The organism is Micromonospora sp. CNB394 (genome assembly GCF_000374985.1).
Lineage (GTDB): Bacteria > Actinomycetota > Actinomycetes > Mycobacteriales > Micromonosporaceae > Micromonospora > Micromonospora marina.
The window spans coordinates 115,344-346,029 of the sequence record NZ_KB895825.1; the positions used below are offsets into that span (position 1 = coordinate 115,344).

The following is a 230,686-nucleotide window of genomic DNA, read 5'->3' on the forward strand; positions in this document are numbered from 1 at the left end:
GGGGCAGAACCTGAGGATCTCCAGTACGACAGTGACGGCCGGCATGCCGGTGAGGGCGTAGTACATGCGGCCGCCGCTGCGGTAACGGCGCACGAGGTGGGCGTTGCGGAGCAGCCGCAACTGATGGGACACGTAGGGCATGGGAACGTCCAGCATGGCGCTCAGCTCCGTGACGCAGGCATCGCCGTCCCTGAGGCACTGCAGGATGCGAAGCCGGGTCGGATGGGCGATCGTGCGCAGGAGGTCGCTGATCTCCTCGACGGTGCCGGTGCCGGTGCCGGGGCCGTGGCCGGGGGTCACGACACCGCCGGAACGGAATGGCGCGGAACTCTGCGCATGCTCGACCGCTCCTTGCGCTCCTGGAAGTGAACGCAACGGTAGTCATGTGCAATAGCGTCGTCTAGCTGTCACATGTTGATATCTGCACTCCTGCAATCTCCCCGGCTACTCGTACGGATCGGCGGGTGCGGGGATCTTCTCCCAGGTCTCCACCTGGAAGTAGGGGAGGTCGGCATCGTTGATGGGATCCTTGGCGGTGTGCGGGATCCACCGCCCGGTGGTGCGTACCCAGGTGTTGGCAGGTCCTTCGGGCATGTCGCCGCGCAGGCCGACCTTGACGGGAATGCCGTCGGCGGCGCAGCAGGACAGCATGATGCGGGCGAGCATCGGCTCATCGTCCGGGCCGGGCGCGAGGAAGCCGGTCAACTGGACGCGGCGGCCCTGCAGCGTACGGCCGTGGTCGTAGACGGCCCGGTAGCCGTACTCGAGAAGGGACAACTCGGCCGGGTCGCCGGGCGGCAGGGGCGGGAAGGCGATGTCCCGGTCGTCGGTCAGGGCGGAACCGGCGCGGGTCACGGTGTCGGCGCCGAGCGCCGGCGGCACGACGAAGACCAGCGCGAGCGCCGGAAGCAGCAGCAGCCAACCGACGGCGGGACCGGAACGGCCGTGTCCGTGGCCGTCGTCGTCCGGCTGATCCTCGGGCCGGTTCAGATGACGCACCTCCTGCACGAGCGCCACCAGCGCGGTGATGACCAGCAGCAGACCGGCGGCGATGAGGAACGGACGCAGTCCCTGCTTGACGTAGCGCAGGTAGAGGTCGGTGAGGCTGGCGCGCAGGATCGCGCCGCCGAGGAAGACCAGCACCACCGCCTGCGTTCCGCGACTCACCAGATCACCGTCCCGAGTCCGGCCGCGACGAGCACGGCGAGGACGAAGGTGGCCGGGGCGAACCGGACGGCGAACCGCCTACCGAAGACCCCGGCCTGCATGGATATCAGCTTGAGGTCGACCATCGGACCGACCACGAGGAAGGCCAGCCGGGCGGTCAGGGAGAACTGGGACAGCGAGGCGGCTACGAACGCGTCGGCCTCGGAGCAGATGGACAGCAACACCGCGAGGGCGGCGAGGGCGAGGACCGACAGCACCGGCCGGGCCGCGAGGTCGTGCAGGAACGGCTGCGGTACGACCACGTTGATCGTCGCCGCCGCCATGGCGCCGACGACCAGGAATCCGCCCGCGTGGACCACATCGTGCCGGCAGGCCGTCCAGAACGCGGCCATCCGGGGTAGCCCGTCGAGGTGGGCGCGGTGCGGCAGGCGGATCAGGTCGGCGCGGCCCAGCCGCAGCCACAGCCAGCCCATCAGCAGGGCGACCAGGAGGCTGGCGCCGCCGCGGGCGGCGACCATCTCCGGGTTGCGGGGAAACGCGACGGCGGTGGCGGTGAGCACGATCGGGTTGATCGCCGGCGCGGCGAGCAGGAACGCCAGCGCGGCGGCGGGGGTGACACCACGACGGATCAGCGACCCCGCGATCGGCACCGACCCGCACTCGCAGCCGGGCAGCACCACTCCGGCCATGCCCGCCACCGGAACCGCGAGCGCGGGATGGCGGGGCAGGGCCCGCGCCCAGAACGAGCGGGGCACGAACACCGCGATGACGGCGGAGAGCGCCACGCCGAAGACGAGGAACGGCACCGCCTGCACCATCACCGACACGAAGACGGTCAGCCAGGTCTGCAGTCGCGGATCGGTGACCAGCGCCGCGATCTGCCGGTGCAGCACGCCGACGAGAATGAGCAGGAAGCACAGAACCTCGGTGGAGCCGACCCACCGCTCGCGGTCGGACGTCGGGGGTTCGGCGGCCGGCGCGGCGGGAGCCGGCGGTTCGGGCCGCACGGGCGCGGCAGGATCGGTGGTGCTCAGACGGATCACCTTCCAGCGTCAACGGCCGAATCTTACCGTGATCGGCTGATCGCATTGCGCCTATGGTGCGGCGATGCCCGCCCCCGGCGGCGACGAGGGCGGGCATCGCACGTTCCGGTCAGTTCACGGTGCCGACGGACACCGCGCCGCGGCCGACGACCGCGCCTTCGTCGGTGACCAGGTTCAGCTCGCCGAACAACTGCCGACCCGCGGCCGGGGCCGCGTCGACGGTCACGGCGCCGGTGATGGTGGTGCTGGCGCCGTTGGGCAGGGACACCGTGGTGCCGGGTGCGGTGACCTGGCCCAGCGCGGGGGAGTAGAACACGTCCCGGTAGTCGAACTGCGTGGTGCCGGCCGGCACGGCGTACCCGTCGACCTGCACCGTGTACGTGCCGGGTTCGGGGTTCGGGACGGACACCGACTCCTCGGAGTCGCCGTCGGCGGACTGGCCGATCTCGACGCCGTCACGCAGGACGGTCAGGTCCAGGTCGGCGGCCAGGTCGCTGGTGTTGCCGATGGTGACGTCGAGCCGGGTGGCGCCCTCGGGCACCTCGACGGTGTAGGTCTTGCGCTCACCGTCGGCGATGCTGTCCCGGGAGGAGGCCGAGCTGCCCAACGGACCGCCCTGACCGGTGATCACCACCGGGCCGAACAGGTTGGTGACAGTCCAGGTGACCGGAGTGGACTCACCCGCGGTCACGCTGGGCAGCGTCACCAGGGCCGGCTCCACCTTGACGCCCTGCACCCGCGCGGTGAGCTGGAACGGGTTGTTCAGCGACGGCGAGGTACGCCGTGCCTCCACCTCGATCTCCCAGATGCCGGGCATCGGGTTGGCGTAGTCCCGCTCCTGCGGCTTGCACACCGCGGCGTCGGAATAGTTGGTGTAGCAGGCGGTGCTGGCGGTGCTCTCCACCGGCACGCCCCAGGGGTTGACGGCGATGAACCGGGTCTGGGAGCCGGTTGCGATACCGGACAGGTTCACCTGCAGCGCGGCCGCACCCTCGGGGACCGAGACGAAGAAGCTGGTGGTCGAGTTGCGGTCCACACTGCCCGAACCGGAGAACGCGTACGCCGGCTTGGTGGGCCGCTCGGCGGCGACGACGGTGTTGAGCACCTCGAAGTCGACCACCCTGGTCTTCGGGTCGTCGATGCGCAGGATGGCGCCGTGGGCGCCGGCCGCCGGGGTCGCCGTCACCGGGATGGAGACGGCCCTGTTCAGCGGCAGGTCCACCGACTTCGGGGCGCGGAACGTCCCGTCGTTGCCCCGCCACTGCAGCTTGTGGCGGATCACGCCGGCCGGGCCGCTGGTGCGGGTGACCTTCACCTGGTAGGTGCGTGCCTGCCCGACCTTCTGTCCGCCCTGCCCGGGGGCGCAGCGGTTGTAGACGCCGGTGCCCCGGCCGGGGGTGGCGAGGAAGTCGGAGATCGGCGTGCACACCGGCGCGCTCGCGGTGTAGCCGCGCGGGGTGACGGGCTTGGCCAGCAGCTTCCAGGCACCCGGCACGTCGAGCAGGCCGTTGCCCTGCGCGTACGCCGGCTCGCCCTTGATCCACGAGGCCGAGCTGACCAGGGCCCGGCGCAACGCCGCCGGGGTGACCCCGACGTCGGTCGCCCTGGCCGCGGACAGCAGCAGCGCCGCACCGCCGGCGGCCTGCGGAGAGGCCATCGAGGTGCCGTTGAACATGGCGTAGCCCGGCGGCAGCGAGTAGCCGGCCTCGGGGGTCGGCGAGCCGGCCTGCCACAGCGGAATGGTGGAGATCGCCGAGCCGGGCGCACTGATGGTCGGCTTGAAGCCGCCGTCCTCACGCGGTCCGCGCGAGGAGAACGGGTGCAGCTGGTACGGCCGGCGGGTGACCGAGCCGTAGTTCGCCAGCCACGTCTCCCGGCTGATGCTGGAGGCGACGCTGACGACGTCGTCGGCGACGGACGGGTCACCCACGGTGTTGACACCCGGGCCGGAGTTGCCGGCGGAGATGAACATCTGCACGCCGTAGTCGTTGATCAGCCGGTCGTACAGCTCGGCGCGGGCGTTGTTGGCGTCGTTGAGCGCCGGCAGGCCACCGATGGACATGTTCACCACATCCACCTTGCGGTTGACCACGAGGTCCACCATGCCGGTGGTCAGCGCCGCCGCGGTGCACCCCCCGCCCCAGGTGCAGGCCCGGGAGGAGACCAGCTTCGCGCCCGGTGCGGCGCCGTCGAAGCGGGTGTTGCCGAGCATGTCGTTGGCCGCGGTGATGCCCGCGACGTGCGAGCCGTGCGCGTCCTCGACGATGCCGATGTTGACGAAGTCCGCGGTCTGACCGGGCAGGCCCGCCGGTCCGAGGTCGACGTCCTCGCGGTACTCGACCACGAACGGCATCTGCTCCCGCACGGGGGTGGCGGGATCGTCGGTGCCGAAGTGCCCGACGTCGAAGCGTTCCCTGTAGGGGCGCATCACCGGGTTGTCGGTGAAGTCACCGTCCTGGTCGGAGTCCACCCGGATGTCGTGGCTGGCCGGATCGTAGAGGATCCCGAAGCTGTCGGAGGTGTCACCGTCGCGGTTGACGTCGCCACCCGGTTCGCTACCCTCGGTGATCTTCTCGTTGAAGACGTTGAACAGCCAGGTGCCCGCCGGCGCGGTCCACTGGCGCCCGGCAGCGGTGAACGACGGGCCGGTGACCTGGGTGCGCATGGCCCGCCAGGTCAGGTCGCCCTCCAGCAGCGGGTCGGTGGCGGTGACCCAGTCGACGATCTTCCGCTCGCCCGTGGAGGTGGTCTGCAGAGCGGGATTGTCCAGGTCCACGCCGGAGTCCATGATGCCGATGGTGATGCCGCGGCCGTCCCACGTCGGGTGGGCCTTCTTGAACGCCACCGCGCCGGTCTCCCCGGTCGGCATGTAGGGGTTGTCGGCCGGCGTCGACTCGCCCGGGCCACCGGGAGCGGCCTGCGCGGCCGCCCGCCGGCCGGGCAGGGACTCCGCGCGGGGGTCCGGCAGCGTGATCGACTCGTTCAGGTCCAGTGCCGCGACACCGGGTAGCCCGGCGGCCTTGACGACCTTGTCCGTCGGGATCTGCGCCAGCACGTAGCCGACCTGGTCGACCCGGTGGGTGACCGTGCCGCCGAGCTTGCGGATCTCGGCGGTGACCTGGCCGGCCCTGCCCTTGTCGGTGGCGACGATGACGGTGACCGCCGGCTTGCGCTGTGCCCGGGCGTCGGCGAGCAGCCCGGCGTCGTGGCTGCCCAGGGCCTCGGCCGGTGCCTCCTTGGGTGCCTCCGGCGCGGGTGCTGCCGGCTCGGCCCCTGCCGGGTGCGCGCCGGTCAGCGCGACCGCGCTGGTGGCGACGGTGGAGGCGAGCAGGGCGGCGAAGCCCCGCCTCCCCCACGAGGATGGATGTCTCACGGGCGGATTCCTCCCAGAGCGAGCGCCCGGTGACGGGCGCGACTGAAGGGGATCTTCCGCTCATCGAAAGCCATTGTCACTAAGTGCGCGAGACGTTGTGATCAGGCCGTGACCAACCCGTACCTCGGCGTCACACCGGCGCTTGAGTCACGGCATGGCGGTGGGCGCGATGCCAGCCCAGGCCGCGTTTCGGGCTCGGCGAGCATCGGTGCAGCACCGAGACGGTCAGCGCGATCCTTGCACATATGCGTAATGCATAATGGGTGCGGATGTCGAAATGCCCGCAGCGAGGCGTGAGCGCGCGCCACCGACCAGCCGCAGCGGGCCGGCCATGGAGCGGAACGGAGACGGCACACGGTGAGCGAGGCGACGACCGGCATGACCCGCAACACCCGCCAACGCGCCGAGGTGCTGGCGCTGTTGCGCGAAGTCGACGGCTTCCACAGCGCGCAGCAGCTGCACCAGATGCTGCTGGATCGCCAGGCGCGGGTAGGCCTGACCACCGTCTACCGGACACTGCAGCTGCTGGTCGACACCGGTGAACTCGACTCCACCAAGTTGCCGGGCGGAGAGCAGCTGTACCGGCGGTGCAGCCAGAGCCGCCACCATCACCATCTGGTGTGCCGCGGGTGCGGCCGGACGGTCGAGGTCGCCGGGCCGGCCGTGGAGCGGTGGGCGGACCAGGTCGCCAGCCAGCACGGCTTCACCGACGTCGGCCACACCATGGAGATCTTCGGTACCTGCGGCACCTGCGCCGCCTGAACTCCGTCCCGCCGGGTGATCTGGCGGCGTATGCCGGACGCGGTGTCGCCGACGGTGACAGGTGATCGGACTCAGGTCACCGGGGCTGGGCGCAGGGGGCCGTGCCGCGGTCGTGCGGCCGATGACAATCGAAGCGGAACTCATTATCGTGACGGTGTCCGCGAGGTAGGGGGTACCTCAGGTGAGGCGGACCCGGCCGGCGCGGCGCCCCTCTGCGGAACGCACGTCGGCCGGCCCTTGCCGGGGCGACGAGGGTTGGGGCGCCCCGGGGATCACTCACGCGATCCACAGTCACAAGCGTTGCCGCATGCCGTACCCCTGCCCCGGGCCAGCAGGAGATACCGCGGCCGGCGCGGAATGGGACGATCGGGCGAGCGAGGCGGCGAACTGTCACACCGGCGGGTGCAAATCGTCACGGTTCTGTCGTGTTCCCGGCCGAACCCTCGGGGTACGGCCTGAAGAACCCGACATCGATGTGTGAGGAGACCCGCCATGACCTACCCGTGGTTCTTTCCGGAAGGGATGCCGCCGCTGTTCCACGAGGGCCCGGCCACCAACGACACCCGGTTGGCGTGCCACGTCGTCGAGCAGATGAGTCGTGACCCGCTGCTGCGCCACCAGCACATCTGTGTCGAGGCGCAGAACCGGGTCGTGATCCTGGAGGGCCGGGTCGGCTCGGCCGAGGCGCTGGCCCGTGCGCGCGCACTCGCGTGGGCCGTGCCCGGGGTGCACGATGTCAACGTCAGGGTGTCTGTCGCGTGACGCCGGCAGGTGAGGACGACAGGAGAAGCAGGTCATGGCAGTCGATCCCATCGGTGCTGGCAGCGCTCTCGGCAGCGGCGCTGCTCGTCACCGGCTGCGCCAGTCAGCCGCGTGACCCCCAGCCGACCCCGGAGCCGACCCCCACGGTCCGGCTGGGCACTGTCGCCCGCGCCGAGGTGGGTGCGCGGCTCACCGTGACCGCCACCGTCGACCGTGTCGTCACCGGCACCGCCTTCGTGGTGCGCGACGTCGACTTCACCGACGGGAAGCTGCTGGTGCTGTCCGCCGGCAAGGCCACCGCGGAACCCCCGCAGTTGGTGACAGTGGTCGGCACCGTCGTCGACTTCTCGTACCGCGACCTGTCCGGCCGCTACGAACTCGGGCCCCCGGATGCGTACCGCGACTTCGAGGGCGGCCGCGCGCTCGTCGCCGAGGACGTGACCGTGTGGAAGTGACGGGTCGCTAGTTGTCGAGTCGGTCGCGTAGGTCGTCGACCTGCTGCTGGAGCCGGTCCACGGCGCTGTCGTCGTTGAGGAACGTGGTGATGCCCGCGCCGAGCGCCAGTCCGAGCAGCAGGGCGAGCACACTGAGCACCAGGCCACCGATGGCCACCCCGCGGCCGGTGACCCCCGGTCTCGCGGCCATCTTGAGCCCCACGATGCCCAGGACGACGCCGACGATGGCGAGAACCACGCCGATCCAGGCGAGGATGGCGGTGAGTACGCTGAACAGCGCTGCCACGCCGAACACGAGGGCGAGTGCGGCGGCGGTGCTGGTCTTGGCCGTCGTACCGGTTCGGCCGGCGCGGGTCGACGCGCCCGTGCCTCGGGCGGGTTCGCTGGACGCGGTCATGGCACTCCCTCCGGTACGCCGTGCGGCGCGGACTCGTAGCCGCCGCCTTCCCCGCTACCGGCGACTCATGCGTCCCGGTTCACGATCCTGCGGGCGATGTCGGGCAGATGCTCCGGCAACGCCACGGCACGCAGGTCGGCCAGCACGTCGTCCAGGAGGCGGGTGATCCGCGGCTGGTCGCGTCCCGCCCGCCGGACGTCGTCGACAGCGACCGCGAGGAAGCCGTCGAAGTCCTGCGTCCGTGCCCGTACGCGTGGAGTGCCGTCGGGATCGTCGACGAACATGCGGTGACCGGGCCGGCCGGCCAGGCGGCGCAGCAGGTCGTGCATCTCCTGGACGCTGCGGACCGCGGTGGTGGTGTCGTTGATTCCGGGTGACAGGGCCCGCTCGGCGATGTCGGTCAGCTGCCGGAACCCGAACCCGACGTCCTGGCCCAGGGTCCGTTCGACGTCGAGGCTCACCGCGACGCATGCCCGTACCTCCGGCACGGTCCCGGGGAAGGCATCACCGGGCAGCGGGTGGACCGCGATCAGCGGTTGCCCGGCCACCACGAAGTCGCCCGGCGCGGGCAGGACCGACAGGGCGCAGTCGTGCTCGCGGGCCAGCGCGGCGAGCCGGTCGAGGTCGACGTGCTCGACCATGCCGGGTTGGGCCGCGGCGATCACCTGCACCGGCGGTGGCAGCGGCGTGACGGGCGCGGCGGCCGGGCCGACCGGATACTGTTCCTCGATCACGCGGCGGGACTGGGCGCCGACCGCAGCGATGATGTGCGAGACCCGCATGACAGTGGTGACGTGGTGCAGGTAGTAGACGAACAGCCCGCTGCTGGCGAGCACGAGCGTCATCGTCACGGCGAGGGACAGTTCGGGCAGCCGGGCATCGGCGTCGGCCGGCAGCGCCGCCAGCACCACCATGGCGAACAGCGCGGTCGCCAGGAAGGTACCCAGTGCGGCCTGCGTGATCCGGTCCTGCAGGAAGGTCCGCAGCACCCGGGGGGAGTACTGGCTGCTGGCCAGCTGCACAGCCACCATGGTGATGGAGAAGACGAGCGCGGTGAACGAGATCATCGCGGTGATGATCGACGACAGCAACGACCGGGCACCGGCCACACTGCTGGGCAGGAAACCGCCGGTCGGCAGGCCCAGTCGCAGCTCGGCCACCGACAGACCGAGGGCCAGCAACACGGCTCCCGCGGCGAACGCCGCCGGCACCAGCCAGAATCCCGACCACGCCGCCGCCAGGCGGGACCGGAGGGTACGCGGAGCGCTGCTCATGCCGCCGTAGTTCCCCGGCGCGTGCCTTTTGCATGCCTGCCGACGGGTCTGTTTACCCGAGGGGCGACCTCGACCTGACGCACGCGGGTCACGCTGCCGGCGATGGACTGGCTGTGGACGCAGGACGTGCTGCCGAGGACCCCGGTCTGGGTGTACTGAGCGCACTCCCCGGTGAACCGTCGCGAGGCGCCCCGATCCCGCGTATCGGCGGGCGGCGGGGGTATGCGCCAGCATCGGACGGGAGGTGGTGAGCCATGAGGCTTCCTGGCAGGATCGTCGACGACCTGCGGTCGGACGTGGTGGCGCCGCCACCGGTCGACGAGGTGGCGGCAGGGCGACTCCTCGTACGCGCGGCGGAGCATCAGGATCTCGCCGGCATGTCCAGGGCACACGTCGACCTCCTCCCGATCGGGCTCTTTCCGTCCCTCGGAGCCCGGTTCGTCCGGCGATGGCACCGTACCTACCTGAACTCGCGGCACGGTCTGGGCCTGGTCGCCGTCGACGCCGGATCGAACGGTGCGGTGGTCGGGTTCGTTCTGGGCACCAGCGACCAGGTGGCGTACGCGAGCGGGTTGGCCGCCGACCGGCGGGCGCTCTGCTCCCTGGCGCTCGCCGGCCTCATGGCGATGGCCGTCCGGCCGCGCGTGGCGGGCCGTCTGCTGCGGTCGCGGGTACGGCCGTGGACCCGCCGGTTCCTGCGCCGGCGGGTGCCCGCGTCGGCGCCGGACGGGCCGGCTGCGGCCGGGCAGGTGGCCGTGTTGAGCGCGCTGGCCGTGCATCCGCAGTGGCGCCGCAGCGGGGTGGGCGTGGCGCTGGTGGCTCACTTCCTCACCTCGGCCCGCAGCGCGGGCGCGATCCGGGCCGAGGCGGAGACCTCGACCGGATCCCACGGCGCGACCAGCTTCTACGAGCGGTTGGGCTGGGCAGCCGGCACGGCGCGGTACGCGCCGGACGGCGACGTGGTGCGCACGTACCACCGTCGTCTCGCGGAGACGCGCGAGGGCTGACCGCATCATCACCGCTCTGCAGGCGCTTGCGTCGGCGGGTTCCCGGTCCGCTACCCGGCCGACGGCGGCGCTCACTCGTCCGGTTGGCGGCGCTCGTCCTCGGCGCGCTCCCGGCTGAGGAAGAACGCGCCGAGCGCGCCGGCCAGCGTGCCGAACACCGCTACCGAGTACGCGGCCAGCACCAGCTCCAGGATCTGCGCGAACGTGTCGTCCCCGGGCAGCGGTTCACCGGTGATGGTGGTGAAGGCCGCGTCGTGCAGGGCCCGGGGGAGGCTGCGGTAGGAGCCGGTGACGACGAGCAACTGCCCGGCCGCGAGGATCACGGCGATGGTCACCACGGCGAGCCATGCCAGCCGGTCGGTGAGCAGCCGGCCGGCGGAGCGGGATCCGCGGATCGCGGCCGCGACGACGCCGCCGCCCCGGGCCGCCCGCAATGCGCTCGCGGCGCGCAGGAACCGCAGGAACGGCACCGCCAGGAAGATCAGTTGCCACCAGTTGTGTTTCCAGAACTCGCCGGCACGGTGACGGGCGAGCCAGGCGCGGAGCGTGAACTCGGCGACGAAGACCGCCCACAGGATCCAGCTCGTGACGGTGAGCACGGTGCTGAGCGGCTCGTCGTGGACGACCGCCTGGGCCAGGACGAGCAGCAGGAAGATCAGCCCCAGGACGCCCATCGGCTTGTCCAGCCGGCGGGCGAGGCCGTTGAGGCGGGCGTCCTCCTCGCGGTGTCGCCGGCCGGGATCGTCGCTCACCCTGCCGCAGCCTACCCGCGCGCCGGTCCGGGAACCTCCGGTCGCGGCGGGACCGCCTCGCAGATACTCCTTCCGCCACGCGCTGACGGCCTCCTCGGCGGCGCGGACCACGTTGCCGAGCGCGACGAAGCCGGTCCAGCACCACCACAGCAGCGTCACCACGACGACACCGGACACCACCTCCGCGACCGCCAGGTCGCGGGCCACGGGCCCGGTGACGTTGAGGGGACCGGGATCCGCCTCCCCGGCTGCCGCGTGGTCACCCATCGGGCCGCGCCGTCGCGTCGGGCACGTCCGCGAGGCTGCTGCCGTCGCCCAGCCGGCCGCGGGTGATGACGCTGAGGCTTCCGTCGGTCTCCAGCACCACCGCCGCGAGGTCACCCAGATCGCCGGTGCCCTGGCTGCGTGCGGCCTGCCGGATCTCGCTCTCCGCCACCCGGACGCCGCGCATGGCCTCGTACCGGAGCTGCCCGTCCCGCAGCAGCAGGGTCGGGCGTGCCTTGAGCAGCAGCTGCGACCACGGCCAACGGACCGCGAGCAGCGCGGCTCCGTACTGCAGGCCGACCAGCAGAACCAGCGCGAGGATCCCCTCGACCAGGGAGACGTCCCGGGACAGCAGGATCGTCGCCAGGGTCGAACCCAGCGCCACGGTGACCACGAAGTCGAAAGCGTTGAGCTTGGACAGCGTCCGCTTTCCGGACACCCGCAGGATCGCCACCAGGGCCGGATAGACGAGCAGTGCGACGACGAGCAGACGCAGCAGGTCCGCGGGGTTCTTCCACACCATTGCGTGGAGCTACCCAGGTGGTCCGGCCCTTATCCGCCACGAGCCGGACCACCTGGCGCGGACGCGGCACTCAGCCCGATGATCGCTGTCGCTTCGGTCTCCACCACGAACTCGGGTCTACAGAGAGCCTGCACGCCGATGATGTTGCGCAGCGCGGCGTGGTCTCCCACTCGGCACCAGCTTCGCGGAGCACGGTGACGGCCACGACGACGCCGTTGACGACAGTGGCCGTCACGGTGCGGGCACTGCCTGCGCCGCAGCCTCGGCACCCCAGTCGTCGCGTTCGAGTTCCCTCGCCCGCGTGATCACCGACGAGGTCCAGGGGATCTCGCGGTGGAACTGCGGGAGGGTTCCGCTCGCCGAGAACGGGGGCGACGCACGAGCCGCTGACGCGTCGCACCAACAGGGCCGGGTCTTGGGGCTCGCCGGCCTCCCGGCCGCCGGGCCGGCGCCGCCGTCGTACGGGGGCCGCCCGGGGTGCCCGGCTCAGGCCGGCGAGTGGCTCGCCTCGAACCGCTCGCGGGTCAGGAACGCCAGCTGTGCCCGCTTGTCCGGCATGTCGATCTCGGACGCGAAGGTGAAGCCCTCGGTCCGTAGCCGTCGCAGCGCTGCCTCGTTGCGCACGTCCGGCTCGACCACGATGCGCCGTGCGGCGGGATCCCGCAGGAGGAACCGGGCCAGTGCCGGAACGATGGCGGTGGTGAGGCCGCGGGCGTAGCGCCGGGGCGGGTTGAGCAACAGGTGCATCCCGATGTCCCCGGGCTGGACCGGGTAGCGTTCGCCGACCGGGTCCGCCTCGGGGCGGTAGGTCTGGAACAGGCCGACCGGTTCACCGTCGAGCAGGACCAGGTACGCGTGATGGGTGTCCAGCCCGTCGAGGAAGGTGTAGATCTCGCGCACGTCGTCGAGGCTGTGTCCGCCCATTCCCCAGAACGCGTTGCGGGGCAGGGTGACCCAGCCGTGCAGCAGTTCGGCGTGCTGGTCGGGGCGCACCGGCACCAGCGTCAGGTCGCCGAGGCCGGGAATCTGTTCCTGGTAGGTCACGGTCTCCTCTTTCGGGGCGGTCGTATCGGCGAGGCTCACCCCGGGATGGCGGTTCCCCAAGCGGCAAACTTAGGCTAACCTAACCCGGCTGTGGCAGACCTTACCTGGAGGGGCTCGTGAAACGGAACTGGGAGGGCCTGGTGCTCAAGGCCATGGGGGGCCGGGACTTCCGGCTCACCGTGTTGGGCACCGAGTCGGTCGATGGGCACTACCAGCGCCTGCTCCTCGACGACGGCGGGCTGCTGGCGGCCTGCGGCACGCACCCGACGATGTGGATCCGGCTCTGGTTCGACAACGACGGACGGGCCCACCAGCGGGCCTACACACTCGTCGACCCGGATCCGGCCACCGGACGGTTCACACTCGAGTTCGCCGTGCACGACGGCTGCGCCGCCCGCTGGGCGGTCGCCGCGCGGGTGGGCGACACCATCGACGCCACCGTACAGGGCAGCGCGTTCGCGCTGCCCGACCCGGCGCCCGAGCACCTCTACCTGGTCGGCGACGCGGCCTCGCTGCCGGCGGTCAACAGCCTCCTCGACGCCGGCGCGGACATCCCCGCGACGGTCTGGCTGGAGTTCGCCCACGAGGGCGAGAAGGCGCTGAGCCTGCGCACCCGCGCCCACCACGACGTGACGTGGGTGCCCCGCCGCGACGACGGCCGGCACCTGGTCGACACCGTCTGCGCGGGGCTGCCCGGCGGCGCGGCCGCGCACTACTGGGTGGCCTGCGAGGCGGCCAGTACCCGCAGCATCACCCGGCACCTGCGACGCACGCTCGGTGTCGGCAAGCACCAGCTCACCGCGCTCGCGTACTGGCGGGCCACCTGATGGGCAGCCTCGGGATCCTCACCTCGCTCTACGTCACGCAGTATCTCGGCATCGGCTTCATCACGGTCGGGCTGACCGCGATCCTCCGCGACGGCGGCACCTCGCTGGACACGCTGGCGCTGCTCCAGGTGGTCGGCCTGATCTGGCCGATCAAGTTCCTCTGGGCGCCGCTGCTCGACCGCTACGGCTCCCGGCACCGTGGCCACTACCGCTCCTGGCTGCTGGTGCTCCAGGCCGCGCTGGTGCTGACCCTGCTGGCGCTGTTGCCCTTCTCCCGGCCGGCCGACCAACTCGGCCCGGTCATCGGCGTCTGCGCCGCGTTCGTGTTCTTCTCCGCCACCCAGGACATCGCCGCCGACGCCGTCGCGGTGCGCCTGCTGGCCGCGTCGGAGCGGGGCACCGGCAACGGCATCCAGGTGGCCGCCAGCTACCTGGGGAACCTGCTCGGGGGCGGCGCGTGCGTACTGGTTTACGACCGTTTCGGCTGGGCCGCGGCAATCGGCCTGCTGGCCGCGCTGACGGCCGTCGGGCTGCTGGTGGTCTGGCAGTTCCGGGAACCGGAGCGCACCGACCGGGTCGTGCGCATCGGCACGGCCTACCGGGCGCTGGTGTCGGTGTTCGGGCAGCCCGGCTGCCGGTGGTGGACCTTCGGCGTGGTGCCGCTGGTCTACGTGGGCGCCGGGATGGCGTACGCGCTGGTGACGCCCGCGCTGGTGGACGCCGGCTGGTCGCTGGGCCGGATCGGTGTGGTGACCGGCGTGGTGACCAGCGTGCCGGCGATCGCGGCCGGCCTGGTCGCCGGTCTCGGGGTGGGCCGCTTCGGCCGCGCCGGCGTCCTGGTGGCCGGCGGGGTCGCCCTCGCGCTGTCCACGGTGGCGCTGCTGCCGCTGATGAACGGCCGCGCGCCGCTCGCCGGCACGGTCGCCGCGCTCTGCTCCTTCCTGGCCGCGTACACGATCGCCAACGTGGTGCTCTACACGGTCAACATGGACTACTCCCGGCCGGGCAGCGGGGGCACCGACTTCACCGTGCTGTCGTCGTTCGGGCTGGTCTGCTCGTTCGTGGCCGCCTCGATCGGGCTCGCCGCCGCCGAGCGGTTCGGCTACCCGGCCGTCGCGCTGGCCTCGCTGGTGCTCGTCGCGGCCGGGGTGGCGGTCGGCGTGACGCACCAGCGCCGGTTCCCGCCGTCCGGGCCGGCGATCCGAGCCGCTCACCCGCGGGCGGACCTGCTCGCCGGGTAAGGCCGCCCGATCTGATCGCCGCGGCAGTCGCCGCGCGTCCCGTCCGCACTACCGCTGGGAAGTCGCATGAGTTCGATCGGGAGCCCGGCCGTCCGGCTCACCCGTCTCGTACCGGCGCCGGTGCCGGCACCGTGACGCTCGACCCCACGGGCGTCGGTCCGGCGCCGGCCGCGAGCGCGGACCGGGCCGCCACGGCACCGGCCGCCGTACCGCACCGCTGGCTGATCCTGGCGGTGCTCTGCCTGGCCCAGCTCGTGGTGGTGCTGGACAACACGGTGCTGACAGTGGCCGTGCCGGTGCTGACCGTCGAACTGGACGCGGGAACGGCCGACGTCCAGTGGATGATCAACGCGTACGCGCTGATGCTGTCCGGGCTGCTGCTGACCGCCGGCAGCGCCGCCGACCGGTACGGGCGGCGGCGGATGCTGCTCGCCGGACTGGTGCTGTTCGGTCTCGGCTCGGCGGCGGCCGGGCTGGCCCGCACAGCCGAGCAGCTGATCGCCGCCCGTGCCGGCATGGGTGTGGGCGGTGCGCTGCTCGCCACCGCCACCCTGGCCGTCGCCATGCAGGTCTTCGACGCGGCCGAGCGCTCCCGGGCGATCGGTATCTGGGCGGCGACCAGCGCGCTGGGCTTCGCCGCCGGACCGCCGATCGGTGGGTTCGTCCTGGCCCACCTGCCCTGGGGTGCGATCTTCCTGCTGAACGTCCCGATCGTGCTGGTCTGCCTGCTCGCCGGCCGGATGCTGGTGCCGGAGTCGAGGGATCCGGCAGCGGGGCGCCTCGACCTGGGCGGGATGACGCTGTCCACCGCCGGCCTGACCGCGATCGTCTGGGCGATCATCTCCGGTCCCGAGCGCGGATGGACCTCGGCGCCGGTGCTCGGCGTTGGCACGGCAGGAGCGCTGCTGCTGGTGCTGTTCGTCGGCTGGGAGCGGCGGTGCGCCCACCCGATGCTGGACATGCACTTCTTCCGGGACCGCCGCTTCGTCGGCGCGGTCTGCGGCGTCGTGCTGATCACGTTCGGCGCCACCGGGGCGCTGTTCCTGCTCACCCAGCAGCTCCAGTTCGTCCGCGGCTACCCGGCCTGGGAGGCGGGGCTGCGGATGGTGCCGTTCGCGTTGTCCATCGTGGCGCTCAACGTCAGCGGCGTGGCCGCGCTGGTGATCCGTCGGCTCGGACTGCCGGCTGCCATCGCGGCCGGCATGACCCTGCTGGCCGGCGGCCTGGCGCTGGTCACGCACGTCCGGTCCGACGGCTACGGCGCGCTGCTGGCCGGGTTGCTGGTCATGGGTACGGGATGCGCGCTGGCGAACCCGGCCATCGTGGAGGCGGTGATGAGTGCGATCCCCACCCACAAGGCCGGTGCCGGAGCTGGTGTGGACGGCACCATGACCGAGGTCGGCAGCAGTCTGGGGGTGGCCGTGCTGGGCGCGGTGCTCAACGCCCGGTTCGGCGCGTTGCTGCCGGCTGCGCTGGCCGGCGCCGGCTCGTTCCCGGCCACGCTGGCCGCCGCCGGCCCCGACCGGGAGGTGGTGACCGCCGCCTTCGCCGAGGCGTTGCGGACCGGCCAGACGGTGGGCGCGGCCGCGGTCCTGGTCGGTGGTCTGGTCGCCGCCGCCCTGCTGTGGCGCGCCGACCGGCTGGTGCGGCGGGGCTGACACCGGTCAATCCTCAACGAAACAGCCATTTAGGGTAGGCTGGCCTAAATGGTCGATCGGTCGAGGAGGCTGGATGCGGCTCTACCTGACCGCGCTGAACCCCACCGACGCCGTCCTGGAGGGCTTCCTCCCGGCGGCGGACGCACTCGGCCTTCCGGCCACCGTGCTGACCGACCGGCCCGGCCAGTGGCCGGCCGGAGTCCCGGTGCGGCAGTGCGCGGTCCGCGACCCGGCCGCCATCATCGCGGCCGCCGCCGCCGAGCCGCCCGCCGCGCTGCTGTCGAACAGCGACCACCTCCAGGAGGCGACCGCTGTCGCTGCCGGCAAGCTCGGCCTGCCGGGCAAGGACCCGGAGGCGGCCCGGCGCTGCAAGGACAAGGCCGCCATGCGCCGCACCCTCGCCGCCGCCGGGTTGGACCCGGTCCGCGCGGTCACCGTCGACCCGGGCGCCACCCCGGTCGTCCCGGCCGACGTCTTCCCCGCCGTGCTCAAGCCCCGCGACGGTGTGGCCAGCGAGGACGCCTACCTGGTGACCGACCGGCGCGAGCTGGCCGCCCGGGTCACCGCGATCCGGCGACGGCGCCCGGAGGTGGCCCTCGTCGTCGAGGAGTACCTGGCCGGCGAGCTGCGCACCTACGACACGCTGGGCGACGGCGAATCGCTGGCGGTGCTGGGCGGCTGGCGCACCGGCCTCGGCCCGCCGCCGACCTTCACCGAGGTGAGCCTGGACTGGGCGCCCCCGCCCGCCGACCACGACGCCCGGATACGCGTCCTGCTCGACGCGCTCGGCGTCGGCTTCGGCGCCTGCCACACCGAGTACGTCGTGCGGCCGGACGGAATCCGGCTGATCGAGGTGAACGACCGGCTCATCGGTGACCGGATGGACCTGATCCTCACCGACCTGCTCGGGGCGCCGCTGTTCGCCGACGTCATCCGGCTGCACCTCGGCGAGCCACTGGCCGCGCTGGCCCGGCCCGGCCCGGCCGCGCCCGGCCGGCACGCCCGGGTCGAGTACGTCTGCGCCGACCGGTCCGGCCGGCTCACGGCGGCACCCGGACCCGTGGACACCGTCCGCGACGGCGTACGGCTCTCCTGCCGTCCGATGCGGGAGGTGGGCCGCGTCGCCGAGCGGACCGGCACCAACCGCGACTACCTGGCGGCGCTGCACGGCATCGGACCCGACCCCGATATCGTGCGGGCCGCGCTCACCGCGTTCCGGGACGGTCTGAGCTGGACGATCACCTGATGACCGACGACAGCGAGCGGCAGGTCTTCACCCGGGTGCTCGACGCGCTGCTGCGCGAGGACCACATCGGCCTGCTCCGGCGCGGCCGGCTCACCGGGACCGGCCGGTGGGAGGTGCCACACGCCGGTGGCCTGCTGCGCATCCCGGTCCGCGCCGACGGTTTCCAGGCGACGCTGCGCTGCGCCACCGCCACGCTCGACGTCCGCGACGCCGACGGCCGCGAACGCCGGGTGGACACCCTCGACGCTCTGCTCGCGGCACTCGCCCCGGTCGGCGACCCTGAGGCCGAGGCCGGCTGGCAGACGTTCACCGCCGAGTGCCACGCCGACCTGCGGGCCCGCCGGCTCGCCGCCCGGAACCGGGCGGCGGTGTTCGCCGCCGTGGCCGCGCAACGGGCGACCACGCCGGACGGAATGGCGGCGGCACTGCTCGACGACGTGCTCGCCGCGCACGCGGGGCATCCGGTGTACCCGACCGACCGGTGCCGGCACGGTCTCGACGACGACGACCTGCTCCGGTACGCCCCGGAGCACGCACCCCGGTTCGCGCTGCGCTGGCACGTCGCGCCCCGGGCAGCGGTGCGACTCACCGGTCCGCTGCCGGCGTGGTGGCCGTCCGCGGACCGGGCCGGCGAGGTGTTGCTGCCGGTGCACCCGCTCACCGCGGCGCGGCACGCGCTACCGGTGACCGACCGGCCGGCGGTGACCGTGCGGCCCACGCTCTCCATGCGTACGGTGGCGCTCGCAGACGACCCGTACACGCACCTGAAGCTACCGCTGCCCACCGCCACGCTGGGCGCACGCAACCGGCGCGGCCTGCGGCCGGGCACGCTGGCGGACGGCGCGGTGATGGCCGGGCTGCTCGACCGGATCGCCGCGGCCGAACCCGCCTTCGCGGGCCGGATCCGGCATGCCGACGAGCGCTTTTTCGGTCACGCCGGCGACGACGACCGGCGGGCCTTCCTGCTCCGCCGGTTCCCCCGGGATCCGGCCGGCACCCGGGTGGTGCCGGTGGCGGCCCTCGCCGCGCCGGACCCGGAATCCGGCACGGTGCTGGAGCGCATCGGCGGCGGACGTCCGCAGGCGGTGCTCGACGCCTACCTGGACCTACTGCTCGACTGGCACGTCTGCCTGTGGCTCCGGTACGGCGTGGCGCTGGAGGCCCACCCGCAGAACATCCACCTGGTCCTCGCGCCGGACGGGACGGTCGGCCTGCTCTACAAGGACGACGACGGCGCCCGCCTCGACCCGCGCCACCGTGGCGCCGTGACACTGCGGGACGCTCGGATGTGGGTGACTGGTCCGGGCGAACTGGCCGACGTGTTCGTCACCATCACCCTTCACCTGGCCGCCGCGGCGCCGCTGCTGGCGCTCGCCGCCCGCGGGGTGCCGGTGCCGGCTCCGGCCGCCGCGCTGACCCCGCGGCTCGTCGCGGCCCGGGACCGGTGGGGCGACGGGCCGGCGGTGCGGGAGTTCACCGAACGGGTGCTGCACGCCGAACGGCTGCCGGTCAAGGCGATGGTCACCGCCGGCACCCTGTTACCGAAGCAGCGGCTCGGATGCGCCGACGTGAACAAGTTCTACCGGCACACCGGTCCGAACTATCTGCGGGAGACGCGATGACGAGCACCGGCCTTCGCCCCCGGGCCGCCGGGCACACCCACCCGGCGGACCTGGCCACCGCCCACGCCGTGTTCGGCTGCCTGATCCGCGAGGTCGCCACCCCCGCCGGTGACGTCACCGTCACCGGCGACGTGGTGCAGGTCCAGCTGCCGTCCACCGGGGTGACGCTGCGCTGCACGGCGGCCCGGCTGTCCCCGGCCGGCACGCATCGCTACACCGGGCCGGTGCGCCACCGGCCCGACGGCGGCCCGTGGCGCGACCTGGACGCCGAAGGGCTGGCCGGGCTGGTCGCCGCGGAGCTGACCGCACGCACCGGGCACGACAATCCCGAGTTCCTCGACCAGGTGCGGGCCAGCCGGGACACGGTGGCCCTCCTGCTGGCCGGGCGGCCGGCCGCCGACCCCACGCCCACCGGCGACCCGGCCGTCGACGCCTACGTGGCGTCCGAGCAGTCGCTCGTCCTCGGCCACCCGCACCACCCCACACCCAAGTGGCGCAGCGGCGGCCCGGACGACTGGCGGGCGTACGCACCGGAACTGCGCACCGCGTTCCGGCTGCACTGGCTGGCCGTGCCGGACGACCTGGTGGCCGAGGCCGGTCCGGTGGATGAGACGCTGGCCGCCCTGGAACCCCCGTGCCCACCGGCCGGGCACCGGGTGCTGCCGGTGCATCCGTGGCAGCTGGCGCTGGTGCCGCCGACGCATCCCCGGGTGCGCCGGCTCGGCCCGGCCGGCGTGCCGGTACGCCCCACCGCGAGCGTCCGGACGCTCTACTCTCCCGACGCCGACCTGTTCGTCAAGACCAGCCTGCACGTGCGGATCACGAACTGCCTGCGGAAGAACGCCCGGTACGAGTTGACCTCCGCGGTCGCGCTGACCGGGCTGCTCGCCGGGATACCGCTGTCCGACGGCGTGTCGTTGCTCGCCGAACCCGCGTACCGGACCGTCGACGCGGCCGGCGCTGACGAGGCGTACGGGACGATCCTGCGCACCGGGCTGCGCGCCCATCTGCGACCCGGCCAGACGCCGGTGCTGGCGGCGGCGCTGGCCGGCGGGCCGCTGCCGGTGCCCGACCCGCTCGACTGGTGGCGGCGCTACGTCGGGCTGCTGGTGCCGGCCGTGCTGGGCGCGTGGCTGCGGCACGGCGTGGTGCACGAGCCGCACCTCCAGAACGTCGTCGTGGTGTGCGACGCCGACGGGCGCCCGGCGCGGATGCTGCTGCGCGATCTGGAGGGGGTGAAGCTGGACACCAGCCGGTGGGCGAGTTGGCCGCGGGGGTTGCCCCGGCAGGCCGGGTACGACGCCCGGCAGGCCCGCCGGCGCGTCCTCTACTGCCTGTTCGTGAACAACCTGGCCGGGATCAGCGGCGCGCTCGCCGACGCCCGGCCGGGCATCGAACCGGCCCTGTGGCGGGAGGTGCGGGACGTGGTCACCGACGTGACAGCCGCCCTGGACGAGCCGCCCGAGCTGCGCGCGCTGCTGGCCGGCGAGCACCTGGTGGCCAAGGCGAACCTGCTGGTGCGGTGGCGGCGTGACGCGGACCGGGCCGCGACGTTCGTGCCGGTGCCGAACCCCTTCGGCGGTCGCGGATGACCCGGCCGGTCTACGTCCACGACCTCGACGCGCTGGCCGGGCACGCCCGGGCGATCCGCGCCGCCCTGCCGCCACAGGCCGAGCTGCTGTACGCGGTGAAGGCGAACCCGGAGCCGGACGTGTTGCGTACCCTCGCTCCGGTCGTGGACGGGTTCGAGACCGCCAGCCGGGGCGAGCTGCGGCGCCTCGCCGAGGTGTTGCCCGGCCGCCCGGCTGCCGCGTACGCCGGTCCCGGCAAGACCGACGCGGACCTGGCCGCCGCGCTCGCCGCCGGGGTGGCGCGGATCCACGTGGAGTCCCCGGCCGAGCTGCGCCGCCTCGGCGCGCTGGCGGTCGCCGCCGGGGTGCCGGCGCGGGTGCTGCTGCGGGTGAACCTCCCGCTGGACGCGCCCGGGGCGAGTCTGGTGATGGGCGGGCGGCCCAGCCCGTTCGGGATGGACCCGGCCGACGCGATGGCCTGCGCCCGCCGCCCACCGGCCGGGGTCGACGTGCGTGGCGTGCACGTCCACCTGGCCAGCGGACTGGACGCGCCGCTCGCCGCCACGGTGGCGCGGGCCGTGGTCAGCTGGTCGGTCGCCGAGGTCGGCGCGCGGGAGGTGGACGTCGGCGGGGGCATGGCGGTCGACTACGCCGACCCGACGGCCCGGTTCGACTGGGCCGGCTACGGGCGGGCGCTGGCCGGCGTGTGCGACGCGTACCCGGGAGTGCGGATTCGCGTCGAGCCCGGCCGGTCGGTCACCGCCTACTGCGGCGCGTACCTGACCGAGGTGATCGACGTGAAGCGCTCCTACGGGGAGTGGTTCGCGGTGGTCGCGGGCGGCACCCACCACCTGCGTACCCCGGCGGCCAAGGGCCATGCGCAGCCGTTCACCGTGCACCGGCGCCACGGTGGTGACGGCCCGTGCACCGACGGGGGACCGGTGACCGTGGTCGGGCAGCTGTGCACCCCGAAGGACGTGCTGTCCCGTTCGACCGAGGCCGGTCCGGTGGGCGTCGGCGACGTGCTGGTCTTCGCCATGGCCGGTGCGTACGCCTGGAACATCAGCCACCGCGACTTCCTGCTGCACGAGCCGCCGGACTTCCGCACCGGCGACCCGTACCGCATCGCCGCCGAGTGGACGGCCGGCAGGGCCGGTCAGACCTCGCGGTAGCGCGCCACCAAACCGGCCGTATCGAGCCGGCACACGAGCCGCCGCGTCCCGGCGGCCATCGCGCCGACCATTCGCGGCCACCGCCGCGGCCACCGCCGCGATCCTCGGAGTCTTCGGGATCGTCTGGTTCGGCTGGGCGCAGGAGGCGCCGCCCAGGGCATGGCGTCCGTGGCTCGGCGTCGGCTCGGTGTTGTCCCTGGCCGCAGCGATCGTCGGCGGCATTGTCACCGCACGCACCTGGGGCGAGGGCAGCTCCGTGGACGAGAGGACGGGGCCGGTCTTCGGTGTGATCGTCCTGATCGCGGTGGTCCTCTGTGCCGCCGGCGCGATCTGGCTCCGGCGGGCCGGCCGCACGCCCCTGGTTCCGGCCTGGATCGCCCTGATCGTCGGCCTGCACTTCTTCCCTCTGGCACCACTTCTGAGGTATCCGGCCCTCGCGATCTGGGCCGCGCTGGTCACCCTGGTCGCGCTCGTCGGCGTCGCCGTCGCCCGGCGGTTCGACCTCGCTCCCAGCGCCGTCGTCGGTGCCGGCGCGGGCATGGCCCTCCTGGCCGGGGCGGCGACCGCGCTGGTGCACGCGCTCACCTAGGTGTACGGCCCAGGCGGGTCGGCTGAGGTCGTGTGACGGTACGACCGGTCGGGTGACCGGCCCGCATCCAATAGCCACCGCCTATTGACAAGCAGTGTTGACAACGGCGACCCCCGTTCGGCCGGACTGATCCTCAGCCGTTCACCGGCGGTGGCGGCGGCAACCCGGCCAGCAGTGCCGCCGAACCTGTCGCTGACCCCGGCCCCGAGTCGCCCCCGCCACCGGCAGGTAGACGAACCCGCCGACTCGTACATCACGCACGGCAGGTGAAGCGCTCACTGGACCGGAACGAAGGTGGCGGCCAACACCCGCCACGTGCCGTCCTCACGCACCCACAGCCGGGTGTAGCGCAACCGCGCGGACACGACGGCACCGCCCTGAACCGCATCGACCGCAGCGACCGTGCGGGTCACTCCGGTCTCACCGTCGTCCTGGACGTCGAGCGACTCCTCCACCAGGGCCGTGATCCGCAGGGCCCCCGAGCGGTAGCTCTCCAGGTCCTCCTCCTTGGTGAAGACCGTGCCGTCCGGTCCGGCACCCACGACCCGGGGGTGCAGAAGTGCGTCGAGAGACTCGACATCGGCGGTACGCTGAGCGGCCTGGAGCCGCCGTTCCGCAGCACGGAGATCCATTCACCGATCCTCTCCAGCGCCCCGCGACACGACAAGCGGGTTAGCTCGCGGCAGAACACCTCCACCGACGGCAACGCTCGCCCGGCTTCGACGGTCCGGTCGATCGGGCGGCGGTACGCACGCCGGCCCGCCGGCATCTACCATCCCTGATCATGATCCTGACCGTGTGGCGGCTGCTCACCCGCCAGATCGACATCAACCCGGCGCAGGACGACGCCGTGCTGCGCGAGGCGCGCACGCAGGCGCGGTACGGCTCCGACATCGGACCGGCCCGGAAGGCTCTGGCCGCCACCCGGGACGACTACGACCGCCGGGCACGGTACGTCCGTGTGCTGGCCGAGTCGACTGCTCGTGGGCTGGGATCCCGGGTCGACCGTACGACCGGTCGGGTCGACACCGACGCCGCCTGGACCGATGGTTGGGCCTCGCGCGCGCCCGCCGATCCGGACGCCCAGCTCGTCCGTGCCCGGTCCCTGATGGCGCGGGCGTGGGGGTGCGCGGCGGCGACTGGGCCGCCACCGTCCGTCCGGAGCAGTGGGCCGAGTTCCACCGCCTGCTGGACCTGGCCCGGCAGGTGAACGATCGGGCGATGCGGCTCGCGCCCGAGGACCCCACGCCGTGGGTGAACCGGCTGGACCTCATGATCGACGAGAGCGCGCCACTGGAGGACGTCGAGGAGACGTGGCGTGAGCTGACCAAGCGGGATCCCTGGCATCAGCAGGGCCACGTGCTCAGGCTCACCTACCACTGCCGGAAGTGGAGCGGCTCGCACGAGGCGATGTTCGGCTTCGCCCGCTCGGTCGCCGCCACGGCACCCGCGGGCTCACCGCTGCTCGTGCTGCCGGTGCGGGCCGCCGCCGAGTGGGCGCTGTGGGAGCAGGAGCGCGCATCCCCGGCCGGCACCGCCGATGAGATCAGCCGGCGGTGGCGAGAGGATCCGGTCATGCAGTCGGATCTCGACAACGCGCTGTCCCGGTGGTTCCACCAGCCGGCGACCAGACACGCCGACTGGCTCGACGACGCCAACTTCCTGGCGTACGGGCTGGTGCGCACCGGCCGCGACGCCGAGGCCGCGCCGGTGTTCGCGTCGATCGGCCGGTACACGACCAGCGTTCCGTGGTCCTGGTGGGGCCTCGGCCGCGGCGACACAGCCTTTCTCCGATCCCGTCGCCGCGCCCGCCGCGCCGCCTGACCGCCGGCGGTCCGGCTCCGCTGCTCGCCGGCCGGCGAGCCGACAATGTCGGAGCCCGTGGCTATCCTTTCGCGGTGTCGTTCGCCGATCTGAGTTCCGCCCAGTGGAACGATCTCTCCGACGGTGCTGCCGGCCGGATCGCCGAGGACATCGCCGCACGGCACGAGCTGACGGTGGTCGGCACGGGCGACAGGGCGTACGCGGAGCTCACCATCGCGACCGCGTTCCGCGACGAGGATTTCGGCCGGTGGTCCGCCTCCGACGAGGGGCACGCCGACGAGATCCTGACCCGGCCCGTCATCGAGTTGGGCTGAGCCCCGGTGTGCGCCGCCGGCTCGTCGCGCGTCGGTGGAGCGGCCCGGTCGGGCCGCGCCCGTAGCCGGCGACACGGAGCGGTCAGCCTGCCCACAGCGCCACCTGTCATGCTCGAGGCGATGACCACCGAGCGTCCCCATGGTTCCCGCCGCCCGCGCCGCCGCGCCCCGCGCGTCCTGCTGATCATCGCCGTGCTCGCCGCCGGTGCGGCGGTCGTGGTACCGCTGCTGTGGCCACCCGGCCCGCGACCGGACTTCCAGCTCCCGGTGGCCTGCGGCGAGACGTGGCGGCTGTCGACCTACCCGGGGCACGACGACTACGACGTCGACTTCTTCCCGACCTCCGGAAACGCGTGGGGACGGCCGGTGCTGGCCTCCGCCGACGGCACCGTCACGGTGGCGGGGATCAACGGTTCGCTGGGTGGCCGTACCCCGCAGGATCCGGACGGGCCGCGGGGCCGCGGCGGCGGTTACTGGGTCAAGATCGACCACGGCGGCAAGTGGGAGACGCAGTACCTGCATCTGCTCGAACCGCCGTCGGTGCAGGCCGGTCAGCGGGTGGCCCGGGGGGACCAGCTCGGACGGGTGGGCAGCACCGGGAACTCCGGCGCGCCGCACCTGCACTACGAGCAGCGCCGGGGCTGGGAGAAGGTGGAGGCGTACTTCGACGGCGTACCGTCCGGGATCACGTCCGACGACCGTGCGTACTCGGTGCGGCTGACGAGCGCGAACTGCCCGTCGGCCCGCCCGTGACCGGGGCCGTCAGCGTCCGTCGGCGGACGCGCCGGCACGCCGCGCCCTACCGATCCGGCCGAGGTGGGTGTGCTCGAACCCCCGAGTGGTCTTGAGGCCGTAACCCAGGGCACGATCGACGGCGATGTGGAGCGCCCACGCGACGGCCAGGACTCCGAGCCAGTCGATCCGGTCGCCGGATGCGGCCGCCGCCACTGCCACCACGCCGAGGCAGCGTGTACGAGTGCGCCACGTTTTGACATCCTCTCCGTCCTTCCGGGCCGGAGAGGATGTCGAGGTCAGCCGCCGAAACGTTGCCGCAACTGGTACTTCAGCACCTTGCCGGTGCCTCCCCGGGGCAGCGCGTCGAGGCGGTGGATGCGGGCGGGCACCTGGTGCGGCTCCAGCCGCTGCGCGAGGAACGCGGCGAGCGTCGCGTCGTCCAGGGCCGGGTCGGCCGCCACGACGGCGGCGACGACCTCGCCGTGCTCCGGGTCGGGCAGCGCGAGGACTGTGGCCTCGCGTACCGAGGGGTGGTCGTAGAGCGCGGCCTCGACCTCCAGTGACGACACGAGCTTCCCGTCGGTGGTGATGACGTCGGTCATCCGGTCGAACAGGAACAGCTCGCCGTCGGCGGTGGCGCGTCCGAGGTCACGGGTACGCGTCCATCCACCGGCGTGCACGCGGGCGTTGAGTGCCTGGTCGAGGTACAGCCGCTTGGGCGCCTCGCAGCGCAGCCACACCTCGCCGAGCTCGCCCGGCGGCAGCGGCTCGCCCTGCGGGTCGACGACACGCATCTCGGTGCCGCGTCCGGGGCGCCCCAGCCACATCGGCCGATCCGGGTCGACGTTGCCCAGGATGATCGCCGGCACCGCCTCGGACTGCGCGTACGCGTTGGCGATGGTGGCGTTCGGCATGGCCGCGAGGAGGTCGCGGGCGATGCGCGGCGGCATGATCGCCGACGCGTTGCCGATGGTCTTGACCGAGCTGAGGTCGTAGCGGTCCTGCGGGCGGATGGCGGCGAGCCGGATCGCGGTCCACGGCGTGAGGATGAGCGTCGCGCAGCCGTGCGTGGCGAGCAGGCGGGCGATCTCCTCCGGGTCGTCGGGGGAGCGCACGATCAGCGGGGACGGCGTCGTGGTGGCCAGCACCGCGACAGTCGTCGCGCTCGACGTGGTGCCCAGCGGCATCGGCGCGAGCAGCGGCGCGGGGTCGACCAGCTGCCCGAGGGCGGCGGACCCGCGCCCGTACGTCAGATTGCCGTGCGGGTTGGTGAACGGCTTGGCCGGGCCGGTGGTGCCGGAGGTGTAGAGAATGTCGGAGATGTCGTCGGGGGTGACGCCGGTGTCGATGTCGCCGGTGTCGCCCTGGTCGAGGTCCGCGACGACCACCGACCAGCGTCCGGCGTCGTCCCGCCACGGCGGCAGCGCCGCGCCGCGGATCACCCCGGCCACCGCGCACTGGTCGAACCGTCGGCGCAGCTCCACCGCCGGCATCGTGTCGTTCACGTGTACGGCGGTGGCCCCGGCCTTGAGTACGCCCAGGTAGGCGACGGCGTAGTCGATCCAGTCGTCGCCGCCGAACAGCAGCGCCACCCGGGCGCCCCGGCCGGTGCCGCCGAGCCGGTCGAGCACCGCGCGGGCGACGGCGTTCGAGCGCCGGTCCCAGTCCCGGTAGGTGATCGCCGTCTTGCCGCGGACGTTTATCGCCTCCTGCTCGGGCATCAGGCCGGTGCGGTGCCGGAGCAGGTCGGGCACGACGACCGCGGACGTGGGCACACTCATGGGTCCTCCCTCGGATGGTGCGCTCAACTCCACCGGTACACGCGGTGGAAGTCTTCGATCCGGTCGAGCAGCAGCAGGCCCCGGCCGGCCACGTGGCTGTCCAGCACGGAACGGTAGGGGGCGGTGTCCAGGACGGCGTCGCGGACACCGAAGGCACGGTCGGCGGTGTGCCGGTTCCAGTCGTCGAACTCGGCGACGGTGAGCCGGCGGCGTTCCTCGACGGCGCGGGCGAGCGGGCGGGCCGCGAGCCGGTCGGCGGCCCGCTCCGTGACGACTCCGCTGAAGAACTCGGACCCGCAGCCGGAGCCGTAGGAGAACAGGCCGATCCGGCGGGCCACTGTGAAGTCGGCGTGGTCGATCAGCGAGCAGAGCGCGAGGTAGAGCGAACCGGAGTAGAGGTTGCCGATCTGGCTCGTGTACGACAGCGACGGGGCCACCCGCGCCGCGAAGTCCCTGTCGATGTCGGCCGGTGGCATGCGCGTGGTCTTGCGCAGCAGCGTACGGTGGGCGCCCTTGACCATCCCGGCGAAGGGGATGTGGAAGACGAGGTGGTCGAACGTGGTGACGATGTCCGCGCCCTCGACCCGGTCCCGGTAGGCGGCGAAGCAACGCTCCAGACAGGTGAGGTAGGCGAGCAGGGACAGGTCGGAGTTCACCACGTCGACGTCCGGGCGGGGCCGTAGCGTGTCCATCACCTCCTGGGTGTGGTAACCGCTGGCGCCCAGGTCGAGCCGCAGCACGTCGGGCGTACGGCTGACCAGCATCGCGACCGCCCCGGCGCCCTCCGACGGCTCGAAGTAGCTGCCGGCCGCCGCGACGCCGGCGATGTCGGTGGCGACCACGAGCGCCCGCGCGTCCGGGGCCGGGCTCGCGGCGATGATCGCCGCCGCGCTCTGCAGGGCGGCGGTGCCGCCGTAGCAGGCGTGCTTGACCTCGAACGACCGGCAGCGCGGCGGCAGGCCGAGGAGGTCGTGGACGTAGGTGCTGATCGGTTTGCCGAAGTCCAGCCCCGACTCGGTGGCGACCACCACCAGTTCGATCGCCTCCCGCTGCTCCGGCGACAGCGCGTCGACCAGCGGGCGGGCGGCGTTGACCGCGTGGGTCACCTGGTCCTCGCACGGCAGGCTCACCGACCGGCTGCGCATCATCAGGTTCGGCAGCCGCGACGGGTCCAGGCCGCGCGCCTCGAACAGGCCGGGCACGTCGACGTACGCCCGCCCGGGGTAGACGTGGAGATCCTCGATGCCGACCGCCGTGGTGATCATCCTCGGTCCTCTCCTCTTCGTGGATCCCTCACCGTCGCGGTCCCTGACGTTGTACGACCGACGGCCGGGCGTGTCTGCTCAGAGTTGAGCGCCCGCGATCGGCCCGGCCGGTTACCATCCCGGGTCATGACGAGATACGTCGCTCTGTTGCGCGCGGTGAACATCGGTGGCGGTAGCTCGATGGTGATGACGGAGCTGAAAGAGGTCTTCGTCTCCTGCGGCTTCGACGGCGTGGCCACGTACATCCAGAGTGGCAACGTCGTGTTCGGCTGCCCGGAGACCGACGAGGTCGCGATCCTGGCCGAGATCGACAGGGGCATCAAGCAGCGGTGGGGCCGTGACGTGCCGGTGCTGCTGCGCAGCCTGGCCGAACTCGACGCGATGATCGCCGCCAACCCGTATCTCGACGTCCAGACGGATCACACGAAGCTGCTCGTCACGATGCTCGCCAGCGATCCCGGCGCGGACAAGCAGGCGGCGCTCGCCGCTCCGCCCGGCGAGACCGGCACGCTGACGTTGCTCGGCCGGGACGTGTTCGTGCACGTCCCCGACGGGTACGGGCGCAGCAAGCTCAGCAATGCCTTCGTGGAGAAGCGGACCGGCGTGGTCGGGACGACGCGCAACTGGCGCTCGGTGCTGAAGCTGCGCGACATGGCGGCGGCCTGACCGCGTACCCGTCATCGGGGGCTCACCACCGACGGGCCGGACACGGCCCCCGAGGCGCTGTCGCCGGCGTCGGCGGCCGGCCAGAACCGGTCCGCCGACGACAGCAGCGGACCGGTCAGAAGCGTGGTGACCAGCGCCATGATGAGCAGGGCGAGGAACAGCGGCGGGCTGAGGATGCCGGCCTGGAACGCGACCTGGAGCACGATGAGCTCGGTGAGCCCGCGCGTGTTCAGCAGGATGCCGATCCGGATGGCCTCCGCGGGCGAGCAGCCGCCGAGCCGGCTACCGAGATAGCCGCCGCCGATCTTTCCGGCCAGGCCGAGGACGAGGACGACGACCACCAGCGACCACGGCGTGCTGGCGACCGCGCCGGTCAGCGCGGTGAGCCCGGCGCTGACGAAGAAGATCGGTAGCAGCGACCGCCCGAGCCGCGACACGGCGGCGGTCGGCGCGTCCCAGGGCTCGCCGGGCGGCACCGCCAGGCCGACCAGGATCGCGCCGAACACCGCGGTCAGTCCGAGCTGGTGGACGCCGAAGCCGACCACGAGAGCCACCACGCCGAGCACGACGGCGCCGGCGGTGGGCCACCGGCCGCACCACAGTGCCGGCCGGCCGCGGCGCAGCACCCATCGGATCCCGCCGGCCAGCAGCAACGCTCCGGCGAGGACGGCCATCGCGCGCCCGAAGGTCGCCGGATCCCCGGCGCCCAGGCCGACGGCCAGGGACAGCAGCAGCCAGCCGACGACGTCGACGACCACGGCGGCGGCCAGCGCGAGGGCCCCGGCCGCCGTCTCCGCCAGGCCCCGCTCGGTGAGCAGCCGCGCCAGCACCGGTACGGCGGTGATGGACAGCGTGACCGCGACGCCCAGCACGAAGGCCGGCATCGGCGCGTCGCCGCGTACGGCCGGGCCGGCGACGAACTGGACCCACAGCGCGACGAGCACGCCGCAGACCAGCGCCGGAACGAGCGCCCCGGCGGTCACCCAGGCCAGCCTGCGGTCGTCGCGCGCCGGCCCGACCCGCAGCTCCCGCGCGAGGCCCACCAGGAAGAGCACGAGCGCGCCCTCGGCGACCAGGCGCAGGAGTGCGCGTACGTCCTCCGGCAGCACCGCCGCCAGCCCGTCGTGACCGGCGGACAGGACGATGGCCGGGCCGACGAGGAGACCGGCGACGATCTCCCCGATCACCGGCGGCTGCCGCAACAGCCGCGCCGTGGCGCGTCCGATCCCGCCGACGAGCAGCAGCGCCACGAGCAGGGCGGCTCCGTGCAGGAGGAGCAGGACGGTGCTCACGCGGACAGCTCGCGGTCGCCGCGCAGCAGGCGTGCGCCGTTCACCGGCCGGATCGGGTCGGCGCCCCACCGGACGGGCTCGTACTGGCCGCACTCCACGTAGCGGGTCAGCGCCGGTTCGTTGATCAGGAGATATCCGCCGGGCAGCTGATCCACCAGCTTCGCCGCGCGGAAGTGCTTGAGGAACAGCCCGACGCGGGACCGGGTGGTGCCGACCATGCTGGCCAGCTCCTCCTGGGTGATCTTCGCGTCGATCTGCATGCCGAGGTTGAGCCGCCGGCCCACCTTCCGGGCGAGTCGCAGCAGGGTCGCGGCCAGCCGGTGCTCGCTGTCCATGGTGACCAGTTGGGTGATGGCCTGCTGCTGGTCGAGCAGCTTGGCCATGAGGAACCGGGTGAAGTGCCAGTTGAGCTGCTCGTCGCTGCTGAGCAGGTCGAACAGCTTCGCCGAGTTGACTCTCCTGATCACACTGTCGCGCATGGCCCGGGCGGTGTCGTGGCGTGGCCCGCCGAGCAGGCCGAGTTCACCGAACATGTCGCCCCGCGTGTGAATCGACAGCAGGCACTGCTTGCCGTCGGCGGAGGACGCGATGGTCTTGAACTGACCGACCTCCACGAGGTACATCCGCAGATCGTGGTCGCCGGAGTTGTACGCGGCCCCGCCTCGCGGGACGTGTGTGCGGACGGCGAAAGTCGGGTCGTCCCGGATCAGCCGATGCAGCTCGTTACGCAAACTTGTGGTGGCGCCGGCGATTCGCAAGGAGGCCTCCTGGCACCCGATGTCGTGGCTCGGGCGTGTTGTCAGGTTCCTGATCGTTCGCTGGTGAAATGCGTGACGCTATCAATCGTTGACGGGGCAGCCGCAACACCGGCAAATAGTCTTTAGCCGGGTGTCGGCATTCTGTCTGAATTGCAATGCGGCCCGTGCCGGCCGTTCGTGCCGTTGGTTGCGCTCGGCAAGCCGTGCACCCTCCGATGTGGCGAGCCGCCCACGTTTCCCCAGGCAGAGACGTTTCTGATGGGCGGCATCATGACGCGGCCTGCGCTGTCCATCCATCCGCAGTGTCTGGTTTCTCCCGGGTTCGGCGCGCGTTCATCCAGTGAAGCAAATGCATGCAAGGGGCCTTTCGGAGGGCGCGGGTGAGGGGTGCGCACACCGCTTGATTGAGCGGTGTTAATGGCCGCCGTCATCGTAACTAATTGGGTGACAGGTGTCTACGCAGAGCAATGACCAGGCATTTTTCCACCTCCGTCCGGTTCGTAGCGGGTGATTGTCAGCGGAATGGGAGTCGGCTGGCCTTTTTAAGGATTTAGGTCAATTTGCCTCGCCGAGCAGCCGTTCGGTGACCAGCTCGGCGTGCCGGGCCCGCCAGCCGGCCAGCGGCTCCGCCGCGACCAGCCGGTTGAACGCCCCGACGTCGGTGGAGGCCGGCACCCGGTAGTTCAGCCGCTGACCCGCCGTGCCGCGCAGGGCCGCAGCGGTGGCCTCCCGGCAGTACGCGGCGCAGACCGACGCGAGCGCGCGCCGGTCGTCCCGCCCCGCGACGCCGAGATCGGCGCGCACCTCGTCCAGCGGACGGCCGAAGTGCGTCCGCTCCAACTCGGCCAGGCGCCGCGGACCGACGTCGGCCAGCCGGTCGTAGCGCAGGAACATCCGGTACAGCTCCTCGGCACGAGCCGCGAACAGCGTGCCCCGGTGCGCCACCGGAGACCGCGCGCCGAGCTCGAACAGGTCCGGATCGGGCGCCTCACGGACGTCGGTGACGTCGAGCGCGGCGAGCAGATCCTTCGCCGCGTCCGAGGTGGCCGCCTCGGCGGTGCACTGGTTCAGCGTCGTCGTGACGACGAAGTCGGCCCCGAGCGCGAAGGCGGCGGCGACGGCCGCCGGGGTGCCCACCCCGGCCACCCCGATCCGCGCCCCCGGCGCCTCCCGGTCGCGCAGAGCCACCAGGGCCGGCACCAGCGCGTGGGCGTCCCGTTCCACGGCCACGTCGGTGGCGACCGGTCCCCGAGCCGCCGCGACCGCCGACACGCCGTCCAGGTGCCCGGCGGCGGCCAGCGCCCGTACCGTCGCCGGGTCGGCGGGGCGCAGGAACCGGACCGCCGTGGCCAGGTCCGGGGCGCGGACCAGGAGCTGCCGGGGACCGTCGCCGTGCCGGAACCGCACGAGCTGCGGCGACACCACGGCGAGCGGACCGGTGACCTCCACATGGCGGACGTCGTGCGCGAGGTACAAATCGCACAGCGCCCGCTCGTCGCCGCCGGACGGCCAGGCCATGCCGTACCGGCGGACGCCGCGCAGTTCGGCCAGCGCGGCCCGGATCTCCGGCGGCGCCAGGCCCTGCGCGCCGAAGAAGCCGAGCAGCCCGGCCTCCGACAGCCGTCGCAGGAACGCCGGCGACGTGACGCCGAACGGCGACGACCCGGCCAGGCAGGCGTACCGGATGCCGTAGTCGGACCGCAGCCCGGACGAGCCCGGCGGGCGCGGACGCGACGCGGCGGCCGGCGGCGGCCCGGTAGTGGGACCGGGTGCCACCGACACGGACGGCGCTGCCACCGGAGGCGCGGCCGGCGCGGGCGGCGCGACGGCCGTGGCCGGTGCGACCGGCGAGAACGGTGCGGGCGGTGTGGCCGGGGTGGACGGCGCGGGCGGCGGAACAGGCGCGGCGAGGGCGAGCGGCCCGCCGGGGGCGGGCGGCGGCAGGCTCCCGGCGGCCCGGCGCCACATCTTGGTCAGCACCTCACCGGGACCGACCTCGACCGGCTCGGTGACCCCCGACCGCGCCAGCAGGCACATCGTGTCCCACCACCGGACCGGCTCGACGAAGTGCCGCAGCAGCGTGCCCCGGATCTCGCCCGGGACATGGGGCGAGGCGGTCACGTTGCTCACCACCGGGATCGACGGCGGTCCCGGCGCGACGTCGCGCAGGGCCACCGCGAACGCCTCCGCGGCACCGGCCATGAACCGCGAGTGCGCCGGGACGCTGACCGCCAGCGGCACGCACCGGCCGGTGCCGAGCCGCCGCACGGCGTCGACGACCGCGCGGACGCCCGCCGTGCCGCCGGCCAGCACGAACTGGTCGGGCAGGTTGTGGTTGGCGAGGTCGACGTCCGGGATCTCGGCCAGCAGCTCCGTCACCCGCGACAGCGGCAGGCCGAGCACCGCCACCATGCCACCGCCGGTCACGCTCTCCATCAGCCGCCCGCGGCGCACGACCAGGCTCAGCGCGCTGTCGAAGTCCAGACAGCCGGCGAGGTGCAGCGCGGCGTACTCGCCGAGGCTGTGCCCGGCCACCACCTCGGGTGGCGGACGGCCGTCCGCCAGCGCGGCTCGGGCGGCCAGCACGCTGACCAGGAACACGGCGGGCTGCACGTACCGGGTGCGGCCGAGGTACTCGCCCTCGGCGTCCCGGCACAGCCGCGCCGGCGGCACGCCGATGATCCGCTCGGCGGTGGCGCACTCGGCGGGGAACCGGTCCAGGAGCCCCTCGCCCATGCCGGGGTGCTGCGAGCCCTGCCCCGGGAAGACCCACGCGCGCACGGCGATCACCGTTCCCAGGGGTAGCGGCCGTGCGCGACGAACTCCGTGATCCGCTGCCGCACCGCGGGCGCCGACATCAGCCGCCCGAACTCGGTCACCGCGTGCTCGCGCAGCCGGTCGTCGACGCCGGAGAACGCCCGGAAGTACCGCTTGGCGTCGCCGACGACCACCGGGTCGAGGCGGTTGAGGCGGAACAGCAGCTGCCGCAGCACCGTCTCGGGACGCTCGGCGACCTCGTCGACGAGGTGGATCCGGTACGCCTCGGCCGCGGCGATCGTCTGCGTGCTCAACGTCGCGGCGTACGCCTTCTGGAACCCGACCCGCCGCACCAGGAACGGCAGCACGCAGCAGGGCAGCAACCCCCACAGCGCCTCCGGCAGCGCGAACGTGCTGCGGGCGGTGGCGTGCACGAAGTCGCTGGCGGCGACCAACCCGACACCACCGCCGGCGACCTGCCCGTCCACCTGCGCCACCACCACCCGCGGCATCGTGGTGAAGCGTTCCAGCAGGGCGAAGAACGCCGCGCCGCCGTCGGAGGCGCCACCGTCACCGGCGGCGCTCCGGAAGTCCATGCCGGTGCTGAACACGCCGTCCCGCCCGGCCAGGACCACCGCCCGGCAGGCGGCGTCGCCCTCGGCCTCGTCGAGCGCCGCGTGCAGTTCGCGCAGCGTCTCGTCGTCGATCCCGTTGCGCCGCTCCGGCCGGGCCAGCGTGACGCGCAACAGCCCGGGCTCACGCCGGAGCTCGATCGTGCGGTACGCCATCGGTGCTCAGGCCGCGCCGCTCGGCACCTGCGGCAGCAGCAGCGTGTCGCGGATGCTGCCCTCGATGAACAGCCGGTCCCAGGCGCCGCCGCCCTTGGACTCGTGCAGCCGGCGCCGGCCGAACACCTCGGTGGCCATCTCCTTGCTCCGCTCCAGCTCGGCCAGCTCGTGGTAGTCGTCGACGCTGCGCAGGTGGATCAGCTGGAACAGGTGGTCCTGCTGGCCCCAGGTCTGTTCGTACAACGTCGCGGTGACCCGGCCGGCGAGCCGCTCGTTGACGAAGTGCTGCCAGTGGGCCGCGTACATCCGGCCTTCCTCGCGGAACTCGTACTTGACGTCCGAGGTCCGCATGACGATCGCGCCGGCCGTCGCCGAGTTGATCTGCTGCTCCGCCGGCTGGTTGAGCTGGGACGAGGCGGGCGGCACGAAGGTCGTCGGCTCCGCGTCGCCGCCGTCGTGGTCCATCCCGTGCTGCGGTACGAGCACGTCCTCGTGCAGGCTGCGGTGGACGAAGATGCGGTCCCAGTTGCCGCCGCCCTTGTGCGGCAGCCGGTCCTCGTCGGAGATCCGGCGGAACTCCAGGTCGTGGTCGACCATGTTGAGCAGGATCCGGTAGTCCTGCGGGGACTTCAGGTGGATGAACCAGTGCATCCGGTCCCGGCCGCCGAACACCTCCTCGAAGGCGAACGACGTCGCGACGCCCTCCTGCGAGGTGTTTATGTACTGCAGCAGGTCCACGCTGAACTGGCGCCCCTCGGCGGCGAACCCGTAGGCCATCTGGCCGACCCGGTGCAGGATGAAGCCGGAGTTGAGCGTGTGCAGCACCCGCTCCAGCGGCAGCGACGATTGGTTCAGCGCGCGGTACGGCTCGACCGTCGTGGTCATCGGTTCGCTCCTCAGGTGAGATCGCCGGTTCCGGCCCGTTTCTACGGGGACGGCCGACGGCGTGTCTGCTCACGGTTGAGCGGGCGCCGCAAGCGAGCGGCCTGCTCAACGTTGAGCAGGCGAAGCGGGTACGACTGCCTAGCGTGAGGACTCGGCCGGGCCCCTCGGCCGTCGACCCTTCCCAGGCGGGCAGGTGCCGTGACGCAACAGACCGATCCAGCCCACGCCGTCGTCCTCTCCGCCGCCGATCCGGAGCGGCTACGCCGGTCCGCGTACCGGCTGCGCGAGCACGTCTCCACCGCGGCACTCGACCTCGCCGACGTGGCGTACACCACGCAGGTCGGCCGGATGCCGCTGCCGCACCGGCTCGCCGTGCGGTGCGCGAGCGTCGCGGACCTGGTCGGCGGACTCGACGCCTACCTGCGCGGCGAGGCCCGCGACGGGGTGCTGCACGGCGTCGCCGGTGCGCCGTCCGCGCCGGCCGCCGCACCGACCGACGCCGACGCCGCCGCGGACTGGGTCGGTGGCGGCCTGGTCGACTGGCGGCGGTACTGGCCGGAACCACGCCCGCGGGTGCCGCTGCCCGGCTACCCCTTCGGTGCGACGCCGCCGGCCCCACCCGTCACCCGGCCGGGCGATGCGGCCGGGTCGCTGCGGGCCTACCTGGTCGAGGTGTACGCCGAGGTGTCCGGCCTGCCCGCCGAGTCCGTCGACCCGCTCCTGCCGCTGACCGAGCTGGGTCTGTCGTCGTTCCTCGTGACGCGGCTGACCGCCCGGCTGGAGAGCGACCTGGGCGAACGGTCGCGAACGCTGTTCTTCGAGCACGCCACGCTCGCCGAGGTCGCCGCGGCGCTGGCGGCGGCCGGTCGTACGGCACCCGCCGGCGTGGCTCCCGCCGGACCCGCCCAGCCCTTCGCACCCGCCGCCCAGCCCTCCGCACCTGTCGCGTCCGCCGCACCGCCAGCTCCGGCCGCACCGCCAGCTCCGGCCGTCGTGCCCGCTCCGGCCGTCACCGTGGAGCCGGCGCCGGGGGAGGAGGGCGAGACGGAGATCGCGGTGATCGGTGTCGCGGGACGCTACCCGCGCTCGCCCGACCTCGACGCGTTCTGGGACAACCTCGCCGGCGGCCGCGACTGCGTCACCCCGCACCCGCCGCACCGGGCGCGACCGGGATGGCCGACCCACCTCATGGACGGCGGATACCTCGACGACGTCGACCGGTTCGACCCGCTGCTGTTCGGCATCACCCCCCGCGACGCCGCCCTGATGGACCCGCAGGAACGGCTGTTCCTCGAAGTGACCTGGGCCGCGCTGGAGAGCGCCGGATACACCCGCGCCCGGCTCCGGGAGCGGCACCACTGTTCGGTCGCCGTGTACGCGGGCGCGATGTGGAACGAGTACCCGCTGTTCGGGGCGGAGCGCACGCTGCGCGGCGTCCCGCAGGACTCCGGCGCGACGCTCGGCGGCATCGCCAACCGGGTGTCGTACTGCTTCGACCTGCACGGCCCGAGCCTGACCGTGGACACGATGTGCTCCTCCGCGCTGGTCGCGCTCGACCTGGCGGTGCGGAGCCTCCGCCGCGGCGAGGCCGAACTGGCGGTCGCGGGCGCGGTGAGCCTGTCACTGCACCCGAACAAGTTCATCCAGCAGCACCGGATGAAGCTCACCGCCAGTGACCGGCGCAGTCGGACCTTCGGCGCCGGCGGCGACGGGTTCGTACCGGCCGAAGGGGCCGGCGCGCTGATCCTCAAGCCGCTGCGGCGGGCGCTCGACGACGGCGACCCGGTGCACGCCGTGATCCGCGGCACCGCCGTCGTCCACGCCGGACGGACGAACGGCTACATCGTGCCCAGCCCGGTCGCGCAGGCCGACGTGGTACGGCGGGCGCTGCGCGACGCCCGCACCGGACCCGCCGAGATCGGCTACGTGGAGGCGCACGGCGCCGGCACGGCGCTCGGCGACCCGGTCGAGATCGACGGGCTGACCCGGGCCTACCGGGACGCGGCCGGGACCGACCTGCCGCCCGGCAGCATCCCGATCGGCTCGGTGAAGTCGACGATCGGGCACACCGAGGCCGCCGCCGGACTCGCCGGTCTCACCAAGGTCATCCTGCAACTGCGGCACGGCGTGCTCGCGCCGTCGCTGCACGCCGACGAACTCAATCCGAACATCCCCTGGGACGCCGTGCCGTTCCGGGTGCAGCGGCAGCGGGCCGAGTGGACCGGCCCCCGGGTCGCGGGCGTCAGCTCGTTCGGTGCCGGCGGGACCATCGCCCACGCGATCGTCGCCGCGCCACCGGCCCGTACCCGCCCGGCCGCCCCGCCCGGCCCGCAGCTCGTCGTCCTGTCCGCCTACGACGAGGACCGCCTCGACGAGATGGTGCGGCGGCTCGTCGCGTACCTGCGCCGGGACCGCGCACCGAGCCCGGCGGACCTCGTCGCGGCGGTCCGGCGGATCGCCGCCGGGGAGCACCCCGGCTCGGCCGCCGACCACGCCGCCACGCTGCTGGCGCACGACGGGCCGGCGCTCGCCGACATCGCCTACACGCTCCAGGTCGGCCGGGAGCCGCTGCGGCAGCGGCTGGCGGTCGTGGTCGAGGACGTCGCGACGTTGTGCGAACGCCTCACCGCCTACCGCACCGACCCCGCCGTGCTGCGCGGCCGCGCCCCCGCCGCGCCGGACCCGAACGCCGTGCCGCCGTCCGGCGCGAACCTGACCGACCTCGCCCGGCACTGGGTGACCGGCGGAGCCGTCGACTGGGCCGCGCTCCACGAGCCGGGCCGGACCGTCGTGGACCTGCCGGCGTACCCGTTCGCCCGCATGCGGTGCTGGGTGCCCGAGGACGTACCGGCCGGCGCCGGGCCGTCCGGCACGCAGGCGCCGATCGTCGGGCCGACGACGCCGCCACCCGCCGACGTCCCGCTCTACGTCAAGGGGTGGGAGCCGGACGACGATCCCGGACCGGCCGCCTCGCCGGTGGCCGGGGTGATGCTGTGCGTGGGCGGCGGTCCGGATCTCGTCGCCCGCCTCGGCGGCCTGGCCGTGCACGACGTCGCGGACCTCACCGCCGTGCTGTCCCGCGTGCCCGAGGTCGGCGGGCTGGTCGGCCTGCCCGGCGGACCCGGCTGGGAGACCCGGGTACGGATCATCCAGCGGCTGCTGGCCGAGCGTCCCGGCACGCCGCTGCGGATCCTGGACACGAACGTCGGCGACGTCCGCACGGCCGGCTTCGTCAAGGTCCTCGGCGCCGAGTACGCCCGCGTCACCGCCACCGTGCTGCACACCGACCGGCCCGGCGACGACACCGATCTCGCCGCCCGGATCCTGGCCGAGTGGACACGGGGCGACGCCTACGGCGAGGTCCGGTACGCCGACGGCCGGCGGCACCGGCCGCGCCTGGACCTCGTACCGGCGCCCCATGCGCCGCTGCGCTGCGACCCGGACGCGGCCTACCTGGTGACCGGCGGCACCCGGGGCGTCGGCGCGCTCGTCGCCCGGCACCTGGCCGGTCACGGCGCCCGGTCGATCGCCCTGGTCGGCGTCCACGCGGACACCGGCGTCGCGGACGACCTGCGCGCCCGCGGCGTGCGTGTGCTCCAGCACGCCGGTGGGTTCCCCGGCGTCGAGGACTTCCTGCGGCAGGTCCGCGCCGAACTCGGCCCGCTGCGGGGCGTGGTGCACTGCGCCGGTGTGGAGAGCCGGGGCAACCCGGCGTTCCTGCACAAGGACCTGACGGATGTCCGCGCGGTGCTGGCGCCCAAACTGGACGGCTTCGAGACCCTGGTGTCGCTGTGCGCCGCCGACCCGCTCGATTTCTTCCTGGTGTTCTCCTCGGTGTGTGCCACGGTGACCGGGCTGGCCGCCGGGGTCTCCGACTACGCCGCCGCGAACATCGCCGTCGACGAGCTGGTCCGCGCGTCGATCGCCGCCGGGCGTACCGAGTTCCGCGCGGTCGACTGGCCGCAGTGGGCACAGACCGGATCCACGAGCGGACGCCCCAACCCGTGCGCGCCGGCCGGTCTCGCCCCGCTGGACGACGCCGCCGGGCTACGTGTCGTCGACCGCGTGCTAGCCCTGCCGTCCGGCGCGGTGGTGCTGCCGTGCCCGCCGCTCGGCGACGCCCCCGACCCGGACGCCCTGCTGCGGCTGCGCCCGCGCCGTCCGGCGCCGGCGTCACCTCCCGTCGTGGGCGGCGCTCCGCCTGCCGGTACGCCCACCCCCGCCCCCGCCCCCGCCCCGGCCCCGGCCCCGGCCCCCGCCCCGGCCCCGATCGCGGTGGCGTCGGGCGGGCCGGTGGCCCCGCCGGAATGGCTCGTGGGGATCTTCTCGGCGGCACTGGGCATTCCCGAGCGCGACCTCGACCCGACCGTCGAGTTCGGCGACCTGGGCGTGGACTCCGTGCTGCTCGGCGAGCTGCTGGTCCGCATCGAGGAGCGGCTCGGCACCCATCTCGACCCGGCGACGCTGCTGCTTCACCCCACGCTGGAGCGCCTCACCGCCCACCTCGGCGTGCAGGCGGCGACTCCCGGGCTCGCGCCGGTGAGTGTGCCCGAGGCGGTGACTGCGCCCGAGGCGGTGACTGTGCCCGTACCCGTGACCTCGCCCGTACCCGTTGACGAGCCCGTGCCGACGGCGGCGGCGGGCGGCGGCGCGCGGCCGGACCATGACCGGCGGGTGGCCGTGATCGGCATGGCCTGCCGGTTCCCGGGGGCGACCGACGTCGCGACGCTGTGGGACAACCTGCTGCACGGGCGCTGCGCGGTCACCGAGGTGCCGGCCGAGCGGTGGGACCACCGCCGCTGGTACTCGCCGGAGCCCGGCCTCGGACGGTCGATCAGCAAGTGGGGCGGCTTCGTCGAGGGCATCGAGTGGTTCGATCCCGGCTACTTCGACATGGGCGACGACGAGGCGCGCTGCCTGGACCCGGCGATCCGGATGTTCCTGGAAGGCACCGCCGAGTGCCTGGCGGAGGCCGGGTACGCCCCGGACGAACTGCGCGGCCGGCGCGTCGCCGTCGTGGCCGGGGCGCGCCTGTCCGACTACGGCCGGCGCGTGCCCATCCGCACCGACGTCCTGCGCTCCGACCAGAACTTCATCGCCGCCCGCGTCGCACACCACTTCGACCTGCGCGGCCCGAACCTGGTCGTGGACAGCGCCTGCTCGTCGTCGCTCGTCGCGGTGCAGGTCGCCTGCCGCAGCCTGCTGGCGGGGGAGTCGGAGCTGGCCGTCGTCGGCGGCGTCGAGGTGTTGCTCGACCCGGAGACGTACCTCGACCTGAGCGCCGCCCGGGCGCTGTCCCCGACCGGCCGGTGCTGGACGTTCGACGAACGCGCCGACGGCTTCGTGCCCGGCGAGGGCTGCGGTGTGGTGCTGCTCAAACCGCTGGCGGCCGCGCTCGCCGACGGCGACCGTGTCCACGCCGTGATCGACGGTGTGGCGGTGAACAACGACGGGCACACCATGGGCGTCACCACCCCCAGCCCGGCCGCCCAGGCCGACGTGGTCCGGCAGGCGCTGGCCGCCGCCGGCCGGCGCCCCACCGACATCACGATGCTGGAGGCGCACGGCACCGGCACGCTCATCGGCGACCCGATCGAGCTGCGTGCCCTCAACGACGTCTTCGGCGACCGGCCCGGCGGCCGGATCGAGATCGGCAGCGTGAAGTCGAACCTGGGCCACCTGCTCAGCGCCGCCGGGATGGCCGGGCTGTTCAAGGCGGCGCTCGCCCTGGAACACGGCACGATCCCGCCGACCCTGTTCTGCGACACCCCGAACCCGCGGTTCGACTTCGACCGCTCGCCGCTGCACCCCACCACGGAACCGGTCGGCTGGCCCGCCGGATCCGAACGCGTCGCCGGCGTCAGCTCGTTCGGCCTCGGCGGCACCAACGCCCACCTCGTGCTCAGCGGTGCGCCGCCGGGTCCGGTCCGCCGGGCGCCGCTGCCCCGGCCGGTGTTCCGGCGCCGGCGGCTGTGGCTCGACGGCGACGCGCCGGCCGAGGCGCCACCCCCGGCCCGGCCGGACCCGGGCGAGCCGCTCACGGCGTCCCTGCTGCGGCTGCAACTCGTCACCACCGACTGACCAGAAGACCGGAGGCAGGTTCCCGATGGCCGACGTCCAGAGCCGGTTCCGGCTCACCCACGACGACTTCGTCATGCGGAACCACCGGCTGCACGAGGTGTCGGTGCTTCCCGGCGTCGTCTTCTTCGACCTCGTCTACCGCACCGCCGTCGCGGCGGGCTGGGACCACCGCCGGCTCTGCCTGCGGGACACCGTGCTCGCCGAGGCGATAGTCACCACCGACGGCTTCGACCGCGAGGTGGTGCTCTCCATCGGGGAACCGCAGGACGCCGGGCGCCCGTTCACCGTCCGCAGCCGCTGGCTTCGCGGTGACGACCCGGTGTCCGGCTGGCACGACAACGCGCACGGGCTGATCTGCGTCACCGACGAGCCGGTCCCGCCGCCGCTCGACCTGGCCGGGCTGCGGGCCGCCGCCGACCGGCACGAGGACGTGGACGTGCTCTACCGGCGGGCGGTACGGGAGCACATCCGCCACGGCCCGGCGATGCGCTGCCACGGCACCCTCCACATCGGCGGCGGCGCACTCCTGGCCGACCTGACCCGCGAGCAGCATCCGGGGGCCACAGCCGCCGGGTTCCACCTGCACCCGGCCTCGCTGGACGCCTCGACGCTGGCCGGGTTCGGGCAGGCCGAGATGCCCACCGACGACCCGTTCGTGCCGATGTTCGTCAAGGAGTTCCGGGCACCCGATCCGCTGCCGCCGGTGTGTCACGTCCACGTCCCGCGCCCGGAACGGCTCGCGCCGTCCGGCGACGTGATCACCACCGACTACACGATCCGTGACGCGGACGGCCGGTTCCTGGCCGGGTTCACGGGTCTCACCTGCAAGCGTATCCGCGAATCCGGCCTGGTGCGCCGGCTGCTCGCCGACGTGTCGCCCGACGCCGCACCGGTCTGGTCCGGGCCGGCGGCGACGGCGCCCGGACAGCCGGCGGTGTCCTCGCCGGGTGCCACGAACGGACTCACCGACACGCTGCGCGCCGCCGTCGCGGACATGCTCGGCCGGCCGGCCGCCGAGGTGCCGACCGGCACCGGGTTCTACGACCTCGGCTTCGACTCGGTCGCGCTGCTCCGGCTCACCGAGCGGGTCGAGCACCTCGTGGGCCGCAAGCTCTATCCGACGCTGCTGTTCGAGCACACCACAATCGACGCGCTCGCCGCGCACCTGTCCACCGGGCCCGCCCCGGCCGTACCGCAGTCGTCGGACGCGCCGGTGGCCGACGCGGCTCCGGCCGCCCCCGATTCCGCGGTGCTGGCCTTCGTCGACGCGTGGGTGCCCGCGGACCCGGCGCCGCCGAGCACCGGTACCCCGGAGGCACTGGTCGTGGGCGGCACGCTGCCCGCCGGGCTCACCGCCACCCACGTGGACTCCGTCGACCGGCTCGGCGACGCCGGTGAGCTGCCGCCCGCCGTCGTCCTGCTGACCGACGACCCGGCCGCCGACCTGTGGCGCGCCGCCACCGCACTCGTCGACGCCGGACCGCGCGACCTGCTCGTCGTGCACACCGGCGAACCCACCGCCGAGCAGGCGGCTACCGCGGCGCTGGCCCGTACCGTGACGGCCGAGATTCCCGGGCTGCGCTGCCGGTACGTCCAGGTCGACGACGCCCGCGACCTCGCCACCGCGGTACGCGCGGAACTGCGGTCGGCCGGCACCGAGCCGGAGGTCCGTCACGTCGGCGGGCGGCGTCTCGTGCGGCGCTGGCGCGAGGTGGACCCGGCGGCCGGGGCCACGGGCGGGGAGCCGTTCCGCGACGGCGGCGTCTACCTGATCACCGGAGGGTCCGGCGGTCTCGCCGCCGTCCTCGCGACGCACCTCGCGCGGCGGCACCGGGCCCGGATCGCCCTGCTGTCGCGCACCGCGCCAGCGGCGGCGCTCGCCGACCGGTGCCGCGCGGCGGGCGCCGAGGTGCACGTCGCCATCGCCGACGTCACCGACGCCGCCGCCGTGGACGCGGCGGTGGCGGGGGTACGGGAACGGTTCGGCCGGATCGACGGGGTCCTGCACTGCGCCGGCGTCACCCGGGACGGGCTGTTCTTCCGCGGCGATCCGGGCGACCCCGCCGCCGTCGCCGCCCCCAAGCTCGACGGCCTGCGCCACGTCGACGCCGCCACCGCCGGTGACGCGCTCGACTTCCTGGTCGCCTTCTCCTCCGCGTCGGCCGACGTGGCGAACCCCGGCCAGGCCGCCTACGCGTACGCCAACGCGGGCCTGCGGCACGTCGAGCGGCGCGGCCGTGGCCGGACCGTCGTCATCGGCTGGCCGTACTGGGCGCAGGGCGGCATGCGCGCGCCCGCCGACGCCCTGCGCCGCTCGACCGAACGCACCGGCCAGGAGCCGATGCCCACCGACACCGCGCTCGGCGTCCTGCGCGACGTGCTGCGTGGCCCGTACGACGCGGTCCTGGTCCTGCACGGGCAGCCGGACCGGCTGCGGGAACTCGTGCCGTCCGCCGGCGCGGCTGCGAGCACCGGAGCCGTCGCCCCGAGCCCGGCCGCCGGTGCTGCCGCCGTCCCGCGCCGGGCCGACGGCGGACCGGCCGCAGGTGAGCAGGCCGTGAGCGGACCGGCCCCGGGTGGGCCGGACGACGACGCGGTAGCGGTGGTCGGCGTGGCCGGGCGTTACCCCGGCGCGGACGACCTGGACGCGTTCTGGCGCAACCTGGCCGGCGGCGTCGACGCGATCACCGAGGTGCCGCCCGGCCGCTGGGACCACGCGGCGCTGTTCGACCCGGAGAAGGGCACCCCAGGACGCACCTACGGCCGGTGGGGCGGGTTCCTCGACGGAGTCGACCGCTTCGCGCCGACCTTCTTCGGCGTGTCCCGGCGCGACGCCGAGCGGATGGACCCCCAGGAACGGCTGTTCCTGACCACCTGCTGGCACGCCCTGGAGAACGCGGGACATCCGTCGGAGACCCTGCGCGGCGAGGTCGTCGGCGTCTACGCGGGCGTCATGTGGAACCACTACCAGCTCGTCGGCGGGGCCACCGACGGCGTCGCGCCGACCGCGATGCACTGCGCGATCCCCAACCGCGTCTCGCACACCTTCGACCTGACCGGGCCGAGCCTGGCCGTCGACACCGCCTGCTCGTCGTCGCTGATCGCCGTGCACCTCGCGGTCGAGAGCATCCGGCGGGGCGAGTGCACGCTCGCCCTGGCCGGCGGCGTGAACGTGACGGTGCACCCGCAGAAGTACCTCCAGCTCGCGCAGGGGCAGTGGTTGTCCACCGACGGCCGGTGCCGGGCGTTCGGCGCCGACGGCACCGGCTACGTACCCGGCGAGGGGGTCGGCGCGGTGCTGCTCAAACCGCTGTCGCGCGCGCTCGCCGACGGCGACCACGTGTACGGCGTCATCCGCGCGACCTCGGTGAACCACACCGGACGTACCGCCGGGGCGACGGTCCCGAGCCCCGGCTCCCAGGCCGCGCTCGTCCGCGCCGCCCTGAAGTCGGCCGGCTGGACCCCCGCCACCGTCGGCTACGTCGAGGCCCACGGCACCGGCACCGCGCTCGGCGACCCGATCGAGGTCGAGGGCCTGCGGCAGGCGTTCGACGGTGTGGACCTGCCGGCCGGGGCGTGCGCGATCGGCTCGGTCAAGTCGAACATCGGGCACCTGGAGGGCGCCGCCGGGATAGCCGGCCTGACGAAGGTGCTGCTGCAACTGCGGCACCGCGCGCTCGTGCCGTCGCTGCACGCCGAGGAACTCAACCCGCACATCGACTTCGCCGCCGTGCCGCTGCGGGTCCAGCGCAGGCTGGAACCGTGGACCCCGCCGCCCGGCGTCCCGCGGCGGGCCGGCGTCAGCGCGTTCGGCGCCGGGGGCACCAACGCCCACGTGCTGGTCGAGGAGTTCGCCCCCGCCGCCGCGCCCGCGCCGGACGGGCCGGCGCTCGTGGTGCTCTCCGCGCCGACCGCCGAGACGCTGCGGGCGTACGCGGGCGCGATGGCGGCCGGCCTGCCGGTGGCGACCGGCCCGACGACGGCGGTGGCCGACCTCCTCGGCGTACCCGAGGAGGCGCTGGAACCCTCGGCGACCCTCGGCGACCTCGGGCTCGACCCGGCGCGGCTGGCGGACCTGGTCGGAGTGGAGGCGATCGGCCGGCTGACCGTGGCCACGCGCCTCGACGAACTCGCCGCGGACCGCGCGGTGCGTGACATCGCCTACACGACGCAGGTGGGACGGGCGGCGCAGCCGGTCCGCATCGCCGTCGTGACGTCGGGCACCGAGGCGCTGCGCAGCGCGCTGGAACGCTTCGCCCGGGACGGGGACACCGGGGACGTGGTGACCACCGGCGCGCCCGTCACCGGCGATCCGGTGGCGGCGTTCCGGGCCGGCGACCTGCACGAGGTGGCCCGGCACTGGGTCGGCGGCGGCGCGGTCGACTGGTCCGCCTGTTACCCGGACGGGCGTCCCCGCCGCATACCGTTGCCGGCCTGCCCGTTGCCGGAGGAGCCGTGCTGGCTCGGCGGCTGGGACGCCGCCCGCGCCGGAATCGGCGCCGCCCGCGCCGGAATCGGCGCCGACCGCGCCGGGAGCAGCGGCGGTGACACCGTCGCGTCGCCTGCGGGCCCGATGGCGGACGCCGACGGCGACGTGGTCGCTCCGGACGGTCCGGAACTGGAGTTCCGCGTCCTGGACCAGGGCGTCGCGCTGGTGTCGATGCGCGCGCCGATGTTCACCGACGGACTCCTCACGGCGCTGGCGGACACGTTCGCGGAGATCGAGCGGCGCGACGACGTACGCGCGGTCGTGATCACCGGCCGCGGCTCGGTCTTCAGCATGGGCGGCACGCCGGAGGCCCTGCGGTCGCTGGCCGAGGGCGAGGGCACGTTCACCGACGCCGCGCTCGTGTACGAGGGCATCCTGCGCTGCACCCGGCCGGTCGTCACCGCCGCGGCCGGGCACGCCTCCGGCGGGGGACTGGCGTTCGCCTGTTACGGCGACGTGGTCGTCCTCGGCGACACGTCGGTCTACAGCGCGAACTTCACCCGCTACGGCTTCACCCCGGGCATGGGTGCCACGTACATCCTGGAGCAACGCCTCGGCCCCGCCCTGGCCGCGGAGATGATGCTGACCGGACGGTCGATGACCGGCGCCGAGCTGAGCCGGCGCGGCGCCGGCGTGACCGTGCTGCCGCCGCACGAGGTCGTACCGGCCGCGTTGGACCTGGCCCGGTCCATGGCGGACAAGCCGCCGGCGGTGATCCGGTCGCTCAAGAACGAACTCGCCGGCCGGATCCTCGACCGGCTGCCCGACGTCATCGCCAGCGAGGTCCGCATGCACGGCAACGTCCTCGGCGCGGAGTCCGCCGCCCTGGTGCGGGAGCACTTCACCAAGGTCGACGGGTTCCGTGGCCGGGCGACGCCCGTGGCGCAGCCCGAGCCCGGCCCCGACGACGGCGCGGTGGCCGACGCCGTGACCGAGATCGTGGGCGGCCTGCTGTACCTGCGCCCGGACGAGGTGCTGCCGTCGCGTACCTTCGCCGACCTGGGACTGGACTCCATCGGCGCCGTCGAGCTGGTGCGGGACCTCAACCGGCGGTTCGGCACCGACCTGGACTCGGCCGCCGTGTACGACCACCCCACCGTGCCGGACCTCGCCCGCGCGGTGCTGCGCGACCTGGCCGATTCCGCCGCACTGCGTGCCCAGGCCACCACGCCCCCGGCACCGTCCGGCGTGGACCGACCGGTTGCGGCCGAGGCGCCTGCGTCCGCCGAGGCCGCCGGGCCGGCCGTCACCTCGCCGGGGGCCGCGGGCCCGCCGCCACTGGTCCTGACCGCGCCCGCCGCCGCGCCCGCGCCCGCCGCCGCGCCCGCGCCCGCCGCCGCGCCCGCGCCCGCCGCCGCGCCCGCGCCCGCCGCCGCGCCCGCCGCGGCGCCGGGCCCGCCGCCGCTGACGTTCGCCGTCCGCCCACCGTCGGCGTCGCCGCCCGACCCGGAGCCGAGACCGGCACCGGCCGCGACCGTGACGCCGGCACCGGCGGCGGAGGTGTCGCCGGCTGCGGACCCGGCCACCGCGATCGCGGTGATCGGAATGGCCGGACGGTTCCCGGGCGCCCCCGACCTCGACACGTTCTGGGACAACCTCGCCGCCGGCCGGTCCGCCATCCGGGAGGTCCCGCCCGAGCGCTGGGATCTGACGGGACTCTACGACCCGGACCCGGCCGCGCCCGGTCGTACCCGCAGCCGGTGGGCCGCGCTGCTGGACGACGTGGACGCGTTCGACGCCGGGCTGTTCCGCATCTCGCCGCTCGAGGCCGAGGCGATGGACCCGCAGCAGCGGGTCTTCCTGGAACAGGCGTGGGCGGCGCTGGAGGACGCCGGGTACGCCGGGCGGCCGATGCGGTGCGGCGTCTTCGTCGGCTGCGGCGCGGGCGACTATCCCCGGCTGCTGGAGCGGCACGGTCGCGGCGACACCAGCGAGGCGTTCCTCGGCGGGGCCAGCTCGATCCTGCCGGCCCGGATCGCGTACCTGCTCGACCTGACCGGCCCCACGATGGCGATCGACACCGCGTGCTCGTCGTCGTTGACGGCGGTGCACCTGGCCTGCGAGAGCCTGCGCTCGGGTGACTGCGACACGGCGCTGGCCGGTGGCGTCGCCGTGATGTGCACACCGCAGATGCAGGTCTGGACCAGCCAGACCGGGATGCTGTCGCCGACCGGCCGGTGCCTGCCGTTCGACGCCGCCGCCGACGGCATCGTGCTCGGCGAGGGCGTCGGCGTGGTCGTCCTCAAGCGGCTGGACCGGGCGCTCGCCGACGGCGACCACGTCCACGGCGTCATCCTGGCCGGCGGCGTGAACGGCGACGGCCGCACCAACGGCATCACCGCGCCGAGCGCGGTCTCCCAGGTCCGTCTGCTGCGTGAGGTGCACGCCCGGGCGGGCGTCGAGGCCGGGTACGTCGAGACGCACGGCACCGGCACCGCGCTCGGCGACCCGATCGAGGTCAAGGCGCTGGCCCAGGTCGTCGGCCCGCACTGCCGGATCGGCTCGGTCAAGGCGAACATCGGTCACACCACGATGGCCGCCGGCGTGGCCGGCCTGATCAAGGTGCTGCTCAGCCTGCGGCACCGGCAGTTGCCACCGACCCCGCACGCCACCGAGCCGATCCCCGGGCTGCCGGTGGTGCGGGAACTCACCGGCTGGCACGCCGACCGGCTGGTGGCCGGCGTCAGTTCGTTCGGCTTCAGCGGCACCAACTGCCATCTCGTGGTCGCCGAGGCACCGGCCCCGACGGCGGGCACCGGCACCGGGCCGGTGGTGGTGCCGGTCTCGGCCCGGACCGCGTCCGCGCTGCGGGACCTGACGGACCGGCTGGCCGAGCGCCTGCGTACCGAACCGGCCGACGTCCACGACGTCGCCGCCACTCTCACGCACGGCCGCGCGCACCTGGCGGTCCGGGCCGCGTTCGTCGCCGCCGACACCGCCGACCTGGTGCGGCAGCTGGCCGGTGGACCGCCCGCGCCCGACGCGCCGGCCGACCTGGTCGCGCTCGCCGAGCGCTGGGTGGCCGGCGCGGACGTGGACTGGACGGCGATGCCGGCCGGGCGTCGCATCCCGCTGCCCACGTACCCCTTCGCCCGCGACCGTTTCTGGACCGGCCGCGACCGGCGGGAGACGGCCCTCACCCCGGCCGACCCTCTGGTGGCCGACCACCCGCTGCACGGCGTCCCGGTGCTGCCCGGCGCGGCGTTCCTGCGCCACGCCACCGCCGGTGGGACCGCCCGCGCCGCCGACGTGACCTGGCTGCGGCCCGTCGTGGTCAGCGAGCCGGTGACGGCTGTCGTCACCCGGGACGACCGGATCACCCTCACCGTCGGCGGCGCGCCGTACGCCGTCGCCACCCGCCGCGCCGCCGACCCGGCGCCGCCGGAGCGGGTGGACCTGGCATCGGTCGAGGCCCGCTGTCCCGTCCGCCGTCCGGTCGACGACCTGTACGCGGGGTTCGCCCGGGCCGGTCTGCGCTACGGGCCGTCCTTCCGGGTGCTGACGGAGCTGCGGCTGGGCGCCGGTGAGGCGCTCGGCACGCTCACCGCCGGACCCGACGGCGACGTCCAGTTGCTCGACGGGGCGTTGCAGGCGGTCGCCGGGCTGGTCGATCCCGCGGACCGGATGCTCGTCCCGTTCGCCGTCGAGTCCGTCTTCGTCGCGGACCGGCTGCCGGCGACCGCCCGCGTCCACGTGGTGCGCCGCGACGGCGGACGGTTCGACGTGGTGCTCACCGACCCGACCGGTGACGTCAGGGCCCGGCTCGGCGGTGTGACGCTGCGCCCCTACGACGCGCCCGGCACCCCGTCCGCCGCCGAGAGCCGGCCGGTCGTGGCCGCGCCGCCGGCCGCCGGGGAGCCGGGCCTGCTGTACGTGCCGACCTGGCGGCCGGTCGACGCACTCCCCGGCGAACCGCCTGCCGGACGGGTCCTCGCCGTGCACACCCCCGCCGACGCCGCGCTGGCCGCCGCCCTCGGCGCCGGCGACCGACTGCCGTTCGGCGAGCTGCCCACCGGCCGCTACGACACGGTGTACGTGCTCGCCCGCACGGCCGATCCGGCCGCCCCGCCGCACGAGGACACCGCGACGCTCGACGCGTTCCGCCTGCTGCGCCGCCTGCTCGACCTGGGCGCGGACCGGGGACCGCTGACGCTCACCTTCGTGGTGTCCGGGGTGGCGGGCCTGCCCGGCGAGCCGGTCCACCCGCACGCCGCCGGGCTGGCCGGGCTGGCCAGCGCGATCGCCGCCGAGTACCCGCAGTGGCGGGTCACCTGCGTCGACGCCGGCCCCGGCGACGCCACCTCGGCGGAGGCGATCCGCCGTGCGGGCGGCACCGACCGGTTCGTCGCGCTGCGCGGTGACCGCCGCCTGGTCCGCCGCCTGGAGCCGGTGACCGGACCGGCGGGCGAGGCGCCGCTGCGCGACGGCGGTGTCTACCTCGTCGTCGGCGGCACCGGTGGCATCGGGTTCGAGGTCAGCCGTCACCTCGCCCGGACCCGGCGTGCCCGGCTGGTGTGGCTCGGCCGCTCGCCGGAGGACGGGCGCGTCCGGTCCCTGGTCGCGCAGATCGAGGCGCTGGGCGGGCAGGCCGTCTACCTGCGCGCCGACGTCACCGACGCCGTCGCGGTCGGTCGCGCGGTGGCCGAGGCGCGACAGCGGTTCGGCCCCGTAGACGGCGCGTTCCACGCCGCGCTCGTGCTCCGTGACCGCGCCCTGTCCGCGATGGACGAGGCGGCGTTCACCGAGGTGCTGCGGCCGAAGGTCGCCGGTGTCGGCGTGCTCGCCGACGCGCTGGCCGGTGAGCCGCTGGACTTCCTCGCGCTGTTCTCCTCGGCGCTGTCGTTCGCCCCGGCCCCGGGGCAGGCCAACTACGCCGCCGCGAGCACGTACGAGGACGCGTACGGGCTGGCACTGCACCGCCGCGGACAACCGGTACGCGTGGTCAACTGGGGCTGGTGGGGCAGCGTCGGCGTGGTCGCCGACCCCGGACACGCGGCCCGGTTCGCGGCGCTGGGCATCGGCTCGATCGAGCCGGCCGAGGGCGTCGCGGCGCTGGAACGGATCCTCGCCGGCCCGCACGCTCAGGTGGCAGTGCTCAAGGGCACGAGGGACGGGCTCGCCGCGCTCGGCGTCCACCCGTCCCCGCCCGCCGACGAGTCCGTCACCACCGCCCCACCCGCGACGGTCGGCGCCGCCGCGGACACCGACCCGTCGCTGGACCGGTCCAGCGCGGCCTTCCGTACCCTCGACGGGCTGGCCCGCGACCTGCTGCGCGACCGGCTCCGGGACCGTCCCGGGCCGGCCTCCGGGCCGCTGGCGGCCGCCGTCGCCGCCGCCGTGGCCGGGCCGCCGGCCGGCCCGTCCACCGCCGACGTGCTCACCCGGCACCCCGACCTCGCCCCGCACGTCGCGTTGCTGGCCCGGTGCGTCGACGCCCTGCCCGGCGTCCTGGACGGCCGGACCGCACCGACCGAGGTGCTCTTCCCCGGCGGCAGCACCGATCTGGTCGCCGCCGTCTACCAGGGGCAGCGGGCCGCGGACTTCTACCACCGCCTGGTGGCGGCGCAGGCCGCCGCCGCGCTCGGCCGGACCGGCGGCCGTCCGGGCCGCGTGCTGGAGATCGGCGCCGGCACCGGCGCCGGCTCGGCGTTCGTCCTCGACGCCTGCCCGGGAGTCCGGTACGACTTCACCGACGTCTCGACCGCGTTCCTCCGCGAGGCCGAGGACCGCTTCGGCGGACGCCATCCGGGCCTGCGGTTCGGCGTCCTCGACATCGAACGGGAACCGGCCGGTCAGGGCTTCGAGGCCGGCTCGTACGACGTCGTGCTCGCCACGAACGTGCTGCACGCCACCGCGGACGTGGTCGGCAGCCTGCGCCACGCCCGGTCCCTGCTGCGCCCCGGCGGTGTGCTGCTGCTCAACGAGGTCACCCGCGCCTCCGACTTCCTCACCGCGACGTTCGGCCTCCTGCCGGGCTGGTGGCGGTTCACCGACGCCCACCGGCGGCTGCCGCACTCCCCGCTGCTGTCACCGGCCGGGTGGCGCGCGGCGTTCGCCGAGGCGGGCCTGACCGGCCGGATCCTCGGCATGCCCGGTGTCCCCGACGACGAGCAGGAGCAGTGCGTGCTCGTGGCGACGGCCGGTGCGCCGCCGGTGGACCGGGTGCCGGCCCGCGCCGCCCGGGACTACGTCCGCGCGGTCTTCGCGGAGGTCCTCAAGTACCGCCCGGACCAGCTCGACGACGACGTCACATTCGACAACTTCGGTGTCGACTCGCTGGTCAGCCAGCACCTCGTACGCCGGTTCTCGGCCGATCTGGGCGACCTGCCGGCCACCCTGCTGTTCGAGCACCTGACGATCGAGCAGCTCGCCGACCACCTGGCCCGGGACCGGCCGGGTCCGCTCGCCGGCACGCTCGGGATCGCCGCGGTGGACGCCGAGCCGGCACCCGTCCACCCGGCCGCCTCGGTCGCCCCGTCCACCTCGGTCGCCCCCGCCGTGCCGGCTGCCTCGGCCTCCGCCGCCCGGGGCGACGCGGACGCGATAGCCGTCGTCGGCCTGTCCGGCCGCTACCCGGGCGCGCCGGACCTGGAGCGGTTCTGGCAGAACCTGGTCACCGGCACCACAGCGATCACCGAGGTGCCGCCGGAACGGTGGGACTGGCGCGAGCACTTCGACCCGCGCCGCGGCCGGGCCGGGCACACGTACAGCCGGTGGGCCGGGTTCCTCACCGACGTCGACCGGTTCGATCCCGGCTTCTTCGGCATCCTGCCGAAGGACGCGGCCGCGATGGACCCGCAGGAGCGGCTGTTCCTGGAGACCGTCTGGCTGATGCTGGAGGACGCGGGCGCCCTCGGGGGAGTGCTGCCGCGCGACACCGGCGTCTTCGTCGGCACCATGTACGGCTCGTACGGCAGGATCGCCGCCGCGCAGGGCTGGCCGGCGGGCCGCTACACCGACGGGCACTCGGCGTACTGGTCGATCGCCAACCGGGTGTCGTACACGCTCGACCTGACCGGGCCGAGCTTCGCCGTCGACTCGGCCTGCTCCTCCTCGTTGACGGCGGTCCACCTGGCCTGCGAGAGCCTGCGCCGCGGGGAGTGCTCGGCGGCCGTCGCCGGTGGCGTCAACCTGGTCCTGCACCCGGCCCACCTGATCGCGCTGTCGTCGATGACCATGTTGTCGGCCGACGGCGCGTGCAAGGTGTTCGACGAGCGTGCCGACGGGTTCGTGCCGGGCGAGGGCGTCGGCGCGGTACTGCTCAAACCCCTGTCCGCGGCCCTGCGCGACGGCGACCGGATCTGGGGCGTCATCGAGGGCGGCTTCGTCAACTCCGGCGGCCGGACCGCCGGCTACACGGTGCCCAACCCAACGGCCCAGGCCGACCTGGTGGTCCGGGCGCTCGCCGCGGCCGGCGTGGCACCCGGCGACGTCGGCTATCTGGAGGCGCACGGCACCGGCACGGCCCTCGGCGACCCGATCGAGATCGCCGGCCTCGGCCGGGCGCTCGGCGGTGCGCTGCCGGAGGGCCGGCGCATCCCGGTCGGCTCGGTCAAGGCCAACATCGGTCACCTCGAAGGCGCCGCCGGCATCGCCGGCCTGACGAAGGTGCTGCTGCAACTCGCGCACGGCACGATCGCGCCCTGCGCGAACCTGTCCACAGTCAACTCCCGCATCGACCTGTCCGGGTCGTTCCTGCTGCCGACGAGCGCGCAGCCGTGGACCGCGCCCCGGCGGGCCGGGATCAGCTCGTTCGGGGCGGGCGGCGCGAACACGCACCTGGTGGTCCGGGCGCATCCCGCGCCGCCGCCCGCACCCGTCCAGCCGGGGCCGCACGTCGTGGTGCTGTCGGCGCGGACCCCCGAGCAGCTGCGGACGCTCACGGCCGCCGTGGCCGACCTGGTCGAGCGGACGCGCCCGCGCCTCGACCAGCTCGCGTACAGCACTCAGGTCGGGCGGGCGGAGTTCGACCACCGCCTGGCCGTCGTCGTGTCCGACGTCGACGAGCTGGTCCGCCGGCTGCGGTCCGGCGAGGTTACCACCGGCACCGGCACCGATCCGCTGTTCGACGGCGACGGCGGCGCCGAGATCGCCGCCGACCTGCTGCGCCGCGGCCGGCTCGACCAGGCGGCGAAGCTGTGGGTACGCGGTGTCCCGGTCGACTGGGCCGGCCGCTGGCCGGTACGGCCGGGACGGGTGCCGCTGCCGCCGTACCCGTTCGACAGGCAGCGGCTGTGGCTGCCCGAGCCCGCCGGCACCGCACGGCCGCCGGTGCCGCCGTCCGTACCGGAGGGCGACCGGACCGCCGACGGCCGAGACGCCGTGCCGCCGAGCCCGGAGGCGGTGGCGCGGGCGAATGCCGTGCCGGAGACCGTCGCGCCGGACGCGGCGGCACCGGAGACCGCCGTGCCCGACGACGATCCGTGCGTGTACCTGCGGCCGCAGTGGCGGGCCGAGCCGCCGCCGGCGGGCGGGCGACCGCCGGCCCGCATCCGGGTGATCGGGGAGGGACCGACGTTCGGCGGCCGCCACGACCAGGCCGACCCGGACGTGGTCGTGGTGCACCTGCCGGCTCGTGCCGGCGGGCTGGCGGACGAGGTGCGCGAGAGCCTGCACACGGTCCTGCGGACCGCCGCCGAGGTGCTCGCCCCCGATCCGGCCGCGCCGCTGCGGATCGTCGTCGGCTGCCCGGACGAGCGGCCCGCGTACACCGCCGTGACGGCGGCGCTGCGCACGCTCGCCCTGGAGCACAGCGGCTTCTCCGGGGCGGTGGTCCGGGGTGGCGTGACCGCCGAGGCGGACCTGTGGCACGTCTCCGGCCCGCCGGAACAGCGGGTGGACGACGTCCGCTGGATCGGCGGCGTCCGTGAGGTCCGCCGGATGGTGCCGTTCCGGCCCGGCCCGGTCCTGCGGCGCACCGGCGGCGTGTACGTCGTGGTCGGCGGCACCGGCGCCGTCGGCCGGCACCTCGCCGTCCACCTCGCCGCGACCCGCGCGCCGTCGGCGGTGGTGCTGGTCGGCCGGACCGCGCCGGCCGACGACGCCTTCGCGTTCGTCCGCGCGGACGTGACCGCCGAGTCCGACGTACGCAGTGCCGTGGCGGAGATCCGCCGCCGCTACGGGCGCATCGACGGGGTGGTCCACGCCGCGGGCGTGCACGACGACGCCCGCGCCCTGACGAAGCCACCCGCCGCCGTCGACGCGGTGCTGGCCCCGAAGGTGTCCGGCCTGCGGCATCTGGTGGACGCGCTCGGCACCGAGCCGCTGGAGTTCCTCGCGCTGTGCTCGTCGATCGCCGGGCGGACCGGCAACCTCGGGCAGGTCGACTACGCCTACGCCAACGCGTTCCTGGACGAGTTCGCCGCCGGCCGGCCCGGCACGGTGTCCGTCTGCTGGCCGCTGTGGGCCGACGGCGGCATGGCCGTCGACGACGCCACCCGCCGGTTGTTCGCGCGGCGCTGGGGGAGTGCGCCGCTGCCGACGGCCGAGGCGGTACGGGCGTTCGACCGTGTCGTGTCCGGCACCGAACCGGTGGTCGCGGTGCAGCTCCCGGCGGAGACCGCGCCGGAGTCCTCGGACGTCCCGGCCGGCGGCCCGGAGCCGGGACCGGATCCGGACACGGAACTGCGCGCGCTCGCCGCCGGGTTCCTGCTCGTCGAACCGGACGAGGTCGACCCGGACATCCAACTGCTCGACCTGGGCTTCGACTCCATCTCGCTGACCGAGCTGGTGAACGAGACGAACGAGCGGTTCGGCGTGGACCTGCTGCCGACGGTCCTCTACGAGCACCCGACGCTCGCCGCCTTCGGCGCGTACCTGCGCACCGTACTCCCGGCCCGGCCGGTCCCTGCCACTGTGGACGCCGGGCCCGCGGCGGACCGGCCCGCGGCGGACGCCGCCGAGCCGCCGGCGGACCTGCCGGCCGACGCGGTCGCCGTGGTGGGAATGGCCGGCGTGCTGCCCGGCTCGCCGGACCTCGACGCGTTCTGGCGGCACCTCGCCGCCGGCGACGACCTCGTCCGGGCGGTCCCGGCCGACCGCACCGACCTGCTCGACGACCCCGCCACCACCGGCGTCCGCGCCGGCTTCCTCGACGACGTACGCTCGTTCGACGCCGACCTGTTCGGCATCGCGCCGCGTGAGGCCGCGCTGATGGACCCGCAGCAGCGGCTGTTCCTCCAGACCGCCTGGCAGGCTGTCGCCGACGCGGGATACCGGCCGGCGGACCTCGCCGGCACCGACACCGGGATCTTCGTCGGCGTGTCCGCCTGCGACTACGACGACCTGCTCCGCGCGCACGACGTGCCGGTCGAGGCCCACACCGCGAGCGGTCTCGCCGACTGCATCCTGGCCAACCGGGTCTCCTACCTGCTGGACCTGCGCGGACCCAGCGAGGCCGTGGACACCGCCTGCTCCAGCTCGCTCGTCGCCGTGCACCGCGCGGTGCGGGCGCTGCTGGCCGGGGAGTGTGCGACGGCGCTCGCGGGTGGGGTGAACGTGCTGCTGAGCCCCGGCCTGTTCGTGGCGTTCCAGTCCTCGGGCATGCTCAGCGCCGACGGCCGGTGCAAGACGTTCGACGCGTCCGCCGACGGGTACGGCCGCGGTGAGGGCTGCGGTGTGGTGCTGCTCAAGCCGCTGCGCGCGGCGGTCGCCGACGGGGACCAGGTGATCGCCGTCATCCGGGGCAGCGCGGTCAACCACGCCGGCCGCGGGCCGTCGCTGACCGCCCCGAACCCGCAGGCACAGGCCCAGGTGGTCAGCCGGGCGTACCGGGCCGGTGGCGTCGACCCGGCGAGCGTCAGCTACATCGAGGCCCACGGCACCGGCACCCGGCTCGGCGACCCGATCGAGATCGAGGGGCTGAAGAAGGCGTTCGAGGGCGTGGACGCAACGATCGCGGTCGGGGCGGTGAAGACGAACATCGGCCACCTGGAGGCCGCGGCGGGCATAGCCGGGCTGCTCAAGGTGCTGCTGAGCCTGCGGCACGAACGGCTGCCGCGCACGCTGCACCAGCACCGCCGCAACCCGTACCTGCGGCTGGACGGCACCCCGTTCACGGTGCTGGACCACGACGTGCCGTGGACCGGCGAGCGGGTCGCCGGGGTCAGCTCGTTCGGATTCGGCGGCACCAACGCCCACGTGGTCGTGCAGTCGCCGCCGCCGCTGCCGGCGTCCCCGGCGGCGGGCCCCTGGCGCCTGGTGCTGTCCGCGTCCGGTCCCGCGGCCCTGGCGGAGTACCGGCGCCGGGTCGCGGACCGCCTCGTGGAGGGCGCCGACATGGCCCGTGTCGCGTACACCCTCCAGGTGGGACGGGAGGCCCTGGCCCACCGGTTCGCCGCGGTGGTCGCCGACGCCGCCGAGGCGGTGGCGGTGCTGCGCGGCGAGGCGCCGCCCCGCCGTGACCCGGAGACCGAGACCTGGCTGGCCGGCGGGGACGTGGACTGGGCGGCGACCTGGGACCACCGGCCGGCCCGGATCTCCGTGCCCGCCCCGCCGCTGGCAGCCAGGCCGTTCTGGTTCGACGAGGGCCCGGCCCGCGCCACCGCACCGGCCCGGCCCACCCCGGCGGAGCCGCCCGCCCCGCGTGTTCCGGCCGAGCCGCCCGCCCCGGTCCGCAGCATCGGTGCCGGCCGGATCGTGCTGCGTGACCCGTCGGCGCTGCGCCGCAACGGCACGGGCCGGCGTACCGCCGCCGACGCGGTGGCGGTGAACGGCGGACGCGCGTCGAACGGCGCGTCGTCGGTGGGCGTGCTCGCCCGGCCGGACGCCCACCCGGCCGGAGCCGGTCCGGCAGCGGCAGCGCCACCGGTCGCTCCCGAGCGACCGGCCGCACCTGAGCACCCCGCCGAATCGCACGGCCCCGCCGAACGGCCGGTCGCCGCCGTCGCCGTCCAGGAGGCCGCGGCCGCGGTTCCGCCGGCGCCCGCGGAGGTGGCCGAGGCGGTACGCGACTGCGTGGCGCGGGTACTCGGCGCCGACCGTACGGAGATCACCGCCGACCGGGCGTTCGCCGACCTCGGCCTCGACTCGATCTTCCGGATGGAGCTGGCCCGGCTGGTGGTGGCCACGTTCGACGTGGAGGTCACCGCCGCCGACCTGTACGAGCACGACACGGTCGAGGCGGTGGCGGCACTCGTGGCCGCCGGCACGCGGGCCCCCCGGCCGGCCACACTCGGCGACGGCGTCGAGGAGCTCGTGACCGGGGTGCTGGAACGTCCCGTCGAGCCCGGCCGGACGTTCGCCGACAGCGGCCTCACCTCGTTCGACATGCTGCGGGTCGTCGGCGCCCTGGAACAGCGTTACGGCGCGCTGCCCAAGACGCTGCTGTTCGACCACCCGACGATGGCCGACCTCACCGCGTTCCTGGCCGGGCGGTCCGCCGGGACCGGCGTGCGGACCGAGCCGGGCACCGGTCCGCAGGTCACCGGCCGGACGATCGAGAGCGGTGCCGAGGTCGACGGTGAGCCCGTCGTCGTCCGTAAGCGGACCCTGCCCGGCCGTCCGGCGCTGCGTGACCTCCTGGCCGACCTGGACCGCCGCCACGCCAAGGAGGGCGGGCTGGCCGGCCGGGACATCGCGCCGTACGCCTTCGTCGACTCGGCGCGGGCCGGCTACGTCAACTTCTCGGTCCGCGGCGACGACGTGTTCGCCTGGAGCTTCGTCGGGCACCACGACCACTTCCACGACCTCGTCGCGGAGTGGATCGCGTGGGCGCGGCGGCACGGCCTGCGGCCGAACTTCCTGTCCCTGGCCCACCTGACCGAGGTCGCCGGGGAACCGGTCACCGCGACCCCGTTCGGGGCGGTGCAACGCCTGACGGACCTGGCCTCGTTCACCGTACGGGGCGGCCGGATGCAGCGGCTGCGCAGCCTCCTGCACCGGTTCGAGCGCGCCGGCGACTGCCGGATCGAGGAGTACCGGGCCGGCGCGTCGCCGGAGACCGACCGGCAGATCGTCGGCCTGATCGACTCCTGGGGCCGCCGCAAGCAGATGGTGAACCCGTACGTCGGCGTGGTCCGCGAGGAGATCGGCGGCGGCACGCTGGACCCCCGGCACCGGGTCTTCCTCACCCGGGTGGACGGCGTCCTCGTCAACGCGGTCATCGTGACCCGGATCCCGTCCGAGCGGGGATACCTGCTCGATCTGGAGTTCTACGCCGACGAGATGCCCGCCGGCGGGCTGGAGTGGGCGATCGTCCGGATCATCGAGCTGACCGCCGCCGAGGGCTGCACGTCGTTCAGCTTCGGGGCGAGCTTCGGCGTCGCCATCACCGAGTCGCGCAACGCCGACCCGGCGGTGGCCGACGCGTTGGCGGAGCTGCACTCGGTGGGCGTGTTCGGGCCCGGCAACTTCCAGTTCAAGAACAAGTTCCGGCCGGAGAACACGCCGATCTACCTGTGCCAGCCGTCGACCGGTGACCGTACCTCGGTCACCGACATCATCCTGATGATCGCCGATCCGGACCTCGTGGACGGCGCCCCCGCCGACCCCGCACCGCTGTCGGGCGCCGCCGCGCCGCCGCCGCGCGTCGACCAGTCGCCGGAGGACGCCGCGCCGCCGGAGAGCGCGGGACCGCCGCCGGACCCGGCGCTGCGGCCGGGACGTACGGCTCTGCTGGCCGCGCACGGGTACAACGCGCTCGCCCTGCCCACCGAGCTGGTCCCCTTCGACCTGCTCACCGACTCCTGGGCGGAACGGGCGGACGGCTTCGTCGCCGCCCGGACGCGGCTGCTCGCCGAGCGGCCCGCCCCACCGGAGCTCACCGCGCACGACTGGCTGCCCGTGCCCGAGGTGGTGCCGACCCGGTCCGGGCGGACGGCCGAGGAACTGCTGTGCCGCTGCCACCCCGGCCCGCGTGGTGTCGTGCTGCACGCCGCGGCCTTCCCGACCTGGCTGTCCACGCTCGCCGACCTCGGCTTCGAACCGGTGGCCGTCGGAATCGGCCGGCTCGACCCGGAGACGATCGCGGCGTTCGCGGCGGAGCTGACCCGCCGGCCCACCGGGTCGGTGTCGTTCGTCGTGGTGGAGGCGGCGAACAACGCCGCCGGTGGCGTACCCGTCGCACCCGGCGTCCTCCGGGAGCTGCGCCGCGTCACGGCCGCGCACGGGGTGCCGCTCGTCCTGGACGCCAGCCGCGTGGTCGACAACGCGGTCCAGCTCGCCGGCCCCGGCGGGGATCCCTGGCCGGTGGTGCGGGACCTGCTCGCCGTCGCCGACACGGCGACGCTCAGCCTGTCCAAGGACTTCGGCGTCACCGCGGGCGGGCTGGTCGCCACCCGCGACCCGGAACTGGCGGCGCGGTTGCGCGAGCACGTGGCGCGGCGCGGCTCCGAGGTGGACCGGGCCACCCGGATGACGCTGCGGGCCGCACTGGCGGACCGCGACGGCGTCACGGAACTGGTCCGGCGGCGCGTCGCCGCCGTCGCGGTGCTCCGCGACGGCCTGCGGGCGGCCGGCCTGCCGGTCGTGGACGTCGACGGCGCCCACTGCGTCCTGCTCGACCTCGCCCGGATGCCCGGCCTGGCCGGTCGGGAGCATCCCACGATGTCCGGGCTGGCCTGGCTCTACGCCGGTGCCGGAGTCCGCGGCGGGCCGCACCTGGCGGTCGGCGGGCCGCTCGCCGGCACCGTCCGGCTGGCGGTGCCGGTCGGCTTCGGGCCCGGCGACGCCGAGGCGGTGGTGGCCGCCGTCGCCGGCCTCACCGCCGCACCGGGGGAGATGCCCGACCTGGTCACCGGTGGGGTCCGCACGGCGGGGGAGGCGGCCCGGGCGGTCTACCAGCCCGCCGACCGGGTGCCCGACGACGTCCGGCAGGCGCTGCGCGACGAGGCGCCGGCCGACGACAACGGCACCGTGCTGCGGGAACACCAGCCGGCCGTACGCCGGCGGGTGGTGCCGGTGGCCGGCGCCCAGGTGGAGGTCTTCACCGCCGGCGACGGGCCGCCGCTGCTGCTCGCGCACCCGTTCAACATCGGCGCGGGCGTCTTCGCGCGGCAGTTCGAGGCGCTGGCCGGGCGGTACCAGGTGATCAGCGTCCATCACCCCGGCGTCGGGGCGAGCACCGCCTCGGCCGACCTCACCCTCGACGGGATCGCCGCCCTCCAGCTGCGGGTGCTGCGGGAGATCGGGGTCGACGGCCCGGTCCACGTCGCGGGCGCGTCGTTCGGCGGCCTGGTCGCGCTCACGTTCGCCCTGAACCATCCGGGGGACACCGCCTCGCTGATCCTGCTGGGCAGCTCCTACAAGATCGGCAACCGGGTCGGTGAGATCAACCGGCTGGCTGTCGTCGCGGCCCAGGACCTCGACCGCACGATCGAGGGGGCCGGCGCGGACCGGCTACGGCGCGAGCGGGCCGCCGTGGAGGCGCTGCTGCTGCGCTGCGAGAGCATGGACCCCCAGACGGGACTGCGTTACCTGGACGTGTTCGCGGCCCGGCCGGACCTCCGCGACCGGCTCGGCGAGCTGGACCTGCCGGCGCTCGTGGTGCAGGGCCGGCACGACACGGTCATCCCGTCGGAGACGGCGCGGTTGCTGCACCAGGGCATCCGGGGCGCCCGCTACGCGGAAATCGCCGACGCCGGCCACTTCCCGTACCTGACCAGCCCGCAGGAGTGCAACCGGATCCTGACCGACTTCCTGCGCGGCGCCGGAGGGGAGGGGTCGTGACCGTCCTGACTCCCGAGCTGGAACTGCTCGGACCCGACGCGACGACCCGGACGACAGTGGTGCGGCCCGGCATGTGCGGGCCGGGATCGCTGTTCGTCGGCCAGGTCGGCGACTGGACCTGGGACACCGTCAGCGCGCTCTGCGACACCAACGTCTACACCGCCCGCGACGCCTACGGGCTGCCGACCTACCTGGCGTTCCACTACATCCACCTGCGCGGCGGTGCGGACCTGCACGTGCGCGGCATGACCTTCGGCGACGTGCTGCGGGTGGACTCGCGCTCCTTCGCCTCCGGCAGCGAGTCGGTGCTGACGCTGCACGAGATCCGGCGCGGCGACCGGCCCGGACGGGTCGTCGACCCGGACGAGTTCTACGCCCACCCCGACCCGGGATGCCTGTACGCGCAGAACTTCAACCGCTGGGTGGTGCGGGGCCCGTCCGGCGGCAACGGCGACCTGCGCAGCGCGTCCCCACCGGGGTTCCGCCACGGGCACCTGCCCGCGCTGCCCGCGCGGCACTCGCCCCGGCGCGCGTACGCCGAACTGCGCGCCCTCGGCGCCGAGCCCGACCCGTCCGACCCGCTCGACCGGCTGGCGCTGGACTATCCGGTCGACCCGAGCCGCGACCTCAACGGGGTGGGGCTGCTCTACTTCGCGTCCTACTTCTCCATCGTGGACTGGGCGGCGCTGCGGCTGTGGCGGCACCGCGGCGGCACCGACGCCGGCTACCTCCGGCGGATCGTGCTGGACCAGCGGATGAGCTACCTCGGAAACGCCGACGTGGGTGCGGTGCTGCGGGTGCGGGTGTCCCGGCGGCCGGGCGGCGGCGTGCCCGGCGCCGACGAGACGGTCCGGGTGGTGCTCGCCGACCGCGACACCGGGCGGCCGCTCGCGGTGGCCCTGGCGCAGACCCGGACGGAGGGAGGGACGTGGGCGTGAGCGACGAAGCGGTCCGGCGGGTGGTCCACGAGGTGATCACCGAGATCCTGCCGGCGGTCCCCGCCGACCGGATCCCCGGCGGCGCGCACCTGCGCGACCTGGGCGCCGACTCGATCGACCGGGTCGAGATCATCATGGCCCTCCGTGAGCGGCTCGGCGTCGACGCGCCGCTCGCCGGCTTCAGTGACCTGCCCGACATCGACCACCTGGTCGCGTACCTCTGCGAGGTGACGGCATGAACGTGGGCATCGAGGCCCTGAACGTGTACTGCGGGGTGACCTCCGTCGCGGTGCCGGTCCTGTTCGAGGGGCGCGGCCTGGACGCGACCCGCCTCGGCAACCTGATGATGACCGCGAAGTCGGTCGCGCTGCCGTTCGAGGATCCGGTCACGCACGCGGTGAACGCCGCGAAGCCGATCCTCGACGCGATGGACGAGGCCGACCGCGACCGGATCGAACTGCTGGTGACCTCCAGCGAGTCGGGCCTGGACCTCAGCAAGTCGATCGCCTCGTACGTGCACCGGCACCTCGGGCTGAGCCGCCGCTGCCGGATGCTGGAGGTGAAACAGGCCTGCTACGCCGCGACGGGCGCGCTCCAACTCGCCTGCGGCTACCTCGCCGCCGGCCTGTCGCCGGGTGCCAAGGCGCTGGTGATCGCGACGGACGTGTCGCTGGTGAACGAGAACGCCTCGTACACCGAGCCGGCGATGGGCACCGGCGCCGCCGCGGTGCTGCTCGGCGACGACCCGCGGGTGCTCGACGTGGACCTCGGGGCGTTCGGGACGCACAGCTACGAGACGTTCGACTCGGCCCGGCCGGGTCCGACGTTCGACGTCGCCGACGCCGACCGCTCGCTGTTCGCCTACCTGGACTGCCTGACGAACGCCTACGCCCACTACGCGGAGAAGGTGGCCGACGTCGACTTCGTCACCACGTTCGCGGGACTGGCCATGCACACGCCGTTCGCCGGCATCGTCCGCGCGGCGCACCGCAAGCTCGCCCGCGAGCACCGGCTGCCCGACGCCGACGTGGACTTCGCCCGCCGGGTCGCGCCCGGTCTGGAATACCCGCGGCTGGTCGGCAACCTCTGCTCCGGCTCGGTCTACCTGGCCCTGGCCAGCCTGATCGACCACCTGCGGCCCGACGAGCCGGTACGGGTGGGCATGTACTCGTACGGCTCGGGCTGCGCCGCCGAGTTCTACAGCGGCCTGGTCGATGCGCGGTCCACCGCCGAGGTGGGCCGGATGCGCATCGGCGAGCACCTCGCCGGCCGGTGCGAGCTGACGTTCGACGAGTACAAGCGGATCCTCGCCGACAACGCCGACTGCCTGGTGCCGGTGGCGGACAAGCGGATCGACCCGGGGCGGTACGCCGAGGTGCTGGACCGGGTGACCGGCCCGCGCACCCTGCTCGCCTGCACCGGAGTCCGCGCCTACCACCGCCGCTACGAGTGGATCGGAGCGGGCGCGTGACGCCGGGGCGGGATCTGGCCGCCGCGCTGCTGGCGGCGGGGCCGCTGTTGCGGGTGCTGCCGCCACCGGTGCGGGTGCGGTGCGCCGACCCGGCCACCGCGGCCGCGCTGGCCCGGCTGTGCGACCGGCTGGACGTGCCGGCGCCGGTGCCGGTGGCCGGCGCCGCCGACCTCGGCCCGTTCGAGCGGGTGCTGAGCGGCCTGCTGGACCTCGACGCGAACCCGGCTCCGCCGCCGGCGGACGAGGCGCGGGTGGTCGCCGAGGCGCGCGAGCGGGACTTCACCCGCCGGTTCCGGCGCACCGACGTGCGTACCGGCGACGGGGCGGTGCTGCCCACGTACGCGGCCGGGGATCCGCAGCGGCCGCCGGTGCTGATGGTGTCCGCGTGCGGGATGCCGGCCCGGCTCGCCGAGGGCTGGGCCGACCGGCTGTCCCGCGACTTCCACGTGCTCGTGCCCGAGACGCGAGGGCTGTTCGCGGACCTGGACGGTTTCTCCGGCGACACCGGTGTGGTGGCCCAGGCCGGCGACCTCCTCGCGGTGCTGGACCGGTTCGGGCTGCGCCGCGCGCACCTGATCGGTCTGTGTGGCGGCGCGGTGCTCGCGGTGGTCGCGGCGGCGCGGGCCCCGGAGCGGGTGTCGTCGCTGAGCCTCTGGCACGGCGACTTCGACCTGGGCGACGAGAGCCCGAAGACCGACCACCAGCAGAACCTGCAAGCCCTGATGGCGATGGCCGCCCGCAGCCCGCAGCAGGCGGCGGCGGTGCACGCGGTGCTCACCAACACCATGCTCGGCGTCGCCCCGCCCCGGCTGGCGCACCTGGTCACGTACCCGTACGCGACGCCGGAGCTGCTGCGCCGGTACTGCCGGCTCAACGGCGCCATCATGGGCACGGACCTGCGCCCGTACCTCGCCGGGCTGACCACGCGCACGCTCGTCGTCACCAGCGAGGACGACCACACGGCTCATCCCGCCGGGTCGCGGGCGGTGGCCGCCCGGATCGGCGGGTCCGTCCTGCACGTCGCCGGGCACGGCGACCACCTGTCCCTGTTCCACGCCGAGGAGAGCCTCGTCGACCTCGCCGCACGGTTCGTCGCCGGCGAGGTCGCCCTCGGCACACGATCTCCCGCCGAAGCCGGCCGGCGGGTGCCCCCGGTTCCGACGAGAGGTGGAGAGGAGGTGTTCCCATGACCAAGGAGACCGCGGCCAAGAAGCCGCTTCCGGTGCGCAAGCTGGAGTCCATCAAGGCCAGCACCGTCGCCCCGTGCGCGCCCGCGCTGAGCTGAGCCCGCTGAGACGGGGGCGGGGGCCGGTTACCGGACCCCCGCCCCTGCGCCCAGTCCCGCACCGTCAGAGGAGAGGTCCCACAGTGACCGATTTCGCCCTCGACGCACCGGTCCTGGTCCGGCCGTACACCGCCCGCAGGGACGGTGACTTCGCCGTGATCGGGGACGACAGTCGTCAGGTCTACCTGTCCATCCCGGCCGAGGGCCTCGACCTGCTGGAGTGGCTGCGCGACGGTGCCACGGTCGGTGCGGCCGTCCGCCGCTTCGAGGCGACGCACGAGGCGTCGCCGGACGCCGACGCGTTCCTCCAGGCGCTGGCCGACGAGGGGTTCCTCGCCCCGGCCGGCGTACCGGATCCGCCGCCGGAGGCCGGCCCGCGCCGGCCGCGACGCGGCGGGCATCTGGAGTGGCTGTCCCCCCGGGCCGCGCGGCGCCTGCTGAGCCGGCCGGTGCTCGCCGTCTGCGCGGTGATCGTCGGAGTCGCGGTCGGGATGGCCGTCGACCGGCCGGGGCTGGTGCCCGGACCGTCCAGCCTCATGTTCCACTCCCACTTCTGGGCCTACCTGCTGGTCGTCCTGGGCATCGCGGTGGTCGGCGTGTGGCTGCACGAGCTGGCCCACGTCGTGGGGGCACGCGCCGCCGGCACGTCGGCCCGGATGACGGTCGGCAACCAGATGTACGCCATCGTCGCGCAGACCGACCTGTCCGGGATGTGGATGGCGTCCAAGCGGGAACGTTTCGTCGCGGTGCTGGTCGGGCCGCTCGTCGACGTGATCGGCGCGGCGCTGCTGTTCATCACGTTGTGGCTGAACGACGCCGGTGTCCTCGGCCTGCCGGAGCCGGTACGGCTGGTGGTGGCCGGCGTGCTGTTCACCTCGTTCATCCGGCTGCTCTGGCAGACGTTCCTGTTCCTGCGCACCGACTTCTACTACCTGATCACGACGGCGCTGGACACCCGCAGCCTGATGGCCGACACCGGCGCCTACCTGCGCAACCTCGTCCGGCGGGTGCTGCGCCGCCGGCTCATCGACCAGTCCGGGGTCGGGCGCGGCGAGATGCGCACCATCCGGATCTACGCGGTGGTCTGGGTGCTGGGCCGCGTGGTGGCCCTGGCCGTCCTGTTCACCGCGACGATCCCGCTGCTGTGGTTCTACCTGGTCCGGGTCGTCGGCTTCTTCCGCGGTGACGAGATGACCGGCCAGTTCACCTGGGCGGACGTGCTCGCGCTGGCGATGCTGTCGTTCCTGCTCGACGGCGGCGGCACCCTGATGTGGCTGCGGTCGCTGCGGCGTTCCAGCCGGCTGCGCCGCCGCGCGCCGGACCGCGTCCTGGTGGAGTAGGCCCTCACCGACGACGACTCCGCCCGCACGCCGAGGGCGCGGGCGGAGTCGTCGTTCTCAGCGCCCGGCGGACCTGCGGAACTGGGCGATCGCCAGGGGGATCGACAGGGCCAGCAGCGCGCCGATCCACAGCCCGGAGGCGGCGACCGGGTGTTGCAGCGGCCAGACGTCCGGCGCGGTGGCCGGGTCGACGTTGCCGAACTGGACCCGGACCGCCTGGACGATCGCCGAGACCGGGTTCCACTCGGCGACCGGTTGCAGGACCCCCGGCATCGAGTCGATCGGCACGTAGGCGTTGGAGAGGAAGCCCAGCGGGATGGCGATGGTGAAGCCGGTGCTGCTGACCGCCTCCGGCGCCCGGGACGCCAGTCCCACGACGGCCATCAGCCACGACAGCGCGTACGCGAACGCCAGCAGGATCAGGAAACCCAGTGCCGCCTCCGGCAGCGACGTGCGGCTGCGCCACCCGACGACCAGGCCGAGCAGCGCGGTGACGGTGATGACCACGCCGCTGTTGACCAGGTCGCTCGTGGTGCGGCCGACGAGCACCGCGGACCGGGAGATGGGCATCGACATGAGCCGGTCGACGATGCCGTTGCGCAGGTCGGCGGCGATCGCGGTGCCGGTGTTGACGGCGCCGAAGAGGACCGCCTGGACGAAGATGCCGCCGAGCAGGTACTCGCGGTACGGCACCCCCTGCACGTCGATCGCGCCGCCGACGATGAAGCCGAACAGCAGCGTCATCATCGCCGGCGCGATGGCCGCGTTGAGCAGCATCTCGGGTACGCGCAGGATCATCCGCAGGTTGCGCTTGGCGACGACGACGCCCTCACCGAAGGCCAGTACGACGGCGTTCACTGCTTCTCCTCCACGGTCTCCTTGACGGGCTCGTCACCGGTGCGCGGGCCGGGGCCGCCGGTGAGGGCGAGGAAGACGTCGTCCAGCGTCGCGGTGCGCAGCGCGGCGTCCCGGACCGGTATGCCGGCCTGGCGCAGCAGCCGCACGCCGGCCAGCAGCGTGTCCACACCGTCACCGGCCGGCACGGAGATCCGGCCGGCGGCCTCGTCCACACTCGCCGGACCGGTGCCGAGCGAGGTGAGCACCGCCTGCGCGGCGGTCAGGTCGGCGTCCGGCCCGACCGTGATCTCCAGGCTGGTGCCGGAGACCCGTCGCTTCAGCTCGTCCGGCGTGCCGTCGGCGACCACCCGGCCGTGGTCGATCACCACGATCTGGTCGGCCAGCCGGTCGGCCTCCTCGAGGTACTGCGTGGTCAGCAGCAGCGTCATGCCGCCGGAGACCAGCTCGCCGATGGTGTCCCAGAGCGCCGTCCGGCTCCGGGTGTCCAGGCCGGTGGTCGGCTCGTCCAGGAACAGCACCCGGGGCGTACGGATCAGCGCGGCGGCCAGGTCGAGGCGCCGGCGCATGCCGCCGGAGTACTCCTTCGCCCGGCGCCCGGCGGCGTCCACGAGGTCGAAGCGTTGCAGCAGCTCGTCGGCCCGCTGCCGGCTCCGCCGGGAGCCCAGGTGCAGCAGCCGGCCCAGCATCTCCAGGTTCTCGAACCCGGAGAGGTTCTCGTCGACGGCGGCGTGCTGCCCGGACAGGCTGATCACCCGGCGTACCTCGGCGGCCTGGGTGACCACGTCGAATCCGGCCACCTCGGCCCGGCCGCCGGTCGGGGTGAGCAGTGTGGTGAGCAGCCGGACGGCGGTGCTCTTGCCCGCGCCGTTCGGCCCGAGGATCCCGGTGATCGTGCCCTCCGGCGCCACCAGGTCCAGGCCGTCCAGCGCGGTCACCTTGTCGAACTGTCTGCGTAGTCCGTCAGCGACGATGGCGTTCGCCACGTCGTCTCCTCCCTCTGCGGTTCGGTCGGGATACGCACCGGCCGGCCGGCCGAACCGCAGTGGGAGCCGGTCGCGCCGGCCCGGTCAGAACTCGACCGTGAGCGCGGTCAGCCCGCGCAGCGTGAGGCCGGGCCGCCAGGGCGTCTCGTCGAGGCTCTGCGCCGGGCGCAGGTCGGGCATCCGGGCGATCAGCGTGGTGATGGCGACCTGCCCCTCGACGCGGGCCAGCGGCGCGCCCAGGCACATGTGGGCGCCCCGGCCGAACGCGAGATGCCGGTTGGCGGTTCGTTCGATGTCGAGCCGGTCCGGCTCCGGGTAGCGGCCCGGATCGCGGTCGGCGGCCGCGAGGACCCCGATGACCATCTCGCCGCGGCTGATCGGCACGCCGCCGATCTCGGTGTCCTCGGCGGCGAACCGCGGGAAGCTGATCTCGATCGGGCCGTGGTAGCGCAGCATCTCCTCGACGGCGCCCGGCGCCAGTTCGGGCTTGTCGCGCAGCAGCCGCAACTGGTCGGGATTGCGGAACAGCGCCAGGACCATGTTGCCGATCAGGTGCTGGGTGGTGCCGAGACCGCCGACCACGAGCAGCGCCACCATCTTCAGCAGCTCGTCGTCGCTCATCCGCTCGCCGTCGGCCTCGGCCAGGGCCATCCCGGAGATGAGGTCGTCGCCGGGCTCGGCGCGCTTGCGCTGGATCAGCGCGTCCAGGTAGCGCACGAACTCCTCGATCTCCGCCATCACCTCGGCCGGGCTCATGCCCTGCGGCGCGGACTGCGCGGAGGTCGGGTCCAGCGACAGCAGCAGCTCCGACCAGAGCCGGAACCGGTCCCGGTCGGCGCGGGGGATGCCCAGCATGTCGGACATGACGGTGAGCGGCAGCGGCACCGCGAAGTCCTCGACCAGGTCGAAGGTCCGTTCCTCGCGGTCGAGCAGCCCGTCGACCAGCTGGTCGGTGATCTGCTGGACGCCGGGGCGCAGCCGTTCGACGTACTGCGGTGTGAACGCCTGCTGCACCAGCCGGCGCTGCCGCGTGTGCTCGGGCGGGTCGACGCTGCCCATGCTGCCGCCGAGCAGCCGTACCACGGCCTCGGGCAGCGCCGGCGCCTCCATGCCCTCGGGCATCACGGTCGGGCTGGTCTTGAACCGGTGGTAGTCGGTGAGGAAGCTGGTGCACTCGTCGTAGCCGGTGACCAGCCAGACGTCCTGGCCGGTGGGCATCCGGACCCGGGAGACCGGGTTGGTGTCGCGGAGGGCGGCGTAGGTGTCGTAGGCCATCTCCCGTGCGGCTGGTGACATCAGGTCCGGTTGTTCGGAGGTCGTCACGGCGGCGTCCCCTCTCCAGCGTTCGGCCGCACCGGTCGGCGCCGGCTCCGGATGAGCATTTCCGGGCCTCGGCGACACCTCTGCTCAGAGTTGAGCACCGGCCACCCTGCGCACTACTGCGCAGACGTCACCGGCCCTGTTCCGGTGGACTGCGTGCTGTTGTCCTGGTTCCCTTCGATGACGGAGCGCCGACGCATGGACCTCGAAACCACGGAGACCGAACGCCTGCGCACGCTGGACCAGCAGCGCGTGTGGCACCCGTACACCCCCACCGACGCCTACCTCAACGCCAAGCCCCTGGTGATCACCCACGGCGAGGGTGTCTACCTGGTGGACAGCGACGGCAACCGCTATCTCGACGCGGGCTCCTCGCTGGGCGTCAACATCCACGGCCACCAGCGTCGGGAACTGAACGAGGCGCTGGCCGCGCAGGCGGCGAAGATCGCGCACACCACGCTCTACGGCATGACCCACCCGGGCGCCGCGGAGCTCGCCGACCGGCTGGTCCGGCTCGCCCCGGAGGGCATCGACAAGGTGCTGTTCCTGGAGTCCGGCTCCAGCGCCGTGGAGACGGCGATGAAGATGGCGTACTCCTACTGGGTCTTCAAGGGATCGCCGCAGCGCAACAAGTTCGTGTCCATGGGCGGGGCCTTCCACGGCGACACCATCGGCGCGCTGTCGGTGGGCCAGATGACGATCCTGAAGAACTTCTACCAGCCGCTGCTGCGCGAGACCAGCTCGTTCGCCCAGCCGTACGCGTACCGCTGCGGGCTGTGCCACAACAACTGCAACCTGGCCTGCGCGGACACGCTGGAGGAGGTGCTGGAGCGCGAAGGCGACGAGGTGGCCGCCGTGCTCGTCGAGCCGCGCGTGCAGAACGTCAGCGGCATGATCGTGGCCCGCGACGGTCACCTGGCCCGGGTCGCCGAGATCGCCCGCCGGTACGGCGTCCTGCTCATCGCCGACGAGCTGGGTGTGGGCTTCGGCCGTACCGGCCCGATGTTCGCCTGCCAGGCCGACGGGGTGTCGCCCGACATCCTGTGCGTCGGCAAGGGCCTGACCGGCGGGTACATGCCGTTGACGGCGACGATGGCGTCGAAGGAGGTGTTCGACGCGTTCCGCGGTGACGGCAAGATGCTGCTGTCCGGGCACACGTTCTCCGGTAACCCGCTCGCCGTCGCCGTGGCGCTGGCGAGCCTGGACCTGTTCGAGAAGGACGACCTGATCCGGCACGGCCAGGCGCAGGCCGTGGTCCTGGCCGAGGAACTGGACAAGTTCCGCAGCGTGGCGCACGTCGGCGACGTCCGGCAGTGCGGCCTGCTGGCCGCCGTCGAGCTGGTGGCCGACGTGGAGACCCGCGAGCCGTTCCCGATGGAGCTGGGCGTCGCGACGCGCATCACCGAGCGGTGCCGGGAACTCGGCATGATCATCCACTCGGCGCCGAGCGACACCATCGTGATCGTGCCGCCGCTGGTGATGACCGAGGAGGAACTGCGCACGATGGCGCGGATCCTGCTCCAGGCGACCCAGGAGGTCGTGGCCTCGCTGCCAGCCTGAGGAACGGAGAAACGGGAACGGGACGGGCGCAGGGCCCGTCCCGTTCCGTCGTCTCCGGACCGGCTCAGGACCGTACGGCGAGATCGGCCAGCAGCGCCTCGGCCAGCTCGGCGGGCGGACCGGCCAGGTAGAAGTGCCCGCCGCTGAACACCCGCAGGCTGAAGCCGGCCGACGTGACATCGGCCCAGGAACGCATCTCCACCACGTCGACCTCCGGGTCGGCGTCGCCGGTGAACGCCGACACGGGACAGCGCAGCGGCGGGCCGGGCAACTGCCGGTACGTCTCGTTGACCGCGAAGTCGGCGCGCAGCCCCGGCAGGAACAACGCCATCAGGTCGTGTCGCCGCAGCACCTCGTCCGGCGTGCCACCGAGCGCCGCTACCGCCGGCAGGAACTCGTCCGCGCCGAGCGTGTGCCGGTCCGGCCGGCGGGCCGGCAGGTGCGGCGCGCGCCGGCCGGAGACGAACAGCCGTGCCGGGCCGCCCGCCCCGGCGGACAGCCGCCGGGCGGTCTCGTAGGCGACCACCGCGCCCATGCTGTGCCCGAACAACGCGTAGGGGCGGTCCGCGTGCGCGCCGATCGCCGCGGCCAGCGGCGGCACGAGACTGTCGATGCTGGTGTGCGGTGCCTCCCGCAGGCGGGACTCCCGGCCGGGCAGCACGACGGGGCAGACACCCAGGTACGGCTCCAGCGCGGCGCGCCACGGCCGGAAGAACGAGCCGCCGCCCCCGGCGTGCGGGACGCAGTACAGCAGCATCGGGGCGTCCGGGTCGGCCGGGCTCTTGATCCACGGGTTGCTCATCGTTCCTCCTCGTCGGACCGCAGCACCACGTGCCCCACCGTGCCGGTCGCGCCGACGGCGGTGACGAGCGCGCGCAGCGGGCCGCCGGTCCACGGCTCGGACCGGTGCACGAACCGCACCGGAAGCGCGTCGAGGTCGACGAGCGGGTGGGGCGCCTCCGCCAGCAGGGTCGGTACGAGCCGGCGGTGCCGCAGTTGGAGGAGCACCTTGGTCAGCTGCGCGAGCCCTGATGCGGCCTCCGCGTGGCCCAGGTTCGGCTTGAGGGTGCCGATCGGCACGCGTACCCCCTCGGGCGCGGCGGCGGCCAGGAACCGGCCCACGGCCTCGATCTCGGCGGCGTCGGACAGGGCGGCCCCGGAGGCCGCGCACTCGACGTACCCGATGTCGGCGGCGGTGAGCCCGGCCCGGCGGACCGTCTCGGCGAGCGAGCCGGCGAGGGTGGCCGCGTCGGGCGTGCCGAACCGGCTCGTCGCGCCGCTGTGCCCCACCCAGGTGCCCTCCACCACGGCGTCGACACGGTCGCGGTCCCGGCGCGCGTCGCCGAGCCGACGCAGCAGCACGGCACCGGCACCCTCGCCCGGCGACCAGCCGCCGGCGGCGGCGTCCAGTGCCGGGTGCGGCGTCTCGGCGACCAGGCCCAGCCCGCGCAGCACCGCCGCGTGGTACGGATGTGCCAGCAGGTTGACCGCGCCGACCAGGGCGGCGTCGCAGTCGCCCCGGTCGAGGCTCTCGGCCGCCTGGCGCAGGGCGGTGAGCGCGGAGGAACAGGAGGTGTCCACGGCGACGCTCGGGCCGCGGAAGTCGAAGGCGTGGGAGATCCGGTTGGCGATCTCGGACCCGGTGCCGGAGATCCGGGCCGGGTCGCCGTCGCGCCACCGGTCGGTGCCGGCGAGGCGGTGGTCGTGCCACATCACGCCGACGAAGACACCGACCCGGCCGAGGGACGCCGGGGTGTGGCCGGCGTCCTCCAGGCACGCCCACACCACTTCGAGCAGCACGCGTACCTGCGGGTCGAGGACGGCGGCCTCGGCCGGCGTGATCCCGAAGACCATGCTGTCGAACGTCTCCAGGCCGGACAGGTAGCCGCCGGCCGGTCCGTCTCCCCGCCCGGGCGGGGGCGGCGTGATCGCGCAGTGGCCGGCGTCGAGGTTGCGCCAGAGCGTCGGGACGTCGTCCGCGCCGGGGTAGCGGCCGGCCACCCCGACCACGGCGATCTCGCGCGGCCCGGCGGCGGGTGTGTCGGCCTCGTCGTCGCGCGTCACCGGGCCGCACAGGAACGCCTGCTGGAACACGTGGTCGTCGTCCAGCCGCAACGCGGCGCGGACCGGCGCCTCGGCGACCGCGCCGACCGGGCACAACCCCAGCCCGTGGTCGGCCTGGGCGCCCATCAGCACCTGACCGAGGTAGCCGGCCTCCAGCGCGAGGTACCGCTCGGCGTCGTCGCCGTACAGCGGGCGGATCGCCCGCGCCTGCCCGACGAGGAGCAGCTGGAACGCCGCCCGGTCGTACACCGGCCGGTTGTAGACGAAGTGCGCGGTGCGGTCCAGGGCGGTTCCGTCGCCGACCCGGCGCAGCGCGTGTTCGTCGGGGTGGTGGTAGTAGACGCCGGCCGGCAGCCCGGTGACCCGGTCGCCGGGCACGTGGACGTAGACCTGCACGCCGTAGGTGTCGCCGGCCGACGGGTACAGCCGCCGCGTGCGGTCGCCGTCGGCCAGCGGGCGCAGCAGGCTCAGCAGGCCCGCCACGGTGGGCAGCGGCACCTGCCGGTCGAGGAAGTCGCGGCGCGAGGCCCGCCGCCGGTACCGCCGCCGCGCCGGGCGTTCCCCGGGCAGCGGTACGGCCTCGCCGTCGTCGCGCAGGTCGAACCGGGCCGCGGCGAAGGCGGACCGCTCGGCGGGGGAGAGCACGTCGACGGTGCGCGGCGGCGGCGCGGTGGCCGGGGGCGCGCCCGCGGGCACCGGTTCGGGCGGGCCGGGCGACAGGTGCGCGGCGATGCCGTCGATCGTCGGGTGCTCCAGCAGCGCCGCCACCGGCACCCGGGTGCCGAGACGCTCGTGCATCCGGGCCGAGACCTGAACCATGGTGAACGACGTGGCGCCCTGGTCCCACAGGTCGGCCGCCGGGTCGACGGTCTCGCCGAGCAGGTCGGCGAACAGGTCCGTGAGGACCTGACGGACGCCCGGCGCGGGCGGGGCGTCCGCCGGTTCCGGCGGCGCGACCGGTGTGTGTGCGGCGTCCGGCGGGACCGGCGGCAGCGGCCACGGCAGCCCGGCGCGGTCCAGCTTGCCGTTGTCGGTGGCGGGGAACTGCTCCAGCACCGCCAGGTGGCTCGGCACCATGTAGTCCGGCAGCGTCTCGGCGACGAAGGCCCGCAGGTCGCGGACGGCCGGAGCGACGCCACCGGAGGACAGCAGGTACGCCACCAGCTTGCGTTCGCCGCCCTCCTCGCGGGTCACCACCACCGCGTCCTTGACGCCCGGATGGCCGCGTAGCCGGTGCTCGATCTCGCCGAGTTCGACCCGGAACCCGCGGATCTTCACCTGGTGGTCGGCCCGGCCCAGGAAGGTCAGGTTGCCGTCCGGCAGGAACGCCGCCCGGTCGCCGGTGCGGTACATCCGGTCTCCGGGTGGCCCGAACGGGCACGGCACGAACCGGTCCTCGGTGAGGTCCGGCCGGTTGTGGTAGCCGGCGCTGAGCACCTCCCCGGCGATGTAGAGGTCGCCCTCGACGCCGGGCCGGCACGGGCGCCGGTCGTCGTCCAGGACGTAGTAGCGGGCGTTGTCGATGGGCCGGCCGTAGGGGATGCTGCGCCACCCGGGGTCGACCGTCCCGACGCGGTACCAGTTCGACCACACGGTGGCCTCGGTCGCCCCGCCGAGGTTGACGATCTCGGCGGCGGTGAAGCAGGCCCGCAGCTCGCCCGGCAGGGACAGCGGCGTGTGGTCACCGCTGAGGAACACCAGCCGCAGGCCGGTCGTGCCGGGCCCGCCGCGGTGCGCGGCGGCCAGCGGTACGACGTGCGCCAGTGTGGTCGGCGCGGAGTTCCAGAACGTGACCGGCTCCCGCAGCAGGACGTCCAGCAGCAGCGCCGGATCCTTCTGCTGCTCGGAGTCGGCGACGTAGATCGAGGCGCCGTACCCGAGCAGCCCGAGGATGTCGAACACGGACAGGTCGAAGCCGAGCGACGTCACGCACAGCCCGGTGTCCTGCGGTCCGAAGCGGAACGTCCGGCGCGCCCAGTGCAGGAGGTTGTGCACGGCCCGGTGGGTGACCGCGACGCCCTTGGGCCGGCCGGTGCTGCCGGAGGTGAAGATGACGTACGCGAGGTCGTCCTCGCCGGTGCACGGTTCCGGGTCCGGTACGGCCGCCGAGCCGACCCGGTCGGCGTGCACCACGGCGATCCCCTCCGGCCGGCCCGGCGCCGGCAGGTCCAGGTCGCTCGTCGTGACGAGCGCGACCGCGCCCCCGTCGGCGAGCATCAGCGCGGCCCGGGCCGGTGGCAGCGACGGCTCCACCGGCAGGTAGGCGCCACCGGCCTTGAGCACGCCGTACACGGCGGCGACCATGAGCGGCCCCCGGGCGAGGCTGATCCCGACCACCGATCCGGCACCGACGCCCGCGGCGCGCAGCCGGACTGCGATCCGGTTCGCCACCGCGTTCAGCTCACCGAAGGACGTGGTCCCGCCGCGCCCGCGTACGGCGACCGCCTCGGGCCGGGCCTGGGCCTGGGCCTCGAACAGCAGGTGCACCGGCCCGGCGTGCGGGAATTCGACGGCGGTGTCGTTCCACCCGTACACGACGTCGCTGCGGTCGGCCAGTTCGGCCAGCGCCGACCGGTACGCGTCGAAGATCCGGTCCAGGTCGTCGTCGCCGATCGCGTCCTCGGTGGCGTCCCAGAACAGCCGCAGCGTGCCGTCGCCCTCGTCGATCGCGATGCAGTCCAGCGCCACGTCGGGCGTGCACGTCAGCCACGGGCCGGCGCGCACGCCGTCGGGCAGCGGCACGTCGCCGAGCTCGAGCAGCCCGGTGCACACGACCGGGTAGCCGGCGCCGCCGTCGCGCATCCGCCGCAGCACCAGCCGCCGCAGCTCGGCCAGGCCCGACGCGCCGTCGGCCGCCGCGTCGGCGGTGATCTGCCGGTCGTAGCGCTCGGCGAGGTCGAGCAGGCCCTCGCCCGGTTCGCCGGCGGCCAGCCAGCTCAGCGCGGTCAGCTCGGCGGGCCGGAACGGCTCGGACCGCGGCGTCCAGCGCACCAGCGGCACCGCGAAGCGGTCGTGGTGGCAGGTGCCGAGCGCGGTGGTGAGCGCGGCCATGAGCAGCGCGTCGAGGGCGAGGCCGCGTTCCCGGGCCAGCCGCCGGATGCGCGTCCAGCCCGGCACCCGGGCGGTACGCCGCCGTCGCGGCCCGGTGCGTGCCTCGATCGGCGGGCCGGGCGGAAGGTCGGCCAGGCGGTCCTGCCAGTACCGGCGGGCGTGCGGGTCCGGTGCCGCCTGCGGCGCGCGGGGCGGCCCGGCCACCGGCGTGCCCGGCTCGGCGTAGCGGCGCATCAGCTCGCGCAGCAGCAGGTGGATGCTGCGGCCGTCGGCCACCAGCAGGTCCAGCGCCACGTGCACGGTCGCCGCGCCGGCCTCGTCCACCTGGACGCGCAGCTCACCCTGGGGGAGCCGGCCGAGCGGGAAGGCGCGCCCCACCATGTCCCGCTGCACCGCGTCGCACGACGGCCCGCCGGGCCCGGTCACCGGGATGTGCCACCGGTCCGGCACGTCCTCGCGGGTGACCAGCCGTCCGTCCGGGGTGACGACGGTCCGCAGCGGCTCGTGCGCGGCGAGCAGGCCCAGCCACGCCGCCTCCAGCCGGGGCAGGTCGAGCCGGTCGACGGCGAAGGCGTGCACCACCTGGCAGCCGCTCCACGGCCCGGTGCCGCCCGTGGTCCGGGCCACGAAGTACGCCTGCTGGAGGTCGTTGAGGGGCCGGCCGGCGTCGTCGGGCACGGGCCGCAGCCAGCGCAGCGTGTTGACGAACCAGGCGAAGGTCGCGGCGACCACGCCCGGACCGAAGGCGTCCGGCGCCACGTCCCACCGCACGCGCAGCTCCCCGTCACGTTCGCCGATCTGCGCGTCGAGCGTGACGCCGGAGGTCTGGCTGACCGCGTACCGGCCGTCGGCGCCGGTCCCGCCCACGTCGAGCAGGCTGGTGAACACCACCGGCAGCTGCGCCGGGACCGGCAGCCGGCGGGACCGCAGCTCGCGGAGCGCGGCCACGCCGGGCACGTCGGCGTGTTCGAGGTCGCGGCGCAGCCGGTCGTGGACCGCCCGGGCGGCCTCGGCGAACGGCCGCCCGGTCGCCGACTCGGCGACGAACACGGTGGTCGAGGTGAACGGCCCGGGCACAGCGGCCGCCTCGGCGGGCAGCCAGAGCCGGCTGTTCGTGGTGAGCACGAGCGAGAACGCCGTGTCGGCGCCGGCCCGCCGCAGCGCCTCGGTGAAGGCGGTGAGCGCCACAGCGGTCGGGGACACGCCGAGGTCGGCCGCGTACGCGGTCACCGCGGCCCACTCGCGCCGCGTCAGCGCCGCCGTGTACGGCACCCGGACCGGGCCGGGCTGCGCGCCGGCGGTGGGCAGGGCGGGGCCGGGCGGCAGGTCGCGCAGCGCGGCGGCCCAGTACTCCAGGCCGGCGCGGTACCCGTGGCCGTCGCGGTGGGCGGCGAGCGCCACGCCGAGGTCGCGCAGCGCGGCGCCGGGGGCGGGCAGCTCGTGCCCCGGGTCGTCGTGGAGCGCCCGGAGCTGCTCGACCATCAGCTCCAGCCCGGCGCCGTCGACGATCGCCGCGTCGACGCTGAGGTGCAGCACGCCGCCGCCGTCCGCGGCACGGGTCACCTCGACCGTCCACAGCGGCTCGTCGGCCGATCCGTAGGCGTGGTGGGAGAGACGTCGGCGTGCGTCCTCGGCGTCGGCGCCGACCGGCATGGTCCAGTCCGGCGGCCGCTCGGCCACCCGCTGGCGCCCGTCGGGGGTCAGCACGAGCCGCAGCGCCTCGTGGTGCCCGACCAGCCGCCCCCACGCCGCGCGCAGGCGGTCCACGTCCAGCTCGGGGATGTCGTACTCGCGGTAGAGGTGGCAGCCGGGCAGGCCGGTCGCCTTGGCCAGCAGGTACCCTTCCTGGAGCGGGGTGAGCGGGAACGGCTCGTGCCGCCGTGCCGGCTCGGGGCGTACCTCGGGACGCAGCCCCGCACCGGCGGGCGCGGCGTGGGCGGCCAGCTCGGCCAGCTCCCGGGCGGTGGCGCAGCGGCGCAGGGCGTCGGTCGGCAGCTCGGTGCCGAACGCGGCGCCGACCTCCAGCAGCAGCCGCGCGGCGGCGAGGGAACCGAGCCCCAGATCGCCCAGGGGCGTGTCGGCGTCGGCGGTGACCCCGGCGGGCAGCACGCCCGACAGGACGTCCAGGACGATCTCGACGCGGTCCGGGATGGCGGTCTGCTCGTTCATACGCTCCCCGCTCCGAAGGCCGGCCTTCGCCGCAACCTAAGCGGCGCCGGACCGGGCGTGCTGCTCAACTCTGGGCAGCACGCCCGGTCCGGCGGGCCGGACAGTCCAAGACGTGTCCTCACGACCGAAGTCCGCCTGGGTGTTCCCGGGGCAGGGCGCGCAGCGCCGGGGCATGGGCGGAGACCTGTTCGACCGCTTCCCGGCCGAGTGCGCCGCCGCCGACCGGATCATCGGCGTACCGGTGGCCCGGCTGTGCCGCGACGACACCCTGCTCGGCGACACCCGGTACGCGCAGCCCGCGCTGTTCGTCGTCGGCGCGCTGGCCTACCTGGCGGCGCGCGACGAGCAGCCGCCGCCGGACTACCTCGCCGGGCACAGCCTCGGCGAGTACGCGGCGCTGTTCGCAGCCGGCTGCCTGGACTTCGAGGAGGCGCTGCGCCTGGTGTGCCGCCGCGGCGAGATCATGGCGCGGGCGGCCGGCGGCGGCATGCTCGCCGTCGTCGGACAACGCATGGACCGGCTGCCCGGGGTGCTCGCCGCCGCCGGTGTCGACGACGTGGACGTGGCCAACGACAACGCCGACGGCCAGGTGACGCTCTCCGGCCCGCGCGAGTCGCTGTCGGCGGCGGCGCGGGCGGTCACCGCCGCCGGTCTGGGCCGCTGCGTCCCGCTGCCGGTGGCCGCCGCGTTCCACTCGCGGTACATGCGCGCCGCGGCGGGCGAGTTCGCCGAGGTGCTGGCGCAGGTCCGGTTCGCACCGCCGCGGGTGCCGGTGATCTCCAACGTGACCGCCCGGCCGCACGACCCGCTGCTGCTGCCCGACCTGCTCGCCGTGCAGCTGCGCCGCCCGGTGCGGTGGCGCGAGACAATGGCGTACCTGGTCGGCCGCGGTGTGCGCACGGTACGTGAGCTGGGGCCGGGCCGGGTGTTGACGGACCTGTTCCGCCCGGTGCTCGCCGCGGGGCCGGCCGTGCCGGCCGGGCCGGACGGGCGCGACCCGGGACCGGCGGCGCTCGGCTGCCAGCGCTTCCGCGCCGACTACGGCGTCACGTGGTCCTACCTCGCCGGCTCGATGTACCGCGGGATCAGCTCGGTGGCGATGGTCGCCCGCCTGGGCAAGGCGGGCCTGCTCGGCTTCTTCGGCGCGGGCGGCTTCCGCCGCGACGAGGTCGAGGCGGTCCTGCGCTCGCTCACGGCTGATCCCGGTCCGGGCCGCTTCGGCATGAACCTGCTGGCGATGCCGGACAACCCGGCGCTGGAGTCGGCGCTGGCGGAGCTGTACGTCCGGCACGACGTCCGCTACGTCGAGGCGGCCGGGTACACCGCTGTCACAGCGGCCCTGGTGCGGTTCCGCTTCGCCGGCGCGCACCTGAGCGCCGACGGCACCCCGGTCGCCGTCCGGCACGTCGTGGCGAAGGTGTCCCGGCCCGAGGTCGCGGCCGCGTTCCTGGCCCCGCCGCCGGCGGCGATGCTCGCCGCCCTGGTGGCCGAGGGTGCGCTGTCCGCCGGGGAGGCCGCCGCGGCGGCGCGGCTGCCGGTGAGCGGTGACCTGTGCGCCGAGGCCGACTCGGCCGGGCACACCGACGCGCGGTCCGCGCTCACCCTCGTGCCGGACCTCGCCCTGCTGCGCGACGCGGAGATGCTCCGGCACCGCTACCCGGAGCGGATCCGGGTCGGCGCCGCGGGCGGGCTGGGCACCCCGGAGGCGGTCGCCGCGGCGTTCGTGCTCGGCGCCGATTTCGTGGTCACCGGTTCGATCAACCAGGCGACTCCCGAGGCCGGGACGTCACCCGAGGTCAAGGACCTGCTGGCGCGCGCCGGGATCCAGGACACCGCGTACGCGCCGGCCGGTGACACGTTCGAGTTCGGTTCCCGCGTGCAGGTGCTGCGCCGCGGCACGATGTTCGCGGCGCGGGCCACCCAGCTGCTCCAGCTCTACCACCGCTACGACACCTGGGACGAGGTGCCCGCCGCGATCCGCGACGCCGTGGAGCGGACCACCTTCCGCCGGTCGTTCGCGCAGGTGTGGCGGGAGACCGAGCGGCACTACCGGGCCACCGGCCGGGCCGCGGAGGTGGAGCGGGCCGGCCCGCGACGGCGGATGGCCCTGGCGTTCAAGTGGTACTTCGCCCGCGCCACGGAGGTGGCGCTGCGCGGCGACATCACCGAACGAGCGAACTTCCAGATCCACACCGGACCGGCGATCGGCGCCTTCAACAGGTACGTGCGCGGCACCGAACTGGCCGACTGGCGGCTGCGGCACGTCGACGTGATCGCCGAACTGCTGATGCGCGGGGCGGCCGACGTCCTGCGCCGGCACTGTCCGCCCGTGGCCATTAGTGAGCAGAGCGGCTGCTCCGATGCTGACTAGCGTGTCCGGGCGCCCACCGAACCAGCCGAAGCGAAGGAGTCTCCGATGACCACCACATCGAGTCCGCCGTTCGTGTTGCCGACCGCCCAGGCCCAGACCTCGGTCGACCCGGCCGCGATCCTGCACTCGGGCAACGCCGGCGTGATCGTCGAGCGGGTCGGTCAGTTGCGTGCCGAGTTCCGCTCCGAGGCCCGGCAGTTCGCCCGGGAGCTGTCGGAGTACCTCAACACCAATTACGCCGGCATCATCACGGTGTTCGTCTACGAGGAGACCTTCGGCACGAAGGACCGCCTCCACTGGCTGATGCACCTGAAGTCGCTGCACGCGTACGAGACGCTGATCGAGATGGGCAGCCGCGACGCCGGCTGGCGCGACATCATCATGCGCCAGCGCATCGACCCCGCCCGCGGTGGCGGCACGTGGGACCGGATGTTCCTCGACGGTGACCTGCACGAGACGGTGCTCATCCCGTCGGCCTTCGGCATGTACGGCACGTCGGACGAGACGCCGGACTCGGTGCGCACCACCGAGGGCGCCGCCACGTTCGCCGTACCCACCGCGCAGCTGCAGACCGACGTGCCGGTCGAGGAGCAGCTCAACTCCGCCACCTGCGGCATCCTCATGCACCGCACCGGCGAGCTGCGCTACGAGTTCCGCGCCGAGGGACGCGCGTTCGCCCGGGCCCTGTGCGAGAGCTGGAACCGGGCGCTGGCCGGCCACGCCACCATCTACCTGTACGAGGAGGCGTTCGGCCGGTCCGACCGCATCCACCACTTCATCCACCTGAAGTCGCTCAGCTCGTACTACACCCTGATGGGCGTCCGCGCGATGAGTGACCCGGCCACCCGCGAGGTGTTCACCCGCCAGTGGATCCCGGCGGAGAAGGGCGGCGGCGGCTGGGATCGGATGTTCGTCCAGTCCAGCCTGTCCGACCTGTCGCTCACGCCCCAGCACTGGGGCATGTACGCCACCAAGACGGAGCGGTGACCGATGCCCGTGACTGACTGCCTGCACACGATCTTCTCCCGGCGGGCGGCGGAACAGCCGCACCGGATCGCGGTGACCTGCGGCGACCACCGGCTGTCCTACAGCGAGCTGGACCGCCTGTCCGGCGAGCTGGCCGAGCGGCTGCGCGGGTACGGGGTCCGCCCCGGCGTCCACGTCGGAGTGTGCGTCGACCGCTCGGTCGACCTGGTCGTGTGCGTCCTGGCGGTGGTGAAGGCGGGCGGCGCCTACGTGCCGGTGGACGCCGAGCATCCGGCCGCGCGGGTCGCCGCGGTGCTGGCCGGCAGCCGGGTTCCGGTGACGGTGGCGGTGACCCGGACCGCGGACTCGCTCGCGGAGTGGTCGGGCCCGGTGCTGTGGGCCGACGACAGCGAGGACGACGACACCGACGAGGACGCCGACGACGAGGACGCCGACGGCGAGCCGGGCGACGGCGGGGCCACGGCCGGCGCCGGCCCGGCGGACCGGGCCGTCGACGCGGACGCGGTACCGGAGCCGGCCGGTGAGGCCGGGCCGGACGACCCCGCGTACGTCATCCACACGTCGGGTTCCACCGGGGCGCCGAAGGGCGTGGAGGTGTCGCACCGCAGCGTCGTGGCGCTGCTGGAGCACGGCACCGAGCGGTTCGGCTTCGGCGGCGACGACACGTGGACGCTGTTCCACTCGATCGGCTTCGACTTCTCGGTCTGGGAGCTGTGGGGGGCGCTGCTGTCCGGCGGGCGGCTCGTCGTCGTACCGGGGCGCGTCGCCCGGACCCCGGCGCTGATGCTGGACCTGGTGCGGCGCGAACAGGTCACTGTGCTCAACCAGACCCCGTCGGCGTTCCGCCGGCTCGCCGCCGCCTACCTGGCCGACGAGGGCCCGGACGAGCTGCGCCTGGTGGTGTTCGGCGGCGAGCGGCTCGACGTCGCGGTGCTGGCGCCGTGGATCGCCCGGCGCGGAGACGACCGCCCTGAGCTGGTCAACATGTACGGCATCACCGAGGTGACGGTGCACGCCACCGCCCGCCGGATCGTCGCGGCGGACCTCGACCGGCCGGCGGTGAGCCCGATCGGCCGGCCCCTGCCCGGCGTACGGATCGAGCTGCGCGACGAGTCCGGCGCGGTGGTGCCGGACGGCACGCCGGGGGAGCTGTACGTGGCGGGCGCCGGGCTGGCGCGGGGCTACCTGCACCAGCCGGAGCTGACCGCCGAGCGTTTCGTCACCTCCGGCGGTGAGCGCTGGTACCGCTCCGGGGACCGGGCCGTGCGCACCGACGGTGACCTGGTCTACCTCGGCCGGGTCGACAGGCAGTTGAAGGTCCGCGGCTACCGGATCGAGCCGGGCGAGGTGGAGGCGGCGGTCCTGGCCCACCCGGGCGTCGGCACCGCTGTGGTGACCGCCCGGGACTTCGGCGAGGGCGACGTACGCCTGGTCGCCTACGTCGCGCCCCCGCCCGGCGCGGACCCGGCCGGACTCACCGAGGCGGACCTCGCCGCGACGGTGGCGGACCTGCCCGGCTACCTGCGGCCGTCCCGCTTCCACGTGGTCGCCGACATCCCGCTCACCGCGCAGGGCAAGGCCGACGTGGCCGTCCTGGACCGCCTGGTCGGCCCGGCCGGCCCGGCCGACCCGGCGGGCCCGGCCGGCGACGACGTCGTGTCCGGGGTGAAGGCGATCGCCGACGAGGTGCTGCGCCGCGACGTGCCGGTGGACGGCGACCTGTTCGACCTGGGCGCCACGTCGCTGGCCCTCACCCGGATCGTGGCCATGGTGAACGACCGGTTCGGCATCGCGCTGACCGGCGCCGAGATGGAGGAGCCCACGGTCGGGTGCCTCGCCGAGGTGGTGGACGCGTCCCGACGCCACCATTCCCTGCAACAGGTAGGAGGATGACATGGAGGACGACTACACACTCACCGACGAGGAGCTGGCCGACTTCCACCGCAACGGGTACTTCGGCCCGTTCCCGGTGTACGAGGTCGAGGAGATGCAGCGGCGGTGGCGGCGGGAACGGCTGCGCCTGCTGGACCGCTCGCACGCGGTCTACCAGGACGAGGCCGCGCTGTCCGGCAACACGAACATCTCCAACTACGACCGGCACCTGGACAACGAGTTCCTGGCCGACCACATCTGCCACCCGCGGATCGTCGACCGCGTCGTCAGCGTGCTCGGACCGGACGTGCAGTGCTGGCGGTCGGAGTTCTTCCCCAAGTACCCCGGCGACGAGGGCACCGACTGGCACCAGGCCGACACGTTCGCCAACGCCTCCGGCAAGCCGCAGATCCTCTGGCCCGGCGACGCGAAGGACTTCGGCGGCACGATCACCGTCTGGACGGCCTTCACCGAGGCCAACGAGGAGACGGGCTGCCTCCAGTTCATCCCCGGCACCCACCGGACGATGTTCTACGACGAGACCAAGAAGATGCACTACGACCCGACCTCCATCAACAGCACCGACAAGGACGGCGTACGCCGCGGTTTCTTCGGCTACGACTACCGTGAGCTGCAGATCGACCCGGACTGGAAGCCCGACGAGTCCAAGGCGGTGTCGATGGTGATGCGGCCCGGCGAGGCCATCATGTTCTGGTCCACGCTGATGCACGCGTCGCTGCCGCACGCGGGACGCACCGAGGAGATGCGGCTCGGCTTCGCCGGCCGGTACGTGCCGGTTTCGGTGGACGTGTACCCGGACACCGACGTCATCGAGGAGTACGGCGGCGCCGTGTCGCTGGACCGCTGGGGCTCGGTGCTCGTCGCGGGACACAACGGCAACCCGCACAACCGGATGGCGACCGGGACCACGCGGGGCCACCGGTTCACCAGGCGGGACCGCCCCGGGACGCGGGTGTCACCGGCATGACCGTCTTCGAGGTCGTGAAGGCGAGCCTCGTCGAGGTCGTCCCGGACGTCGACCCGGCGAGCGTCACCGCCGGGCGCACGTTGAGCGACCTCGGCTGCACGAGCATCGACCGGGCCGAGGTCGTGACGCTGGCCATGGAGCGGCTCGGCATCGTGGTGCCGATCTCCGAGTTCCGCGACGTCAACGACCTCGACCGGATCGTCGAGCTGTTGCGGACGCACATGTGAGCACGGTCGCGGTGACCGGCACCGGAATCGTCTGCGCGATCGGGGCGGACGTCCCGTCGTTCACCACGGCGCTGCGGGCGGGCCGCACCGGTGTCGTCGGCACCGCTGACGGCCTGGCCGCGCCGATCACCGGGTGGTCGTTCGACGACGCGGTGGCCGGCGTGCCCGAGCCGCTGCGCCGCCGGGCGGTCCGGGCCGCGGCCCGCGCGCCGCAGCCGGTGCGGGCTGCGGTCGCGGCGGCGCTGCAGGCGTGGACCGGGGCCGGCCTGCCCGGCGCCGGGATCCCCGGCGACCGGGTCGGGATCGTGGTGGCCGGGCACAACCTGACCGCGCGCTACACGCACGAGCTGTACCGGACCTGGCAGGAGCGGCCGGCGTACCTGCCGGCGCGGTTCGCCCTGCACGTCCAGGACACCGACCACGTCGGGACGCTCAGCGAGGTGCTGTCCGCGACCGGCGAGGGGTTCACCGTCGGCGGCGCCTCGGCCAGCGGAAACGTCGGCATCGTGCACGCCGCCCGGCTGGTCGCGGCCGGCGCGGTGGACTGCTGCGTCCTGGTCGGCGCGGTCACCGAACTGACACCGATGCACCATCGGGGCTTCGCCGTTCTCGGCGCGCTCGCCGAACCGGGTGGCGACCCGGCCGCCGCCTGCCGGCCGTTCGACCGGGACCGGCGCGGTTTCGTGCCCGGCGAGGCCGCCGCGGCGCTGGTGCTGGAACACCCGGCCGCCGCGGCCCGGCGCGGTGCGGCGATCCTGGCCACGGTGGCCGGGTACGCGCTCGGCCTGGACGCCAACCGGCTCGCCGACCCCGACGCGGCCGGGCAGGCCCGCGTGATCCGGGCCGCCCTGGCCGCCGCTGGGCTGGCCCCGCACGAGGTGGACTACGTCAACGCCCACGCCACCGGTTCCCGGCTGGGCGACGAGACGGAACTCGCGTCGCTGCACGACGTGCTCGGCGCCGCCGCCGGCCGGCCGTGGGTGAACGCCACCAAGGCGCTGACCGGCCACTGCCTCGGCTCGGCCGGGGTGGTCGAGGCCGTCGCCACAGTCGCGCAGCTCACCGGCGGCTTCGTGCACCCCAACCCGAACCTGGACCGACCGATCGACGCCCGGATCCGGTTCGCCGGCCCCGGGCCCGAGCCCGCCCGGCTGCGGTACGCCCTGTCCACCGGCTTCGGCTTCGGGGGCATCAACACGGCCGTGGTCCTCGCCCGTACCGCCGATGGAGGTTGAACGATCATGTACGACGTCGTCGTCGTCGGGGCCCGCTGCGCGGGCGCGCCGACCGCCATGCTCCTGGCCCGCCAGGGGCACCGGGTGCTGCTGCTGGACCGCAGCGCCTTTCCGGCCGACAAGCTCTCCACGCTGTACATCCAGCAGCCGGGCGTCGCGCGGCTGGCCCGCTGGGGTCTGCTGGACGCGCTGCGGGCCAGCGGCTGCCCGCCGCTGGACCACGTCGTCTACGAGCTGGGTGACGTGCGCGTCGAGGGCTGCTGCAGCGGCATCGACGGCATCCGCGCGGCGTACGCGCCCCGCCGTTCGGTCCTGGACCCGCTGCTGGCCGGTGCCGCGGCCGACGCCGGTGCCGAGTTCCGCGACGACTGCCGGGTCACCGGCCTGCTGTGGGAGGACGACCGGGTCGTCGGGGTGCGCACCGACCGCGGCGAGGAGCGGGCCGCGCTGGTCGTCGGCGCCGACGGGATGCGCTCCACCGTCGCCCGGCTCACCGGCGCGCCGACGACGACGTCCCACCCGCCGCTGACCTGCGCGTACTACGCGTTCTGGAACGGCCCGAAGACGCACTTCGAGATGTACGAGGGCGACACCGGCTGGGTGTCGGCGGTGCCGACGAACGACGGTGCGGTGCTCATCGCCGCCTACTGTCCGCAGCAGCGCTTCGACGAGGTCCGGCACGACGCGCGCGCGGCCTACCTCGACAACGTCCGGACCAACGCGCCGCGGCTGTACGAGCAGATGGAACGCGGCCGGCAGATCGGCGGCCTGCACGGCACCGGCGACCAGCAGAACTTCTTCCGCCGCGCCCACGGGCCCGGCTGGGCGCTCGTCGGCGACGCCGGTCACCACAAGGACTCGCTGACCGCGCGCGGCATCGCCGACGCGTTCATGCAGGCCGACCTGCTCGCCGAGACGGTGGGCGAGCACCTGGGCGACCGGACCCGGCTCGACGCCGCGCTGGCCGACTACGACCGGGAACGCGAGCAGCGGCTGATGGAGAACTACCAGGCGACCCTGCTGGTGGCCCAGGCCGAGGCGCGGGACAAGCGCCGCGCGCTGCTGCGCGCCGTCGGCAGCAGCCCCGAGCTGACCACCCGCTACTTCGACGCGGTGGCCGGCATCGTCTCGCTGCGGGAGCTGTACACCCCGGACCTGATGGCGCTGATGTCCGCCCCTACGGCCCCCTGACACCGCGCCCTATTGAGCAGACACCCGTGCCGATGATCGGCGACCGTCAGATCCGCAGACGTCTTGCGATCCGATTTCACCGGCACGACCTTTTGTGGAGGAACCATGTCGCCCACCCCGTACGACTCGCCCTTCAATCGCCGCGCGCTGCTCCGGATGGGCCTCGTCGCGGGCGCCGCGGTGGCCGGCGTGCCCCTGCTGTCGGCCTGCGGCGACGACGACGAGCAGCCGTCGCCGGCGGCGGCCGGCGGGGGGTCGCTGGCGGTGCTGAAGGTGGGCGCGCCGAACGCGGTCACCGACGCCGAGGCCGGCAACCCGCTGCTGACCAGCATCGGCGCGACGCTCATCGTCATGCGGCACGTGTACGACTCGCTGATGGTGCTCGACAACGGCGAGTACAAGTACCAGCTCGCCGAGTCGGTGCAGCCCAACGCCGACGGCAGCGTGTGGACGATCAACCTGCGTTCCGGGGTCACGTTCCACGACGGCAAGCCGGTCACCGCCGCCGACGTGGTGCACAGCATCCGTACGCTCGGCGCCAAGCCCAGCAACCGGGCCTCCGTCTACGCCAACGTCGACCTCGCCAAGGTGACAGCGGTGAACGACCGCACTGTCACGGTCCCGCTGCTGACCCCGCGCGGCGACTTCAAGGAGGCCGTCCTCGTGGTCTTCTCACCGGTCTTCCCGGCCGGCATGACCGAGTTCAGCAAGCCGATCGGCTCGGGCCCGTACCGGCTGGCCGAGCGCAACGGCACCACGACCCGGCTGGTCGCCAACGAGCAGTACTGGGGTGGCAAGCCGAGCGTGGCCGAACTCCAGATCGTCGGCATCCTCGACGCCGGCGCCCGGCTGTCGGCGCTGAAGGCGGGACAGGTCGACTACGCCGTCAGCATCAGCTCAACCGGCGCGAAGACCGAGGCGAACAGCGAGCTGACAGTCGTCCGCGGCGGTGCGGCGAACGCCAACGCGCTGTCGTTCGCGATGAACCAGAAGCTCGCGCCGTTCGACGACGTCCGGGTCCGCCAGGCGGTCCGGCTCGCGGTGGACCGGCAGGCGCTCGTCGACAACGCGCTGCTCGGGCTCGGCTCGACCGCCGACGACGTGGTCGGCAAGAGCCTGCCCGGCTACGCCGACCTGCCGGCGCGCGCCCGGGACCTGGAGCAGGCGAAGCGGCTGTTCACCGAGGCCGGGATCACCAAGCTGACGCTGCGTACCGGCGAGATCGTCCCCGGCATGCTCAACGCCAGCCGGCTGATGGCCCAGCAGCTCAAGGAGGCGGGCGTCGAGCTGACCCTCCAGGAGATCTCGCCCGACGCCTACTACGCCGACCTCATGACGCTGGCCACGCACCCGTTCCAGGCGTTCTACTACGTCAACCGGCCGGCCGCCGTGCACCTGTCGGCGGTCACCCACGGCAAGGCGCCGTTCAACGTCACCGGCACGTCGGCGGCCTACCAGGCGCGGCTGGCCAAGGCCCAGGCGACAGTGGACGACAACGCCCGCGCCGAGGTGTTCAAGGCGTTGCAGGAGGAGTTCTACAAGGAGGGCGGCGACCTGCTCTGGGGCTTCCAGGAGCAGCTCGACGCCGCCCGTAAGGGGATCAGCGGGGTCCGCACGATGCAGTCGGTCCAGCTGTTCGACCGGGCGACCGGGTCGGCGTGACCGCGCTCGGGTTCCTGGCCCGACGGCTGCTGGCGACGGTGGCCACGCTGTTCGCGGTGGCGGTGGTGCTCTTCGCCGGCTCGGAGGTGCTCCCGGGTGACGCCGCGTCGGCGTCACTCGGGCCCGACGCCACCATCGAGGAGGTCGCGCAGCGCCGGGCCGAACTCGGCGTCGACCGGCCCTGGCCGGTGCGGTTCGTCGAGTGGGGGACCGCGGCGCTGCGCCTCGACCTGGGCACCAGCACCTCGATGCACCGGCCGGTGGTGGACGTCGTGGCCGAGCCGCTGGCCGCCACCGGCCTCCTGGTCGGCCTCACCGCCGCGGTGACGGTGCCGCTGGCGATGGGACTGGGTCTGCTCACCGGGCTGCGTCCCGGCGGCCGGGTGGACCGGGTGGTGTCGGCTGTCGCGGTGGTGGCGGTGTCGATCCCGCAGTTCGTCACCGCCGGTCTGCTCGTGCTGGTCTTCGCCGACCTGTGGCCGCTGCTGCCGGCGATCTCGCTGCCACCGCTGGGCGGCGGCCCGCTGGACCGGCCGGAGATCCTGGTGCTGCCGGTGGCCGCGCTGACGCTGTTCGGCGCGGCGTGGGCGAGCCGGATCGTGCGGGCGACAGTCATCGACGCGGACGCGATGCCCCACGTCGAGGCGGCCCGGCTGGCCGGGCTGCCCGAGCGGGTCGTCGTGGCGCGGCACCTGTTGCCCGCGGCGGCGCCGCCGTGCGCGCAGACGTTCGCGTGGCTGCTGTCCGGACTGTTCGGCGGCACCACAGTGGTCGAGGTGGTCTTCAACTACCCGGGCCTGTCGCAGACGCTGGTGGCGGCGGTCCGCAACCACGACACCGCGGTCCTGGAGGGGGTCGGGCTGCTGCTCGCCGCGATCATCCTCGTCTCGTTCGTCGTGGCCGACCTGCTCGTCCTCGCGGTCGACCCCCGGCTACGGGTGGCCAGCCGATGAGGGCCGCGCGGTGGCTGCTCGCCGGGACGGCCGCGGCCGTGGTGCTGTTCGTACTGGGTGTGGCGCTGTTCGGCCCGCTGTTCGCCGGCGAGCCGGAGCGGATCGTCGGGTTGCCCTACAGCGCTCCGGCGGCGGGCAGCCCGCTGGGCACCGACAGCGCCGGACGGGACGTGCTGGACCGGGTGCTGGCCGGCGGGCGTCCGCTGGTGGCCGTGCCGGTGGTGGCGACGATCCTGGCGACGGTGCTCGGTCTGGTGCTGGGCCTGCTCGGCGGCTACTTCGCCGGGATCACCGACGCCGTGGTGTCCCGGCTGGACTACCTGCTGCTGGGCCTGCCGCCGGTGCTGATCCTGCTGGTGCTGCTGCACGGCTGGGGGTACAGCGCCACCACGATGATCATCGTGGTGGTGCTGACCGGCACGCCGTTCGTGTCCCGGGTGACCCGGGCCGAGACGCTCCGCGCGGTCGAGGACGGGTACGTGGTGGCCGCGTACGCCGGCGGCGACTCGCACCTGTCGGTGATCGTCCGGGAGATCCTGCCGAACATCGTCCGGCCGGTGCTCGCCGACTTCGGCACCCGCCTCGCCATCGCGGTCACGCTGACGGCTGCGGCGGCGTTCCTCGGCTTCGGCTCCAGTGGCCCGAACTGGGGGGCCATGATCAGCCAGAACGTCGAGGGCATCCAGCTCACCCCGTGGGGCGTCGCGGTGCCGGCGATCCTGCTCGGTGTGCTCACCGTCGCCGCGAACCTCGGCATCGACCGGATCGTCGGGCGGGTGCTGCGATGATCGAGATCAGTGGGCTGCGGGTCGAGGACACCGCCGGCCGGGCCGTCCTGGAGAACCTGTCGTTGCGGGTCGCCGAGGGTGAGCGGGTCGCCGTCGTCGGCGAGTCCGGGGCGGGCAAGACGACGCTGGCGATGGCTCTCGTCGGCGCGGTACGGCGCGGACTCCGGGTGGCCGGGGGCACGGTCACGGTCGACGGGCACGACGTGCTGACCGCCTCCGGCACCGAGGTGCGCCGGGTCCGGCGGCGGGTGCTGGCGTACCTGCCGCAGGATCCGCCGTCGGCGCTGAGCCCGACGCTGCGGGTACGGGCGCAGATCAGGGAACTGGCCGCGGACCGGTCCGATGCGGCCGTCAGCCGGGGACTGGTCGAGGTGGGCCTGCCGGGTGACCGGGCCTTCCTGCGCCGGTATCCGCACCAGCTCTCGGGCGGTCAGCAGCAACGCCTGGCGCTGGCCCGGCTGCTGGCCGGCGACCCGCGCGGCCTGGTGCTGGACGAGCCGACGACGGGCCTGGACGGGCTGGTGCGCAAGCAGGTGCTCGACCAGCTGGACCGGCTCTCCGCCGGGCGCGGGCTGGCGGTCGTGTTCGTCACCCACGACCTCGCCGCGGCCGCCCGGATGACCGATCGCCTGATCGTGCTGCGGGGCGGCGTGGTGGTGGAGGAGGGGCCGACCGGCCGGGTGCTCGCCCGCCCGGCCGCCGCGTACACCCGGGACCTGCTCGCCGCCGTGCCGGACCTGCCGGCCGAGATGCGCCGCCGCACCGCCACGCCGGTGCGGGGCGCGGAGGTCCTGACCGTGTCCGGGCTGACCGTGCCGCGGGGTGGGCGGATCGTCCTGGACGACGTGTCCCTGCGGTTGCGCGCGGGCGAGGCGCTGGCCCTGCTCGGCACGTCGGGCTGCGGCAAGACGACGCTCGCCCGGGCCGTCGTCGGGACGCTGCGCCCCAGCTCGGGCCGGGTGACGCTGTCCGGCGAGGTCCTGGAGCCGACGCTGGGGCGCCGTCCGGTGCACCAGCGTCGCCGCATGCAGCTCATCCCGCAGGACTCCGGCGGGTCGCTGAACCCGCGGCGGCCGGTGGGCGCGGCGATCGGGCGGGTGGCCCGCCTGGCCGGTGGGATGACGGCCGAGGCGGTCGCGGCGGAGACCCGCCGGCTGATGGGGCTCGTCGGCCTGCCGGGGGAGCTGGCGTCGCGGCTGCCGCGGGAGCTGTCCGGCGGGCAGCGGCAACGCGTCGCGATCGCCCGCGCGCTCGCCGCCGGGGCCGACGTGCTCGTCTGCGACGAGATCACGTCGAACCTCGACGCCCAGGTGGCGGCCTCGGTCCTGGCCCTGCTCGACTCGCTGCGGCGGACCCTCGGCCTGGCGGTACTCATCGTGACGCACGACCTCGGTGTGATCGCCCGCAACGCGGACCGGGTGGCCGTGCTCAGCGGCGGGCGGATCGTCGAGGAGGGGACTGTGGAGCAGGTGTTCGGCAATCCACGCCACGAGGCGAGCAGGGTGCTGCTGGACGCGGCGCGGCCCGTCACCGCGGCGGCGGACGTGCCGTGAGCGTCCGAGGCGGAGGGCCGCTCCCGGCTTCCCGGTAACGGCCCTCCGCCTCGGTCTCAGCGCGTCAGACGATCTCGTCGAGGAGTTCGTAGTTGAGCGTGAAGGTGTGGCTGCCGTCCTCCAGCTTACGCATGGTGGCGGTGCCCTGGATGCCGGCGAGCCCCTCGGTGCCGGTCCCCGGCACGATGTGCCACTCGGCGCCGCCCTCCTCGTCGCTCATCAACCCGACGGCCTGGTGCTGGAGCATGAAACTGCCCTTGGAACCGCCGATCGACACCTCGATCACTTCGTGACCGACGTATCCGGCGCCGCCCTTGCCATAGGCGAACAGGAACTGCGCGCGGCTGGTGCCCTCGAGTTCACCGGAATAGGTCTTGGTGACCGAGGCCCGCGAGAATTTCATGCCGTCGGGGGTCTGCTGCCACTCGTCTTCGTCCCAGGAGTCGAGCGTAAATGAAGCGGTCGCGGTGCTCACCTTGTCTCATTCCTTCCGTGGTTCTTTTTCAGTCCCAGACCGAGGCGCAGAACGGGTGACCGGCCGGGTCGAGGAAGACCCGCCACTTCGCGTCGCCGGGTTGGTCGGCGGGTTTCGTCGCACCCAGGCGCAACAGCTCGGTCTCGGCCGTCTCGATGTCGTCGACGGCCAGGTCGAGGTGCAGTTGCTGGGGGACCGACTGCCCGGGCCACTCCGGACGCCGGTAGTTCTCCACCCGCTGTAACGCCACGGCGACGCCGTCGCCGTTGCTGAGGAACGCCCCGGACTCCGACTCGTGCACCGGCTCGAGGCCAGCCGCTTCCCGGTAGAAGGCCACCAGCGGGGCGATTTCGGAACAATCCAGTGTTACCGCCGCCAAGCGACCGACAGCCATTCGTGTCTCCTGGAGATTTGTCGTCCGATCGAAAGCGTGGCCCGAGCCTAGCAATCCGCCGTCGTCCACGCCACGGTTGCCGGGTGTGTCGCGGCCGGCCCGCTCATTAGACCGTTCCGAATGGACGGCGGGCCCCGAAGGTCGGTCAGCATACCGGCTGAACCGTCGGCGGCGCCACCGTCACACCAATCGACTTGCCCTCACTTCGTGCTCACAACAGCGCAGCGTCGGACGCACTCGTCCGCCACGATTCGCCGGTACCCCAATGACCGGCGTGGAGGAGAACACGGTGGAAGGCTTCGAGATCTTCACCTACGGAGACGCCGTCGCCGACGTCTTCGACGGGACGGGATGGGCCGGCGACCCGGGTGACACCGAGGAGACGATCGAGTGGCTCGCCGAGAACGCCGGCGGCGGGCCCGTCCTCGAACTCGGCGTCGGCACCGGCCGGGTCGCCGTCCCGCTGGCCCGCAGGGGCATCGAGGTGCACGGCATCGACGCGTCGGAGGGGATGCTGACGCAGCTGCGCGACAAGCCCGGCGGCGAGCTGGTGCACGTGCACGTGCAGGACTTCACCGACTTCACGCTGCCGTACAAGTTCTCGCTGGCCTACGCGGTCTTCGACACCCTGCCGTTCATCACCGACCAGGAGGAGCAGATCCGCTGCTTCCAGAAGGTCGCCGACGTCCTGGAACCGGGCGGCCGGTTCGTGATCCAGACGTCCATCCCCGACCCGGCACGGTACGACCGCAACCAGCGCACCCAGACCGTACGGGTGGAGAAGGACCACGTCGTGATGACGTTCACCCGGCGCGAGCGGATCTCCCAGTGCTCGTCGATCCAGTTCGCGGTCCTGCGGCCCGACGGCATCCGGTTCTTCCCGATGCGCATCCGCACCGTCATGCCGTCCGAGATGGACCTGATGGCCCGCCTCGGCGGGCTCACCATGGAGTCGCGCTGGGGCCACTGGGACGGACGACCACTGCGCGACTCCGACGAGCGGCACATCACCGTCTACCGCAAGTAGGGCGGCGGATCGGTGGAGCACAGCCAGACGAGCGCCGGTGGTGCGGACCGGCGCCTCCGGGTGGTCCTGGTGCAGCAGGGCGTCTGGGACATGCCACTGGAGTCGCTGCCGCTGGCCTCGGCGTACCTCAAGGCGATGGTGTCCGGCGACGCCGAGCTGGACGCCCGGGTCTCGGTCGAGATCTGCAACTTCCGGGGACGGGTGACGCACGGCGAGATGGCCGCCCGGCTGTTCGCCGGCCCGCTGCCCGACGTGATCGGATTCTCCGTCTTCGGCTGGAACCAGCGCGCCTTCGGGGCGCTCGCCGCCACCTACAAGCAGCTCAACCCGCAGGGGTGGGTGCTCTTCGGCGGAACCCACGTCAGCGCGCAGGCCGACCGGGTGTTCCGGCTCTACCCGGAGATCGACGTGGTGGTCAACGGCGAGGGCGAACTGACCTTCCTCGACCTGCTCCGTGCCCGGCTGGCCGGCGTGGCCGCGAACGACCTCGGCGAGGTGCTCGGCATCTCCTGGCACCGCGCCGACGGCACAGTGGTCACCAACCCGGACCGGCCCCGGATCGAGGACCTCGACATCATCCCGTCGCCGTTCCTCACCGGAGCCGTCGAACTGCTCGACGCCGGCGGCCGGTTCCGCTACGACGTCGCGCTGTTCGAGACCAACCGCGGCTGCCCGTACAAGTGCTCGTTCTGCTACTGGGGCGGCGCGGTCGGCCAGCGGGTACGCGCGTTCTCCCGGGAACGGCTGCGCGCCGAACTGGAACTGTTCGCCCGGTGCGGCGTGCACACGGTGGTCGCCTGCGACGCCAACTTCGGCATGCTGCCGATCGACCTGGAACTCGTCGACGACCTCATCGACATCAAGCGGCGCCACGGGTTCCCGCTGGCGTTCGAGAGCTCGTGGGCCAAGAACAAGTCGAAGGTGTTCTACGAGATCGTGCGGCGGATGAAGGAGGCCGGGCTGCGCAGCTCCTTCACCCTGGCCCTCCAGTCGCTGAACCCGGACGCCCTGACGCTGATGCGCCGGCGCAACATGAAGGTCAACGACTGGCGTGACCTGGTGCGGTGGCTCAACCGGGAGGGGCTGGACTGCTACGCCGAGCTGATCTGGGGCGCGCCGGGTGACACCGTCGAGTCGTTCCTGGCCGGGTACGACGAACTCGCCCAGCACGTGTCCCGGATCGCCGTCTACCCGATCATGCTGCTGCCGAACACCGAGTACGCGGAGAACAAGGAGCTGTACGGCATCGTCGCGCTGCGCGGCGACAACGACGACTTCGAGTACGTGCTCGCCCACCGCACCATGACGTTCGAGGACAACGCGGTGATGCAGCGGTTCCTGTTCTGGGCCCGCGTGATGGCCGAGAACGCCGTCCTGCGGCACTGCTGGCTGCCGCTGCGGCGGCTCGCCGGGTGGGAGCAGTCACGGGTCCTCAACAGCATCGCCGACTGGGCGGACACCACCACGGCACGGGAGGCGATCCCGTTGCGGGAGGCCGCGATGCGGGGCCACGGCGGCGGTGCGCCGGCGTACGCGGCCGCCATCGGCTACCTCTTCACCGAGGCGGATGGACGGCGGGCGCTGGAGCTGTGGTGGCAGGAGGTGGTCTCGCGGGAGCTCGCCGCCGACGTCCGCCCGTTCCTCGACGAGGTGTACCGCTACGACCTGCTGACCCAGCCGGTCTGCGAACCGGACGGGCTCCCTGTCGTCGAGATCGGCGGCGTCGAGTACTTCCACCGCCCGGACGTGTCCCTGGCGTACGACGTGCCGGGTGTCCTGGCGCGGATGCGTGCCGACGAACCGGTGTCGCTGGAGCCGGAACCGGTCCGGGTCGACATCTACTACCGCACCGGCGCCATGACCGCTGTCATGTCGACGAACCACGAGGAGATCCTGCACTTCATGGGGGAGGTGCGCCGAGCCGGCACCCCGCTCACCGTCCCCTGACCGATCGTCGGGGTCCGGAGTGGACCGGGCGCTGCGATACTCGGCACGATGGGGTCGTCGTCGAGGTGACTGTGCAGTTCCGGGTGCTGGGTCCGCCGGCGGTCGTCCGGAACGGGCGGGTGGTGCCCCTCGGCGGGCCCAAGCAGCAGGCACTGCTCGCCCTGTTCCTGCTGCGGCCGAACCGGGTCGTCGCCGCCGACTGGCTGGTCGACGCGCTCTGGGACGCACGGCCGCCGGCCAGCGCCCGGACCACGCTGCGCACGTACGTCGCCGGGCTGCGCCGGGCCGTGGAACCGGACCGGTCCCACCGCGAGCCGGCGCGCATCCTGCGCGGCCACCCCGGGGGGTACGAGCTGCGGGCCGACGCCGGCGCGGTGGACGCGATCCGGTTCGCCGCGCTGGTGGACCGGGCTGCGGACGCGCTCGCGGCCGGGCAGGCGGCGGCCGCCGGACGGACGTACACCGAGGCGCTGGCGTTGTGGCGCGGCGAGCCGCTGGCGGGCGTGGCCGACCTGGCCGTGCTGCGCCCGGAGGCGGCCCGGCTGGCCGAGCTGCGGCTGAACGCCGAGGAGGGACGGTTGACCGCCGCGGTCGCCGCGGGCCGGCACGCGGCGCTGCTGCCGGAACTACGCCGGTTCGTCTCGGCGCACCCGCTGCGCGAGGGCGTCCGGGCGCAGTTGATGCTGGCCCTGTACCGGTCGGGGCGGCAGACCGAGGCGCTCGCCGTCTTCGACGAGGGGCGCCGGATCCTGGCCGGCGAGTACGGGATCGACCCCGGTGAGCAGGTCCGGGCGGTGCACCGGCTGATCCTGGAGCAGTCCGTACCGCCGGACCGGAGCAGCCCGGAGCAGCCCGGCGGCCCGGCGGCGGCCGGACGTCCGGCCCCGCCGGAGCGCGCCGGCGGACCGCTCGTGGGCCGGGACGCGGAGCTGGAGCGGCTGCGCGTCGCACTGGACGCGGCCACCGGGCACGGCGGGCGGGTGCTGACCCTGGTGGGGGAGGCCGGCATCGGCAAGACCAGTCTCGCCGCGGCGCTCGGCGCGCGGGCCGCCGCGACCGGCGTCCCGGTGGTCTGGGGCCGCTGTCCGGACGTCGGGCAGGCGCCGCCGTTCTGGCTGTGGAGCCAGGTGGTACGCGCGCTGGCGGCGATGCCGCAGGCCCGCGTCACCGGTTCGGCGGGCCGGTTGGACGGCTTCGCCGCGGGCGCGCCGAGCGGTAGCGGTCTCGACCCCACGGCCCGGTTCCAGGTGTACGAGGCGGTGGCGGAACTGGTGCACGCGGCGGCCCGGGAGAGCGGGCTGCTCGTCGTCCTCGACGACCTGCACGCCGCCGACCCGGACTCGCTGCTGCTGCTGCGGTTCCTCGCCACCGCCCTGCCGGCGTCCCGGGCTCTCGTGGTCGCCACGCTCCGGCCGTACGACGACGACCCGGCCCTGGTGGCGGCCGTCGCCGGCCTGGCGCGCGGACCCGGCTCCGCTCAGGTCCGGCTCGCCGGGCTGGACGCCGGTGCGGTCGCCGACCTGGTCCGCGACCGCACCGGCGTGGCGCCGCCGGAGCCGGTGGTGACCCGGCTCGTCACCCGCACCGGCGGGAACCCGTTCTTCCTCACCGAACTGCTGCGGTCCGGGACCGACGCGGACGCCGCCGTGGAGCTGCCGCCGAGCATCCGGGACACCGTGCGGCTGCGCCTCGCCGGGCTGCCCAGTCCCACCCGGCGCTGCCTCGACCTGCTCAGTGTCGCCGGACACGACCTGGACCTGTCGGTGCTGGCCGCGGCGCTGGACGGCACCGCCGAGGCGGTCGCCGAGGACCTCGCCCCGGCGTACCCGGCCGCCCTGGTGGTCGAGACCGGGCCGGGCGCTGTCGCGTTCCGCCATCCACTGATCGCCGAGGTCACCTACGCCGAGCTGGTCCCGCCGCGCCGGGCCGCGCTGCACGCCCGGCTGGCCGCCGCGTACGAGCGGACGGCCGGCACCGCGCCGGCCGAGCTGGCCCACCACTACGGCGAGGCGGCCGGGCTGGGCCACGGCGAGGACCACCTGCGCTGGTCGCTGCGCGCCGCCGACGACGCCACCCGCCGGGTCGCCTACGAGGACGCGCTCGGTCACCTGGAGCGCGCCGCGCTCCGGCTGGCCCCGGCCGCGCAGCTCGCACCCGGCGCGGCGGCCACCGAGCTGACCGTCCAACTGCACCGCGCGGCGCTGCTCCAGATGACGGTGGGCGTCGGCAGCGACGCGGTCGACCGGGTCTGTGCCCGGGCCCGCGAGCTGCTGACACTCGCCGGGCCGGACGCCGACCTCCGACACGCGCTCTGGGCGCTCGGCGAACTGGCCGCCAACCGGGCCGAGTTCGCGATCTGCGCCGACCTCGCCGGGCGGCTCGTGCGGGCACCCGACGACGGCAGCGGGCTGATCCCCGTCGCCGGCGAATACCTGCTGGGCGCGGTCGCCTACTTCACCGGCCGCCACGCCGAGAGCGAGCGGCGGCTCACCGCGGGGATCGAGCGGCTGCGTACCGTCGACCGGGCGCTGCTGCGCCGTGAGGCCGGGCGGCGTCCGGTGCTGGCCTGCCACAACTTCCGGGCGCTCGTGCGGTCGATGCGCGGCGACCCGGCCGGCGCGCGGGCCGACATCGCCGCCGCGGAGGACCTCGCCGAGGCCCTCGACGACCCGTACGGCCGGGCCAACGCGGCGCTCTATGCCGCCTGGCTGGCGATGCAGGAGCACGACGTGGCCGCGGCCGACGCGGCGGGGCGGCGGTGCCGGGACGTCGGCCGGGTCACCGGCCTGCCGCACATGGCCGCGACCGGCGAGTACTTCCTGGAGTGGGCGGCCGCGCGCGGCGGCGACCGCGGCCGGCTCGACGCGATGCGCGCCGCCGCCGAGGAGTTCTACCGTCCCGGGCTGCGGTCCACCCGGACCATCACGCTCTGCGCGATGGCCGAGGCGTACCTGGCCGCCGGCCGTCCGGAGACCGCGGCGACGCTGGCCGAGGAGGCGCTGGCGGTGGCGGACCGGGTGGGCGAGCGCGTCTTCGTCGCGGAGCTGCACCGGATCCGCGGCGCGGCCCGGCGCGACCGCGCGGAGTGGAACTTCGGCGCGCGGATCGCCGCCGACCAGGGCGCGGGTCTGCTGCTGCCCCGGTTCGCCGCCTTCTGACCGGCGTGGAGGCCCGCCTCCACGCCGTCTCCACACCCCTTCCACACCGGCCTGGTGCCCTGACCGGTGCCGGACGGCCGGAGCCGTCCGGGAACCATGTTCCGAAGGGGCACCACCATGGGATCAGTTCAGCCGCCGGCTCACCAGGAGGTCCAAGAGGTCGAGGTCGCCGTCGTCGGCTGCGGGCCGGTGGGCGCGCTCACCGCCAACCTGCTCGGCGCCCGCGGCGTCACCACGCTCGTCGTGGAGCGCAGCGCGGCCCCGCACGGCCAGCCGCGGGCCTTCTCCTGCGACGACGAGGCGCTGCGCATCTACCAGCAGGCCGGCCTGCTCGACGAGGTACGCGACGAGACGATCGCGCCGCCGCTGGTCGAGTACGTCAACCGGGCGGGCCGGGTGTTCGCCCGGATGAAGCTGTCCGAGACGGACTTCGGGTACGGGCACGCGCCGCTGCGCTTCTTCGACCAGCCACGACTGGAGCACACGCTGCGCGCCGGGCTGGACCGTTTCCCGCACGTCCGGCTCGCGCTCGGCGCCGAGCTGGTCGGCCTGACCCAGGACGAGGACGGCGTGACGGTGCTGCTGTCCGACGTGGCCACCGGGCGGCGGCGGGCGGTCCGGGCCCGGTACGTGCTCGGCTGCGACGGCGCCCGCAGCGCCACCCGCGCCGCGGTCCGGATCCCGCTGTCCGGGGCGAGCTACGCCGAACCGTGGCTCGCGGTCTCCGGCGACGTGCCGCCCGACGCGGTGCGGGTGCCGGACACCAGGTTCGTCTGCGACTGGCGGCGACCGGCGTTCGTCTCTCCCGGCGCGGCCGGCAGCTACCGGATGGAGTTCATGCTCCGCCCGGGCGAGACCGAGGACGAGGTGCGGCGGCCGGAGACCGTCGCCGCGCTCGTCTCGCCGTACGTCGACCCGGACCGGTTCGCCGTCACCCGGGCGGTGGTCTACACCTTCCACCACCTCGTCGCGCAGCGGTGGCGGGCGGGACGGGTGTTCCTGCTCGGCGACGCGGCCCACCAGATGCCCCCGTTCATGGGCCAGGGCCTGTGCAGCGGCCTGCGCGACGCGGCGAACCTGTCGTGGAAGCTGTCGCTGGTGCTGTCCGGTGCCGCCGGCCCGGCCGTGCTCGACACGTACGAGACCGAGCGGCGCCCGCACACGGTGGAGATGGCACGGACCAGCGTCCGGCTGGGACATGTCTTCCTCGCCCGCAACCGGATCGCCGCGTGGATGCGTGACACCGCGCTGCGGGCGGTCCAGACGGTTCCCCGGGTACGGCGGTTCGTGGAGCGGTTCGAGTTCAAGCCGGTGCCGGCGTACCGGCGGGGCCTGATGGCCGGCGGGCGGCGCGACGGCGTGGTCGGGACGATGTTCCCCCAGCCGCGGGTCCTCGTCCCGGGTGCGCCCGGCGGGCGCCTGCTCGACGAGGCGCTCGGCGACGGCTTCGTGGTGCTCGGCACCGCCGGCGTGGCCGGTCCGCACGGCGCGCGGTGGCAGGGACCGCCGGTGCGGTTCGTCGCGGTCCACCCGGCCGGTACGCCGCTGGCCGGCCTGCCGGAGAAGTCCGGCGACTGCGGGTACGAACGGATCGACGTGGTGGACGCCGACGGGGTGCTCGGCGGGTGGCTGCGGCGGCACGGCGCCGACCTGGTGGTGCTGCGACCGGACCGGTTCGTGTTCGCCCTGGTCGTGGCCGGCGGGATCGAGCGGGCCGGGCGGGACCTGTCGGCCGCCCTCGGCGCGCCGCCCTCCTTCTCCGGGGCGGCGGGTGGCCGTGCGGCGGCTTGACCTGAAGCGGACGTGAGGTTCTAGCCTCCCGGTGGAGGTACGGCATGAGCATGGAAGTGACAGCGTGGACGTCTCTGCACCACGCCCTGAACGCGCAGGACGAGCGGCCGCTGTCCCGGGCGACGTTACGGCGCGTCGCCGGGTTCGCCCGGCCGCACCGTACCCTGATCGCCGCCTTCCTGTTGTTGAGCGTGGTGACGGCGGTCCTCACCGTGGCGGCGCCGGTCCTGGCCGGGCGGGTGGTCGACGCGATCGTCGGCGGCGCCGACAGCGGCGTCGTGGTGCGGCTGGCGGTGCTGATCGCCGTGATCGCGCTGGCCGAGGCCGGTCTGGGGCTGCTGACCCGGTACCTGTCCGCCACCATCGGGGAGGGCCTCATCGTCCGGCTGCGGACGGCGGTCTTCGACCACGTCCAGCGCATGCCTGTCGCCTTCTTCACCCGGACCCGTACGGGCGCGCTGGTCAGCCGCCTGAACAACGACGTGATCGGCGCGCAGCGGGCCTTCAGCGACACCCTGTCGACTGTGGTCGGCAACGCCGTCACGCTGCTCCTGACCCTGGCGGTCATGCTGACCCTCTCCTGGCGGATCACGGTGCTGGCGCTGGTCCTGCTGCCGGTGTTCGTCCTTCCCGCACGCCGGATGGGTTCCCGGCTCGCCCGGCTGCAGCGTGCGGCTGCGGAGCACAACGCGGCGATGAGCAACCGGATGACCGAACGCTTCTCGGCGCCCGGCGCGACGCTCGTCAAGCTGTACGGGCGTCCGGCCGAGGAGTCGGCGGAGTTCGCGGCCCGGGCGCGGCGGGTCCGCGACATCGGCGTCCGCGCAGCCATGCTCCAGTGGGTCTTCATCACCGCGCTCACCGTCGTCGGTTCCCTGGCCTTGGCGCTGGTGTACGGGCTCGGTGGCGTCTACGCCCTGCGGGGCGGCCTCGACGCCGGCGCCGTGGTCGCGCTCGCGCTGCTCCTGTCGCGCCTCTACGCGCCGTTGACGTCGCTCGCGAGCGCCCGCGTCGAGGTGATGAGCGCGCTGGTCAGCTTCGAGCGGGTGTTCGAGGTCCTGGACCTCGAGCCGCTGATCCTCGACCGGCCCGGCGCACGTCCGCTTCCCGACGGGCCCGTGGCCGTCGAGTTCGACAGCGTCCGGTTCGGCTACCCCTCGGCCGACAAGGTGTCGCTCGCGTCGCTGGAGGACGTCGCGAAGCTCGACACGCGCGGCGGCGAGGAGGTGCTGCACGAGGTGTCGTTCCGCGTGGAGGCGGGGCGGATGGTCGCCCTGGTCGGCTCCTCCGGGGCCGGCAAGTCGACGATCGCCCAGCTCGTGCCGCGCCTGTACGACGTCGAGCACGGCGCCGTGAAGCTCGCCGGCGTCGACGTCCGCGACCTGTCGACCGAGTCGGTCCGGGCGGCACTCGGCGTGGTCACGCAGGACGGGCACCTGTTCCACGAGAGCATCCGGGCCAACCTCGCGTTCGCCCGGCCGGACGCGACCGAGGACGAGATGTGGGACGTCCTGCGGCGGACCCGCCTGGAGGCCCTGATCCGGTCCCTTCCGGACGGGCTCGACACCGTCGTGGGTGAGCGCGGATACCGATTGTCCGGCGGGGAACGCCAACGGCTCACCATCGCGCGGCTCCTGCTGGCCCGCCCCCGGGTGGTCGTCCTCGACGAGGCGACGGCGCACCTGGACTCCACCTCGGAGGCCGCGGTGCAGGACGCCCTCGCCGAGGCCCTGACCGGCCGGACGAGCGTCGTCATCGCGCACCGGCTGTCCACCGTCCGCGCCGCCGACGAGATCCTCGTGATCGAGGGCGGACGCGTCGTCGAACGCGGTCGGCACGGTGACCTGCTCGCCGCCGGCGGACGGTACCAGGAGCTGTACCGCACCCAGTTCGGGCAGGAGGAGCCGGAGGTCCCGAGGGAACGCGCCGCCACCGGCTGAGCGCCCGCCCCTTCGATGCGGGCGGGCCCTGCCCGTGACCCACCGGCCGGGCGTGCCGCTCGGCACTCCCCGGCCGGTCCGGCGGGGGAGAGCGATCGGACTTGACGCCGGGCTCGTGTGCGGTCATGCCGCGTCGTGGGCGGCCATCTCCTCCTGCCGTCCCGGCTCCTCGCGCAGGATCGCGGCGTGCAGCCACGCATCCGGGATGGCGAAACCGTCCACGAGCGTGCGCATGTACGGCCGCAGCTCCTTGAGCAGCCCGTTCACCACGCCGGTGATCGCCTTCGATCGGGCCGGGGTGAGCCGGCCGTGCTCCAGCAGCCAGCCCTTGTTCGCCTCGATGACGCTCAGCGCGTACAGGTCGCAGACCCGCGACAGCAGCTCCTTGACCGCCGGGTCGGCGGTGGCGTCGATACCGGCGACGAACGCCTCCAGCGTGACGCGGTCGACGTGCGCGGCGGCGACGGCGAGGACGTGGTCCTGGACGTCGTTGAAGATGTCGAACGGACGGTCCTTCTTGCTGGACGCGCCACCGCGCAGGCGGCGGACCGCGCTGTCGAGCAGGTGCTCCTCCCGGTCCTCGAACACCTTGAGCTGCCAGCCCCGGTCGGTGACGGCGACCTCGTCGTCCCGGCCGGGCACGGCGCCGACCAGCCGGGCGATGAGCGCCCGGGCGGCGGTGCGTTCCAGCACCATCTCGCGTACCTGCTCGGCGACGAACGAGGCGCGCCCCCAGCCGTCCAGCGAGCCGAACTCGTCCCGGTAGCCGGTCAGCAGCCCCTTGGCGACGAGCTGGAGCAGGACCGTGTTGTCGCCCTCGAACGTGGTGAACACGTCGGTGTCGGCCTTGAGGCTGGGCAGCCGGTTCTCCGACAGGTAACCGGCGCCGCCGCACGCCTCCCGGCACGTCTGGATGGTGCGCGTGGCGTGCCAGGTCTGCGCCGCCTTGAGCCCGGCGGCCCGGGACTCCAGCTCCCGCTGCCGGTGCTCGTCGACCGGCCCGTCGCCGCCCTGGATCTCGTCGAGCGCGGCGACCAGCTCGGTCTGGGCGAAGTGCAGCGCGTACGTGGTGGCCAGCGCGGGCAGCAGCTTGCGCTGGTGGGCCAGGTAGTCGTTGAGCAGCACCTCACGGTCGCCCTCGGCGTCACTGAACTGGCGGCGGATGTCGCCGTACCGCACCGCGATGGCCAGGGCCGCCTTGGTGGCCGCCGACGCGGCGCCACCCACGCTGACCCGGCCGCGCACCAGCGTGCCGAGCATGGTGAAGAAGCGGCGGGAGTCGTTCTCGATCGGGCTGGAGTACGTCCCGTCCTCGGCCACCTGCGCGTACCGGTCCAGCAGCATGTCCCGCGGTACGCGTACGTGGTCGAAGCTGAGCCGGCCGTTGTCCACGCCGAGCAGGCCGGCCTTGGGCCCGGCGTCGCCGATGGTCACGCCGGGCATCGGGTTGCCGTGCTCGTCGCGGATCGGCACCAGCCACGCGTGCACCCCGTGGCGGCGCCCACCGCTGATCAGCTGGGCGAAGACCACAGCCATCCGCCCGTCCCGGGCCGCGTTGCCGATGTAGTCCTTGCGCGCCGCCTCGTGCGGCGTGTGCAGGTCGAAGGTCTGCGTCTGCGGGTCGTACTCGCAGGTGGTGCGTAGCTGCTGCACGTCCGAGCCGTGACCGGTCTCGGTCATCGCGAAGCAGCCGAACATCCGGCCGGAGACGATGTCCCGTAGGTAGGCGTCGTGGTGCCGCTTCGTGCCGAGCGCCGCGACCGCGCCGCCGAACAGGCCCCACTGCACGCCGGCCTTCACCATGAGTGAGAGGTCGACCTGCGCCAGCATCTCGGTGGCGACGATCGAGGCGCCCACGTCCGACCGGCCCCCGTACTCGGCGGGGAAGCCCGCGGCGATGCCCAGCTCGACCGGGAGCTCGCCGAGCAGCCGGGTGATCCGCTCGCGCGCCTGGTCGCCGGTCTCGCCGTAGACCGGGAGGAACCGTTCGTCGAGGTGTTTGCGGTGAGCCTGGCGGACCTCGGCCCACGGCCCGTCGAGCGTCTCCTGAAGGCGGGCGATGTCGATGCGGCCGGACGCGTGATCGAGCATGGTCGCTCCTCGGGGCAGCGGACATATGGGTGCACTCTCGGCCTGATCAACATTACCGGCGGTCACCGGGCTCCGCTGGCGGAGGCCGTGGTGAGCCGTGCCACCCGACCCGGCCACCGAGGCTGAGGTTAGGCTGTCCTCACTTCGAGCACTGGAGGCATCCCCTCGTGTCCCCGCACCCCGGCGGCGCCGTCACGGCGCGGTACGTGCTGCGTCAGGCGTTGCGCCGCCAGCGACGGCCGGTGCTGGTCGGCGTGACGCTGCTCGGCCTGCACCAGGTCGCCGAGGCGCTCGTGCCGGTGGCGATCGGCGTCATCATCGACCGCGCCGTGGTCACCGGCGACCCGTGGGCGCTGGCGTACTCGGTCGCCGGCCTCGCCGCCCTGTTCGCCGTGCTCGCGTTCGCCTACCGCAACGGCGCCCGCCAGGCGTACGCGGCGGTGGAGCGGGAGGCGCACCTGCTGCGGGTCGAGATCGCCGAGCGCGCGCTCGACCCGCGCGGGCACCGCTCCGGCCTGCGCGACGGCGAACTGCTCTCGGTCGCCGCCTCCGACGCCGAACTCTCCGCGCTCGTCGTGCGGGTCGCCGGGTTCGGTGTCGCCGCGGTGACCGCGCTGACCGTGGCGGCGACCGCGCTGCTGGTCATCGACGTCCCCCTCGGGCTCGGCGTGCTCGTCGGCGTACCGGTGCTGGTGCTCGTGCTGCAACGGATGGCGCCGCTGCTGTCCCGGCGCAGCACGTCCCAGCAGGAGGCCCTCGCGGAGACCACGGCGCTCGCCGTGGACCTCGTCTCCGGCCTGCGCGTGCTGCGCGGCATCGGCGCCCAGCACCACGCCGCCGGCCGGTACGCCGCCGCCAGTCGTAACGCGCTCGCGGTCACGCTGCGCGCCGCCGACACCAAGGGCCTGCACCTCGGGCTCACCACCGCCGCCAACGGCCTGTTCCTCGCGGCGGTCGCCGGGGTGGCCGGCTGGCTCGCCCTGCGCGGCCGGCTCACCATCGGCGAGCTGGTGACAGTGGTCGGACTCGCGCAGTTCGTCGCCGAGCCGGTGCAGACGATGGGCTGGTGCGTGCAGCTGTTCGCGATGGCCCGCGCCTCCGCCGCCCGGGTGGCGCGCGTGCTCGGCGCCGAGCCGCTGACCCGGCCCGGCGACGTGCCGCTGCCGGCCCACCCGGACGGGCCACGGCTGGCACTCGACGACGTGGGGCACGCCGGACTGGACGGGGTGAACCTGCGCGTCGGCCCCGGTGAGGTGGTCGGCGTGCTCGCGTACGACCCGGCCGACGCCGAGGCGCTGGTGGCGCTGCTGTCCGGGCGGGTGCCGCCGGACGCGCGCCGGGGCGCCGTACGCGTCGACGGCGTACCCGCCGACGACCTGCACGTCGACGCGCTGCGCGGCACCGTGCTCGTCGAGCCGCACGACGTGACGCTGTTCGAGGGCACGGTGGCGGCCAACGTCGCCGCCGGCGCCCCGGCCGACCGGGCGCGGCTGCACGCCGCCGTCCGGGCCGCCGCCGCCCAGGACGTGGTGGACGCGCACCCCGGCGGCCTCGACCACCGGCTCGTCGAGCGGGGCGCGAACCTCTCCGGTGGACAGCGTCAGCGGCTCGGGCTGGCCCGGGCGCTGCACGCCGACCCGCCCGTGCTGGTGCTGCACGATCCCGCCACCGCCGTCGACGCGGCCACCGAGGCGCAGCTCGCCGACGGGCTGGCCGAAGCACGCCGGGTGGCGCCCCGGGGCACGCTGCTGATCACCAGCAGCCCGGCCCTGCTGCGGATCGCCGACCGGGTGGTGGTGATCGCCGGCGGCCGGGTGGCCGCCGAGGGACCGCACGAGCACCTGCTGGCCGCCGACGCCCGCTACCGCGAGGAGACGCTGCGGTGACCGCCGAACCGCGTACCCCCGGCCGGACGTTGCTTCCGGTCGCGTCCGCCCGGCAGACCTGGGCCACGCTCGGCGCCCGGTTCCGCGACCGGCCCGGCCTCAGCGCCGCCGCCGCGACGGTGCTGGTCGCGGCCGCCACCGGTGGCCTGGTCGCGCCCTGGGTGCTCGGCCGGCTGGTCGACGACGTCATCGCCGCCGCCCCGGTCTCCCGGATCGCCGGCCGGGTGGCGGTGATCGCCGCCGCCGCCGTGCTCACCGGGCTGCTCACGGCGCTCGGCGCGGCGCTCGCCTCCCGTCTCGGCGAGACGGTGCTGGCCCGGCTGCGCGAACGCGTCCTCGACCGGGCACTGCACCTGCCGTCCGCGACGCTGGAGCGGGCCGGCACCGGAGACCTGCTGGCCCGTGTCGGCGACGACGTGGCCGTGGTGACGAACGTGATCGCGGTGAGCGGCCCCGCGTTCGTCGGCGCGCTGCTGTCCGTCGTGCTCACCGTGTTCGGGCTGGTCGCGCTGGACTGGCGGCTCGGCCTCGCCGGGCTGGTCGCGGCGCCCGCGTACGCGCTGGCGCTGCGGTGGTACCTGCGCCGCTCGGCGCCGTACTACGCGCGCGAGCGAGTCGCCACCGGCGAGCGGACGCAGGCGATGGCCGGTGCGCTGCGTGGCGCGGCGACGGTGCGCGCGTACCGGACCGAGGACGCCCACGTGGCGGCGATCGCCGAGCGTTCCGGCGTGGCGCGCGACCTGTCGCTGGAGATCTTCAACCTGCACACCCGCTTCGGCCTGCGGATCAACAGGTCGGAGTTCCTCGGCCTGGCCGCGGTGCTCGTGGCCGGGTTCCTGCTGGTCCGCGACGACCTGGTGACGGTCGGCGCGGCCACCACCGCCGCGCTTTACTTCCACCGCCTGTTCAACCCGATCGGCCTGCTGCTGCTGGAGTCCGACTCGGTGCTGCAGGCCGGCGCGAGCCTCGCCCGGCTGGTCGGCGTGGCGAACCTGCCCGACAGCGCGCCGCCCGCCGCGTCCGGCCCGGCCAATGGGTCCGGCCCGGCCACCACGGCGGCCGGCCCGCGCGGCCCGGCCGCGCTGGACGTCACGGTGCGCCGGCACCACTACGACGACGGGCCGCTGGTGCTCGCCGACGTCGAGCTGCGCCTGGCGGCGGGGGAGCGGGTCGCGCTCGTCGGCGCCAGCGGCGCCGGCAAGAGCACGCTCGCCGGCATCGCCGCCGGGATCATCGCGCCCACCGACGGATCGGTACGCCTCGACGGCGTGCCGCTTGCCGGAACGGGCGAGGCCACCGCCCGGCACGACGTGGCGCTGGTCAGCCAGGAGGTGCACGTCTTCGCCGGGCCGCTCGCCGAGGACCTGCGCCTGGCCGCCCCGGACGCGACCGACGCCGAGCTGCTCGACGCGCTGGCCCGGGTCGGCGCCACCACCTGGCTGCGGGCCCTGCCCGGCGGGCTGGCGACGCCGGTCGGCGAGGGCGGCCACCGGCTCACCGCCGCGCAGGCCCAGCAGGTCGCACTGGCCCGGCTGGTGCTCACCGCGCCCGCTGTCGCCGTGCTGGACGAGGCGACCGCCGAGGCGGGCAGCGCCGGGGCCCGTGACCTGGACCGGGCGGCCCTCGCGGCCACGCAGGGGCGGACCACGCTGATCGTGGCGCACCGGCTCAGCCAGGCGGTCGGCGCGGACCGGATCGTCGTGCTCGACCACGGCCGGATCGTGGAGCAGGGCACGCACGAGGAGCTGCTGGCCGCCGACGGCCGGTACGGCCGTCTGTGGCGATCCTGGCGCGTCCCGGTATGACCACCGACCGCCCCGCCGCCCAGGCGAGGCACCCCGTGACCGACCTGCCGACCCGCTTCGTGCCTCCCGGGGCGGCACCACCTGCTGACCCGGTTCCAAGCCGACTACCTGAGCCGGCTCGCCGGCGACGAGGCCACTGTGGTCTGGGCGGTGACGTCGGCCAACCACGAGAACACCAGGCGCAACCCGGTCGCGTACCACAGGCGGGAGGCCGCCATCGAGCGGTTCAGCGTGCTGACCGGGTTGCGCTCGCTGGCCGTGCCGATCTTCGACACCGCGTACACCGACGCGTTCGCTGAGGTCACGCTCAAGAGCATCGCGGTGGCCACCGGGCTCGAACCACGCCCGCCGACACGGTGGTGGCCTGCTCCACGCCGGAGGTCGCGAAGCTGTACGAGCGGCTCGGCTTCGCGATCGCGCAGGTCGAGGCCGACCCGGACCTGCGCGAAACGCCGGAACGGCCGTGGGACGTGCTGCTGCGCCTGGCCGCCGGCGACGAGACCTGGCGGACGCTCACCCACCCGGCGACGATCGACGTGTTCGAGCGCTACCGCCTGGTCGAGGCGATCCGGTCGGTGGTGAACGCCCCGCTCGTCGGCGACGAGGGCGGGCTCACCGTCACCCGCGACTACCGGACGTACGTGGAGGCGTTCGCCTCCGCCGCGCACCGCAAGTGGGACTCGGTGCGCCGGTACGTGCAGCCCGGGCGCATCGTGGACATCGGCGGCGGCGCAGGCGCGGTCCTGGATCTGGCCGACCGGGAGGCCGCGCTGCGGGAGAGCGACCTGATCGGCGTGGAGGTGGCCCGTCGCAACGTCCTCGGTGGCGCGGTGTCAAGGACCGGTCGGTGGACACCCACCATCGGACCGCCGTTGACGAGCACGCCGAGATGGCAGACGAAGGCGGCCCGGAGCACGTCGAACAGGGCGGCGCGGTCGCGGTGCCCCTTCTCCTTCATCCGGCGCAGGGTCGCACGCGGCGTCGCGGACAACCGCGCGTCGGTATCGGTCATGGCTGATTCTCCCGTCGGCCCCGCCGATTCGACCGGGTCGAGCCGCGGTCCTCAAGAGCCGGGCCGCCGCACCGGCGGGGGAGCGGGCCCGAGGGAAGGATCCGGCACAGCGCCTCCAGCGCGGCGGCGTACGCGTGCTCGGGCGGCGTCGCGTAGCCGACCACGAGGCCGTCGAGGGCGGGCATGGTGGCGTCCGGGTGGCGGAAAACGGCCAGCCCGTCGAGCGCGATCGACCGTCCGGCGGCGGCCTCGACCACCTGGTGCTCGGTCCCCGCGGGCAGGCGCAGCACGGCGTGCAGCCCGGCGGCGACGCCTGTCGGCGTGACATGCGGGGCGCGGGCGGCGAGCAGGGCGACGAGACGGTCGCGCCGGGCGCGGTACCGCTGCCGCATCTGGCGTACGTGCCGGTCGTACCGGCCGGAGTCGAGGAAGTCGGCGAGGGTGAGCTGGTCCGTCACGCCCGTCCACGCCTCCCGTTCACCCTTGGCGTCCAGCACCGGGCCGACGAGCCGTTCGGGCAGCACCATCCAGCCCAGACGCAGCGCGGGGGAGAGGCTCTTGCTGACCGAGCCCAGGTAGACGACGCGCTCCGGGGCCAGGCCCTGCACGGCCCCGACCGGATCCCGGTCGTACCGGAACTCGCCGTCGTAGTCGTCCTCCAGCACCAGCCCGCCCCGGCCCTCCGCCCACCCCAGCGCGGCGAGGCGCCGCCGGGGATGCAGCGGCCCGCCGGTGGGGAACTGGTGCGCGGGCGTGAGCAGCGCCGCCCGTACCCCGGCGAGGTCGGCCAGCTCCTCGGTGCGGGCGCCGTCCGCGTCGAGCGTGAGCGGGACGGTACGGACACCTGCCGCCGCCAGCACCGCCCGGTGGAACGCGAGCCCGTAGGACTCCACCGCCAGCGGGCCGCGCAGCACACGGCCGCCGAAGAGCAGGCGCAGCGCGTGCGCGACACCGGAACACACCACGATCCGGTCCGGGGTGGTGCGGACGCCGCGCGCCCGCGCCAGGTACCCGGCCAGCGCCCGGCGCAGCTCCGGGCGGCCCCGCGGATCGCCCGGCCCGAACGCTTCGTTCGGCGCGGCGGTCAGGGCGCGGCGCGCGGACGCCAGCCACGCGGCGCGCGGGAAGGAGGCGGCATCCGGCTGCCCCTGCCGCAGATGGTGCACGGCCGGGGCCGGACGCGCGGGCGTCTGCCTCGGGACGCGGGCGACCCGGGCGGGCTCGGCGCGCGGCGCCACCCGCGTACCCGACCCCTGGCGGGCGACCAGCCATCCCTCGGCCACCAGTTCGGCGTACGCGGCGGCGACGGTGTTACGGGCCAGGCCGAGGTCGGCGGCGAGGGACCGGTACGGCGGCAGGAGGGTGCCGGCCGCCAGTCTCCCGTCCCGGACGGCGTCGCGCAGCGCGCGGGTGAGCGCGGACCGGCGGCCGCCGGCGCCGGACAGCTCCAGATGCAGGTCGTTGCCCAGCCGCCGCGCCGGATTGGCCCACGAATGCGTCATGCGAATGCACCCTAGTCCGGGTCTTTCCCGCCCCTAGTGTGGGCTCATGGACACGATCATGAAAGCTCCGCACCCGCTGCGATCCGCCGTCCGGGGCCGGGTCCTGCTGCCGGGCGACGAAGGGTTCGAGGTGGCTGGCCGGGCCTGGAACCTGGCCGTCGCGCAGTCACCGGCGGCGGTGGTCGAGGCCGCCGACGCGGACGACGTCGCCGCGCTCGTCCGGTACGCCCGCTCGGCCGGACTGAGCATCGCCGTGCAGCCCAACGGGCACGGTGCCACCGGCCGCGCCGACAGCGCGATCCTGCTGCGGACCGGCCGCCTGGACACCGTGGAGATCGACCCGGCCGCCCGGCGGGCACGGGTCGGAGCGGGTGTGCCGTCCGGCCGGCTCCAGGCCGCCGTCGCGCCGTACGGGCTCACCGGGCTGCCCGGCAGCTCCCCCGTGGTCAGCGTGACCGGGGTGGCGCTCGGCGGCGGACTGAGCTGGTTCGGCCGCGCCTACGGCTGGGTGTCCGACGCGGTCACCGCGTTCGACGTCGTGGACGCCGAGGCGCGGCACCGGCGCGTCACCGCCGAGACCGACCCCGACCTGTTCTGGGCGCTACGCGGCGGCGGTGGTGACTTCGCGATCGTCACCGCCCTCGAACTCGCGCTGTACCCCGCGCCGGCCCTGTACGGCGGACGCATGGTGTGGGCGGCGGCGCACGCGCCGGACGTGCTGCGGGCGTTCCGGCGGATCACCGCCACCGCGCCCGAGGAGCTGACCGTCTGGATGGACCTGCTGCACTTCCCCGGCGCCGATCCCATGGTGGCCGTCGACGTCACCTACCTCGGCGACGGAGCCGCGGCGCGGGACCTGCTCGCACCGCTGGACCGGTTGACCCAGCCGATCTCCGACAGCAGGCGGAACATGCCGGTCACCGAACTCGGCGGCATCACGGCCGAACCCACCGACCCCAGCCCCGGCATCTCCCGCGGTGAACTGCTGACCCGCCTCGACGACGACGCGGCCGGGGCCCTGCTGGCCGACCCGATCGCCCCGCTGCTCAGCGTCCAGGTCCGGCACCTCGGCGGCGCCCTCGCCCGGGACTCCGACAGTCCGCACGGCCCGCTCACCGAGCCGTACGCGCTCTACCTGTTCGGTGTCGCCACCGACCCGGCCGCGGTCACGGCGCGGCAGCGGGCCCTGGCCGCCGCCCTGCCGGTCAGCGGGCGCAAGCCGGTGACCTTCCTCAACCCGGACGAGACGGTGGCCGACGCGTTCACCCCCGCCGTCCTGGCCCGGCTGCAGGCGGTCAAGCGCCGCCACGACCCGGACGGCCTCGTCCGGTCCAACTTCCCGGTGGCCGGCTGAGGCTCCGGGGCGCGACTCCGGCAGGTCGGCTGGTGCACGCGGCAGCCCGGTAGTGACCTGCTCAGCGGACCTTCTTCGTCGGCCGTTTACGAGGCGGTGTCAACGACTCGGCGATCGCCGAGATCGCGGACGGCACCAGGCGGTAGTACGCCCACACACCCCGCTTCTCCCGCTCGATCAGGCCGGCTTCGGTGAGGATCCGCAGGTGATGGCTGACGGTCGGCTGGGAGAGCCCGAGCGGCGCGGTGAGGTCACTGACGGACGCCTCGCCCTCCGGAGCTGACTGGATCAGGCTGAGCAGGCGAAGCCGGGCCGGATCGGCGAACGCCTTCAGGACTCCCGCGAGCCGTTCGGCGTCGGCCCGCTTGATCGGCTCGCCGGCGAGCGGCGAGATGGCCGGGGTGGCAGTTTTCGCAGTTCCCACGCCTGCATCGTTGCACCAAAGGCCGCCACCTGCCCGTACATCCACGACCGGACCATCGTCAGTGGCGCGGTGGGCGACCATGAGGGCGGGTGTCAAGCGGTCGCGCACGGTGGTAGACCCAGGTGCCCCGCCGCTCGGCGTCCACCAGGCCCGCCTCGCGCAGCGTCCTGGGACGGTGGGCGATCGTCGGTCCGGTCAGGTCGTCTCATCAGCGTGCAGGTCACTGATGAGGCAGCCACCGCCTCCGGCTTCCGAGATCGACCTCCGGCTTCCGAGATCGACGCGGCCGTCCTGGGCGAGCAGCGTGCGCAGCGCCTCGGCCAGGCCGGAGCCGGCGGTGACCGGGCGGGTGAAGGGCAGCCGGGTGTCGATGTGGTCGCCCGGCCGCTCCGCGCGCAGCACCACGCCCTCGGCGTCGAGCGCGACCGGGACGACGCGCGCCGAACCGGCGGGGTCGACGAGCGCGCCGAGCCGGTCGAGGACGTCGCGGTGGCAGCGCGTCAGGTGCGCGAGGTGGGCGGCCTCGTCGACGGCGATCGGGTCCGGCCGGGCCGCGCGGTACGCGCCGAGGTCCACCGCGACGGGCTCGGTTGCCCGGTCGAGGACGACCTCGTCCGGTTCGATCGTCCACAGCGCCACCGGCGGCAGGTCGAGCAGCGACATCACAGTGGCCGGGTCGCAGGCGTCGAGGGCGGCCGGGTCGAACCGGCGGGCGGTGCCGAGGATCCGCAGCCGGGACCGCACCCGGGAGCGTACGGCGACCGGGGCGAGGTCGGTCACGTCGAGGCGTACCGCGCCGCTGTGGCCGCGCGCGGCGACCAGCAGGCCGCCGGGGCGGCTCATCGCGTCGACCGCGAGGACGATCGTGCCGTCGGGGAGGACGGTGTGGGCGGAGAGGAGGTCGGCGGTGGTGTCGCCGAGCGTGAGCCGCAGCGAGGCTGCGGCGGTCAGTACGCACCGGGCGACCACGGCGTCGCAGGGCGTGGCGGAGGTGCCCGTACCGCTTGCCGGCTGGCCTGCGGCGACGGGTGCGACGCCTGCCGTCGAGGTCGGACGCCCGGCGGGGTGCAACGCCATGTCTGTCTCCTCGGCCGGGAAGGGTGAGGTCGGCCGAGGTCAGACGGTAGTAGGTAAGGCTTACCTGTGCAACGGCGGGTCGGGTGCCGCAGACACGGTACGGGTCACGACGGTGACCGTCGTGACCCGTACGGGCGTTTTGTCCGGTTCGTCAGGCTGGCTGGTAGGTGAGGCAGTCGCTGACCGTGGCGCCCGGACCGACCGTGATCGACTCGGCCGTGCAGGCGAGGTTGCTGTTGAACACGCACTCGGCCCGCGCACACGCACCCACCGCGCCGGTGACCTCCGCGATCCCGCCGCTGAGCGACGACTCGACGAACGTCGCGCAGGACGCCGCGTCGGCGGACGCCGCCACGGTGATGGCGGGAGCGTGACAGCCGTTGTCGTTGAAGCTGCACGCGGTGGCGGCGCATTCACGTACCGGCGGAGACTGCAACAGGGTCTTCATGGTGCCTCCAAGTCATGCGGGCCGGCGGACTGTGGCGACCGGCCTCGGTGGTGCTCGAATGCCATCTGGTATTTGCCGGGCGGCCCGGTCCTCAAACCACTCGGCCGCCACTGAGTATCTGCCTCACTTTAACAAGGGAATGCGGGTTTCGCGGCCGTACGTATCCCTTTCCCGCCGAATTCCTAACGGCCAAGATAAGGCTAACCTTGGTTAGGTAAGTCTTTCTTCACTCTCCGGTCCGGCGAGTGTCGACGCCTGGTTGAGACCCGCCGGAGCGGTGTTCAGCTGCGAATACGCGCACGATCGTGCCGCCGGGGACCGGTCGAATGGGTGAGCGGGCGACGACGGCGAGTTCCGGAACGGCCGACGCGATTCGGTCGCGCCGGAATGCCGGCCGGAAAATCGGCGGCCCGGCGGCGATCCGGGGCGACGTCCGGCTGTGGAATGCGAATCCGGCGGTGGGCGGCGCAGGTTCCGTCGCCGCGGTGCCCGCCGGGTGGCGCCCACCTGCCGGCACGCTCGTGGCACCCTGAGCGGACAGGGCGACGGCGGTGAGGCCGAGCGGCAGCGCGCTGAAGCCCGCGCCGGTCACCGCGTCTACCTCGGCCCGCCGGCCGTCGGCGGTGAACAGGAAGGTGCCGCCGCCCGCCGATCGCCCCGCGCCGGCGACCCGGGCCGCCGCGGTGTCGCGCCTCACCCACTGACGTGGTTCGCCCGGCCCGGCTCCGCCGTGTGGCGCACAAGATCCCGGCCGGGCAGCGAAGTGTCATCGACGTTTCCCGATGAACTGCGGCGGCGTTCGTCTACAGTCGGTGCACCGTCCCTGAGCCGAGCCCGGAGCGCGTGTGGCAAGCCCGTTCGACATCGAGGAGATCTACCCGGACGAGGGACCGGCGCCGCGGCTGCCCCGGCGGCAGGCCGGCACCTCGCCGCGGAGCGTCGCGGTGGCGCTCCTGACCGACGACACGCTGCGTACCCGCGCCGCGCTGCCGTCCGCAGCGATCGGCACGCAGCGCCGGGCGCCGCGCGGCCAGCGCGCCCTCGTGGACGCCGGGCACGTCGATGCGATCAGCGGCCACTACGAGGCGTTCCTGCGCCGGTGGACGCCGCTGGTGTCGCGGCTCGCAACCGTCGACGGCGCCGCCGCCGTGCGGGCGCGGACCGAGGTGATGGACACGGCCGTCTACGACGGCCTGGCCGAGGCCGCCGAGACCCACGTCCGGGCGCACACCACCGCCGACATGCTCGCGGGCGTACGCGAGGACGGGCCATGCGCATGACCATCTCCCTCGACGAGCTGCTCGGTGACGAGGTGCGGCGCGACCCGTACCCGTTCTACGCCCGGCTGCACGAGGCGGGGGAGGCGGTGGCGCTGCGGCCCGCCGACCCGCACGCGCTCGTCGTGCACGGGTACGACGCGGTCAACGGGGTGCTGCGCGACCCGGTCTTCCGGGTGCTCGGCGCCGACTACCTGGACCGGGCCGGGGTGCGCTGGCGCCAGCACCAGGTCATCCGGATCCTCCAGTCGTCGATGCTCAACGCCGCCGAGGGCGACCACCTGCGGGCGCGGCACCTGTTCTCCCAGGCGCTCACCCCGCGCCGGGTCGTCGCGCTGGAGCCGGCCATCGGGCGCATCGCCGACCGCCTGCTCGCCGGGCTCGCCGCCGACGGCGCGGACGGGAGGCCGGTCGACTTCATGGCCCGCTTCGCGCTCCGGTTGCCCAGCGACGTCATCGGCGAGTTGCTGGGCGTGCCGGAGGCGGACCGGGAGTGGTTCCCGTCCCGGGTCCGCGCGTTCGACGCGGTGCTGGAGATCGGCCGCCGGTCCATGCGCGAGGTCCGGGCCGCCAACGTCGCGGCGGCGGAGCTGACCGCGTACTTCACCGATCTGGTCGCCGCGCGCCGGGCGCGGCCGCGTGACGACTTCGTCTCGGCGCTGCTGCGCGGCCTGGCTGCCGAACCCGGCCGGCTGAGCGCCGACGAGCTGCTGGCCAACCTGATCATCATGTACAACGCCGGGTTCCGGACCACCGCGAACCTGCTCGGCAACGGGCTGGTGCTGCTCACGGAGCGGCCGGCCGCGCGGGACGCGCTGCGCGCCGATCCGTCGCTGGCACCCTCGTACGTCGAGGAGATCCTGCGGTACGAGCCGCCGGTGCACTTCGCGGTCCGGTACGCCGCCGAGGACACCGAGGTCGCCGGCCTGCCCGTGGCGGCCGGCCGGACGGTGGTGGTGCTGACCGGTGCTGCGAACCGGGATCCGCGCCGCTTCCCCGACCCGGACCGGTTCGACCCGTCCCGCGCGGACAACCGGCATCTGGCGTTCAGCGCCGGGCCGCACTACTGCTTCGGGGCGGCGCTGGCCCGCGCCGAGGGCCGGCTGGTCCTGCCCCGCCTGCTGGACCGCTTCCCGGCGCCGGCCGTCGAACCCGGGCCGCGCCGCGCGCTGATGCTGCGCGGGTACGACCGGCTGCCGGTACGGCTGACCGACCGGGCGTCTTGCCAAACAAACCCGATCGAGTAAGGTCGATGCTACGCGGAGTGTCCGCTCCGCGCCTCACAGGTTCCGCCGAGCGGGTCGAGCGCGCCGCCAGGACACCGTGGAAGGGAAACACCGGACATGACCGACGAGATCCGCGCGTTCCTCCTCGCCGCACTCACCGAGATGAAATACGACGTCTCCGACGTCGACGACGACACCGTCTTCGGTCCCGCCGGGCTCGACGTGGACTCCCTCGGCCTGGCCGAGCTGGCGGTGCGGGTGGAGGACCGGTTCGCTGTCGCCTTCGACGACGACGAGGCGGAGGAACTCGCGATGATGACCGTCGGCGAGTTCAGTCGGGCGGTGGCGGCGCGTATCGCGCCGGCTTCGGCGCACTGACCGATGCCGGGACTCGACAGCCGGCCGGGTCGCGGCCCGGCGATGCCGGCGCGGCACCGGGTCCGGGTCCGGGGCCAGGGCCGGGGCCGGGGCCGGTGAGCGTGCGCGAACGGGTCACCGTCACCGGGATCGGCCTGGTCAGCCCGGTCGGCTCCACCGCCGCGGAGGTGTTCGACGCGGTCTGCGACGGCCGGTCCGGGCTCTCCCGCCCGCCGGCCGGCCATCCGCTGCACGGCGTGCTCGACGTCGCCGCGTTCGCTCCGGCGATCGACCCGGCGAGCGTGCTGCCCGGCCCGGAGTCCCGCGTCGTGGACCGGTCGATCGTGATGGTGCTGCGCGCCGCCGAGGACGCGCTCGCCGACGCCGGACTCCGGGTCGGCCACGACGTCGACCCGTACCGGGTGGCGGCCATCGTCTCCGGCGTCGGCGGGCTGTCCACCCTGGAGGAACAGGTGCTCGGTCGCGCCGGGCGGGGCCGGTTCGGGGTCAGCCCGTACATGCTGCCCGGGACGCTGCCGAACATGGGCGCGGCCCGCATCGCGATCAAGTTCGGCATCCACGGCTACACCTCGTCGATCGGCACGGCGTGCGCGGCCGGGGCGCAGTCGGTCGGCGAGGCGCTGCGCATCCTGCGCGCCGGCGAGGCGGACGTGGTGCTCGCCGGGTGCGCCGAGGCACCGCTGTTCCCGACGTTCGCGGACGCGTTCGGCAACGCCCGCGCGCTCGCCCGCGGCTGGGCCGACCCGGCCGCCGCGAGCCGCCCCTTCGACCGCCGCCGCAACGGGCTCGTCCTCGGCGAGGGCGCCGGGGTGTTCGTCCTGGAACGCGCCGCGCACGCCGCCGCGCGCGGCGCCCACCGGCACGCCGACGTGCTCGGGTGGGGCGCCACGAACGACGCCCACCACCCGACCACACCGCGCCCCGACGGCGCGGGCGCGGCCCGGTGCATGCGGATGGCCGTCCGCGACGCCGGGCTGGTGCCCGGCGACATCGGGTACGTCAACGCGCACGGCACCAGCACCCGCGCCGGGGACACCGCCGAGCTGGCCGCGTTCACCGAGGTGTACGGCACCGGCCCGCCGCCGCTGAGTTCGACGAAGGGCGTGACCGGGCACCTGCTCGGCGTCTCCGGCGTGATCGAGGCGGCCATCGTGGTCGAGGCGCTGCGTCGCGGCCTGCTGCCGCCCACGCACAACCTGGACGACCCGGAGCGCGCCGGGGAGGTCGACCACATCCGCGACAAGGCGCGGGCGGTGGCGGTGGACGCGGTGCTGTCCAACTCGTTCGGTTTCGGCGGGCACAATGTCAGCCTCGTCCTGGCGCGCCCCGCCTGAGCGGCCGGCCCGCCCGAGCGGTGTGCCTCAGCGCAGCGTGATCACGGTGGCGGTGTCGTACCCGGCGAGGGCCACCGTGAAGTGCGGGCGCAGCATGTCGGCCACGTAGTCGAGGTCGGCGACCAGCGGCACCGGCAGCAGGGCGCGCTGGTCCGGGCCGGTGCGGGTGGCGACCAGCTCGATCCGGTCGGCCTTGAGCAGCCCTCGGGTGAGGAACGCGGGCAGGTCCTCGGGCAGCAGGCACCGCCACATGTCGACGTTGACGATCAGGTCCAGCGCGCCGGTCTTGAACTGCTGGAGCACGGTGCCGAGCAGATGGGAGTTCGTCTCGCCGGTCGGCGCGTCGTGGTCGAACGTGTGCGACCCGGCGCCCAGGTCCAGCGCGGACACGCCGTTGCCCACGACCAGCGCCGCGCTCACCGCCAGCTCGTCGCGCAGCGACGCGGGCAGCGCGTCCGGCCGGCCCAGCCCGCCGGACCGGTACGCCTCGATCGCCTGGCCGTAGAGCCGGATCCGGCCCAGGTGCCGGCCGAACGTGTTGAGCCCGTACAGCACCTCGACGTCGTAGCGCAGGTGCTTGCGTAGCAGGTACTTCATGTTGTCCATCGAGGCGAGCCCGTTCGACGTCTTGCGGAAGTGCGGCAGGTGGTAGGAGAGTGCCTCGGTGTCCAGCCGGAACAGCTCCGGCGGGGCGCCGTGCAGGTGGAACACCCGGTAGAAGAAGTCGAGGTCCTCGAAGCCCCACTTGACCATCGCCTCGTCGAATCCGCCGACCCGTCGGAACGACTCGTGGTCGACCGAGGCGTTGTGGGTCAGGCCCAGGACCCAGGGCGCGCTCGGGAAGTCGGCCGTCCGCTGCGGAAGGGCGATGTCCTCCAGCCTCGGGTCGCCGCGTTCGGCGTCGAGCATCGCCGGGGTGACCGGCTCGTCCCGGTGCAGCGCGTCGGCGCCGGCCCAGTCCAGGTCGTACCGCTGGCCGAGCAGCACCCCGGGCCGGCCGGCCCGCCCGGCGTGGAAGTCGCGGTGCCGTCGCAGCAGCCCGGGATGCGCCACCGTGTCGGCGTCCAGGAACATCAGGGTGTCCGCGCGGGCCCGGGCCGCCGCCGCGTTGCGGTTGGCGCTGCGGCCCCGGTTGCGCTCGCTGCGGACGTAGTCGATCCGCAGCCGGTCCCGGTACGCGTCCACCACCGGGCCCAGCGCCACGGCCGAGCCGTCGTCGCCGACGATCACCTCGAAGTCACCGGGCGGCAGCGTCTGCCGGGTCAGCGAGCGCAGCGTCGCGTCGAGCGCGGATCCGTTCTCGTGCGCGGGCACCACCACGCTCAGGCCGGGCCGGTCCACGTCTCGGCCTGCTCAGCGCGGGGTGGAGTTGGCGGTGATGTAGTCGGCCAGGTCGCCGAGTGTGGCCATCCGGTCCTCGTCCAGCTCCTCGACGTCGATCTGGATCTCCAGTTCGTCCTCCAGCGCCAGCAGCAACTCCAGGCCGAGCGAGGAGCTGAGGCCGAGCTCGTCCATCAGCTGGGTCCGCTCGGTGATAGGCGCGTCCGGCCGGAGCATGCGGGTCAGCAACACGGTCAGGCGGTCCACGACCTGGTCACGGGGCGGCGTGTCGACCGGCGCGTCGTGTCCTAGCACCGGGCGTCCCACGAGTCGATCATGCGCGTCGGCATGGAGTCATCAGAGCAGGGGACATCGTCGGGTGTCAACGGGTACGGCGATCGTCACCGATCGTCACCGAGGTCGGTGCGGCACTCGACGGTGTACTGCCGGTCGCCGGTGAGCGCGACCGCCACCGCGTACCCGGCGGGCGTGCGCAGGTCGGTGAGCCGGTACGGTCCGGCCGGGTCGACGCACTCGACCACATCGCCCCGGTGCACCGGCATCCCGAGGTTGGGCCACAGCCGCCCCCCGGCCGCCTTGACGGCCGCCTCCTTGCGCGCCCACAGCCGGGCGAACCGCAGCGCCCGGCCGGCCCGGCCGGGCCCGGCAGCGACGTGCCGCGCCTCCCGGGGATGGAAGAAGCGCGCCGACGCCGACACCGGATCCCCACCCGGCGCGACGTGCTGGATGTCCACGCCGACCGGGCGGCCCTCGCTGAGCGCGACCGCCACCAGGTCGCCGGAGTACGACAGGCTCGTGTGCAGGCCGCTCCACGGGCCGGTCAGCGCCGGTTTGCCGTACCGCCCCCGGTGCCAGGTCAGCGCCGCCGGTGGCGCGCCGGTGGCCCGCCCGGCCAGGACGCGCAGCGCGCCGTGCGCCACGGTGAACCGGTCCCGCAGCGCCCCGGTGCCGAGGCGTGCGGCCCGGTCCCGCTCGTCCGCGTCGAGCACCGCCCGGTACCGGGCCAGCGCGTCCGCCGGCACCGCTGCCGCAAGGATCCAGACCCGGACGGCGTCCCGCATGGACGGCAGCGTAACCGCGCGCCGTCACGTTGACACACGCCGATGCGCGTTGCTCTGATGAACGGGTGTTCGCGCAGACGGTCCAGGCCCAGGTGCCCGTGGCGTTCGCCGGGCCCGGCGCCGGCACCGCACCCCTGACCTGGGGGCAGAAGGCCATCATGCAGGACATGCGGGAGACCGGCTGGACGCACAACGTCAGCGGCGCCCACCCGATGCCCGCGGGTGTCACGATCGAGCAGGTGACGGCCGAGTTCGCCACGCTGATGGCCCGGCACCCGGCGCTGCGGATGCGGCTCGGCCCCGGCGACGGGGCCGGCCCGTGCCAGGTGGTGTCGGCCAGCGGCGAGACGGTCCTGGACGTGGTGGACGTGCCCGACGACGCCGACCCGGCCGACGTGGCCGCGTTCGCCTACGACCTGGGCCACGCCCGCCTGCTGAGCCACTACGACCTCTACCGGGACTGGTCGGTGAAGATGGCGGTGATCCGGCACCGCGGCGCCCTGGTGCACCGGGTGCTGACCATCGACCACCTCGTGGTGGACGGCACCGCCACGTCCCTGGTGCTGGCCGACCTCGGTCTGGCCGGCCGGCCGGTCCGCCGGGTCGTCGACCCGCGTACCGTGCAGATCCTCGACCTGGGCCGGCGGGAGGAGACGCCGCCGCTGCGCCGGGTCAGCGACCGGGCCGTGCGCCACTGGGCCGAGCACCTGCGGGATGTCCCGCCGCTCACGTTCGGCGAGCCGGCGGCCGGTGGACGCCGGGGCCACCGGTACTGGCACGGCCGGTTCGACTCACCCGCGGCGTACCTGGCGGTGCGGGCCGTCGCGGCGCGGACCCGCACGGACACCTCGCGCGTCCTGCTCGCCGTCATCGCGATCGCGATCGGCCGGGCCACCGGCGTCAGCCCGCTCACCGCCAAACTCATCGTCGGCAACCGGTTCCGGCCGGGCTTCGCCGAGGCCATCGCCCCGCTGAGCCAGAACGGCGTGCTGCGCGTCGACACCGCCGCCACCACTGTGGACGAGGTGGTGGCGCGCGCCCGCCGCGCCGCGGTCTCCGCCGGGAAGTACGCCTACTACGACCCGGCCCAGCTTGCCGAGGTCTCGGACCGGCTGGACGCGGAGCGCGGGTACCCGGCCCGGATCAGCTGCCGCATCAACGACCGGCGGGTGACCACGCGGCAGGCGGCCGACGGAGGGCTCCACGACGACCCGGTGACCGCCGAGCGGATCCGCCGCCGGGCCGACGAGACGTTCCTGGTCTGGGACGGCCCGCTGGACCACCTGCCCGAGCAGATGTTCATCACCGTCGAGGACCAGCCGGAGACGGTCCACCTCCAGGTGATCTTCGACTTCGGCTGCTTCACCGAGGAGCAGGCGGAACGGCTGCTGCGCGGCGTGGAGGAGGTGGCGGTGGAGGCGGCCCTGGACCCCGCCGCGCCGACCCGGGTCACCCCCGGGTCGGCGAGCGGCTGACCGGTCACCGGTCCCAGGTCACCGGCAGCGACTCCAGGCTGCGCACCACGAGCCCCGGCCGGAACCGCAGCTCCGACTCGTCGACAGCGAGCCGCAGCCCGGGTAGCCGCCGCAGCAGCGCGCCCAGCGCCTCCTGCAACTCCATCCGGGCCAGCGCCGCGCCCAGGCAGTGGTGCGGGCCGGCGCCGAAGGCCAGGTGCGGATTGTGGACGCGGGTCAGGTCGAGCGTGTCGGCACCCGGGAAGACCGCGGCGTCCCGGTTGGCCGACGCGATCGCGGGCAGCACCGCGGCGCCGGCCGGCAGGCGTACGCCGCCCAGTTCCACCTCCTCGGTCGTGACCCGGGGCAGCAGCACCCCGTTGTCGCCGAGCTGGATGAAACGGGACAGCTCCTCGACCGCCCGGGCGACCGCCACCGGATCGTCGCCGCGCAGCCCGGCGAGCTGCTCGGGATGACGGGCCAGCACGAGCAGGAACAGGTTGAGCTGGTTGGTGGTGGTCTCGTGCCCGCCCACGAAGATCCCCGCGGTGACCGACACCAGCTCCCGTTCGGTCAGGTCGTCGTGCTCGTCCCAGACCGCGATGAGCGCGCTCATCAGGTCGTCGCCGGGCTCGCGGCGCCGCTGGTCGATCAGCTCGCGGAACGCCTCCAGCGCCGCCCGGGGCGCATCCGGGTCGGCGTCCCAGTCGCCGACGAGCGCGTCCGACCACCGGCGTACCCGCTCCCGGTCCCGGTCGGGGATGCCGAACAGCGTGCTGATCACGGAGATCGGCAGGGGACCGGAGAGGTGCGTGATCAGGTCGGCCGGCGGGCCGGCCGCCTCCAGGTCGTCGATCATGCGGTCGACGAGCGCCGCCACCCGCGGGCGCAGCTCCTCCACCCGGCGGACGGTGAACGCGTGCGAGACGGCCCGGCGCATGGTGGTGTGCCGCGGCGGGTCCATCCCGATCAGCGAGTCCTCGGCGAGCGAGCCGAGTTCCCGGGTCGGGCGGTTCGGGCCGGCCGCGGCGGCCCGGCTGAACCGCTGGTCGGTGAAGACCCGGCGCACGTCGGCGTGCCTCGTGGCCAGGTACGCGCACGCCCCGTCGGGCAGCTCCACCCGGGCCACCGGGCACGTCTCCCGCATCCGGGTGTAGTCCGGCGACGGGTGGTAGATCGTCGGAGCCGGCGCGAGCGGGTACGGGATGGCCGGTGGCTCCTGCGTCATCTGCGACTCCTCAGATCGGGCCGCCCCGGGCCAGGGCGGCCAGCGTCGGCACCAGGTCGGCGGGCGCGGGCATGGCGCGGACCCGGTCACGCATCAGCGCCGCGGCCCGCCGCCGGGGCCCGTCGCCGACCAGCTCGCCGACGAGGTCCCGCACCGTGGCGGTGGTGGCCTGCTCACCCGCGAGCCAGGTGCCGGCACCGGTGGCGGCCAGCCGTTCCGCGTTGAAGTGCTGGTCGCTGACCTGGGGCAGGACGAGCTGCGGCACGCCGTACGCGAGCGCGGTCATGGTGGTGCCGGCCCCGCCCTGCTGCACGAGCGCGGCGCAGGTGGGCAGCACCAGGCGTACCGCCAGCGGCCCGTCGGCCAGGCGGACCCGGGCCGGCAGCGGGCCCAGCCCCTCGTGCTGGCGCGGTTCGACCACCACGACGACCTCCACGTCGAGCCCGGCCACCGCGCGGATCACCCCGGCCAGGTCGAGCCGGTCGTGCAGCCCGGCGCCGGCCATCATGGTGCCCGCCGTGACGCAGACCCGGGGCCGGTCCGCCGGGTGGCGCAGCCAGTCCGGCACCACTGCGGGACCGTTGTACGGCACGAACCGCACCGGACGGCCGGGGCGCCGCATCGGCACCTGCATGGGCGGCGGCACCGGATCGAGCGTCAGGACGCCGTCCAGCGGCACGTCGGCGGCGCGGAGCCCGAACCGGGCGGCCAGCGGCCCGACCACCTCATCCGGGTCGAGGCGCAGCGTGGTCGAGGAGTCCGGCCCCCACAGGTTCAGCACGCCCGGCACGCCCAGCGCGGCGGCGGCTACCGGCGCGGCCAGGTTGAACGGCTCCCAGAGGACCAGGTCCGGCCGCCAGGACCGGCCGAAGGAGACCAGGTCGTCGAGGACGGCGTCGGCGAACCGGACCACCCCGCCGTCGGCGGTGATCGCCGGCTCGACGGTGCCGGCCGGCGCGGAACCGGCCAGCGGCGCCACCGCCCCGATCCGCCCGGCGAACGCCTCGGCGAAGTCGACGTCCGCACCCAGCGGTACGGCGGCGAGCCCGGCCGCGCTGATCGTGGCGGCCATCGACGGGTGACTGGCCACCCGTACCTCGTGACCGGCGGCCTGCAACGCCCAGCCGAGCGGGACCAGGCCGTAGAAATGCGACCGCCAGCCCCACGTCGACATCAGAATTCGCAGCGGCGCAGTCAAATCCCACCAATCCGCACGGCGAAACGGCAGCCCTGGAGAACCGATGCTAGGGGATCGGCACCGGTACGCGGAAGGTCGCGGACGCAAGCGGCGGATATTGACGCCGGGCTAACCGATGCTGGACTCTTGGTCGATGTCCGAGGTGGACCACGATCAGCCTCCCGGTGGCCCGGTGACGGTCAATTCCGGGCTCCGTTCCTATCCGTTCGAACCGTTCACCGGCGACCTTCCCGCCGAGCTGCTGGAGATGGTCGTCGCCGAGCCGGTCAGCCGGGTGCGGTTGCCCGACGGCCGGGCGGCCTGGCTCGTGCTCGGCTACGAGCACTGCTGCACCGTCCTGGCCGACCCCCGCTTCTCCCGGCTGCCGCCGGGCGCGACGGCGACACCGGACGGCGGCGGTCCCCGGGAGCTGAACATGGACGGCCCGGCGCACGCGGTGGTGCGGCGGGTGGCGGGCCGTGCGTTCACCGCCCGGCGCATCGGGACGTTCCGCCCCCGGGTGCAGCGGCTGGTGGACGAGCTGGTCGGCGCCCTGCTCGCCGGTCCGCGCCCGGCCGACGTGGTGGCCGGGCTGGTGGCGCCGCTGCCGGTGCTCGTGGTGTGCGACGTGCTCGGCGTCCCGGCCGCCGACCGGCAGCGGTTCTACGCCTGGATCGAGGGGCTGAACTCGGTCACCGCGTACGGCTCGGCCGCCGCCGCGACCGCGCAGGCCGAGTTGCGGGACTACCTGGCCGGCCAGCTGGCGCGCAAGCGGGCCGAGCCCGGCGACGACCTGCTCTCGGCCTGGGTCCGCGGCGGCGACGCGCACGAACTGGTCGACGCCGAGCTGGTCGAGCTGGCCATGGGGGTGCTGCTCGGCGGGCTGGAGATCAATTCGACGAGCGCGGGCCTGCGCGCGTTGTTCCAGCACCCGGAGCAACTGGCGAAGCTGCGCGCCGCGCCGGGCAAGCTCGCCGCGGCCACCGACGAGATCCTGCGCTACACGTCGGTGAGCGCCATGTTCCGGGTGCAGGTGGTCCGCGAGGACCTGGTCCTCGGCGGGGTCGGGATGCGGGCCGGCGACTGCGTGATGGCGATCCCGTGGGCCGGCAACCGCGACCCCCGCTTCTTCCCCGAGCCGAACGTCTTCGACATCGACCGCCGGTCCGGCGTGCCGCATCTGACCTTCGGGTTCGGCCCGCACTTCTGCCTCGGCACGGCGCTGGGCCGGATGCAGGTGGAGCTGTCGCTCGGTGCGCTGCTGACCCGGATGCCGGCGCTGTCGCCGGCGGTGCCGCTGGCGGAGATCCCGTGGCGGCACGACCGGATGAACGGCGGCATCGCCTCCTTCCCGGTCACCTGGTGACCGCCGGTCAGTAACTCTCCACCGCGTTCACCCGGTCCGGCCAGTACCGCTGGCCGGGTGCCGGGACGTAGTGCTCCCACCGGGGCTCGTTCCCGGCCGGGTGGTCGCCGAGCACGGTGATCCGCTGCCCGCGCCGCGGGCCGTCGTAGTCGTTCACGGCGTAGTGCTGGGTGACCCGGTTGTCCCAGACCGCGACGTCCCCGGTCCGCCAGCGGTAGCGGCAGGTGAACTGGGGACTCTCGGAGAAGGTGAACAGGTGCTCCAGCAGCGCGTCGCTCTCGTTGCGGGTCAACTGCGGGATGTGCGAGGTGAACAGCCGGTTGACGTACAGCGAGCGGCGCCCGGTCTCCGGGTGCACCCGGACCACCGGGTGTTCGGCGCGGCTGGTGAACTCGGTGCCGATCCGGATGACGTGGATGGCGGTCAGCCCGTCGAGCAGGTCCCGCATCGGCGCGGAGAGCGCCTCGTAGACCCGGTACTGGTTGGTCCACATGGTGTCGCCGCCGACCTCGGGCAGCTGGATCAGGTGCAGGATCGAGGCGATCGGCGGGCTCTGGTGGAACGTCATGTCGGTGTGCCAGACGTCGACCTTGCCGCCGTCGGCGGAGTCGATGACGACGATCTCCGGGTGTCCGTCCAGCCGGGGCAGGTACGGGTGCAGCTCCACCTCGCCGAAGCGCCGGCCGAACGCGACGTGCGCCTGCGGCGTCAGCCCGCTCTGGCCGGCGAGGAAGACCACCTGGTGCTTGAGCAACAGGTCGTGGATCAGCGCGAAGCCCTCGTCGGTGAGCGTGTTCAGGTCGATGCCGTGGACCTCGGCGCCCAGCGCGCCGGAGACGAGCCGGACCTCGGCCGCGATGGATGTGGTCATCGATGATCCCTCCGGTCTGCGCGCCTCGGCTGGCCCGCGAATTGTTCCACGGCCATGAATGTCCTCACCAGCCGTCGTCGTTGACTCACCCGCCGTACGCCTGGAAGCATGCGCACCGGCGGGGCGGCGGTGCCGGCCCGCGACGCGGGAGGAGGCGCCGGTGTCGATCGATGCCCCGATCGAGGGTGACGCAGGGGAGCGGCTCGACCGGCTCACCGATCTGGCCACCCCGTTCGCGGTCCGCACGGCGGTGACGCTGCGCGTGCCGGACCGGATCGCCGCGGGCGTCACCGGCCTGGGCGAGCTGGCCGGCGCCTGCGGCGCGGACGCCGCCGCGCTGGGCCGCCTGCTGCGCTACCTCGTGCACCGGGGCGTGTTCGTCGAGGTCTCGCCGGACGTGTTCGGCCTGACCGACGTCGGCGAGCTGCTCTGCGACCGCGGCGGCGGCGGGCACGGCGCCTACCTCGACCTCGCCGGTCTCGGTGCGCGGATGGACCTGGCCTGGACTGGTCTGCCGCACGCGATCCGCACCGGCGGGCCCGGCTACCGGGAGGTGCACGGGCGTGACTTCTGGGCCGACCTCGACGCCCACCCGGAGCATCGGGCCTACTTCGACGCGCTGATGCTCAGCCAGCAGCGGTTCACCGCGCCGGAGGTCGCGGCGCTCTACCCCTGGCCGGAGGTGGCGCACGTGGTCGACGTGGCCGGGGGAGCGGGCGGGCTGCTGCGGGAGGTGCTGGCCGCCCACCCGCACCTGCGGGGCACGCTCGTCGACCGTGACGAGCCGGTGGCCACCGCCGCTGCCACGTTCGCCGCGTGCGGCCTCGCCGGCCGGGCCGAGGCCGTGGTCGGGGACTTCTTCGCCCCGCTGCCGCCCGGCGCCGACGTGTACGTGGTCTCCCGCGCGCTCACCGACTGGAGCGACGCCCACGCCACCGCGATCCTGCGGCGCTGCGCCGAGGCGGCCGGGACCACCGGCCGGGTGCTCGTCGTCGAGGTGCTGCCGACGGTGCCGCACGTGCCGCACCTGTCCCCGTACGACCTGCGGATGCTGGTGCTCGTGGGTGGTCGCGAGCGTGGATTGCCCGAGTTCGCCGCGCTGGCCGCCGCCGCGGGTCTGGCGCCCCGGCGCACCTATCACGGCACCGACGGGCTGACGCTCATGGAGTTCGCCGCCGGCGCCTGAGCGAGGCGGGGCGAGTCGCACCTGTCCGGTGCCGTCCCGTGCGCCCGAACATTGACGCATATGTTTCGAGATGGCGGCCATGGGTCAACCGGCGGATTCCTCTGTGCATCGGTCAATGTGCTGGATAATGCTGTCACGACATTTGTGGCCACCCATCTTCATGCGCATTTATCAATGGTTGTTCGCGGGAGAGCCGACCGGTAACGTCTCGCGTGGCGGCTAGCCGATCCCTGGCGAAAGGGTCGACGCGTCATGACGGTTGCTGGCTCCACCCGATATCCGAGCTTCATCGACGACCTGGCCCGCAGCGAATCGGGGCGGCTGCTGCGCGCCGAACTCGGGCGGCGGTGGCCGGAGACGCCCGACCAGCTCGACGCGATCGTGCGCTACGCGCTGCTGCCGGCGGGCAAGATGCTCCGCCCGATGATGACGCTGCACGCCGCCGAGGCGGTGGGCGGATCGCCGGAGGACGTCCTCGCGGCCGCGCTCGGCACCGAGTACCTGCACGTCGCGACGCTCGTGCACGACGACATCATCGACGCCGACACGCTGCGCCGCGGCCGGCCCGCGGTCCCGGTCGCGTACGGCATCCCCGGCGCCATCGTGGCCGGCGACCACCTCATCTTCCACGCCTTCCGGGCCCTCGTGGAGGGCGGCCGGGCCGTACCCCCGGCGTCGGTCGTCGCCGCCGTCAGCGCGCTCGCCGAGGCAGGCCAGGACCTGTGCCGGGGGCAGGCGCTGGAGGCGCGCCTCGTCGGCGACCTGGACGCGGGCGCCCGCTGGTACCCGGAGATGATCCGGCTCAAGACCGGCTCGCTGTTCCGCGCCGTGTGCCACGTCGGCGCGCTGCTCGGCGGCGCCGACCCGCTGGTGTCCGCCGCGCTGGCCCGCTACGGCGAGCACGTCGGCACCGCGTTCCAGATCCGCGACGACCTGCTGTCCTACCTGTCCACCCCGGAGCAGACCGGCAAGCCCGCGAGCAGCGACCTCAACAACGGCCGTCCCACCCTGCCGCTGCTGCTGGCGTACGACGTGAGCAGCGACGCGGCCCGGGTGGAACTGCTGGCGGTGCTGCACCGCCGCGGCGCCGGCCCCGGCGACGTCGAACGGGTCACCGCCCTGCTCCGCGACGCGGGCGCGGTCGACGGCGCCCGGCGGCGGATGGTGGAGCACGCCGAGCGGGCCCGCGCCGAGCTGACAGTGCTCACCCCGTCCGCGAGCGCGGACGTGCTCACCGGCATCGCGGCCTGGATGACGAGCGAGATGGCGTGAACACGGCCGGGGCCGTGCGAGCACTGCGGGCCCACGTGGAGACCTGGCGGCCCTACACCCTCTGGTACGTCGGGCTGGTCGGCCTGGCCGGCGCCGCGGTGGCCGGTGGTCGGGATCCGTGGCTGCTGCTGTCGGCCTGGGCCGCGCCCACCGCCGGGTGGCTGGGTGGACACTATCTCGGCGACTACTTCGACCGGGACCTCGACGCCGGCAGCAAGCCGCACCGGCCGATCCCGTCCAGCCGGCTGGGCGCGGGCACGGCACTGTGGTGCGGCATCGCCTGCTTCGCCGCGCTCGGCGTCCTGGCCGTGGCCGGCGGCTGGGGCACCACCGTGGCGGCGCTGCTGGCCGGATGCGGCATCGTCGCGTACAGCAGGTGGTTCAAGGCCCGGGGGATCGCCGGCAACCTGGTCCGCGGCGCGCTGGGCGCGGTCGCGCTCGCCTACGGCGCGTTCGCCGCCGGCCTCGCGCCGGACCGGTCCTGGGCGGTGCCGGTGCTGCTCGCGCTCGTCGTCGCGTTCTGGTCGCACGACGCGATGTCCAACCTGGTCGGTGCGCTGCGCGACATCGACGGGGACCGGGCCGGCGGCTACCGCACGCTGCCCGTGGGGCGTGGTGTGCCGGTGGCCGTGCGGACCGTGGTGGCGCTCTACGCCGTCACGATCGGTGCCGCGGTGACCGCCGGGCTGCTGGCCGGGGCGGGCACGCGCGGGGCGTACCTGGGCACCGTGGTCGTCGTCCTGGTCACCGGCGTCGTCGCGCTGACCCCGCTGGTGGCGCGCCGCGACGGGATGCCCGTCCTGGTCGCGCTGCGCGCCCACTCGGTCCTGGTCGTCGAGCGGGTCGTGCTGGCCTCGGCGGCGGTCGGGCTCGGCCTCGGCGTCGCCGTGCAACTCGCGCTCGCGCTCCCGATGGTGCTGCTGACCTGGCTGGCCCAGCGCCGCATGCGCGTCCGGCACGAACTCGGCCCGCCGGTCGCGGGCCTGACCCTCGCCACCCGCAGTCGACTGCCGCTGGAGGACGCGCCATGACCGCTGTGACCGCCGAGACCGTCGGGAAGGCCCTCACCGCGGGCGCCGAGGCGCTGTTCCGCCGCCGCCGCCCCGACGGCGCCTTCGGCGACGACCCGCCCGCCTCGGTGCTCGGCACCGCCGGCGCGGTCGCCGCGCTGCACGCCGCCGACCCGTCCGGCTGCGCCGACCTGGTCGACGCCGGAACCGCCTGGCTGCGCCGCGCGCAGCACGACGACGGCGGCTGGGGCGGCGTCGTGGGCGCCGGCACCGCTGTGGTGCCCACCGCCGTGGCGGTCGCGGCGCTGGCCCTGACCGCGCCCGCCGACAGCGCGGGCGTGATCGCGGCGGGACGGGTCCGGCTGGCCGCCCTCGGCGGCGTCGACACGATCACCGATCCGGCCATCTCGCTGCTGTGCCGGCAACTGCTCACGATGGCCGGGATGACCGCCGAGGCCGGCCCGTTGCGCCGCCTGCCGCTGGAGATCGTCCTGTTCGACCGGGTACGCCGGCAGCGCCTGTCGTTCCGTACCGCACCGTTCGTCGGGCTGGCCCTGATGCAGGCCGACATGCTGCCGGCGGGCCGGCTGCGCCGGGCCACGCTGCGCCGGGCCCGCCCGGCGGCGGTACGGCTGCTGCGGTCCATCCACGACCACGAGGGCCGCACCGGAGCGCTGAGCGAGGATCCGTGGCCGGCCGCGCTCGTCCTGCTCGGCCTGGCCCGCAGCGGCGAGGCGCCCGACATCGCCCGCGCCGCCGTCGGCTGGCTGCGCCGGGCGGTACGCCCCGACGGCTCCTGGGACGCGGTCGCCAACCTCGACCTCACCCGGTCCGGGTACGCGGCGACCGGACTGATCGCGGCCGGCTACGCCGGTGATCCCCGGCTGCACGCCACCCGGGAGTTCCTCCACGCCGCCCGCAAGACGGAGGCGTTCGAGGTGCTGGCCGTGCCGCCGGGCGGGTGGAGCTATTCGAACGTCCGGGGCTGGCCGGTCACGCTGGAGTCCGCCGAGATCCTCTCCGCGCTCGCCGGATTCCCGGACGCCGGCACCGACCCGGTGCTGCGCCAGGGACTGGCGTGGCTCGCCGGCCGCCAGGACAGCCGCGGCTCGTGGAGCCTGTGGGTGCGCGACACCCGGCTCGCCAACGACGGCCCCTGTCCGGCCATCACCAGCCAGGCGATCCTCGCGTTGCACGACGCCGGGCACCCGGACGACCACCCGGCGATCGTCCGGGCGGCGGCCTGGCTGCTGACCCGGGCCGCGCCGGACGGCACGTTCGAGAACCTCTGGTACCGCGACCACACCTCCGGCACCGCTGTGGTGGTCGCCGCGCTGTCCCGGGTCGGGCACGCCCGGCACGAGGTGGTGCGCCGCGCCGCCCGGTGGCTGCGCGGCACCCAGCTGCCCGACGGCTCGTGGGGCCCGGGTGACGGCACCGGCGGCACTGTGGAGGAGACGTCCTGGGCGGTACAGGGCCTGCTCGCCACCGGCGATCCGGCCGCCGTCGGCGCGGTGGACCGGGGTGTCGCCTGGCTGGTGGCCGCCGCCGGACCGGACGGCGCCTGGCCCGCGGCCCGGGTGTGCAACTACATCCGCCACCACATGCGGTACCCGAACGCGGTGATCACCCAGGCGCTCGCGCTGCGGGCGCTCGGTGAGTACCGCGGGGCCGCCGCCACCCGATCCGGCACCGCGTCCGGGGCGGTGGCCCGATGACCGCCGACGTCGTGGTGGCCGGTGCCGGCGCCGGTGGCCTGGCCTGCGCCCACGCGCTCGGCGCGCTCGGCCTGCGGGTGCTCGTGCTCGACCGGCAGCGCGCCCCCGCGCCGATCGCCAAGGGCGAGATCCTCCAGCCCGAGACGGTACGCATCCTCGACTCCTGGGGCGTGCTGGACGCCCTGCGGGCCACCGGCGCGCGCCCGGTCGGGCGGCTGGCCATCCGCGACGCGTACGGCGAGCCGCTGCTCTGCCTGGACTACGCGGGCCTGCCCGGGGCGTACCGGCAGATCCTCTGCGCCGACTACGGCGACCTGCGCGCGGTGCTGGCCGACCGGCTGCCCGCCACGGTGGACCTCCGGCGGGGCGTGCGAGTGACGGGTGTCCGGCGCGACGGCGACGGCCGGGTCGGCGGCGTCCGGGTCGTCGCGGACGGTGCCGAGCGGGAGATCGCGGCGTCGCTGGTGGTCGCGGCCGACGGCATGTCCTCGCCGCTGCGCCGGGCGGCCGGGATCGCCGTGGAGCGCCGGGAGTACCCGCACGGCCTGGTCGCCTTCGACGTGGCGGAGGCCGCGGTGGCCGACGAGGTGTCCGCGTACCGCACCCCCCGGGGACTCTGCCTGGTCTACCCGCTGCCGGGCGGGCGGTGCCGCCTCTACGTGCAGGTCACACCGGACGAGTTCAGGGGCCGCGTGGACCTGGGGGCGTGGTGCGAACGGCTGCTCGCCGACGTCCCGGCGGTCCGCCCGCTGGGCCCGGCCGTGCGCGCGAGCCTGCACCGGCGCCAGCTGCTCGCGGTCTACCGGCTGCGCAGCGCTCGGCTGGCCGTACCGGGGCTCGCGCTCGTCGGCGAGGCCGCCCACGCGGTGCACCCGATGGCCGCGCAGGGCGTCAACAGCTCACTCGGTGACGCCGAGACGCTCGCCGCCTGCCTGGCCGCCGAGGGCGGCACACCGGAACCGGTGGCTGTGGACCGGGCGCTGCGGGCCTTCGAGGCGGCGCGGCGGCCCCGGCTGGACCACGTCGCCACCGTCAGCCACAACGCCTCCCGCATGATCACCGCCGTGTCCGGGCTGCCGAAGCTGCTCGGCGCGCGGATGATGCGCCGCACCGCCGCCAACCCCCGGCTGCTCGGGCTCACCGCCGGGAACCTCTCCGGCACCGACGTCCGGCCGCTGTCCGCCGTCGACCGGCTCTACCAACTGGGGTTGCTGGCCGACCGGCACGCGCACACCCCGGCCCCACCGGTCCCGTCGGAAAGTGAGCGATGATGACGCCTGCCACCGCCGTCGGGACGCAACCCCCGGCTGACCTGTCCATGAACGAGACGCCCTACCCGCCGCTGCCGGGGATCCGGCGGGCGGTCGAGGACGCCGCCGCGACGCTCCAGCGCTATCCGGACCGCACGTCGGCGGCGCTGGTGGCCGCGCTGTCGGCGCGGCTCGGCGTGGGCCCCGAGGCGATCCTCGTCGGCCCCGGCTCGGCCGGGCTGTGCCAGCACCTCCTGCAGTCCCTCGGGCCGCGCCCGGACGTCGTCCACCCGGCCCTGTCCTTCGAGGGCTATCCGCTGGTCATCGGCAACGCCGGTGCCCGCCCGGTGCCGGTCCCGATGCGCGGGTACGACCACGACCTGCCGGCGATGGCGGACGCGGTCACCGACCGGACCCGGTGCGTGCTGCTGTGCAACCCCAACAACCCGACCGGTACGGCGCTGCGCCGCGACGGCGTCGAGGCGTTCCTGGACCGCGTCCCGGCCGACGTCCCGGTGATCGTGGACGAGGCGTACCGCGAGTTCGTCACCGATCCGCGCTCACCGGACGGGATGGACCTGTACCGGGCGCACGGCAACGTCTGTGTGCTGCGCACCTTCTCCAAGGCGTACGGGCTGGCCGCGTTGCGCGTCGGGTACGCCGTGGTGCCGCCCCGGCTCACCCGGGCCGCCGCGCTCACCGGGGCGGTGTTCTTCCCCGGTGCGCTCGCCCAGGCGGCCGCGGTGGCGAGTCTGACGCCGGAGGTGGGCGCCGAGCTGACCCGGCGGTGCACGGACCTGGTGGCGGCGCGTACCGGCCTGATCGGCGCGCTGCGCGGCCTCGGGCTCACCGTGGCGCCCAGCGAGGCCAACTTCGTGTGGCTACCGCTGGGGGAGCGGGCCGTGCCGTTCGCCGAGCGGGCCCGGGAGGCGGGCATCCTGGTGATGGCGCTACCCGGCGCCGGGGTCCGGATCACCGTCGGCTCCCCGGAGGCGAACGAGCGGCTGTGCGCGTTCGTGCGCGCCGCGCTCGCCGACGGGCTCTGACCGGCCCACCGGCTCCAGCGCGACCACGCTCAGGTAGCCCAGGCCGGGCTCGTAGTCGGCCGCCACCACCGGCCGGGGCCGCGCCGCGTCCGCGGCGAGGCGGTCCAGCAGCGCCCACCAGAGACCTGTCGACGGCTGCCGCTGCGGACCGGTCGTCACCGCGTCGCCGCCGGGACCGGGCCACGCCGCCGCGAGGTCCGCGCCGAGCACGACCGCGGCATCGCCGCGTCCGGTCGTCAGCTCCCGCACCTCGGCCGCCGCGAGCGCGGCGACGTCGTCCGCACGGACGCCCGCGTGCTGGCGCAGCGCCGTCACCCGTGCGCCGGTGCCGGTGCCGGTGCCGGTGCCGTAGAGCATGGCGACGGCCCGGTGGCGGGCCGGTACGGGCACCACCGCGTCGTACGGCAGGACCGCCTGCTCGACGGTGACCAGCAGGGCGCGGCGGCACCCGTATCCGCGGGCGATCCGCAGCCCGGTGAACGCCGCAGCCGATCCCTGGTCGCAGAGCGCGAACGACATCGGCCCTCCGGGGCAGACGTGACTGAGATACGCCGCCGTGGCCCGCCCTGGCAACATGTCGTGCACGGCGAATGTCAGCACCAGCAGGTCCACCGGCTCGTCCGGCGGCACGACGACCGGGATCAGCTCGGCGGCCATCTCCCCGTACGACTGCCCGAGCGTCCCCGGCGGCGCGTCGAACAGGCCGTCGGGGATCCGCAGCCCGTACGGCCGGGTCAGGTCCGCCAGGTAGCCGGCGGTGCGTTCGCGCAGCACGGGATCGCCGAGCAGCGCGGCCGGGCCGGTGACCGTGCGCCGCGCGGCCCGCAGCAGGTGCAGCCCGTCGTCCATGGTGGCCTCCCGTCCGCCGGTCAGTGCTCGAACACCATGGCGGCGAACGTCGCTCCGTCCCCGGCGCCCACCGCCGCGACCAGGTACCGGTCACCCGGCCGGAGCAGGCCGCGCTCCCGTGCGGTGCGGTAGTTCACGAACGCGTCGGCGCAGAACACGTGGCCGGTCCCGGTGACGTTGTCCAGCAGCACCCGCTCCAGCGGCAGCCCGATCAGCCGGCACAGCCGCTTCCAGGTGATCAGGTTGACGTTGTGCGGCAGCACCAGCCGCAGCTCGGACAGCGTCGTGCCGGCCCGGTCCAGCGCGCGGCCGATCACCTCGGCCAGCGCCGGCCGGTACACCCGCTGGAACCGCGCCGGAGACTCGCCGCCTGCGACGTCGAACTCGCCCCGCTGGTGGCAGGCGTACGCGAGCAGCCGGTCCCGGCCGCCACCGGCGCTGAGCAGGCAGGCCGACGAGCCCTCGCTGAACACCGACGTCTCCGGGATGAACTGGGCGTCGCGGGTGAACGCCTTCTCCCCGGTGAGCACCAGCGCGAGCGGCGGGCCGTCGGGCGTGTCCGGTTCGGCCGCGAGCAGCCGTCCGGCCACGTCGATCGCGGCCAGGGCGCTCGCGCAGGACTGCTGGGTGAGCGTGAACGCGAGCGCGTGGCCCAGCCCGAGCGTGCGGCACACCTCGTGCAGCGGGTTGACCGGATAGGGGGTGACCACCGGGAACGCCCGCCCGTACACCACGAACCGGACCCGCCGCCGTAGCGCGGGAAGCGCGGTGAGTCCGGCCGCCGCGCGCAGCAGCAGGTCGGTCAGGGACAGCGCGGGGTCGCGGCGGACCTCGGTCAGGCCGTGGAAGCGGCGGAACAGGCGGACCTGCATGTCGCTCAGGCCCAGCGGCGCGGCCAGGCTCTCGACCGGTACCCGGCGCTGCGGCAGGAACACCGAGACGGCGTCGATCGCCGTCATACGCGTACCGTCACGCCACGGATCAGATCAGTGACGCCGGTGGATGTCAACGCGTGTGCGATCATATCGACGTGGCTCGCTTCCTGTTCGTCGTGCTGCCGGTGGAGTCCCATCTGCACGCCCCGGTCGCCATCGCCCAGGAACTGGAGGCGGCCGGGCACGAGGTGGCCTGGGTCGGGCCGCGCAGCGACCTGCGCCCGCTCGTCGGCCCCGATGCCACCCTGTTCCCGACCGGCAAGCGCTACTACCGCCCCGACGGCGCGTCCGGGCCGGCCTCGGTGCGCAGCCTCTGGGAGGGGCACGTGCTGCCCGCGAACCGGTTCATCCGCGACGCCGCCGACGCGGCGGTCGAGCGGTACGGGCCGGACGTGGTGGTGGCCGACCAGTACGCGCTGGCCGGCGCGCTCGCCGCGCACCGCCGCGGGCTGCCGTGGGCGACGTTCTGCGTCGGCATGCTGGAGCTGACGCCGCCGGTCGAGCAGATGCCCGACTTCACCGACTGGGTGCGCGCCCAGGTCCGCCGGGTGTGGGCGATGACCGGCGTACCAGTGGACGAGACGATCGACCTGCGCTTCTCGCCGTACCTCGTGCTCGGGCTGACCACGACGGCGCTGACCGGCCCGGCGCCGCTGCCGCCGGGCTGCGTGCTCACCGGGCCCGCACTGGGACGGCGGCCGAACGCACCGGCGTTCGCCTGGCAGGAATGGGATCCCGGCCGCCGGCACGTGCTGGTCACCGTCGGGACGATGGCCGAGCACCTCGCGGCCGACTTCTACCGGCGGATGACGGCGGCGACCGCGCCGCTCGCGGACCGGGTCCAGGTGATCCTCACCGCCGGCGCCGGCCTGGTGCCCGACCCGCCGCCGCACGTGCTGGTCGCGCCGCGGGTGCCGGTGCTGGAGCTGATGCCCCGGCTGGACGCGCTGGTGTCCCACGGCGGGCTGGGCACGGTCTCCGAGGCGCTGGCCCACGGCGTGCCGGTGGTGGTCGCGCCGATCCGGCACGACCATCCGGCGGTGGCACGTCAGGTGCGTCGGGCCGGCGCCGGTCTGGAGGTCTCCTTCGCGTCGGCGACCCCGGCGGAGCTGACCGCGGCGCTGAGCGCGGTGCTCGACGAACCCGCGTACCGGGCGGGAGCGCGCCGGGTCGGGGAGTCGTTCGTCGCGGCCGGCGGCGCCCGCGCGGCGGCGGCGCGCCTCGCCGCCTTGGCGCGGACGGCTTCCGGCGGCTGACGCATCGACCGTTGTCCAGCCGTCGGGGCCGAACTAGCCTGACCTGACGCATCCGCGCAGGCGTCGTGCCGCACGAGGAGGCTCGATGATCGAGGCCACCGGCCTACGCAAGTCCTTCCGGGTCGGGCGCGGGCGCGGCGCCACCACAGTCGACGCGGTACGCGGCGTCGACTTCGCGGTGCGGCGCGGCGAGATCGTCGGGTTCCTCGGCCCGAACGGTGCGGGCAAGTCCACCACGCTGCGGATGCTCGCCACGCTGATCCGGCCCAGCGGGGGAGCGGCCACCATCGCCGGTGTCGACCTGCTGCGCGCGCCCGCGCAGGTCCGGCGGCGGATCGGTTTCGTGGCGCAGGCCAGCGGCACCTACGACGACTCCACCGCCCGGCGGGATCTGGTGCTCCAGGCCCGGATGCACGGGCTGTCCAAGTCGGTGGCGCAGGAGCTGGCCGCCGGTGCGATCCGCGCGTTCCAGCTCGACGACTTCGCCGACCGCAAGATCAAGACGTACTCGGGCGGGCAGCGCCGCCGCCTCGACGTGGCACTCGGCGTCATCCACTCACCGCAGGTCATGTTCCTGGACGAGCCCACAGCCGGGCTCGACCCGCCCAGTCGGGTCCGGATGTGGCAGGAGGTACGGCGGCTGCGCGAGGCGGGCATGACCATCTTCCTCACCACGCACTACCTGGACGAGGCCGACAGCCTCTGCGACCGGGTCTCGATCATCGACGTCGGACGGATCGTGGCCGAAGGCACCCCGTCGGCGCTCAAACGGGAGATCTCCGGTGACGTGGTCGCCGTCGACTTCGCCGCCGAGGTCGCGGGCGAGACCGGCGGCGACCTGCCGGCCGCGACGAAGCTGCTGGCCGAGGCGCCGTACGTGCACGCGGCCGAGCCGGTCGACGGCACGCTGCGGCTCTACGTGGACAGCGCCGCCACCGCCATCCCGCAGATCATGCGCGCGCTCTACGACAGGGGCATCGAGCCCGGCGCGATCGAGGCCCGCCGGCCCAGCCTCGACGACGTGTTCCTGACCAAGACCGGCCGGTCGCTCGCCGAGTGACCGGACGCGAGAGGAGTACGGCGTGAAACTCGTCCGCGACACCTGGCTGATCTTCCAGCAGGAGGCGGGCCTGATGGTGCGCAACCCGGTGATGGTGGCGTTCAGCCTGGCCCAGCCGATCACCTACCTGATCCTGTTCGCGCCGTTCCTCAAGGTGGTGATGGTCGACCGGGGCGCCTCGTCGTACGCCGACGCGTACCGCATCTACGTGCCCGGCCTGTTCGTGGCGATGGGCCTGTTCGGCGGCCTGTTCGCCGGTTACGGCCTGCTCAGCGCGCTGCGCGCGGGCATCATCGACAGGTGCCGGGTGACGCCGGTGAGCCGGACCGGCCTGCTGCTGGGCCGGGCGCTGATGCACGTGTGCCTCAACGTGGTCCAGGCGGTGGTGGTCACCGTGGTGGCACTGCCGTTCGGCCTGCGGGTGCACCTGGCGAACCTGCTGGTGTCGTACGCGCTGCTGTCGGTGATGGTGCTGCTCAGCACCTCGATCTCGTACGACATCGCGTTGCTGGTGCGCAACGAGAACAGTCTCGGCGTGCTGGTGAACACCGTCGGCCAGCCGGTGTCGCTGCTCGCCGGCGTGCTCATCCCGCTCGTGCTGGCACCGATGTGGATCCAGCGGGTCGCGGTCTGGAACCCGTTCGCCTGGGCCACCGACGGCATGCGGGCGCTGTTCGCCGGCCAGATCACCCAGAACGTGGTGTGGCAGGGCGCGCTCATCATGTCCGGGCTGGCCGCCGCCAGCCTGTTCTGGTCGTCGCACCTGTTCAACCGCGATGTCTCCTGACCGTGTGTACATCGACCATTGTCTGCGCGTGGCGGGCGCTCTAGCCTGATCGTGTCCCCGCTCGGCGGCCGGTACGGGGCGCGGCCGTGACGCGTGTCAGCTGAGGAGGCGAGGAGTTGGGTGCCGACAACCTCCGGGCGGCGCTGGCGGCCGACATGGAGCTGGGCGCGGGCAACGTGCTGCTCCGGCTGGCCGAGCACGGCGCCGACATGGAGACCCCCCGCGTGACGTTCGACGCCGACGTCGACGGCATCCCCGCCTGGACGCCGCTGTCGCTGGCGACGCTCACCGACCGGGTCGCGGCCCGGGCTGCCTGGTTCCGGGCACGGGGCGTGCGCCGGGCCGACCCGGTCGCGGTGTACGTGACCTCCGCGCCCGACGTGTTCCTCAACTTTCTGGCGCTGACCTGGCTCGGCGCGATCCCGGCGCTGATGAACGGCAACATGCCGATCCCGCTGGCCGCGGAGTTCGTCAGGCGGTTGCGCGGGGCCGGGGTGCTGGTCGACGCCGACCACGCCGCCCTTGCCGAGCACGACCTCGGCGTGGAGATCCTCGGTGACGCGGCGCAGACCGGTACCGGCGACCCGGCGCAGGCGCCGCCGCACCACCGGCACCACCCCGAGGAACCGGTGGTCGTCACCCACTCCTCGGGCACCACGCGGGTGCCGGCCGCGATCGTCCACTCGCACCACGGACTGTTCGCCGCGATCCGCGCGGTCCGGCTCACCGAGTCCCGGCCGTACGGCGAGGTGCGGGAGATGTCCGCGCTGCCGGCCGCGCACGCCGCCGGCATCATCACGCTCAACCAGGCGCTCTGCAACGGCTACCAGCTGCTCTGCCTGTCCGCGCAGGGCGGCCCGTTCGAGCGCAGCGCCGAGACGATCCTCTCCGCGATCGAGCGGTGGCGTCCCACCGGCGTCTTCGGGTTCGCGGTGACCTGGTCCGAGCTGGCCCGGGTCGACCTCACCACCCGTGACCTCAGCTCGGTGCGCAACTGGTTCAACACCGGTGACTGTGCGCACGAGGCGCACGTACGCCGGCTGGTCGCGGTCGGCAGCCACCCCGCGTACACCCGCGACGGCATGGTCGACGTCCCCGGCTCCAAGTTCGTCGACATGCTCGGCTCCACCGAGATGGGCCACGGCGCGTTCCGGATCACCCACCGGCTCGGCAGCGACCGCTACGACCGTTGCGTCGGTAAGCCGTACCCGTTCGCCGAGATCGCGCTGCTCGACGTGGACACCGGTGCGGAGGTGCCGCCGGGGCAGGTGGGGCACGTCGGCCTGAAGTCGCCGACGCTGGCGCTCGGCTACTGGAACGACTCGGTCACCACCTACCGGACCCGGCTGGGCGGCTACTACCTGACCGGTGACCTGATGTACCGGGACGCGGCCGGTGACTACCACCACGTCGACCGGGCCGGCGACGCGGTCCACCTGGGCGGCGGCACCTGGCTCTACACCGCGCTGTCCGAGGAGCGCATCCTCAGGCACTGTCCGGACGTCCGCGACTGCACGGTCCTCGCGGCGGCGGGGGAGGACGGCACGACAGTCACCGACGTGCTGCTCCTGCTCGCCGCCGACGCCGATCCGGCGCACGACCGTACCGGCCGGGTCCGGGCCGCGCTGGGCCCGGCGGTGTCCGCGACGCTGCGCCGGGTGGTGACGGTCCCCGACGACGACGTGGTCATGGGGCCCACCGGGAAGGTACGCAAGTTCCTGATGCGACAGCGGCTCCTGGCCGACGCCGGAGCGCCCGGCGCGGGCTGACCGGAGGAGGCGGATGGCGCAACCGGGTGTACGACGGTTACGGCACCGACGTCACCCGGTTCGGCCTGTGGTCCAACTACAGCACCGCGCGTCCGAACGGCAACGGCAACAACTTCGGCATCACGCTCTACCGGAACGGCAACAGCAACACACCGACGGCGAGCTGTTCCGCCGCCTGAGCCCCTTTTCGGGGCGGGGGTGCCGCGCCAGGCGCGGCACCCCCGTCTCGCGCGCCCGGCTGACTATGTGACTGCCGACACACCGGGGCGAAAACTTGATTCATTCCAGAAGAGCGGGCTAGGGTCGTCGCATGACGGCCGACTTCGAGACGCAGCTCCGGGCGGTCTCGTTGCGGGTGACCCGGCCTCGCCTGGCGGTGCTGGCCGCGCTGCGCGACCACCCGCACGTCGACACCGACACGGTGATCGCCCTGGTCCGCGCCGAGCAGCCCACCGTGTCCCACCAGGCGGTCTACGATGTGCTCCGGGCACTCACCGACGCCGGGCTGATCCGGCGCATCCAGCCGGCCGGCGCCACGGCCCGCTACGAGTCGCGGGTGGGAGACAACCACCACCACGTCGTGTGCCGTTCCTGCGGCGCCATAGCCGACGTCGAGTGCGCCGTCGGCCGCGCCCCCTGTCTCACCGCCTCGGACGACCACGGCTTCGTGGTGGACGAGGCGGAGGTCGTCTACTGGGGCACCTGCCCCGGCTGCGCGGCCGACCCCACCGCCCAGTGATCCGCCAGTTCGGAAGGAAGCAGATGAGCGACACCCAGGACAACCGGCCCGTCAGCCCGCAGGGCGTGGACGCCAAGGAGGCGGCCGGCTGCCCGGTCGCGCACGACTCCGTGACCGCGCACGGCAGCGAGAGCGAGAACCCGGCGATCGACTCGCCGACCCCGAAGACCGGCGGTCGTCCGCGCAGCAACCGCGACTGGTGGCCCAACCAGCTCGACCTGTCGGTGCTGCACGCCCACTCCTCCAAGGGCAACCCGCTGGGCCCGGAGTTCAGCTACGCCAAGGAGTTCGCCAAGCTCGACGTGGAGGCGCTGAAGCGGGACATCACCGAGGTGCTCACCACCTCGCAGGACTGGTGGCCGGCCGACTTCGGCCACTACGGCGGCCTGATGATCCGGATGAGCTGGCACGCCGCGGGCACCTACCGCATCGAGGACGGTCGCGGTGGCGCCGGCGACGGCGGGCAGCGGTTCGCGCCGCTGAACAGCTGGCCGGACAACGCCAACCTGGACAAGGCCCGCCGGCTGCTCTGGCCGGTGAAGCAGAAGTACGGCCAGAAGATCTCCTGGGCCGACCTGCTGGTGCTCGCCGGCAACGTGGCGCTGGAGTCGATGGGCTTCAAGACCTTCGGCTTCGGCTTCGGCCGCGAGGACGTCTGGGAGCCGGAGGAGATCTTCTGGGGCCCCGAGGACACCTGGCTCGGCGACGAGCGCTACGCCTCCGAGAAGGACATGGTGGCCGGCGTCGGCGCGACCGAGATGGGTCTGATCTACGTCAACCCGGAGGGCCCGCGCGGCAACGCCGACCCGCTCGCGGCGGCGCACTTCATCCGCGAGACGTTCCGCCGGATGGCGATGAACGACGAGGAGACCGTCGCGCTGATCGCCGGTGGTCACACCTTCGGCAAGACCCACGGCGCCGGCCCCGCCGACCAGCACGTCGGCCCCGAGCCGGAGGCCGCGCCGCTGGAGTCGCAGGGCCTGGGCTGGCTGAGCACGTACGGCGAGGGCAAGGGCGGCGACACGATCACCAGCGGTCTCGAGGTGACCTGGACCGACCGCCCGACGCAGTGGAGCAACCGGTTCTTCGAGATCCTCTTCGGCTACGAGTGGGAGCTGACCACCAGCCCCGGTGGCGCCAAGCAGTGGGTCGCCAAGGACGCCGAGGCGATCATCCCGGACGCCCACGACCCGTCGAAGAAGCACAAGCCGACGATGCTCACGACCGACCTGTCGCTGCGCGTCGACCCGGCGTACGAGAAGATCTCCCGCCGCTTCCTGGAGAACCCGGACGAGTTCGCGCTGGCGTTCGCCAAGGCCTGGTACAAGCTGCTGCACCGTGACATGGGCCCGGTCAGCCGCTTCCTCGGCCCGTGGGTGCCGGAGGCCCAGCTCTGGCAGGACCCGGTGCCGGCCGTCGCGCACGACCTGGTGAACGACGCCGACGTCGCCGCGCTCAAGGCGAAGGTGCTGGAGTCCGGCCTCACCACCGCCCAGCTGGTCTCCACCGCCTGGGCCTCGGCCGCGAGCTACCGCTCCACCGACAAGCGCGGTGGCGCCAACGGCGCGCGGATCCGGCTGGAGCCGCAGCGCAACTGGGAGGTCAACCAGCCGGAGCAGCTCGCCACCGTGCTGTCCACCCTGGAGGGCATCCAGCAGGAGTTCAACGCCGCGGGCGGCGCCCAGATCTCGCTCGCCGACCTGATCGTGCTGGCCGGCTCGGCCGCGGTCGAGCAGGCGGCGCGGGACGCCGGCGTCGAGGTGACTGTGCCGTTCCACCCGGGTCGTACCGACGCCACCCAGGAGCAGACCGACGTCGAGTCGTTCCGGGGGATGGAGCCGCGCGCCGACGGGTTCCGCAACTACCTGCGGCCGGGCGAGAAGACCCAGCCGGAGGTGCTGCTCGTCGACCGCGCGTACATGCTGAACCTGACCGCGCCGGAGATGACCGTCCTGGTCGGCGGTCTGCGCGCGCTCGGCAACAACGCCGGCGGCGCCGTGCACGGCGTGCTCACCGACCGGCCCGGCGTGCTCACCAACGACTTCTTCGTCAACCTGCTCTCCCCGGGCACCCGGTGGAAGGCGGCGGAGTCCGAGGAGCACGTGTACGAGATCCGGGACCTGGCGACCGACCAGGTGAAGTGGACCGCCACCGCGGTCGACCTCATCTTCGGCTCCAACTCGCAGCTGCGGGCGCTGGCCGAGGTCTACGCCAGCGACGACGCGCGGGAGAAGTTCGTCCGCGACTTCGTCGCCGCCTGGACGAAGGTCATGGAGCTGGACCGCTTCGACCTGGCCTGATCCGCCGTGTCCGGGCGAGCCCCGGTCCGTCGCGCCGCGACGGACCGGGGCTCGCCCCGTTCGCGGAACCGGGCGCGTCCGGTCAGCCGTGCAGCGTACGGCTGGGTGGGACGCCGAACACCGACCGGTAGTGGGCGGTGAACCTGCTGTGGCTCAGGAAGCCCACCGGCTGGCGATCCGGCGGTCGTGACTCAGCCGCCGGCCGCCCGCTCCGGCCCGGAACCCGCCGCGCCACGCTTTCGGCGGTCACTGGCCGCCGGGGTTGCCCTCCCAGTGCCCGCCGACCGCCGGGGTGTCGGCGCGGATCGCGGTGTGGTTGCCGTCGAGGTCGTTCTCGAGCACCCGGCAGTTCAGGCAGCTGCCGCGCTCGGTGATCCAGATGCCGTCGGTCTGCGTGCCGGAGCCGCTGTCCCGGATCAGGTTCCCGCGCACGGTGACCGAGTCGCAGGTGGCGTTCAGCGTGACACCGGCCCGGTGCTCCGGGGACGCCGGCAGTTCGTACGGCGTGCCGGGCGGCGGGGTGTCGGCGCTCCAGGCGCCGGAGACGCCCGGCCGGTTCGGGGCGAGCACGAGCGTGGTCGCGTCGTTGCTGGCGACCACCGCGAAGCGCCGGCCGACCCGCAGGACCTTGCCCCGGTGCCCGTCCTGGGGCCAGTCGGCGCGCTGGTCGACGAGGGTGTCCCCGGTGTAGCGCACCGACTCGCCACCGCCGGTGGCGGCCGGGGCGCACTGCCGGCCGTTGTTCCGGATCCGGTTGTTGATGATCACGGCGTCCCGTAGCGGGCGGTCGGAGCGGATCCCGTCCAGGCTGTTGCCCCAGATGTCGTTGCTCTCGATGACGATCTCCTCGGCGATGGCGCGGTTGCCCTCCCCGAGATCCTGGTGGTGGTAGCCGAAGCGGCCGTTGCCGGTGATCCGGTTGCCCCGCACCGTGTAGGGGCCCGGAGTGTTGCCGATGTTCACCCCGTCGCGCAGGTTGCCGTCGATCAGACAGTCGGTGAGCAGGCCGCCCCGCCCGGGGATGCCCGTGGTGCCCTTCGCCGACACCTGGAAGCCGGCCTCCAGGTTGCCGACCATGGTGCACCCGGTGACGATGAGCCCGTCCGCGCCCCAGTCGGAGATGCCGAACCGGTTGCCCTCGGCGTGGCAACCGATGATCCGGATACCCCGGGGCTGTGGCCGGTCCGTGTACTGCATCTCGACGAAGATCCCGTTCGTGGCGTTGCCGACGGCCGTGCAGTCAGTGATGGTCAGCCGCTCGACCGGCCCCCACCCGCCGATGCCGATGCCGATACCGGCGCCGCCCATCTCCAGGCCGTCGTCCATCCGGCCGCACCCCAGCACGCGTACGCCATCGATCACGGTGTCCTGGAGGAAGTCGCAGCCGAACCCCGTCGCGGCGGTGTGGTGGATGAACAGGTTGCGGAACGTCCCGCCGATCACGTACTGCAACCCCAGGCCCTTGGCCAGCGGGTTGTATTCCGCCGACGCGACGCCAGAGCCGTCGATCTCGAAGTCGGCGAACGTGCAGTGGGCGAGATGCCGGTCCGGGCTCGCCCCGTGCTGCTCGGCCGTGTGGAACGCAAGCGGGACCGGTTGCGCCCGGTTGCCCTCGTTGCTCAGCACGAACCGGGTCACGCCCACCCCGGCGCCGACCAGCGACACCCCGCAGCGCCAGACGGTGGCGGCGTCGCGGATGGCGTACACGCCGGGCGGGCAGTAGATCACGCGGGCCCGGCCGTCGGCGTCGTACGCGTCGCCGAGCCGGTCGACGAGCGCGGCGAGCGCCGGCTGATCGTTCGTCACCCCGTCACCGAGCAGGCCGTGGTGCCGGGCGTCGCACCGCAGCGGCGCGCCGGCCACGGCGTACCGGCGGACACCGGGCGCGGTCACGGCATCTCCCTCCGGCCGGCCGCCCCGCGCGAGCACGGCGCGCGCCGGCCGCCGCGTGAGCGGGATCTAACCCACACGGTACGTGGAAGCGGTCTCCGGCAGGTCCGGATCGGTGGAGCGCCCGGTTCGCAAACGTTGGAAAATCTGCTCGGAAGTTGCGGTCGTCCTGCTAGGCGGGTCACTGCGTCCCGAGCATTGGGAATCACACCAGCGCCCGAGCGCCCGGTCCAGCGTGGATCACCACTGCTTGAAGGGATTTCGAGGCCACTCGTGTTGCCTGCTGGTTTCGAAAACTTTGCCGCAAGCTCTTGCAAAGAATTTCATGGATGGCGCATCGTGTTCGCTACCCGGGACGGCCGCCCCACCCCGCTCACCCTTTCGAACCCACGGAAGAGGTCCCCCGACCATGCCATCCACCAGACCACACCCCCGTGGCCGCGCCGGTCGCCTGCTGCTCGCCGCCGCGCTCGTCGCGGCCGGCGGCACAGTGGCCGTCGCCGCCGCCCCCGCCGCCGCCCCCGCCCGCGCCGCCGTCACGCTCAACGACAGCGAGGTGACCGCCAACCTCTGGGAATGGAACTGGACCTCGGTCGCCGCCGCCTGCACCGATCACCTCGGACCGGCCGGCTACGGCGCGGTGCAGGTGGCACCGCCGCAGGAGTCGGTGAAGCTGCCCGCCGGCGCCGACGGCGCGTACCCCTGGTACGAGGTGTACCAGCCGGTGTCGTACAAGCTGGACAGCCGGTTCGGCAACCGCCAGCAGTTCGCCGCCATGGTCACCGCGTGCCACGACGCCGGTGTCCGCGTCTACGTCGACGCGGTGGTCAACCACATGGCCGGCACCAACAACCCGGCCGGCACGCGCGGCTACGCCGGCACCGAGTTCTCCGGCTACAGCTACCCGGCCGTACCGTACGGCGCCGGTGACTTCCACCGCCCCGGCGACAACTGCCCGACCGGCGGCGCGATCAGCGACTGGAACAACGAGGCCCAGGTGACCAGCTGTGAGCTGCTGTCGCTGTCCGACCTCTACACCGAGAAGGAAGCGGTCCGGAACAAGATTGCGGCGTACCTCAACGACCTGATCGGGCTCGGCGTCGACGGCTTCCGGGTCGACGCAGTCAAGCACATCCGCAAGGACGACTTCGCGGCCATCCTCAGCAAGCTGAACGACACCGTCGCCGAGGGCCGGCGGCCGTACGTCGCGCAGGAGATCTTCGACGGGGCCAGCAACCCGGCGTTGCAGGCCCGCGCGTTCATCGGCAACGGCGACGTGCTCGACTTCGCGTACGCCAAGGGCATCCGCTCGGCGTTCCAGGGCTCCGTCTCGGCGCTGGCGAACGTGCCGAACTGGAACCTCGACGCGCCGAGCGCCAACGTCTTCGCCATGGTCACCAACCACGACCTGGAGCGCGACGGTGTGGTGCTGTCGTACAAGAACGGCACCGACTACGTACTGGCCAACTACTTCGCGCTGGCCTACCCGCACGGCAAGCCGTCGGTCTACGACAGCTTCACCTGGGCCGACCGCAACCAGTCCCCGCCGCACGACGGCACCGGACGCGTCACCGACACGGTCTGCGGCGCCGCCTGGAACTGCCTGACCCGCACCACGGGTGTCAAGGGCATGGTCGGCTGGGCCAACGCCGCCCGCCCGGTGAAGACAGTCTCGGACTTCACCACGGTGAACAGCAACGTGATCGGCTTCCACCGGGGCGACCGGGCGTGGATCGGCATCAACGACTCCGGCTCCGCCACCACCGCCACCTTCACCACCGGGCTCGCCGACGGCCGGTACTGCGACGTCATCTCCGGCCTCGCCACCGGCAGCGGCTGCACCGGCGGCACGGTGACCGTGTCCGGCGGCCGGGCCACGGTGACCGTCCCGGCCAACGACGCGGTCGCGATCCACGTGAACGCCCGGCCGGGCGCGAGCCCGTCCCCGTCGGCCTCCCCGACCGCGTCCCCGTCGACCTCGCCGACCGCCTCCCCGACCGCGTCGCCCACCGTCAGCCCGGGTGACCGGATCGCCACCACGTTCACCGTCGCCGCGAACGTGGCCGCCGGGCAGGACGTCTACGTCGTCGGCAGCATCCCCGAGCTGGGCTCGTGGACGCCCGCGAACGGCGTCAAGCTCGCCGCGCAGGGCGGCGGCACCTACCGCGCCACCGTCAGCCTGCCCCGGTCCACCGCGGTGGAGTACAAGTTCGTCAAGCTGACCGCCGCCGGCGCCGTCACCTGGGAGTCCGGCGCGAACCGGACGCTCAGCACCCCGGCCGGCGGTACGTACGCGGTGACCGAGACGTTCCGCGGCGACACCGTCAGCACGACTGTGGCCACCACGTTCTCCGCCACCGCGACCACCGTCTACGGGCAGAACGTGTTCGTGGTCGGCAACATCCCGGCGCTCGGCGGCTGGAACCCGGCCGCCGCCGTCGCCCTCTCGTCCGCCGCCTACCCGGTCTGGCGGGCCACCGTCGACCTGCCCGCGAACACCGCTGTCGAGTACAAGTACGTCAAGAAGAACCCGGACGGTTCGGTGACCTGGGAATCAGGCGCCAACCGGACGCTCACCACGCCGGGCGGCGGCACCCGCGCCGTCACCGACACCTGGCGCTGACGATCGTGCGGCCCGTCCCGTCATCCCCCGGGACGGGCCGCATCCGGTCACGCCCGGACCCGCGCCGCGGTGATCTCGGACAGGCGGGCCAGGGTCACCCGTCAACGCTACATTGACAGTCGGCCCCGGAGCGCGTCAGTCCTCCGGGAGGCCCGGACCCACCTCGCCGTGCGCCAGGTGCTCGGCGTTGCGGTCGGCCTCGCTCTCCGCGTTCTCCGCGCCGGCACCCGGATCCCGGGTACGCCGCCCCTCGGCGTCCTGGAACACCTGCCCGCGCTCGAGCGCGTCCTCCTGCTGCCGCTGGAACTGCTCCGGATCCGTCATGACCGTCAGGTGCCCCGGCGGCCGCGCGGCAAACCGGAACGTCAGCGCGGCGGCGACACGTACAGGCCCGTCCGGCAGCCGGTCTCGCCCGGCTCCAGCCAGATCCGGTCGTACCCGGGACTCTCGATCTTCCCGGCCGGCGTGCGGACGAGCAGGAGGCAGTCCCGTTCGGCCGGTACGCCGACGGCGGCGACGAGCGCACCCTCGTGCACCGTCGTGTCGACGGTGATCCAGTCCTGCGGAAAGGCCGCCCGCACCGCGCCGGCGAGGGTGTCCGGGGTGGCGGTGCGCAGCACGGCGGTGAGCCGCTCCCGCCCGTCCTCGGGCACCTTCGGCACCGGCGCGGCGGTGGGCGGCGGGGGAGCGGCGCCGCTCGGACAGTCGATCTCGTGGTACGTCGTGTAGCGGTACAGCTCGAACTCGTACCGGTAGCAGCGCGCCGCCTCGCCGGCACTGTTGCTCGCGCCGCCGACCGACACCGGCGGCTGCTCCGGCACCGTCACCACGAACCGCACGTCGACGGTGGCCCGCTCGTCCCCGGCGGTGCGGCCGGACCAGGCCAGCGCCTCCCGCCGGACCGTCCCACCACCGCCCGACGCGGGCTCCTCCACCTCCTGGACGATCTCCGCGGCCGCGATGGACGCGGCGTCGCGGGGCCGGTTGCGGTGCCCCAGTTCCGTGTTGAGCTGCTTCGCCTCCACCGCCGCGGCGTCGCGTGCCAGCGCGTCGCCGCTCTCCTCCCCGAGCCCTCTCCCGCACCCGGCCGACGCGAGGAGGAACACCGCGAGCGTCCAGCGGATCCACCGGTGACGGGGCGGCGGTTCCGGCCAGGCGGCGCGGCGTGTCCGGTTCACCGTGCCGACGCTACCGACGAGCCGGGCGCCGCGCTGCCCCGTGCGCGGGGGTCGTTGGTCCCGGGTCCGACAGACCCTCGGCCCTGCGATCCGGGCCTGCCCGCGCGGCATCCTGGGACTGCCCGGCGCGGGCGGCGACGACATGGAGGACGATGTGGTGATCAACGGCGGGCCCGCTACCGCGACGACGCCCACCGAGATCTCGCCGGCCCCCGCGGCCGGGCTCGGCTCGGCCGAGGCGGCCGCCCGGTTGCGCGCCGACGGGCCGAACACCGTGGCCGCCCCCCGCAAGCGCGGACTGGGCGGCCGGGTGTTCCGCCAGCTCACCGACCCGCTGGTGGCGTTGCTGCTGGCCGCCGCCGTGGTGACCACGCTGCTGCGCGACTACCCGGACACCGCCGTGATCGTGCTGGTCGTCCTGATCAACACGGTGATCGGCGTGGTGCAGGAGGTACGCGCCGACCGGGCGGTCGCCGCGCTGGACCGGCTCGCGGCACCGACCGCGCGTGTGGTCCGCGACGGCCGCGACCTCGTGCTGCCCGCCGCCGACCTGGTCCGCGGCGACCTGGTCCGGCTGGAGGCCGGCGACGTGGTGCCCGCCGACCTGGACCTCGCCGACGCGGTGCGCCTCAGCCTGGACGAGTCGGCGCTGACCGGCGAGTCGGTGCCGGTGGCCCGGGTCGCGGGGGAGGAGACGAGCGCTGGCACCGTGGTCACCACCGGCCGCGCCACCGGAACCGTGGTGCGCACCGGCGCGGCGAGCGCGCTGGGCCGGATCAGCGCCCTGGTCGCGGCGACCCGGCCGGCACCCACCCCGCTGCAACGGCGCCTGTCCTCGCTCGGCCGGGTGCTCGGCCTGACCGCCGTGGTGCTCTCCGGGCTGGTTTTCGCGATCGGCGTGCTCGACGGGCGGCCGGTCACGCAGATGGCGGTCACCGCCGTCAGCCTCGTGGTGGCGGCCGTGCCGGAGTCGCTGCCCGCCGTCGTCACGCTCGCGCTCGCCCTGGGCGCGCGCCGGATGGCCGGCAGCCGGGCCATCCCCCGCCGGCTGCACGCGGTGGAGACCCTCGGCTCGGTCACCGTGATCGCCTCCGACAAGACCGGCACGCTCACCGAGGGCCGGATGGCGGTGCAGTACGCGGTCGTCCCCGGCCACGACCGGTACGCCGTGACCGGCACCGGCTACGCACCCGACGGCGAGGTGCACCACCGGGGCGAGCCGGTGAGCGCCCCGGACGGGTTGCGCGCCCTCGCCCGCGCCGGACTGCTCTGCAACGACGCCTCGGTGACGCCGCCGACCGACGAGCGGCCGGAGTGGACCGCGATCGGCGACCCGCTGGAGGCGGCACTTGTCACCTTCGGCGCCCGCTGCGGCCTGGACCCGGACACCACCCGCGACGCCTGGCCCCGGGTGGCGGAGGCGCCGTTCGACCAGGATCTGCGCCGGATGACCACGGTGCACCGCCGCTGCGACGGCCGCTACCTGGTGGTGTGCAAGGGCGCGCCGGAGAACCTGCTGGCCGCGCCGCTGGTGGACGCCGACGCCGGGGAACTGGCCGAGCTGACCGACGCCGCGCACCGGCTCGCCGCCGAAGGGCTGCGCGTGCTGGCGGTGGCCTCGGCAGTGGTCGGCACCCCGCCGGATCCGGCCCGGCCGACCGGCCTGCGCCCGCTGGGCCTGGTCGCGGTCGGCGACCCGCTGCGCGCGGCGGCCCCCGGCATCGCCACGGGCTTCGAGGAAGCAGGCATCCGGCTGGTTCTCATCACCGGTGACCACCCGGCGACCGCCGCCGCCATCGGCGGGCGCCTCGGCCTCTGGCGCGACGGCGATCCGCTCGCGAACGGCGACGACGGCGACCCCGGCGGGGCCCACCCGGAGACCCGGGTGTACGCGCGGACCCAGCCGGAGCAGAAGCTCGACATCATCGCCGGCCTCCAGAACCGGGGGCACGTGGTGGCGATGACCGGCGACGGCGTCAACGACGCCCCGGCGCTGCGCCGCGCGGACATCGGCGTGGCGATGGGCGGCGGCACCGAGGTGGCCCGGCAGGCCTCCGACCTGGTGCTCGTCGACGACGACCTGACCACCGTGGCGACCGCCATCGGCGAGGGCCGCCGGATCTACGACAACATCCGCCGGTTCCTGCGGTACGCGCTCGCCGGAGGTGTGGCCGAGATCGCGGTGATGCTGCTCGGCCCGCTGTTCGGCCTACCGGTGCCGCTGCTGCCGGCGCAGATCCTCTGGATCAACCTGCTCACCCACGGCGTCCCCGGGGTGGCGCTCGGCGCGGAACCGGCCGAGCCGGGCACGCTGCGCCGGCCGCCCCGCTCGCCGCAGGAGTCGGTGCTCGGCGGTGGCCTGGGCCGGGACGTGCTGCTCACCGGCGCGCTGATCGCCGCGGCGACGCTCGGCGCCGGCGTGTGGGCCGCCGCGGCGGACCGGCCGTGGCAGTCGGTGGTGTTCGTGGTGCTCGGCCTGGCCCAGCTCGGTGTGGCGCTGGCGGTCCGCGCGATCCGTACCCCGGGCTCGCGCGAGCGCAACCTCGCCCTGCCGGTGGCGGTCGCGGTCTCCGCGGTCCTCCAGGTGGCGGGCGTGCTGCTGCCGCCGCTGCGCGAGCTGCTCGGCACGTCGCCACTGAGCGTGCCGGACCTGCTCGCCTGCGCCGCGGTCGGCGTGCTGCCCGGGCTGGTGCTGCGGCTGACCCGCCGCCTTCGCGGGACCAACGACCCGCACGCCGGGACCGCCGGCCCTGCCCGGTCGGCGGCCTGACGGGCAGGCTGAGGACGAGTGAAGGAGGACGACATGACGATCCACTCGCAGATCCCCGTCGTGGTGGGTGTGGACGGCTCCGCCGCCTCGCTGGACGCGGTCCGGGTGCCTGCTCGCGAGGCCGCCGAGCGGAACCGGCCCCTGCGGGTCGTGCACGCGTTCATCTGGCCGCTGACCCGGGCGCCGCTCGCCCCGGCCCCGGGTGCGCCCGCCGGTGCCGGCCTGCGCAACCAGGCCGAACGGCACGTCGCCGAGGCGGTCGCCGAGGCCGGCAAGGTCGCACCGGACGTACCGGTCACCGGCGTGGTGGCCGACGACGCCCCGGCTCGGATGCTGGTGGAGGAGTCGAAGGACGCCCAGCTGGTGGTGGTCGGCGCGCACGGCCGGGGCGCGCTGGGCGGGCTGCTGCTCGGCTCGGTCAGCCACGCCGTGCTGCACCACGCCCACTCGCCGCTGGTGATCGTGCGTGACGTCGCCTGACGCCGGGGCGACGTCAGGCGCTGCGGACAGTGGTCAGGTCGGCCAGCCCGGAGATGGTCAGCAGCGGCTCCAGCAACGGGCCGGCGATCAGCGCGATCCGGTCGGCGTGCGGGAACAGCGCGGCCAGCCCGGCGCTGTCCAGGTACTCCACCTTGGTGAGGTCCACGACCAGCGGTTCGCCGTCGGGGCGTACGGCCTCGGTCAGCGCGTCGGCGAAGGCGGACGCGTTGCTCATGTCGATCTCGCCCACGGCGGCCAGCACGCGCACGCCGTCGGGACCGTCGCTCGTGGTCAGGTTCAGGGACGTGCTCATGGCGTGATCCTCGCCTGCATGTCGACTGTGGTGCCGGTGGCTCCCGGGGTGACGCTGATACTGTCCATCAGCGCGCGCATGAGCACGAGTCCCCGGCCGCGGTGCGGACCGGAGGGCTGGTCCCGGTCCCGCCACCGGCCGCTGTCGGTGACGCTCAGGCGCAGGTCGCCGGCGGTGGCGGCGGCGCGCAGCCAGATCCGGCCGCCCGGGTGGTCGCGGTGTCCGTGCTCGATCGCGTTGGCGCACGCCTCCCCGGCCGCCACCAGGATGTTGTAGGCGTGGGCCGGGGCCAGCCCGCAGCGGTCCAGCCACCCCCGCAGCGCGGTGCGGACCTCGGCCAGCCGCGTCGACTCGGCGGGGAACTCCAGCTCCAGCGGTCCGGGGTGGCGGTAGAGCAGCAGCGCCACGTCGTCGTGGTAGCCGTCGTCCGGGGTGAGCCGTTCCATGATCTCGGTCGCCAGGGCCTCGACCGGGGCGTGGTGCCCCTGCTGGATGGCGTCGGTGGCGCGCGCGATGCCGGCGGTGATCGGCTGGCGGCGTCGTTCCACCAGGCCGTCGGTGTAGAGCATCAGAGTGGCGCGCGGGGCCACAGTCGCCTCCGCCTCCGGGCGTTCCTGGCCCGGACGGACGGCCAGCGGCCGGGACCGGCCGTGTCGCAGCAACTCGGCAGTGCCGTCGGCGCGGACCACGATGGCCGGTGGGTGACCGGCGCTGGAGTAGCGCATCAGCCCGGTGGCCGGGTCGAGGACGCCGCAGAAGACGGTGGCGCAGGACGCCCCCGGCAGCAGCGTGGCGAACCGGTCGAGGGCCGCGAGCGTGCGGGCCGGGCTCGGGTCCTGCAACAGCAGCGCGCGGCAGGCGCTGCGCAGTTGCCCCATCACCGTCGCGGCCCGGAGTCCGTGGCCCACGCAGTCGCCGACCACGATGCCGATGCGCCCGTCCGGCAGTTCGACGGTGTCGTACCAGTCGCCGCCGACCTTGAGCGGCATCGCGGCGGGGGAGTACCGCACCGCGAAGCCGGCGGGCAGCCGTGCCGGACCGAGGATCGCCCGTTGCAGGGCCAGCGCGGTCTCCCGCTGCTGGTCGATCTGGTGCACCCGGTGCAGCCCCTGACCGATGTGACCGGCCAGCAGCGCCAGCAGCGTCTGGTCCTGTTCGGTGAAGGGCCGCTTCTCGCCCAGGTCGATCCAGAGCGCCATGGTGCCGTGCGGGTGTTCGACGGCGATGCCGGCGCCGTGCGTACGCGTCGCCACCGGCGTCAGCAGCGGGGTGTCCCGCAGCGCGAGCAACGCCTGCCGGCGCTCCTGCGGCAACGTGTCCCAGCGTGCCGCCGGGTCGGTGGCGGTCACGTCGGGGGCGGGCAGGTCGCCGAACACGGCGGTGAGCACGCCGGCGGCCCGCCACAGCTTTCGCAGCTCGTCCAGCACCCCGAGCAGCGCGTCGGTGAGGTCGTCCGCCTTCGACAGCCGCATGCTGAGCCCGGCCAGGGCGGTCTCCCGCTGCACGGCGTAGTGCTCGGCGGTGACGTCGCGGAACGTGCCGACGATCATCCGGCGGCCGCTGTCCGGTTCGTCGACCTGGTTGAACGCGGCCGAGATCCAGATCCGGTGCCCGTTGCGGTGGGTCACCGGCACGGTGTACGTGCCACGGGTCTGCTCCACGAGCGTCGAGAACGCGGCCGCCACCTGGCGGTGCGCCTCCGGCTCGGCCTCCCGGTCCGGCCACCACGGGTGCACCGCCGGATAGGGCAGGCCCTCGGTCCCGTAGCCGAGGATGGCGGTGAACGCCTTGTTGATCTCGACCACCGTGCCGTCCGCGTCGCAGACGAAGAACGCCTCCTGCAACGAGTCGACGAGCGCGGTACGCCAGCGGGCGTGGTGGTTGCGCAGCCGGGCCAGCTCCACGTTCGCGCGTACGCGGGCCAGCAGCTCGGCGGCCGGGAACGGCTTGACCAGGTAGTCGTCGGCGCCGGCCTCCAGCCCTTCGATCGAGGCCTCCTGCCCGGCCCGGGCGGACAGCAGCAGCACCGGAGTGCCGGCCGTGCGCTGGTCGGCGCGCAGCGCGGCCACCAGTTGCAGGCCGTCGAGCCGGGGCATCATCACGTCGCTGACCACCAGGTCGGGGGTGTCCGCGCGGACGGCGTCCAGGGCGTCCTGCCCGTCGGCGACCGCGTGGACCTCGTGCCCGGCCGAACGCAGCAGCCGGGTCAGGTACTCCCGCATGTCGGCGTTGTCGTCGGCCACCAGGACGCGGGCCGGCGCCCCGCCGGACAGCGGCTGGACCGGTCCGCCGGCCGGGTCGTCCCCGGCGACGACGGCGCCCGGGTCGGCGGGCAGCCAGCGCAGCGCCTCCTGCACGAACGGCTCGGCCGACGCCGGCGTCCGGCCGGTGCCCGCCGGGGCGAGCGCGTCGGCGGGCAGGTGCCCGGTGCCGAGCGGCAGCCGGATCGTGAAGGTGGTGCCCCGGCCCACTGTGCTCTCGGCGTCGATGTCGCCGCCGTGGAGCGTGACCAGCTCTCGGACCAGGGCGAGGCCGATCCCGCTGCCCTCGCCGGAGCGGGAGCGGGCGTTCTCGATCCGGTGGAACCGCTCGAACAGGCGCGGCATCTCGGCGGCGGGTACGCCGATGCCGGTGTCGGAGATCCGCAGCACCGCCGTGCTGCCCTCGCCGCGCAGCTCCACCCGGATGGTGCCGTCGAAGGTGAACTTCAGCGCGTTGCTGAGCAGGTTCAACACCACCTTCTCCCACATGCCGAGGTCCAGGTGCACCGGCTCGGGCAGGGGTGGGCAGTCCACCTCGAACGACAGACCGGCCCGTTCGATCGCCGACCGGAACGCGCTGGCCAGGTCGGCGGTCACCGCGGCCAGGTCCACCGGCTCGTAGCGGGCCTGCATCCGCCCGGCCTCGATCCGGGAGAAGTCGAGCAGGCTGTTGACCAGCTTGCCCAGGCGCAGCCCGTTGCGGCGGATGACGTCCAGCTCGGCGCGGACCTGCTCGTCGGCGTCCGGCAACCGGCCGCGCAGCTCGTCGAGCGGCCCCATGATCAACGTCAGCGGGGTGCGGAACTCGTGGCTGATGTTGGAGAAGAACGCGGTCTTCGCGCGGTCCAGCTCCGCGAGTTCCTCGGCCCGCCGCTGCTGCGCCTGGTAGCTGCGGGCGCTGGCGATTCCGGTCGCCAGGTGCCCGGCGGTCAGCTCCACGAAGCCGCGGTACCCGTCGTCCAGCGCCCGGTAGCGGTTGAGCCCGGCGACCAGGAATCCGTACGGTGCCCCGCCCTGCTGTCGCAGCGGCACCAGCAGCGCCTCGGCCGGCGCCGCGGGCCAGACACCGGCGGGCAGGTCCGTGAAGACCGGCCCGTCGAGCGCGACCCGCACCGGCTCGCCGTCGGCGAGGGCGCCGGCCGGCCACGGCGCGGCCGGGTCGTCCAGGGACAGCGTGGCGGGTGCCGCCGGGTGGCCCTCCGCCAGTCCGGTCGCCTCCACCAGCCGGGCGCCGCCGTCGTCGTACAGGTAGGTGAGCGTGAACGGCAGATCCTGCGGGTTGCGGGCCAGTTGGCGGCTGACGAAGGCGAGCGTCTCCCGCTCGGTGCGGATGACGCTCGGGTCGGAGCCGAGGTCGCGCAACGTGGCCATCCGCCGCTCACCGATGACCCGCTCGGTGTCCTCGCTGACCACGCAGAGCATCCCGACCAGGCCGCCGTCGTCGCCGCGCAGCGGGCTGTAGGAGAACGTGTGGTACGTCTCCTCCCGGTAGCCGGCCCGCTCCAGGAACAGCAGCAGGCCCTCGTCCCAGGTCGCCTCGCCGGTGCGCAGCACGGTGTCGACGCGAGGACCGATGTCGTCCCAGATCTCCGCCCACACCTCGTTCGCCGGGCGCCCCAGCGCCCACGGGTACTTGCGGCCGAGCGTGTCCCGCCGGTAGGCGGCGTTGCAGAAGAAGCTGAGCCGAGGCCCCCAGGCCATCCACATGGAGAACCGGGAGGACAGCAGGATCCGCACCGCGGTCCGCAGGCTCTGCGGCCAGGTGTCCGGCGGGCCCAGGGGGTGCGCCGACCAGTCGATCCGCGCCAGGTCCGGCCCGATCTCACCGTCGACGGCGAAGACGTCGGCAGGCGCACGCGGGTCGGTGTCAGCGCCGCTCATCGCACGAGTCTCCCCCACCCCGTCGGATCCCGCTCGTCCGGGCCGCGTCACGGCCTCGTGGTCGCCTTCTTGCCCCGTCGCGCCCTCGGCACTCCACCCGGGGAGGGGAGACCTGGCTCACGTGGGAGCAGGGATCCGCGGGGCGGCAGGGAGAAGGGTGGGGCGGCCACAAAGAAGGGCAAGGAGACAGCTCTCCTCGCCACCATCAACTTATACCGCACCCCGGGTCTTGCCGCAAGGCCCCGGTGATGCCGCACAATCCTCGGTCGATGCGGGTTGAGCTGCGAAAACGGGGGCACGGCATGAGTGGACGGTACGTGTGGCAACTGCACGAGGCCGACGAGACGCGGATCGCCGAGGTCGGCGGCAAGGGCGCCGGTCTGGGGGCGCTGACACGGATCGACGGGGTGCGCGTACCCGAAGGTTTCTGCGTCACGACCGGCGCCTTCCGGCTGGTCGCGCGGACGCCGGCGCTGGCCGGCCCGCTGGCGCGGCTCGCCGGCGCGGACGAGGACGACCGGGCGGCGCTCCGCTCGGCCGCCGCCGAGGTCCGTCGCGCGGTCGAGCGGACCCCCCTGCCGGGCGACGTCGCGGCGGCGGTCACCGCCGCGCTGTCCGGGCTCGGTGCGGACGCCGCGTACGCCGTGCGGTCGAGCGCGACCGCCGAGGACCTGCCGGCCGCCTCGTTCGCGGGCCAGCAGGACACCTACCTGAACGTGGCCGGCACGGCCGAGGTGCTGCGGCACGTCAGCCGCTGCTGGGCCTCGCTGTTCACCGACCGGGCGGTGACCTACCGGCGGCGCCACGGAATCGACGACCGGGCCGTGGACATGGCGGTGGTGGTGCAGCGGATGGTCGTCCCGGACGCGGCCGGGATCATGTTCACCGCCGACCCGGTCACCGGCGACCGGACGGTGGTCTCGGTGGAGGCCGGTCTCGGCCTCGGCGAGGCCCTGGTCTCCGGCCTGGTGAACCCGGACGTCTTCACGGTGCGCGACGGCGTGGTCGTCGGCCGGACGATCGGCGCGAAGTCGGTGGCGGTGCACCCGGTGCCCGGCGGCGGCACCCGGGAGACGTCCGTCGACCCGGCGCGGCGGGTCCAGCCCGCGCTGACCGACGCGCAGGCCGTACGCATCGCCGCGCTGGGCCGGCGCATCGAGGCGCATCTCGGCTGCCCGCAGGACATCGAGTGGGCAGTGACCGGCGACGACGTCCACATCCTCCAGAGCCGGCCGATCACCACGTTGTTCCCGGTGCCGGCCGCCGTCGACGGGCGGTTCCACGTCTACCTGTCGGTCGGCCACCAGCAGATGATGACCGACGCGATGAAGCCGCTGGGCCTGTCGATGTGGCGGTTGACCGCCATGGTGCCGATGCACGAGGCGGGCGGGCGGCTGTTCGTCGACGCCACGCCGCACCTGTCCACCCCGGCGGGCCGTACCGCGTTCCTGGGCATGATCGGCCGGGTCGACCCGCTCACCCGGGACGCGCTGGAGACGGTCCTCGCCCGGGACGTCGTGCCGGCCGCGCCGGAGCCGGCCCCGGACGGCCCGCCCGCGGGTGGGCCGCCGCCCCCGATCGGCACCGACCCGGCGGTCGTCACCACGCTCGTCGAGCGCAGCCGGGTGTCCCTCGCCGCCCTGCGCCGCGACGTCGGCGCCCGGTCCGGGCCCGAGCTGTTCGACTTCCTGACCGGGGCGTTCGCCGAGCACAAGCGGGTACTCGCCGATCCGTTGAGCGCTCAGGTGATCATGGCGGGGATGCAGGCCGCCTGGTGGCTCGACGACAAGCTGGGGGAGTGGCTCGGCGAGCGCGACGCGGCCGACACGCTCACGCTGTCCGCGCCCGGCAACGTCACCGCCGAGATGGGGCTGGCGCTGCTCGACGTGGCCGACGTGATCCGCGCGCACCCCGAGGTGGTGGCGTTCCTGCGCGACGGGGCCGGCGACGGGTTCCTGGACGAGCTGCCGAGACTGCCGGGCGGCGCGCAGGCGCGCGCGGCTGTCGCCGGCTACCTCGACCGGTACGGCATGCGCTGCCTCGGCGAGATCGACATCACCCGGCCCCGCTGGAGCGAGCGCCCGGCAACGCTCGTGCCGCTGATCCTGGACCACGTCCGCACCTTCGCCCCGGGCGCCGCCGCGCGCCGGTTCGCCCACGGCCGGGAGCGGGCCGAGGCGAAGGCCCGGGAGGTGCTCGACCACCTGCGCGCGCTGCCCGACGGTGAGCGCAAGGCCGCCGAGACGAAAGCCATGATCGAGCGGGTACGGACCTTCGCCGGCTACCGGGAGTACCCGAAGTACGACATCGTCAGCCGCTACGCCGTCTACAAGCAGGCACTCATGGCCGAGGCCGATCGGCTGGTGCGCGCCGGTGTGCTCGCCGCCGCCGAGGACGTCTTCTACCTGACGTTCGAGGAGTTCCGCGAGGTCGCGGCCACCGGCCGGGTCGACGCCGGGCTGATCCGCAGGCGGCGGGAGGAGTTCCGGACGCACCAGCGGCTCACGCCGCCCCGGGTGCTCACCTCCGACGGTGAGGCCTTCGACGGCTCGTACCGGCGCGACGACGTGCCACCGGCCGCCCTGGTGGGACTGGCGGTCTCGGCCGGCGTCGTCGAGGGGCGGGCCCGGGTGGTGGCGGACCTGGCCGGCGCCGACCTGGAGCCGGGCGACATCCTCGTCACCGCGCACACCGACCCGAGCTGGACGCCGCTGTTCGTGGCCGTCGCGGGCCTGGTGACGGAGGTGGGCGGACTGATGACGCACGGCGCGGTGATCGCCCGCGAGTACGGTCTGCCGGCCGTGGTGGCGGTGCCGGACGCGACCCGGCTGATCCCCGACGGCGGGCGGATCCGCGTGCACGGCACCGACGGGTACGTCGAGCTGCTGTCCTGACCGGCGCGGCATGCTCGATGATGGAGGCGCGAGCGGGGAGGCGCGATGCGGATCGGGGAGCTGTCGGCGCGTACCGGGGTCAGTGCCCGGTCCATCCGGTACTACGAGCAGCAGGGCCTGCTCGCCGCCGTGCGCACGGCGAGCGGGCAGCGCGTCTTCGCCGAGTCGGCGGTGGACCGGGTCCGGCTCGTCCAGCGGCTGTTCGACGCCGGGCTGAGCAGCCGCCGGATGGCCGAGCTGCTGCCGTGCGTGACCGATCCGGAGATCCGCACCTCGTGGCTCACCGACCGGCTGCGCGAGGAGCGGGCCCGGTTGACCGCCGAGATGGCACGGCTCGCGCACGCCGTCGCGGTGCTCGACGACGTGGTGTCCGACATGACAGTGACCGAGGACACCCGGGATCCGGCCGCCTGAGCGCTTGCCCTTGACACCGGTGTCAACTCCTAGCGTCGGGTCATGAACGCGACCCTGGACACCGGATCGCCGGTGGCGCCGCTGCTGGAACCCGTCACCGTCGCCGGGCTGCCGTTGCCGTCCCGCTTCGTGATGGCGCCGATGACCCGTAACCGCGCGCCGGGCGGCGTGCCCACACCGGAGATGGCCGGCTACTACCGGCGTCGCGCCGCCGCCGGCATCGGCCTGATCGTCACCGAGGGCGTGCTGGTCGACCATCCCAGCGCGGGTCACGAGGACACCGTGCCGCGGATGACCGCCGGCGCGGCCGAGGCCGGCTGGCGGGAGGTGGTCGAGGCGGTGCACGCCGCCGGCGGCCGGATCGCCGCGCAGCTGTGGCACCTGGGCAGCCTGCGCGAACCGGTGGACGGCGCTGCGGCGTGGACCCCCTCGGGGGTACGCGAGCCGGGCCGCCCGGCGCCGCGCGCGATGACCGCCGACGACGCGGACGTGCTGCTGGCGGCGTACGCGGACGCGGCAGCTGTCGCGGTGCGGGCCGGGTTCGACGCGATCGAGATCCACGCCGCGCACGGATACCTGCTCGACGAGTTCCTGTGGCCGTACACGAATCGCCGGACCGACGCGTTCGGTGGCTCACCGGCACGGCGGGCCGCGTTCCCGGCGGCGGTGGTGCGTGCGGTACGCGGGCAGGTTCCGGCTCCCCGTCCGGTGATCGTGCGCTTCTCCCAGTTCAAGGAGCGGGCGTTCGACGCGCGGATCGCGGAGACGCCGACCGAGCTGGCGCAGATCCTCACCGCGTTCGCCGAGGCCGGCGCGGACGTGCTGCACGCCTCGCAGCGCCGCTTCTGGCAGCCCGCGTTCCCCGGCTCGGCGTTGAACCTGGCGGGCTGGGCGAAGCGCCTCACCGGCCTGCCGTCGATCACCGTGGGTTCGGTCGGGCTGCGGCGGGACTTCCTGCGTCCGGACGGCCCGGAGTCGGTGGCGGGCCTGGCCGCGCGGCTGGCGGACGGGGAGTTCGACCTGGTGGCGCTCGGTCGCGCGCTGCTGGGCAACCCGGCCTGGGTGCGGCACGCCGCCGCCGGGCGGCTGGACGAGATCGTCGACTACCGCAAGGCGCACGAGGACGTCTATCCCTAGGCGGCGGGGGTTGACGCCGGCGCGGTGCCCGAGCCGGCGTACCTCCTCCCGCCGCTGACCACCGTCCGGCCGGACTTCGGCGCGGTCGCCGCGGCGAGCATCGACCTGCTGCTGGCGCAGATCGAGTCGCGGACCGCCGGGCCGCTGGCCGGTCGCGGCCCGCCCGCCCCCGTACGGTCCGGTCGTCAGGTCGTGCGACGAGCGCGCCGCCGGCGCGCGACGAACAACACGACCCCGGCGACCACCAGCAGACCGGCGACCGTCCCGCCGGCCAGCAGCGCGACCGGCGGGCTGTCGTCGCCGGACCGCGCCCCGGAGGCGTCCGGCTCGCCCGCAGCGTCCGCGTCGGTCGACACGGCAGCCGCCGCCGACGCGGGAGCCGACGGTGAGGCGGGAGCCGACGGCGCGGGCGCGGCCGGGTCGGCGACGGTGAAGCGGTACGACCCCTGGACCGGGTGGCCGTCGCGGGACACCACCCGGTACCCGACGGTGTAGGTGCCGTTGCCCAGCGGCCCGTCGATCGTCACCGTGCCGGTGGCGCCGTCCACAGCCGGTGCGGAGGTGGGCACCTTGCGCTGATCGGCGTCGCTGACCGTGATGGTGGTGTAGGAGGGGTTCAGCCGTTGCAGGAACCTCAGCGTGACCTGCGTGGGCGCGGCGGTGAGCTGGGCGTCGCGTGCCGGCGTGGCCTCCTGGAGGGAGTTGTGCGCCGCCGCGGGCGTGGCCGGGACCAGCAGCAGGGCGGTGAGGACCGCGGCGAGCAGCGCGGTGACGGAACGGGTACGCATGACGCGCCTTCCTCTGGTGGTCAGCCGAGCAGTTGCCGGCCGATCCAGCCGCCCTCGGGGCAGCCGGGCGGTACGGCGAACACGGCGGAGCCGATCGGGGTGGTCCACTCGTTGAGCAGGTCGCGCTCGGCGAGCCGGCGCTGGATGGGCAGGAACTGGCCGGCGATGTCGGCCTGGTACGAGGCGAAGACGAGCCCGCTGTCCGCGTCGCCCTCGGGGGTGGGCACGCCGTCGTAGTTGTAGGGCCGGCGCAGGATCTTCTGCCGGTCGTCGGTGACGTGGGCGCGGGTCAGGTGGGAGAAGTCGGGGATGACGGTGAGCCCGTCCGGGCCGAGGGCGGCGAAGTCCGGCTCGTCGTGTTCGGCCCGGCCGGTCAGCGGCGCGCCGGTGTCGAGGCGCCGCCCGACGGCGAGTTCCCGGTCGGTGCGGCCGAGCAGGTCCCAGGTCTCCAGGTTCATGCTGATCCGCCGCACCACGAGCGTGGTGGAGTCCCGCAGCCAGTCCGGTCCGTCGGTCACCCACACCGCGGTGTCCGCGGGCGTGCCGGGCTTCGGGTTGGCGGTGCCGTCGAGCTGCCCGAACAGGTTGCGCTGGGTGTGCCCCGGCTCGGCGCCGGCCGCCCGCCGGAAGCCCTGCTGGACCCAGCGGACGACGGCGAACGGACGGCTGTCCTTGACCAGGACCCGCTGGGCGTGGGCGACGGTGAGCGGATCGTCGGCGCAGATCTGGAGCAGCAGGTCCCCGCCGGACCAGCGGGGTTGCAGCCGGTCGATGCCGAACGGGGGCAGCTCGGCCACCGAGGCGGGCCGGCGGTCGTCGAGACCGGCGGCGGCGTAGAGCCCGGGACCGAAGCCGAACGTGACTGTCAGCCTAGCGGGCAGCACGCTCAGCTCCGGTTCGGTGTCGGCCAGCGCCGGGCGGCCCTGGGTGAGCCGGGCCGCGTCGTCGGAGAGCAGCCGCAGCATCCGCCCGATCGCCGCCCGGTCGGTGCCGGGCCGCAGCGTGAAGGCGACGAATGCGGCGTGTGCCTGCGGCTCGGTGGTCACCCCTGATTGGCGGGCGCCGTGGAACGGCTCGACCGCGCTGCCCACCTGCGCCACCGGAACCGGTTCGGCGGGGCGTACCCCCGGGTCGCCGGGGCGGGCGGCGGCGAGGGCGCCCGCCCCGGCCAGCGCGCCCCCGGCGGCCATCGCGCCGCCGGTGAGCAGGCCACGCCGGCTCACCCGGCGGGCCGTGGCGGGACGGTCGGTCATGACGCCGGGCTCATGCTCATCTCCGGCATCGGGGAGTCACCGTGACCGGGGGCGTAGGACTCCTGGGCACCGGTGAACGGCTTCGCCACCGCCGTGAACGTCTGGGTCCGGCCGTCGGCGAAGGTGAGCGTGAAGCTCAGCTCGTCGCCCGCCTTGACCGGCTCGGCGAGGTCCATCAGCATCAGGTGGTCACCGCCGGGCTCCAGCGTGGAGCTGGAGCGCGCCTTGATCACGAGGCCGCTCTCCTTGGCCTGCATGACCATCTTGCCGTCTTTCATGGTCATCTCGTGCAGTTCCATCGGCGAGACCTCGGTGGCCGCCTTGGTGATCGTGACGTCGGTGTCGCCGTCGTTGACCAGCGTGCCGAACGCGGCGGTCATGCCCTTGTCGGCGGCCTTCACCCACGGGTCGCGGACGGTGAGCACCCCCGCCGCCGCGTCCGCCGACGCCGAGGCCGATGTCGGCGTGGCGGCGGACGGCGTGCCGGAGGAACCGCAAGCGGTGACCGACGCGGCGAGCACGGCGGCGCCGATCAGGGCGGCCGGGCGCAGGAACCGGCGGCTGGTGGTGCGCGGCATGATGTCTTCCCCTCGAAGATCCGGTGTTCGTATCGTTTGTCGGTGCGGGACGCCGGATAGTTCCGGCCGCCGCGGTCGGGCATGTCACACCTCGGGCGGCGGGCCGTCGCGGGCCCGGGATCGGCGGTGCGCCCGGAAGGCATAATGGTTCCGGGTGTCAGGTGGCGCGCCGGGGCGCGGCCGGACGAGGGTGCCGGGCGGGCGCCCGGATGAGGGAGGCGACGGTGCCGCAGGCGACGACCGGGGCGACCCGCAACACCCGTCAGCGCGCCGAGGTGCTGGCGCTGCTGCGGGAGCTGGACGGCTTCCACAGCGCGCAGCAGTTGCACCAGATGCTCGTCCAGCGGCAGGCGAAGGTCGGCCTCACCACGGTGTACCGGACGCTCCAGATGCTCGTCGACAACGGCGAGATCGACTCGGCCCGGCTGCCCGGCGGCGAGCACCTCTACCGCCGCTGCAGCCAGAGCCGCCATCACCACCACCTGGTCTGCCGCCGCTGCGGCCGGGCCGTGGAGGTGGCCGGCCCGGGCGTGGAGCGGTGGGCCGACCAGGTCGCCGCGCAGCACGGGTTCACCGACGTCGGGCACACGCTGGAGATCTTCGGCACCTGCGACCGCTGCGCCGCCTGAGCCGCCGCCGCGGGCGGTGACCCGCCCGCGGCGAGCCGCCGTCAGCAGTCGCGCAGCGCCGGTGACCTGTTCCCGTCCGGGGTGCGCCGGGTCAGCCCAGGCGCGCCTCGATCGCCTCGATCACGCGGGGACGCAGCTCGGCGGCGCGGATCACCGCGTCGACCGAACCGACCTCGACCGCGCGCTGGATGCTGTGCACCCGGTCGAACTCGGCGGCCACCTCGCCCAGCTTCTCCGCCCGCACCGACGTGCGCAGCTCGTCCAGCTCGGCGGTCAGCGTCGCCCGCTCGGTGCCCACCGCGGCGGCCACCTTCGCCTCCAGTTCGCGTACCCGGGGATCGGCTGCGGTGCGGGCGGCGACCTCGCCGGCGAACACCACGGCGGCGGCGGGCGCGCCACCGAGCACCGAGGCGAACGACCCCTCGATCGCCAGCACCGTCATGTCCGGGTTGAGCGCCTTGGAGAACACCACGAACGCGCCGCCGTGGTAGCGGGAGATCACGCAGAACACGATCGGGCCGCGGAAGTTGACGATCGCCCGGCCGATCTCCGCGCCGTACTCCAGTTGCAGCTTGCGCATCGACTCGGGCGAGCCGTCGAAGCCGGAGAGGTTGGCCAGCACGACCAGCGGCCGGTTGCCGCTGGCCGCGTTGATCGCCCGTGCGGCCTTCTTCGACGAGCGCGGGAACAGCGTGCCCGCGGTGTAGGTGTCCGGGCCGTCGGTGGGCGGGAAGCCGTGCCGGGGCACCGAGCGGGACTCGATGCCGAGCAGGCAGACCGGGATGCCGCCGAGGTGCGCGTCCTGCACCACGGCCGTCTCCGCGTCGGCCATGCCGGCCCACCGTTCCAGCACCGGGTGGTCCTGGTCGGCGAGCGCCCGCATCACGGTACGGATGTCGAACGGCTTCTTGCGGTCCGGGTTCGCGGTGGCGGAGAAGATCTCGCCGACAGAGGCGAAGTCGCTGCCGGCCACCGCGTGCGGGTAGCCGCAGATGTCCCGGTCCACCGGGTCCACTGTGACGGCCCGGCGCGGGGCGTCCTCGCCCGGCGCGACGTACGTGTGGTCGTAGTGCGCCATCAGCACGTCCCGCGCGGCCGACAGGTTCGGCGCCCAGTACTGCGCCTGCCCGTTAGGGCCCATCACCCGGTCGTAGCCGCCGATGCCGAAGTTGTCCTCGGCGGACACGCCGCCGGAGAAGTCGAGCGACTGCTTGCCGGTGAGCACCATCGCCGAGTCCGGCGTCATGACCAGCACACCCTTGGTGTGCATGAGCATCGTCGCCTCGGCGTTCCAGTACGGCTGGGCGCCGACGTTGATGCCCGCCACCACGATGTTGATCTCACCGCCGTCCTGGGTGAACTCGACGATGCGCTTGAGCGCCGCGGCCACCCAGTCCATGTTCTCCGTGCCGGAGGTCATCGAGATCCGGGCGCCGGCGCTCAGCGCGTACCACTCCAGCGGCACGCCCATCCGCTGCGCCAGGTCCAGTGCGGCGATCACCCGCCGGCACTCCGGCTCCGACAGCGCGCCGAGCGACTTGGTCGGGTCGCCGAGCAGCACCACCCGGGTCACGCCCTGCGGGTGCCGCGGCGTCGGCGTGGTCACCACACCGGCCACGATCGCCGCGGTGTTGCGGCCCTTCGGCCGGTCCACCGGAACCAGCCGGTGGTCCGCGTCCAGGTCGTGCTCGGCGAAGTCGCCCAGCAGACCGGTCAGCTCGTACGGGTAGACCGTGTTGCGGCCCGCCGCGCGCAGCACCTTCAGCCGGTAGTCGTCAAGCGGCTCGACCGGCTCGGCCGGCGGCTCGCCCACCGTGAGCCGGGCGTGGCCGGTCACGTCGAACGTGATCCGCACGCCGACCTTGGTCAGCTCGCCGGTCCGGCGGTCGCGCTGCCGGGCGATGAACAGGATCTCCTCCAGCTCGGCGCCCACAGTCGTCGGGCGCACCCGACCGGCGATCAGCTCCATCTCCTCGCGGGTGAGCTCGCTCGGCGGCCACACGTAGACGACGATCCGGTTGGTCGGGAACCGCGACTTCGACGGCCGCCGCGACTGCGCCCGGCGGATCGAGTCGATGCAGGCCGCCACCGTGTCCTCGGTGGTCGGCAGCGCCACCAGGCGGCCGTCCTGCTCCCGCAGCTCGGTCAGGTCGCGTACCTGGGCGAACGCCACCAGCCGCTGGTCGGACGGGTTCTGCCGGGCGACCGCCTGGAACAGGTAGACCTCCTCGTCCAGCGACGGCAGCCGGGTCAGGTCGAACTCGCGCAGCCGTTCCAGCTGCATCCGCTGCGCGATGTACGGGTGCAGGCCGCGGATCAGCCGCTCCTCGGCCATCCCGCCGCTGGCGGCCGGCCGGAACGTGACGTGGTGGTGCATGACCGCGCCGCCGCGCCCGGCCACCGTGGTGGTGAGGCGGCGTACCTGCTGCGGCAGCGGATGCGTGTTCACCACGTCCAGCAGCGCGGCGGCGGCGGCGTCCAGGTCCTCGGGCTGGTTCTCCCAGGCCAGGTAGACGTCCGCGTCGACGGCGTCGCAGGCCCGGGCCACCTCGGCCAGGCCGCGCAGCGCGTCGCCGAGCGCGTCGAAGCGGACGGCGGCCGAGACCACGCTCGACCCGTTCCGTCCGGCCACCACGAACGTGCAACCCCCGGCGGTGCGGGTACGGACCTCGGTGAGCGCCTTGTTGCCGTAGTACCGGCGGGTCAGTACCTCCAGCATGGCCGCGTTGTCCACGTCGTTGCGGACCAGTCGCTGGCCGAGCAGCCGGACCAGCGGCTCGGTGCTGCGGACCATCTCGGCGATCCGGTCGGCGCGGTCCGGCGCGTCCGGCTGCGCGTCGAGGTGCCGCAGGTGCGTGCGGACCTGGGCGTAGACGCGGGCCCGGTTGCGGCGCAGCAGCGGCTGGGCGAACCAGGCGAACACCACGCCCCGGGCCAGGTCGGCGACCACCGGGAAGCGGACCTGGGTGGCCGCGACGAGCCGCTCCAGCGCCAGACCGGCCGGCTCGCGCAGCGCCTCGTCCGGCGGCGGCTCGCGCAGCCAGGAGCGCAGCAGCGCGGCGATCACCGTGGCGTCGGCGGCGGCCCGCTGCTGGGCCAGGAAGATCCGGAACACCGCGGCCTCCAGTTCGGCGCAGCGGTCCAGTTCGGTGACGCCGTAGTGGGCGAGCGCCTTGGCCAGGCGGGCCTTGAACGACTCCGGGGATCCGGCCCGCTCGACGTCCAGGCTCTGCAGGTAGGTGTGGAAGTACTCGCGGGCGCTGTGCACGTGCCCGGCCGGCGCGTCGTCGCCGGGCCGGTTGCGGCTCAGCTCGGCCAGGTCGGCGAAGACGTTGACCAGGTCCAGTTCCTCGGCGAGCGGGCGGTGCCCGGCCTCGGTGGCCGCCCGCCGCGCGTCCAGGTAGTCGTCGAGCACCCGGCGCTCGTCGTGCGGGTCCACGTCGTAGCCGAGCAGCAGCGAGCAGAGGTCCTCCTGGCCGCGTTCGGCCCGGGACCGCGCGGGCACGTCCGCGGGCGCCGCGGGCAGGTCCAGCTCGACAGCCGGTCCGGCCGGTCCGGCCGCCGCCTCGGTGCCCTCCTCCGCCACCGGCTCCAGGCGCAGCAGCGGCGCCCCGGCCTCCACCTGGGTGCCCACCGCCACCGACGACTCCTTGAGGCGGGCCCGGAACGGCGCCCGCAGCACCGTCTCCATCTTCATCGCCTCCAGCACCAGCACCGGCGCGCCGGCCTCGACCTCCGCGCCGACCGCGAGCGGCGTGGCGACCACGAGCGCCGGCATGGGGGAGCGCAGTACGCCGCCCTCGTCGCGGCTGATCCGGTGCGTCACGCCGTCCACCTCGACCAGGTGGACCGGGCCGTGGGTGTCGGTGAGCAGGCGGAACCGGGCGCCGTTGACGGCGATCTGGCCGGTGTGCCGGTCGAAGCGGTCCAGCTCCACGTCGGCGGTGCGCACGTCACCAGCGGCCTCGACACCGACCCGGAAGCGGTGCGCGCCGACCCGGGCCACCCGCATCCGGTAGGTCACGCCGCGCAGCTTCAGGTCCAGCGGCCGGCCGCTGCGGTGCTGCACCTGCGGGCGTCCACCGGCAGCGGTGGACAGCAGCCGCTGCCGTTCGGCGGTCTCGTCCTCCTCGTACGCCTCGATCGCGGCCGCCGCCAGCGCCACGGCGGAGTGCCGGTGCGCGACCAGACGGCCCTCGCCGCGTACCCGGTCGATCCAGCCGGTGTCCGCGCTGGCGTCGATCACCTCGGGCTGGTCGAGCAGGTCGAGCACGAAGCCCTTGTTCGTCGCGCCGCCGGCGATGACCACCGTGGTGTTCGCCATCGCCCGGCGCAGGCGGCCCAGCGCCTCGTCCCGGTCCCGGCCGTACGCGATGATCTTCGCGATCATGGAGTCGAAGTCGGCCGGGATGGTGTCGCCCTCGCTGACCCCGGTGTCGACCCGGATGCCCGGCCCGGCGGGCAGGTCGAGCCGGGTGATCCGGCCGGGGGAGGGCGCGAAGTCACGGTCCGGGTCCTCGGCGTTGAGCCGCGCCTCGATCGCGTGCCCGCGCTCGACCGGCGGCTCACCGGTGAGCCGGCCGCCGCCGGCCACGTGCAGCTGCGCCTTGACCAGGTCGAAACCGGTGGTCGACTCGGTGATCGGGTGCTCGACCTGCAGGCGCGTGTTGACCTCCAGGAACGCGAACAGCCGGTCGCCCGGGTGGTAGAGGAACTCGACTGTGGCCGCGCCCCGGTAGCCGACGGCGACCGCCAGCCGCTCCGCCGACACCTTCAGCTCCGCGGTCTGCTCCGGGCTCAGCACCGGCGACGCGGACTCCTCGATCACCTTCTGGTTGCGCCGCTGCACCGAGCAGTCCCGTACGCCGAGCGCCCACGCGGTGCCCTGGCCGTCGGCGATCACCTGGACCTCGACGTGCCGGGCACCGGTGACCAGGCGCTCCAGGAACACCACGCCGCTGCCGAACGCCCGCGCCGCCTCCTGGCTGGTGCGCTCGTAGGCGTCGGCCAGCTCGGCGTCGCTGCGGATCACCCGGATGCCGCGCCCGCCGCCACCGGCTGTGGCCTTGAGCATCAGCGGGTAGCCGATCGAGGCGGCCGCGCGCAGTGCGTCGTCCAGGCTCTCCACCGCGCCGCGGCTCCACGGCGCGACCGGCACGCCGACCTCCTCGGCGATGAGCTTCGCGCCGATCTTGTCGCCGAGCTTGCGCATGGCGTCCGGGCTCGGTCCGACGAACGTCACGTCGATCTTGTCGCACAGCTCGGCGAACGCCGGGTCCTCGGCCACGAAACCCCAGCCCACCCACGCGGCGTCCGCGCCGGTCTCGACCAGCGCGCGTTCCAGGGTCTTCAGATCGAGGTACGGGCGGGCGGACGCGGGGCCCAGGTCGTAGGCGACGTCCGCTTCGCGGACGAAGGTGGAGGTGCGGTCGACGTCCGTGTACAACGCGACGGTCTCGATCCGGCTGCCGGTCTCCGCGGCCAGTTCCCGGACCGCGTGGATGAGCCGCATCGCGGCCTCACCACGGTTGACGATGGCGACACGGGTGAACACGTGACCGTCCCCTTCGGTTGACCCACTCCTGCGCCGGGCGCGGCGATGCCCCCGGCCCGCCTCACCTTTCCGCCTGTGCGCGGGCGGCGCTATGTCGTAACGGCCGAAGCCTGAGCGGGGACCGTTGTGGGAACCGAACAAAAGTTTTTAGCCAGCCACTCACTACCAGCCGGTACGCGTCACGGCGCCGGACCCGCTCGGGTCCGGCGCCGTGACGTGCCTGCGGCCGGGCTCAGCCCGGGATGTCCCGGGGGTCGCGCTCGCGGGGGTACGTGTTCTTCTCGCCGATCGTGCCGTCCTGCTTCTTGATCACGTGCTCGGTGCCGCGTTCGGCCGCCATCTCCCGGCCGGCCGCCTCGGCCTCCGCCTTGGTGCCGTGGCGGCTGGTCGCGCGTTCGTTGCCCTCCGGGCGGTTCTTCCACTGCCCGTCCTGCTGGTAGGTGTCGATGTCGCCCTTCGCCATGCCGTCAGCCCCTCTGTCGCGTGCCTGATGACAAATGTCTGCCCACGGGTGCGGTGCGCTAATCCTGCGGTCGCTCAGTGGTTTGGTTTGCCGGAACGGCAAGGTTCCTTGCTGTCCGGTGGTCGGCGGCGCACGATGTCGGGGCCCGGTCCGGAGACGACCGGCGGCGAGGAGGCGGACATGACGGGGCACCACCACGAGCACCTGGCGGCGGACACCGACCCGGCCCGGTTCTGGGACGAGCGGTACGGCCAGCGGGACCGGGTCTGGAGCGGCCGGGTGAACCCGGTCCTGGCCGAGGTGGCCGGCCCGCTGCCCGCGGGCACCGTGCTCGACCTGGGCAGCGGTGAGGGCGGCGACGCGGTGTGGCTGGCGTCCAAGGGCTGGCAGGTGACCGCGGTGGACATCTCGTCCGTCGCGCTGGACCGCCTCGCCGTGGAGGCCGAGCGGGCCGGGGTGGCCGACCGGATCACCACCGTCCGGCACGACCTCACCCAGGGCTTCCCGCCCGGCCGGTACGACCTGGTGTCCGCGCAGTTCTTCCAGTCGCCGCTGGTCCTGCCCCGGGAGAAGGTGCTGCCCCCGGCGGCCGAGGCGGTCGCGCCCGGCGGCCGGCTGCTCGTCGTCGAGCACGGCGCGCCGCCGCCCTGGACCGGACCCGACACCGGCCACCACCGGTTCGCCGAACCGGAGGAGATCCTGGCCGCGATGAGCCTCGACCCGGACGGCTGGGACACCGAGCGGCTGGGTGCGGCGCGCCGCACCGCCACCGGGCCGGACGGCCAGACCGGCGAGCTGATCGACCACGTGGTGCTGGTGCGGCGCCGCTGACCGCCGCGCCGGTCAGGCCCGCGTTCGCGGCCGGGTCAGCAGCAGCACCAGCAGCCCGGTCGCGCACAGCGCGGTGCTCATGCCGTACGCCCACCGGTAGCCGACCTGCGCGGAGATCCCGAGCAGCGGCCCGGCGAGCATGGCGCCGATCGGGAACGTGTTGGTGAACAGCGTGGTGGCCCGGCCCGGCTCGCCCGGCAGCAGATCCTGCACGTAGGCGATGCCGATGCCGGACACCGCGGCGATGAACAGCGCGTTCACCGGCTGCGCGAACAGCAGGACCGGCACGCTCGGCACCAGCGCGGCGGTCGCGTAGTAGGCGACCCCGCAGGCGGCCCCGACCAGGACCAGCGTCCGCAGCCGGACCCGCGCGGTCAGCGCGCCCAGGCCGAGGATCAGCGGGATCTCCAGCGCCGCGCACAGGCCCAGCACCAGCCCGGCGCGGGAGGGGTCGTCGTTCAGCTCGGTGTCGATGAACAGCGGCATCGCCTGCACGCCGACCGTCAGCGGGCACTGGAGGAGGACGAACGTGAGCGCGGTCAGCGCCAGCCGCAGCCGGGATGCGCCGGGTGTGCCGGGCGCGGCGCCGTCCGGATCGGCCGCGACCGGCCGCGCCGGCAGCGGCAGCTCCTCCAGCCGGAACGCGGCCACCAGCGCGGCCAGCGCGTACATGACGGCGGCCATGCCGTAGACCAGGCGGAAGCCGCCGACGTCGAGCAGAACCGCGGCCAGCGCCGGCCCGGCCACCCAGGCCAGGGAGAACACGGTACGCATCAGGCTGACGCCGAACGCGGCCCGCGCCGGATCGTCCCTGTCGAACAGTGCCCGGGTATACGCGAACGACTGTGGGAACAGCGAGTTCGCCAGCGCCAGGGCGGTAGCGGTGAGCCCCAGCAGGATCCAGTAGTCGCGGACGTACGCGGTCGTCCCCGCGCCCACCACACCGGCCAGCGCGGCGCCGACGAGCAGCGCGCGCCGGATCGGCAGGCGGTCCGACAGCCGGCCGACCAGCGCGGAGGCGACCACCCCGGACAGCGGCGCGACGACCAGGAACACGGTTACCCGCAACGGACTGGCGTGGACCTCCCGGTCGAGGAACAGCGACAGGAACGGCAGCACCACGGCGGTGGACAGGCCGACGGTCAGGAACACCACGCCCAGCGGGAGCAGCCGGAATCGGCCGGCGCGCACCGCCGGCCTCGTGTCCACAGCCATGCGGCGGACTGTACGCGGCGGCGGTGCGGCGGCCGACCGGGTTTCCACCGCCGGCGCGGTCCCGTGCGCGGCCGGCCGTCGCCCGCCCGGCCGCGTGAGTGCCGCTACCCGACGGCGGTGGGGGAGGGCGGCGCGCTACCGCCCTGCGGGGCCTCGGCAGTCATCAGCCGGACGATCTCCGACCGGTCCGCCGCCGACGGCATCCCCCACTCCGGCCGGTAGCCGAACGCCCGGTCCAGCGGGGTCGACGAGGTCCGGCCGTCGAGGATCTCCACCGAGTCGGTACCGATCAGCCCGGGGTGCTCCACGCCGCACGCCTCGGCCACCTTGACCAGGTCGCGGCGCAGCGTACGGATGTAGTTCGCGGCCCGCACCGACTTGCGGGCCGGGTCCAGACCTCGGGCCAGCCAGGCGTTCTGCGTGGCGACACCGGTCGGGCAGGTGTCGGTGTGGCACTTCTGCGCCTGGATGCACCCGATCGCCAGCATGGCCTCCCGCCCGACGTTGACCATGTCGGCGCCGAGCGCGAACGCCACCACGGCGTTGTCCGGCAGGCCGAGCTTGCCGGCACCGACGAACACCACGTTCTGGTGCAGGTCGCGTTCGGCGAACGTCCGGTAGACCCGGGAGAAGCCCTGCTGGAACGGCAGCGACACCGAGTCGCTGAAGATCAGCGGCGCGGCGCCGGTGCCACCCTCGCCGCCGTCGACTGCCACGAAGTCCACGCCGCGCCCGGTGTCGCGCATCAGCGTGGTCAGCTCCTCCCAGAACCCCAGGTCGCCGACGGCGGACTTGATGCCGACCGGCAGACCGGTCTCGGCGGCGAGCAGTTCCACCCAGTCCAGCAGGCTGTCGCAGTCGGAGAACTCGGCGTGCCGGGACGGGCTGACGCAGTCGCGTCCCTCCGGGATGCCCCGGGTGGCGGCGATCTCGGCGGACACCTTGGCCGCCGGCAGCAGCCCGCCGAGGCTCGGTTTGGCGCCCTGACTGAGCTTGATCTCCAGCGCCCGGACCGGTGCCGACGCCACCAGGTCCTTGAGGCGTTCCAGGCTGAACCGGCCCTGCTCGTCCCGGCAGCCGAAGTACGCGGTGCCGAGCTGGAAGACCAGGTCACCGCCGTTGCGGTGGTACGGCGACAGTCCGCCCTCGCCGGTGTTGTGCAGGCAGCCGGCCAGCGCGGCGCCCCGGTTGAGCGCCTCCACCGCGTTGCCGGACAGCGACCCGAAGCTCATCCCGGAGATGTTCACCACCGACTCCGGCCGGAACGCGTGCGCCCGGCCGCGCGCCGCGCCGAGCACCTTGGCGCAGGGCAGCGTCACGTCGTGCCCGGCGGTCGGCGCCGACGGCGGGATCGCCCGGCCGAACGTACGGTGCTTGATGATCGGATAGCCGGAGGTGTGCTCGATGTCGTTGTCGGTGCCGAAACCGAAGTAGTTGTTCTCCTGCTTGGCCGAGGCGTACACCCAGCGCCGCTGGTCGCGGGTGAACGGCCGCTCCTCGTCGTTGCCGGCCACGATGTACTGCCGCAGCTCCGGGCCGATCGACTCGATCAGGTACCGGGCGCGGCCCAGCACGGGGAAGTTGCGTCGCAGCGCGTGGTCGCGTTGCAGCAGGTCTCGCGCCGCCAGCGCGGCGACGGCGGCGGCTGCTGCGGGTACGGCTCTTCTCGCCCAGCTCATGACGCCACTCTTTCCGGCCCGGCGCCCGGCCAAACGCCTGCTGGAACCCGGCCGTGCGGCGGTGTCATGGATGCGGACCGACAGCCGAGGCTGCCCTGGACGGCGACGACCTCGTCACCCGCGTACGCGCCGGCGACCGGGAGGCGTACGTAGCCGGACCGGCATGGCCGCTGCCGGGCCGGGTATGGCTGCGTCATGGCGAAGTACACCGAGCCGGAACTGCGCGAGCGCCTCAAGGCCGAGATCCGCGCCTCCGACAAGGGCGGACGGCCGGGGCAGTGGTCGGCCTGCAAGTCGCAGCTGCTCACGAACGAGTACAAGAAGGCCGGCGGGGGATTCGAGGGCCCGAAGGACGCACGGCAGCGCTCGCTGCAACGCTGGGGCGGCGAGAAGTGGCAGACCCGCGGCGGTGACACGCGTGCCCGCCACGGCGGCGAAACGCGTCGTTACCTGCCCGAACAGGCGTGGGAGGAGCTGTCGGAGTCCGAGCGGCGCGCCACCGACACCCGCAAGCGCCGCGCGTCGCGCTCCGGCCGCCAGTACGTGCCGAACACCGGCCCGGCGAAGCGGGCCCGCCGGGACGCCACGGCCGCCGAGCAGATCAGCGAGTTGCCGGTGGCCGAGGCGGTCAAGCTGGTCCGCGACCTCGACACCCGTCAGCTCGACGCGGCGTTGCGCCGGGAGCGCGGTGGCAAGGCCCGCAAGACGCTCATCGGTCGGCTGGAGTCGGAACTGGGCCGGCGCCGGGCGAGGTGAGGGCGTACCCGGCAGCTGGTTGTGCCGGACCAGCACGTGGCCCCGGACCCGCTGGTTGTTCTTGCGGGCGAAGCCGATCAGCTCGTCGGCCGGGCCCGGTTGCAGGTGCCGCGGGTGGGTTCGAGGCGGTGACTGTGGAGAACTCGGACTCGGCCAGCTCGGGGTAGCGGGTCGGCGGCGTCGTTGAGGGCGGCCATGTCGACGGCGGTGCCCACGTACGGGCCGTGACGCTTGGCCAGGTCGCGCAGGCGCTGCGTGGCCGGGGCGTAGGGGCCCGGCCGTCGCGGGGACGACGTTGCGGTGGCCGCCTCAGCGCAGCGGGCGGCAGGAGGCCCGGACGACCAGCTCGGTGGGGAGCTGGATGTGCGTGTCCCGCTCGACGCCGGCGATGAGGTCGATCAGCAGGCGTAGCGACTCAGCACCCATGCGCTGCAGCGGCTGCCGGATGGTGGTGAGTGGAGGGTCGACGAGCGCCGACTCCGGGATGTTGTCGAAGCCGATGACCGACAGGTCGTCCGGTACGCGCAGGCCCAGGCCCCGGGCGACGTCGACGGTGGAGATGGCGGAGAGGTCGTTGCCGGCGAAGATCGCGGTGGGCCGGTCGGGGAGCGCGAGCAGCTCGGTGGCCGTGCTCGCGGCGCTCTCGGTGCGGAACCCGCCGACCCGGACGAGCCGCTCGTCCACCGCCAGGCCGGCGTCGGCCATCGCCCTGCGGAACCCGGCCTCGCGCAGACGGGCCGACTCCAGGTCGGGGCGGCCGCTGATGTGCGCGATCCGCCGGTGCCCGAGCGACAGCAGGTAGTCGGTGGCCAGCACCGCGCCGGCGAAGTTGTCGGAGTCGACGGTGGGCAGGCCGGACGGGCCGGTGTGCGGGTCGACGGCCACCACGTGGAAGCCGTGCTTGGTCTCGACCACTGTCGGCGTCACGATCACCGCGCCGTCGATGAGCGTGCCGGAGAGCCGGGCCAGCGAGCGCCGCTCCCACCCGATGGCCGCGCCCTCGCCGTCGCCGCTGGAGTAGGCGAGCAGTTGGTAGCCGCTGCCGGCGACCTCCCGGGACGCGCCCTTGAGCAACTCGGTGGAGAACGGCTCGAACTCGGCGACCAGGATGCCCAGCACGTTCGTGCGGTGGCTGCGCAGGCTCTGCGCCCCCAGGCTGGCCTCGTATCCGAGCTCGCGGATGACCTGCTGGACGCGCTCGACGGTGGCCTGGGCGACACCGTAGCGACCATTGACAACCTTCGATACAGTTGCCACCGAGACGCCGGCCGTGCGTGCCACGTCCGACATCTTGATGCGCTCCTGGAACACCACGCCGACGATGATAGAAGGGCTCTCCCGGGTCGATCGAAGACGATGTCGAAAACGTTATCGATATCGATTGACTTCGCGTTGCGGTCCTGTAAGGCTCCCCGGCAGGTAACAACCTGATCAACTCACCCTGCCGCTGGGTGTGCAGAACTTCTCCAGCCAGTACACCACCGACACCGCTGGCGTCCTCGCCTTCACGTCGCTGGCGATGTTGCCGGCGCTGCCTGCTTTTCACCCTGGCGGAGAAGCAGATCGTGGGCGGCCTCCAGGGCGCGGTCAAGGGTTGAGCGGCAGCGGTACCAGCACAACCAGTGGAAAGGCACACCCATGACAGAGGTCCACGCGGTGGTGGACGGGCCGCTACCGGCTCAGGCAGGTCCGGACCACGACCGGCCGGACGGGCACGACGCCGAGACGCGCGTACGGCACCTGCTCGCTCGCATGACGATCGAGGAGAAGGTCGCGCAGCTGGTCGGGTTCTGGGAAAAGGAGGACGGCGAGGCGGTCGCGCCCCTGCAGGGCGAGTTCGCCGACACCGGCCGGCTGGAGGACTTCTCCCGCCACGGGCTGGGTCACCTCACCCGCGCCTACGGCACCCGCCCGGTCGACGCCGCGGCCCGCGCGGCCTGGCTGTGGAAGTTCCAGCGGGACCTGGTGACGGGCACCCGGCTCGGCATCCCGGCCATCGTGCACGAGGAGTGCCTGACCGGCCTGTCGGCGTGGAAGGCGGCCACCTTCCCGACGCCGCTGGCCTGGGGCGCCGCGTGCGACCCCGAGCTGGTCACCGAGATGGCGGCGGCGATCGGGGCCTCCATGCGCGCGCTCGGCATCCACCAGGGACTGTCCCCGGTGCTGGACGTGATCCGGGATCCCCGCTGGGGCCGGGTCGACGAGTGCATCGCCGAGGATCCGTACCTCGTCGGCACCATCGGCACCTCGTACGTGCGGGGGCTCCAGTCCCAGGGCGTGCTCGCGACGCTGAAGCACTTCGCCGGCTACTCCGCCTCACGGGCCGGGCGCAACTTCGGTCCGGTGCACGCCGGTCCCCGGGAACTCGCCGACGTGCTGCTGCCGCCGTTCGAGATGGCGATCCTCGACGGCGACGCGCGCAGCGTCATGCACTCGTACGCGGAGATCGACGGCGTCCCGGTCGCCGCCGACCCGGCCATGCTCACCGACCTGCTGCGGGACCGGTGGGGCTTCGACGGCACGGTGGTGGCCGACTACTACGGGGTCGCCTTCCTCAACCTGCTGCACCACGTCGCGGCCGACAACGCGGACGCCGCCGTGCAGGCGCTGAGCGCGGGCCTCGACATCGAGCTGCCCACCGGTGACGCCTACCTAACCCTGTCCGAGACGGTGCGGGCCGGCACCGTGGACGAGGCGCTGGTGGACCGGGCGGTGCTGCGCGTCCTGCGCCAGAAGCAGGAACTCGGACTGCTCGACGCGACGTTCGGCGACGAGCCGCCGGGCGCGATCGACCTCGACTCGCCGGAGCACCGGTCGATCGCGCGCCGGCTCGCCGAGGAGTCGATCGTCCTGGTCTCCAACGAGGGCGTGCTCCCGCTGCCGGTGGGCCGTCGGGTGGCCGTGGTCGGCCCGAACGCCGACCGGCAGGGCGCGCTGTTCGGCTGCTACTCGTTCCTCAACCACGTGCTGGCCCACCATCCGGGCGTGGAGACCGGCTTCGAGGTGCCGACCGTGCTGGAGGCGGTGCGCGCCGAGTTCGGCGCCGGCCAAGTCACCTTCGCGGCCGGCTGCGAGGTGGACTCGGCGGACCGCTCCGGGTTCGAGGCGGCGGTCGCCGCCGCGGCCGCCGCCGACGTGGCAGTGCTCGTGGTCGGCGACCACGCGAGCCTGTTCGGCCGCGGCACCGTCGGCGAGGGCTGCGACCGGGACGACCTGGAGCTGCCCGGCGTGCAGCGTCAGCTCGTCGAGGCGGTGCTGGACACCGGCACCCCGGTGGTCCTCGTGCTGCTCACCGGCCGCCCGTACGCGCTGGGCTGGGCGCTGTCCCGGTGCGCGGCGGTGGTGCAGACGTTCTTCCCGGGTGAGGAGGGCGCCGGGGCGATCGCGGGTGTGCTCTCCGGGCGGGTCAACCCGTCCGGCCGGCTGCCGGTCAGCCTGCCCGGATCGGCCGGCGCGCAGCCGTACTCGTACCTGCACCCGGAGCTGGGGGAGGGCATGAACGGCACCAACCTGCCGGCGACTCCGGTGGCGCCGTTCGGGCACGGGCTGTCCTACACCACGTTCGCGTACACCGACCTGACCGTGCCGGCCGAGGTGCCGACCGACGGGGTGCTGCGGGTGTCGGTGCGCGTGACGAACACCGGCCCGGTCGCCGGTGACGAGGTGGTGCAGCTCTACGGCCGGGACCTGGTCGCCTCGGTGACCCGGCCGGTCGCGCAGCTGCTCGGCTACCGGCGGGTGCGCCTGGAGCCGGGCTGCTCGGTCACCGTCGAGCTGACCGTCCCGACGACGCGGCTGGCGTTCACCGGTCGCGCGCTCACCCGGGTGGTGGAGCCCGGGGAGGTCGACGTCTGGGTGGGTACGAGCGCCCGGCGCGACGCCCAGGCGCGGACGACGCTGACCGGAGACACCGCCGCGATCACCACCGCCTCGCCCCGTTGGACGACGACCGATCTCCGCTGAGCCGGGTCCGCCGGTCGTCCACAGGACGGTCCGTGGGCCCTTTCAACACATATTGGTGTTATGCCGTTTTTGACTCAGTAGGCTCCAGGATGTCATCCAGCCCGTGAGCCGGGACGGTGCCGCCCGCCGTGCGCGGGTCGCGTCCCGCCGCCCGGCCGGCTGGATCCCGGTTGCCGGCACCCACAGGGATGCGTGAGTCACGATGATGGACGCGGACACCATGGTCCTGCCCCGGCTCGGGGACGCCGTGGCCGAAGACCCGTGGGGCGAGGACCGGCCGCGCCGGGTCGCCGCCCGCGCCGCGCCCGGCGTGCTCCGATGGCGGATCGCGGCGTGGCTGGTGCCGGCGGTCCTGACCGGCGTGCTCGGCGCCGCCCGGATCACGGCCTCGGGGCCGGGCGCCGGAGAGCTCGCGACCCGGCGCGCGGCCACGTCGCCGTGGCGGGGGATCGGCGTCGCGCTGACCGGCGACGACCTCGCGCTCGGGCCCTACCACCTGCTCGTACGCGGCTGGGCGGCGCTGTTCGGCGCGTCGGACCTCGCGCTGCGCGTACCGTCGCTGTTGGCCATGGCCGGCGCCGCGGCGCTGGTCGGCGCGCTCGCCGCCCGCATCGCCACACCCGCCGCCGGCCTGCTCGCCGGCGTGATCTTCGCGGTGCTGCCGACCTCCGCCAGGTACGCGCAGGAGGCGCAGCCGTACGCCCTGGCGGTGTTCGCCGCCGTGCTCGCCACCTGGCTGCTGGTGCCCGCTTTCGACCGGCCGTGTCCCCGCCGGCTCGTGCCCTACGCGGGCGCGGTGGCGCTGCTGGGCCTGTGCCAGCCGGTGGCGTTGCTGCTGCTGGCCGGGCACGGCTGGGCCGTGCTGGCGTTCCGTCGCCGCGGTGCGATCCGGTGGCTGGCCGCCGTGACCCTCGGCCTGCTCCCGGTCGCCGCGCTGCTCGCCCCCGGCCTGAGCGACGGCGGGCGCCTCGTGTCCGGCGCGCGTCCCGGCGCCGCCGTGCTCGCGGCCACGCCCGGGGATCTGTTCGGCGTCGCCGCCCTCGCCGGCGTGCTGGCCGGGCTGGCCCTGTTCAGCCTCCCGCTGCGGTACGCCGCCGCGATCTGCACCGCCTGGGCGCTGGTGCCGGCGCTCGGGCTGCTGGCGCTGGCGCAGGCGGTGCCGGTCTGGTCGGCGGAGAACCTGCTGTTCACGGTGCCGGCCTGGGCGGTGCTCGGCGGGGTCGCCCTGTCCCGGGCGCGTGCCGCCGGTGCGCTCGCCGGGCTGGGACTCGTGGCGCTGCTCGCCGTGGCCGACCGGCTTCCCGCGTGACCGGGTGACCCGTCGACGAACGGGCGACCTCTGTCTGATTCGCACCCTTTGCTGCTTATTGTCGGCTTAGCATTCGGTCGGCTCCTGAGCCGGATGCAGACCATGGGGGAAACGTGGCCGTCGCCGCCGATACACGCCCGTCCCGCGCCACGACGGCCGGGACACCGGGTGCTCGCCAGATCGCGCCTGTCCCGCCCGGTGCGCCGGACGACGCGGACCGCCGGCAGCGCAACATCCGCGCCCGCCTCGCGTACGCGCGCTGCGGCGCCACCGCGGGCCCGCTGCGCCCGCCCCGGCGCCCCGGCGCGGCGGTCGAGTTCCGGCCCACCGCGTCGGTCGCCGCACGACTGGTCCTGACGCTGCTGGTGCTCGTCAACAGCGCCGCCGGACTGGTCTTCGTCGGCTGGCTGCTGCTGCCCCAGCACGTAGCCGGCCCCGGCGTCGTCGGGCTCGGCGGCTGGCAGACCGCCGCCGCCCGGCTCGCGTTCTGCGTGGTCGTCGGCGTCGAGCTGATCCGCCTGGCGCAGAACGTGGTGGTCTGGGTCTTCGCCTTCCACGCCCGGGATCCGGTGCCGGTCGACCCGCCGGTCGGCCTGCGGGTCGCCCTGCTCACCACGATCGTGCCGAGCAAGGAGCCGATCGAGGTCGCCGAGCGGACGCTGCGCCGGCTGCGGGAGATCGTCTACTGCGGGCACGTCGACGTGTGGATCCTCGACGAGGGCGACGACCCGGCGGTCCGGGCGATGGCCGCCCGGCTGGGCGTACGACACTTCACCCGCAAGGGCCGGCCCGAGTACAACCGGCCCGGCGGCGAGTTCCGGGCCCGCACCAAGTCCGGCAACCACAACGCCTGGCGGGCCGAGCACGAGCACCGCTACGACGTGGTCGCGAACGTCGACCCGGACCACGTGCCGCTGCCGAACCTCCTGGAACGTACGCTCGGCTACTTCCGCGACCCGGACGTCGCGTTCGTGGTGACCCCGCAGGTGTACGGCAACATGCACCAGAACTTCGTCGCCCACGGCGCCTCGGTGCAGCAGTACCTCTACAACGGGCTGATCGCCCGGGGTGGCAACGGCCTGGACGCGCCGTTGCTGACCGGTACCGGGCACCTCTACCGCCCGGCGGCCTGGCGAACCGTCGGTGGCTACCAGGACTCGATCATCGAGGACCACCTCACCAGCATCCGTGTGCACGCCGCCGTCAACCCGGCCACCGGCAACCGGTGGAAGGGCGTCTACACCCCCGACGTGGTGGCGCTCGGCGAGGGACCGACCTCCTGGGCGGACTACTTCAACCAGCAGAAGCGCTGGGCGGCCGGGATCTGCGAGATCCTGCTGCGGCGCGAACTGCGCACGCCGCGCGACCTGCCGTCCCGCCGCCGCTGGCAGTACCGGCTGCTCCAGTTCTACTACCCCAGCGTGGCGGTGAGCCTGCTGCTGGGCAACGCCGCCACCGCGCTGTACCTGCTGACCGGCGTCGACGCGGGCCGGCTCGACCCGCAGGTCTGGGCGACGCTGTGGGGTTGCACCATCGGCACCTGGTTCCTGCTCTGGCTGTGGCTGCGCCGCTTCAACATCGCCCCGCACGAGCGGGAGGAGGTGGGCGTGGCCGGCATGGCGCTGGCGCTGTTCGCCGGACCCGTCTACGTGGCCGCGGCGGTGGGCGCCCTGCTGCGCCGCAAGCTCGGCTTCGTGGTCACCGCCAAGGGCGCGCTGCGCACCGTCGAGTCGCCGCGCACGTTCCGGCTGCACCTGTGCTGGGCGCTCGCCGCCGCCGGACTGCTCGCGGCGAGCTTCGCGCTGGACCACGACTACCCGCTGCTGCGGGTCTGGCCGGCGCTGACGCTGCTGACCGGGCTCGCGCCGCCATTGATCGCCTGGGTGGAGAGTCTGCGGGCACGCCGGGACCGGACCGCAGACGTGACCCGGGAGCCCCAGCTGGTGTCCCGGACCGTGACCGGCGGCGGTGTGCCGTGCTGAGGCCGACGCTGCCCCGGGTGGGTTTGGCGCTGGCCGGGCTGCTGCTGCTCGCGTACGCCTTCGTGGTGGCACCGGTCGCGTGGCGCGACCCGGGCACGGGCGCCTCGGCCCGGCGGCCCGCCCCGGCGACGCCGCAGGCGAGCACCGACGTGCCGGCAGCGGTCGTGCCGACCCTTCGCGGTGGCCCGTTCCCCCCGGCCGGGCAGGCGTTCTTCGGCGTCATGACCGACAAGGGACCGTACGACTTCGCGCCCGTCGACCGGTTCGCCGAGGCGGCCGGGCGGTCGCCGCAGGTGATGCTCTTCGGCGCCGACTTCGCGTCGGCCGCGTTCGACCGGAGCCTGTTCGACCGGATCGCCGAGCGGGGCATGATGCCGATGCTCGGCTGGGAGCCCTGGGACCACACGGTCGACCAGGCGGCCCGCCGTACCGGCCTCACCGACCGGCAGGTCGACCGGCTGCGCGCCACCCAGCCGGACTACCGGCTGGCCCGCATCGTGCGCGGCGACTTCGACGCCTACCTGCGCTCCTGGGCCGAGGGCGTCCGGTCGCTGGGCTACCCGGTGGCGATCCGCTTCGCGCACGAGATGAACGGCGACTGGTACCCCTGGTGCGAGCGGGCCAACGGCAACCGCCCCGGCGACTACGTCCGGGCCTGGCGGCACGTGCACGACGTCTTCGCCGAGGCCGGCACCACGAACGTCACCTGGGTGTGGAGCCCGAACGCCCGCTGGGACAAGACGACCGCCGGGCTCACCGGTCTCTACCCGGGCGACGAGTACGTCGACTGGGTCGGCGTCACCGGCTACTACGGCAGCGGCGCGTTCACCGAGACGTACTGGTCGTTCGACCAGATCTTCGGCCCGACGATCGCCGAGATCCGCGAGGTCACCGGCAAGCCGCTCGTGGTCACCGAGACCGGCGCCGCCGACGCCGCCGGGCACAAGGCCCGGTGGATTCGGGACACCTTCCGCGCCCTGCCCCGCTATCCGGGCCTCATCGGGCTGATCTGGTTCGAGGTGGACAAGGAGAAGGACTGGCGCATCGCCGGCTCACCGGCGGCGGCGACCGCGTTCGCCGAGGCGGTGGCCACCGAGCGCTACCACGTCACCTGGTCACCGGCGGTGCGGCCGCGCGCCGGGCCCTGATCCGGTCCGCGCTCCATGCCGGACGGTGGGGCGGCCCTCCGCGATCGCGAACGAGAGAGATCAATTCCGGCGGACGGCGAGCGAGCAGGGCGTGCCCGAGGACGAGGTGGCCCGCTTCGCGGAGCTGATCCGGTTCCAGATCCACGCCGGTCAGCGTGCGGAGGGCGGGCACGCCGGGCGACGGGGCGGGCGGCCGGGCCGCAGTCAGCGCAGCCCGGCCACCGCGGCGTCCGCGCCGCCGCGCCAGAGCACGCCGGCCTCGGTGAAGCCGGCCGCGCGCAGCGCGTCCAGGTGCCACGCCGCGGGCGGGCTCCACTCCGGGCTGTGCCCGGTCGGATAGATCTCCCGCCGCTTCTCCACCAGCGGCCCGAGCACCGGGTCACCCGCGGCCTGCTCCCACCACTCCGGCCAGGACAGCGCCGCGCCGGCCCGGTGCCGGGCGGCGCGGCGCGCCTTCGCCAGGTCGCCGAGGCGGGCAGCGAGCGACGGCATCGTGTCGTCGGGCATGTGGTCGGCGTTGACGAAGACGCCGCCGGGACGCAGCACGTCGCGGATCTCGCCGTACAGCTGAGCCAGGCGCGGACCGTCCACCCAGTGCAGGGCGGTGGCGGTGAGTACCGCGTCGTAGTCGCGGTGCGGCAGCGTGGCGGCCCAGTCGGACCGGTTGAGGTCGGCGGTCACCACTGTGGCCCGTCCCGCCAGCGCCGCCTCGGCGAGGGTGAGCAGCACCGGGTCGAGGTCGAGCACCGTCACCTCGGCGTCGGGCCGGCGGGTCAGCGTACGCAGGCTGATCGATCCGGTGCCGCCGGCCAGGTCGAGCACGCGTGGCGGCCGGTCGCCGGTGACCGCCTCGACGGCGTCGAGCATCGCCGCGAAGCGGTGCTCCCGGTCCGGCATGAACGCCTCCTGCTGCCGGTCCCAGCTCTCCTGCCAGGCGCGCACATCCAAGTCGTAAGGAGTCATGACGCTCACGATAGTTACCGGCACGCAGCCCTGTCGAGGCTTGTTGCCAAACTTTTGCAACAAGCGGTCGCCGTCCCGGCGGCGTCACCGGGACCGGACGTACGGCGGGGCCGCGGTGACGGGGCGGTGACGCGCGCTGCGGCAGGGTCGCGGCACGACGACGGCGCCGTTCTCAGGGGGCTGCATGATCAGGACGATGCTCCGGCTGCGCGCACGCACCGGCTGCGAACCCGCGGTCGGGCCGGCCTTCGAGGCGGTCGCCGGGCAGCTCGGCGCGCTGACCGGCAACCTGCGGCACGAGCTGCTGCGGGACGCCCTCGACCCGCGCGGCTTCGTCGTCGTGACCGAGTGGGCCGACGAGGCGGCGCTGGCCGCGTACCGGCGCGGGCCGGTGGCTGCCCGCCTGGCCGGCCTGCTCCGGCCGCTGACCGAGCCGGCGGACGGACCCGGCTACCCGCTGCTGCGGGAGACCCGGGACGGCACGGGCCCGGTCTACGTGGACGTCGAACTCACCGTGCCGCTCGACCGGCTCGCCGAGTTCCACCGGGGCTACCCCGAGGTGGTCCGGCGGATGGCCGCGATCCCCGGCTACCGCCGCGAACAGTTGCTGCGCGAACCCGGCTCGGACATCCACCACATCTTCGCCGAGTGGGACGGCGCCGCGCCGTTCCTCACCTGGATCGGCGACCCGGCCCACGCCTCGGCGCAGGCCGGGCCGATCGCGCCGTTCCTTCTCGACATCCGGCGCCGGCTGTTCCACGTCGTCCCCGACGCGGACGGCCGCCGACACCCCACCACGGGCTGGGAGGCCGACGTGCACAGGACAACAGACGTACTCGTCGTCGGGGCGGGCCCCACCGGGCTGACCGCCGCCGTCGAACTGGCCCGGCGGGGCATCGACTGCCTGGTGATCGACGAGCAGGTCACCCCGCCCGGCCACGCGGACAAGGCGATCGGTGTGCACTGCCGCACCATGGAGATCTGGGAGGAGCAGGGCGTCGTGCGGGAAGCCATGGACGCCGGCATCTGGCTCACCGGCAACATGGTCTTCGTCAACGGCGAGCAGACCCACCGGATGAGCTGGGAGCTGCCCGGCCTGCCGTACGCCCACCTCGGCCTGCCGCAGTACGAGACCGAGCGGATCCTCACCACCCGGCTGGCCACGCTCGGCGTCCGCCCGCAGCGCGGCGCCGAACTGGTCGACTTCGACCAGGACGCCGAGGGCGTCACCGCCACCGTCCGCACCGCCGACGGCGGCACCGGGACGGTACGCGCGGCGTACCTGGTCGGCGCCGACGGCGCGCACAGCCGGGTACGGGAGCGGCTCGGGCTCACCTTCACCGGCGGGCTGGGCCGGTTCCCGCAGCTGTTCATGCTGGTGGACGTCGACGTGGACTGGGAGATGCCGGACGGGCACCTGCTGCGGTTCCTGCACACGACCGACGGCAAGATGGACGGGATGCTCGTCTGCGTACCGCTGCGCGGCGCGCACCGCTACCGCATCGCCACCCTCGCCCCGCCCCGGTTCTTCGCCCAGACCGGCGGGCGCGACGCCCCGCCCGGGTTCAGCGAGGAACTCGACGAGCCGTCCATCTCCGACGTGCAGGCCGCGCTGGACCGCCTCGCGCCGCCCGGCACCCGGGCGAGCAACCTGCGCTGGTCGTCGGTGTTCCGGATCAGCCACGGCATCGTCGACCGCTACCGGGAAGGCCGGGTGTTCGTGGCCGGGGACGCCGCCCACCTGCACCCGCCCGCCGGCGGCCAGGGCATGAACACGGGCATCCAGGACGCCTGGAACCTGGCCTGGAAGCTGGCCCTGGCGGTACGCGGACTCGCCGCGCCCGGCCTGCTGGACAGCTACGAGACCGAGCGGCGGCCGGAGGGCGAGGAGATCGTCGGCCGGGCGGTACGGATGGCCGGCACCGAGGAGGTGGACCGCGCCGACCTGGAACGCCAGTTCCTCCAGGAGATGTCCATGCTGCTCAGCTACGCCGGCAGCCCGCTGGTCGGGGAGACCGTCGCCGACCCGGCCGCGCTCGGTGAAGCGCCCCGCCCCGGCGACATCGCGCCCGACGTGGACGGGCTGCGCCGGCGCGGCGTCGGCCACCCGCTGCGGCTGCGGGACCTCACCCGGGGCACCCGGCACACGCTGCTGCTCTACGCCGACCGCACGGCCGGCGCGGAGGTGCCGGCCGGGTTCACCGCCCTGTGCGCCGACGCGCGCCGGCTGGCGGGCGGGGAACTCGACGCGTACCTGCTCCTCGACCCCGACGCCGACGAACCACGCCTGCTCGACCCGCCCGTGGTGCGCGACGCCGAGCGCCGTTTCCGCGCCGCGTACGGCCTTGACGGCACCGGGCTGTACCTGATCCGCCCGGACGGGCACATCGGGTTCCGGGGCGCGCCGGTCGACCCGGACGCGCTGCGCAAGCACCTGCACCTGGTGTTCGGGAGCGCCAGGTGAGCCGGGTCCGGACCGTGCTGTCGATGCGGACCCGGGAGGGCTGCGAGGAGCGCTTCGAGTCGGAGTGGCTCACCGCCGCCGAACAGATCCGCACGCTGGACGGCTGTCTGCACCAGGACCTGGTCCGCGACGCCGACGACCCGCGCAGCTACCTGATCATCAGCGACTGGGCGGACCGCGAGCGGCTGGACGCGTTCGGCCGCAGCGCGCACCGGGACCGGCTGCTGAGCATCATCCGCGAGCTGCGCGAGTCCGCCGACCGGCACACCTACCAGGTACTGCACAGCGTGACCGGCGAGCCGGGGGAGGGGCGATGACCGACGACGTGGTGCCGGCGAGCGAGCTCTACACCGACGCGTTCGCGGCCGACCCGTACCCCACCCTGGCCCGGCTGCGCGCGGACCGGCCGGTCTGCCCGGTCGGCTCGCCGCGGTTCGACTCCTGGCTGATCACCCGCTTCGACGACGCGCGCACCGCGCTGACCGACCCGCGTCTGTCCAAGGACCTGTACGGCCCGGAGCAGCACTACCTGAAGATCTTCGGCCCGAACTCGGAGGGCCTGAACCGCAACATGCTCAACTCCGACCCGCCCGAGCACACCCGGCTGCGCCGGGTGGTGTCGCAGGCGTTCGCGCCCCGGCGGATCGAGGCGTTGCGCCCCCGGGTGGCGTCGATCGTCGACCAGCTCGTCGACAAGATGGCACCGCACGGCGAGGCGGACCTGATGCGTGACTTCGCCATCCCGCTGCCGATGACAGTCATCTGCGAACTGCTCGGCGTGCCGCCCGCCGACCACGACCGGGTGCTCGACTGGACCCAGGTGATCCGCACCTCCGGCTCCACCAGCCGGCCCCCCGCGCAGGAGCGGGCGGCCGTGCAGGAGGCCCAGCTCCGGCTGCACCACTACCTGGCCGGGCTGGTCCGCGCCAAACGCGACGACCCGGCCGACGACATCATCGGCGCGCTGATCACGGCCGTCGACGAGGACGGGACGCTGTCCGAGGCGGAACTGGTCACCACCACGTTCCTGCTGCTGTTCGCCGGGCACCAGACCACCGCCGACTTCCTCGGCAACGCCGTGCTGGCCCTGCTGACCCACCCCGAGCAGATGGAACTGCTGCGCGCCACGCCCCGCCTGCTGCCCGCCGCGATCGAGGAACTGCTCCGGTTCGACGGGCCGCTGCCCGTGGCCAGCCCGCGCATCGCCACCGAGGACGTCGACTACCAGGGCGTACGCATCCCGCGTGGCGCGATCGTCGGGGTGGCGATCAACGCGGCCAACCACGACCCGGCGCACTTCGCCGACCCGGACCGGCTGGACCTGCGCCGGGTCCGGGGCCCGCACCTCGGGTTCGGGCACGGCGTCCACTACTGCCTGGGCGTCTCGCTGGCCCGGATGGAGGCCGAACTCGCGCTCGGCGCGCTGCTGCGCCGGCTGCCCGGACTGCGTCTCGGCGTACCGCTGGCCGAGGTGCGCCGGCTCCCCGCCGCCTCGCCGTTCCGCGGCCTGCTGGAACTGCCTGTCACCTTCACCGCCTGACGGCGCCGCCGCCGCGCGCCGCCGCCCCCGTCGCAATCATCGAGGAGCAGTCATGGTCTTCCGCAACGTGATCGTCTGTCACATGGTCCCCGGCAGCGAGCAGATCGTCGGCGGCGTGTTCGGCCACTACGACCAGGCCACCCGGCCGCAGGACCTGGGCGTCATCGGCCGGTACCTGCTGTCGCACCACGACCTCTACATCCACGTGATCGAGCGGGAGCAGGACCCGCGGATCTCCGGGCAGACTCGTGGCCTGCCCGCCTTCCAGAAGATCGCCGAGGAGATCGGCCCGTACGTCACCCCGTACCCGCGCTACTGGAAGAACCCGTCGGACTCGGTGGCGAAGGAGTTCTACCACTGGGCACCCGATGGTGAACCGCCCGCCGACACCACGCTCACCGTGATCGTCGGGCGGATCAAGCCGGGCGCGGAACCGGACGTGGCACGGGTCTTCGGCGAGTCCGACGCCGGGTCGCTCCCGGCCGACCTCGGGGTCACCGGACGCTGGCTCTACTCGATCGACGACGTCTACGTGCACCTGCTCGAACAGGAGTCGTCGGCGGCCGAGGCCACCCGGGACCAGCACGGCGACAAGCCTGCCTTCGGCAAGGTGATGCAGGACCTGGGCCCGTACATCGAGCCGTACCGGCCGGAGAGGTGGCAGGGGCCGCAGGACTCCGTGGCGACCGCCTTCTACCGCTGGCAGGCCCGGGACTGAGCACGATCCGCGCTCCCGCCCACCGGATGGCGAGAGTGCGGAAACGCCGCCCCCGCGCCCGGCCGTACGTCAGGCTTGTCGCGGGGGTGCCGGGTGTCGACGAAGGAGATCGTCCAGCACGTCGGGACGCTGCTCGACCTGGCCGGGGTGCTCGTCATCACGGTCGGTGTCGCGGTCGCCACGGCGGTGTTCGCGGTGCGTTGCGCCCGGACCCGCCAGGTGGTCGGGCACTACCGGGCGTATCGGCAGGGCGTCGGCCGGGCCATCCTGCTCGGCCTGGAGTTCCTGGTCGGCGGCGACATCATCCGTACGGTCGCGGTGTCGCCCACGTTCACCAGCGTCGGCGTGCTGGCGCTGATCGTGCTGGTCCGCACGTTCCTCAGCTTCTCGCTGGAGGTGGAGCTGGACGGGCGCTGGCCCTGGCAGGGCCGTCCTCCGGTGGAGCGGCCGGGCGTGGGCGCCCGCCCCCAGCGCTGAGCGTCGTACCCCTGCGGCGGCATGCCGGTATGACGTGTTCCGGATCGTGCGCGGCGACGTGACGAGCCCGGCCGAGCCGCCACGGTAGCTACCCCCAGGGGGTATGGTGGCCGGATGGAACACGCAGACGGTCACGACACCGGCCACCACGGCGGCGGGCACGGCGCGCACGCCGGGCACGACCCGGAGCAGTTCCGCCGCCGGTTCTGGCTGAGCCTGGCGCTCACCGTGCCGATCGTCGCCACCAGCCACATGGTGATGGACTGGTTCGGCTACACGCTGGACTTCCCGGGTGTGCGCTGGGTCGGCCCGGTGCTCGGCACCGTGGTCTTCCTCTACGGCGGCTGGCCGTTCCTCACCGGCGGCCTGCGTGAGCTGCGCGAACGCGCCCCCGGGATGATGCTGCTGATCTCGATGGCGATCGTGGTCGCGTACCTCGCCTCGGCCGCCACCAGCATCGGCCTGTTCGACCTGGACTTCTGGTGGGAGCTGGCCGCGCTGGTCACCATCATGCTGCTCGGCCACTGGCAGGAGATGCGGGCGGTCGGGCAGGCGCGCGGCGCGCTCGGTGCGCTCGCAGCGCTGCTGCCCGACGACGCCGAGCGCCTGGACGACGCCGGGCGGCCGCAGCCGGTGCCGGTCGGCGAGCTGCGGGTGGGCGACCTGGTGCTGGTGCGCCCCGGCGGGCGGGTGCCGGCCGACGGGCGGATCGTCGAGGGTGCCGCCGAGCTGGACGAGTCGATGATCACGGGGGAGTCGCGGCCGGTGGCCCGCGCCGCCGGGGACCGGGTGGTCGCCGGCACCGTCGCCACCGACTCCACCCTCCGGGTACGCGTCGAGGCGGTCGGCGCGGACACCGCGCTGGCCGGCATCGGGCGGCTCGTGGCGCAGGCGCAGGCCTCCGGCGGGCGCGCGCAGGTGCTCGCCGACCGGTTCGCCGCGCTGCTGTTCTACCTGGCGGCGTCCGCCGGCCTGGCCACGTTCGCGGTGTGGGCGCTGCTCGGCGACCCCGACCAGGCGGTGGTGCGGACCGTGACCGTGCTGGTGATCGCCTGCCCGCACGCGCTCGGCCTGGCGATCCCGCTGGTCGTGGCGCTGTCGACAGCGCTGTCGGCCCGCGCCGGCATCCTGGTCAAGGACCGGCTCGCGCTGGAGCGGATGCGCACCGTCGACACCGTCCTGTTCGACAAGACCGGCACGCTCACCACCGGCCGGCACACGGTGACCGGCGTGGCCGCCACCGGCGGGATGGACGAGGCCGCCGCCCTGGCCCTGGCCGGTGCGGTGGAGGCCGACAGCGAGCACCCGCTGGCCCGGGCGCTGGTCGCCGCCGCCGACGCCCGGCAGGCGGGTCCGGCCGAGCCCGCCCGGCTCCCGGACGCGCACGAGGCGGGTCCGGGTGGCCGGGACGCGGGGACGGTGCGTCCGGCGGCGCGGGGCTTCCGGGCGCTGGCCGGCCGGGGCGTGCGCGCCACGGTGGACGGCGTGGACTGGGCGGTCGGCGGGCCGGCGCTGCTGCGCGAACTCGACGCCCCGCTGCCGGACGACCTGGCCCGGGCCGCGCGGGAGTGGTCGGGCCGCGGCGCGGCAGTGCTGCACCTGGTCCGCCTGCCCGAGGACGGCCCGCCGGAGGTGACCGCCGCCTTCGGGATGGAGGACCAGGTCCGCCCGGAGGCGCGGGCCGCCGTGGCCGAGCTGCGCGACCTCGGCGTACGCAAGATCGTGATGATCACCGGTGACGCGCGCCCGGTCGCCGAGGCGGTGGCCGCCGACCTCGGGTTCCGGCCCGGCGTCGACGAGGTCTTCGCCGAGGTGCTCCCCGCCGACAAGGACAAGGCGGTGGCCGGGCTGCGCGATCGGGGACTGACGGTGGCGATGGTCGGCGACGGGGTGAACGACGCCCCGGCGCTGGCTCGCGCCGACGTCGGGCTGGCCATCGGCGCCGGCACCGACGTGGCGATCGAGTCCGCCGGGGTGGTGCTCGCCGGCTCCGACCCGCGCGGGGTCGGCGGCGTGATCCGGCTGTCCCGCGCGTCGTACCGGAAGATGCGGCAGAACCTGGCCTGGGCGGCCGGCTACAACGTGGTCGCGATCCCGCTCGCCGCCGGTGTCCTCGCCTGGGCGGGCGTCGCGCTCAGCCCGGCGCTGGGCGCGGTGCTGATGTCCGCCTCCACGATCGTGGTCGCGCTCAACGCCCAACTGCTGCGCCGGGTCCGGATCGCCCCGGCCGGCTGAGCCGCAGTTTCAGGCCCCGATTAGCGCCGAGGCTTGCGGGTGCGAGCGAACCCGCCGCTTCCGGCCCGCACCTGCGGGCCGCTAGGGTGAGCGCGTGACGGTGTTCCGGATCGGTGAGGCGGCCGAACTGCTCGGGGTCAGCGCGGACACGGTCCGCCGCTGGATCGACGCCGGCAGGCTGCCGGCCAGCCGCGACGAGCACGGCCACCGGGTGCTCGACGGCGCCGACGTGGCCGCGTTCGTCCGCGCCCCCGGCCACCCCGAGCTGTCCTCGGCCCGCAACCGGCTGCGCGGCATCGTCACCGCCGTCGTCAAGGACACCGTGATGGCCCAGGTCGACATCCAGGCCGGGCCGTTCCGGGTGGTGTCGCTGATGAGCCGCGAGGCCGTCGACGACCTCGACCTCCAGGTCGGCTCCGTCGCCGTCGCGGTGATCAAGTCGACCACCGTCGTGGTCGAGCGCGCCCCCACCGCCCCCCGGGGAAGGACCGGTCCGTGACCGTACGGTGGATCCGCGCCGCGCTCGCCGCCGCGCTGGTGGCGACGCTCGGCCTGTCCGGCTGCGGCAGCGCCGACGACCCGGCCGGTCCGGACGGTGCCGGCCCGGTGACCGTGTTCGCCGCCGCCTCGCTCACCGAGGCGTTCACCCGGCTCGGCAAGGAGTACGAAGCCGCCCACCCCGGCCACGCCGTCACGTTCAACTTCGGCGGCAGTTCCGGACTCGCCACCCAGATCACCCAGGGCGCGCCCGCCGACGTGTTCGCCGCCGCCTCCCCGGCCACCATGAAGACGGTCACCGACGCCGGTGACGCCGCAGGTGACCCGGTCGTGCTGGTCCGCAACCAGCTCGTCGTCGCCGTACCCCCTGGTAACCCGGCCCGGGTCGGTCGCCTGGCCGACCTCGCCCGCCCCGGAGTGAAGGTGGCGCTCTGCGCCGAGCAGGTGCCCTGCGGCGCCGCCGCGCGCACCGCGCTCGACGCCGCGGGTGTGCGGCTCACGCCCGCCACGCTCGAACAGGACGTCAAGGGGGCGCTGGCCAAGCTGCGCCTCGGCGAGGTCGACGCCGCGCTGGTCTACCGCACCGACGTCCGCGCCGCCGCGGGACTCGACGCGGTCGAGTTCCCCGAGTCCGCGCGCGCGGTGAACGACTACCCGATCGTCGTGCTGCGCGCCGCCGGCAACCCGGCCGGCGCCCGCGCCTTCGTCGACTTCGTCCGTTCGGACGCCGGGCTCGCCGTGCTCACCGCGGCCGGGTTCCAGGCGCCGCCCGGCGCATGAGCCGCGGCGTACGCCGGCAGCGGGTGCCGGTCGCCCTGCTCGTGCCCGCCGGGCTCGGACTGGCCTTCCTCGTCCTGCCGCTGGCCGGGCTGCTGCTCCGGGCACCCTGGACCACGCTGCCCCGGCGGCTGGCCGAGCCGGGTGTGCTCACCGCGCTGCGGCTGTCGCTGGAGACCGCCACCGTCGCCACCCTGCTCTGCGTGACGCTCGGCGTACCCCTGGCATGGCTCTTGGCGCGGGTGGAGTTCCCCGGCCGGCGGTTGGTCCGGGCGCTGGTAACGGTTCCGCTGGTGCTGCCGCCGGTGGTCGGCGGCGTGGCGCTGCTGCTGGTCTTCGGCCGGCGCGGGCTGATCGGGTCGTGGCTGGACGAGACGTTCGGGGTGACGCTGCCGTTCACCACCGCCGGGGTGGTGCTGGCCGAGGCGTTCGTGGCGATGCCGTTCCTGGTCATCGCCGTCGAGGGGGCACTGCGTGGCGCCGACCCCCGGTACGAGGAGGCCGCCGCCACCCTCGGCGCGGGACGGTTCACCGCCTTCACCCGGGTCACGCTGCCGCTGGTCGCCCCGGGCGTGGCGGCCGGTGCGGTGCTCTGCTGGGCCCGCGCGCTCGGCGAGTTCGGCGCCACCATCACGTTCGCCGGCAACTATCCCGGCCGCACCCAGACCATGCCGCTGGCGGTCTACCTGGCGCTGGAGACCGACCTCCAGGCGGCGATCGTGCTGAGCCTGATCCTGCTCACCGTCTCCGTGGTCATCCTCGCCGCGTTGCGTGACAAGTGGATCGGCAGCACATGAGGATGCTGCTGGACGCGCACCTGGTCGCCGAGCGGGACGGGTTCACCCTCGACGTGCGGCTGCGCATCGCCGCCGGTGAGGTGGTGGCGCTGCTCGGCCCGAACGGTGCCGGCAAGACCACAGCGCTGCGGGTGCTCGCCGGACTGCACCCGCTCGTCGCCGGTCACCTGACGCTCGACGGTGCCGATCTGGACCGGCCGGACCGCCGGGTGTGGACGCCGCCGGAGCGCCGGCCGGTCGGCGTGGTGTTCCAGGACTACCTGCTGTTCCCGCACCTCAGCGCGCTTGACAACGTGGCGTTCGGGCCGCGCCGCCGGGGTGCCGACAAGCGCGCCGCCCGCGCCCGCGCCCAGGAGTGGCTGGACCGGGTCGGCCTCGGTGACCAGGCCCGCCGCCGGCCCCGGCAGCTCTCCGGCGGGCAGGCCCAGCGGGTCGCGCTGGCCCGCGCGCTCGCCGTCGACCCGGCGCTGCTGCTGCTCGACGAGCCGCTCGCCGCGCTCGACGCCCGGACCCGGCTGGACACCCGCGCCGAACTCCAGCGCCACCTCGGCGCGCACTCCGGCGCGACGCTGCTCGTCACCCACGATCCCCTCGACGCGCTGGTGCTCGCCGACCGGCTGGTCATCGTGGAGCACGGCCGGGTGGTGCAGGAGGGCGACGCCGCCACCGTCACGGCCCGGCCGCGCACCGACTACGTGGCCCGGCTGGTCGGCCTCAACCTGCACCGCGGTCGCGCCGACGGGCACGCCGTGACCGTCGGTGAGCTGGCCCTCACCACCGCCGACACCGTCCACGGTGACGCGTTCGTCGCGTACCCGCCGGCCGCTGTCGCGCTGCACCCGTCCCGGCCCGAGGGCAGCCCGCGCAACGTCTGGGCGGCCACCGTCACCGGCGTGCAACGCCACGGCGACAACCTGCGCGTGCAGCTGACCGGGCCGGTCGAGGTCGCCGCCGACGTCACGCCCGCCGCCGCGGCGCATCTCGGCCTGATCCCCGGCCGGAGTGTCTGGGCGGCGGTCAAGGCGGCCGAGACGCGCGCCTATCCGGCGTGACAAACACCGCTGGTCGCGGCATGTGCCCAGGTGAGAGGTTTGATCTGCGCTCAGCCGGTCACTGGGACGGTAGCGACGACGCAAAGGGGGACACGGTGCCCGACACGATCCGCAACAGGTCCAGTCTGGACGCCGACCTGCCACGGGGAGTCACCGACCCGTTGCTCTGGCGGGCCGCGTACGACGTGGCAGCCGCCCACCGGCCCGACGGGTCCGGCCGGTGCGAGAGCCTGCTGTGTGACGGTCAGGCCGCGCCGTGTGACGCGCTGACCGCTGCCCACCGGGCGATGGAACTGGCCGGCGACCGGCACGCCGAGCGGGCCGAGCGGGCCGAGCCCGGAATTTGGCGTACGGAGCAGCGCCGGCGCGCCGCCTGAACATCGGGTCACGGGCGGTTCGAACCGTGGACGCCCCGCTTGCGTGTCTATGATCGACAACTCGGTCGGAATGCGGGGAAGAGGAGAGTTCGTGACGGTCGACGCCCACGCCTTCTGGCTCCGTGCCCCCGGCGAGGGCGAGATCCGGCCGGTCCGGCTCGCCGCGCCCGGCCCCGGTGAGGTGCTGGTGCGCACGCGCTTCTCCGGCGTCAGCCGCGGCACCGAGACGCTCGTGTTCACCGGCCGCGTCCCGGCCGACCAGCACGACGCGATGCGGGCGCCGTTCCAGGAGGGCGACTTCCCGGCACCGGTGAAGTACGGCTACCTGAGCGTCGGCACCGTGGAGGCGGGCGAGGAGCGGCTGCTCGGGCGCACCGTCTTCTGCCTCTACCCGCACCAGAGCGCGTACGTGGTCCCGGCCGACGCCGTGACCGTCGTGCCGGACGGCGTGCCGGCGCAGCGCGCGGTGCTGGCCGGCACCGTGGAGACGGCTGTCAACGCGCTCTGGGACGCCGCCCCGCTGGTCGGCGACCGGGTCACCGTGATCGGCGGCGGGATGGTCGGCTGCGCGGTCACCGCGCTGCTGGCCCGCTTCCCCGGCGTACGCGTGGAGCTGGTCGACGCCGACCCGGCGCGGGCGGAGGTGGCCGCCGCGCTCGGCGCCGACTTCGCCGTGCCCGCCGGCGCCACCGGCGAGCGCGACCTGGTGGTACACGCCAGCGCCACCGCCGACGGGCTGCAACGCGGACTGGAACTGCTGCGCCCGGAGGGCACCGTCCTGGAACTGAGCTGGTACGGCGACCGGCCGGTCACGCTGGCCCTGGGCGGCGCGTTCCACTCGCGACGGCTGGGCATCCGCAGCAGCCAGGTCGGCACCGTGTCGCCCCGGCGGGCCGGCCGCAGCTACGCCGCCCGGCTCGCGCTGGCGCTCGACCTGCTGGCCGACCCGGTGTTCGACGCGCTGCTCACCGGCCGGTCGCGCTTCGACGACCTGCCCGACGTGCTGGACCGGCTCGCCTCGGGCGGGCTGCCGGCGCTGTGTCATCTCATCACCTACGGCGAGGAGTGAACGTGTTCAGCGTGACCGTCCGGGACCACATGATGGTCGCCCACAGCTTCCGCGGCGAGGTGTTCGGCCCGGCGCAGCGGCTGCACGGGGCGACGTTCGTCGTCGACGCCACGTTCCGCCGCGCCGAGCTGGACGACGACGGGATCGTGGTCGACATCGGGTTGGCCACCGAGCAGCTCAAGGCCGTGCTCGCCGAGCTGAACTACCGCAACCTGGACGACGAGCCGGCCTTCGCCGGGGTGAACACCACCACCGAGGTGCTCGCGCGGACGGTCGCCGACCGGCTCGCCGACGCGGTGGCGGCCGGCCGGCTGGGGGAGGGCGCCCGCGGGCTGGCCGGCATCACCGTCACGCTGCACGAGTCGCACATCGCCTGGGCGAGCTACGAGCGGTCGCTCTGACCGGATGAGTGCCGTCCACGTGGTGCTGCCGGGCGACATCGACGACCCGGCGGACCCCAGCGGAGGCAACGCCTACGACCGCCACGTCTGCCGGGGCCTGGCGGCACGCGGCTGGACGGTACGGGAACACCAGGTGCCCGGCGGCTGGCCGCACCCGGGGCACCGGGAACGCGCCGACCTGGCCGGGCTGCTCGGCGGGCTGCCCGACGGCGTGCCGGTGCTGCTCGACGGCCTGGTCGCCTCGACCGTGCCGGACGTCCTCACCCCGCACGCCGCGCGGCTGCCCCTGGTGATCCTGGTGCACCTGCCGATCGAGGGCGAGACGGAGGCGCGGTCGCTTGCGGCGGCCACCGCCGTGGTCGCCACCAGCGAGTGGACCCGCGAACGGCTGCTCACCCGCTACCGGCTGCGCCCCGAACGGGTGACCGTCGCGCCGCCCGGCGTCGACCCGGCGCCCGTCGCGTCCGGCACGCCCGGCGGGGGACGGCTGCTCTGCGTCGCCGCGGTCACCCCGGTGAAGGGCCACGACGTGCTCGCCGCCGCGCTCACCGAGGTGGCGGACCTGGACTGGACCTGCGACTGGATCGGGCCGGTGGACCGGGACCGGGCGTTCGCCGACCGGCTGCGCGAACGCCTCACCGCCACCGGTCTCGGCGGCCGGGTCCGGCTCACCGGCCCGCGCACCGGCCCCGGCCTGGCCGCCACCTACGCCGCCGCCGATCTGCTGGTTGCGCCCTCCCGGCGGGAGACGTACGGAATGGTGGTCACCGAGGCGCTCGCCCGGGGCGTACCGGTGCTGGCGAGCGACACCGGCGGCCTGCCGGCCACGCTCGGGCACGCCTCCGGCGGGGCCCGGCCCGGACTGCTGGTGCCGGCGGGCGACCCGGGCGCGACAGCCGCGGCGCTGCGCCGCTGGCTCACCGATGCCCGCCTGCGGGACCGGCTGCGCCACGCCGCCCGGCAGCGGCGGCGCACCCTCTCCGGCTGGCCGGTCACCGTGGACCGGCTGGCGACGGCGCTCAAGGAGGCGACAGCGGCATGACCACCTCACTCCCGCCCGGCTTCGCGGACTGGCTGCGACTGCGTGAGCCCGCCGACGCGGCGGCCCGCAGCGCCGAGCTGGCCGACGCGGTCCGCGACCGGCTGCCCGCCGGTCGGCCGGTCGTCGTGCACGACCTGGGCAGCGGCACCGGTTCGATGGCCCGCTGGCTCGCGCCCCGGCTGCCCGGCCCGCAGCGCTGGGTGCTGCACGAACGCGACGCGGACCTGCTGGCGCTGGCCCGCGCCGGACGGCTCACCGCCGCCGACGGCACCGACGTCGCGGTGACCACGCGCGGCTCCGACGTCACCCGGCTGACCGCCGCCGACCTGGCCGACGCCCACCTGGTCACCGCGTCCGCGCTGCTGGACATGCTCACCGCCGAGGAGGTCGAGCGGATGGCGGCGGCCTGCGCCGGCCACCCGACGCTGTTCGCGCTCACCGTGACCGGGCGGGCCGAGTTCACCCCGCCGGACCCGCTGGACGCCGAGCTGACCGCCGCGTTCAACGCCCACCAGCGCCGTACCGTCGACGGCCGGGTCCTGCTCGGACCGGACGCCGTGGACGTCACGGTGGCCGCCTTCCGCCGCCACGGCGTCGAGACGCTCCTGCGGCCGACGCCGTGGCGGCTCGGCCCGGAGCAGGCGGACCTCGCCGCCGAGTGGCTCACCGGCTGGGTGGACGCGGCGGTCGAGGAACGACCGCATCTGTCCGGGCCCGCCGCGACGTATACCCGATGGCGGCTCACCGAGGCCGCCGCCGGCCGGCTCGAGGTGGTGCTGCACCACGCCGACCTGCTCGCCGGCTGAACCGTACCGGCCGTCGGCACGTGACAACCGGTGGGAACAAGGGAGGACCGTTTGTCACACGTCGCCGTCGCCGGGCCCGTACCGGCCGTCACGCCCGCGCCGTCGCGCCGGGCCAGGGCGGGCCGGGCATGGGTACGCCCGCTGCTCGGGCTCGCTGTGCTCGCCGTTCTCGTCGCCTCGGTCGGCACCGGACCGTTCCTGGCCGGGCTGCGGCTGATCGACGCGCCGGCGCTGGCCGCCGCGCTCGGCATCGGCGTGATCACCACCGTCTGCTGCGCCTGGCGCTGGTCGCTCGTGGCCGGCGGGCTGGGCGTACGGCTGCCGCTGGGTGCCGCGGTGGCGCACTGCTACCGGGCGGTCTTCCTCAACTCCACGCTGCCCGGCGGCGTGCTCGGCGACGTGCACCGGGCGGTGCGGCACGGCCGCGACGCCGGGGACGTGGCCCGGGGCGTCCGGGCGGTGGTGTGGGAGCGCACCGCCGGGCAGGTGGTGCAGGTGGTCATCGCGGTGGCGCTGCTCGCCGCGTTCCCGTCGCCGGTTCGCCGGTACCTGCCGTCGTTGGCCGCCGCGCTCGCGGTGGTCGCGCTGGTGCTGGTGCTGGCCGCCCGCGCGGTGCCCCGTTCCGGGGCGTCCCGCTTCGCCCGGGCGGCCCGGACCGCGCTCGCCGACGTCCGCTCCGGGGTGCTGGGCCGCCGGACCTGGGCCGGTGTGGTGGTCGCCTCGACAGTGGTGTTCGCCGGTCACCTGGCCACGTTCGTGGTGGCCGCCCGCACGGCCGGCGCGGACGCCCCACTGTCGCACCTGCTGCCGCTGACGCTGCTCGCCCTGCTGGCCATGGCGGTGCCGCTGAACGTGGGCGGTTTCGGGCCGCGCGAGGGGGTGGCCGCGTGGGCGTTCGCCTCGGCCGGGCTGACCGCCGCGCAGGGTGTGGCGACCGGCACGGTGTACGGCGCGCTGGTGCTGGTGGCCAGCCTGCCCGGCGCCGCGGTGCTGCTGGCACGGCGGATGCCTCGGCGCGAGCCCGGCAACTGTCGGTGATCCCGCCTACGGTGGGGAACGAGGTGTGCGTCGCCGGGTCCGCCCGGCGACCGGACGACAGGAGAACCATGGACGAGACGCTGCCCACCGCGACGGTCCGGACCCGCGTGACGGTTCCGCTCCGGTTCCCCGACGGCTACGTGAGCACGGCCCGCGTGCACACCTTCCACGGTCTCGTCGACGGCCGCGAGCACCTGGCGTTCGGGCTCGGTGAGCACGCCGACGCCGGCCCGCCGCTGGTCCGGCCGCACAGCGAATGCCTCACCGGGGACGTGTTCGGCAGCCAGCGCTGCGACTGCGGCCCGCAGTTGCGCGAGGCGGTCGAGCGGATCGCCGAGGCCGGTGGCTACCTGCTCTACCTGCGGCAGGAGGGGCGCGGCATCGGCCTGTACGCCAAGCTCGACGCGTACGCCCTCCAGGACGGCGGCCTCGACACCTACGAGGCGAACCTGGCGCTCGGGCACGGCTCGGACGAGCGCGACTACACGGTGGCCGCGCAGATGCTCGCCGCGCTGGGCGTGGACCGGGTGGCCCTGCTCAGCAACAACCCGGACAAGGCGGCCCAGCTCGAACGGCTGGGCGTCACGGTGGCCGACCGGGTGTCCACCGGCGTGCACCTGTCGCCCGCCAACGCCAGTTACCTGGCGGCCAAGGTGACCCGCGCCGATCACGCCCTCGACCTGCCGTTCGTGCCGTGACCACCCGCCCGTACGTGCTGCTCAGCTGCGCGATGTCGATCGACGGCTACATCGACGACGCGACCACCGACCGGCTTCTGCTGTCGAACGACGACGACCTGGACCGGGTTGACGCGACCCGGGCCGGGTGCGACGCGATCCTCGTGGGCGCGGCGACAGTGCGCCGCGACGACCCCCGCCTGCTGATCCGCAGCGAGCGACGGCGCGCCGAGCGGGTGGCGCGCGGCCTGCCCCCGTCGCCGGTGAAGGTGACTGTCACCGGCAGCGGCGACCTCGATCCGGGGGCGCGCTTCTTCACCATGGGTGACGGGCTCAAGCTGGTGTACTGCCCGAGCGGAGTGGTGGACAAGGCCCGTGAGCAGGTCGGCGCCGTGTCGACTGTGGTCGACGCGGGCGATCCGGCCACCGCGGAGGCGGTGGCGGCCGACCTGGCCGGGCGCGGGGTGACGCGCCTGATGGTGGAGGGCGGCGGCTCGATGCACCGCCAGTTCCTCACCGCCGGCCTGGCCGACGAGCTGCACCTGGTGGTCGCCCCGTTTTTCGTGGGGGACCGGCGGGCGCCGCGCTTCGTCGGGGACGGCCGCTTCCCGTGGCACCCGGGCCGCCGGGCCCGGGTGGTCGAGGTGCGCCAGATCGGCGACGTGGTGCTCACCCGCTACGCGTTGTCCGACCGCTGCCCGGCCTGACCCGTCGTCCCGCCCGGTCCGCCCTTGGGCAAGCTCACGGTCTTGATCAGTTCGTTGACCATACGATGGTGGTGGTGCTGACCGTCGCCCCGATCGTCGCGGCCAGGGGCTGAGCCCGGGCACGTCAGAGCACCTGGGACAGGAAGCGCCGCAGCCGGGGGTGCTCCGGCGCCTCGAACACCGCCTCCGGCGGCCCGGCCTCCAGCACCACGCCCGCGTCCATGAACGCCACCGTGTCGGCGACGCTGCGCGCGAATCCCATCTCGTGCGTCACCACCACCATCGTCATCCCGGCGGCGGCCAGGTCCGCCATCACCGCGAGCACGCCCTTGACCAGTTCCGGGTCCAGCGCGCTGGTCGCCTCGTCGAACAGCATCACCTGCGGGCGCAGCGCGAGCGCCCGTGCGATGGCGACGCGCTGCTGCTGGCCGCCGGAGAGCTGCGCCGGCCGGGCGTCCGCCTTGCCGGCCAGGCCGACCAGATCGAGTTGGGCACGGGCCACCGCCACCGCCTCGTCCTCGCTCAACTTCTTGAGCTTGCGCAGCGCCAGCGTGATGTTGCGCAGCACGCTCAGGTGCGGGAACAGGTTGAACTGCTGGAACACCATCCCGATGCGCTGGCGCAGGGCGTCCGGGTCGTCGCGCAGCACGCTGCGCCCGTCCAGCAGGACGTCACCCCGGTCCGGCTCGATCAGCCGGTTGACGGTGCGCAGCAGCGTCGACTTGCCGGAGCCGGACGGGCCGATCACGCAGGCCGCCCGGCCCCGGGCCACGTCGAGGTCCGCGCCGCGCAGCACCCGGTGCGCGCCGAAGGCCAGGTGCACGTCGCGGACGGCCAGGCTGACCGAGGTCGTGGTGGTCATCGCGGATCCTTTCCGGACGGGGTGAGGCCGGCCGGCTCGGTCTCGGGTTCGGGCGGCGCGGCCGGGCGGCCCTGCCGCAGGCGCCGGTCCAGCCAGTTGACCGCGTGGGTCAGCGGCACGGTCAGCACCAGGTAGAACAACCCGGCCAGCAGCAGCGCGGACTGGTTGCCGGTGTTCGCCGCGTAGTCCTGCCCGATCCGGAACAGCTCCCGCTGGCTGGCCAGCAGGCCGAGGAAGTAGACCAGGCTGGAGTCCTTGATCAACGCGATGAGCTGGTTGACCCAGGCGGGCAGCACCCGGCGTACGCCCTGCGGGATGATCACCAGGCGTATGGCCTCGCCCCAGGAGAAGCCGAGCGCCCGTGCTCCCTCCAGCTGGGCGGCCTCCACGCTCAGGATGCCGGCCCGGAAGATCTCACCGAGGTAGGCGGCGGCGATCAGGGACAGCGCCAGCACCCCCAGCGGGTAGGGGTTCGGCCCCCACACCTGCATGCCGAGCGGCGCCAGGCCCACGCCGATCAGCAGGATGGTCGCCGCGGCCGGCAGGCCGCGGAACACGTCGGTGTAGACCCGCGCCGGCCACCGCAACCATCGGGTACGCGAGATGCCGGCGACGGCCAGCAGCATGCCGAGCACCGAGCCGAGCAGGGCGGCGGAGACCGCCAGGGTCAGCGTGTTGGGCAGCCCGACGGTGAGCATCTCGGGCAGCGCCTCGCGCATCGAGTCCCAGTCGAAGAACGTCTCCCACAGCGTGTTCAGTGGATCCATGTCCGCTCCGTCCGCCCCGCTCGTGCCCGGTCACCGGCTCAGGAGGCGGCCGACGGCGACGGCACCGCCACCGACCCGCTGCCCGGCTCGAAGCCGGCCGGGATCGGCCGCCCCGGGTAGTACTCGGCCTGCAGGCGGCTCCACGTGCCGTCGGCGATCACCTCGTCCAGGCCCTTGTTCAGCGCCTCGCGCAGCTTGTCGTCGCCATTGGCCACCGCGTACGCGGTCGGGGTGGGGCTGAGCTGCTTCGCCGCGACCTTGATCCTGCCGTTGCTGTCGGCGGCGGACTTGTCGCCGATCTCGGCCGGGGCGATCCAGGCGTCGGCCGTGCCGGCCTTGAGCTGGTTGATCGCGCTGTTGTAGTCGGGCACCCGCACCGGGTCGAGGTTCTGCCTGGTGGCATAGTCGTCCTGCACTGTGCCCTGGACCACCACCACGCGCTTGCCGGTGAGCTGGTCGAAGCCGGTGATCGCAGAGCCCGCGGGCACGTCCAGGCCGAAGTAGCCGAAGTCGTAGCCGTTGCCGAAGTCGACTGTCTTCTTCCGCGCCTCGGTGATCGTGATCGAGGAGCTGCCCACGTCGAACTTGCCGCTGTTGACCTGGGCGAGCAGGCCGGAGAAGTCGGTGCCGACGAACTCCACCTTCAGGCCGAGCTTGGCGGCCACGGCGCGCAGCAGCTCGTTGTCGAAGCCGGTGAACTTCCCGTCCTTCAGGAAGACGTTCGGCGGGGCGTCGGTGAGCGTGCCGGCGCGGATCACGCCGGGCTGGAGCAGGCCGTACGGGTTGTCGGCCGCGGCGGTGTCGTCGCCGCCGCAGGCGGTGAGCGCGGTGACGGCGAGCAGGGCCGCCGCACCGACGGCGGCGGCACGGGTCAGGACGGTACGGAAACGCACGATGTCTCTCCAGAGTGGACGTACGCGCGGCGCGCGTCGGTGCCGGCCCGCGCCGGACGGACGGCCGGGCCGGAGAAGGGTGGATCGGGGAAAGGAGGGTGGCGTTCGCTCAGCGCGCGCGGCGACAGGCGTCGCTGCACACCCGCATCAGGTCGACGTGGCGGCGCTTGACCAGCGCGAAGCGGGCCGGGTACGCGGCGACGTCGCCGGAGGGGGTGAAGGGTGGTGCGATCATCGGTCTCCCTGGTCTGTTGCTGACCTGGGTGCCAGGCCACGCTTGCACCGGCGGCTGCCGGTGCCTGGTCTTCACCCGGGGCACCCCACCGCGGAGGAGGGTTGCCGGCCAGCGAGCCGGGGCTTCGCGCTGGCACTCATGACCTGCCCGGAAGGCTAGCAGCACCGCCGTGGCCGCCGTCCAGCCGTTATGACCACCCTCACGCGCGGCGGCGCACCGCCGGGCCGGGACGACTGCCGGGCGGGTCCGGCCCGCGGGCCGCAGAATGGGCGGATGGCCGACCGGCGGGTGACAGTCGACGACCTCGGCGCGTCGTTGATCAAGGGCAACGCGGACGCGGTGAACCTGACGGCCCGCTTCGCCGCCCGTCCACGGGTCACCGGCTGGTGCGTCCGTCCCGGCGAGCCGTGCCCGGGGGTGCGGCGGGCCGGTGCGCGTCCGCACGCCGGCCCGCTCGGGTGACGACGGGACCGCCCGGGGGCAGCGCCGGTTCGGCCGGTGAGGCTCCGGTTCAGGCCGCCAGGGCGGTGGTGAGCCGGCGGGCCTCGGCGACCAGCCTGCTGCCGCCGCCGCGGGCCACCACGTCGGCCAGTCCGGGCACCTCGATCCGGACGCCTGTCGTGGCCGCCGCCTCCGCCGCCAGCGCCAGCAGGTCCGGTGTGCCCCGGGGCGGTGCCGGCGCGGCCAGCAGCGGCGGCAACGCCCCGGCGAGCAGCCGCCACGCGCTCAGCGGGGCACCCGCCGCCACCGCGTCGCGCAGGGGCGTGACCGCCCGGGTGAGGACGACCTGCCCCTGCGTCCCCATCTCGCCCAGATGCCGGCCGATCCGAGGCGCGTCCAGGTCACCGGCGGCCGCCAGGAGCAGCAGCGCGTCGAGCGCGGCCACCCGGTCCGCCTCGTGCCGGGCGCACAGCCCGTACGCCACGGCCAGGTCCAGCGCGGTCCCGCCCGCGCCCGTGCACTCGGCGAGCGCCAGCAGGACCGGCCCTCGCCCGCCGAGACCCTCCTGGGCGGCCATGGCCAGTTCGGGGAGGACCTGGGCGGCGACCACGCCCCGGTGCCCGGGCAGCACCGCCGGCCACAGGTCGACGGTGCCGAACATCCGGGTGCCGATCGCCGGAGGCGCCAGGGTGAGCAGTCCGAACCGGTCGTCCACGTCGGCCGGCGGGGTGAGCGCTACCAGCCGGCGTCGGTCCGGCAACGAGTCGTAGGCCCAGTCGTACGCGCGGGATCGTTCCCGCCGGCCCACAGTCACCACCTCCTGCGCCGGCACCGGCACGACCTCGCCACGCAACCAGACCGCCAGTTCGATCCCGGCGGTCGTGCCGAGCGCCTCCGCGCGTGCCGCCAGCGGCTCGTCGACGACGGCCGGCAGCCGCAGGAAGGCCTGCGTGCAGTCCCACTGCCAGTGCGGCCGGTCGCCGAGCGCGGCCAGCCGCTCGTACAGCACAGCCGGTTCGATCGCCCCGCTGGTCGAGGTGGGCGCGGACATCAACCCCGGATCGTCGTGACCGGCCAGCCGCTGCCCGGCCTCGGCCAGGCGCAGGCGGTAGAGCCACGTCGGTGCGGGACGCCCGGATGCCGCCTGCGCGGACCGGGACGTCGCCAGCACCGAGGCCCAGTGGTCCCGGCGGCGGGTGGCGTCCCCGATCCCGGCGGCTGCCAGCAGCAACCCGTTCACCTGCGCCGCGGGCAGGAACCGGCCCCAGCTCTCGTCACACTCGGCCACCCCCGCCCGGCGCAGCACCGGCGCCAGCGCCGCCGCGACCCGGTCGCGCTCGCGGGTGCCCAGCCGCACCAGACCTTCCACGACCCGTTCGAGAACCGCTGTCGGCCACTGCCCGCGCAGCGCCGCCGCCACCTCCTCCACCAACTCGTCCACCTCGGCGATCGGGGGCGGCGCGGCCGCTGCCGGCAGCGGCGGCGGCAGGTCGTCGCGCGCCTCGGCCACTCTGGTGACGGCCACCGGCCGGTGACCGTGGCGCTGCGCCAGCGTCAGCGCGCGCTCGCGCAGGCCGGCATCGGGATGGTCGGCCGCCGCGGCGAGCACCGCGCCGATCTGCGGGGCCCGGTCGGGGTGCTGGCGGGCCAGCCGGTCGAGCCAGGACACCTGCGCCCGGACCAGGGCCTTCTCCGGCCGGGCCAGCACCGTCCGGGCGGCCTCCCACAGCGCCTCCGGCTCGGCGACGTCACCGGCCTGCCGCAGCGTCCGCTGGGCGGCGCTGGCCACCGGACCGGGGCCGTCGGCGAGCAGCCGCAGATAGGCGCTCGACCGCACCGCCACCTCGTCGGGGGCCGGCGCCAGCAGGTCGTGCAGGACCAGGAACGGTCGCAGCGCGCTCGGCCGGTCGCCGCGCAGCAGCCGGCCCAGGACGCGGTTGAGCAGGACCGCCCGGTCGAGCCGGCCCTCCGCCGCCAGCGCCGTCAGCGCCCGGGGCACCGCCTCCGTCCCCGTGCCGTCGCCGCGGTCCAGCTCGGTGCCCACACCGTCCACCTCGAACAGGCGCGGCAGCAGGGCGTCGAGGAACGGGTCGGCACGCAGCCGGTCCACCGTCGGCGGGCGCGTACCGCGCGGGTCCGGCCAGCCCTGCGCCGCCGCCCAGCCGCGCACGAAGTCGTCAGCGGTCGACGGCGGCGCCTTCTCGGCCAGCAGGAGACCGGCGACGAACCGCCAGCCCGCGACCATCCGGTCCCGGGGGAGCCGGTCGGCCAGCTTGTACGCCACGTCGGCCAGCCAGGTCACCCCGCGTTCCCGGGCGACGTCGACCACCGGCGCGGCGTCGACGCCGACCAGCCAGACCGACCGGCGGCCCAGCAGCGCGGCGACCTTCGTCGGGGTGCTCAGCGTCCCCACCGCGGCCACCGCCAGCGTCGCCGCCTCGCCCTGCCACCACCAGGCGTCCCGCCGGCGGCGCACATCGGCGACCAGTTCGTCGCCGAGCGCCCGCCGGGCCGGCTCGTCCAGCCCGGCCAGAGCCGACCGGACCTTCGACATCCTGCCGCGCGCCACCGCCTCGACGAAGCCGGTCACGACAGCGCCTCCACCGGCGCCGCGGCCATCGACACGGCCAGCGCGTGCCGGCACGGCCCCCGCTGCCCGCGGTGCCGCGCCCACCAGCGGCAGGAACAGGAGTACGCGCCGTCCGGGTGCCGGCGTACCCGGTAGGTCTCGGTGCCGGTGCGTACCGTCGCGTGCTCGCAGTCGCGCTCGACCGCGCCGCGCTCGACGAGTGCCCGCGCGCCGACCAGCCGCGGGTTGTCCCGCTCCGCGCGGCCCGCGTCGTAGGGCATCACCCGGTGGAAGTACGCCCCGTCCGCCACGTCGTAACCGACCCGCCCGGCGGTGCCCAGCTGGGCGAGCGCGGCGCGGACCCGCTCGTCGGGCAGCGCGGCGGCGTCGGCCAGCGCGGCGACGTCGATCGTCGGATCCCAGTTGAGCAGCGCGCCCACCAGCTCCGCGTCGTCGACCACCTCGTCGCCCGCGAGCGCCGCCAGGGCCGCCCCCTCGCCGGAGAACCCCCGGTACGGCTCGGGGGAGAGTGTCAGCGACACCCGCAACGCCCCGGTGTCCAGCTCCCACGTGCTCGGCACGGCCGGTGAACCGGCCCGCACGGCCGGGCCGTACACCCGCAGGGAGCGCGCGTGCCGCAGCACGCCGCGCAGCGCCGCGAGCCTTCCCGCGCCGGCCAGGCAGACCGCGCCCGGCACCGGGCGGGAGGTCAGCCGCAGCGTACGCCCGGCGGGCACCGCCCACAGCACGCTCCGGTCGCCGGCGGCGGGCAGCCGGCGCAGGAACGCCGCCGCCTCCGCCGCCGCGATCTCGGCGCGCGGTTCGAAACCGGCGGTGAGCACGTGCACCTCGGCGAACCCGCGCAGCCAGCGGCCGGGCAGCGGGACCTTCCGCTCGACCACCGAGCCGTCCAGGGTGGAGACGGTCAGGTCGTCCGGCCCGACCGCCACGTGCAACGGCTCGATGCCGCCCACCCGGGCCAGCGCCTCCCGCAGCGGCGGGTTCACGTCCACGTTCGTGGTGCCGTGGCCGCTGATCTCCCCGTCCAGCCCGTCCGGCAGCACGTCCATCCGTGCGTACACCCCGCAGCAGCCCGAGAACGACTCGAAGCGCAGGCGGCCCCGGCTGCCGGTCACCACCGGGTCCAGGCTGGCCGGGCTGACCGGCTGGTGGTAGCGGGTGCGGGCCACCTCGGCGACGGCGAGCAGCCCGGCCGCCGCGGCGGCCGGGGCGGTGAGGAACCCGGCGAAGAAGCGCGGGTTGGCCGCCGGGCCGCCGCAGGTCTGCAGATCGAGACCGGCGGGGCGCAGCGCGGACGGCTGAAGGTATCGGTACGTCTGGACGGCGTTCACGGCGCAGACCGTAGAGCGACCGACCGACAAAACCGCGACGGTCCTGCTAGCGTCCTCGGATGTTCGCCCACGCCCTCACCGACGACGCCGAGCTGCGTCCACTGTCGCCCTGGCACGCCGACGAGTTCCTGGCCAACCTCGACCGCTGCCGCGAGCACATCGCGCCGTGGGTCGGCGCGTCCTTCGTCGCCACCGACGCCGAGTCGGCCCGCAAGGTCCTGCAGGCGTACGCCGACCGGTGGGCCCGCGACGACGGCGGCATCTGGGGCATCTGGCAGCGCGGCACGCTCGTCGGCGGCGTGCTGCTCGTGTCGCTGAGCACCGAACGCGGGGTGTGCGAGGCCGGCTGCTGGCTGGAACCGGGCGCCGAGGGGCAGGGCCTGGTCACCCGCGCGGCCCGCTTCGTCATCGACTGGGCGGTGCGGGAGCGCGGCATCCACCGGGTCGAGTGGGTCACGAAGGCGGGCAACGAGCGCAGTGTCGCCGTCGCGCGGCGGCTCGGCATGAGCCGCGACGGCGTCATGCGCGGGGCCGCCCCGGTGCCGGACGGCCGCGCCGACCTGGAGGTCTGGTCGGTGCTGGCGCCGGAGTGGACCGCCTGACCGCCGAAATTGTCGTACCCGGACGTGAACATGTGTCCATGGCTGTCCCCGCACTGGCCGACCGGTCCCCCCAGCCGCGCGCCCTGCCGCTGCGCGAGGTCCGCACCCGGCTCACCCAGCTCGTCTCCCTGGCCGAGCTGACCGACACCGTCACGCTCGTCACCCGCGACGGCGATCCCCGGCCGGTCGCCGCGATCGTGCCCGCGACCGCCGCCCGCACCGGCGCCCAGGCACGTGCCGACGCCGGACGCGTCGCCGCGATCAGCGCCGGCTGGGCCCGCCGCCTGGAGGAGTTGCACCGGCAGTCCGGCCGGCGGCACGCCGCCGAGCTGCGGGTGCTGGCCGACGCGCTCGCCGAGGCGTGGGCCGAACTGGATCGCCGCGCCCCGGCCGGCGACCCGGCGCTGACCCGGCTGCGCGCCGCGCACGCCGACCTGCTGCGCCGCTGACCCGTGGCGGCCCGCCCGGAGTGCGCGGGACGCCACGGGTGTGCGGTCAGCTCCGGCCGCGCTCGGCCCGGTAGCGGCGGATCAGCTCGGCGGTCGAGGTGTCCACGTCGGCCAGGTCCGGGTCCGGCCCGGTGAGCTTCGGCGCGAGCTGGTTGGCCATCACCTTGCCCAGCTCCACGCCCCACTGGTCGAACGCGTTGATGTCCCAGATCGCGGCCTCGGTGAACGTGATGTGCTCGTAGAGCGCGATCAGCTGGCCCAGCGTCGCCGGGGTGAGCTTCGGCGCCAGGATCGACGTGGTCGGGTGGTTGCCCGTCATCACCCGGTGCGGCACCACCTCGGGCGCGGTGCCCTCGGCCTCCACCTGCTCCCGGGTCCGCCCGAACGCCAGCGCGGCGGTCTGGGCGAAGAAGTTCGACATGAACAGGTCGTGCATGTCGCCCAGGTCGTGGTTGGGCCGGCTGAACGCGATGAAGTCCGCCGGGATCAGCCGGGTGCCCTGGTGGATGAGCTGGTAGAAGGCGTGCTGCCCGTTGGTGCCGGGCTCGCCCCAGAAGATCTCCCCGGTCGGGTACGTGACGGGCGAGCCGTCGACGCGTACCGACTTGCCGTTGCTCTCCATGGTGAGCTGCTGGAGGTAGGCCGGGAACCGGTGCAGGTACTGCGAGTAGGGCAGCACCGCGTGGGTCTCCGCGCCGAGGAAGTCGGTGTACCAGACGTTGAGCAGGCCGAGCAGTGCCGGCACGTTGCGTTCCACCGGCACGGACCGGAAGTGCTCGTCGACCGCGTGGTAGCCGGCCAGCATCTCGCGGAACCGGTCCGGCCCGATCGCCAGCATCACCGACAGGCCGACCGCCGACGGCAGCGAGTAGCGTCCGCCCACCCAGTCCCAGAAGCCGAACATGTTCTCCGGGTCGATGCCGAAGTCGCGGACCCGCTGCTCGTTGGTGCTGACCGCGACGAAGTGCCGGGCCACGGCGTCGTCGTCCGCGTCCAGTCCGGCGAGCAGCCAGCGCCGCGCCTGGTCGGCGTTGGCGAGCGTCTCCTGGGTGGAGAACGTCTTGGACACCACGACGAACAGCGTGCTCGCCGGGTCCAGGTCGGCGGTCTTGTCGTGGATGTCGGTCGGGTCGATGTTCGACACGAACCGGCAGCTGATGCCCGCGTCCCGGTACGCCTTGAGCGCCTCGTACGCCATCACCGGCCCGAGGTCGGAGCCGCCGATGCCGATGTTGACCACTGTGGTGATCCGCTCACCGGTGTGACCGCGCCACGAGCCGGAGCGCACCCGTTGCGCGAACGCCGACATGCGGTCCAGGACGGCGTGCACGTCGGCGACCACGTCCTGACCGTCCACGGTGAGTGACGCGTCCGGCGGCAGGCGCAGCGCGGTGTGCAGCACGGCCCGGTCCTCGGTCACGTTGATGTGCCGTCCGGCGACCATGGCCGCGATCCGGCCGGTCAGCCCGACCCGCTCGGCGAGCGCGACGAGCAGCGCGATCGTCTCGTCGGTGACCAGGTTCTTGCTGTAGTCCACGTGCAGGTCGGCGACCTCGCCGGTGAGCCGCTCACCCCGCTGCCCGTCGGCGGCGAACAGGTCGCGCAGGTGCGTGCCGCGCATCGCCTCGGCGTGCTTGCGCAGCGCCTGCCATTCGTCGGTGGTGGTGACGTCCACAGCCATCGGGTCGATCTTCTCCTTCGCGACGGGCGGTCGGCCGGCGCGCGCCGGCGAACCCCACAAGCCTGCCACCCGGACCGGTCGCGCGCGACGCGACCCGGCGGCGACCACCGCGCGGGCGGTTCTTTCCGTCCGCCGCCGCTGGACACGCCGTTGGGACATCTGTACGACACGCCGATCACGCACTGACATCTTTCGATTGCGGAACGTAAGCTCCAGAGTCGTCGGTGTAGCGGAGGAGGGCGCGTATGGCAGCGGTTTTCGGTCTCCGGCGCCCCTTGGACGAGAACTCGCCGGATGAGCCCGCCGCGACGGCCGACGACTCGCCGCTGCCGGAGCTGGCGGACGGGCACTGGATGAACCGCGCCACCGAGTTCGCCCACACCAGCTTCTGGTCGGTGGCGCGCCGGCTGCCGGCCCTCGTCCGCGAGGCCATCGGCCTGGCCTGGGCGACCAGCCGGCGGGACACGCTCGCCTCGATCGGGCTCAACGTGGTCGCCGGGCTGCTCACCACCTTCGGCCTGCTCGCCACCACCGGCGTACTCCGGCAGCTCTTCGCCGCCGGGCCCACACCGGACCGGATCCGCGCCGCCCTGCCCGCGCTCCTGCTCGCGGCCGCCGCCGTGACGGCCCGGGGAGCGCTGACGGTCGCCGCCGGCTGGGCGCAGGCCCGGCTCATCCCGCAGATCAACTACCAGGTGGAACTCCGGCTCTTCGAGGCGACCACCGCCGTGGAGCTCGCCGCGTTCGACGACGCCGGGTTCGCCGAGGAGATGGACCGTGCCCGGGATCGGGGCATGGCCGAGGCCGCGTCGATTGTGGACCACACCGTGAACCTCGTGACCGGTGTCGTCGGTGTACTGGCCACCGCCGCCGCGGTCACCGTCATCCAGCCCGTCCTGCTGCCGTGCCTGCTGCTCGCCGCCGTGCCCGAGGCCGTCACCGCGGTCAAGCTGGCGCGTCGGCAGTATCTGGCGCTGCTCGCCTGGATCACCCGTCGCCGCCGGATGTTCATGCTGGCCCGGTTGATGGCCGACCGGCACACCGCCGCCGAGATCCGTGCCTACCAGATGCGGGACTTCCTGCTCGCCGAGTACCACCGGATGATGACCGTGGAGACACAGGCCCAGCTCCGGCTGGCCCGCTCGCAGACCGTCACCCGGGGGCTCGGCCTGTCGGTGACCGGCGTGGCCGCGTTCGCGGTCTACGCCGTACTGGGCGGGCTGCTGCTGGGCGGTGTGGTGGCGCTGGCGGCGGCGGCCACCGCGCTGCTCGCGCTCCAGTCCGCGCGTACGAGCCTGCGCACGGCGATCTTCGCCACCAACTCGCTCTACGAGGACGCGCTCTACTACCAGGACTACCGAGACTTCCTCGACCGTGCCACCCGGCGGATCCCGGCCGGCGGTCACCTGCCGGTCGACGGGTTCACGCGGATCGACGTCGAGTGCGTCAGCCTGCGTTACCCGGACACCGACACCGCGGCGGTCGACGAGGTCAGCCTCACGGTCCGGCGTGGAGAGGTGGTCGCGCTGGTGGGGGAGAACGGATCCGGGAAGACGACACTGGCGAAGCTGATCGCCGGCCTGTACCGCCCCACCGGCGGCACGATCCGCTGGGACGGCGTGGACGCCGCCGAGCTGGACCCACGGCAGACCGCCGCGCAGGTCGCGGTGATGAGCCAGGACTGGTGGAAGTTCCCGTTCACCGCCCGGCAGAACATCCGGGTCGGCCGCCACGACCGCGCCGACGGGCCCGGCCCCAGCGTGGAGACCGCCGCCCGGGACGCCGCCGCGCACGACATGATCAGCGAGCTGCCGTTCGGGTACGACACGCTGCTGGACCGGCAGTTCAAGGACGGTCAGGACCTGTCCGGCGGGCAGTGGCAGCGGCTGGTGGCCGCACGCGGTCTCTACCGCGACGCCCGGCTGCTGATCTGCGACGAGCCGTCCGCCGCGCTGGACGCGCGTGCCGAACACGCCCTCTTCCAGCACCTGCGGCGGCACCCGGACCGGGCCGTCGTGCTGATCACCCACCGCCTGGCGAACGTCCGGCACGCCGACCGGATCTTCGTGATGGACCACGGCCGGCTCGTGCAGTCCGGCGACCACGACACGTTGATGGCCGAGGGCGGTCTCTACCGGGAGCTGTTCGAGTTGCAGGCGGCCGGTTACCTCGCCGGCAGCGCGGAGCCCGCCGCCGACGGTTGACCTCCAGCGCACTCGAACTCCTACCGTGTCCGGACCGCGCGCCACCCGGCCGGCGCGGCGCGGCGCGAACCAGGAAGCTCACATGCGCTATCGCGTCCTCGCGCTTCCGTCCCTCTCCGGGGCCACGCCGCCCGCCCTCAGCTCCAAGATCGCCGGAAACAGCGTTAGCGGGACAGCCCAGCTCGCCGATCATGAGGTTCCGGCCCCGGCAAATAGCGCGAACCGGGCACTCGAGGGGCCGAAACCGCAAGATCGGCGGGGCGCGGCGGGGCGCGGCGGGGTGAGGGAGGGCGGGTGGGGAACTGCGTCGACAGGGGACGGCTGCGGAATCACACTGGGCGGGTGGAACATCGCGATCTTGTTCGGGTGAGCAAGCGGCTGTCGCTGGCGTTGCGGCACCGGCCCGACGCATTCGGGCTGCGGCTCGACCGGGCCGGGTGGGTGCCGGTCGCCGACGTGCTCGCCGGGCTGGGGATCAGCCGCGCCCACCTGGACGCCGTGGTCGCGGGCAACGACAAGCAGCGCTTCGCGGTGGAGACCGGCCCGGACGGGGCCGACCGGATCCGAGCCAGCCAGGGGCACTCGGTTCCGGTCGACCTCGGCCTGACCCCGGCCGCGCCGCCGCCCCGGCTGTTCCACGGCACCGGCGAGGCCGTGCTGGACGCGATCCGGGCGCAGGGGCTGCGCCGGGGCGGGCGCCACCACGTACACCTGTCGCCTGATGTGGCGACGGCCCGGCGCGTCGGCGCGCGCCGGGGCGGCGCGGTGGTGGTGCTGACCGTGGACGCCGCGGCGATGGCCGAGGCCGGGTACCTGTTCTACCGCTCGGCGAACGGGGTGTGGCTCACCGACACCGTGCCGCCGGCCTACCTCGGCACCACCTGACGCGGCGGTCAGCAGGCGGTCACCGGGTGGGCCACCACGGCGTCGAAGAGGTACGCGAGGTCGTTGACGGCGGCTCGGTCGGGCTGGACGGCGCCGGTGCAGTCGGTGGCGCGGGCGCGCAGGACGTGCCGGCCCGGGGTGGGCGGGCGCCAGCGTGCCGTCCAGCGCTGCCAGGCGCCGCCCCGGTCGGCGGCGACCAGGTCGGCCGGGCGCCACCCGTCGCCGGTGTCCACCTCGACGTGCGCGATCGGGCCGTTGCCGGACCAGGAACGGCCGGTCAGCAGCACCTCCTCGCCGACCGGCACCCGGGCGTCCCAGGCCAGCTCGAAGGCGCTGCGGACCGGCTGGGCGGTGAGCACGGTGCCGTCGGCCGGCTGGCCGGGGCCGAACATCCGGTAGAACTGCGTGTTCCACGGCGAGAACAGGGCAGTGGTGGAGACCTCGATCGCGCCCACCCACTTGATCGAGGAGATGCCGACCCAGCCGGGCACCACGACCCGTACCGGGAAACCGTGGTCGGCGGGCAGCGGCTCGCCGTTCATCTCGTACGCCAGCAGCACGTCGTCCAGCGCCTTCGCGACCGGCATCGGGCGGCGTACCCGGCCGAGGTTCACCCCGCCGCTGACGTAGTTCGGGTCGAGGCCCTCGGGCATCACGTCGACCGCGTCGTCACGTAGCCCCGCCAGACGCAGGACCGTGCCGAGCCGGACACCCCGCCACCGGGCCACGCCGACGCTACCCAGCCCCCACACCACGCCCGGCGTGGGCTCGTCCTGCTGTTCGGCGAAGTAGCGCCGCCCGTTGCCGGCGCACTCCAGCAGCGCCGCGTGCTCCTCGGCGGGCAGCCGGCGTAGCTCGTCGAGGTCGAACTCGACCGGGTTGTCGCGGGTGGGCGCGCCGCGCAGGCCGTAGCCGAACAGCCGCAGCCGCCAGGTGGCGGGGTCCAGCTGCGGGGTGAGCGTGTGGTTGCGGACGAAGAAGCGGTCGACCGGGACCACGTACCCCTGGCCGGCCATCGACGGCCAGCGCATCTCGGCGTTGGTGTCCAGCGGGCGCAGCAACTCCGGCGGCAGCGGCTTGACGATCGGCGCGCCGGGCTCGACGCCGACCGGCGCGGACGCCACCGCGACCGGCTCGCCCTCCGCGGCGGCGGCGGTCACCGCGGCCATCGCCGCACCCACCTCCAGCAGCCGGTCGCGGTCGACGCCCGGCCCGTGGGCGTGCCCGGCGAGCCACTGTCGGCTCCGGTCGGCGTCGTGGACAGCTTCGGCGGGGGACGGGGACTGACTCACGGCTGACCTCCGTGTTGGGCGACGCTGCCTTTCCTATTCAATCAGTAGGACTTTTCGTCGATTCATCGCAGGTGGCGGCTCCCGCGACGGGCAGGAGGTCTCGCCGCGCCGGTAAGCCGGATCCGGATGTGGTCAGAGCAGGCGCTGACCGGTGAGGAAGTCGGCGAGCACCCGGGTGTGCGTGGAGAAGGCCAGCTCGACCGGACCGGTGAGCACGAGCCATTCGGTGGCCTCCTCGGTCGGCGCCGACGGCGGCAGGTCACCGATCGGCCGCTCGGGCAGCACGCCGAAGACCATCATCGTGCCGCCCGCCGGGGCGCCGTGCACCGCGAACAGCCGCGCCTCGCCCGCCTCGGCCCGCAGCCCGGTCTCCTCGCGCAGCTCACGGACGAGCGCCTCGGACCACTCCTCGCCGTACTCGATGAAGCCGCCCGGGAGCGCGAGCTGCCCCCGGGCCGGTTCGATGTCGCGGCGCACCACCACCACGCCCAGTCCTTCCGGCGTGCGGACCGGCAGGACCGCGACCGCCACCGGCAGCGGATTGCGCCACACCGTCTCGCCGCAGGAGGAACAGACACGCGGCCACCCGGCGTCCGCCGGGTAGGCCGCGCCGCAGAACGAGCAGTGCGAGTACGCGGTCACGCCGCAGCACGTTACCCGCACCCCAGGCGCGAGATCAGGCGTCACCCCGCCGGCCGGTGGCGCGTGCCTCCATCAGGGCGAACCCGAGCAGGTTCCCGCCCCGCCACGTCGACGGGTCGGCGGCGCGCGGGTCGTCGGCGGTCAGGCCGATGCCCCAGATCCGGTCGGTCGGGCTGGCCTCGACGAGCACCCGGCCGCCGGTGCCGAACAGGAACCGCCGCAACGGTTCGTGCCGGGAGAACTTGGCGACGCTGCCGGCCACCACGATCTCGTAGCGGCGGGCCACCCGGGTCGCCTCGTCGAAGTCGCGGACCTGCCGGCCGAGCGCCTTGGCCCGGTGCGGATGCCCGGCCGTGAGCACCCGCTCGGCGATCGCGTGGTCACCGAAGAGCGTGGCCTTGTGCCGTTCGGCGCGCTGCTGGTCGACGCGATCGGCGCCGGCCTGCGCTGAGCGCTCCCGGCGCCCGGCGTTGAGTGTTCCCGGCGGCCGGTCAGGCGATCTCGCCGGTGGTGGCGATCTCGCCGAGCTGGCCCAGCGTGCTCAGGTACGTGTCGTGCAGTTCGTCGGTGGCCGCCGTGCACGCGTCGGAGACGGTGACGATGCGATACCCGTTGTCGACCGCCTGGTAGGCGGTGGACGCGACGGCCAGGTTCGTCGCGACGCCGGTGAACACCACGGTCCGCACGCCCCGGCCACGCAGGATCAGGTCCAGGTCGGTGCCGGAGAATCCACCGAGCCGGGTGGAGGTGACGACGACGTCGCCGGGCTGCAGCATGACCTCGTCGACGATCTCGGTCTTCGGGTCGCCCTCCAGGAACGCCCCGCGCTCCGCGACCATGGCGAAGCTCGGCGTGTTGGCGATCAGATCCGGATAGCCGGGCCGGTAGGCGACGCGGGTGAAGACGACGAGACCACCAGCGGCCCGCGCGGCGGCGGCGACCCGGGCCGCGTTCGCCGCCACGTCGTGCCGGGCCACCTGGTCGGCGAAGAACGGGCCGAAGACGCCGTCCGGGCTGACCACCTCGTATTGCCAGTGGACGCCTACGACCGCGGTGTGTGCCCAGTCGATGCGCTGCATGTCGATCCCGTCATGGTGCGGAGAGCTGCTGCGGCGCCAGCTCGTAACGTCTCGGGCCGCTGGCGGCGGTGCTCCTGCCGAAGGCGTCCAGGCGTCCCCAGCGGCCGATGACGTCGAGCAGGGCCACGTAGTCGAGGCTAGCAGGCAGGGCGGGCCGGGCCACGAGATCGTCGCCGACCGGCCGGAGGCCGAGCATCGTCCGCAGGAGCAGCAGCGGTGCCCCGGCCGACCACGCCTGCGGGCTGCACGCGGTCGGATACCGGATCGGGAAGCGGGTATCGGACCGGGCGTGCCCGGCGAACGCCTCCGGCAGTCGGCCGTCGTAGAAAGCCGCCGCGTCCAGGATGCCGGCCGCGATGCGGGCCGCCTCGTCGGCGTACCCGTAGCGCCGCAGGCCCCAGGCGATGAACGAGTTGTCGAACGGCCAGATGGTCCCGACGTGGTAGCCGACCGGGTTGTACCGGGCCTCGCCCTCGGCCAGCGTGCGGACACCCCAGCCGCTGAACATCGCCGGTGACATCAGGTGCCGCACCAGGGCCTCGGCCTTCGGCTCCTCGACGATGCCGCTCCACAGCAGGTGGCCGATGTTCGACGACAGGGCGTCCACCCGGCGGCCGTCGCCGTCCAGCGCCAGCGCCATGTACTCGCCGTCGTCGATCCAGAAGTCCTGGTTGAAGCGGCGCTTGAGGTCGGCGGCGTCCTGCTCCAGCCGGTCCGCGTACGCCGGGTCGTGCCAGATCTCGCGCGCGAGCCGCGCGGTGCGCACCTTGGCGTCGTACGCGTACCCCTGGAGTTCACAGGTGGCGCGCGGGAAGCCCGGCAGCCGGCCGTCGCGGTAGGAGATGCTGTCCCAGGAGTCCTTCCAGCACTGGTTCTCCAGGCCGTTCACCGGGTTGCGCCGCTCGTAGGAGACATAGCCGTTGCCGGCCCGGTCGGCGTAGTGGTCGATCCAGTCGACAGCCGCCCGCGCCTCCTGCTCCACCGCGCGTACGAGGGCGGCGTCGCCCGTCCACCGCTCGTACTCGTCGAGCAGCACGAGGAACAGGGGAGTGGCATCGGCGCTGCCGAAGTAGGGGCTGTGCGGTGTCTCGTCGAAGGCGGTCAGTTCGCCGTAGCGCATCTCGTGCAGGATCCGGCCCGGCTCCTCCTCCCGGAAGTCGTCGATCCGGCTGCCCTGGCGGAAGGCGAGCACTGTCAGCGTGGTGGCGGCGAGTTCGGGTGCGAACGGCAGCGCCTGGAGGCTGGTGAGGATGCTGTCGCGGCCGAACAGGCACATGAACCAGGGCAACCCGGCGGCCAGGACGCACCCCGCTCCGGCGAGGAACGGACTGAACCGCAGCGCGGCCAGGTCGATGAGACTCTGCCGGTAGGTGTTCTGCAGCGGTTCCCAGCTGGTCTCCAGGCGCGGTGCCCGGTCCAGCCACTCCCGTAGCTCGGCGGGCTTGTCCCGGGTGTGGCCCTCGGCCCGACCGGGCAGGCTGAGCCGCTCCAGCCCGCGGGGCATGGCCAGGTCCGGCTCGGCGGTCAGCCGGGTCTGCCACCGGCCGTGCGGTTCGATGTGTACGCGCAGCGTCAGGCCGTTCTCGTCCACCTCCGCCGGAGTCGTCGCGGACACGATCGTCTCGCGGCGGTAGCGTTCGCGCTGGTAGCCCAGGACGAGCCGCGGGCCGTCGACCCGCCGGTAGTGCCGCCCCGCGCGGTCGGTCGTGCCCTCCTTGACCGCGAAGAGGTCCGCGAAGTCCGCGTCCGCCTCGATCCGCACGGTCAGGTCGACGGGCCGCCGGTCGTGGTTGACCAGGAGCAGGTCCTCCTGGAGTCCGCTGTCCAGCCTGTGGGTCCGGCGTACCGCGAGTGTGCTGTTGACGTAGACGTCCTGACCGCCCGGAACCAGGTAGAACCGGTTCTCGAAGTACTGAATGTCGTCGATGGACAGCGTGCTGAGCCGCTCGCCGTCGATGGTGAGCTGCCACCGGGACAGCAGACGGGTGTCGTGGGCGAACAGGCCGTGGGTGGCGTCGGCCGCCGGGGCGATGTCGCCCGCCCGGTCGCAGACCAGGAAGACCGTCCCGTCGAAGATGCCGACGTGGTCGTCACGCATCGTCGCCTCCCCGGTGTCGTTCCGGACGTGGGCCGGGCGGGGCTGGGAACAGCCGGCGTACGGTCGCGAACAGCCGGGGGCTGCCCTCCACTTCGGCCTCGCCGCGCAGGACGGTGGTGAGGAAGTACGCCTCGCCCCGGGCGATCCGGTCGAAGACGGCCCGGTCCGCCCGGACGACGGCGTCCCCGCCGGTGGCCTGCCGTGCCGCGGTGACCTCGCCCCGGGCGATGGAGACCAGCCAGTGGTCGACCGATCCGCCAGCGGCGATGTCGAACCGGACGGTGCCTTCGTGCAGCGCTGTCAGCCCGCGCTGCCTGCGCTGGCCCAGGCTCCGGAAGAACTCTTCGGTGGCGTCGACCATCGGACCCCCTCCCGAGGGCACTGTTCCCCGCAACAGAGCCCGTCTTCTCACCCGGAACGGGTGAAAAGCGGCGGAGCTATTCCGCGCGCAGCAGGCGCAGGATGCGGGCCAGGTCGGCCCGGTCGTCCGGTGAGAGCACGCCGAAGAACCGTTCCGCCTCGGTGGCCCGGGCCTGCCGGATCGCGGTGCCCACCCGCTCGCCCTCGGCGGTGGGGGTGACCAGCGTGGCCCGCCGGTCGCCCGGGTCGGGCCGCCGTTGCACCAGACCCCGCTCCTGCAACCCGTCGATGACCTCGGTGGCCGAGCGCGGGGCGATGCGCAGGTGCTCGGCGAGCGCGCCGGGCCGCAGCGCGCCGTGACGCATCAGCACGCCGAGCGCCCGCGCGTGCCCGGGGCTGATGTCCCACGGCGCGAGCGCGCGCTTGGTCTGGTGCCGCAGCCGCCGGGTCACCGCCCAGAACGTCTCGGCCAGGCTCTCGTCGCCACCGCTCACGGGGAATACGGTAACAGGCTTTCGTGTTGCTCCCTCATGTTGAGGTAACCTCAGCATTATTCCCTGCATGAGGAGCACAGTTGGATCGCATCCCCGACGGCCGCCGTGCCGGCCGAACCGTTTCCCCCGCCGAGAAGGCCCAGGCCCGTGCGGTGTCCCTGCGCCGGATCGGCCGCCTGTTCACCGCCCACCGAGGCCCGCTCGCCGCCGTCGTGGCGATCATCGTGGCGTCCTCGATCATCGCGATGGCCACGCCGTTCCTCCTGCGTACGGTGATCGACAGGGCCCTGCCCGAGCGTGACCTGACGCTGCTGGCCTGGCTGGTCGCGGGCATGGTCGCGGTCGCCGCCGTGACCGCCGTGCTCGGCGTCGCCCAGACCTTGATCTCCACCCGCGTCGGTCAGGAGGTCATGCACCGGCTGCGCGCCGACGTCTTCGCCCACCTTCAGCGGCAGTCGATCGGCTTCTTCGTGCGCACCCGCACCGGCGAGGTCCAGTCCCGCATCACCAACGACATCGGCGGCATGCAGTCGGTGGTCACCTCCACCGCCACCTCGATCGCCGCCAACCTCACCACGGTCGTGGCCACGACCGTCGCCATGCTGGCGCTGAGCTGGCGCCTCACGCTCGTCTCGGTGGTCGTGCTGCCGCCCGCGCTCTGGCTCACCCGCCGGGTCGCCCGGCTGCGCCGGGAGATCACCGCCCAGCGCCAGCGCGAACTGGCAGACCTCACCGTGACCATCGAGGAAGGGCTGTCGGTCAGCGGCGTACGGCTGGCCAAGACGCTCGGCACCGGCCCGGCCCTGGTCGACCGGTTCACCGCCTCCTCGGCCCGCCTGGTCGACCTGGAACTGCGCTCCGAGCTGGCCGGACGCTGGCGGATGGCCGCCATGAGCATCGTCTTCGCCGCCATCCCCGCGGTGATCTACCTCGGCGCCGGGCTGCCCGGCACCGCCGGCACGCTCACCATCGGCACGCTCGTCGCGTTCACCGCGCTCCAGGGCAACCTGTTCCGGCCGCTGATGGGCCTGCTCGACGTCGGCGTCACGCTCACCGCGTCGCTGGCGCTGTTCGCCCGCATCTTCGAATACCTCGACCTGCCCGTCGAGGTGGCCGAGCCGGACCGCCCGGTCCCGCTGGACCCGGCCACCGCCCGCGGCCACCTGCGGATCGACGACGTCACCTTCAGCTACCCGGGCAGCGACACCGCCGCCCTGGCCGGCGTCAGCCTGGACGTACCCGCCGGCACCAGCCTGGCCCTGGTGGGGGAGACCGGCTCCGGCAAGAGCACGCTCGCCGCGCTGATCAGCCGGCTGCACGACCCGGACGCCGGTCGGATCACCATCGACGGGATCGACCTGCGCGACCTGCGCCCGGCCGACCTGGCGGCCGTCGTGGGCGTGGTCAGCCAGGAGACGTACCTGCTGCACGGCACCGTCCGGGACAACCTCCGGTACGCGCGCCCGGACGCCACCGACGCCGACATCGAGGCCGCCGCCCGCGCCGCCCGCATCCACGACCTCATCAGGGGACTGCCCGACGGGTACGACACCATGGTCGGCTCGCGCGGCCACCGGTTCTCCGGCGGCGAGCAGCAGCGCCTGGCGATCGCCCGGACGCTGCTGCGCGACCCGCGGATCCTGGTGCTGGACGAGGCGACGAGCGCGCTGGACACCGAGACCGAACGCGCGGTCCAGCGGGCGCTGGACGAGCTGGCCCGGGGCCGCACGGTGGTGACCATCGCGCACCGGCTCTCCACCGTCCGCGACGCCGACCGTATCGCCGTGCTCGACCACGGCCGGATCGTCGAGTCGGGCACCCACGACGCGCTGCTGGACCGGCGCGGCCGGTACGCCGCCCTGGTCGGCTGACCGTAGGAGCGTTCTGCCCGCGTCGTCATCGGCCGTCCAGCAGGCCGCCCGGCACGGCCACCGTCCCGGGCTGACCGCACGGCTGGAACCGAGTGCGGCTGCGGCTCAGACCGTGGGCGGCTCCGGCTCGCCGGGGCGGGACCGCTGTCCGGGGGCCGGGCGCGGCGCGGGCGGGGGGAGAAGCGGCTCCAGCGGGGTGAACGACTCCACCGGTCCGTCCGGCCGCGATCCACGTCGCGCCCGCCCCGCCTCTCCCGGCATTTGTTCCCGGCGGTCACGCCGGTCGCGTTCCTCGGCGTACTCGGCGCGGCGGCGGGCCAGGTCGCGCTCGCACTCCAGCGCGATGCGCTGCTCCCAGTACGGCTGGAGCAGCTTGCGCACCCGCTCGTCCAGGTGCACCGTGACGTCGGGCTCGCAGGCGAACGTCACCTCACCGCGCGCGTATGTCCACGGTGCCGGGTCGTCGTCGGCGAGCGCCGCAGTCAGCGCGGCGTGCAGGTCGCGCGGGCGGTGCGGTGGCACCTCCACCGCGTACCGGACGGCCAGCCGGTGCAGGCGTTGCGCGGCCTGCTGCTGGAAGTAGTCGACGTACCAGCCGAACAGCTCCGGCCGGGCCGAGTCCGAGGACCAGGTGTAGGTGGCCCGGACCAGGAACACGTACACCTGGCCCTGCGCCGGCACCGCGAGCGGCTCCGGCACACGCCGGTCGACTGTGGTCACCGGCGTCGCCGGCTCCTCGCTCCACCAGAGCTGCCGTAGCGTCGGTTGCGCGCCGTCCCAGAACCGCCGGGTCCGTACGCGTGCCGCCTCGCCCAGCGCCTTTGCCCGTCCGGCCCACCGCCTTCGGCGACTGTCCACCGGCGCGCCGGGCTTCGGCCGGCCGCCGGCCGGATCGGGCCCCTCCGGCACCGCGGTCATCGCACCCCCCTCCATGCCGGATCGCAGCACCGCGTCCCGCGGCATCACCGGGACGCGCGGGCCGCCGGGCGAGGGGTGGCCGGACCGCCGTGCGGTCCGCGAACCACGCTAACAACCCCGCCCGGTGTACGCGCGCAGCCGCGCGTCGGGTGTTGACCGATCGGACGAGCCGCCTCGTAGTCCTATCCGTGGGACTCAGAGGGGTTTCGGTCCCGTCCACGGGACCGACCATCCAGACTCGATCGGCACGCCTTGATCCGTGATCGAGGCGCTTCGTAGCGTGAGGCTCCGCAATCCTTCGGGGGAGGACCACAACGCATGGGCGTAGACGCGCGACACGCCGCCGGCCGGACCGTGCAGTACCTGCGAACTCTGGCCGAGCGGCAGTACGACCGGGTCTGGACCCCGGACTTCCTGCACCTCACCCCGGACGTGCAGGGCTTCGCCGTCTTCCACCGCGGCGGCCTGGTGCTGGTCTACGGCGCGGTGTCGCCGGACGACCCGGCCCGCTGGGTCTTCCGGATGGCGTGCGTGGCCGGCGCCGACGTGCCGGACATCTCCGGGGCAATGGCCTGGGCGAACATCAGAAACCGGCTGGCCGAGGCCGGGCGCTACTACTGCGTCGTGAAGTCCGACCAGAGCGCCTGCCACGTGGTGTTCGCGCTCGACGTGCGCAACCCGCTGCTCGGCGACGTCACGGCGCCCGACGGCCGGGCGGCGCGGGAGTTGCTGCACTTCTCGCTCGCGGTGTGCGTGCACAACGCCGTGGCGGACTTCCGCGACCTGGCGTCCTATCTGCCGGCGCGGCCGTTGGCGCCGACCGAGATCGACGCCTGGACCCTGTTCGCCGACACGCGGGACTGACTCGGTCGCCGGGCCTGCATCGGCTCACCGGCTCGGCGCAGGCCGGTCGTCTGGACGAAGATGTCCCGCTTCGCGGTGGCGGTGCCCCGGCGGTTGAGCACGTATCCGGTCAGCCAGATCCAGTGGGTGTGCGGCACCTCGGGACCGACCGACACGACCCGGAACGTCAGCCCTCGGTCGCCGCCGAACTGCACCGACGCGCGGCCGTCGACCCGCAGCAGATCGCCGGGTTGTGGACGCACTGCTACCAGTGGCCGTCGTTCGGCGGGCGGCACTCGCGCGCGTGCATGGTCTGCCAGTCCCGCAGGGCACGCTTCAACCGGTCGTTCTCCTGCGCGAGCAGGCGTACCTGCCGGTGTAGCTCGGTCAGCTCGTCGGCGACCCGGGCCTGGAACTCGCGTACCTGATCGGGGTCGACGCCCCGCCTGCGGGCGTCGAAGGCGCGGGTGCGCACCTCGTGCGGGGTCAGCCGGGCCGGTGGGGCGGTCAGGTAGGGCTGGCCGGATCGATGTGCCGTCATCTCGGTCCTTTCCGGAAGCAGCAGGGGACAGGTGCGGTGGGTCTGGAAGGGCGGGTCGTCCGCACGCCGGCCGCGGACGACCCGCCCGCTCCGCCACCGCAACCCGGATCGGCGGTACGGAGGCGGAGCAGTCGGGAGGGTCGGGACGGGTACGCGCACCCGCCCCGACCGGGGGATGGGCCGAACTCGTTGCCACGCGAGGAGCGACCCGGGACAAGAGTAACGGCTTAGTCGTTTAAGTCAACCACCGGCTGTTGTCGTTCATGGGCGTTTCGTGATCGAATTGGCGTGCCACGCAAGGAGTGCCATGCCTACGACACCCGACTACATCCGCATCGCCGACGACATCATTGCTGGTGTCCGAGGTAAGCGACTCAAGCCAGAGGACAAGCTGCCGCCGATCGCGCAGATGGCGGCGGACTACAAGGTTGGCACCTCGACCATTCAGATGGTCTACGTGCGACTCGAAGCGCTCGGCGTTATCCGGCGTCACCAAGGTAAAGGCATCTTCGTGACCGATCCGAAGACCTGGATGAGAGAGCCGTAACCGGCGTCAGTCCAGCAGTGCCTTGAACCAGTGGTCCGTGTGGCGCTCGGTGTACTCGGCGTCGGTGCGCCACGCGTCGCCGTGCCCGGTCCGCCAGTGGGTCGCCCAGGGCTCGGCCCCGAGCGCGGCCTGGTCCCGCAGGAAGTCGTGCATCGCCCGGGTCCGCACGGTCAGCAGCGGCACCAGGTCGCGGCGCTGCCGCTCGTCCAGCCCGTACGCGTCCGCCAAGGTCCGCAGACGCCGCCCCGCGTCGGCGCGCTGCCAGTCGGGGTGCGCCGACAGGGGGATGAAGCCGTGCGCCGCGTAGGCGAGATCCCACAGACGCGATCCCGGCCCGGCGTGGTCCCAGTCGATGACGACCCAGGGGTCACCGATCACGAGGTTCCACGGTGCGAGATCGTGGTGGACGATCATCTCGTCCCGGTCGGCCGGGATCAGGACGTTCCACCGCGCGTCGGGCGGTGGCGTGAACGTCGCGAGCGCGTCGTGCAGCTCGCGCGTCAATCGACCCACCCTGGCGAGCTGCTCCAGCGGTTCGAGCAGGCCGAAGCGGAGCGGCCACGGCACCTCGCCCGCCGCGAAGGTGAGGATCTCCCGTCCGTTCTCGTCGACCCCGAGCGGCCGGGGTGCGCCCCGGAAGCCGACCGACCAGAGGTGGTCGAGAAGCGCGTGCACCGCCGGTGTCCAGGGGCCGGCCTGCCGGCGTACGGTGTCACCGACCCGCACCACACCCGCCGTCACGTTCCCGCCGGAGAGCGGGACCTCCTCGGCATCCATGCGCCAAACGTGCCACATCGACCGTCGCGCCGCATGCCCTACCGGCAGCCGTGCGGCTCGGCATATTGTCGGCGATGGCTGCTGACGTGCGTACCGAAGACGGTTGTCGCCTGTGGGTCGACCAGGTCGGCGCCGGAGGGCCGCTGGTGCTCTGTCCCGATGGTCCGGGCCTCTGGGACCACCTCGGGTCGGTCGACCGTTTCGCCACCGACCTCGACGTGGTACGCGAACACCTGGCCGGACCGCAGACGGCCCTGCTGGGCCACTCGTGGGGCGTGCACCTGGCGCTGCGGTACGCGATCGAACATTCGAGACGGGTCAGTCGCTGGAGGAGGCGCTGCCGAAGTGCGAGCGGGTCAGCCTCCCCGGATCCGGTCATCTGCCGTGGGTCGAGAACCCGCACGACTTTCGCCGGGCGGTGACCACCTTCCTCGGCGCGCCCATGTGAGCCGGCGTCGCCTCCGCCCGGCACGCTGCTGACGCTGTGGAGATCTTGGCACGAAAGGGCCCTCATGGGGCTCTTTCGTACCAAGATCTATTCTTGTCTCGCCCGGTGGGGCGGGAGTCTCGAAGGAAGGCCCGCCCGGCGTCGCCGAAAAATCGATGTAGCAACAACTATGGATGTCTGGATGGTGTTGGCGCGTCGATCGTGCTGGTCGGATGGCGGAACGGACATCGCCGTTCGACGATGACAGGAGGGACCGTGCGCACACCACCCCGTGCGTTGACGGGGACCACCGCGCTGCTGATGGCAGCCGGACTGGTCCTGACCGCCGCTGGCGGCGGCCAGGCAGCACCCCGGGAACAGACCCGTACCCAGGCGCCACCCGACCACCTGCCGGGCGACCGGCACGACACCAAGGCCACTGACAACCGCAAGGGCCGCGTCGCCGCCAGCGAGCGCCAGCGGGACCGCGCCGCCGCGCTCGGCGCGCGCGTGCGCTGGACCGACTTCGGTACGCCCGCCACGCTCACCTCGACCGGCAAGCCCCTCGCCACCGGCCTGCCCGCGGACCCGGCCGCCGCCGCGCGCGCGTATGTCGCCGCCAACCGGGACGTGCTGGGCCTGACCGCCGAGGGCGCCGCCGCGCTGGAACTGCTCACCGTGGCGCCGATGGGGCAGGGCGCGACAGCGCTGTTCCGGCAGCGCTTCGGCGACCTGCCGGCCGCCGTCGCCACGTCCCCAGGCGCCCGAGCTGATCATGCGGTCGTTCGACATCCCGCGCACCAAGGCCACGCACCTGCGCGTGGAGGTGCTGAACAACCAGTGCGCGGGCGCGCCGGACTACGCCGGTGAGCAGGACGACGACCCGCGGGCGGCGACCGACTGCGCCACCGCCAGCCCGCAGTCGCAGAACGTGCGGATCGCCGAGTTCCAGGCGTTCGCGCGCTGACCCACGCGGCGGGTGCGGACGGGCGGCTCGGGTCGTCCGTCCGCACCCGCCATCGGGTGTTCACGCGGGGTTCGGGGCGTCGTCGCCGGATCGGGGCTGTGCCGCGGGCAGGATCCTCGACAGACTGAGCGGCGACCAGCCAATGATGCTGATCGATTGCATACCGGCTCGTTCAAGGAGGATCCCTTGACCCCGTTCCGCGCCGCCGTCACCCGCGTACGCCGCGCCCTCGCCGCGTCCGCCCTGGTCACCGCCGTGGCCGCCGCCGCGCTCGTCGCGCCGTCCACCGTGTCCACCCGCCTCGCCGAGCCCGCGGCGGCCGCCGTGTACGGCTCCTGCACCCAGTCCCGCTGCGCCGACGCGCGTACCGCCCGTTCCGGCTGGTCAGCGAAGAGCTTCCCGACCAGCCGCGGCTGGTACTCGTGGAGCGGCGGCCGGTGCAACTTCGCGGGCGGCCGGTTCTACAACTACGAGGGACAGCTTCCCGCGGGCGCCACCTACCACGAGTACGACGTCTACCCGCGCGCCTGCAACGCCTCCCGGGACGCGTACCGGATCGTGGTCGACAAGAGCACCGGGGCGACCTGGTTCTCGCCCGACCACTACGCCAACTTCTACCGGCTCTGAGCAGCCTCGGCGCCGGCCGGGCATTCCGCGCCCGGCCGGCGGCCGTCGGGAAAGGACGGATCATGGGTACGCGGCTGCCGGCCTGGCTCGTGTACGACGGCGCGCCGCCCGAGCCGGACGCCACCGCGTCGGCGGCAGGCCCGGACGGCGACGCGGTGGCGGGCGGCGGAGCGTCGCCGGGTGGCGTGCTCGTCTCCGGCGCGGCCGGCCGCACCCGGGCCGCGCTGCACGAGACGCTGGCCGGAGCGCTGGAACTGCCCGGCTGGTACGGCCGCAACTGGGACGCCCTCGCCGACGCGTTTGCCGACCGCCTCGACGCCGGTCCGCTGACAGTGGTCGTGACCGACGCGGCGGACCTGCTCGCCGACGACCCGCCCGCCCAGCTCGGCACGCTGCTCGACGTGCTCGGCGCGGTCGCCGCCGGCGCTCACGAGACGCTGCGGGTGGTGCTGCACGACCACCCGGACCGGCTGCCCGCCCTGCGTGCCCGGGTCGCCGCCGTTCTCGGCGGGCGGGTGGGCGCCCCGCCTCCCGCGACCGGCTGACCGGGTGCCGTTTCCCCGCCGCCGTGGCCCCCACCTCCCCGAAGCGGCGACCTCGTGCGGTGAGCATTGCCGCCACTTCGGCGAGATGGCGGGGTCTGGCGGGTGGGGATACCGCTGCTTCGGGGTGGTGGTGGGCCAGTCATCGGATTGGAACGTGGCGAGGTGAGGTGGGCCGGGGGCGAGGGCGCGGGTCGCGTCGGCGGCCCGGGCGGGACGTGCCGGACCAGGTGGGGTCAGGCGGGCGGGTCGAGGATGGCGCTGAAGCGTTCCTCGGCCAGGTCGAGCTGGGCGAGGATGTGCTGCTTCACCGGTGGGGACAGCGGTGTGTCCGGCCGGGCGACCAGGTCGCGGAAGACCGGCACCAGCGGGCGGTACTTGGTGGCGGCGCGGATCACCTTCGGCCCCACCGTATGGATCACGCCCACGCCGTTGTCGGTGAAGTCGGACACCTTGATCACCCGCGCCCAGGGTTCCCGTTCCAGGCTGTCCGCCACGTGTTCCCGGTACTGCTCGTCGCGGTCCCGGCCCGGGTCGTACGCGGGATTGGTGACCGCCGCGACCAGCCGGGCGACCCGCGCGCCGAACCGGTCCGACAGCGCGGTGAGCGCCGCCGCTGTCGCGTCGGCTCCCGAATCGCTGTCGAGCCCGGACAGCTCGGCGGGGTGGTCCTCGACCGCGTCGTGCAGCAGCCCGGCGACGATCACGTCCACGTCCCGCACCTGGTAGTGGTGCATCAGCCGGATCGCCACCCGCAGCAGGTGGTTGAGGTAGGGCTCGCGTACCCGCCGGTCGTCGCGGTGCAGCTCGGCCGCCAGGTCGAGCGCCTCGGTCAGCCGGTCACGGGCGGTCTCGTCGAACGCCTCGATCTCCAGCCGGAACCGGGCCAGCAGGCCGGGCTCACCGTGGATCTCGGTGATCGCGTGCATCGGCATGGTGGCCAGGTAGGCGGGGAAC

The 230,686-nt window shown here is 74.2% G+C and carries 179 protein-coding genes, 4 pseudogenes and 1 riboswitch (2 of these 184 only partly in view); of the genes and pseudogenes, 107 read left to right on the forward strand and 76 right to left on the reverse strand.

The genetic code is table 11. The annotated features are described in order from the left end of the window. The 4 genes from C569_RS29560 to C569_RS0100530 form a co-directional block, all read right to left on the reverse strand. Positions 1-300: the 5' portion of a helix-turn-helix transcriptional regulator gene (locus C569_RS29560; protein ID WP_018783857.1), read on the reverse strand. Its footprint begins 3 nt before the window's first position; 300 of the gene's 303 nt are visible here — the first part of the coding sequence; the start codon lies at positions 298-300; the stop codon falls past the left edge of the window. 144 nt (positions 301-444) lie between these two features. Further along, positions 445-1,167 carry a TIGR03943 family protein gene (locus C569_RS0100520; RefSeq protein ID WP_026267541.1) on the reverse strand — a complete coding sequence of 241 codons (723 nt, stop codon included), beginning with the start codon at positions 1,165-1,167 and terminating at the stop codon, positions 445-447. Continuing rightward, positions 1,164-2,174: a permease gene (locus C569_RS0100525; RefSeq protein ID WP_231394675.1), complete on the reverse strand. Its 1,011-nt coding sequence runs from the start codon at positions 2,172-2,174 to the stop codon at positions 1,164-1,166. Before C569_RS0100525 ends, C569_RS0100520 begins: the two co-directional genes overlap by 4 nt. 145 nt (positions 2,175-2,319) lie before the next feature. Next, the gene (locus C569_RS0100530; RefSeq protein ID WP_018783860.1) at positions 2,320-5,583 is read right to left on the reverse strand and encodes a S8 family serine peptidase; all 3,264 of its coding nucleotides are present in this window, start codon (positions 5,581-5,583) and stop codon (positions 2,320-2,322) included. A gap of 378 nt (positions 5,584-5,961) precedes the next feature. Here C569_RS0100530 and C569_RS0100535 point away from each other — a divergent pair, with 378 nt between their 5' ends. The 3 genes from C569_RS0100535 (at position 5,962) to C569_RS0100545 (ending at position 7,562) form a co-directional block, all read left to right on the forward strand. Further along, the gene (locus C569_RS0100535) at positions 5,962-6,345 is read left to right on the forward strand and encodes a Fur family transcriptional regulator (protein WP_018783861.1); all 384 of its coding nucleotides are present in this window, start codon (positions 5,962-5,964) and stop codon (positions 6,343-6,345) included. A gap of 492 nt (positions 6,346-6,837) precedes the next feature. After that, positions 6,838-7,107 (forward strand): BON domain-containing protein, encoded by a 270-nt coding sequence (locus tag C569_RS0100540; RefSeq protein WP_018783862.1) that lies wholly within the window; start codon positions 6,838-6,840, stop codon positions 7,105-7,107. A 53-nt stretch (positions 7,108-7,160) separates the two neighbouring features. Next, the gene (locus C569_RS0100545; RefSeq protein WP_018783863.1) at positions 7,161-7,562 is read left to right on the forward strand and encodes a hypothetical protein; all 402 of its coding nucleotides are present in this window, start codon (positions 7,161-7,163) and stop codon (positions 7,560-7,562) included. Between the two features lie 7 nt (positions 7,563-7,569). On the opposite strand, the gene C569_RS0100550 is transcribed toward C569_RS0100545, so the two are convergent. Both C569_RS0100550 and C569_RS31655 read right to left on the reverse strand, forming a co-directional pair. Further along, positions 7,570-7,959, reverse strand: a complete 390-nt coding sequence (locus C569_RS0100550) for a DUF4190 domain-containing protein (RefSeq protein WP_018783864.1) — start codon at positions 7,957-7,959, stop codon at positions 7,570-7,572. A 65-nt stretch (positions 7,960-8,024) separates the two neighbouring features. Continuing rightward, positions 8,025-9,233 (reverse strand): DUF2254 domain-containing protein, encoded by a 1,209-nt coding sequence (locus C569_RS31655; RefSeq protein ID WP_018783865.1) that lies wholly within the window; start codon positions 9,231-9,233, stop codon positions 8,025-8,027. Positions 9,234-9,487: 254 nt separating this feature from the next. Here C569_RS31655 and C569_RS0100560 point away from each other — a divergent pair, with 254 nt between their 5' ends. After that, positions 9,488-10,240 (forward strand): N-acetyltransferase, encoded by a 753-nt coding sequence (locus C569_RS0100560; RefSeq protein WP_018783866.1) that lies wholly within the window; start codon positions 9,488-9,490, stop codon positions 10,238-10,240. Positions 10,241-10,311: 71 nt separating this feature from the next. Here the strand turns inward: C569_RS0100560 and C569_RS33550 are convergent, their stop codons facing one another. The 3 genes from C569_RS33550 to C569_RS0100575 all read right to left on the reverse strand — a co-directional run bounded on the left by C569_RS33550 (position 10,312) and on the right by C569_RS0100575 (position 12,823). Continuing rightward, entirely contained in the window at positions 10,312-11,259 is a 948-nt protein-coding gene (locus C569_RS33550; RefSeq protein ID WP_018783867.1) for a hypothetical protein, read from the reverse strand. After that, a complete protein-coding gene (locus C569_RS0100570) occupies positions 11,252-11,779 on the reverse strand; it encodes a DUF421 domain-containing protein (protein WP_018783868.1) in 528 nt (175 codons plus the stop codon). Before C569_RS0100570 ends, C569_RS33550 begins: the two co-directional genes overlap by 8 nt. Before the next feature lie 486 nt (positions 11,780-12,265). Then, positions 12,266-12,823 (reverse strand): GNAT family N-acetyltransferase, encoded by a 558-nt coding sequence (locus C569_RS0100575; protein ID WP_018783869.1) that lies wholly within the window; start codon positions 12,821-12,823, stop codon positions 12,266-12,268. A gap of 116 nt (positions 12,824-12,939) precedes the next feature. Between C569_RS0100575 and C569_RS0100580 the strand changes: the two genes are divergently transcribed. From C569_RS0100580 to C569_RS0100615, 8 genes are all read left to right on the forward strand, one after another. Beyond that, a complete protein-coding gene (locus C569_RS0100580) occupies positions 12,940-13,650 on the forward strand; it encodes a siderophore-interacting protein (RefSeq protein WP_018783870.1) in 711 nt (236 codons plus the stop codon). Then, a complete protein-coding gene (locus tag C569_RS29575) occupies positions 13,650-14,891 on the forward strand; it encodes an MFS transporter (RefSeq protein ID WP_018783871.1) in 1,242 nt (413 codons plus the stop codon). The genes C569_RS0100580 and C569_RS29575 overlap by 1 nt, the downstream gene beginning before the upstream one ends. A 221-nt stretch (positions 14,892-15,112) precedes the next feature. Continuing rightward, positions 15,113-16,549 carry an MFS transporter gene (locus C569_RS0100590; protein ID WP_231394698.1) on the forward strand — a complete coding sequence of 479 codons (1,437 nt, stop codon included), beginning with the start codon at positions 15,113-15,115 and terminating at the stop codon, positions 16,547-16,549. 73 nt (positions 16,550-16,622) lie between these two features. Then, positions 16,623-17,795 (forward strand): acetyl-CoA carboxylase biotin carboxylase subunit family protein, encoded by a 1,173-nt coding sequence (locus tag C569_RS0100595; RefSeq protein WP_018783873.1) that lies wholly within the window; start codon positions 16,623-16,625, stop codon positions 17,793-17,795. Continuing rightward, entirely contained in the window at positions 17,795-19,417 is a 1,623-nt protein-coding gene (locus C569_RS0100600; RefSeq protein WP_018783874.1) for an IucA/IucC family protein, read from the forward strand. The genes C569_RS0100595 and C569_RS0100600 overlap by 1 nt, the downstream gene beginning before the upstream one ends. Then, positions 19,414-21,009: an IucA/IucC family siderophore biosynthesis protein gene (locus tag C569_RS0100605; protein ID WP_018783875.1), complete on the forward strand. Its 1,596-nt coding sequence runs from the start codon at positions 19,414-19,416 to the stop codon at positions 21,007-21,009. The genes C569_RS0100600 and C569_RS0100605 overlap by 4 nt, the downstream gene beginning before the upstream one ends. Then, positions 21,006-22,160 (forward strand): alanine racemase, encoded by a 1,155-nt coding sequence (locus tag C569_RS0100610; protein WP_018783876.1) that lies wholly within the window; start codon positions 21,006-21,008, stop codon positions 22,158-22,160. The genes C569_RS0100605 and C569_RS0100610 overlap by 4 nt, the downstream gene beginning before the upstream one ends. Before the next feature lie 256 nt (positions 22,161-22,416). Beyond that, complete coding sequence (locus C569_RS0100615; RefSeq protein ID WP_231394676.1) at positions 22,417-22,749, forward strand: archaellin/type IV pilin N-terminal domain-containing protein; 333 nt, start codon at positions 22,417-22,419, stop codon at positions 22,747-22,749. Between the two features lie 275 nt (positions 22,750-23,024). Here the strand turns inward: C569_RS0100615 and C569_RS0100620 are convergent, their stop codons facing one another. Continuing rightward, complete coding sequence (locus C569_RS0100620) at positions 23,025-23,381, reverse strand: nuclear transport factor 2 family protein (RefSeq protein WP_026267547.1); 357 nt, start codon at positions 23,379-23,381, stop codon at positions 23,025-23,027. 152 nt (positions 23,382-23,533) lie between these two features. On the opposite strand from C569_RS0100620, the gene C569_RS33955 reads away from it, so the two are divergent. The 4 genes from C569_RS33955 (at position 23,534) to C569_RS0100635 (ending at position 25,640) form a co-directional block, all read left to right on the forward strand. After that, positions 23,534-23,959: a hypothetical protein gene (locus C569_RS33955; RefSeq protein ID WP_018783880.1), complete on the forward strand. Its 426-nt coding sequence runs from the start codon at positions 23,534-23,536 to the stop codon at positions 23,957-23,959. Continuing rightward, a complete protein-coding gene (locus C569_RS29580; protein ID WP_231394677.1) occupies positions 23,869-24,573 on the forward strand; it encodes a hypothetical protein in 705 nt (234 codons plus the stop codon). The genes C569_RS33955 and C569_RS29580 overlap by 91 nt, the downstream gene beginning before the upstream one ends. Before the next feature lie 74 nt (positions 24,574-24,647). Continuing rightward, positions 24,648-24,887, forward strand: coding sequence for a hypothetical protein (locus tag C569_RS0100630; RefSeq protein ID WP_018783882.1), 240 nt, complete (start codon positions 24,648-24,650; stop codon positions 24,885-24,887). A gap of 120 nt (positions 24,888-25,007) precedes the next feature. Further along, positions 25,008-25,640, forward strand: a complete 633-nt coding sequence (locus C569_RS0100635; RefSeq protein ID WP_026267548.1) for a M23 family metallopeptidase — start codon at positions 25,008-25,010, stop codon at positions 25,638-25,640. Between the two features lie 9 nt (positions 25,641-25,649). Here C569_RS0100635 and C569_RS29585 read toward each other — a convergent pair whose 3' ends face one another. From C569_RS29585 to C569_RS0100650, 3 genes are all read right to left on the reverse strand, one after another. After that, a complete protein-coding gene (locus tag C569_RS29585) occupies positions 25,650-25,844 on the reverse strand; it encodes a DUF4260 family protein (protein WP_018783884.1) in 195 nt (64 codons plus the stop codon). Between the two features lie 74 nt (positions 25,845-25,918). Next, positions 25,919-27,403 (reverse strand): class I adenylate-forming enzyme family protein, encoded by a 1,485-nt coding sequence (locus C569_RS0100645; RefSeq protein ID WP_018783885.1) that lies wholly within the window; start codon positions 27,401-27,403, stop codon positions 25,919-25,921. A gap of 23 nt (positions 27,404-27,426) precedes the next feature. Next, on the reverse strand, positions 27,427-28,668 hold the full coding sequence (locus C569_RS0100650) for a hydroxymethylglutaryl-CoA synthase family protein (protein WP_018783886.1): 1,242 nt from the start codon (positions 28,666-28,668) through the stop codon (positions 27,427-27,429). Between the two features lie 126 nt (positions 28,669-28,794). On the opposite strand from C569_RS0100650, the gene C569_RS0100655 reads away from it, so the two are divergent. Further along, positions 28,795-29,334: a DUF1697 domain-containing protein gene (locus C569_RS0100655; RefSeq protein WP_026267549.1), complete on the forward strand. Its 540-nt coding sequence runs from the start codon at positions 28,795-28,797 to the stop codon at positions 29,332-29,334. 11 nt (positions 29,335-29,345) lie between these two features. On the opposite strand, the gene C569_RS0100660 is transcribed toward C569_RS0100655, so the two are convergent. From C569_RS0100660 to C569_RS0100680, 5 genes are all read right to left on the reverse strand, one after another. After that, on the reverse strand, positions 29,346-30,626 hold the full coding sequence (locus C569_RS0100660) for a cation:proton antiporter (protein WP_018783888.1): 1,281 nt from the start codon (positions 30,624-30,626) through the stop codon (positions 29,346-29,348). After that, the gene (locus tag C569_RS0100665; RefSeq protein ID WP_026267550.1) at positions 30,623-31,384 is read right to left on the reverse strand and encodes a Crp/Fnr family transcriptional regulator; all 762 of its coding nucleotides are present in this window, start codon (positions 31,382-31,384) and stop codon (positions 30,623-30,625) included. The genes C569_RS0100660 and C569_RS0100665 overlap by 4 nt, the downstream gene beginning before the upstream one ends. A gap of 555 nt (positions 31,385-31,939) precedes the next feature. Then, entirely contained in the window at positions 31,940-34,165 is a 2,226-nt protein-coding gene (locus C569_RS0100670) for an acyltransferase domain-containing protein (protein WP_304412559.1), read from the reverse strand. Between the two features lie 5 nt (positions 34,166-34,170). Then, on the reverse strand, positions 34,171-34,929 hold the full coding sequence (locus tag C569_RS0100675) for an enoyl-CoA hydratase-related protein (protein ID WP_018783891.1): 759 nt from the start codon (positions 34,927-34,929) through the stop codon (positions 34,171-34,173). A gap of 6 nt (positions 34,930-34,935) precedes the next feature. Beyond that, positions 34,936-35,814 carry a DUF6039 family protein gene (locus C569_RS0100680; protein ID WP_018783892.1) on the reverse strand — a complete coding sequence of 293 codons (879 nt, stop codon included), beginning with the start codon at positions 35,812-35,814 and terminating at the stop codon, positions 34,936-34,938. 198 nt (positions 35,815-36,012) lie between these two features. On the opposite strand from C569_RS0100680, the gene C569_RS0100685 reads away from it, so the two are divergent. The 7 genes from C569_RS0100685 (at position 36,013) to C569_RS0100720 (ending at position 67,084) form a co-directional block, all read left to right on the forward strand. Next, the gene (locus C569_RS0100685; protein ID WP_018783893.1) at positions 36,013-41,895 is read left to right on the forward strand and encodes an SDR family NAD(P)-dependent oxidoreductase; all 5,883 of its coding nucleotides are present in this window, start codon (positions 36,013-36,015) and stop codon (positions 41,893-41,895) included. 25 nt (positions 41,896-41,920) lie between these two features. Then, positions 41,921-62,050, forward strand: a complete 20,130-nt coding sequence (locus C569_RS0100690; protein WP_026267551.1) for an SDR family NAD(P)-dependent oxidoreductase — start codon at positions 41,921-41,923, stop codon at positions 62,048-62,050. Beyond that, entirely contained in the window at positions 62,047-62,988 is a 942-nt protein-coding gene (locus tag C569_RS0100695; protein ID WP_018783895.1) for an LnmK family bifunctional acyltransferase/decarboxylase, read from the forward strand. Before C569_RS0100690 ends, C569_RS0100695 begins: the two co-directional genes overlap by 4 nt. After that, entirely contained in the window at positions 62,985-63,227 is a 243-nt protein-coding gene (locus C569_RS0100700; protein WP_026267552.1) for an acyl carrier protein, read from the forward strand. Before C569_RS0100695 ends, C569_RS0100700 begins: the two co-directional genes overlap by 4 nt. Next, a complete protein-coding gene (locus C569_RS0100705) occupies positions 63,224-64,459 on the forward strand; it encodes a hydroxymethylglutaryl-CoA synthase family protein (RefSeq protein ID WP_018783897.1) in 1,236 nt (411 codons plus the stop codon). The genes C569_RS0100700 and C569_RS0100705 overlap by 4 nt, the downstream gene beginning before the upstream one ends. Continuing rightward, positions 64,456-65,649: an alpha/beta fold hydrolase gene (locus C569_RS0100710; RefSeq protein ID WP_018783898.1), complete on the forward strand. Its 1,194-nt coding sequence runs from the start codon at positions 64,456-64,458 to the stop codon at positions 65,647-65,649. Before C569_RS0100705 ends, C569_RS0100710 begins: the two co-directional genes overlap by 4 nt. A gap of 178 nt (positions 65,650-65,827) precedes the next feature. Continuing rightward, a complete protein-coding gene (locus C569_RS0100720) occupies positions 65,828-67,084 on the forward strand; it encodes a hypothetical protein (RefSeq protein ID WP_018783900.1) in 1,257 nt (418 codons plus the stop codon). Positions 67,085-67,141: 57 nt separating this feature from the next. Here the strand turns inward: C569_RS0100720 and C569_RS0100725 are convergent, their stop codons facing one another. From C569_RS0100725 to C569_RS0100735, 3 genes are all read right to left on the reverse strand, one after another. Beyond that, positions 67,142-67,942, reverse strand: coding sequence for an ABC transporter permease (locus C569_RS0100725; protein WP_018783901.1), 801 nt, complete (start codon positions 67,940-67,942; stop codon positions 67,142-67,144). Next, complete coding sequence (locus C569_RS0100730) at positions 67,939-68,925, reverse strand: daunorubicin resistance protein DrrA family ABC transporter ATP-binding protein (RefSeq protein WP_018783902.1); 987 nt, start codon at positions 68,923-68,925, stop codon at positions 67,939-67,941. The genes C569_RS0100725 and C569_RS0100730 overlap by 4 nt, the downstream gene beginning before the upstream one ends. 84 nt (positions 68,926-69,009) lie before the next feature. Further along, the gene (locus C569_RS0100735; protein WP_026267553.1) at positions 69,010-70,248 is read right to left on the reverse strand and encodes a cytochrome P450; all 1,239 of its coding nucleotides are present in this window, start codon (positions 70,246-70,248) and stop codon (positions 69,010-69,012) included. 195 nt (positions 70,249-70,443) lie between these two features. On the opposite strand from C569_RS0100735, the gene bioA reads away from it, so the two are divergent. Then, a complete protein-coding gene (gene bioA, locus C569_RS0100740) occupies positions 70,444-71,805 on the forward strand; it encodes an adenosylmethionine--8-amino-7-oxononanoate transaminase (protein ID WP_018783904.1) in 1,362 nt (453 codons plus the stop codon). A 64-nt stretch (positions 71,806-71,869) separates the two neighbouring features. On the opposite strand, the gene C569_RS0100745 is transcribed toward bioA, so the two are convergent. Both C569_RS0100745 and C569_RS0100750 read right to left on the reverse strand, forming a co-directional pair. Further along, positions 71,870-72,607 (reverse strand): thioesterase II family protein, encoded by a 738-nt coding sequence (locus C569_RS0100745; RefSeq protein WP_018783905.1) that lies wholly within the window; start codon positions 72,605-72,607, stop codon positions 71,870-71,872. Then, the gene (locus C569_RS0100750) at positions 72,604-79,089 is read right to left on the reverse strand and encodes a non-ribosomal peptide synthetase (RefSeq protein ID WP_018783906.1); all 6,486 of its coding nucleotides are present in this window, start codon (positions 79,087-79,089) and stop codon (positions 72,604-72,606) included. Before C569_RS0100750 ends, C569_RS0100745 begins: the two co-directional genes overlap by 4 nt. 112 nt (positions 79,090-79,201) lie before the next feature. On the opposite strand from C569_RS0100750, the gene fabD reads away from it, so the two are divergent. The 11 genes from fabD to C569_RS34825 all read left to right on the forward strand — a co-directional run bounded on the left by fabD (position 79,202) and on the right by C569_RS34825 (position 92,916). Then, positions 79,202-81,460, forward strand: coding sequence for an ACP S-malonyltransferase (gene fabD, locus C569_RS0100755; RefSeq protein ID WP_036344932.1), 2,259 nt, complete (start codon positions 79,202-79,204; stop codon positions 81,458-81,460). A 45-nt stretch (positions 81,461-81,505) separates the two neighbouring features. After that, a complete protein-coding gene (locus tag C569_RS0100760) occupies positions 81,506-82,447 on the forward strand; it encodes a DUF6039 family protein (protein WP_018783908.1) in 942 nt (313 codons plus the stop codon). Between the two features lie 3 nt (positions 82,448-82,450). Then, a complete protein-coding gene (locus tag C569_RS0100765) occupies positions 82,451-84,340 on the forward strand; it encodes an amino acid adenylation domain-containing protein (protein WP_018783909.1) in 1,890 nt (629 codons plus the stop codon). 1 nt (position 84,341) lies between these two features. Then, on the forward strand, positions 84,342-85,307 hold the full coding sequence (locus C569_RS0100770) for a chlorinating enzyme (protein ID WP_018783910.1): 966 nt from the start codon (positions 84,342-84,344) through the stop codon (positions 85,305-85,307). Beyond that, complete coding sequence (locus C569_RS0100775; RefSeq protein ID WP_013287026.1) at positions 85,304-85,534, forward strand: phosphopantetheine-binding protein; 231 nt, start codon at positions 85,304-85,306, stop codon at positions 85,532-85,534. Before C569_RS0100770 ends, C569_RS0100775 begins: the two co-directional genes overlap by 4 nt. After that, the gene (locus C569_RS0100780; protein WP_018783911.1) at positions 85,531-86,769 is read left to right on the forward strand and encodes a beta-ketoacyl synthase N-terminal-like domain-containing protein; all 1,239 of its coding nucleotides are present in this window, start codon (positions 85,531-85,533) and stop codon (positions 86,767-86,769) included. The genes C569_RS0100775 and C569_RS0100780 overlap by 4 nt, the downstream gene beginning before the upstream one ends. 6 nt (positions 86,770-86,775) lie before the next feature. Then, positions 86,776-87,960 (forward strand): NAD(P)/FAD-dependent oxidoreductase, encoded by a 1,185-nt coding sequence (locus C569_RS0100785; RefSeq protein ID WP_018783912.1) that lies wholly within the window; start codon positions 86,776-86,778, stop codon positions 87,958-87,960. A gap of 105 nt (positions 87,961-88,065) precedes the next feature. After that, positions 88,066-89,622, forward strand: coding sequence for an ABC transporter substrate-binding protein (locus tag C569_RS0100790; RefSeq protein WP_018783913.1), 1,557 nt, complete (start codon positions 88,066-88,068; stop codon positions 89,620-89,622). Further along, entirely contained in the window at positions 89,619-90,575 is a 957-nt protein-coding gene (locus tag C569_RS0100795; RefSeq protein WP_018783914.1) for an ABC transporter permease, read from the forward strand. The genes C569_RS0100790 and C569_RS0100795 overlap by 4 nt, the downstream gene beginning before the upstream one ends. Next, a complete protein-coding gene (locus C569_RS0100800) occupies positions 90,572-91,363 on the forward strand; it encodes an ABC transporter permease (protein WP_018783915.1) in 792 nt (263 codons plus the stop codon). The genes C569_RS0100795 and C569_RS0100800 overlap by 4 nt, the downstream gene beginning before the upstream one ends. Beyond that, entirely contained in the window at positions 91,360-92,916 is a 1,557-nt protein-coding gene (locus C569_RS34825; RefSeq protein ID WP_018783916.1) for an ABC transporter ATP-binding protein, read from the forward strand. The genes C569_RS0100800 and C569_RS34825 overlap by 4 nt, the downstream gene beginning before the upstream one ends. 64 nt (positions 92,917-92,980) lie before the next feature. Here the strand turns inward: C569_RS34825 and C569_RS0100810 are convergent, their stop codons facing one another. Then, entirely contained in the window at positions 92,981-93,391 is a 411-nt protein-coding gene (locus tag C569_RS0100810) for a DUF3224 domain-containing protein (RefSeq protein ID WP_026267555.1), read from the reverse strand. 28 nt (positions 93,392-93,419) lie between these two features. After that, the gene (locus C569_RS0100815) at positions 93,420-93,785 is read right to left on the reverse strand and encodes a VOC family protein (protein WP_026267556.1); all 366 of its coding nucleotides are present in this window, start codon (positions 93,783-93,785) and stop codon (positions 93,420-93,422) included. Positions 93,786-94,050: 265 nt separating this feature from the next. Here C569_RS0100815 and C569_RS0100820 point away from each other — a divergent pair, with 265 nt between their 5' ends. The 5 genes from C569_RS0100820 to C569_RS0100840 all read left to right on the forward strand — a co-directional run bounded on the left by C569_RS0100820 (position 94,051) and on the right by C569_RS0100840 (position 103,648). Further along, a complete protein-coding gene (locus C569_RS0100820) occupies positions 94,051-94,812 on the forward strand; it encodes a class I SAM-dependent methyltransferase (RefSeq protein WP_018783919.1) in 762 nt (253 codons plus the stop codon). 12 nt (positions 94,813-94,824) lie between these two features. After that, positions 94,825-96,759 carry a KedN5 family methylcobalamin-dependent radical SAM C-methyltransferase gene (locus C569_RS0100825; RefSeq protein WP_018783920.1) on the forward strand — a complete coding sequence of 645 codons (1,935 nt, stop codon included), beginning with the start codon at positions 94,825-94,827 and terminating at the stop codon, positions 96,757-96,759. A 65-nt stretch (positions 96,760-96,824) separates the two neighbouring features. Beyond that, positions 96,825-99,917, forward strand: a complete 3,093-nt coding sequence (locus C569_RS0100830) for a BTAD domain-containing putative transcriptional regulator (RefSeq protein WP_018783921.1) — start codon at positions 96,825-96,827, stop codon at positions 99,915-99,917. 117 nt (positions 99,918-100,034) lie between these two features. After that, positions 100,035-101,708 (forward strand): bifunctional 3-(3-hydroxy-phenyl)propionate/3-hydroxycinnamic acid hydroxylase, encoded by a 1,674-nt coding sequence (locus C569_RS29590; RefSeq protein ID WP_231394678.1) that lies wholly within the window; start codon positions 100,035-100,037, stop codon positions 101,706-101,708. A gap of 44 nt (positions 101,709-101,752) precedes the next feature. After that, complete coding sequence (locus C569_RS0100840) at positions 101,753-103,648, forward strand: ABC transporter ATP-binding protein (RefSeq protein ID WP_018783923.1); 1,896 nt, start codon at positions 101,753-101,755, stop codon at positions 103,646-103,648. Positions 103,649-103,771: 123 nt separating this feature from the next. Here C569_RS0100840 and C569_RS0100845 read toward each other — a convergent pair whose 3' ends face one another. Beyond that, positions 103,772-105,739, reverse strand: coding sequence for an acyl-CoA dehydrogenase (locus C569_RS0100845; protein WP_018783924.1), 1,968 nt, complete (start codon positions 105,737-105,739; stop codon positions 103,772-103,774). A gap of 167 nt (positions 105,740-105,906) precedes the next feature. Between C569_RS0100845 and C569_RS0100850 the strand changes: the two genes are divergently transcribed. Both C569_RS0100850 and C569_RS0100855 read left to right on the forward strand, forming a co-directional pair. Then, entirely contained in the window at positions 105,907-107,625 is a 1,719-nt protein-coding gene (locus C569_RS0100850) for an ABC transporter ATP-binding protein (protein WP_018783925.1), read from the forward strand. Next, positions 107,622-109,430: an ABC transporter ATP-binding protein gene (locus C569_RS0100855; RefSeq protein WP_018783926.1), complete on the forward strand. Its 1,809-nt coding sequence runs from the start codon at positions 107,622-107,624 to the stop codon at positions 109,428-109,430. Before C569_RS0100850 ends, C569_RS0100855 begins: the two co-directional genes overlap by 4 nt. Before the next feature lie 104 nt (positions 109,431-109,534). On the opposite strand, the gene C569_RS33555 is transcribed toward C569_RS0100855, so the two are convergent. The 3 genes from C569_RS33555 to C569_RS0100870 all read right to left on the reverse strand — a co-directional run bounded on the left by C569_RS33555 (position 109,535) and on the right by C569_RS0100870 (position 111,944). Next, complete coding sequence (locus C569_RS33555) at positions 109,535-109,735, reverse strand: hypothetical protein (RefSeq protein WP_196806656.1); 201 nt, start codon at positions 109,733-109,735, stop codon at positions 109,535-109,537. Between the two features lie 323 nt (positions 109,736-110,058). Beyond that, positions 110,059-110,442, reverse strand: coding sequence for a hypothetical protein (locus C569_RS33975; RefSeq protein WP_018783928.1), 384 nt, complete (start codon positions 110,440-110,442; stop codon positions 110,059-110,061). Continuing rightward, positions 110,439-111,944, reverse strand: coding sequence for a PLP-dependent aminotransferase family protein (locus C569_RS0100870; RefSeq protein ID WP_018783929.1), 1,506 nt, complete (start codon positions 111,942-111,944; stop codon positions 110,439-110,441). The genes C569_RS33975 and C569_RS0100870 overlap by 4 nt, the downstream gene beginning before the upstream one ends. 46 nt (positions 111,945-111,990) lie before the next feature. Between C569_RS0100870 and C569_RS0100875 the strand changes: the two genes are divergently transcribed. Continuing rightward, positions 111,991-113,298 (forward strand): FAD-binding oxidoreductase, encoded by a 1,308-nt coding sequence (locus tag C569_RS0100875; RefSeq protein WP_018783930.1) that lies wholly within the window; start codon positions 111,991-111,993, stop codon positions 113,296-113,298. A 61-nt stretch (positions 113,299-113,359) separates the two neighbouring features. On the opposite strand, the gene C569_RS0100880 is transcribed toward C569_RS0100875, so the two are convergent. From C569_RS0100880 to C569_RS0100895, 5 genes and pseudogenes are all read right to left on the reverse strand, one after another. Beyond that, complete coding sequence (locus C569_RS0100880; RefSeq protein ID WP_018783931.1) at positions 113,360-113,722, reverse strand: helix-turn-helix transcriptional regulator; 363 nt, start codon at positions 113,720-113,722, stop codon at positions 113,360-113,362. Positions 113,723-113,780: 58 nt separating this feature from the next. Further along, a pseudogene (locus C569_RS33560) lies at positions 113,781-113,924 on the reverse strand (winged helix-turn-helix domain-containing protein); the annotation flags it as partial. After that, a complete protein-coding gene (locus C569_RS0100885) occupies positions 113,918-114,799 on the reverse strand; it encodes a hypothetical protein (protein ID WP_018783932.1) in 882 nt (293 codons plus the stop codon). The gene C569_RS0100885 and the pseudogene C569_RS33560, both read right to left, overlap by 7 nt. A gap of 151 nt (positions 114,800-114,950) precedes the next feature. Further along, a complete protein-coding gene (locus C569_RS0100890; RefSeq protein ID WP_018783933.1) occupies positions 114,951-115,247 on the reverse strand; it encodes a DUF1540 domain-containing protein in 297 nt (98 codons plus the stop codon). A gap of 226 nt (positions 115,248-115,473) precedes the next feature. Then, positions 115,474-115,839, reverse strand: coding sequence for a hypothetical protein (locus C569_RS0100895; protein ID WP_196806669.1), 366 nt, complete (start codon positions 115,837-115,839; stop codon positions 115,474-115,476). Positions 115,840-116,092: 253 nt separating this feature from the next. Here C569_RS0100895 and C569_RS0100900 point away from each other — a divergent pair, with 253 nt between their 5' ends. The 4 genes from C569_RS0100900 (at position 116,093) to C569_RS0100915 (ending at position 119,462) form a co-directional block, all read left to right on the forward strand. Continuing rightward, on the forward strand, positions 116,093-116,527 hold the full coding sequence (locus C569_RS0100900; RefSeq protein ID WP_018783935.1) for a hypothetical protein: 435 nt from the start codon (positions 116,093-116,095) through the stop codon (positions 116,525-116,527). Further along, positions 116,518-117,771, forward strand: a complete 1,254-nt coding sequence (locus C569_RS0100905; protein ID WP_018783936.1) for a cytochrome P450 — start codon at positions 116,518-116,520, stop codon at positions 117,769-117,771. Before C569_RS0100900 ends, C569_RS0100905 begins: the two co-directional genes overlap by 10 nt. A 96-nt stretch (positions 117,772-117,867) precedes the next feature. After that, positions 117,868-118,128 carry an acyl carrier protein gene (locus tag C569_RS0100910; protein ID WP_018783937.1) on the forward strand — a complete coding sequence of 87 codons (261 nt, stop codon included), beginning with the start codon at positions 117,868-117,870 and terminating at the stop codon, positions 118,126-118,128. A 95-nt stretch (positions 118,129-118,223) separates the two neighbouring features. Next, positions 118,224-119,462: a beta-ketoacyl synthase gene (locus C569_RS0100915; protein WP_018783938.1), complete on the forward strand. Its 1,239-nt coding sequence runs from the start codon at positions 118,224-118,226 to the stop codon at positions 119,460-119,462. A gap of 27 nt (positions 119,463-119,489) precedes the next feature. On the opposite strand, the gene C569_RS0100920 is transcribed toward C569_RS0100915, so the two are convergent. The 3 genes from C569_RS0100920 to C569_RS0100930 form a co-directional block, all read right to left on the reverse strand. Continuing rightward, entirely contained in the window at positions 119,490-120,803 is a 1,314-nt protein-coding gene (locus C569_RS0100920) for a glycosyltransferase family 2 protein (protein WP_018783939.1), read from the reverse strand. Between the two features lie 12 nt (positions 120,804-120,815). Continuing rightward, positions 120,816-121,109 (reverse strand): phosphopantetheine-binding protein, encoded by a 294-nt coding sequence (locus C569_RS0100925; protein WP_018783940.1) that lies wholly within the window; start codon positions 121,107-121,109, stop codon positions 120,816-120,818. 74 nt (positions 121,110-121,183) lie between these two features. Beyond that, entirely contained in the window at positions 121,184-121,864 is a 681-nt protein-coding gene (locus C569_RS0100930) for a 4'-phosphopantetheinyl transferase superfamily protein (protein ID WP_018783941.1), read from the reverse strand. A gap of 65 nt (positions 121,865-121,929) precedes the next feature. On the opposite strand from C569_RS0100930, the gene C569_RS0100935 reads away from it, so the two are divergent. Beyond that, positions 121,930-123,339, forward strand: coding sequence for a condensation domain-containing protein (locus C569_RS0100935; protein ID WP_018783942.1), 1,410 nt, complete (start codon positions 121,930-121,932; stop codon positions 123,337-123,339). Between the two features lie 4 nt (positions 123,340-123,343). Here C569_RS0100935 and C569_RS0100940 read toward each other — a convergent pair whose 3' ends face one another. Together C569_RS0100940 and C569_RS0100945 are read right to left on the reverse strand one after the other, a co-directional pair. Continuing rightward, positions 123,344-124,546: a cytochrome P450 gene (locus tag C569_RS0100940; RefSeq protein WP_018783943.1), complete on the reverse strand. Its 1,203-nt coding sequence runs from the start codon at positions 124,544-124,546 to the stop codon at positions 123,344-123,346. Positions 124,547-124,556: 10 nt separating this feature from the next. Continuing rightward, positions 124,557-125,720 (reverse strand): nucleotide disphospho-sugar-binding domain-containing protein, encoded by a 1,164-nt coding sequence (locus tag C569_RS0100945; RefSeq protein WP_018783944.1) that lies wholly within the window; start codon positions 125,718-125,720, stop codon positions 124,557-124,559. Positions 125,721-125,877: 157 nt separating this feature from the next. Here C569_RS0100945 and C569_RS0100950 point away from each other — a divergent pair, with 157 nt between their 5' ends. Beyond that, positions 125,878-127,089, forward strand: a complete 1,212-nt coding sequence (locus C569_RS0100950) for a cytochrome P450 (RefSeq protein WP_018783945.1) — start codon at positions 125,878-125,880, stop codon at positions 127,087-127,089. 7 nt (positions 127,090-127,096) lie between these two features. On the opposite strand, the gene C569_RS0100955 is transcribed toward C569_RS0100950, so the two are convergent. After that, positions 127,097-127,960 carry a TauD/TfdA family dioxygenase gene (locus tag C569_RS0100955; RefSeq protein WP_018783946.1) on the reverse strand — a complete coding sequence of 288 codons (864 nt, stop codon included), beginning with the start codon at positions 127,958-127,960 and terminating at the stop codon, positions 127,097-127,099. A 160-nt stretch (positions 127,961-128,120) separates the two neighbouring features. Between C569_RS0100955 and C569_RS0100960 the strand changes: the two genes are divergently transcribed. The 6 genes from C569_RS0100960 (at position 128,121) to C569_RS0100985 (ending at position 135,442) form a co-directional block, all read left to right on the forward strand. Further along, on the forward strand, positions 128,121-129,146 hold the full coding sequence (locus tag C569_RS0100960; protein WP_018783947.1) for a methyltransferase: 1,026 nt from the start codon (positions 128,121-128,123) through the stop codon (positions 129,144-129,146). Between the two features lie 252 nt (positions 129,147-129,398). Continuing rightward, complete coding sequence (locus tag C569_RS0100965; RefSeq protein ID WP_018783948.1) at positions 129,399-130,418, forward strand: polyprenyl synthetase family protein; 1,020 nt, start codon at positions 129,399-129,401, stop codon at positions 130,416-130,418. A gap of 14 nt (positions 130,419-130,432) precedes the next feature. Beyond that, positions 130,433-131,449: a UbiA family prenyltransferase gene (locus C569_RS0100970; protein WP_231394679.1), complete on the forward strand. Its 1,017-nt coding sequence runs from the start codon at positions 130,433-130,435 to the stop codon at positions 131,447-131,449. Then, positions 131,446-133,146, forward strand: a complete 1,701-nt coding sequence (locus C569_RS0100975) for a prenyltransferase/squalene oxidase repeat-containing protein (RefSeq protein ID WP_018783950.1) — start codon at positions 131,446-131,448, stop codon at positions 133,144-133,146. The genes C569_RS0100970 and C569_RS0100975 overlap by 4 nt, the downstream gene beginning before the upstream one ends. Continuing rightward, positions 133,143-134,417 (forward strand): NAD(P)/FAD-dependent oxidoreductase, encoded by a 1,275-nt coding sequence (locus tag C569_RS0100980; protein ID WP_018783951.1) that lies wholly within the window; start codon positions 133,143-133,145, stop codon positions 134,415-134,417. The genes C569_RS0100975 and C569_RS0100980 overlap by 4 nt, the downstream gene beginning before the upstream one ends. After that, positions 134,417-135,442, forward strand: coding sequence for an aminotransferase class I/II-fold pyridoxal phosphate-dependent enzyme (locus tag C569_RS0100985; protein ID WP_231394680.1), 1,026 nt, complete (start codon positions 134,417-134,419; stop codon positions 135,440-135,442). Before C569_RS0100980 ends, C569_RS0100985 begins: the two co-directional genes overlap by 1 nt. Here the strand turns inward: C569_RS0100985 and C569_RS29595 are convergent. Both C569_RS29595 and C569_RS0100995 read right to left on the reverse strand, forming a co-directional pair. Continuing rightward, positions 135,347-136,291: a hypothetical protein gene (locus C569_RS29595; protein WP_018783953.1), complete on the reverse strand. Its 945-nt coding sequence runs from the start codon at positions 136,289-136,291 to the stop codon at positions 135,347-135,349. The genes C569_RS0100985 and C569_RS29595 overlap by 96 nt on opposite strands. A 20-nt stretch (positions 136,292-136,311) precedes the next feature. Beyond that, positions 136,312-137,250 (reverse strand): 3-oxoacyl-[acyl-carrier-protein] synthase III C-terminal domain-containing protein, encoded by a 939-nt coding sequence (locus tag C569_RS0100995; RefSeq protein ID WP_018783954.1) that lies wholly within the window; start codon positions 137,248-137,250, stop codon positions 136,312-136,314. Between the two features lie 71 nt (positions 137,251-137,321). Here C569_RS0100995 and C569_RS0101000 point away from each other — a divergent pair, with 71 nt between their 5' ends. From C569_RS0101000 to katG, 7 genes are all read left to right on the forward strand, one after another. Continuing rightward, the gene (locus tag C569_RS0101000; protein ID WP_018783955.1) at positions 137,322-138,482 is read left to right on the forward strand and encodes a glycosyltransferase; all 1,161 of its coding nucleotides are present in this window, start codon (positions 137,322-137,324) and stop codon (positions 138,480-138,482) included. A gap of 85 nt (positions 138,483-138,567) precedes the next feature. After that, on the forward strand, positions 138,568-139,542 hold the full coding sequence (locus tag C569_RS0101005) for a daunorubicin resistance protein DrrA family ABC transporter ATP-binding protein (RefSeq protein ID WP_018783956.1): 975 nt from the start codon (positions 138,568-138,570) through the stop codon (positions 139,540-139,542). Between the two features lie 22 nt (positions 139,543-139,564). Continuing rightward, positions 139,565-140,329: an ABC transporter permease gene (locus C569_RS0101010; protein WP_018783957.1), complete on the forward strand. Its 765-nt coding sequence runs from the start codon at positions 139,565-139,567 to the stop codon at positions 140,327-140,329. Between the two features lie 116 nt (positions 140,330-140,445). Next, positions 140,446-142,098: a class I adenylate-forming enzyme family protein gene (locus C569_RS0101015; protein WP_018783958.1), complete on the forward strand. Its 1,653-nt coding sequence runs from the start codon at positions 140,446-140,448 to the stop codon at positions 142,096-142,098. Positions 142,099-142,124: 26 nt separating this feature from the next. Next, positions 142,125-142,277 carry a hypothetical protein gene (locus C569_RS32930; protein WP_018783959.1) on the forward strand — a complete coding sequence of 51 codons (153 nt, stop codon included), beginning with the start codon at positions 142,125-142,127 and terminating at the stop codon, positions 142,275-142,277. A gap of 131 nt (positions 142,278-142,408) precedes the next feature. Then, positions 142,409-142,837, forward strand: coding sequence for a Fur family transcriptional regulator (locus C569_RS0101025; protein ID WP_018783960.1), 429 nt, complete (start codon positions 142,409-142,411; stop codon positions 142,835-142,837). A gap of 23 nt (positions 142,838-142,860) precedes the next feature. Then, positions 142,861-145,137 (forward strand): catalase/peroxidase HPI, encoded by a 2,277-nt coding sequence (gene katG / locus C569_RS0101030; protein ID WP_018783961.1) that lies wholly within the window; start codon positions 142,861-142,863, stop codon positions 145,135-145,137. A 246-nt stretch (positions 145,138-145,383) separates the two neighbouring features. On the opposite strand, the gene C569_RS0101035 is transcribed toward katG, so the two are convergent. After that, positions 145,384-147,030 (reverse strand): right-handed parallel beta-helix repeat-containing protein, encoded by a 1,647-nt coding sequence (locus C569_RS0101035; protein WP_018783962.1) that lies wholly within the window; start codon positions 147,028-147,030, stop codon positions 145,384-145,386. A 406-nt stretch (positions 147,031-147,436) separates the two neighbouring features. Here C569_RS0101035 and C569_RS0101040 point away from each other — a divergent pair, with 406 nt between their 5' ends. Further along, a complete protein-coding gene (locus C569_RS0101040; protein ID WP_018783963.1) occupies positions 147,437-149,650 on the forward strand; it encodes a carbohydrate-binding module family 20 domain-containing protein in 2,214 nt (737 codons plus the stop codon). A 135-nt stretch (positions 149,651-149,785) separates the two neighbouring features. Here the strand turns inward: C569_RS0101040 and C569_RS0101045 are convergent, their stop codons facing one another. Both C569_RS0101045 and C569_RS0101050 read right to left on the reverse strand, forming a co-directional pair. Beyond that, positions 149,786-149,974: a hypothetical protein gene (locus tag C569_RS0101045; protein WP_018783964.1), complete on the reverse strand. Its 189-nt coding sequence runs from the start codon at positions 149,972-149,974 to the stop codon at positions 149,786-149,788. Between the two features lie 41 nt (positions 149,975-150,015). Beyond that, positions 150,016-150,828 (reverse strand): hypothetical protein, encoded by an 813-nt coding sequence (locus C569_RS0101050; RefSeq protein ID WP_018783965.1) that lies wholly within the window; start codon positions 150,826-150,828, stop codon positions 150,016-150,018. A 142-nt stretch (positions 150,829-150,970) separates the two neighbouring features. On the opposite strand from C569_RS0101050, the gene C569_RS0101055 reads away from it, so the two are divergent. Beyond that, positions 150,971-153,598 carry a cation-transporting P-type ATPase gene (locus C569_RS0101055; protein WP_018783966.1) on the forward strand — a complete coding sequence of 876 codons (2,628 nt, stop codon included), beginning with the start codon at positions 150,971-150,973 and terminating at the stop codon, positions 153,596-153,598. Between the two features lie 33 nt (positions 153,599-153,631). Continuing rightward, positions 153,632-154,075 (forward strand): annotated as a pseudogene (locus C569_RS29600) (universal stress protein); the annotation flags it as partial. Between the two features lie 16 nt (positions 154,076-154,091). Here the strand turns inward: C569_RS29600 and C569_RS0101065 are convergent. Beyond that, the gene (locus C569_RS0101065; protein WP_018783968.1) at positions 154,092-154,391 is read right to left on the reverse strand and encodes an STAS domain-containing protein; all 300 of its coding nucleotides are present in this window, start codon (positions 154,389-154,391) and stop codon (positions 154,092-154,094) included. Continuing rightward, positions 154,388-158,533, reverse strand: a complete 4,146-nt coding sequence (locus C569_RS0101070; RefSeq protein ID WP_018783969.1) for a SpoIIE family protein phosphatase — start codon at positions 158,531-158,533, stop codon at positions 154,388-154,390. The genes C569_RS0101065 and C569_RS0101070 overlap by 4 nt, the downstream gene beginning before the upstream one ends. 302 nt (positions 158,534-158,835) lie before the next feature. Here C569_RS0101070 and rph point away from each other — a divergent pair, with 302 nt between their 5' ends. From rph to C569_RS0101085, 3 genes are read left to right on the forward strand one after another with little or no spacing between them, the layout of a single operon-like run. Continuing rightward, complete coding sequence (gene rph / locus C569_RS0101075; RefSeq protein ID WP_018783970.1) at positions 158,836-161,427, forward strand: rifamycin-inactivating phosphotransferase; 2,592 nt, start codon at positions 158,836-158,838, stop codon at positions 161,425-161,427. Positions 161,428-161,472: 45 nt separating this feature from the next. Next, complete coding sequence (locus C569_RS0101080) at positions 161,473-161,841, forward strand: MerR family transcriptional regulator (RefSeq protein ID WP_018783971.1); 369 nt, start codon at positions 161,473-161,475, stop codon at positions 161,839-161,841. Positions 161,842-161,883: 42 nt separating this feature from the next. Beyond that, positions 161,884-162,978: a 12-oxophytodienoate reductase gene (locus C569_RS0101085; RefSeq protein WP_018783972.1), complete on the forward strand. Its 1,095-nt coding sequence runs from the start codon at positions 161,884-161,886 to the stop codon at positions 162,976-162,978. Between the two features lie 185 nt (positions 162,979-163,163). Here the strand turns inward: C569_RS0101085 and C569_RS0101090 are convergent, their stop codons facing one another. The 3 genes from C569_RS0101090 to C569_RS0101100 are packed head-to-tail and all read right to left on the reverse strand — an operon-like array spanning position 163,164 to position 165,597. Further along, positions 163,164-163,766: a copper resistance CopC family protein gene (locus C569_RS0101090; RefSeq protein WP_018783973.1), complete on the reverse strand. Its 603-nt coding sequence runs from the start codon at positions 163,764-163,766 to the stop codon at positions 163,164-163,166. 20 nt (positions 163,767-163,786) lie between these two features. Further along, on the reverse strand, positions 163,787-165,019 hold the full coding sequence (locus tag C569_RS0101095) for a Dyp-type peroxidase (RefSeq protein WP_018783974.1): 1,233 nt from the start codon (positions 165,017-165,019) through the stop codon (positions 163,787-163,789). Beyond that, positions 165,016-165,597: a copper chaperone PCu(A)C gene (locus tag C569_RS0101100; protein WP_018783975.1), complete on the reverse strand. Its 582-nt coding sequence runs from the start codon at positions 165,595-165,597 to the stop codon at positions 165,016-165,018. The genes C569_RS0101095 and C569_RS0101100 overlap by 4 nt, the downstream gene beginning before the upstream one ends. 209 nt (positions 165,598-165,806) lie before the next feature. Here C569_RS0101100 and C569_RS0101105 point away from each other — a divergent pair, with 209 nt between their 5' ends. Further along, positions 165,807-166,226, forward strand: coding sequence for a Fur family transcriptional regulator (locus C569_RS0101105; protein WP_018783976.1), 420 nt, complete (start codon positions 165,807-165,809; stop codon positions 166,224-166,226). Between the two features lie 91 nt (positions 166,227-166,317). Here C569_RS0101105 and C569_RS0101110 read toward each other — a convergent pair whose 3' ends face one another. Beyond that, complete coding sequence (locus C569_RS0101110; protein ID WP_018783977.1) at positions 166,318-171,780, reverse strand: carboxyl transferase domain-containing protein; 5,463 nt, start codon at positions 171,778-171,780, stop codon at positions 166,318-166,320. 232 nt (positions 171,781-172,012) lie between these two features. Continuing rightward, the gene (locus tag C569_RS0101115) at positions 172,013-172,243 is read right to left on the reverse strand and encodes a DUF2188 domain-containing protein (RefSeq protein WP_018783978.1); all 231 of its coding nucleotides are present in this window, start codon (positions 172,241-172,243) and stop codon (positions 172,013-172,015) included. 180 nt (positions 172,244-172,423) lie between these two features. On the opposite strand from C569_RS0101115, the gene C569_RS0101120 reads away from it, so the two are divergent. Continuing rightward, on the forward strand, positions 172,424-173,074 hold the full coding sequence (locus tag C569_RS0101120; protein WP_036345052.1) for a cyclopropane-fatty-acyl-phospholipid synthase family protein: 651 nt from the start codon (positions 172,424-172,426) through the stop codon (positions 173,072-173,074). Positions 173,075-173,086: 12 nt separating this feature from the next. Here C569_RS0101120 and C569_RS0101125 read toward each other — a convergent pair whose 3' ends face one another. Together C569_RS0101125 and C569_RS0101130 are read right to left on the reverse strand one after the other, a co-directional pair. Beyond that, entirely contained in the window at positions 173,087-174,289 is a 1,203-nt protein-coding gene (locus C569_RS0101125; protein ID WP_231394681.1) for a sugar efflux transporter, read from the reverse strand. A 104-nt stretch (positions 174,290-174,393) separates the two neighbouring features. After that, positions 174,394-175,968, reverse strand: coding sequence for an FMN-binding glutamate synthase family protein (locus tag C569_RS0101130; protein ID WP_026267564.1), 1,575 nt, complete (start codon positions 175,966-175,968; stop codon positions 174,394-174,396). A 195-nt stretch (positions 175,969-176,163) separates the two neighbouring features. On the opposite strand from C569_RS0101130, the gene C569_RS0101135 reads away from it, so the two are divergent. Then, positions 176,164-176,724, forward strand: coding sequence for a DUF5872 domain-containing protein (locus C569_RS0101135; protein WP_018783982.1), 561 nt, complete (start codon positions 176,164-176,166; stop codon positions 176,722-176,724). 18 nt (positions 176,725-176,742) lie between these two features. Here the strand turns inward: C569_RS0101135 and C569_RS34930 are convergent. Further along, positions 176,743-176,829: pseudogene (locus tag C569_RS34930) on the reverse strand (hypothetical protein); the annotation flags it as partial. A 204-nt stretch (positions 176,830-177,033) separates the two neighbouring features. Further along, the gene (locus tag C569_RS0101140; RefSeq protein ID WP_018783983.1) at positions 177,034-178,038 is read right to left on the reverse strand and encodes a LacI family DNA-binding transcriptional regulator; all 1,005 of its coding nucleotides are present in this window, start codon (positions 178,036-178,038) and stop codon (positions 177,034-177,036) included. Between the two features lie 324 nt (positions 178,039-178,362). Between C569_RS0101140 and C569_RS0101145 the strand changes: the two genes are divergently transcribed. The 4 genes from C569_RS0101145 (at position 178,363) to C569_RS0101160 (ending at position 185,126) form a co-directional block, all read left to right on the forward strand. Next, positions 178,363-180,687, forward strand: a complete 2,325-nt coding sequence (locus C569_RS0101145; protein ID WP_018783984.1) for a glycoside hydrolase family 3 N-terminal domain-containing protein — start codon at positions 178,363-178,365, stop codon at positions 180,685-180,687. A 202-nt stretch (positions 180,688-180,889) separates the two neighbouring features. After that, positions 180,890-181,996 (forward strand): glycosyltransferase family 39 protein, encoded by a 1,107-nt coding sequence (locus C569_RS0101150; RefSeq protein ID WP_018783985.1) that lies wholly within the window; start codon positions 180,890-180,892, stop codon positions 181,994-181,996. 113 nt (positions 181,997-182,109) lie between these two features. Continuing rightward, positions 182,110-183,978, forward strand: a complete 1,869-nt coding sequence (locus C569_RS0101155; RefSeq protein WP_018783986.1) for a glycosyltransferase family 2 protein — start codon at positions 182,110-182,112, stop codon at positions 183,976-183,978. A gap of 17 nt (positions 183,979-183,995) precedes the next feature. After that, positions 183,996-185,126 (forward strand): glycoside hydrolase family 26 protein, encoded by a 1,131-nt coding sequence (locus C569_RS0101160; protein WP_231394682.1) that lies wholly within the window; start codon positions 183,996-183,998, stop codon positions 185,124-185,126. Positions 185,127-185,330: 204 nt separating this feature from the next. Here C569_RS0101160 and C569_RS0101165 read toward each other — a convergent pair whose 3' ends face one another. Continuing rightward, the gene (locus tag C569_RS0101165; RefSeq protein ID WP_026267565.1) at positions 185,331-186,089 is read right to left on the reverse strand and encodes a trans-aconitate 2-methyltransferase; all 759 of its coding nucleotides are present in this window, start codon (positions 186,087-186,089) and stop codon (positions 185,331-185,333) included. Between the two features lie 196 nt (positions 186,090-186,285). On the opposite strand from C569_RS0101165, the gene C569_RS0101170 reads away from it, so the two are divergent. The 18 genes from C569_RS0101170 (at position 186,286) to C569_RS0101255 (ending at position 202,764) form a co-directional block, all read left to right on the forward strand. Next, positions 186,286-188,553 (forward strand): FAD-dependent oxidoreductase, encoded by a 2,268-nt coding sequence (locus C569_RS0101170; protein WP_231394683.1) that lies wholly within the window; start codon positions 186,286-186,288, stop codon positions 188,551-188,553. Further along, positions 188,550-188,870 (forward strand): putative quinol monooxygenase, encoded by a 321-nt coding sequence (locus C569_RS0101175; RefSeq protein ID WP_018783990.1) that lies wholly within the window; start codon positions 188,550-188,552, stop codon positions 188,868-188,870. The genes C569_RS0101170 and C569_RS0101175 overlap by 4 nt, the downstream gene beginning before the upstream one ends. After that, on the forward strand, positions 188,867-190,093 hold the full coding sequence (locus tag C569_RS0101180; RefSeq protein WP_018783991.1) for a cytochrome P450: 1,227 nt from the start codon (positions 188,867-188,869) through the stop codon (positions 190,091-190,093). The genes C569_RS0101175 and C569_RS0101180 overlap by 4 nt, the downstream gene beginning before the upstream one ends. Before the next feature lie 52 nt (positions 190,094-190,145). Next, a complete protein-coding gene (locus C569_RS0101185; protein WP_018783992.1) occupies positions 190,146-190,811 on the forward strand; it encodes a TcmI family type II polyketide cyclase in 666 nt (221 codons plus the stop codon). 93 nt (positions 190,812-190,904) lie between these two features. Further along, entirely contained in the window at positions 190,905-191,288 is a 384-nt protein-coding gene (locus C569_RS0101190; protein ID WP_018783993.1) for a DUF1622 domain-containing protein, read from the forward strand. A gap of 114 nt (positions 191,289-191,402) precedes the next feature. Then, positions 191,403-193,523 (forward strand): heavy metal translocating P-type ATPase, encoded by a 2,121-nt coding sequence (locus C569_RS0101195; RefSeq protein ID WP_018783994.1) that lies wholly within the window; start codon positions 191,403-191,405, stop codon positions 193,521-193,523. A gap of 94 nt (positions 193,524-193,617) precedes the next feature. Continuing rightward, positions 193,618-194,022 (forward strand): molybdopterin-binding protein, encoded by a 405-nt coding sequence (locus tag C569_RS0101200; RefSeq protein WP_018783995.1) that lies wholly within the window; start codon positions 193,618-193,620, stop codon positions 194,020-194,022. After that, on the forward strand, positions 194,019-194,801 hold the full coding sequence (gene modA, locus C569_RS0101205; protein WP_018783996.1) for a molybdate ABC transporter substrate-binding protein: 783 nt from the start codon (positions 194,019-194,021) through the stop codon (positions 194,799-194,801). Before C569_RS0101200 ends, modA begins: the two co-directional genes overlap by 4 nt. Further along, positions 194,798-195,595 carry an ABC transporter permease gene (locus C569_RS0101210; protein ID WP_018783997.1) on the forward strand — a complete coding sequence of 266 codons (798 nt, stop codon included), beginning with the start codon at positions 194,798-194,800 and terminating at the stop codon, positions 195,593-195,595. The genes modA and C569_RS0101210 overlap by 4 nt, the downstream gene beginning before the upstream one ends. Next, the gene (locus tag C569_RS0101215; protein ID WP_036344938.1) at positions 195,592-196,647 is read left to right on the forward strand and encodes an ABC transporter ATP-binding protein; all 1,056 of its coding nucleotides are present in this window, start codon (positions 195,592-195,594) and stop codon (positions 196,645-196,647) included. The genes C569_RS0101210 and C569_RS0101215 overlap by 4 nt, the downstream gene beginning before the upstream one ends. A 95-nt stretch (positions 196,648-196,742) precedes the next feature. Then, positions 196,743-197,024: a hypothetical protein gene (locus C569_RS0101220; RefSeq protein WP_018783999.1), complete on the forward strand. Its 282-nt coding sequence runs from the start codon at positions 196,743-196,745 to the stop codon at positions 197,022-197,024. Positions 197,025-197,073: 49 nt separating this feature from the next. After that, a complete protein-coding gene (locus C569_RS0101225; protein ID WP_369752971.1) occupies positions 197,074-198,093 on the forward strand; it encodes a zinc-binding alcohol dehydrogenase in 1,020 nt (339 codons plus the stop codon). A gap of 2 nt (positions 198,094-198,095) precedes the next feature. Beyond that, entirely contained in the window at positions 198,096-198,494 is a 399-nt protein-coding gene (locus tag C569_RS0101230; RefSeq protein WP_026267567.1) for a 6-carboxytetrahydropterin synthase, read from the forward strand. 4 nt (positions 198,495-198,498) lie between these two features. Then, entirely contained in the window at positions 198,499-199,536 is a 1,038-nt protein-coding gene (locus C569_RS0101235) for a glycosyltransferase family 4 protein (RefSeq protein WP_026267568.1), read from the forward strand. Next, positions 199,533-200,342, forward strand: coding sequence for a class I SAM-dependent methyltransferase (locus C569_RS0101240; RefSeq protein ID WP_018784003.1), 810 nt, complete (start codon positions 199,533-199,535; stop codon positions 200,340-200,342). The genes C569_RS0101235 and C569_RS0101240 overlap by 4 nt, the downstream gene beginning before the upstream one ends. Positions 200,343-200,393: 51 nt before the next feature. Further along, entirely contained in the window at positions 200,394-201,380 is a 987-nt protein-coding gene (locus tag C569_RS0101245) for a lysylphosphatidylglycerol synthase domain-containing protein (RefSeq protein WP_018784004.1), read from the forward strand. Between the two features lie 68 nt (positions 201,381-201,448). Further along, positions 201,449-202,078: a GTP cyclohydrolase II gene (gene ribA / locus C569_RS0101250; protein ID WP_018784005.1), complete on the forward strand. Its 630-nt coding sequence runs from the start codon at positions 201,449-201,451 to the stop codon at positions 202,076-202,078. Beyond that, positions 202,075-202,764 (forward strand): RibD family protein, encoded by a 690-nt coding sequence (locus C569_RS0101255; RefSeq protein WP_018784006.1) that lies wholly within the window; start codon positions 202,075-202,077, stop codon positions 202,762-202,764. Before ribA ends, C569_RS0101255 begins: the two co-directional genes overlap by 4 nt. A 124-nt stretch (positions 202,765-202,888) precedes the next feature. On the opposite strand, the gene C569_RS0101260 is transcribed toward C569_RS0101255, so the two are convergent. The 4 genes from C569_RS0101260 to C569_RS34705 form a co-directional block, all read right to left on the reverse strand. Next, on the reverse strand, positions 202,889-203,626 hold the full coding sequence (locus C569_RS0101260) for an amino acid ABC transporter ATP-binding protein (protein WP_018784007.1): 738 nt from the start codon (positions 203,624-203,626) through the stop codon (positions 202,889-202,891). Continuing rightward, positions 203,623-204,393, reverse strand: a complete 771-nt coding sequence (locus tag C569_RS0101265) for an amino acid ABC transporter permease (protein ID WP_018784008.1) — start codon at positions 204,391-204,393, stop codon at positions 203,623-203,625. Before C569_RS0101265 ends, C569_RS0101260 begins: the two co-directional genes overlap by 4 nt. 38 nt (positions 204,394-204,431) lie before the next feature. Beyond that, positions 204,432-205,286 (reverse strand): ABC transporter substrate-binding protein, encoded by an 855-nt coding sequence (locus C569_RS0101270; RefSeq protein ID WP_018784009.1) that lies wholly within the window; start codon positions 205,284-205,286, stop codon positions 204,432-204,434. A gap of 109 nt (positions 205,287-205,395) precedes the next feature. Continuing rightward, positions 205,396-205,521: a hypothetical protein gene (locus C569_RS34705; RefSeq protein WP_018784010.1), complete on the reverse strand. Its 126-nt coding sequence runs from the start codon at positions 205,519-205,521 to the stop codon at positions 205,396-205,398. A 33-nt stretch (positions 205,522-205,554) separates the two neighbouring features. Next, a riboswitch (SAM riboswitch) is annotated at positions 205,555-205,665 on the reverse strand. 129 nt (positions 205,666-205,794) lie between these two features. Between C569_RS34705 and C569_RS0101280 the strand changes: the two genes are divergently transcribed. Continuing rightward, positions 205,795-205,983, forward strand: a complete 189-nt coding sequence (locus C569_RS0101280; protein ID WP_155945481.1) for a hypothetical protein — start codon at positions 205,795-205,797, stop codon at positions 205,981-205,983. 49 nt (positions 205,984-206,032) lie between these two features. Here the strand turns inward: C569_RS0101280 and C569_RS0101285 are convergent, their stop codons facing one another. Both C569_RS0101285 and C569_RS0101290 read right to left on the reverse strand, forming a co-directional pair. Continuing rightward, positions 206,033-208,552, reverse strand: a complete 2,520-nt coding sequence (locus C569_RS0101285; protein ID WP_026267569.1) for a hypothetical protein — start codon at positions 208,550-208,552, stop codon at positions 206,033-206,035. Further along, the gene (locus tag C569_RS0101290) at positions 208,549-209,883 is read right to left on the reverse strand and encodes an SWIM zinc finger family protein (RefSeq protein ID WP_018784013.1); all 1,335 of its coding nucleotides are present in this window, start codon (positions 209,881-209,883) and stop codon (positions 208,549-208,551) included. Before C569_RS0101290 ends, C569_RS0101285 begins: the two co-directional genes overlap by 4 nt. A gap of 59 nt (positions 209,884-209,942) precedes the next feature. On the opposite strand from C569_RS0101290, the gene C569_RS0101295 reads away from it, so the two are divergent. Both C569_RS0101295 and C569_RS0101300 read left to right on the forward strand, forming a co-directional pair. After that, positions 209,943-210,485, forward strand: coding sequence for a GNAT family N-acetyltransferase (locus C569_RS0101295; RefSeq protein WP_018784014.1), 543 nt, complete (start codon positions 209,943-209,945; stop codon positions 210,483-210,485). Positions 210,486-210,523: 38 nt separating this feature from the next. Then, positions 210,524-210,934 carry a hypothetical protein gene (locus C569_RS0101300; RefSeq protein WP_018784015.1) on the forward strand — a complete coding sequence of 137 codons (411 nt, stop codon included), beginning with the start codon at positions 210,524-210,526 and terminating at the stop codon, positions 210,932-210,934. A gap of 46 nt (positions 210,935-210,980) precedes the next feature. Here C569_RS0101300 and pgi read toward each other — a convergent pair whose 3' ends face one another. Further along, entirely contained in the window at positions 210,981-212,615 is a 1,635-nt protein-coding gene (pgi, locus tag C569_RS0101305; RefSeq protein WP_026267570.1) for a glucose-6-phosphate isomerase, read from the reverse strand. Positions 212,616-212,860: 245 nt separating this feature from the next. Here pgi and C569_RS0101310 point away from each other — a divergent pair, with 245 nt between their 5' ends. Both C569_RS0101310 and C569_RS0101315 read left to right on the forward strand, forming a co-directional pair. Further along, complete coding sequence (locus C569_RS0101310) at positions 212,861-214,819, forward strand: ABC transporter ATP-binding protein (protein WP_018784017.1); 1,959 nt, start codon at positions 212,861-212,863, stop codon at positions 214,817-214,819. A gap of 342 nt (positions 214,820-215,161) precedes the next feature. Continuing rightward, entirely contained in the window at positions 215,162-215,704 is a 543-nt protein-coding gene (locus C569_RS0101315; protein WP_036344942.1) for an RNA 2'-phosphotransferase, read from the forward strand. Between the two features lie 8 nt (positions 215,705-215,712). Here the strand turns inward: C569_RS0101315 and C569_RS0101320 are convergent, their stop codons facing one another. The 7 genes and pseudogenes from C569_RS0101320 to C569_RS0101350 all read right to left on the reverse strand — a co-directional run bounded on the left by C569_RS0101320 (position 215,713) and on the right by C569_RS0101350 (position 221,669). Next, positions 215,713-216,996: a sulfite oxidase gene (locus tag C569_RS0101320; RefSeq protein ID WP_018784019.1), complete on the reverse strand. Its 1,284-nt coding sequence runs from the start codon at positions 216,994-216,996 to the stop codon at positions 215,713-215,715. Positions 216,997-217,128: 132 nt separating this feature from the next. Beyond that, positions 217,129-217,638, reverse strand: coding sequence for an NUDIX domain-containing protein (locus tag C569_RS0101325; RefSeq protein WP_018784020.1), 510 nt, complete (start codon positions 217,636-217,638; stop codon positions 217,129-217,131). Between the two features lie 34 nt (positions 217,639-217,672). Next, a pseudogene (locus tag C569_RS29605) lies at positions 217,673-218,038 on the reverse strand (NADAR family protein); the annotation flags it as partial. Between the two features lie 91 nt (positions 218,039-218,129). Next, a complete protein-coding gene (locus C569_RS0101335) occupies positions 218,130-218,717 on the reverse strand; it encodes a cysteine hydrolase family protein (RefSeq protein WP_018784022.1) in 588 nt (195 codons plus the stop codon). Positions 218,718-218,727: 10 nt separating this feature from the next. After that, a complete protein-coding gene (locus C569_RS0101340) occupies positions 218,728-220,815 on the reverse strand; it encodes a glycogen debranching N-terminal domain-containing protein (RefSeq protein ID WP_018784023.1) in 2,088 nt (695 codons plus the stop codon). Further along, on the reverse strand, positions 220,808-221,176 hold the full coding sequence (locus C569_RS29610; protein ID WP_018784024.1) for an SCP2 sterol-binding domain-containing protein: 369 nt from the start codon (positions 221,174-221,176) through the stop codon (positions 220,808-220,810). Before C569_RS29610 ends, C569_RS0101340 begins: the two co-directional genes overlap by 8 nt. A 76-nt stretch (positions 221,177-221,252) precedes the next feature. Continuing rightward, entirely contained in the window at positions 221,253-221,669 is a 417-nt protein-coding gene (locus C569_RS0101350; RefSeq protein WP_018784025.1) for a MarR family winged helix-turn-helix transcriptional regulator, read from the reverse strand. 89 nt (positions 221,670-221,758) lie between these two features. On the opposite strand from C569_RS0101350, the gene C569_RS0101355 reads away from it, so the two are divergent. Further along, complete coding sequence (locus tag C569_RS0101355; protein ID WP_369752973.1) at positions 221,759-223,540, forward strand: ABC transporter ATP-binding protein; 1,782 nt, start codon at positions 221,759-221,761, stop codon at positions 223,538-223,540. 105 nt (positions 223,541-223,645) lie between these two features. On the opposite strand, the gene C569_RS0101360 is transcribed toward C569_RS0101355, so the two are convergent. Continuing rightward, on the reverse strand, positions 223,646-224,458 hold the full coding sequence (locus C569_RS0101360) for a hypothetical protein (protein WP_036345056.1): 813 nt from the start codon (positions 224,456-224,458) through the stop codon (positions 223,646-223,648). Positions 224,459-224,776: 318 nt separating this feature from the next. On the opposite strand from C569_RS0101360, the gene C569_RS0101365 reads away from it, so the two are divergent. After that, positions 224,777-225,322, forward strand: a complete 546-nt coding sequence (locus C569_RS0101365) for a hypothetical protein (RefSeq protein ID WP_018784028.1) — start codon at positions 224,777-224,779, stop codon at positions 225,320-225,322. On the opposite strand, the gene C569_RS29615 is transcribed toward C569_RS0101365, so the two are convergent. Continuing rightward, positions 225,250-225,564 carry a hypothetical protein gene (locus tag C569_RS29615; protein ID WP_036344945.1) on the reverse strand — a complete coding sequence of 105 codons (315 nt, stop codon included), beginning with the start codon at positions 225,562-225,564 and terminating at the stop codon, positions 225,250-225,252. The two genes, C569_RS0101365 and C569_RS29615, sit on opposite strands and share 73 nt — an antisense overlap. Before the next feature lie 2 nt (positions 225,565-225,566). Then, positions 225,567-225,842: a DivIVA domain-containing protein gene (locus C569_RS0101370; protein WP_018784029.1), complete on the reverse strand. Its 276-nt coding sequence runs from the start codon at positions 225,840-225,842 to the stop codon at positions 225,567-225,569. A gap of 307 nt (positions 225,843-226,149) precedes the next feature. Between C569_RS0101370 and C569_RS0101375 the strand changes: the two genes are divergently transcribed. Then, entirely contained in the window at positions 226,150-226,389 is a 240-nt protein-coding gene (locus tag C569_RS0101375; RefSeq protein ID WP_018784030.1) for a winged helix-turn-helix domain-containing protein, read from the forward strand. A gap of 6 nt (positions 226,390-226,395) precedes the next feature. Here the strand turns inward: C569_RS0101375 and C569_RS0101380 are convergent, their stop codons facing one another. Beyond that, a complete protein-coding gene (locus tag C569_RS0101380; protein WP_018784031.1) occupies positions 226,396-227,166 on the reverse strand; it encodes an aminoglycoside phosphotransferase family protein in 771 nt (256 codons plus the stop codon). A gap of 74 nt (positions 227,167-227,240) precedes the next feature. On the opposite strand from C569_RS0101380, the gene C569_RS31930 reads away from it, so the two are divergent. The 5 genes from C569_RS31930 (at position 227,241) to C569_RS0101405 (ending at position 229,732) form a co-directional block, all read left to right on the forward strand. Further along, the gene (locus tag C569_RS31930; protein ID WP_231394684.1) at positions 227,241-227,588 is read left to right on the forward strand and encodes an alpha/beta fold hydrolase; all 348 of its coding nucleotides are present in this window, start codon (positions 227,241-227,243) and stop codon (positions 227,586-227,588) included. Positions 227,589-227,869: 281 nt separating this feature from the next. Further along, positions 227,870-228,463 carry a hypothetical protein gene (locus C569_RS0101390; protein WP_231394685.1) on the forward strand — a complete coding sequence of 198 codons (594 nt, stop codon included), beginning with the start codon at positions 227,870-227,872 and terminating at the stop codon, positions 228,461-228,463. Beyond that, positions 228,414-228,560, forward strand: coding sequence for a hypothetical protein (locus C569_RS32940; protein WP_155945482.1), 147 nt, complete (start codon positions 228,414-228,416; stop codon positions 228,558-228,560). The genes C569_RS0101390 and C569_RS32940 overlap by 50 nt, the downstream gene beginning before the upstream one ends. A gap of 186 nt (positions 228,561-228,746) precedes the next feature. Beyond that, positions 228,747-229,187, forward strand: coding sequence for a ribonuclease domain-containing protein (locus C569_RS0101400; RefSeq protein ID WP_018784035.1), 441 nt, complete (start codon positions 228,747-228,749; stop codon positions 229,185-229,187). A gap of 62 nt (positions 229,188-229,249) precedes the next feature. Further along, positions 229,250-229,732, forward strand: coding sequence for a barstar family protein (locus C569_RS0101405; RefSeq protein WP_018784036.1), 483 nt, complete (start codon positions 229,250-229,252; stop codon positions 229,730-229,732). 233 nt (positions 229,733-229,965) lie between these two features. On the opposite strand, the gene C569_RS0101410 is transcribed toward C569_RS0101405, so the two are convergent. Then, on the reverse strand, positions 229,966-230,686 hold the 3' portion of the coding sequence (locus C569_RS0101410) for an HD domain-containing protein (RefSeq protein ID WP_018784037.1). 5 nt of this gene lie beyond the right edge of the window; 721 of the gene's 726 nt are visible here — the last part of the coding sequence; its start codon lies off the right edge, out of view; its stop codon occupies positions 229,966-229,968.

Excerpts from the sequence above, each read along its gene's own strand:
- C569_RS0101105 (WP_018783976.1), top strand. The coding sequence starts at position 165,807 with ATGAGGGAGGCGACGGTGCCGCAGGCGACGACCGGGGCGACCCGCAAC.
- C569_RS0100705 (WP_018783897.1), top strand. The coding sequence starts at position 63,224 with ATGAACGTGGGCATCGAGGCCCTGAACGTGTACTGCGGGGTGACCTCC.
- C569_RS0100605 (WP_018783875.1), top strand. The coding sequence starts at position 19,414 with ATGACGAGCACCGGCCTTCGCCCCCGGGCCGCCGGGCACACCCACCCG.
- C569_RS0100680 (WP_018783892.1), bottom strand. The coding sequence starts at position 35,814 with ATGACCACGACGGTCGAGCCGTACCGCGCGCTGAACCAATCGTCGCTG.
- C569_RS0101365 (WP_018784028.1), top strand. The coding sequence starts at position 224,777 with ATGGGCGTAGACGCGCGACACGCCGCCGGCCGGACCGTGCAGTACCTG.
- C569_RS0101130 (WP_026267564.1), bottom strand. The coding sequence starts at position 175,968 with ATGAGCTGGGCGAGAAGAGCCGTACCCGCAGCAGCCGCCGCCGTCGCC.
- C569_RS0101070 (WP_018783969.1), bottom strand. The coding sequence starts at position 158,533 with ATGAGCGGCGCTGACACCGACCCGCGTGCGCCTGCCGACGTCTTCGCC.
- C569_RS0101215 (WP_036344938.1), top strand. The coding sequence starts at position 195,592 with ATGAGGATGCTGCTGGACGCGCACCTGGTCGCCGAGCGGGACGGGTTC.
- C569_RS34825 (WP_018783916.1), top strand. The coding sequence starts at position 91,360 with ATGATCGAGATCAGTGGGCTGCGGGTCGAGGACACCGCCGGCCGGGCC.
- C569_RS0101235 (WP_026267568.1), top strand. The coding sequence starts at position 198,499 with ATGAGTGCCGTCCACGTGGTGCTGCCGGGCGACATCGACGACCCGGCG.
- C569_RS0100800 (WP_018783915.1), top strand. The coding sequence starts at position 90,572 with ATGAGGGCCGCGCGGTGGCTGCTCGCCGGGACGGCCGCGGCCGTGGTG.
- bioA (WP_018783904.1), top strand. The coding sequence starts at position 70,444 with ATGGACCTCGAAACCACGGAGACCGAACGCCTGCGCACGCTGGACCAG.
- C569_RS29595 (WP_018783953.1), bottom strand. The coding sequence starts at position 136,291 with ATGGACGACGGGCTGCACCTGCTGCGGGCCGCGCGGCGCACGGTCACC.
- C569_RS0100845 (WP_018783924.1), bottom strand. The coding sequence starts at position 105,739 with ATGCTCGATCACGCGTCCGGCCGCATCGACATCGCCCGCCTTCAGGAG.
- C569_RS0101055 (WP_018783966.1), top strand. The coding sequence starts at position 150,971 with ATGGAGGACGATGTGGTGATCAACGGCGGGCCCGCTACCGCGACGACG.
- C569_RS0100905 (WP_018783936.1), top strand. The coding sequence starts at position 116,518 with ATGCGCATGACCATCTCCCTCGACGAGCTGCTCGGTGACGAGGTGCGG.
- C569_RS0100815 (WP_026267556.1), bottom strand. The coding sequence starts at position 93,785 with ATGGCTGTCGGTCGCTTGGCGGCGGTAACACTGGATTGTTCCGAAATC.
- C569_RS29575 (WP_018783871.1), top strand. The coding sequence starts at position 13,650 with ATGGGCAGCCTCGGGATCCTCACCTCGCTCTACGTCACGCAGTATCTC.
- C569_RS29610 (WP_018784024.1), bottom strand. The coding sequence starts at position 221,176 with ATGGTCGACGCCACCGAAGAGTTCTTCCGGAGCCTGGGCCAGCGCAGG.
- C569_RS0100985 (WP_231394680.1), top strand. The coding sequence starts at position 134,417 with ATGACGCCTGCCACCGCCGTCGGGACGCAACCCCCGGCTGACCTGTCC.
- C569_RS0101180 (WP_018783991.1), top strand. The coding sequence starts at position 188,867 with ATGACCGACGACGTGGTGCCGGCGAGCGAGCTCTACACCGACGCGTTC.
- C569_RS34705 (WP_018784010.1), bottom strand. The coding sequence starts at position 205,521 with ATGATCGCACCACCCTTCACCCCCTCCGGCGACGTCGCCGCGTACCCG.
- C569_RS0100655 (WP_026267549.1), top strand. The coding sequence starts at position 28,795 with ATGACGAGATACGTCGCTCTGTTGCGCGCGGTGAACATCGGTGGCGGT.
- C569_RS0100980 (WP_018783951.1), top strand. The coding sequence starts at position 133,143 with ATGACCGCCGACGTCGTGGTGGCCGGTGCCGGCGCCGGTGGCCTGGCC.
- C569_RS0100690 (WP_026267551.1), top strand. The coding sequence starts at position 41,921 with ATGGCCGACGTCCAGAGCCGGTTCCGGCTCACCCACGACGACTTCGTC.
- C569_RS0100760 (WP_018783908.1), top strand. The coding sequence starts at position 81,506 with ATGACCACCACATCGAGTCCGCCGTTCGTGTTGCCGACCGCCCAGGCC.
- C569_RS33975 (WP_018783928.1), bottom strand. The coding sequence starts at position 110,442 with ATGACCGATACCGACGCGCGGTTGTCCGCGACGCCGCGTGCGACCCTG.
- C569_RS0101120 (WP_036345052.1), top strand. The coding sequence starts at position 172,424 with ATGACGGGGCACCACCACGAGCACCTGGCGGCGGACACCGACCCGGCC.
- C569_RS0101095 (WP_018783974.1), bottom strand. The coding sequence starts at position 165,019 with ATGACCGACCGTCCCGCCACGGCCCGCCGGGTGAGCCGGCGTGGCCTG.
- C569_RS0100975 (WP_018783950.1), top strand. The coding sequence starts at position 131,446 with ATGACCGCTGTGACCGCCGAGACCGTCGGGAAGGCCCTCACCGCGGGC.
- C569_RS0101280 (WP_155945481.1), top strand. The coding sequence starts at position 205,795 with ATGGCCGACCGGCGGGTGACAGTCGACGACCTCGGCGCGTCGTTGATC.
- C569_RS0101240 (WP_018784003.1), top strand. The coding sequence starts at position 199,533 with ATGACCACCTCACTCCCGCCCGGCTTCGCGGACTGGCTGCGACTGCGT.
- C569_RS31930 (WP_231394684.1), top strand. The coding sequence starts at position 227,241 with ATGGCTGCTGACGTGCGTACCGAAGACGGTTGTCGCCTGTGGGTCGAC.
- C569_RS0101260 (WP_018784007.1), bottom strand. The coding sequence starts at position 203,626 with ATGACCACCACGACCTCGGTCAGCCTGGCCGTCCGCGACGTGCACCTG.
- C569_RS0100890 (WP_018783933.1), bottom strand. The coding sequence starts at position 115,247 with ATGAAGACCCTGTTGCAGTCTCCGCCGGTACGTGAATGCGCCGCCACC.
- C569_RS0101360 (WP_036345056.1), bottom strand. The coding sequence starts at position 224,458 with ATGACCGCGGTGCCGGAGGGGCCCGATCCGGCCGGCGGCCGGCCGAAG.
- C569_RS0100965 (WP_018783948.1), top strand. The coding sequence starts at position 129,399 with ATGACGGTTGCTGGCTCCACCCGATATCCGAGCTTCATCGACGACCTG.
- C569_RS0100770 (WP_018783910.1), top strand. The coding sequence starts at position 84,342 with ATGGAGGACGACTACACACTCACCGACGAGGAGCTGGCCGACTTCCAC.
- C569_RS0101265 (WP_018784008.1), bottom strand. The coding sequence starts at position 204,393 with ATGGATCCACTGAACACGCTGTGGGAGACGTTCTTCGACTGGGACTCG.
- C569_RS0100645 (WP_018783885.1), bottom strand. The coding sequence starts at position 27,403 with ATGAGTGTGCCCACGTCCGCGGTCGTCGTGCCCGACCTGCTCCGGCAC.
- C569_RS33550 (WP_018783867.1), bottom strand. The coding sequence starts at position 11,259 with ATGGGTGACCACGCGGCAGCCGGGGAGGCGGATCCCGGTCCCCTCAAC.
- C569_RS0100535 (WP_018783861.1), top strand. The coding sequence starts at position 5,962 with ATGACCCGCAACACCCGCCAACGCGCCGAGGTGCTGGCGCTGTTGCGC.
- C569_RS0101165 (WP_026267565.1), bottom strand. The coding sequence starts at position 186,089 with ATGACTCCTTACGACTTGGATGTGCGCGCCTGGCAGGAGAGCTGGGAC.
- C569_RS0100765 (WP_018783909.1), top strand. The coding sequence starts at position 82,451 with ATGCCCGTGACTGACTGCCTGCACACGATCTTCTCCCGGCGGGCGGCG.
- C569_RS0101045 (WP_018783964.1), bottom strand. The coding sequence starts at position 149,974 with ATGACGGATCCGGAGCAGTTCCAGCGGCAGCAGGAGGACGCGCTCGAG.
- C569_RS0100540 (WP_018783862.1), top strand. The coding sequence starts at position 6,838 with ATGACCTACCCGTGGTTCTTTCCGGAAGGGATGCCGCCGCTGTTCCAC.
- C569_RS0101065 (WP_018783968.1), bottom strand. The coding sequence starts at position 154,391 with ATGAGCACGTCCCTGAACCTGACCACGAGCGACGGTCCCGACGGCGTG.
- C569_RS0101115 (WP_018783978.1), bottom strand. The coding sequence starts at position 172,243 with ATGGCGAAGGGCGACATCGACACCTACCAGCAGGACGGGCAGTGGAAG.
- C569_RS0100775 (WP_013287026.1), top strand. The coding sequence starts at position 85,304 with ATGACCGTCTTCGAGGTCGTGAAGGCGAGCCTCGTCGAGGTCGTCCCG.
- C569_RS0101005 (WP_018783956.1), top strand. The coding sequence starts at position 138,568 with ATGATCGAGGCCACCGGCCTACGCAAGTCCTTCCGGGTCGGGCGCGGG.
- C569_RS33955 (WP_018783880.1), top strand. The coding sequence starts at position 23,534 with ATGATCCTGACCGTGTGGCGGCTGCTCACCCGCCAGATCGACATCAAC.
- rph (WP_018783970.1), top strand. The coding sequence starts at position 158,836 with ATGAGTGGACGGTACGTGTGGCAACTGCACGAGGCCGACGAGACGCGG.
- C569_RS0101195 (WP_018783994.1), top strand. The coding sequence starts at position 191,403 with ATGGAACACGCAGACGGTCACGACACCGGCCACCACGGCGGCGGGCAC.
- katG (WP_018783961.1), top strand. The coding sequence starts at position 142,861 with ATGAGCGACACCCAGGACAACCGGCCCGTCAGCCCGCAGGGCGTGGAC.
- C569_RS0100940 (WP_018783943.1), bottom strand. The coding sequence starts at position 124,546 with ATGACGCAGGAGCCACCGGCCATCCCGTACCCGCTCGCGCCGGCTCCG.
- C569_RS0100610 (WP_018783876.1), top strand. The coding sequence starts at position 21,006 with ATGACCCGGCCGGTCTACGTCCACGACCTCGACGCGCTGGCCGGGCAC.
- C569_RS0100635 (WP_026267548.1), top strand. The coding sequence starts at position 25,008 with ATGACCACCGAGCGTCCCCATGGTTCCCGCCGCCCGCGCCGCCGCGCC.
- C569_RS0101100 (WP_018783975.1), bottom strand. The coding sequence starts at position 165,597 with ATGCCGCGCACCACCAGCCGCCGGTTCCTGCGCCCGGCCGCCCTGATC.
- C569_RS0100930 (WP_018783941.1), bottom strand. The coding sequence starts at position 121,864 with ATGCGGGACGCCGTCCGGGTCTGGATCCTTGCGGCAGCGGTGCCGGCG.
- C569_RS0100570 (WP_018783868.1), bottom strand. The coding sequence starts at position 11,779 with ATGGTGTGGAAGAACCCCGCGGACCTGCTGCGTCTGCTCGTCGTCGCA.
- C569_RS0100620 (WP_026267547.1), bottom strand. The coding sequence starts at position 23,381 with ATGGATCTCCGTGCTGCGGAACGGCGGCTCCAGGCCGCTCAGCGTACC.
- C569_RS31655 (WP_018783865.1), bottom strand. The coding sequence starts at position 9,233 with ATGAGCAGCGCTCCGCGTACCCTCCGGTCCCGCCTGGCGGCGGCGTGG.
- C569_RS0100910 (WP_018783937.1), top strand. The coding sequence starts at position 117,868 with ATGACCGACGAGATCCGCGCGTTCCTCCTCGCCGCACTCACCGAGATG.
- pgi (WP_026267570.1), bottom strand. The coding sequence starts at position 212,615 with ATGGCTGTGGACGTCACCACCACCGACGAATGGCAGGCGCTGCGCAAG.
- C569_RS0101370 (WP_018784029.1), bottom strand. The coding sequence starts at position 225,842 with ATGACGGCACATCGATCCGGCCAGCCCTACCTGACCGCCCCACCGGCC.
- C569_RS0101135 (WP_018783982.1), top strand. The coding sequence starts at position 176,164 with ATGGCGAAGTACACCGAGCCGGAACTGCGCGAGCGCCTCAAGGCCGAG.
- C569_RS0101085 (WP_018783972.1), top strand. The coding sequence starts at position 161,884 with ATGAACGCGACCCTGGACACCGGATCGCCGGTGGCGCCGCTGCTGGAA.
- C569_RS29590 (WP_231394678.1), top strand. The coding sequence starts at position 100,035 with ATGGGATCAGTTCAGCCGCCGGCTCACCAGGAGGTCCAAGAGGTCGAG.
- C569_RS0100785 (WP_018783912.1), top strand. The coding sequence starts at position 86,776 with ATGTACGACGTCGTCGTCGTCGGGGCCCGCTGCGCGGGCGCGCCGACC.
- C569_RS0101080 (WP_018783971.1), top strand. The coding sequence starts at position 161,473 with ATGCGGATCGGGGAGCTGTCGGCGCGTACCGGGGTCAGTGCCCGGTCC.
- C569_RS0100745 (WP_018783905.1), bottom strand. The coding sequence starts at position 72,607 with ATGAGCAACCCGTGGATCAAGAGCCCGGCCGACCCGGACGCCCCGATG.
- C569_RS0100875 (WP_018783930.1), top strand. The coding sequence starts at position 111,991 with ATGGACACGATCATGAAAGCTCCGCACCCGCTGCGATCCGCCGTCCGG.
- C569_RS0101225 (WP_369752971.1), top strand. The coding sequence starts at position 197,074 with ATGATCGACAACTCGGTCGGAATGCGGGGAAGAGGAGAGTTCGTGACG.
- C569_RS0100750 (WP_018783906.1), bottom strand. The coding sequence starts at position 79,089 with ATGAACGAGCAGACCGCCATCCCGGACCGCGTCGAGATCGTCCTGGAC.
- C569_RS0101375 (WP_018784030.1), top strand. The coding sequence starts at position 226,150 with ATGCCTACGACACCCGACTACATCCGCATCGCCGACGACATCATTGCT.
- C569_RS0101150 (WP_018783985.1), top strand. The coding sequence starts at position 180,890 with ATGATGGACGCGGACACCATGGTCCTGCCCCGGCTCGGGGACGCCGTG.
- ribA (WP_018784005.1), top strand. The coding sequence starts at position 201,449 with ATGGACGAGACGCTGCCCACCGCGACGGTCCGGACCCGCGTGACGGTT.
- C569_RS0100595 (WP_018783873.1), top strand. The coding sequence starts at position 16,623 with ATGCGGCTCTACCTGACCGCGCTGAACCCCACCGACGCCGTCCTGGAG.
- C569_RS0101405 (WP_018784036.1), top strand. The coding sequence starts at position 229,250 with ATGGGTACGCGGCTGCCGGCCTGGCTCGTGTACGACGGCGCGCCGCCC.
- C569_RS0101310 (WP_018784017.1), top strand. The coding sequence starts at position 212,861 with ATGGCAGCGGTTTTCGGTCTCCGGCGCCCCTTGGACGAGAACTCGCCG.
- C569_RS0100945 (WP_018783944.1), bottom strand. The coding sequence starts at position 125,720 with ATGTCGACGTGGGGCTGGCGGTCGCATTTCTACGGCCTGGTCCCGCTC.
- C569_RS0100870 (WP_018783929.1), bottom strand. The coding sequence starts at position 111,944 with ATGACGCATTCGTGGGCCAATCCGGCGCGGCGGCTGGGCAACGACCTG.
- C569_RS0101040 (WP_018783963.1), top strand. The coding sequence starts at position 147,437 with ATGCCATCCACCAGACCACACCCCCGTGGCCGCGCCGGTCGCCTGCTG.
- C569_RS0100550 (WP_018783864.1), bottom strand. The coding sequence starts at position 7,959 with ATGACCGCGTCCAGCGAACCCGCCCGAGGCACGGGCGCGTCGACCCGC.
- C569_RS0100675 (WP_018783891.1), bottom strand. The coding sequence starts at position 34,929 with ATGGCGTACCGCACGATCGAGCTCCGGCGTGAGCCCGGGCTGTTGCGC.
- C569_RS0101380 (WP_018784031.1), bottom strand. The coding sequence starts at position 227,166 with ATGGATGCCGAGGAGGTCCCGCTCTCCGGCGGGAACGTGACGGCGGGT.
- C569_RS0101210 (WP_018783997.1), top strand. The coding sequence starts at position 194,798 with ATGAGCCGCGGCGTACGCCGGCAGCGGGTGCCGGTCGCCCTGCTCGTG.
- C569_RS0101170 (WP_231394683.1), top strand. The coding sequence starts at position 186,286 with ATGCTCCGGCTGCGCGCACGCACCGGCTGCGAACCCGCGGTCGGGCCG.
- C569_RS0101090 (WP_018783973.1), bottom strand. The coding sequence starts at position 163,766 with ATGCGTACCCGTTCCGTCACCGCGCTGCTCGCCGCGGTCCTCACCGCC.
- C569_RS0101025 (WP_018783960.1), top strand. The coding sequence starts at position 142,409 with ATGACGGCCGACTTCGAGACGCAGCTCCGGGCGGTCTCGTTGCGGGTG.
- C569_RS0101335 (WP_018784022.1), bottom strand. The coding sequence starts at position 218,717 with ATGCAGCGCATCGACTGGGCACACACCGCGGTCGTAGGCGTCCACTGG.
- C569_RS0100955 (WP_018783946.1), bottom strand. The coding sequence starts at position 127,960 with ATGACCACATCCATCGCGGCCGAGGTCCGGCTCGTCTCCGGCGCGCTG.
- C569_RS0100790 (WP_018783913.1), top strand. The coding sequence starts at position 88,066 with ATGTCGCCCACCCCGTACGACTCGCCCTTCAATCGCCGCGCGCTGCTC.
- C569_RS0101185 (WP_018783992.1), top strand. The coding sequence starts at position 190,146 with ATGGTCTTCCGCAACGTGATCGTCTGTCACATGGTCCCCGGCAGCGAG.
- C569_RS0100995 (WP_018783954.1), bottom strand. The coding sequence starts at position 137,250 with ATGACGGCGATCGACGCCGTCTCGGTGTTCCTGCCGCAGCGCCGGGTA.
- C569_RS0100600 (WP_018783874.1), top strand. The coding sequence starts at position 17,795 with ATGACCGACGACAGCGAGCGGCAGGTCTTCACCCGGGTGCTCGACGCG.
- C569_RS0101145 (WP_018783984.1), top strand. The coding sequence starts at position 178,363 with ATGACAGAGGTCCACGCGGTGGTGGACGGGCCGCTACCGGCTCAGGCA.
- C569_RS0101300 (WP_018784015.1), top strand. The coding sequence starts at position 210,524 with ATGGCTGTCCCCGCACTGGCCGACCGGTCCCCCCAGCCGCGCGCCCTG.
- C569_RS0101295 (WP_018784014.1), top strand. The coding sequence starts at position 209,943 with ATGTTCGCCCACGCCCTCACCGACGACGCCGAGCTGCGTCCACTGTCG.
- C569_RS0100560 (WP_018783866.1), top strand. The coding sequence starts at position 9,488 with ATGAGGCTTCCTGGCAGGATCGTCGACGACCTGCGGTCGGACGTGGTG.
- C569_RS0100820 (WP_018783919.1), top strand. The coding sequence starts at position 94,051 with ATGACCGGCGTGGAGGAGAACACGGTGGAAGGCTTCGAGATCTTCACC.
- C569_RS0100650 (WP_018783886.1), bottom strand. The coding sequence starts at position 28,668 with ATGATCACCACGGCGGTCGGCATCGAGGATCTCCACGTCTACCCCGGG.
- C569_RS0101125 (WP_231394681.1), bottom strand. The coding sequence starts at position 174,289 with ATGGCTGTGGACACGAGGCCGGCGGTGCGCGCCGGCCGATTCCGGCTG.
- C569_RS0100950 (WP_018783945.1), top strand. The coding sequence starts at position 125,878 with ATGTCCGAGGTGGACCACGATCAGCCTCCCGGTGGCCCGGTGACGGTC.
- C569_RS0100840 (WP_018783923.1), top strand. The coding sequence starts at position 101,753 with ATGAGCATGGAAGTGACAGCGTGGACGTCTCTGCACCACGCCCTGAAC.
- C569_RS0101340 (WP_018784023.1), bottom strand. The coding sequence starts at position 220,815 with ATGCGTGACGACCACGTCGGCATCTTCGACGGGACGGTCTTCCTGGTC.
- C569_RS0100885 (WP_018783932.1), bottom strand. The coding sequence starts at position 114,799 with ATGGCGTTGCACCCCGCCGGGCGTCCGACCTCGACGGCAGGCGTCGCA.